The 230,686-nt window shown below is 65.2% G+C and carries 196 protein-coding genes, 4 pseudogenes and 1 riboswitch (2 of these 201 only partly in view); of the genes and pseudogenes, 100 read left to right on the top strand and 100 right to left on the bottom strand.

The features are described from left to right. Together ACCQ15_RS15320 and bioA are read right to left on the bottom strand one after the other, a co-directional pair. Nucleotides 1-450, bottom strand: partial view of a 16S rRNA (uracil(1498)-N(3))-methyltransferase gene (locus ACCQ15_RS15320; RefSeq protein ID WP_008572062.1) — the 5' portion only. It extends 285 nt beyond the left edge of the window; only the first 450 of its 735 coding nucleotides appear in the window; its start codon is at nt 448-450; the stop codon falls past the left edge of the window. After that, a complete protein-coding gene (gene bioA / locus ACCQ15_RS15315) occupies nt 441-1,859 on the bottom strand; it encodes an adenosylmethionine--8-amino-7-oxononanoate transaminase (protein ID WP_122272480.1) in 1,419 nt (472 codons plus the stop codon). Before bioA ends, ACCQ15_RS15320 begins: the two co-directional genes overlap by 10 nt. 41 nt (nt 1,860-1,900) lie before the next feature. On the opposite strand from bioA, the gene nudE reads away from it, so the two are divergent. From nudE to ACCQ15_RS15270, 9 genes and pseudogenes are all read left to right on the top strand, one after another. Then, complete coding sequence (gene nudE / locus ACCQ15_RS15310) at nt 1,901-2,449, top strand: ADP compounds hydrolase NudE (RefSeq protein ID WP_003482427.1); 549 nt, start codon at nt 1,901-1,903, stop codon at nt 2,447-2,449. Further along, on the top strand, nt 2,446-3,246 hold the full coding sequence (gene cysQ / locus ACCQ15_RS15305; protein WP_008572065.1) for a 3'(2'),5'-bisphosphate nucleotidase CysQ: 801 nt from the start codon (nt 2,446-2,448) through the stop codon (nt 3,244-3,246). Before nudE ends, cysQ begins: the two co-directional genes overlap by 4 nt. A 193-nt stretch (nt 3,247-3,439) precedes the next feature. Next, nucleotides 3,440-4,444: a nucleoside triphosphate pyrophosphohydrolase gene (gene mazG / locus ACCQ15_RS15300; RefSeq protein ID WP_071117364.1), complete on the top strand. Its 1,005-nt coding sequence runs from the start codon at nt 3,440-3,442 to the stop codon at nt 4,442-4,444. After that, entirely contained in the window at nt 4,441-4,776 is a 336-nt protein-coding gene (locus tag ACCQ15_RS15295) for a YnfA family protein (protein ID WP_008572067.1), read from the top strand. The genes mazG and ACCQ15_RS15295 overlap by 4 nt, the downstream gene beginning before the upstream one ends. A 123-nt stretch (nt 4,777-4,899) precedes the next feature. Beyond that, nucleotides 4,900-5,217: pseudogene (locus ACCQ15_RS15290) on the top strand (SPFH domain-containing protein); the annotation flags it as partial. 6 nt (nt 5,218-5,223) lie between these two features. Further along, nucleotides 5,224-5,657: pseudogene (locus tag ACCQ15_RS15285) on the top strand (NfeD family protein). 170 nt (nt 5,658-5,827) lie between these two features. Beyond that, nucleotides 5,828-6,937, top strand: coding sequence for a glycine cleavage system aminomethyltransferase GcvT (gcvT, locus tag ACCQ15_RS15280; protein WP_008572070.1), 1,110 nt, complete (start codon nt 5,828-5,830; stop codon nt 6,935-6,937). Nucleotides 6,938-7,084: 147 nt separating this feature from the next. Next, nucleotides 7,085-7,480: a glycine cleavage system protein GcvH gene (gcvH, locus tag ACCQ15_RS15275; protein ID WP_003482419.1), complete on the top strand. Its 396-nt coding sequence runs from the start codon at nt 7,085-7,087 to the stop codon at nt 7,478-7,480. 1,009 nt (nt 7,481-8,489) lie between these two features. After that, complete coding sequence (locus ACCQ15_RS15270; RefSeq protein ID WP_008572071.1) at nt 8,490-8,957, top strand: hypothetical protein; 468 nt, start codon at nt 8,490-8,492, stop codon at nt 8,955-8,957. A 622-nt stretch (nt 8,958-9,579) separates the two neighbouring features. Here ACCQ15_RS15270 and ACCQ15_RS15265 read toward each other — a convergent pair. After that, on the bottom strand, nt 9,580-10,959 hold the full coding sequence (locus ACCQ15_RS15265) for a serine hydrolase domain-containing protein (RefSeq protein ID WP_011348211.1): 1,380 nt from the start codon (nt 10,957-10,959) through the stop codon (nt 9,580-9,582). 333 nt (nt 10,960-11,292) lie between these two features. On the opposite strand from ACCQ15_RS15265, the gene ACCQ15_RS15260 reads away from it, so the two are divergent. Next, on the top strand, nt 11,293-12,654 hold the full coding sequence (locus ACCQ15_RS15260; RefSeq protein ID WP_209261288.1) for an NTP/NDP exchange transporter: 1,362 nt from the start codon (nt 11,293-11,295) through the stop codon (nt 12,652-12,654). Nucleotides 12,655-12,833: 179 nt separating this feature from the next. After that, nucleotides 12,834-13,187, top strand: a complete 354-nt coding sequence (locus ACCQ15_RS15255) for a DUF1304 domain-containing protein (protein ID WP_011348209.1) — start codon at nt 12,834-12,836, stop codon at nt 13,185-13,187. Between the two features lie 302 nt (nt 13,188-13,489). Here the strand turns inward: ACCQ15_RS15255 and ACCQ15_RS15250 are convergent, their stop codons facing one another. Together ACCQ15_RS15250 and ACCQ15_RS15245 are read right to left on the bottom strand one after the other, a co-directional pair. Continuing rightward, nucleotides 13,490-15,964, bottom strand: a complete 2,475-nt coding sequence (locus ACCQ15_RS15250; protein ID WP_372380741.1) for an acyl-CoA dehydrogenase — start codon at nt 15,962-15,964, stop codon at nt 13,490-13,492. After that, nucleotides 15,961-16,884, bottom strand: coding sequence for an alpha/beta fold hydrolase (locus ACCQ15_RS15245; RefSeq protein WP_014090745.1), 924 nt, complete (start codon nt 16,882-16,884; stop codon nt 15,961-15,963). The genes ACCQ15_RS15250 and ACCQ15_RS15245 overlap by 4 nt, the downstream gene beginning before the upstream one ends. 136 nt (nt 16,885-17,020) lie before the next feature. On the opposite strand from ACCQ15_RS15245, the gene ACCQ15_RS15240 reads away from it, so the two are divergent. Next, complete coding sequence (locus tag ACCQ15_RS15240; protein ID WP_003482399.1) at nt 17,021-17,629, top strand: TetR/AcrR family transcriptional regulator; 609 nt, start codon at nt 17,021-17,023, stop codon at nt 17,627-17,629. Nucleotides 17,630-17,743: 114 nt separating this feature from the next. On the opposite strand, the gene ACCQ15_RS15235 is transcribed toward ACCQ15_RS15240, so the two are convergent. The 3 genes from ACCQ15_RS15235 to hslO all read right to left on the bottom strand — a co-directional run bounded on the left by ACCQ15_RS15235 (nt 17,744) and on the right by hslO (nt 22,716). After that, nucleotides 17,744-20,596 (bottom strand): TonB-dependent receptor domain-containing protein, encoded by a 2,853-nt coding sequence (locus tag ACCQ15_RS15235; protein ID WP_122272483.1) that lies wholly within the window; start codon nt 20,594-20,596, stop codon nt 17,744-17,746. Between the two features lie 242 nt (nt 20,597-20,838). After that, entirely contained in the window at nt 20,839-21,672 is an 834-nt protein-coding gene (locus ACCQ15_RS15230) for an XOO1806 family protein (protein WP_029819951.1), read from the bottom strand. A 153-nt stretch (nt 21,673-21,825) separates the two neighbouring features. Next, complete coding sequence (gene hslO / locus ACCQ15_RS15225; protein ID WP_372380739.1) at nt 21,826-22,716, bottom strand: Hsp33 family molecular chaperone HslO; 891 nt, start codon at nt 22,714-22,716, stop codon at nt 21,826-21,828. A 74-nt stretch (nt 22,717-22,790) separates the two neighbouring features. Between hslO and mtgA the strand changes: the two genes are divergently transcribed. From mtgA to ACCQ15_RS15210, 3 genes are read left to right on the top strand one after another with little or no spacing between them, the layout of a single operon-like run. Further along, complete coding sequence (mtgA, locus tag ACCQ15_RS15220) at nt 22,791-23,537, top strand: monofunctional biosynthetic peptidoglycan transglycosylase (RefSeq protein WP_372380738.1); 747 nt, start codon at nt 22,791-22,793, stop codon at nt 23,535-23,537. Continuing rightward, entirely contained in the window at nt 23,534-24,580 is a 1,047-nt protein-coding gene (locus ACCQ15_RS15215; protein ID WP_372380737.1) for a glycosyltransferase family 2 protein, read from the top strand. Before mtgA ends, ACCQ15_RS15215 begins: the two co-directional genes overlap by 4 nt. Further along, nucleotides 24,540-24,968, top strand: a complete 429-nt coding sequence (locus ACCQ15_RS15210; RefSeq protein WP_011348202.1) for a CBS domain-containing protein — start codon at nt 24,540-24,542, stop codon at nt 24,966-24,968. The genes ACCQ15_RS15215 and ACCQ15_RS15210 overlap by 41 nt, the downstream gene beginning before the upstream one ends. Nucleotides 24,969-24,980: 12 nt before the next feature. Here the strand turns inward: ACCQ15_RS15210 and ACCQ15_RS15205 are convergent, their stop codons facing one another. The 4 genes from ACCQ15_RS15205 to ACCQ15_RS15190 all read right to left on the bottom strand — a co-directional run bounded on the left by ACCQ15_RS15205 (nt 24,981) and on the right by ACCQ15_RS15190 (nt 30,362). Beyond that, complete coding sequence (locus ACCQ15_RS15205; RefSeq protein WP_127167356.1) at nt 24,981-26,936, bottom strand: AsmA family protein; 1,956 nt, start codon at nt 26,934-26,936, stop codon at nt 24,981-24,983. Nucleotides 26,937-26,994: 58 nt separating this feature from the next. After that, entirely contained in the window at nt 26,995-27,639 is a 645-nt protein-coding gene (gene trhA, locus ACCQ15_RS15200) for a PAQR family membrane homeostasis protein TrhA (protein WP_008572085.1), read from the bottom strand. A 75-nt stretch (nt 27,640-27,714) separates the two neighbouring features. Then, a complete protein-coding gene (locus tag ACCQ15_RS15195) occupies nt 27,715-29,319 on the bottom strand; it encodes a peptide chain release factor 3 (RefSeq protein WP_008572087.1) in 1,605 nt (534 codons plus the stop codon). A 137-nt stretch (nt 29,320-29,456) separates the two neighbouring features. Next, nucleotides 29,457-30,362 carry a M23 family metallopeptidase gene (locus tag ACCQ15_RS15190; RefSeq protein WP_209261285.1) on the bottom strand — a complete coding sequence of 302 codons (906 nt, stop codon included), beginning with the start codon at nt 30,360-30,362 and terminating at the stop codon, nt 29,457-29,459. A gap of 127 nt (nt 30,363-30,489) precedes the next feature. Further along, a riboswitch (SAM riboswitch) is annotated at nt 30,490-30,610 on the top strand. Between the two features lie 69 nt (nt 30,611-30,679). Here ACCQ15_RS15190 and metX point away from each other — a divergent pair. The 3 genes from metX to ACCQ15_RS15175 are packed head-to-tail and all read left to right on the top strand — an operon-like array spanning nt 30,680 to nt 34,010. After that, nucleotides 30,680-31,711, top strand: coding sequence for a homoserine O-succinyltransferase MetX (gene metX, locus ACCQ15_RS15185; protein ID WP_011348198.1), 1,032 nt, complete (start codon nt 30,680-30,682; stop codon nt 31,709-31,711). Then, nucleotides 31,708-32,925: an O-succinylhomoserine (thiol)-lyase gene (locus tag ACCQ15_RS15180; protein ID WP_372380736.1), complete on the top strand. Its 1,218-nt coding sequence runs from the start codon at nt 31,708-31,710 to the stop codon at nt 32,923-32,925. Before metX ends, ACCQ15_RS15180 begins: the two co-directional genes overlap by 4 nt. Beyond that, nucleotides 32,922-34,010, top strand: a complete 1,089-nt coding sequence (locus ACCQ15_RS15175; protein WP_031423670.1) for a homoserine dehydrogenase family protein — start codon at nt 32,922-32,924, stop codon at nt 34,008-34,010. Before ACCQ15_RS15180 ends, ACCQ15_RS15175 begins: the two co-directional genes overlap by 4 nt. A 321-nt stretch (nt 34,011-34,331) precedes the next feature. Here the strand turns inward: ACCQ15_RS15175 and ACCQ15_RS15170 are convergent, their stop codons facing one another. After that, the gene (locus tag ACCQ15_RS15170) at nt 34,332-35,339 is read right to left on the bottom strand and encodes an alpha/beta fold hydrolase (protein WP_057680685.1); all 1,008 of its coding nucleotides are present in this window, start codon (nt 35,337-35,339) and stop codon (nt 34,332-34,334) included. Nucleotides 35,340-35,674: 335 nt separating this feature from the next. Next, nucleotides 35,675-37,057, bottom strand: coding sequence for an L-serine ammonia-lyase (locus tag ACCQ15_RS15165; RefSeq protein ID WP_071118561.1), 1,383 nt, complete (start codon nt 37,055-37,057; stop codon nt 35,675-35,677). 87 nt (nt 37,058-37,144) lie between these two features. On the opposite strand from ACCQ15_RS15165, the gene ACCQ15_RS15160 reads away from it, so the two are divergent. Continuing rightward, nucleotides 37,145-37,384, top strand: coding sequence for a glutaredoxin family protein (locus ACCQ15_RS15160; protein WP_071118562.1), 240 nt, complete (start codon nt 37,145-37,147; stop codon nt 37,382-37,384). 146 nt (nt 37,385-37,530) lie between these two features. On the opposite strand, the gene ACCQ15_RS15155 is transcribed toward ACCQ15_RS15160, so the two are convergent. From ACCQ15_RS15155 to ACCQ15_RS15145, 3 genes are read right to left on the bottom strand one after another with little or no spacing between them, the layout of a single operon-like run. Next, nucleotides 37,531-38,100 carry a YceI family protein gene (locus ACCQ15_RS15155; RefSeq protein ID WP_008575303.1) on the bottom strand — a complete coding sequence of 190 codons (570 nt, stop codon included), beginning with the start codon at nt 38,098-38,100 and terminating at the stop codon, nt 37,531-37,533. 9 nt (nt 38,101-38,109) lie between these two features. Then, nucleotides 38,110-38,673, bottom strand: a complete 564-nt coding sequence (locus ACCQ15_RS15150) for a cytochrome b (protein ID WP_008575305.1) — start codon at nt 38,671-38,673, stop codon at nt 38,110-38,112. Then, nucleotides 38,670-39,332 carry a YceI family protein gene (locus ACCQ15_RS15145; RefSeq protein ID WP_372363421.1) on the bottom strand — a complete coding sequence of 221 codons (663 nt, stop codon included), beginning with the start codon at nt 39,330-39,332 and terminating at the stop codon, nt 38,670-38,672. Before ACCQ15_RS15145 ends, ACCQ15_RS15150 begins: the two co-directional genes overlap by 4 nt. A 96-nt stretch (nt 39,333-39,428) precedes the next feature. Between ACCQ15_RS15145 and ACCQ15_RS15140 the strand changes: the two genes are divergently transcribed. The 4 genes from ACCQ15_RS15140 to ACCQ15_RS15125 all read left to right on the top strand — a co-directional run bounded on the left by ACCQ15_RS15140 (nt 39,429) and on the right by ACCQ15_RS15125 (nt 54,548). Next, entirely contained in the window at nt 39,429-43,004 is a 3,576-nt protein-coding gene (locus ACCQ15_RS15140; RefSeq protein ID WP_372380735.1) for a hybrid sensor histidine kinase/response regulator, read from the top strand. 303 nt (nt 43,005-43,307) lie between these two features. After that, the gene (locus ACCQ15_RS15135) at nt 43,308-46,835 is read left to right on the top strand and encodes a sensor histidine kinase (RefSeq protein WP_372381568.1); all 3,528 of its coding nucleotides are present in this window, start codon (nt 43,308-43,310) and stop codon (nt 46,833-46,835) included. 204 nt (nt 46,836-47,039) lie between these two features. Further along, nucleotides 47,040-50,609, top strand: a complete 3,570-nt coding sequence (locus ACCQ15_RS15130; RefSeq protein WP_372380734.1) for a ligand-binding sensor domain-containing protein — start codon at nt 47,040-47,042, stop codon at nt 50,607-50,609. Nucleotides 50,610-51,002: 393 nt separating this feature from the next. After that, the gene (locus tag ACCQ15_RS15125) at nt 51,003-54,548 is read left to right on the top strand and encodes a hybrid sensor histidine kinase/response regulator (protein WP_218560265.1); all 3,546 of its coding nucleotides are present in this window, start codon (nt 51,003-51,005) and stop codon (nt 54,546-54,548) included. A 34-nt stretch (nt 54,549-54,582) separates the two neighbouring features. Here ACCQ15_RS15125 and mdtD read toward each other — a convergent pair whose 3' ends face one another. The 5 genes from mdtD to ACCQ15_RS15100 form a co-directional block, all read right to left on the bottom strand. Further along, nucleotides 54,583-56,004, bottom strand: coding sequence for a multidrug transporter subunit MdtD (gene mdtD, locus ACCQ15_RS15120; RefSeq protein ID WP_014090726.1), 1,422 nt, complete (start codon nt 56,002-56,004; stop codon nt 54,583-54,585). Nucleotides 56,005-56,367: 363 nt separating this feature from the next. Then, on the bottom strand, nt 56,368-57,432 hold the full coding sequence (gene hemE, locus ACCQ15_RS15115; protein WP_218196220.1) for a uroporphyrinogen decarboxylase: 1,065 nt from the start codon (nt 57,430-57,432) through the stop codon (nt 56,368-56,370). A gap of 14 nt (nt 57,433-57,446) precedes the next feature. Continuing rightward, complete coding sequence (locus tag ACCQ15_RS15110; RefSeq protein WP_005928169.1) at nt 57,447-57,701, bottom strand: WGR domain-containing protein; 255 nt, start codon at nt 57,699-57,701, stop codon at nt 57,447-57,449. Nucleotides 57,702-57,993: 292 nt separating this feature from the next. Next, on the bottom strand, nt 57,994-59,106 hold the full coding sequence (gene aroB, locus ACCQ15_RS15105) for a 3-dehydroquinate synthase (protein ID WP_014090724.1): 1,113 nt from the start codon (nt 59,104-59,106) through the stop codon (nt 57,994-57,996). Then, complete coding sequence (locus ACCQ15_RS15100) at nt 59,103-59,645, bottom strand: shikimate kinase (protein WP_014090723.1); 543 nt, start codon at nt 59,643-59,645, stop codon at nt 59,103-59,105. Before ACCQ15_RS15100 ends, aroB begins: the two co-directional genes overlap by 4 nt. Nucleotides 59,646-59,812: 167 nt before the next feature. Between ACCQ15_RS15100 and pdxH the strand changes: the two genes are divergently transcribed. From pdxH to ACCQ15_RS15060, 8 genes are all read left to right on the top strand, one after another. Beyond that, nucleotides 59,813-60,412 (top strand): pyridoxamine 5'-phosphate oxidase, encoded by a 600-nt coding sequence (gene pdxH, locus ACCQ15_RS15095; protein WP_008571714.1) that lies wholly within the window; start codon nt 59,813-59,815, stop codon nt 60,410-60,412. A 179-nt stretch (nt 60,413-60,591) separates the two neighbouring features. Continuing rightward, nucleotides 60,592-61,008 (top strand): YjfI family protein, encoded by a 417-nt coding sequence (locus ACCQ15_RS15090; RefSeq protein ID WP_007965635.1) that lies wholly within the window; start codon nt 60,592-60,594, stop codon nt 61,006-61,008. Between the two features lie 12 nt (nt 61,009-61,020). Next, entirely contained in the window at nt 61,021-61,794 is a 774-nt protein-coding gene (locus ACCQ15_RS15085; protein ID WP_122272491.1) for a PspA/IM30 family protein, read from the top strand. Nucleotides 61,795-61,819: 25 nt separating this feature from the next. Next, nucleotides 61,820-62,905 (top strand): potassium channel family protein, encoded by a 1,086-nt coding sequence (locus ACCQ15_RS15080; protein ID WP_372380733.1) that lies wholly within the window; start codon nt 61,820-61,822, stop codon nt 62,903-62,905. Then, nucleotides 62,902-63,579: a YjfK family protein gene (locus ACCQ15_RS15075; RefSeq protein WP_171309888.1), complete on the top strand. Its 678-nt coding sequence runs from the start codon at nt 62,902-62,904 to the stop codon at nt 63,577-63,579. The genes ACCQ15_RS15080 and ACCQ15_RS15075 overlap by 4 nt, the downstream gene beginning before the upstream one ends. A gap of 37 nt (nt 63,580-63,616) precedes the next feature. Further along, nucleotides 63,617-64,021 carry a DUF350 domain-containing protein gene (locus ACCQ15_RS15070; RefSeq protein WP_003489536.1) on the top strand — a complete coding sequence of 135 codons (405 nt, stop codon included), beginning with the start codon at nt 63,617-63,619 and terminating at the stop codon, nt 64,019-64,021. A 12-nt stretch (nt 64,022-64,033) separates the two neighbouring features. Then, nucleotides 64,034-64,606 carry a DUF1190 domain-containing protein gene (locus tag ACCQ15_RS15065; protein WP_008573065.1) on the top strand — a complete coding sequence of 191 codons (573 nt, stop codon included), beginning with the start codon at nt 64,034-64,036 and terminating at the stop codon, nt 64,604-64,606. Between the two features lies 1 nt (nt 64,607). Continuing rightward, the gene (locus ACCQ15_RS15060) at nt 64,608-65,774 is read left to right on the top strand and encodes a glutathionylspermidine synthase family protein (RefSeq protein WP_011348178.1); all 1,167 of its coding nucleotides are present in this window, start codon (nt 64,608-64,610) and stop codon (nt 65,772-65,774) included. 566 nt (nt 65,775-66,340) lie between these two features. On the opposite strand, the gene ACCQ15_RS15055 is transcribed toward ACCQ15_RS15060, so the two are convergent. Beyond that, nucleotides 66,341-67,714, bottom strand: coding sequence for an MFS transporter (locus tag ACCQ15_RS15055; protein ID WP_218504431.1), 1,374 nt, complete (start codon nt 67,712-67,714; stop codon nt 66,341-66,343). 99 nt (nt 67,715-67,813) lie between these two features. On the opposite strand from ACCQ15_RS15055, the gene soxR reads away from it, so the two are divergent. The 6 genes from soxR to ACCQ15_RS15025 all read left to right on the top strand — a co-directional run bounded on the left by soxR (nt 67,814) and on the right by ACCQ15_RS15025 (nt 78,370). Further along, complete coding sequence (gene soxR, locus ACCQ15_RS15050; RefSeq protein WP_057680693.1) at nt 67,814-68,260, top strand: redox-sensitive transcriptional activator SoxR; 447 nt, start codon at nt 67,814-67,816, stop codon at nt 68,258-68,260. Between the two features lie 216 nt (nt 68,261-68,476). After that, nucleotides 68,477-70,486: a M1 family metallopeptidase gene (locus ACCQ15_RS15045; RefSeq protein WP_338340016.1), complete on the top strand. Its 2,010-nt coding sequence runs from the start codon at nt 68,477-68,479 to the stop codon at nt 70,484-70,486. 1,031 nt (nt 70,487-71,517) lie between these two features. Next, nucleotides 71,518-74,676 (top strand): TonB-dependent receptor, encoded by a 3,159-nt coding sequence (locus ACCQ15_RS15040; RefSeq protein ID WP_372168007.1) that lies wholly within the window; start codon nt 71,518-71,520, stop codon nt 74,674-74,676. A 326-nt stretch (nt 74,677-75,002) separates the two neighbouring features. Beyond that, nucleotides 75,003-75,761 (top strand): SapC family protein, encoded by a 759-nt coding sequence (locus tag ACCQ15_RS15035; protein WP_014090714.1) that lies wholly within the window; start codon nt 75,003-75,005, stop codon nt 75,759-75,761. Nucleotides 75,762-75,765: 4 nt separating this feature from the next. After that, on the top strand, nt 75,766-76,812 hold the full coding sequence (locus ACCQ15_RS15030; protein ID WP_372380732.1) for a cupin-like domain-containing protein: 1,047 nt from the start codon (nt 75,766-75,768) through the stop codon (nt 76,810-76,812). A 40-nt stretch (nt 76,813-76,852) separates the two neighbouring features. Beyond that, the gene (locus ACCQ15_RS15025) at nt 76,853-78,370 is read left to right on the top strand and encodes a tryptophan halogenase family protein (protein WP_218490120.1); all 1,518 of its coding nucleotides are present in this window, start codon (nt 76,853-76,855) and stop codon (nt 78,368-78,370) included. 302 nt (nt 78,371-78,672) lie between these two features. Here ACCQ15_RS15025 and ACCQ15_RS15020 read toward each other — a convergent pair whose 3' ends face one another. The 3 genes from ACCQ15_RS15020 to ACCQ15_RS15010 all read right to left on the bottom strand — a co-directional run bounded on the left by ACCQ15_RS15020 (nt 78,673) and on the right by ACCQ15_RS15010 (nt 82,015). Further along, nucleotides 78,673-79,680, bottom strand: a complete 1,008-nt coding sequence (locus ACCQ15_RS15020; RefSeq protein WP_033478686.1) for an MBL fold metallo-hydrolase — start codon at nt 79,678-79,680, stop codon at nt 78,673-78,675. 136 nt (nt 79,681-79,816) lie between these two features. Then, the gene (locus tag ACCQ15_RS15015; protein WP_209261271.1) at nt 79,817-80,215 is read right to left on the bottom strand and encodes a hypothetical protein; all 399 of its coding nucleotides are present in this window, start codon (nt 80,213-80,215) and stop codon (nt 79,817-79,819) included. 402 nt (nt 80,216-80,617) lie between these two features. Next, the gene (locus ACCQ15_RS15010) at nt 80,618-82,015 is read right to left on the bottom strand and encodes a trypsin-like serine peptidase (RefSeq protein WP_008573041.1); all 1,398 of its coding nucleotides are present in this window, start codon (nt 82,013-82,015) and stop codon (nt 80,618-80,620) included. Between the two features lie 485 nt (nt 82,016-82,500). On the opposite strand from ACCQ15_RS15010, the gene xopAP reads away from it, so the two are divergent. Further along, entirely contained in the window at nt 82,501-83,781 is a 1,281-nt protein-coding gene (gene xopAP / locus ACCQ15_RS15005; RefSeq protein ID WP_372380731.1) for a XopAP family type III secretion system effector, read from the top strand. 351 nt (nt 83,782-84,132) lie between these two features. On the opposite strand, the gene ACCQ15_RS15000 is transcribed toward xopAP, so the two are convergent. Continuing rightward, nucleotides 84,133-85,515 carry an APC family permease gene (locus ACCQ15_RS15000; RefSeq protein ID WP_372380730.1) on the bottom strand — a complete coding sequence of 461 codons (1,383 nt, stop codon included), beginning with the start codon at nt 85,513-85,515 and terminating at the stop codon, nt 84,133-84,135. A 192-nt stretch (nt 85,516-85,707) separates the two neighbouring features. On the opposite strand from ACCQ15_RS15000, the gene ACCQ15_RS14995 reads away from it, so the two are divergent. Both ACCQ15_RS14995 and ACCQ15_RS14990 read left to right on the top strand, forming a co-directional pair. Then, a complete protein-coding gene (locus ACCQ15_RS14995; protein ID WP_008573033.1) occupies nt 85,708-86,472 on the top strand; it encodes a LuxR family transcriptional regulator in 765 nt (254 codons plus the stop codon). Nucleotides 86,473-86,854: 382 nt separating this feature from the next. Then, nucleotides 86,855-87,796, top strand: coding sequence for a proline iminopeptidase-family hydrolase (locus ACCQ15_RS14990; protein WP_008573030.1), 942 nt, complete (start codon nt 86,855-86,857; stop codon nt 87,794-87,796). Nucleotides 87,797-88,165: 369 nt separating this feature from the next. On the opposite strand, the pseudogene ACCQ15_RS14985 reads toward ACCQ15_RS14990, so the two are convergent. Beyond that, nucleotides 88,166-88,353, bottom strand: a pseudogene (locus ACCQ15_RS14985) (hypothetical protein); the annotation flags it as partial. Nucleotides 88,354-88,593: 240 nt separating this feature from the next. Between ACCQ15_RS14985 and ACCQ15_RS14980 the strand changes: the two are divergent. The 5 genes from ACCQ15_RS14980 (at nt 88,594) to cydB (ending at nt 95,955) form a co-directional block, all read left to right on the top strand. Continuing rightward, entirely contained in the window at nt 88,594-89,655 is a 1,062-nt protein-coding gene (locus ACCQ15_RS14980) for a pectate lyase family protein (RefSeq protein WP_008573029.1), read from the top strand. A gap of 398 nt (nt 89,656-90,053) precedes the next feature. Next, entirely contained in the window at nt 90,054-91,442 is a 1,389-nt protein-coding gene (locus ACCQ15_RS14975) for an amino acid permease (protein ID WP_136732799.1), read from the top strand. 589 nt (nt 91,443-92,031) lie between these two features. Next, entirely contained in the window at nt 92,032-93,261 is a 1,230-nt protein-coding gene (locus ACCQ15_RS14970) for a dipeptidase (protein ID WP_372380729.1), read from the top strand. A 277-nt stretch (nt 93,262-93,538) separates the two neighbouring features. Continuing rightward, nucleotides 93,539-94,939, top strand: a complete 1,401-nt coding sequence (locus ACCQ15_RS14965) for a cytochrome ubiquinol oxidase subunit I (protein ID WP_011348156.1) — start codon at nt 93,539-93,541, stop codon at nt 94,937-94,939. Then, nucleotides 94,939-95,955 carry a cytochrome d ubiquinol oxidase subunit II gene (gene cydB / locus ACCQ15_RS14960; protein WP_031423616.1) on the top strand — a complete coding sequence of 339 codons (1,017 nt, stop codon included), beginning with the start codon at nt 94,939-94,941 and terminating at the stop codon, nt 95,953-95,955. The genes ACCQ15_RS14965 and cydB overlap by 1 nt, the downstream gene beginning before the upstream one ends. 60 nt (nt 95,956-96,015) lie before the next feature. On the opposite strand, the gene ACCQ15_RS14955 is transcribed toward cydB, so the two are convergent. The 15 genes from ACCQ15_RS14955 to ACCQ15_RS14885 all read right to left on the bottom strand — a co-directional run bounded on the left by ACCQ15_RS14955 (nt 96,016) and on the right by ACCQ15_RS14885 (nt 109,299). Then, entirely contained in the window at nt 96,016-96,753 is a 738-nt protein-coding gene (locus ACCQ15_RS14955; RefSeq protein ID WP_228729624.1) for a carboxylesterase family protein, read from the bottom strand. 201 nt (nt 96,754-96,954) lie between these two features. Next, nucleotides 96,955-98,316 (bottom strand): magnesium transporter, encoded by a 1,362-nt coding sequence (mgtE, locus tag ACCQ15_RS14950; protein WP_003487859.1) that lies wholly within the window; start codon nt 98,314-98,316, stop codon nt 96,955-96,957. Nucleotides 98,317-98,723: 407 nt separating this feature from the next. Continuing rightward, nucleotides 98,724-100,454 carry a phosphoenolpyruvate--protein phosphotransferase gene (gene ptsP, locus ACCQ15_RS14945; protein WP_014090700.1) on the bottom strand — a complete coding sequence of 577 codons (1,731 nt, stop codon included), beginning with the start codon at nt 100,452-100,454 and terminating at the stop codon, nt 98,724-98,726. A 58-nt stretch (nt 100,455-100,512) separates the two neighbouring features. Continuing rightward, complete coding sequence (locus ACCQ15_RS14940; RefSeq protein WP_005913389.1) at nt 100,513-100,782, bottom strand: HPr family phosphocarrier protein; 270 nt, start codon at nt 100,780-100,782, stop codon at nt 100,513-100,515. After that, complete coding sequence (locus tag ACCQ15_RS14935; RefSeq protein ID WP_003487850.1) at nt 100,775-101,167, bottom strand: PTS sugar transporter subunit IIA; 393 nt, start codon at nt 101,165-101,167, stop codon at nt 100,775-100,777. Before ACCQ15_RS14935 ends, ACCQ15_RS14940 begins: the two co-directional genes overlap by 8 nt. Before the next feature lie 523 nt (nt 101,168-101,690). After that, nucleotides 101,691-102,563, bottom strand: a complete 873-nt coding sequence (gene rapZ, locus ACCQ15_RS14930; RefSeq protein WP_008572674.1) for an RNase adapter RapZ — start codon at nt 102,561-102,563, stop codon at nt 101,691-101,693. Further along, nucleotides 102,560-103,510 carry an HPr(Ser) kinase/phosphatase gene (hprK, locus tag ACCQ15_RS14925; RefSeq protein ID WP_003487845.1) on the bottom strand — a complete coding sequence of 317 codons (951 nt, stop codon included), beginning with the start codon at nt 103,508-103,510 and terminating at the stop codon, nt 102,560-102,562. Before hprK ends, rapZ begins: the two co-directional genes overlap by 4 nt. Further along, nucleotides 103,507-103,965: a PTS sugar transporter subunit IIA gene (locus tag ACCQ15_RS14920; protein WP_372380728.1), complete on the bottom strand. Its 459-nt coding sequence runs from the start codon at nt 103,963-103,965 to the stop codon at nt 103,507-103,509. Before ACCQ15_RS14920 ends, hprK begins: the two co-directional genes overlap by 4 nt. 21 nt (nt 103,966-103,986) lie before the next feature. Then, the gene (gene hpf, locus ACCQ15_RS14915) at nt 103,987-104,304 is read right to left on the bottom strand and encodes a ribosome hibernation-promoting factor, HPF/YfiA family (protein WP_005913379.1); all 318 of its coding nucleotides are present in this window, start codon (nt 104,302-104,304) and stop codon (nt 103,987-103,989) included. Nucleotides 104,305-104,391: 87 nt separating this feature from the next. Beyond that, nucleotides 104,392-105,831 carry an RNA polymerase factor sigma-54 gene (locus tag ACCQ15_RS14910; RefSeq protein WP_496561798.1) on the bottom strand — a complete coding sequence of 480 codons (1,440 nt, stop codon included), beginning with the start codon at nt 105,829-105,831 and terminating at the stop codon, nt 104,392-104,394. Nucleotides 105,832-105,871: 40 nt separating this feature from the next. Beyond that, a complete protein-coding gene (gene lptB, locus ACCQ15_RS14905; RefSeq protein WP_008572666.1) occupies nt 105,872-106,591 on the bottom strand; it encodes an LPS export ABC transporter ATP-binding protein in 720 nt (239 codons plus the stop codon). Next, complete coding sequence (gene lptA, locus ACCQ15_RS14900) at nt 106,591-107,151, bottom strand: lipopolysaccharide transport periplasmic protein LptA (protein WP_083348053.1); 561 nt, start codon at nt 107,149-107,151, stop codon at nt 106,591-106,593. Before lptA ends, lptB begins: the two co-directional genes overlap by 1 nt. After that, complete coding sequence (lptC, locus tag ACCQ15_RS14895; RefSeq protein WP_008572662.1) at nt 107,129-107,704, bottom strand: LPS export ABC transporter periplasmic protein LptC; 576 nt, start codon at nt 107,702-107,704, stop codon at nt 107,129-107,131. Before lptC ends, lptA begins: the two co-directional genes overlap by 23 nt. Then, nucleotides 107,701-108,249 carry a KdsC family phosphatase gene (locus ACCQ15_RS14890; protein WP_372380726.1) on the bottom strand — a complete coding sequence of 183 codons (549 nt, stop codon included), beginning with the start codon at nt 108,247-108,249 and terminating at the stop codon, nt 107,701-107,703. Before ACCQ15_RS14890 ends, lptC begins: the two co-directional genes overlap by 4 nt. A gap of 48 nt (nt 108,250-108,297) precedes the next feature. Next, nucleotides 108,298-109,299, bottom strand: coding sequence for a KpsF/GutQ family sugar-phosphate isomerase (locus ACCQ15_RS14885; RefSeq protein ID WP_008572656.1), 1,002 nt, complete (start codon nt 109,297-109,299; stop codon nt 108,298-108,300). A gap of 53 nt (nt 109,300-109,352) precedes the next feature. On the opposite strand from ACCQ15_RS14885, the gene ACCQ15_RS14880 reads away from it, so the two are divergent. From ACCQ15_RS14880 to ACCQ15_RS14870, 3 genes are all read left to right on the top strand, one after another. Then, nucleotides 109,353-109,580, top strand: a complete 228-nt coding sequence (locus ACCQ15_RS14880; protein WP_014090695.1) for a BolA family protein — start codon at nt 109,353-109,355, stop codon at nt 109,578-109,580. 241 nt (nt 109,581-109,821) lie between these two features. Then, nucleotides 109,822-111,096, top strand: a complete 1,275-nt coding sequence (gene murA / locus ACCQ15_RS14875) for a UDP-N-acetylglucosamine 1-carboxyvinyltransferase (RefSeq protein WP_127167403.1) — start codon at nt 109,822-109,824, stop codon at nt 111,094-111,096. Continuing rightward, nucleotides 111,093-111,416 carry a hypothetical protein gene (locus ACCQ15_RS14870; RefSeq protein WP_031423605.1) on the top strand — a complete coding sequence of 108 codons (324 nt, stop codon included), beginning with the start codon at nt 111,093-111,095 and terminating at the stop codon, nt 111,414-111,416. The genes murA and ACCQ15_RS14870 overlap by 4 nt, the downstream gene beginning before the upstream one ends. Before the next feature lie 563 nt (nt 111,417-111,979). Here ACCQ15_RS14870 and ACCQ15_RS14865 read toward each other — a convergent pair. From ACCQ15_RS14865 to purM, 5 genes are all read right to left on the bottom strand, one after another. Continuing rightward, nucleotides 111,980-112,663 carry a DUF3108 domain-containing protein gene (locus ACCQ15_RS14865; RefSeq protein ID WP_008572650.1) on the bottom strand — a complete coding sequence of 228 codons (684 nt, stop codon included), beginning with the start codon at nt 112,661-112,663 and terminating at the stop codon, nt 111,980-111,982. 3 nt (nt 112,664-112,666) lie between these two features. Next, on the bottom strand, nt 112,667-113,494 hold the full coding sequence (locus ACCQ15_RS14860; protein WP_008572646.1) for a DUF3108 domain-containing protein: 828 nt from the start codon (nt 113,492-113,494) through the stop codon (nt 112,667-112,669). 66 nt (nt 113,495-113,560) lie between these two features. Further along, entirely contained in the window at nt 113,561-114,229 is a 669-nt protein-coding gene (purN, locus tag ACCQ15_RS14855; protein WP_011348140.1) for a phosphoribosylglycinamide formyltransferase, read from the bottom strand. A gap of 23 nt (nt 114,230-114,252) precedes the next feature. Then, nucleotides 114,253-114,723, bottom strand: coding sequence for a hypothetical protein (locus ACCQ15_RS14850; protein WP_011348139.1), 471 nt, complete (start codon nt 114,721-114,723; stop codon nt 114,253-114,255). 12 nt (nt 114,724-114,735) lie between these two features. Next, nucleotides 114,736-115,869 carry a phosphoribosylformylglycinamidine cyclo-ligase gene (gene purM / locus ACCQ15_RS14845; protein ID WP_372170673.1) on the bottom strand — a complete coding sequence of 378 codons (1,134 nt, stop codon included), beginning with the start codon at nt 115,867-115,869 and terminating at the stop codon, nt 114,736-114,738. A gap of 22 nt (nt 115,870-115,891) precedes the next feature. Here purM and ACCQ15_RS14840 point away from each other — a divergent pair, with 22 nt between their 5' ends. From ACCQ15_RS14840 to hda, 3 genes are read left to right on the top strand one after another with little or no spacing between them, the layout of a single operon-like run. Next, the gene (locus ACCQ15_RS14840; protein ID WP_011348137.1) at nt 115,892-117,004 is read left to right on the top strand and encodes a DUF2066 domain-containing protein; all 1,113 of its coding nucleotides are present in this window, start codon (nt 115,892-115,894) and stop codon (nt 117,002-117,004) included. Then, nucleotides 117,001-118,167 carry an AI-2E family transporter gene (locus ACCQ15_RS14835; protein ID WP_008572638.1) on the top strand — a complete coding sequence of 389 codons (1,167 nt, stop codon included), beginning with the start codon at nt 117,001-117,003 and terminating at the stop codon, nt 118,165-118,167. Before ACCQ15_RS14840 ends, ACCQ15_RS14835 begins: the two co-directional genes overlap by 4 nt. After that, complete coding sequence (gene hda, locus ACCQ15_RS14830) at nt 118,164-118,871, top strand: DnaA regulatory inactivator Hda (protein ID WP_218554567.1); 708 nt, start codon at nt 118,164-118,166, stop codon at nt 118,869-118,871. Before ACCQ15_RS14835 ends, hda begins: the two co-directional genes overlap by 4 nt. A 91-nt stretch (nt 118,872-118,962) precedes the next feature. Here the strand turns inward: hda and murU are convergent, their stop codons facing one another. The 4 genes from murU to ACCQ15_RS14810 form a co-directional block, all read right to left on the bottom strand. Beyond that, the gene (murU, locus tag ACCQ15_RS14825; RefSeq protein ID WP_011348135.1) at nt 118,963-119,676 is read right to left on the bottom strand and encodes an N-acetylmuramate alpha-1-phosphate uridylyltransferase MurU; all 714 of its coding nucleotides are present in this window, start codon (nt 119,674-119,676) and stop codon (nt 118,963-118,965) included. After that, nucleotides 119,673-120,692, bottom strand: a complete 1,020-nt coding sequence (locus ACCQ15_RS14820; protein WP_011348134.1) for an aminoglycoside phosphotransferase family protein — start codon at nt 120,690-120,692, stop codon at nt 119,673-119,675. The genes murU and ACCQ15_RS14820 overlap by 4 nt, the downstream gene beginning before the upstream one ends. A gap of 57 nt (nt 120,693-120,749) precedes the next feature. Continuing rightward, nucleotides 120,750-121,022 carry a GlsB/YeaQ/YmgE family stress response membrane protein gene (locus tag ACCQ15_RS14815; RefSeq protein WP_005913344.1) on the bottom strand — a complete coding sequence of 91 codons (273 nt, stop codon included), beginning with the start codon at nt 121,020-121,022 and terminating at the stop codon, nt 120,750-120,752. A gap of 507 nt (nt 121,023-121,529) precedes the next feature. Continuing rightward, the gene (locus ACCQ15_RS14810) at nt 121,530-123,023 is read right to left on the bottom strand and encodes a M20 family metallopeptidase (RefSeq protein ID WP_372167990.1); all 1,494 of its coding nucleotides are present in this window, start codon (nt 123,021-123,023) and stop codon (nt 121,530-121,532) included. A 157-nt stretch (nt 123,024-123,180) separates the two neighbouring features. On the opposite strand from ACCQ15_RS14810, the gene ACCQ15_RS14805 reads away from it, so the two are divergent. The 3 genes from ACCQ15_RS14805 to xopAW all read left to right on the top strand — a co-directional run bounded on the left by ACCQ15_RS14805 (nt 123,181) and on the right by xopAW (nt 125,647). Next, the gene (locus ACCQ15_RS14805) at nt 123,181-123,555 is read left to right on the top strand and encodes a ComEA family DNA-binding protein (RefSeq protein ID WP_008572623.1); all 375 of its coding nucleotides are present in this window, start codon (nt 123,181-123,183) and stop codon (nt 123,553-123,555) included. 427 nt (nt 123,556-123,982) lie between these two features. Further along, a complete protein-coding gene (locus tag ACCQ15_RS14800) occupies nt 123,983-124,828 on the top strand; it encodes a HutD/Ves family protein (RefSeq protein WP_005913329.1) in 846 nt (281 codons plus the stop codon). Between the two features lie 153 nt (nt 124,829-124,981). Beyond that, a complete protein-coding gene (gene xopAW / locus ACCQ15_RS14795) occupies nt 124,982-125,647 on the top strand; it encodes a XopAW family type III secretion system calcium-binding effector (protein WP_372380725.1) in 666 nt (221 codons plus the stop codon). A gap of 170 nt (nt 125,648-125,817) precedes the next feature. Here xopAW and ACCQ15_RS14790 read toward each other — a convergent pair whose 3' ends face one another. The 15 genes from ACCQ15_RS14790 to ACCQ15_RS14720 all read right to left on the bottom strand — a co-directional run bounded on the left by ACCQ15_RS14790 (nt 125,818) and on the right by ACCQ15_RS14720 (nt 141,362). After that, nucleotides 125,818-127,644, bottom strand: coding sequence for a flavodoxin domain-containing protein (locus tag ACCQ15_RS14790; protein WP_372380724.1), 1,827 nt, complete (start codon nt 127,642-127,644; stop codon nt 125,818-125,820). Next, nucleotides 127,641-128,615 (bottom strand): FAD:protein FMN transferase, encoded by a 975-nt coding sequence (locus ACCQ15_RS14785; RefSeq protein WP_136732790.1) that lies wholly within the window; start codon nt 128,613-128,615, stop codon nt 127,641-127,643. The genes ACCQ15_RS14790 and ACCQ15_RS14785 overlap by 4 nt, the downstream gene beginning before the upstream one ends. A 67-nt stretch (nt 128,616-128,682) precedes the next feature. Beyond that, the gene (locus tag ACCQ15_RS14780; protein ID WP_109290860.1) at nt 128,683-129,486 is read right to left on the bottom strand and encodes a DUF4198 domain-containing protein; all 804 of its coding nucleotides are present in this window, start codon (nt 129,484-129,486) and stop codon (nt 128,683-128,685) included. Between the two features lie 181 nt (nt 129,487-129,667). Further along, a complete protein-coding gene (locus tag ACCQ15_RS14775; RefSeq protein ID WP_008571849.1) occupies nt 129,668-130,183 on the bottom strand; it encodes a DUF2271 domain-containing protein in 516 nt (171 codons plus the stop codon). Nucleotides 130,184-130,204: 21 nt separating this feature from the next. Continuing rightward, nucleotides 130,205-130,846, bottom strand: a complete 642-nt coding sequence (locus ACCQ15_RS14770) for a PepSY-associated TM helix domain-containing protein (RefSeq protein WP_011348124.1) — start codon at nt 130,844-130,846, stop codon at nt 130,205-130,207. A gap of 7 nt (nt 130,847-130,853) precedes the next feature. Continuing rightward, nucleotides 130,854-131,612 (bottom strand): tetratricopeptide repeat protein, encoded by a 759-nt coding sequence (locus ACCQ15_RS14765; protein WP_277573572.1) that lies wholly within the window; start codon nt 131,610-131,612, stop codon nt 130,854-130,856. Further along, complete coding sequence (locus ACCQ15_RS14760; RefSeq protein WP_057680715.1) at nt 131,605-132,291, bottom strand: Fe2+-dependent dioxygenase; 687 nt, start codon at nt 132,289-132,291, stop codon at nt 131,605-131,607. Before ACCQ15_RS14760 ends, ACCQ15_RS14765 begins: the two co-directional genes overlap by 8 nt. A 48-nt stretch (nt 132,292-132,339) precedes the next feature. Then, nucleotides 132,340-134,658 (bottom strand): TonB-dependent receptor, encoded by a 2,319-nt coding sequence (locus ACCQ15_RS14755; RefSeq protein ID WP_029819899.1) that lies wholly within the window; start codon nt 134,656-134,658, stop codon nt 132,340-132,342. 340 nt (nt 134,659-134,998) lie between these two features. Then, nucleotides 134,999-135,328 carry a non-heme iron oxygenase ferredoxin subunit gene (locus ACCQ15_RS14750; protein WP_003487771.1) on the bottom strand — a complete coding sequence of 110 codons (330 nt, stop codon included), beginning with the start codon at nt 135,326-135,328 and terminating at the stop codon, nt 134,999-135,001. Further along, nucleotides 135,325-135,864: a GNAT family N-acetyltransferase gene (locus ACCQ15_RS14745; protein ID WP_122272520.1), complete on the bottom strand. Its 540-nt coding sequence runs from the start codon at nt 135,862-135,864 to the stop codon at nt 135,325-135,327. Before ACCQ15_RS14745 ends, ACCQ15_RS14750 begins: the two co-directional genes overlap by 4 nt. A 143-nt stretch (nt 135,865-136,007) precedes the next feature. Beyond that, nucleotides 136,008-137,252, bottom strand: a complete 1,245-nt coding sequence (locus tag ACCQ15_RS14740) for a cysteine desulfurase (protein WP_011348119.1) — start codon at nt 137,250-137,252, stop codon at nt 136,008-136,010. Beyond that, a complete protein-coding gene (gene sufD, locus ACCQ15_RS14735) occupies nt 137,249-138,511 on the bottom strand; it encodes a Fe-S cluster assembly protein SufD (RefSeq protein WP_005913315.1) in 1,263 nt (420 codons plus the stop codon). The genes ACCQ15_RS14740 and sufD overlap by 4 nt, the downstream gene beginning before the upstream one ends. Further along, on the bottom strand, nt 138,511-139,275 hold the full coding sequence (sufC, locus tag ACCQ15_RS14730) for a Fe-S cluster assembly ATPase SufC (protein ID WP_008571840.1): 765 nt from the start codon (nt 139,273-139,275) through the stop codon (nt 138,511-138,513). Before sufC ends, sufD begins: the two co-directional genes overlap by 1 nt. A gap of 155 nt (nt 139,276-139,430) precedes the next feature. Further along, a complete protein-coding gene (gene sufB, locus ACCQ15_RS14725; RefSeq protein ID WP_008571839.1) occupies nt 139,431-140,888 on the bottom strand; it encodes a Fe-S cluster assembly protein SufB in 1,458 nt (485 codons plus the stop codon). 15 nt (nt 140,889-140,903) lie between these two features. Beyond that, nucleotides 140,904-141,362 (bottom strand): SUF system Fe-S cluster assembly regulator, encoded by a 459-nt coding sequence (locus tag ACCQ15_RS14720; protein WP_011348117.1) that lies wholly within the window; start codon nt 141,360-141,362, stop codon nt 140,904-140,906. A 172-nt stretch (nt 141,363-141,534) separates the two neighbouring features. On the opposite strand from ACCQ15_RS14720, the gene ACCQ15_RS14715 reads away from it, so the two are divergent. Both ACCQ15_RS14715 and ACCQ15_RS14710 read left to right on the top strand, forming a co-directional pair. Beyond that, on the top strand, nt 141,535-142,002 hold the full coding sequence (locus ACCQ15_RS14715; RefSeq protein ID WP_003487757.1) for an SET domain-containing protein: 468 nt from the start codon (nt 141,535-141,537) through the stop codon (nt 142,000-142,002). 102 nt (nt 142,003-142,104) lie between these two features. Next, entirely contained in the window at nt 142,105-142,647 is a 543-nt protein-coding gene (locus ACCQ15_RS14710) for a type 1 glutamine amidotransferase domain-containing protein (RefSeq protein WP_011348115.1), read from the top strand. Nucleotides 142,648-142,759: 112 nt separating this feature from the next. Here the strand turns inward: ACCQ15_RS14710 and ACCQ15_RS14705 are convergent, their stop codons facing one another. From ACCQ15_RS14705 to ACCQ15_RS14675, 7 genes are all read right to left on the bottom strand, one after another. Then, nucleotides 142,760-143,356 carry a DUF1439 domain-containing protein gene (locus ACCQ15_RS14705; protein WP_372380723.1) on the bottom strand — a complete coding sequence of 199 codons (597 nt, stop codon included), beginning with the start codon at nt 143,354-143,356 and terminating at the stop codon, nt 142,760-142,762. 55 nt (nt 143,357-143,411) lie between these two features. Further along, the gene (locus ACCQ15_RS14700) at nt 143,412-143,954 is read right to left on the bottom strand and encodes a hypothetical protein (RefSeq protein WP_011348113.1); all 543 of its coding nucleotides are present in this window, start codon (nt 143,952-143,954) and stop codon (nt 143,412-143,414) included. Between the two features lie 56 nt (nt 143,955-144,010). Then, on the bottom strand, nt 144,011-144,352 hold the full coding sequence (locus tag ACCQ15_RS14695; protein WP_136732783.1) for a DUF3861 family protein: 342 nt from the start codon (nt 144,350-144,352) through the stop codon (nt 144,011-144,013). Between the two features lie 57 nt (nt 144,353-144,409). Beyond that, complete coding sequence (locus ACCQ15_RS14690) at nt 144,410-145,051, bottom strand: M23 family metallopeptidase (RefSeq protein ID WP_014090668.1); 642 nt, start codon at nt 145,049-145,051, stop codon at nt 144,410-144,412. 106 nt (nt 145,052-145,157) lie between these two features. After that, nucleotides 145,158-145,583: an HU family DNA-binding protein gene (locus ACCQ15_RS14685; protein WP_008571830.1), complete on the bottom strand. Its 426-nt coding sequence runs from the start codon at nt 145,581-145,583 to the stop codon at nt 145,158-145,160. Between the two features lie 559 nt (nt 145,584-146,142). Continuing rightward, nucleotides 146,143-146,997 (bottom strand): pyrroline-5-carboxylate reductase, encoded by an 855-nt coding sequence (gene proC, locus ACCQ15_RS14680; protein WP_033478563.1) that lies wholly within the window; start codon nt 146,995-146,997, stop codon nt 146,143-146,145. Nucleotides 146,998-147,040: 43 nt separating this feature from the next. Then, a complete protein-coding gene (locus ACCQ15_RS14675; RefSeq protein ID WP_372380722.1) occupies nt 147,041-147,733 on the bottom strand; it encodes a YggS family pyridoxal phosphate-dependent enzyme in 693 nt (230 codons plus the stop codon). A gap of 418 nt (nt 147,734-148,151) precedes the next feature. Here ACCQ15_RS14675 and ACCQ15_RS14670 point away from each other — a divergent pair, with 418 nt between their 5' ends. The 3 genes from ACCQ15_RS14670 to ACCQ15_RS14660 all read left to right on the top strand — a co-directional run bounded on the left by ACCQ15_RS14670 (nt 148,152) and on the right by ACCQ15_RS14660 (nt 151,610). Next, on the top strand, nt 148,152-149,189 hold the full coding sequence (locus ACCQ15_RS14670; protein ID WP_003489919.1) for a type IV pilus twitching motility protein PilT: 1,038 nt from the start codon (nt 148,152-148,154) through the stop codon (nt 149,187-149,189). A 112-nt stretch (nt 149,190-149,301) separates the two neighbouring features. Continuing rightward, nucleotides 149,302-150,432, top strand: coding sequence for a PilT/PilU family type 4a pilus ATPase (locus ACCQ15_RS14665; protein ID WP_008571827.1), 1,131 nt, complete (start codon nt 149,302-149,304; stop codon nt 150,430-150,432). 503 nt (nt 150,433-150,935) lie between these two features. Then, entirely contained in the window at nt 150,936-151,610 is a 675-nt protein-coding gene (locus ACCQ15_RS14660; RefSeq protein ID WP_016851096.1) for a YitT family protein, read from the top strand. A gap of 173 nt (nt 151,611-151,783) precedes the next feature. Here the strand turns inward: ACCQ15_RS14660 and ACCQ15_RS14655 are convergent, their stop codons facing one another. Beyond that, nucleotides 151,784-152,710: a DUF72 domain-containing protein gene (locus tag ACCQ15_RS14655; RefSeq protein ID WP_372380721.1), complete on the bottom strand. Its 927-nt coding sequence runs from the start codon at nt 152,708-152,710 to the stop codon at nt 151,784-151,786. A gap of 7 nt (nt 152,711-152,717) precedes the next feature. After that, the gene (locus ACCQ15_RS14650) at nt 152,718-153,290 is read right to left on the bottom strand and encodes a DNA-3-methyladenine glycosylase I (RefSeq protein ID WP_008571824.1); all 573 of its coding nucleotides are present in this window, start codon (nt 153,288-153,290) and stop codon (nt 152,718-152,720) included. A gap of 276 nt (nt 153,291-153,566) precedes the next feature. On the opposite strand from ACCQ15_RS14650, the gene ACCQ15_RS14645 reads away from it, so the two are divergent. The 5 genes from ACCQ15_RS14645 to ACCQ15_RS14625 all read left to right on the top strand — a co-directional run bounded on the left by ACCQ15_RS14645 (nt 153,567) and on the right by ACCQ15_RS14625 (nt 157,068). Continuing rightward, nucleotides 153,567-154,133, top strand: a complete 567-nt coding sequence (locus ACCQ15_RS14645; RefSeq protein ID WP_003489930.1) for a YqgE/AlgH family protein — start codon at nt 153,567-153,569, stop codon at nt 154,131-154,133. Next, entirely contained in the window at nt 154,126-154,593 is a 468-nt protein-coding gene (gene ruvX / locus ACCQ15_RS14640; RefSeq protein WP_008571823.1) for a Holliday junction resolvase RuvX, read from the top strand. Before ACCQ15_RS14645 ends, ruvX begins: the two co-directional genes overlap by 8 nt. A 13-nt stretch (nt 154,594-154,606) precedes the next feature. Continuing rightward, nucleotides 154,607-155,554 (top strand): aspartate carbamoyltransferase catalytic subunit, encoded by a 948-nt coding sequence (locus ACCQ15_RS14635; protein WP_031423560.1) that lies wholly within the window; start codon nt 154,607-154,609, stop codon nt 155,552-155,554. Between the two features lie 327 nt (nt 155,555-155,881). Beyond that, nucleotides 155,882-156,316, top strand: a complete 435-nt coding sequence (locus tag ACCQ15_RS14630; RefSeq protein WP_003489936.1) for an OsmC family protein — start codon at nt 155,882-155,884, stop codon at nt 156,314-156,316. A 152-nt stretch (nt 156,317-156,468) separates the two neighbouring features. After that, complete coding sequence (locus ACCQ15_RS14625) at nt 156,469-157,068, top strand: glycine zipper 2TM domain-containing protein (protein ID WP_014090663.1); 600 nt, start codon at nt 156,469-156,471, stop codon at nt 157,066-157,068. A 263-nt stretch (nt 157,069-157,331) separates the two neighbouring features. Here the strand turns inward: ACCQ15_RS14625 and ACCQ15_RS14620 are convergent, their stop codons facing one another. Next, a complete protein-coding gene (locus ACCQ15_RS14620) occupies nt 157,332-158,213 on the bottom strand; it encodes a PhzF family phenazine biosynthesis protein (protein ID WP_277574632.1) in 882 nt (293 codons plus the stop codon). A gap of 31 nt (nt 158,214-158,244) precedes the next feature. Further along, on the bottom strand, nt 158,245-159,123 hold the full coding sequence (locus ACCQ15_RS14615) for a PhzF family phenazine biosynthesis protein (protein WP_277574631.1): 879 nt from the start codon (nt 159,121-159,123) through the stop codon (nt 158,245-158,247). A 194-nt stretch (nt 159,124-159,317) separates the two neighbouring features. Between ACCQ15_RS14615 and ACCQ15_RS14610 the strand changes: the two genes are divergently transcribed. The 5 genes from ACCQ15_RS14610 (at nt 159,318) to ACCQ15_RS14590 (ending at nt 166,230) form a co-directional block, all read left to right on the top strand. Further along, complete coding sequence (locus tag ACCQ15_RS14610) at nt 159,318-161,927, top strand: bifunctional aspartate kinase/diaminopimelate decarboxylase (RefSeq protein WP_372380720.1); 2,610 nt, start codon at nt 159,318-159,320, stop codon at nt 161,925-161,927. After that, a complete protein-coding gene (locus ACCQ15_RS14605; RefSeq protein ID WP_008572403.1) occupies nt 161,911-162,369 on the top strand; it encodes a hypothetical protein in 459 nt (152 codons plus the stop codon). Before ACCQ15_RS14610 ends, ACCQ15_RS14605 begins: the two co-directional genes overlap by 17 nt. Next, a complete protein-coding gene (gene murL / locus ACCQ15_RS14600; RefSeq protein WP_372164075.1) occupies nt 162,366-163,721 on the top strand; it encodes a UDP-N-acetyl-alpha-D-muramoyl-L-alanyl-L-glutamate epimerase in 1,356 nt (451 codons plus the stop codon). The genes ACCQ15_RS14605 and murL overlap by 4 nt, the downstream gene beginning before the upstream one ends. Continuing rightward, the gene (murD, locus tag ACCQ15_RS14595) at nt 163,702-165,108 is read left to right on the top strand and encodes a UDP-N-acetylmuramoyl-L-alanine--D-glutamate ligase (protein WP_029819882.1); all 1,407 of its coding nucleotides are present in this window, start codon (nt 163,702-163,704) and stop codon (nt 165,106-165,108) included. The genes murL and murD overlap by 20 nt, the downstream gene beginning before the upstream one ends. Before the next feature lie 321 nt (nt 165,109-165,429). Then, nucleotides 165,430-166,230: a dienelactone hydrolase family protein gene (locus tag ACCQ15_RS14590; protein ID WP_008572408.1), complete on the top strand. Its 801-nt coding sequence runs from the start codon at nt 165,430-165,432 to the stop codon at nt 166,228-166,230. Between the two features lie 205 nt (nt 166,231-166,435). Here the strand turns inward: ACCQ15_RS14590 and ACCQ15_RS14585 are convergent, their stop codons facing one another. Beyond that, nucleotides 166,436-167,434 (bottom strand): polyprenyl synthetase family protein, encoded by a 999-nt coding sequence (locus ACCQ15_RS14585; protein WP_008572409.1) that lies wholly within the window; start codon nt 167,432-167,434, stop codon nt 166,436-166,438. Between the two features lie 275 nt (nt 167,435-167,709). Here ACCQ15_RS14585 and ACCQ15_RS14580 point away from each other — a divergent pair, with 275 nt between their 5' ends. Beyond that, nucleotides 167,710-168,243, top strand: coding sequence for a single-stranded DNA-binding protein (locus ACCQ15_RS14580; protein WP_008572410.1), 534 nt, complete (start codon nt 167,710-167,712; stop codon nt 168,241-168,243). Nucleotides 168,244-168,528: 285 nt separating this feature from the next. Here the strand turns inward: ACCQ15_RS14580 and ACCQ15_RS14575 are convergent. Continuing rightward, a pseudogene (locus ACCQ15_RS14575) lies at nt 168,529-170,012 on the bottom strand (sensor domain-containing diguanylate cyclase). Between the two features lie 287 nt (nt 170,013-170,299). On the opposite strand from ACCQ15_RS14575, the gene ACCQ15_RS14570 reads away from it, so the two are divergent. From ACCQ15_RS14570 to ACCQ15_RS14535, 8 genes are all read left to right on the top strand, one after another. After that, a complete protein-coding gene (locus ACCQ15_RS14570; RefSeq protein ID WP_218541115.1) occupies nt 170,300-171,307 on the top strand; it encodes a zinc-dependent alcohol dehydrogenase family protein in 1,008 nt (335 codons plus the stop codon). A gap of 428 nt (nt 171,308-171,735) precedes the next feature. Then, on the top strand, nt 171,736-172,386 hold the full coding sequence (paoA, locus tag ACCQ15_RS14565; protein WP_029819880.1) for an aldehyde dehydrogenase iron-sulfur subunit PaoA: 651 nt from the start codon (nt 171,736-171,738) through the stop codon (nt 172,384-172,386). After that, complete coding sequence (locus ACCQ15_RS14560; protein WP_122272529.1) at nt 172,383-173,333, top strand: FAD binding domain-containing protein; 951 nt, start codon at nt 172,383-172,385, stop codon at nt 173,331-173,333. The genes paoA and ACCQ15_RS14560 overlap by 4 nt, the downstream gene beginning before the upstream one ends. A gap of 1 nt (nt 173,334) precedes the next feature. Next, nucleotides 173,335-175,542, top strand: coding sequence for an aldehyde oxidoreductase molybdenum-binding subunit PaoC (gene paoC / locus ACCQ15_RS14555; protein ID WP_122272530.1), 2,208 nt, complete (start codon nt 173,335-173,337; stop codon nt 175,540-175,542). Continuing rightward, entirely contained in the window at nt 175,539-176,543 is a 1,005-nt protein-coding gene (locus ACCQ15_RS14550; protein WP_041469729.1) for an XdhC family protein, read from the top strand. The genes paoC and ACCQ15_RS14550 overlap by 4 nt, the downstream gene beginning before the upstream one ends. A gap of 405 nt (nt 176,544-176,948) precedes the next feature. Then, a complete protein-coding gene (locus ACCQ15_RS14545; protein ID WP_011348091.1) occupies nt 176,949-177,557 on the top strand; it encodes a nucleotidyltransferase family protein in 609 nt (202 codons plus the stop codon). A 667-nt stretch (nt 177,558-178,224) separates the two neighbouring features. Further along, nucleotides 178,225-178,440, top strand: coding sequence for a hypothetical protein (locus ACCQ15_RS14540; RefSeq protein WP_008572430.1), 216 nt, complete (start codon nt 178,225-178,227; stop codon nt 178,438-178,440). A 167-nt stretch (nt 178,441-178,607) separates the two neighbouring features. Beyond that, the gene (locus ACCQ15_RS14535) at nt 178,608-179,858 is read left to right on the top strand and encodes a DUF819 family protein (RefSeq protein WP_031423546.1); all 1,251 of its coding nucleotides are present in this window, start codon (nt 178,608-178,610) and stop codon (nt 179,856-179,858) included. A gap of 331 nt (nt 179,859-180,189) precedes the next feature. Here the strand turns inward: ACCQ15_RS14535 and ACCQ15_RS14530 are convergent, their stop codons facing one another. Next, on the bottom strand, nt 180,190-181,374 hold the full coding sequence (locus ACCQ15_RS14530) for a Tle-like phospholipase domain-containing protein (protein ID WP_033478649.1): 1,185 nt from the start codon (nt 181,372-181,374) through the stop codon (nt 180,190-180,192). A 36-nt stretch (nt 181,375-181,410) separates the two neighbouring features. Further along, on the bottom strand, nt 181,411-182,220 hold the full coding sequence (locus ACCQ15_RS14525) for an ankyrin repeat domain-containing protein (protein ID WP_372381567.1): 810 nt from the start codon (nt 182,218-182,220) through the stop codon (nt 181,411-181,413). Between the two features lie 223 nt (nt 182,221-182,443). Here ACCQ15_RS14525 and ACCQ15_RS14520 point away from each other — a divergent pair, with 223 nt between their 5' ends. After that, complete coding sequence (locus tag ACCQ15_RS14520) at nt 182,444-183,148, top strand: HAD family hydrolase (RefSeq protein WP_218502138.1); 705 nt, start codon at nt 182,444-182,446, stop codon at nt 183,146-183,148. 610 nt (nt 183,149-183,758) lie between these two features. On the opposite strand, the gene ACCQ15_RS14515 is transcribed toward ACCQ15_RS14520, so the two are convergent. Both ACCQ15_RS14515 and ACCQ15_RS14510 read right to left on the bottom strand, forming a co-directional pair. Next, entirely contained in the window at nt 183,759-183,983 is a 225-nt protein-coding gene (locus ACCQ15_RS14515; protein ID WP_003488133.1) for a YbdD/YjiX family protein, read from the bottom strand. Further along, nucleotides 183,983-186,055, bottom strand: a complete 2,073-nt coding sequence (locus ACCQ15_RS14510; protein ID WP_008572442.1) for a carbon starvation CstA family protein — start codon at nt 186,053-186,055, stop codon at nt 183,983-183,985. Before ACCQ15_RS14510 ends, ACCQ15_RS14515 begins: the two co-directional genes overlap by 1 nt. A gap of 230 nt (nt 186,056-186,285) precedes the next feature. Between ACCQ15_RS14510 and ACCQ15_RS14505 the strand changes: the two genes are divergently transcribed. After that, nucleotides 186,286-187,143, top strand: a complete 858-nt coding sequence (locus ACCQ15_RS14505) for a pirin family protein (RefSeq protein WP_127166699.1) — start codon at nt 186,286-186,288, stop codon at nt 187,141-187,143. A 31-nt stretch (nt 187,144-187,174) separates the two neighbouring features. Then, nucleotides 187,175-187,609 carry an OsmC family protein gene (locus ACCQ15_RS14500; RefSeq protein WP_031423537.1) on the top strand — a complete coding sequence of 145 codons (435 nt, stop codon included), beginning with the start codon at nt 187,175-187,177 and terminating at the stop codon, nt 187,607-187,609. Nucleotides 187,610-188,017: 408 nt separating this feature from the next. Here the strand turns inward: ACCQ15_RS14500 and ACCQ15_RS14495 are convergent, their stop codons facing one another. Next, nucleotides 188,018-188,479 carry a hypothetical protein gene (locus tag ACCQ15_RS14495; protein ID WP_031423535.1) on the bottom strand — a complete coding sequence of 154 codons (462 nt, stop codon included), beginning with the start codon at nt 188,477-188,479 and terminating at the stop codon, nt 188,018-188,020. A 247-nt stretch (nt 188,480-188,726) separates the two neighbouring features. Continuing rightward, nucleotides 188,727-189,617, bottom strand: coding sequence for a pirin family protein (locus ACCQ15_RS14490; protein ID WP_031425317.1), 891 nt, complete (start codon nt 189,615-189,617; stop codon nt 188,727-188,729). Nucleotides 189,618-190,360: 743 nt separating this feature from the next. On the opposite strand from ACCQ15_RS14490, the gene ACCQ15_RS14485 reads away from it, so the two are divergent. Then, on the top strand, nt 190,361-190,738 hold the full coding sequence (locus tag ACCQ15_RS14485) for a hypothetical protein (RefSeq protein WP_127166695.1): 378 nt from the start codon (nt 190,361-190,363) through the stop codon (nt 190,736-190,738). 73 nt (nt 190,739-190,811) lie between these two features. Here ACCQ15_RS14485 and nfi read toward each other — a convergent pair whose 3' ends face one another. Then, nucleotides 190,812-191,525 carry a deoxyribonuclease V gene (nfi, locus tag ACCQ15_RS14480; protein WP_014090641.1) on the bottom strand — a complete coding sequence of 238 codons (714 nt, stop codon included), beginning with the start codon at nt 191,523-191,525 and terminating at the stop codon, nt 190,812-190,814. Between the two features lie 102 nt (nt 191,526-191,627). Between nfi and gpmA the strand changes: the two genes are divergently transcribed. The 5 genes from gpmA to ACCQ15_RS14455 all read left to right on the top strand — a co-directional run bounded on the left by gpmA (nt 191,628) and on the right by ACCQ15_RS14455 (nt 197,020). After that, nucleotides 191,628-192,377, top strand: coding sequence for a 2,3-diphosphoglycerate-dependent phosphoglycerate mutase (gpmA, locus tag ACCQ15_RS14475; protein ID WP_008572455.1), 750 nt, complete (start codon nt 191,628-191,630; stop codon nt 192,375-192,377). A 146-nt stretch (nt 192,378-192,523) separates the two neighbouring features. Next, nucleotides 192,524-192,838, top strand: a complete 315-nt coding sequence (locus ACCQ15_RS14470; RefSeq protein ID WP_029819865.1) for a hypothetical protein — start codon at nt 192,524-192,526, stop codon at nt 192,836-192,838. Between the two features lie 91 nt (nt 192,839-192,929). After that, nucleotides 192,930-193,124: a hypothetical protein gene (locus tag ACCQ15_RS14465; protein ID WP_506187842.1), complete on the top strand. Its 195-nt coding sequence runs from the start codon at nt 192,930-192,932 to the stop codon at nt 193,122-193,124. Next, nucleotides 193,121-195,223 carry a M13 family metallopeptidase gene (locus ACCQ15_RS14460; RefSeq protein WP_014090639.1) on the top strand — a complete coding sequence of 701 codons (2,103 nt, stop codon included), beginning with the start codon at nt 193,121-193,123 and terminating at the stop codon, nt 195,221-195,223. Before ACCQ15_RS14465 ends, ACCQ15_RS14460 begins: the two co-directional genes overlap by 4 nt. 234 nt (nt 195,224-195,457) lie before the next feature. Further along, nucleotides 195,458-197,020 (top strand): phospholipase D family protein, encoded by a 1,563-nt coding sequence (locus ACCQ15_RS14455; RefSeq protein ID WP_372380719.1) that lies wholly within the window; start codon nt 195,458-195,460, stop codon nt 197,018-197,020. Nucleotides 197,021-197,311: 291 nt separating this feature from the next. On the opposite strand, the gene ACCQ15_RS14450 is transcribed toward ACCQ15_RS14455, so the two are convergent. The 10 genes from ACCQ15_RS14450 to ACCQ15_RS14405 all read right to left on the bottom strand — a co-directional run bounded on the left by ACCQ15_RS14450 (nt 197,312) and on the right by ACCQ15_RS14405 (nt 212,081). After that, nucleotides 197,312-198,439 (bottom strand): protein-glutamate methylesterase/protein-glutamine glutaminase, encoded by a 1,128-nt coding sequence (locus ACCQ15_RS14450; RefSeq protein ID WP_218496133.1) that lies wholly within the window; start codon nt 198,437-198,439, stop codon nt 197,312-197,314. Next, nucleotides 198,436-199,242 (bottom strand): CheR family methyltransferase, encoded by an 807-nt coding sequence (locus tag ACCQ15_RS14445; protein WP_039417054.1) that lies wholly within the window; start codon nt 199,240-199,242, stop codon nt 198,436-198,438. The genes ACCQ15_RS14450 and ACCQ15_RS14445 overlap by 4 nt, the downstream gene beginning before the upstream one ends. A gap of 4 nt (nt 199,243-199,246) precedes the next feature. After that, nucleotides 199,247-200,530, bottom strand: a complete 1,284-nt coding sequence (locus ACCQ15_RS14440; RefSeq protein ID WP_029819860.1) for an EAL domain-containing response regulator — start codon at nt 200,528-200,530, stop codon at nt 199,247-199,249. 26 nt (nt 200,531-200,556) lie between these two features. Then, nucleotides 200,557-201,072 (bottom strand): chemotaxis protein CheW, encoded by a 516-nt coding sequence (locus ACCQ15_RS14435; RefSeq protein ID WP_372380718.1) that lies wholly within the window; start codon nt 201,070-201,072, stop codon nt 200,557-200,559. 10 nt (nt 201,073-201,082) lie between these two features. Next, nucleotides 201,083-203,236, bottom strand: coding sequence for a methyl-accepting chemotaxis protein (locus tag ACCQ15_RS14430; RefSeq protein ID WP_372380717.1), 2,154 nt, complete (start codon nt 203,234-203,236; stop codon nt 201,083-201,085). A 65-nt stretch (nt 203,237-203,301) separates the two neighbouring features. Further along, nucleotides 203,302-205,311, bottom strand: a complete 2,010-nt coding sequence (locus tag ACCQ15_RS14425; protein WP_008576106.1) for a chemotaxis protein CheA — start codon at nt 205,309-205,311, stop codon at nt 203,302-203,304. An 18-nt stretch (nt 205,312-205,329) separates the two neighbouring features. Next, complete coding sequence (locus ACCQ15_RS14420; RefSeq protein WP_003488096.1) at nt 205,330-205,659, bottom strand: STAS domain-containing protein; 330 nt, start codon at nt 205,657-205,659, stop codon at nt 205,330-205,332. A gap of 471 nt (nt 205,660-206,130) precedes the next feature. Further along, the gene (gene mfd, locus ACCQ15_RS14415) at nt 206,131-209,595 is read right to left on the bottom strand and encodes a transcription-repair coupling factor (protein WP_218502128.1); all 3,465 of its coding nucleotides are present in this window, start codon (nt 209,593-209,595) and stop codon (nt 206,131-206,133) included. A gap of 644 nt (nt 209,596-210,239) precedes the next feature. After that, nucleotides 210,240-210,782: a GNAT family N-acetyltransferase gene (locus ACCQ15_RS14410; RefSeq protein WP_003488532.1), complete on the bottom strand. Its 543-nt coding sequence runs from the start codon at nt 210,780-210,782 to the stop codon at nt 210,240-210,242. A gap of 390 nt (nt 210,783-211,172) precedes the next feature. Further along, nucleotides 211,173-212,081 carry a 23S rRNA (adenine(2030)-N(6))-methyltransferase RlmJ gene (locus ACCQ15_RS14405; RefSeq protein ID WP_372380716.1) on the bottom strand — a complete coding sequence of 303 codons (909 nt, stop codon included), beginning with the start codon at nt 212,079-212,081 and terminating at the stop codon, nt 211,173-211,175. Between the two features lie 177 nt (nt 212,082-212,258). On the opposite strand from ACCQ15_RS14405, the gene creB reads away from it, so the two are divergent. Together creB and creC are read left to right on the top strand one after the other, a co-directional pair. Further along, the gene (creB, locus tag ACCQ15_RS14400; protein WP_008576101.1) at nt 212,259-212,963 is read left to right on the top strand and encodes a two-component system response regulator CreB; all 705 of its coding nucleotides are present in this window, start codon (nt 212,259-212,261) and stop codon (nt 212,961-212,963) included. Nucleotides 212,964-213,011: 48 nt separating this feature from the next. Next, on the top strand, nt 213,012-214,460 hold the full coding sequence (gene creC, locus ACCQ15_RS14395) for a two-component system sensor histidine kinase CreC (RefSeq protein ID WP_218488722.1): 1,449 nt from the start codon (nt 213,012-213,014) through the stop codon (nt 214,458-214,460). A 124-nt stretch (nt 214,461-214,584) separates the two neighbouring features. Here creC and ACCQ15_RS14390 read toward each other — a convergent pair whose 3' ends face one another. Next, nucleotides 214,585-215,397, bottom strand: a complete 813-nt coding sequence (locus ACCQ15_RS14390) for a C1 family peptidase (RefSeq protein WP_057681445.1) — start codon at nt 215,395-215,397, stop codon at nt 214,585-214,587. Nucleotides 215,398-215,817: 420 nt separating this feature from the next. Here ACCQ15_RS14390 and creD point away from each other — a divergent pair, with 420 nt between their 5' ends. The 7 genes from creD to ACCQ15_RS14355 all read left to right on the top strand — a co-directional run bounded on the left by creD (nt 215,818) and on the right by ACCQ15_RS14355 (nt 222,282). Beyond that, entirely contained in the window at nt 215,818-217,095 is a 1,278-nt protein-coding gene (creD, locus tag ACCQ15_RS14385; RefSeq protein WP_372380715.1) for a cell envelope integrity protein CreD, read from the top strand. A 7-nt stretch (nt 217,096-217,102) separates the two neighbouring features. Further along, nucleotides 217,103-217,525, top strand: coding sequence for a hypothetical protein (locus ACCQ15_RS14380; RefSeq protein WP_008576095.1), 423 nt, complete (start codon nt 217,103-217,105; stop codon nt 217,523-217,525). Between the two features lie 43 nt (nt 217,526-217,568). After that, on the top strand, nt 217,569-218,171 hold the full coding sequence (locus ACCQ15_RS14375) for a GNAT family N-acetyltransferase (protein ID WP_218560219.1): 603 nt from the start codon (nt 217,569-217,571) through the stop codon (nt 218,169-218,171). Between the two features lie 124 nt (nt 218,172-218,295). Beyond that, entirely contained in the window at nt 218,296-219,180 is an 885-nt protein-coding gene (locus ACCQ15_RS14370) for a carbon-nitrogen hydrolase family protein (RefSeq protein WP_372380714.1), read from the top strand. 19 nt (nt 219,181-219,199) lie between these two features. Next, nucleotides 219,200-220,291, top strand: coding sequence for a DUF3616 domain-containing protein (locus ACCQ15_RS14365; protein ID WP_218502124.1), 1,092 nt, complete (start codon nt 219,200-219,202; stop codon nt 220,289-220,291). Nucleotides 220,292-220,358: 67 nt separating this feature from the next. Continuing rightward, nucleotides 220,359-221,762, top strand: a complete 1,404-nt coding sequence (gltX, locus tag ACCQ15_RS14360; RefSeq protein WP_031423501.1) for a glutamate--tRNA ligase — start codon at nt 220,359-220,361, stop codon at nt 221,760-221,762. A gap of 13 nt (nt 221,763-221,775) precedes the next feature. Continuing rightward, nucleotides 221,776-222,282, top strand: a complete 507-nt coding sequence (locus ACCQ15_RS14355; RefSeq protein ID WP_005912830.1) for a transcriptional repressor — start codon at nt 221,776-221,778, stop codon at nt 222,280-222,282. Between the two features lie 313 nt (nt 222,283-222,595). Here ACCQ15_RS14355 and ACCQ15_RS14350 read toward each other — a convergent pair whose 3' ends face one another. Next, nucleotides 222,596-223,237, bottom strand: a complete 642-nt coding sequence (locus ACCQ15_RS14350; RefSeq protein ID WP_008576090.1) for a TetR/AcrR family transcriptional regulator — start codon at nt 223,235-223,237, stop codon at nt 222,596-222,598. Between the two features lie 106 nt (nt 223,238-223,343). Here ACCQ15_RS14350 and ACCQ15_RS14345 point away from each other — a divergent pair, with 106 nt between their 5' ends. The 4 genes from ACCQ15_RS14345 to ACCQ15_RS14330 are packed head-to-tail and all read left to right on the top strand — an operon-like array spanning nt 223,344 to nt 229,901. Beyond that, a complete protein-coding gene (locus ACCQ15_RS14345; RefSeq protein ID WP_338339085.1) occupies nt 223,344-224,558 on the top strand; it encodes an efflux RND transporter periplasmic adaptor subunit in 1,215 nt (404 codons plus the stop codon). Between the two features lie 16 nt (nt 224,559-224,574). Continuing rightward, on the top strand, nt 224,575-227,718 hold the full coding sequence (locus ACCQ15_RS14340; RefSeq protein WP_372380713.1) for an efflux RND transporter permease subunit: 3,144 nt from the start codon (nt 224,575-224,577) through the stop codon (nt 227,716-227,718). 1 nt (nt 227,719) lies between these two features. Continuing rightward, a complete protein-coding gene (locus ACCQ15_RS14335) occupies nt 227,720-229,225 on the top strand; it encodes an efflux transporter outer membrane subunit (RefSeq protein ID WP_127166662.1) in 1,506 nt (501 codons plus the stop codon). Further along, complete coding sequence (locus ACCQ15_RS14330; RefSeq protein WP_136732764.1) at nt 229,218-229,901, top strand: TetR/AcrR family transcriptional regulator; 684 nt, start codon at nt 229,218-229,220, stop codon at nt 229,899-229,901. Before ACCQ15_RS14335 ends, ACCQ15_RS14330 begins: the two co-directional genes overlap by 8 nt. Nucleotides 229,902-230,074: 173 nt before the next feature. Here the strand turns inward: ACCQ15_RS14330 and ACCQ15_RS14325 are convergent, their stop codons facing one another. After that, nucleotides 230,075-230,686, bottom strand: partial view of a LysR family transcriptional regulator gene (locus ACCQ15_RS14325; RefSeq protein ID WP_005919295.1) — the 3' portion only. 288 nt of this gene lie beyond the right edge of the window; only the last 612 of its 900 coding nucleotides appear in the window; the start codon falls outside the window, past its right edge; it ends in the stop codon at nt 230,075-230,077.

The following is a 230,686-nucleotide window of genomic DNA, read 5'->3' as shown; positions in this document are numbered from 1 at the left end:
CACGCTGGGAAGACGTGCGCGCCCGGATTGCTCGCAGGCCGACACCACCACGCTGCGCCAGTGCGCCACGCGTTTTTCGGTGCGCGCCGCATCGAGCTTGACCTCGGTGCGCTCGGCGATCACCGGTACGATCGCCGCAACGCCCAGCTCGGTGGCCTTCTGCAGGATCAGATCCATCTTCTCCCCGCGCGCGATGCCTTGCATCAAGGTGATGCGCAGCGGCGATTCGTTGGAGAGCGGCTCGGCGCGTTCCACCAGCGCACGTGCGTCGCGCTTGCCCGCCACGGTGATGCGTGCGTGGTAGTCGCTGCCGTCGCCGTTGAACAGGATGCAGGCATCGCCCTCGCGCAGCCGCAGTACCCGCAGCAGGTGATTGGCCGACTCTTCCGGCAACGTCACTTCCTGGTCGCAGTGCAGCGGCAGCGCGACATGCGAACGGGTCAGGCGCATGCGACCGCCTCGGTGATGGCATGGCCGGTGGTGTCGGCCAACAACGCAAGCTGCGCCTCGTCCACGCAATACGGCGGCATCCAGTACAGCACGTCGCCGAGCGGGCGCAGCACCACGCCTTTCTCGAGCGCCGCGCGATACGCCTTCAGGCCGACGCGCGCGGCGGACGCAAACGGCGTGCGCTTGTCGCCGCCCTGGGTCAGCTCGAACGCCACGATCATGCCGGCCTGGCGCACGTCCGCCACGGCCGGGTGTGCGCCGATCTGCGCAGCGAGCTCGCGCATGCGCGCGGCGATGGGTCGGTTGCGCGCAATCACGTCGTCGTCTGCGAAGATCTTCAAGGTCGCCAACGCCGCCGCACATGCCAGCGGGTTGCCGGTGTAGCTGTGCGAATGCAGAAACGCACGCTCGCGCGAATCGTCCAGGAACGCGTCGTACAACTGCTGCGTGGCCAGCACCGCCGACAGCGGCAGGAAGCCGCCGGTCAGCCCCTTCGACAGGCACAACAGGTCGGGCATCACGCCGGCCTGTTCGCAGGCGAACAGGGTGCCGGTACGGCCGAAGCCGGTGGCGATCTCGTCGGCGATCAAGAATGCGCCATGGGCATCGCACAATTCGCGTGCGCGGCGCAGATACGCCGGGTGGTACATGCGCATCCCGCCCGCGCATTGCACGCGCGGCTCCAGAATCAGCGCACAGATTTCGCCGGGCGAGCGTTCGAACAGTGCTTGCAACGCATCGGCTGCCTGCAGCGCATAGTCTTCGGCGCTTTGCCCCGGTTCGGCCAGGTAGGCATCGGGCGAGGGCGTGAACATTGCCTCCAGCAACAGCGGCGCATACACGCGCCGGTACAGCGGAATATCGCCCACCGATAGCGCGCCGATGGTTTCGCCGTGGTAGCCATTCTCCAGTGCAATGAACCGCGTCCGCCGGTGGTCGCCGCGATTGTGGAAGTAATGAAAGGCCATCTTCAGCGCCACCTCCACGCCCGCCGATCCGTTGTCGGCGTAGAACACCTTGGACAACGGCGCGCGCCCGGCCTGGCGTGGCGCGATCGCCAGCAACTGCTCGGCCAGTTGCACGGCCGGCGTATGCGTGAAGCCGGCCAGCATCACCTGTTCCAGTTCGCCGGCCTGGCGCGCGATGGCCGCGCCGATGCGCGGTTCGGTATGACCGAACAGGTTGGTCCACCAGCTGCTCACCGCGTCCAGATAGCGGCGGCCGTCATGGCCGACCAGCCATGCGCCTTCGCCACGCGCGATCGGCACCAGCGGCAGCGTGTGCGGGTGCTCACGCATCTGCGTGCAGGGGTGCCACACCACGCCGAGATCGCGTTGTCGCCAATGTTCGGCAGTTTGTGCGGCTGCAGGGTCTGCTAGGATTTCGGGTTCATGGACATGTCGATGCATCCGCCTATTCTATCGGCCCGCTTTGCGGCTGCGTGCGACGCATGAGCTCGCGTCTGCCGATCATCCACAAGATCACCGATCTGGGCGACGGGCCGTTCCGTCGGCAGCAGCTGGATCTGGAATTTTCCAACGGGCAGCGCCGCATCTACGAACGCCAACTCAGCCAGGGCCACGGCGCCGTGGTGGTGGTGCCGATGCTCGATGCGCAAACCGTACTGCTGGTGCGCGAATATGCCGCCGGCGTGCATCGCTATGAGCTCGGTCTGGTCAAGGGCCGCATCGACGCCGGCGAAACACCCGAGCAGGCCGCCGACCGCGAGCTCAAGGAAGAAGCCGGCTATGGCGCACGCCAGGTACAGGTGCTGCGCGCAATGACGCTTGCTCCTACTTATATGAGTCACCAATCCTGGTTGGTGCTGGCACGCGACCTCTACCCCGAGCGCCTGGTGGGCGACGAGCCGGAAGAGATGGACGTGGTGCCGTGGCCGATCGCACGTCTGGACGAATTGATGCTGCGCGAAGATTTCTCCGAAGGCCGCTCGCTGGCCGCCTTGTTCATTGCGCGCGAGTGGCTGGAGCGCAATCCATGATCCGCATCCCGATGGAGCTGCGCGAAACCGTGATCGCCATCGCGCGCGATGCCGGCGCCGCAATCATGGAGGTCTACGCCCAGGACTTTTCGGTGGAGATCAAGGACGACGCCAGCCCGCTGACCCAGGCCGACCTGGCAGCCAACCGCGTCATCGTCGAAGGCCTGCGCCGTGTCACCCCGGACGTGCCGGTGCTGTCGGAAGAGTCTGCGCATGTGGCCTGGGAACAACGCCAGTACTGGACCAGTTACTGGTTGGTCGATCCGCTCGATGGCACCCGCGAATTCGTCAAGCGCAATGGCGAGTTCAGCGTCAACATCGCACTCATCCATATGGGCGCACCGGTGCTCGGGGTGGTGCAGGCGCCGGTCGACGGGCGGGTCTGGTACGCCGCGCGTGGCGAGAATGCCTTCCGCCGCGATGGCGACCGCGACGAGATGCTGCACACGCGCACCCCGGCCGCCACGCCCTTGCGGGTGGCGGCCAGCCGTTCTCATCGCGACGCGCGTACCGCCGCCGCGCTGGAGCGGATGGGCGAGATCGACGTGGTCGCGCAAGGGTCGTCGTTGAAGTTCTGCCGCATCGCCGAAGGCGATCTGGACGTGTATCCCCGCTTCGGTCCCACCTCCGAGTGGGACACCGCCGCCGGCCAGTGCGTGCTGCATGCGGCCGGTGGCGTGTTGCTGGCCGGCGCCAGCGGCAAACCGTTCCGCTACAACCGCCGTGACACCTTGCTCAACGGCGACTTCATCGCACTGGGCGACCCCAATCTGCCCTGGCGCGATTGGCTGGCCTGAGCGGCATGCGTGCCGTCTTGGCGACGGCATGGCTGTGCAAGGCCCTGACGCACTGAAAGGTACACTCCGGTATCCCCGCACGCGCTTGCGTGCCGCGCGCCGTTGCGGTGGTGTGCAACGGCCGCGTACGTCGCTTGCCTCGCGTGGGACATGCGCTGGCGGCGCACTCACTCAGAGGTTCCAGGAATACACGATGTCTCAGACCCCTTCCACCGGCGATATCCAGCAGCTGTTGCACTTGATGGCGCGTCTGCGCGATCGCGAACACGGCTGTCCCTGGGATGTACAGCAGACCTTCGCCAGCATCGCGCCGTACACCATCGAAGAAGCCTACGAGGTGGCCGATGCGATCGATCGCAACGACCTGGCTGGCCTGCGCGACGAGTTGGGCGACCTGTTGCTGCAGGTGGTCTTCCATTCGCAAATGGCGGCCGAGCAGGGAGCGTTCGGCTTCGCCGACGTGGTCGCCACGCTCAGCGACAAGCTCATACGTCGCCACCCGCATGTGTTCGCCGCGCAACCGGCGGCCGATGCGCAGGCGGTGAGCGCCAACTGGGAGCAGATCAAGCGCGAAGAGCGTCGTGCCGCTGGCAACCAGGACGACTCCGCACTTGCCGGCATCGCGCGCGGGCTGCCGGAATGGCAGCGCTCCACCAAACTGCAGTCGCGCGCGGCGCGCGTGGGTTTCGATTGGCCCGGCCCGGTGCCGGTGTTGGAAAAACTGCAGGAAGAAATCGAAGAGTTGCGCGTGGAATTCGCACGCGGCCCGGTGGCCGACAATCAGGCCCGGCTGGAAGACGAATTGGGCGATGTGTTGTTTGTCTGCGCCAATCTGGCGCGCCATGCCAAGGTGGATGTCGGCGCCGCGTTGCGGCACGCCAACCTGAAATTCGAACGTCGCTTTCGTGCGATGGAAGCGCGGGCGCGTACTGCCGGCACGCCGTTGAACGCGTTGTCGCTGGGCGAGCAGGAAGCGTTGTGGCAACAGGTCAAACGCGAGGAGCGCAGCGGCGATGTGCCGGCCATCGACGGTTCCGCGGGCGACGCATCGGCCTTGCACGCCCCGCTGTCCCACGCACCGCCTGTAGACAGCGCTGCCGGCAGTGACCCGTCCGTTGGCGGTGAGGCTTCCCGCAGCGCACCGGGGTATCAAACCGGCCCTGATGGCGCCGCCTCCGATACGCCCCGGCCGGCATGACGATCGCGCCGACCACGCTACTGCTGTTTGCCGCGACAGCGCTCGCCGAGTTGGTCGGTTGCTACCTGCCTTATCTCTGGCTGCGCAAAGGGGGCAGCGTGTGGCTGCTGCTGCCCACTGCGCTGAGCCTTGCCGTCTTCGTCTGGCTGTTGAGCTTGCATCCGGAAGCGAGCGGTCGCGTGTACGCGGCCTATGGCGGGGTCTACATCGCCAGCGCGTTGCTGTGGTTGTGGTGGGTGGACGGCGTGACGCCGACGCGCTGGGATCTGCTCGGCGCCGCCTGTTGCCTGCTCGGCATGGCGGTGATCATGTTCTCGCCACGTAGCGCCTGAGCGCGTTTGCATGTGCGCGCACACGTTGATTGCCTTGCGACAGCGGCCGGATGCAGCGGCTGCGCCCGGGCCTGCCCCGCACGTGGCCGGCGTTGGTTGCCGGGAGCGCTGAGCCATACTCACGAAGCCGCCTTCCGCGACGCAGAAGCGCGCGAACGTCTGGCCGAAGCCGAAGCACGCGCGACGCAGATGGTGTCCGACGCCATCGCCATCGGCATCGCCAACGGCAGCGTGCAGGCGATCAACTATTTCGTCGCACAGAAGTATGTGGAAGCGTCCACGGCGCTGGCCACCGCGCCCAACCGGAAATTTGTGCTGATGCCGATGGAATCCAGCGGCATCATCGGTTCGATCGCCGGCGTTGCCGAGCTGGCCAAGGAGGCGGCCGGCAAGCCCGACGCGCCCGTGCGCGTACCGCCGATGCCGCCGCGCGCGGGAGCCTGTGCCATGCGCTGGGACGTGGAGGTCTGGGCAATGCTGGCGCTGCTGCTGATTGCGGCCGAGACCCTGGTGCCGGGTGCCTTCCTGCTGTGGATGGGGATCGCTGCCGCAGCGGTGTGCGTATTGGTGCTGGTGTTGCCGAACATCGCGTTGCTGTGGCAGATCGTGGCATTCGTGCTGCTCAGCATCGTCTCAGTGCAGGTGTATCGCGCCTGGTTCCGCGGCAATGGCCGCCAGAGTGATCGCCGCTGCACAATCGGCGTGCCGAGCAGTTGATCGGCCGCTGCGTGCTGCTCGATCAGGCCATCCACGATGGTCGCGGCCGCGCCAAGGTCGATGATGCGTTCTGGGTGGTGGCCGGCCCGGATCTGCCGGCCGGCACGCCGGTGCGCATCGTCGGCGCCGATGGTATGGGCTTGCTGGTGCAGCCGGCCGGTTGATGTATGCGGGCAGGGCAGGGCATTGCGGTGCCGACCTCGGCGTTGTTGCAGCGCGGCGTAGCGTCGCGCTGCGTTCGCGCCCGCAGGCGGCGCAACCACACAGCGGTATGCCGTTCCCCCAAGCGTGACAGGACGGCGATAATGGCCGTCTTTCCTTTGGAACGGCGCACATGACCCAGAAGACCATCCTCAACGACACCCATCGTGCGCTTGGCGCCAAGATGGTCGACTTCGGCGGCTGGGACATGCCGATCCACTACGGCTCGCAACTGGACGAGCACCACCAGGTGCGCCGCGACGCCGGCATGTTCGACGTCAGCCACATGACGGTGGTCGACCTGCACGGTGCGCGCGTGCGCGAGTTTCTGCGCTACCTGCTCGCCAACTCGGTGGACAAGCTCAAGGTCTCCGGCAAGGCGCTGTACACCTGCATGCTCAATCCCCAGGGCGGGGTGATCGACGACCTCATCGTCTACTACATGACGGAAGATTTCTTCCGTCTGGTGGTCAACGCCGCCACCCGCGAAAAGGACCTGCAGTGGATCGGCGAGCAGGCCGCACGCTTCGACGTGCGGGTGGAAGAGCGCAGCGACTTCGCCATGATTGCCGTGCAAGGTCCCAGCGCGCGCACCAAGGTCATCGACCTGCTCGACCCGGCCGACACCGCAGCGGCGAGCAAGCTCGGCCGTTTCGCCGCGCTGCAGACGCGTTCGCGCGATGGCATTGATTTGTTCCTTGCGCGCACTGGCTACACCGGCGAAGACGGTTTCGAGATCGTATTGCCGCAAGAGGCTGCCGTCGCATTCTGGAATGCGTTGCTCGCGCAGGGCGTCAAACCCGCAGGCCTGGGTGCACGCGATACCCTGCGTCTGGAAGCGGGCATGAATCTCTATGGGCAGGACATGGACGACGGCGTTACCCCTTACGAGGCCGGGCTGGCCTGGACGATCGCCCTGGACGAAGGACGCGACTTCATCGGTCGCAGCGTGCTCGAATATCAAAAGGCGCAGGGCGCACCGCGTCAGCTGATCGGTGTGGTGATGGACGAGAAGGGCGTGTTGCGGCATGGCCAGACCGTGCTCACCGCCAGTGGCGAAGGCGAGATCCTGTCCGGCACGTTCTCGCCCACGCTGGGCAAGGCGATCGCCTTCGCGCGCGTGCCGGCCGGCAGCATCGAGCAGCTGCGGGTGGACATCCGCGGCAAGCAGGTGCCGCTGCGCGCAGTGAAGTTTCCGTTCGTGCGCGATGGCCAGGCACAGCCCGGCGTTCTCGGCGACTGACTCGTGTAGCGCCGCGTATTGCGCGCGGCGCTGCGCCCGGGTCCGTATCCATATCGCCATCGCCCCACCGCCGTGCGTGCACCTGTCTTGTCGCGCGGTCTAAACTAGCCACCTGTCCCCAACCATCATCTTTCCCGGAGCACACCCATGAGCGAGATCCCTGGCGACCTCAAGTTCCTCAAATCCCACGAGTGGGCCCGCGTCGAAAGCAACGGTCGCGTGACCGTCGGCATTTCCGACCACGCGCAGGGCTTGCTGGGTGACCTGGTTTACGTCGAACTGCCGGGCGTCGGCGACACCGTACAGGTCGGCAACGGCGCTGCGGTAGTGGAATCGGTCAAGGCCGCCTCCGACGTCTACAGCCCGGTCAGCGGCACCGTTGTCGAGGTCAACAGCGCGTTGAGCGACAAGCCGGAAACCATCAACGAAGACGCCTATGGCGAAGGCTGGATCTTCGTCGTCGAGATCGACGACAAGGAACAGCTCAACGACCTGCTGGACCCGGACGACTATGCCGAGCTGCTCGAAGACGACGATCACTGATCAGGTGTCGTTGCAGCCGGTATCCGATGGCCGCTCATGGAGCGGCCATTTTTTTGAGCGCGCCTGCGTCGGTGATGCGTGCCTTGGTGCAGCGATGCGGCGCGAGCCGGCGCGCAATCGCAGAGAGGGAGGCGTCGTTCGGTCGACCGCCGACCGCGACGCCGTCGGTGGCATGTCGATGCGGTGGCTCGGCACGATCCAACGTGCATCCACTGCTGGCCCACCTGCACTGCGCCGGATTTCTGACGTGAGTCGTTCGTGAGGGTTTGGCGTGTGCCCGGTGAAAAAATTCTGCGCCATGGCGCCTGTCTCGATCATCGGTTGGTGCACGCGATGGATGCGGTCGTCGGTGCGCGCGGGTGCGTGCATGACGCTCTAGGCGCTCAATAAGTTTGCGCATTTCTGCTCATGCGACGCCGGAAGTGCAGCCGTTGGATAAAAAATTTTCAGCTGGCGGACAGGCGGCAAGCAATGCCATCGCATCGGCTTGACCGCCGTGCCGTCCAAGCGCCCAGGCAGGCACGCAAACGCGCGACACAAAAAAAAACAGCGGAAAAGAAGCGCTTTTTTGAAAACGCTGTTGGGCGAGCGCGCTTCTCGCTTGGACGAGTATGTGCAGACGCGGGGTGATTGGCTGGCGTGGACATGGCACGCAGCGATGGTGGGCAAAAAAAAAATTGCAAAAGAGTGTTGACAGTAAAAAAAAGCGTGATTAGGTTTCGCCCAGCAGACATTGCTGCGGAAGAGAGTGAGCAGAATCGACATCGCGCCGACAAGCTTGTTCCGGATGTCCACCGAAGCGCTAATCACGGTGGAGTCGGGTCCGCTTCTCTCCAAGAAAGCAGTTGTCGTTCCGACTACGCACCCGTGTCGCCGTTCGATGCGGGTGTTTCTGTATCCGTTCCGTCGCGCATCATCTGCGGACGGTTCCCGACGATGGCATGCCGTCGCGGGGTTTGGTTCAACTGGGCGTTTCACCTCCATAGTTCACTGACGAGGAGCCAATTACATGGCCACTGCAAAAGCTGCGAAAAAGAAACCCACTGCCAAAAAGGCAGTGAAGAAGACTGCCGCCAAGAAGGCAGTCAAGAAGGTCGCCAAAAAGGCAACCGCCAAGAAGGCAGTGAAGAAGACTGCTGCCAAGAAGGCCGTCAAGAAGACTGCAAAGAAGGCAACCGCCAAGAAGGCAGTCAAGAAGACTGCGAAGAAGGCAACCAAGAAGACTGCCGCCAAGAAGGCAGTGAAGAAGACTGCAAAGAAGGCGACCAAGAAGACAGCCGCCAAGAAGACCGCCAAGAAGGCCGTCAAGAAGACCGCCAAAAAGGCAGTCGCGAAGAAGGCGACCAAGAAGTCCGCCACCAAGAAGAGCGCTGCCAAGAAGCCCGCCGTGAAGAAGGTCGCCAAGAAGAAGCCGGCCGTTCGCAAGAAGAAGGCCGCTCCGGTCGCGCTGCCCGCAACCCCGGCACCGCTGATCTGATCTTGTAATACCCGATCGCCGTAAACATCGAGCTCTCTCCCCGACGCCCAGCGGGGAGGGAGCTTTTTTATGTGCCTGGCACTGGCGTGGTCGGTGCCAGGCTGCGCGTTGCCAGTCTGCAAACGGTGTAGCTGTTGCGGCCGAGCAACGTCGCTGATTCAAGTTCGCGGCATCGAGGCGCCAGACGCGCATGCCGGTCGGCAGTGCAGACGTCGCCGCGCGATCATTCTGGCTCTGCCGGCCAACCTGGACAGTTGTCGGTCCTTCGCGCGAGGGCACGACAGCACGCCGCCGCTGCCTGACTTGATGGTGGGCCGGCAATGCAGCAGGTCGCAGAGCAAGATCATGCGGCGGACCAAGCCAGGAGATTCCAGAGCCAACCGTTCGGGCTCGCCACGTCGGCACGCCGAACAGATCGGCTCAGTCTCAGCGTTGGTGGCAATGGGCGTTACGCCAGCCAAAGAATTCGGGCATAGCGTGCAATCACGGCCTTGCTCTTGCGCGCCCGGCAGGCATGCCATCGGCGAGCCGCCCAACGCGCATTGGAAACACAGAAACAGCAAAGGCGGCCGAAGCCGCCTTTGCCTACGCCACCGACACGAGGTCAGTGCACGACGTCCACTCAGCGCGGCGAGGCCACCGACTTGCCGGAAGACGCGCCCTTGCCAGCCGGGTCGGGCTTTTCTGCCAGCATGTTTTCGCTGCCGAAGTCGCCATCCACATCGATGTCCAGCCAGCGCTTGGCCGGCAGGCCAAGCGCGCGGTCCAGGATGGTCGGCAGCATGCCCGAGGGCAGGCCGCTTTCGCCGTTCCACAGGATCGCAACACCCAGGTCGCGCTCCGGCAGCAGTGCGACCAAGCCGCGATAACCCTGCACCGCGCCGGCATGGAACACCACTTGATGGCCGGCGTAGTCGAACACGCGCCAGCCCAGCGCATAGCTGGCCGCATCCACGCGCTCGTGGCGCCAGCCCGAACGCATTTCGCCCGGCGTGGAGATCAGCGGCGCGTGCAGCGTCGCCAGCAGCGGTGCAGGCAGCACGTCGGTGCGATGGCCGGTGTGCGCGAGCAGCCACTGCGCCATGTCACTGGCGCTGGCGTTGACGCCCGCAGCGGGCGCCAGACGGTAGTAGGTGGGCTTGGGCGTCAGCGAGACCCAGCCATTGCGGCTGCGCACATGCGGACGTGCCCAGTGCGGGCTCGCCTGGATACCGGCCAGCCCCATGCTGGCGTCGTTCATGCCCAGCGGCTTGAAGATGCGACGCTCTACCGATTGCTCGTAGAAGCTGCCCGATGCGGCGAACACCACATCGCCAACCAGGCTGAAGGCGACGTTTTGATACGCGTAGCAATCGCCCGGTGCGCAACGCAGCGGCGCAGCCGCCAGCTTATGGCTGAGCGAGTAGTAGTCGACGTTGGATTCGATATCGCGGTCGTAGGCGTTGCGGGTCAGGCCGACGCGATGGCTGAGCACTTCGGCCACGGTGAGTTGACGGGTGGCCGCGTTGTCGCTGAGCTGGAAGCCCGGCACATAGTCGACCACCTTGCTGTCCCAGCGCAGCACGCCATCGTTGACCAGCAGGCCGGCCATGGTGCCGGCGAAGGCTTTGGACAGCGAAGCCAGACGAAACACCGTGTGGCCATCGACCGGCTGCGGATGATTGACATCGGTGACGCCATAGCCGCGCGCGCTGAGCACCTTGCCGCCCTGCACGATGGCCATCGCCATGCCGGGCACCCGGTTGCCGTAGGTCAGCTGGTCCGCCATCGATTCGAATGCCGCCACATCGAAACCGGCAGCAGGTGCCAACACCTGGTTGGCCGGCAGCGAGGTGCGATAGGGCAGCGGTGCGGTGGGCGACTGCGCCACGGTGGCCGCCTGCAATGCAGTAGCGGTGAGCGCGGGTGTCTGCGCGGTGGAAGAGAGGGCCAGGGGCAACAACGCCCCGAACAGCCCGATAGCCAACGGTCGGAACCGTCGGCGCGTGCGCATTTCTGTCATGGTTGTCCCGCCTGTTCCGCTGCCTCCGGCGATTCTAGCGCCGCGCTTTGCAATAGCACAAACTGCCGGAAGATGAATGGGCATCGCATTGATCCTATTGATGATTTTAGATTCAGAATTCGAGTAGTCCGGTGCCGCCGAAGCGTTGCCACGCGCTGGTGCGTTACAAGAAGCAAGCAGCGTGCCGGCGCGGAGGGCACCCGGGCCGCAGGCTCCTGCGACTGGTCGCTGGTGGCGCTGCCTCGCATCGGCTAACTTGCGCGCTTCTTTCACAGGTGCTGCCGTTGCCATGTTTTTTCTGTCGGGCCCGCCTGCGCGAGCGGCCGTTACCCCATGACCAGCCCCTCTGCGCCGCGATCTGCGGCTGGCCGTTTGAGCGCGGCACTGCGTAGCTCGCCACCATTGGCATGGTCGTTTCTTTACTTTTTCTGTCTGCTCAGCGGTTACTACGTGTTGCGCCCGGTGCGCGAAGCGATGGGCGCCTCGGCCGACGTAGAGGCGCTCTTTCCCACCGGCATGATCGCGTTCTTCGCCGCGCACGGTGTGCCCTTGAAGGACTTCACGCTGCAGGTGCTGTTTACCTGCACCTTCCTGATCATGGTGCTGCTGCAACCGGTCTACGGCGCTTTGGTCAGCCGCTATCCGCGGCGGGTGTTCCTGCCGGTGGTGTATGGCTTCTTCATCGCCACCCTGCTGCTGTTCTACGTGCTGTTCGACACCGGCGTGCCGGGCCGTGGCATGGCGTTCTTTTTGTGGGTGACCGTCTTCAACCTGTTTGCGGTGGCGGTGTTCTGGAGTTTCATGGCCGATGTCTTCAGCAATGCCCAAGCGCGCAGCTACTACGGCTATATCGGCGCGGCAGGCACGCTGGGTGCGTTTCTGGGCCCGGTCCTGACGCGCGTACTGGTCGAACGTATCGGCATCGCACATCTGATGTTGGTGTCGGCCGGGTTCCTGGCGGTATGCGTGCTCTGCGTGCTGCGCTTGCGGCTGTGGGCCGTTGCGCGCGAACAGGAGGGCCAGCTGAGCTCCGGCGAAGTGCCCATGGGCGGCGATGTGCTCGGCGGCCTCAAGCTGATCGTGCGTGAACCGCTGTTGCGCTGGCTGGCCTTCATGGTGTTGTTCGGCGTGGGCGTGGGGACCTTGCTCTACAACGAACAGGCGGCGCTGGTGCGGCGGCTTTACACCGATGCAGCGGCGGCCACCGCCTATTACTCCAGCATCGACCTGGCGATCAATGCGCTCGCGCTGGTGCTGCAGCTGCTGGTGACGCGCGCGTTGCTGTCGCGCTTTGGTATCGCGCCGGCGTTGTTGATCCCGGGTGTGGCCATCATGCTGGGCTATGCGGCGTTGGCGGCGTCGCCGTTGCCACTAATGATTGCGATCGTGCAGGTGATTACCCGCTCCAGCGAATTCGCACTGGCCAAGCCCGCGCGCGAAACGCTGTACACACGGGTAAATCGCGAGTGGCGCTACAAGGCCGGCGCCGCGATCGATACGGTGGTTTATCGCGGTGGCGATCTCACCTTCGTTTGGGTGCACAAGCTGGTCTCTGCGTTCGGCTCCAGCGCGGTGTTCGGCGTCGGCCTGGTCGTGGCGACCGGCATGACGGTCGGTGCGTTCGGCCTGTTGCGGCAAGCGCGCAAGCTACCCGCCGAGCGCGACGTGGAGACGGACAAGCGCGTTTCCGACTAAGCACCGCGACAGCACATGCGCAGATGCAGCTTGGCGCTCGGCATCGACCAGGCAGGGGGCCTGCGTCTCACACTGGCAGCGCCAGAAGCGCAGGCGCCAGCCCGGTAGTGCAGGTGTGCCGAACAGAACGACCGCAATCGCGGCTATGCTGGCGGCACCATTTTCCGAGGCGGTCTGCCATGTCCCTGTTCGCCATCATTGCCGGCCTGTGCATCGCACTGCTGCACGTCTACATCCTGGTATTGGAAATGGTGCTGTGGACGCACCCGCTGGGTTTGAAGACCTTCCGCAATAGCCTCGAAAAGGCGCAGGCCACCCGCGTGCTCGCGGCCAACCAGGGGCTTTACAACGGCTTTCTGGCCGCTGGCCTGTTCTGGGGCGCACTGGCCGCCCGCGCCGACGTGCTGAGCTTCTTCCTGGTCTGCGTGGTCGTGGCAGGTTGCTACGGCGCCTATAGCGTCAACCGCCGTATCTTCTTCGTGCAGGCGCTGCCGGCGTTGATCGCCTTGGCGCTGGTGTGGCTGCCGTTCTGATCCGGTTGCGGCAGTTGTCCGCTGCACGCAGGAGTGGGGCACTGCTGCGATGAGCTCCTGCTCATAGCCTTAGCGCCTGACTGCCTCAAGCGCGTGACGTGCGCAACTTGCGCGCGTGTTCGGCCCCTGGCACCCGTTCATTCGATGGCCGCCAACTGCGTGGCGTCGCTCACACATGCGTGCTGTCGAAAACTGCAGCTGATCAGGTCTGCAGGCAGCATGCCGGAGACAACACCCATCTCCACAAACAACAACGGCGGGCCGAAGCCCGCCGTCGTCCATTCTCGCCCAAGCTTGACGCCTTACGCGGCTTCGCGCGGCTGTTGCGCCTGCGGCTTGTCGTAGAAGCTGGCCGCACGCAACTCATGCGGATCGAAGTCGTCCACCGTGATGGTGTCCATCATGATCTCGCGCAGCTCTTCCAGCAGCTTGCGCTCTTCCAAGCTGATCACGCCTTCGGCCACGGCTTCGTCCAGCTGCGCCGGGAAATCCAGCGCTTCGATGCCCTTGGTCTTGAGCGCCTTCAGGAACTTGCGCTCCACCGGCTCGGCCATCACCGCCTTGGTCAGGTAGCTGGCGATACGACCGCCCGGATTGTTGGCGCACGGCGTCAGGAACACGCCCTTGGCCAGACGGTCACGCGCCTCGTTGGGCGTCATCAACAGCGAAGCAACGCGATGGCCGAGGCGATCGCCAGGCGCTTCGGCGCGACGGCCGAGCGGGAAGATCAACACCCACATCAACCAGCCCACCGGGCGGATCGGGAAGTTGCGTAGCGCCGCCGACAGCGCGGTTTCGATCTTGTGCACGCTGTCGTGGAAAGCCCAGGCCAGCAGCGGCTGGTCGCTCGCCGGCGCGCCTTCGTCGTGATAACGCTTGAGGATCGCGCTGGTCATGTAGATATGGCTCAGCACATCGCCCAGGCGACCGGACAGCGACTCCTTGAACTTCAATTTGCCGCCCAGCATCAGCATCGACACGTCGGCCATCAAGGCCAGATTGGCCGAATAGCGATCCAGCTTGCGGAAGAACCGACGGGTATATGCATCGCCCGGCGCCGCACCGATGCGCGCACCGGTCAGACCGAACCAGAACGAGCGCACGGCGTTGGAAATACCGAAGCGGATATGACCGAACAGGCTCTGGTCGAACTGCTCCAGGCCACGACGGGTATCGGGATCCTGTGCGGCCTGCATCTCCTTCAACACCCACGGATGGCACAGGATGGCGCCCTGGCCGAAGATCAGCAGGCTGCGGGTCATGATGTTGGCGCCTTCCACGGTCACGCCGATCGGCGCGGCCTGCCAGGCGCGGCCTGCAAAGTTGCGCGGCCCCAGGATGATGCCCTTGCCGCCGATCACGTCCATCATGTCGCTGACCACTTCGCGGCCCATGGTGGTGCAGTGGTACTTGGCGATCGCCGACGGCACCGACGGCACGTCGCCGCGATCCACCGCCGCGGCCGTGGCCTGCGACAGCGCACTGATCGCATAGGCCTTGCCGCCGATCCGGGCCAGCGCTTCTTCCACGCCCTCGAAACGACCCACCGACAATCCGAACTGCTTGCGGATACGCGCATACGCACCGGTGACCACCGCCGCGGCCTTGCTACCGCCACTGGCGGTGGAGGGCAGGGTGATCGAGCGACCGACAGCCAGACACTCGTTGAGCATGTTCCAGCCCTTGCCCACCATCTCCACGCCACCGATCAGCTGGCTCAGCGGGATGAACACTTCTTCGCCATGGATCGGGCCGTTCTGGAACGGCGAATTCAACGGGAAGTGGCGACGGCCGATTTCCACGCCCGGGGTTTCGCGCGGCAGCAGTGCCAGGGTGATGCCGATGTCCTTCTTGTCGCCGATCAGGCCATCCGGATCGTAGGCGCGGAACGCCAGGCCGATCAGCGAGGCGACCGGTGCCAGGGTGATATAGCGCTTGTCGAAGGTCAGCTTGACGCCCAGCACATTGGCGCCATTCCACTCGCCCTTGCAGACGATGCCGTAGTCCGGAATCGAGGTGGCATCGGAGCCGGCGAACGGACCGGTCAGGCCGAAGCACGGCACTTCCGCACCGACCGCCAACCGCGGCAGGTAATAGTCCTTCTGTTCCGAGGTGCCGTAGTGCAGCAGCAGCTCACCGGGGCCGAGCGAGTTGGGCACGCCCACGGTGGAGCTGACCACGCTGGAGATCGAGGACAGCTTCTGGATCACCTTGTGGTGCGCCAGCGCGCTGAAACCCAGGCCGCCGTACTGCTTGGGAATGATCATGCCGAAGAACTTGTTCTTCTTGATGAAATCCCACAGCTCCGGCGGCAGGTCGGCGTGGACGTGGGTGATTTCCCAGTCGTTGATCATCTTGCACAACTCTTCCACCGGGCCATCCAGGAAGGCCTGCTCTTCGGCGGTGAGTTGCGGCTTGGGATAGTTCAGCAGCTTCTGCCAATCCGGGTCACCGGTGAACAGCTCGCCTTCGAAACCGACCGAGCCGGTCTCCAGTGCAATGCGCTCGGTCTGCGACAGCGGCGGCAGCACCTTGCGGAAGAAGCCCATCAGCGGCGTGGTCAGCAGCGGCTTGCGCAGGAACGGCAGCAGCACCGGTGCGGACACCAGCACCACCAGCGCGGCGGCCACGAGGGTGGCGGTGAGATTGGCACCCAGCAGCCAGCACGCCACCAGCACACAGGCGCTGATCGCAACCCACGTGGCAAGGCGCATCCGGTGATAGGCAGCGATACCCGCCGCCAGGATGACGAGGAGGAACGGTGCAATGATGCTCATGGTCTTGCTCCAGTGACATGCTCGGTAGTGTTGGACGCTGCGATGGTGCAAGCCGCCGGCAGTGCGTCCAGATAATGCAACACGGTGGCGGTAAACGTGGTGTTGTCGTCGCCTGCCAGCATGTGCGTGGCATCGGGCAGATGCACGTGCTGCGCATGCGGCGCGATGGAGAGGAATTCGGCGATGTTGGCTGGCGTCACAAGATCGCTGCGTCCGCCGCTGATGAGCAGCATCGGGCAACGCACCTGTGCTGCCGCCTCCAGCAATGCATGCTGCTGGAGCTGGGCGTCCTGGCCGGCCAGCTCGTCGACCAGGCGCGGATCCCAGTGCCAATGCCAACGCCCGTCGGCACGCTGCCGCAGCAATGCCTGCAGTTGGCCAGGCGTTTTGCGCGGCCGATGCGGCAGGTAGACGGCAATCGCATCGGCGGCCGCATCCAGCGATGCAAAGCCGTCCGGGTGCGCGGTCATGAAGCGCAGGATGCGCTCCACACCCGTAGTGTCCCAGCGTGGCGTGATGTCGACCAGCACGATGGCACGAAACAGGCCGGGCCAGCGCGCTTCGGCCAGTAGCCCGAACAAGCCCCCCATCGACGCAGCAACCAGCACCGGTGGCTCGGGCTGCTCGCCGGCCATCACGATCAGATCGTCGGTGAACTGCGTTGCCGAGTAGGGGTGATCCGCCGCATTGGCGCTGGAATCGCCATGCCCGCGCGCGTCGTACGACAGGGTGCGGTAGCCCCTGTCAGCCAGCGTCGCGGCAGTGGCGTCCCAGGCATGTCGGGTCTGTCCAAAGCCATGCGCGAACAGTACCGACGGCGCATGTTCGGCACCCCGCATCGACACCGCGAGCACTGCGTCGCCAGCGTTGACGCTGGACAGGGACGCAGTGGAGGCGAGGCTAGCGGGTGAGATGACCATACTTAATGGTATGGATGCACGATGGCGACTGTCAATACTCAATCGTATGGACGGTTAAGCCACTGAATCATGGCGCTGATATGTCAATTTCGTGATGCATACTGCAACTGACACAAGCGTATGGTTAAATCGCGGCATGAACGACACCATCGACTCCAGCCTCACCACGCCCCGCGCCAGCTCCGGTCGCGGCAATCGCCTCAGCGCGGACGATTGGGCACAGGCCGCGCTCGACCTGATCGCCGAACAAGGGGTGGGCGCGGTTGCAGTCGAGCCGCTGGCGCGCCGGCTCGGCGTCACCAAAGGCAGCTTTTACTGGCACTTCCCCTCGCGCGACGCTCTGCTGCAGGCGGCCCTTGAGCGCTGGGAAATCTTCGAGCAAAAAGAAGTGTTCGGCAGCCTGGAAGACGTGCCCGACCCCAGCGCTCGCCTGCGCGCGTTGTTTCAGCTGGTTGCCCACGAAGTCAAACCGCACGTCATCTATAGCGAACTGCTCAAGGCACTCGACCACCCGGCCGTGCGCCCTGTCATCGACCGCGTTTCGCAACGTCGCCTCGATTACCTGATCGCCTCGTTCCGCCAAGCCGGCCTGACCCGCACCGACGCCCAGCACCGCGCTCGCCTGGCCTACGCCGCCTATGTCGGCTTCCTGCAACTCTCGCTGCAATTGCAACAGCCCAAGCCGGCCCGGGAAGATTTCGAAGCCTACGTCGAGCATGTGATCCAGACGTTGATTCCGGGGTGAGCTATTGGGCGTGCGTAGCAGCGCCAGCGAGATGTCTGACAGTGAGGACTAACGAAAAGGCCGCGATTCTTTCGAATCGCGGCCTTTTGATACTGACTTTTTCTAAACCAATTATCAGAACTTCTGGGTGTAGCGCATGTAATAGAAGCGACCCGGGATTTCGTACTGCGGATCGAAGCTATTTGCAAACGCCGTAGCAGATTGCGGCGGATCCCGATCAAACGCGTTGTTGACGCCGACCGTTACACGCGCATTCCATGGCGCCTTCCAGTACGCACTGATATCGGTATAGGTCACGCTCGGGATGTGGTTGCGAGGTGCTGCACCTGCACTGGTGACACGATTCGGATCCGAGCAGAGCAGGCCGATGTTGACCGGGTTGCTGACGTTGGCGCCGATGCAGTTTTCGACCTGCGAGCTGTAGTAACGCATCGCCACAGAGCTGCCGATGTCGCCCAATTCCCAGTTGGCCATCAGGTTAGAGCGGATGCGCCAGTTATTGTCCTGAGCCGAGCCGCCTCGATACAGGCCAACGCGGGTTTCCGGATCCTGGAGCGGCTTCTCAACCACGAACTTGCTGAGGTAGGTCGAATCCCACACGAAACTGAAATTGCCCCAGGCCGTATCGGGCAGGCGGTAACCAATCGTCAGGTCGTAGCCTTCTGCTTCGATCCTGGCAATGTTGTTCGGGACCGCCAGCAGGTTCGAAATTTCACCGGTGGCTTCACGCTGGATGAGAGAGCAGGCGTTCGCCACGCCAGCCAAGTAGCAGCTGTTGAGCGTTTCCTGCACGGTTTGAGTGTCGATCGCATCTTCGATCTGAATGTTCCACCAATCGAGCGAAACATCCAGGCCGGTCACCCAGCCCGGGCTGAAAACGAAGCCCAACGTCTTGGAGGTGGACGTTTCAGGCTTCAAACGCTGGTTGCCACCCGTCGCGGTACGGACCTGCGGGTTCGCCTGCGCGTAGGCCGGCACCGAGCCGCAAGACCCAGGACGCGAGGTATTCACTGCGCCAGTATCGTACGAGCCTGCGCAAGGATCGCGGACGTCCTCGAACGTATCGCTGACGCCCTGGAACAATTCGCTGATCGAAGGTGCACGGAAGCCCTGCGACCAGTTACCGCGGATCATCAAGTCAGTGATCGGCTTCCAGCGGAAACCGAACTTGCTGTTGGTGGTGTCGCCGAAGTTGCTGTAGTCCGAATAACGGGTAGCCAGGCTGAAATCCAGCAGCTGAGCGCCCGGCAGATCGGCGAGAAGCGGCACGGCCAATTCAAGATAGGCTTCGTCGAGCTTGTAACCACCACTGGTGGCGGTGCGCGCGTTGCCGGTGGTATCGCCGGAATTGATCAGCGCATCCGGATCGTCGAAACCGGATTCTTCGCGGTGCTCGACACCCAGCGAGAAAGCGAACGCGCCTCCCTGCATATCGAAGAGTTCGCCGCCGACGTTGCCGTAGTAGGTCTTCTGCTCGTAGCCATAAAGGTCATGGGCATTGAAGCCGGCATACCGCAGCATTTCCGGAGTGAGCGACCCGGGCCCGTGGAGCATGTCCATCGGGACGCAGCCATCGATGGTGTTTGCTGCAGTGCCGCAGCGCGCTGCACCGGAGGCGTCGATGAACGACGGACCGAGGGCGTTACGCAGCGCAGAAATATTGAACAGGCCGGTGGTGCGCTCGGTCTGGTCGTTCTTGCCGTAGAACATGCCTGCTTCCCAACTGAAGAAGCGCTGGCCAACTTCAAAGTCGCCTTCGAATGCACCGTTGAAGCCGAACGTTTTTACGTTCTGGGTGAAGATACGGCCGCCGGTTTCCTCGGCGCGATACTGGATGTAGTCGATATCGCGGCCGGTGTTGTTGTAGATGTTTGCAGCCGAAATGACGATGTCAGCACCGTTGGTGCCGGGTGCCGAACGACCGAGAACGATCGGCATCGGTGCAAGCACCTGCGTCGATTCGCGTTCGTTATAAGTAACAGTCGTCTTGAAACGGACATTGTCGGTGATCGACAGGCCAGCGTCAGCGAAGACCGACTTGCGCTCCTGCGGCGTCACCAAGTAGTTCGCGGGTGCGAAGTTGTAGCTGTCGGCCGCGGTGTAGTTGCGCGAGGTGGTGCCACCATCGGTGGTGATCGAGAAGCCGGGCGTGCCATTGAAGCGGGTTGCGCCGAACGTCGGTGCGCCGGTAGTGGGGTCCGGACCAGTCGATCCGAAAATGCCAAAACGTCCACCCGGAATGGTCGTGCTGTTGCCGGTACGGGGCACAGCGCCAAACACCGGGACGGAGGAGATCTCGCGATTGCCTGCCCAAACCGGCTCTTCCTTGACGTAACCCACGCCCAGGGTGGCGTGCCAACGGTCGCCAGTCGAGCCGATCGTGAAGTCGTAGGATTCGCGGCTGCCATCACCCTTGTCGTACTGACCAAAATAGGCGTTGGCTTCCGCGCCATCGAAATTCTGGCGCAGGATGATGTTGACGACGCCGGCGATGGCGTCCGAACCATAGATGGTGGAGGCGCCGTCCTTCAGGACTTCGATGCGCTCGACGGCAGCAGTCGGAATCGTGTTGAGGTCGACCGCGCCGCCCAGGCCCGTGCCACCAACCCAGCGGCGACCATTGACCAGCACCAGGGTGCGGTTGGAGCCGAGGTTGCGCAGGTTGACGCGGGTTTCGCCGTTGCCACCATTGTTGACGTTAGTGTTGAGCGCGGAACCATTGGTTGCGATGTTCTGGATCACATCGCCGATCGAGGTCAAGCCCTGCGACTCGATCTGCTGACGGCTCATGCTGAAGACCGGCTGCGATGTTTCGACGTCGGCGCGCTTAATGCGCGAACCCGTCACTTCGATCTTGTCGAGGTTGGTGGTGCCGGCTTCCTGGGCGATGGCGGTGCCGGTACCGCCCACACCCACGACGAGCGCGAGGACAACTGCATCGCGCAGCTTGTTGGACTTGCAATTCATTAGCTCTCTCTCCAAGTGATCTTGGGTACTGCCAAGGGTTGTTTGCCTGCCGGGGGCTCCGAAAAAAGCGGATCCAAAACGTCAGGGTGAACCGATGGTATATGCGTTGCGAGAGAAATTAAAGTCCCGTTAACGAAAAAGAAGAAGGTTGTGAAAGTGGCAGCCGGGCGCGTGATCCGCAACGAAAAACGCCACCGGCTGCGGGCCGATGGCGTTATGAGAATTGCTATGGAATCAGTGGGTTACAGGTCCTGCTCGTATCTGACGTACGGAACCGTACCGTCGCTGTTGCTCTCGTTACTCGGTGCGAACGGGTTCTTGCCGCGGGAAATGACGTTCTCGGCGCCAACGGTGAGTTGGCCGCTCCAGGGGGTGCGCCACGTCAGGCCCAGGCCCAGGCCTTCCCACTTTTCGGGCTGGCCCGGGACATCGACGACGCGACCAATGACATTTGCGCTAAAGGCACCGTAGCCGCCGCCAACGCTCAAGGTCTTGCTGTCCCACTGGTCGGCAATGGCCGGGGACACGTCGGCCAGCGGGACCAGGCGTGCGCGAGCATACGTGCCGCCGATCGAAACAAAGCCTTCGCGGCCGATGTTCTTCTGCCCGAAGACGGTTAGGTCGTTTTGCTCGACCCGCGTCAGCGGGGCCTTGCCTGCACCGATCAGCCAGGCGGGCAGGGTGTCGCGGCCAGTGCCGGCAGTGACGCCCACCCGGCCAGTGCCGCGATTGAAGCCCAGCGTGCCGGACACGCGGCGCGAGGCAGCCGCGCTGTCTTCTTCGTCATCGCCGATGCCTGCAAGCAGGCAGTGGCTGGCAAGACCGCTGATGTTGGTGCCGCGGCTGCTGTTGCAGAGCAGGCCAAGCGAGTCGCCGGAGCTCAGGCCAAACGCCGCATCGAGCGAGTTGCGGCCGAAATGCCAGCGTGCACCGGCTTTCTGCTCACCGGTCGGCTCCAGGTACAGAAAGGCTTCCACCTTGCCGCTGCCCTTGTTCCACACCGGCAGGATCGTGCTTTCGCGCAACTGTTGCGCCGACTGCGCATGCACGCCTGTGGCCGCCGCGAGGGCAACCATCAAAGCTAGCGGGAGGCGCAGGAGGTATCGCATACCAGAGGTCAGACCCAGGGGCAGTTGTTAAGTTCCCGAGAGCGGGCAAGTAGGATGCTAGGGTGTTTATGATTATTTAACAAGTGGTCGCGTGCCCCCAGAACGCAACCGTCATCCTATCTATTGCAACCTTTCCGGCGCTTCCTGCGAGGGCTGCGCCGCGTTGAAAAGTACGTCCAGCGCGGTCAACGGAAAGTGATACTCACGACCGCAGAATTCGCAGCGCACCTCGACTTCGCCAGTAGCCTCGGCGGCCGCGCGCGCCTCCTCTTCGCCCAGCGATTGCAGCATCGAGGCAACCCGCTCGCGCGAACAGGAGCAGCCGAAGCTGAGTGGCTTGCTGCCGAGCAACTGCGGCGCTTCTTCGTGGAACAGGCGATGCAGCAGGTCCTGGCCGGCGACCGAGAGCAGCTCCGGTGCGCCCAGGGTGTCGAACAGGGCCCCGATCCGGGTCCAGCCATCGTTATCGCCTTCATCGCCGGGGAGCTTCTGCAGCAGCAGGCCGGCGGCCTGATCCGGGCCAGCGGCCAGCAGCAAGCGCGTCGGCAACTGTTCGGACTGCTGGAAATAGGTTTCGAAGGCTTCGGCCAGATCTGGTGCCTGCATGCCGACCAGACTCTGGTAGCGCTGCGGCTCGCGCGGGTCCAGGCCGGGGTTCTCGATGGTGATCGCCAGCAGCGCGGCCTCGCCCAGCTCGCGCAGGTCGGTCGGTGCATCCGCACCCTCGGCCAGCTGCACGATGCCGCGCAAGGTGCCGGCGGCGGTGCATTCGGCAAACAGGGTGCGCAAGGTGTCGTTGCCGCGCAGTTGCACTGACAGGCGCCCGTCGGCCTTGGTGTGGCCGGTGAACAGTGCAGCGGCCACCGCAGCTTCGCCGAGCAGCTGGCGCGCGGCGGGCGGGTAGGCGGCGGCACCCTGGATGTCGTGCCAGGCCTTGGTCAGGCGCACATGGACGCCGCGCACGCCGGCGGCGGGCAGCAGGAAACGGGAAAGCTGATCGTGATCGGTCATGGAAACATCGGGCGTAAGGGACGCGGGTTGCCGGATAATGCGGCAGGCATCGGGATTGAAGGTCGTAACGAACAATGGGGATGGATGCATGGGATGGCAAGCAGGCGGCGCCACCGCGGCGCGCGCGGCGCTGGTTGCGCTGGCTGATGACGGCACCGCTGCTGTTCGCAGCGGCGAGCGTGCTGCAGGTGCTGATCTTGCGGGTGGTCGATCCGCCGATCAGCAGCATGATGGTGGGGCGTTACCTGGAAGCCTGGGGCGAGGGCGACTGGCGTTTTTCGCTGCATCAGCAGTGGCGTGATTACGACAAGATCGCCGCAAGCCTGCCGATTTTGGTGGTGGCTGCGGAGGATCAGCAGTTTCCGATGCACCACGGTTTTGATTTGCAGGCGATCGAGAAGGCGCGCGATCACAATGCCCGCGGTGGACGCGTGCGCGGCGCCAGCACCATCAGTCAGCAGGTCGCCAAGAATGTGTTCCTGTGGCAGGGCCGCAGCTGGGTGCGCAAGGGTCTGGAAGCCTGGTACACGGTGTTGATCGAGCTGTTCTGGCCGAAGCAACGCATCCTGGAGATGTATCTCAACGTGGCCGAGTTCGGCGACGGGGTGTATGGCGCGCAGGCGGCTGCACAGCAGTTCTGGAGCAAGGATGCGGCAGGCTTGTCGCCAAGCGAATCGGCACGCCTGGCAGCGGTGTTGCCATCGCCACGGCGCTATGACGCGCGTCGTCCGGGTGCATTCGTGCAGCGGCGTGCGACGTGGATCCAGCGGCAGGCGCGCCAGTTGGGCGGCCCTGCCTATCTGCAGGGGCCATCACGGTGAGCACGATCGAGACTGCGCAACTGCCGCCGGCACCCGAACGCCTGACGGTGCTCATCGCGGCCTTCAATGAAGAAACCAGCATTCCGCTGCTGCATCCGCGCCTGTGCGCGGTGTTGGCGCAGCTGCCCGGACTTCAGACGCACGTGCTGTATGTCGACGACGGCAGCACCGATGGCACCTGGGAGGTGTTGCATGCGCTGACCGAAGCGGATGCGCAGGTGAGTGCGGTGCGGTTGTCGCGCAATTTCGGCAAGGAAGTGGCAATTTCTGCCGGACTGGACCACGTGCTCCCGGGTGCGGTGGTGTTGCTCGATGCCGATGGCCAGGATCCGCCGGAGCTGATCCCGGAATTCGTTGCGCTATGGCGTGGCGGCTACGACAACATCTTCGGTACGCGGGTCATTCGCGAGGGCGAGAATTGGCTCAAGCGTAGCGCTGCGCACGCGTTTTATCGGGTGATCCGGCGCTTGTCGCGTACCCCGATTCCTGCCGATACCGGCGATTTCCGCTTGCTGTCGCCGCGTGTCGTGCAAGCCTTGCAGCAGCTGCGCGAGCGCCACCGTTTCATGAAGGGGCTCTTCGGCTGGGTCGGGTTTCGCCAGGTAGCGCTGCCGTATCGGCGTGAGCCGCGTCTGTCTGGGCACAGCAAGTTCACGGTATGGCGGCTGTGGAATTTCGCGCTCGATGGCATTACCAGTTTTTCCACGGTGCCGCTGCGCGCGGCAACATATCTGGGCCTGCTGACCGCGGTGCTGGCGTTCCTGTTCGGCGTGTGGGTCGTCATCAAGGCTGCGCTGATGGGCGACCCAGTGGCCGGGTGGCCGACGCTGATGTCGGTGATCCTGTTTCTGGGGGGCGTTCAGCTGATTGCCCTGGGCCTGATTGGCGAATACCTGGGCCGCCTGTACGACGAGGCCAAGCAGCGCCCGCTGTATCTGGTCGATACCCACCGCGGCGCGGTGGGAGTAGTCTGCGATCACCAGACCAAGCGCGGAGCGGGCCATGCAGACCGTACGACAGCTGTTGGGGACCAAGCAGGTTGAGGTATTTGCGGTTGCCGCCGATGCCGCGGTGATCGAGGCGATTCGCCTGATGGCCGAGAAGGCCATCGGCGCGGTCCTGGTGATGGAAGGGACGCGCTTGGTCGGTATCGTTTCCGAGCGCGATTACGCACGCAAGGTGGTACTGCGCGATCGCGCGTCTTCCACGACCAGCGTCGCCGAGATCATGAGCGCCGAGGTGGTGACAGTGTCGCCGTCGGACACGGTGGAGCGCTGCATGCAACTCATGACCGACGGACGCTTTCGCCATCTGCCGGTGGTCGAAAACGGCCGCGTGCAAGGCGTGATTTCGATCGGCGACCTGGTCAAGGCGGTGATCGAAGCGCAGCGGCAGGATATCGACCAGCTGCAGCGTTACATCGCCAGCTGACGCGGCGTTGCCTTACTGCGCGTACTTGCCGCCGCAATCGCTGTCCTTGCCAGGGCCTGGTTCGAAGGTCGCAAGCAGGGCCGCCGGCGGTGCGATGCTGCCGAGCGCGACCGCGATCGCGCCGCGCACGCCTAGCGCCTTGAAGTCGGGGCGGAAGCTTGGGTCCTTGAAGGTGCCGCCGATCCGCAGCGGCGAGCGCAGGCTGAGGATGCTGCGATCTTTCGGGCGCGGACGCAGCAGCAGATCGAGCGTTTCGTTCTTGAGGCTGATGTTGCCTTCGCCGACGATGATGGTGTCGGTGCTATCGAAGGCCAGTGCCCGCGACTGCATCAGCCCGTCCTGCACGCCGAAGTCGCCGAAGATGCAGCGCACGGGGATCTGCCGGTCCTTGGTGAGCAGGTATTTCAGCGATTCTGCGATGTCCAGGCCAGCCAGCTCCATGATCAGGTTGCCGACATGGCCGCGGCCCATGCCGACGCCGATGCTGCCATCGGCGCTGCCGAGCATCGCGGCGATGGAGTTGCCGCGGCCACGCAGATCCAGCTCGCCGCCGATCGCACCCGAGGCCTGCTTGGCGAGCGCGGCATCGGGAAACAGCTGATCCAGACGAATGCCGCGAATGCTGGCCTTCAGTTGGGTGGTGATGACTGCATTGCGCGCATCCATGCCGATGGTGGAGCGGATGTCGCCGCCGGCAACGCCGAAGTTCAATGGGTCCAACCGCAGCAAGCCGTCTTTCAAAGTCAGCGCGGCATCCATGTCGTCCAGTGGCCAGGACGGCGCGTTGATGCGCTGCGCACGCCAACGGACCTGGGCATCCATCGCACGTAACTTGGACAAGTCGTAAGGCGTTGCCGGTAGAACGCGAGGGCTGGCGGCAAGCTGCGCGGCCTGCCTTTTCTGCTCGGCGTTTGCCGATTCGTTGGTTCCGGTCTTTGGGGGCGCGCCGACGAACCCGGCCAGATCGTCGAAATCCAGCCGCTTGGACGCCAGGTCTGCGCGCAAGAACGGGCGCTTGTTGCGCAGGTCGATCTCTGCAGTGCCGGAAAGATCGCTGTCACCGGCAGTGCCGGTGAACTTTTCATAGCGCCAGACATCGCCGTCGCGGCGCAGGCGGCCGTCCAGCTTGTAAGGCGGCGTGGAGGGCATCGCGACGCCGATCAGCGGGTACAGGTCTTCCATATCCTGCCCGCTGAGCGCCATCTGCAGGTCGAACACCCGGAACTGAAACGGATTGGTCAAGGTGCCGCGCACGTGCGTCCGCGTGGCGCCGGCGCTGCCGCGCAGATCGATGCGGAAGGGGTGTTCGGTCTGGCTCAATTCCAGTGGCGAGGCGGTATTGCCCTTGAGCGAGAACGGGTAGCCTTTCCAGCGACCCTTGCCATCGATGCCGATCGGCGCAGCGCGCTGGTCGCTGCTGGGCGGCGCCAGGCTGTTGATCGCCACATCCACGTCCGAGCGGCTGGCATCGTCGATATATTGCAGCCGCCCGTTGTTCACCAACAGGCGGCCCAGGCGCGGCATGCTGCCGTCGCCATCGCTCTGGTCGAAGACCCAGTTACCCGGATGGCTGTCGTTGCCGGCTTCCAGCAACAGGGTGGGGTGCTCCAGCCGGATCTCCGGCAGCCGCAGACTGCCGCGCAGCAATGGCCAGAATTCGACATCGATCTCGGCCGCGTTCATTTCTGCCATCGCGCCGCGCTTGGACCAAGGCGCATTGCCCAAGCTCAATCGCTCGCCGCGCACCGTGGTGATACGGCCCAGATCGACATCCAGATGGCCCAGATGAAATTCGCGCCCGGTCTTCGCGCTGACCGCGCGTTCGACCGGCCCGCGTAACCAGTTCCAGTCGAACAGCAGGACGAAGATCGTTATGAGGACAGCAACGATGCCGAGCCCGATCCACCAGCGGCGACGGCGCGAGACGCGGGCGGGCGATCGAGCGGGAGAGGAGGGCACGTTGTTCACGTGCACAATGGTTGGCGATGGCTCGTGCACGGCGCGCGAACGCGCTGTCGGTCACAGATCACATCACCTGCGCGGTCACCGCAACGAAGTGGCAAGCGCTACCGGCGAGCACGAACAGATGCCAGATGGCATGGAAGTAACGCTGGGTGTCGCGCTGATAGAAATACGTGCCCAAGGTGTAGAAGAGCCCGCCAGCCAGCAGCCAGCACAGCGACCAGGTGTCGACAGAGCGCAGCAGCGGCTCGATGGCCACGATGATCAGCCAGCCCATCGCCAGATACAGCACCGTCGAGAGCAATCGAAAGCGACCGGTAAAAAACAGTTTGAAGATCACCCCGGCGGCGGCGATCGTCCAGATGGCGGCGAATAATCCCCAGCCCCAGGGGCCGCGCAGATTGATCAACGTAAACGGTGTGTAGGTGCCGGCGATCAGCAGATAGATCGCGCAATGATCGAGCACCTGCAGGCGCGCCTTGGCGCCCGGATGCGGAATGGCATGGAACAGCGTGGAGGCGACGTAGAGCAATACCAGCGTGGCACTGAACACGATGGCAGTGGCCAGTTGCCAGCCATCGCCATAGATGGCGGCCAGCGTGATCAGCACCGAACCACCAGCCAGTGCGGCAACCGCACCCAGGCCGTGCGTGACGGCACTGGCGATTTCGTCGCGCAGGTCGGTCGAGGGGGAGGCGTCTGCGTTCATGCCAAAAAGGTACCGCAATTGCGAGCAATTCGCATCGCCAGCGGTACCGCACGCTTGCCGCAGGTCATGTGCAGGTCAATCGATCGCCTTGACATGCGCATGTTCGCGGGTGGCCGAAAAGCGCACATCCGGCGCGCGTTCCTGTGCCAGCTGCAGATTCACGCGAGTCGGTGCCAGGTACACCAGCTGGCCGGCCGCGTCGATGCCCAGGTTGCCGGCATTTTTTTCGCGAAATTCTTCCAGCTTCTTGGGATTGTCGCAGTGCACCCAGCGTGCAGTGGTGACGCTCACCGGCTCGAAGATCGCATCCACGCCGTATTCGTCCTTGAGCCGGTACGCGACCACGTCGAACTGCAATACACCGACCGCCCCCAGGATCAGGTCGTTGCTCATCAACGGGCGGAAGAATTGCGTGGCGCCCTCTTCGGACAGCTGCGCCAGGCCCTTCTGCAATTGCTTGAGCTTGAGCGGATCGCGCAGGCGCGCGCGGCGGAACAGTTCCGGCGCGAAGTTGGGAATGCCGGTGAACGACAGCGATTCGCCTTCGGTAAAGGTATCGCCGATGGAAATGGTGCCGTGGTTATGGATGCCGATGACATCGCCCGGCCACGCTTCTGCGGCGATCTCGCGATCGGACGCCATGAAGGTCAGTGCATTGGCCAATTTGACGTCCTTGCCGCTGCGCACATGCAGCGTCTTCATGCCGGCAGTGAACTTGCCAGAGCACACGCGCATGAAGGCCACGCGGTCGCGATGCTGCGGATCCATGTTGGCCTGAATCTTGAACACGAAGCCGCTCAATTTGGCTTCGGTCGGCTCCACGCGGCGGCCGGTGGTCTCGCGCGCCTGCGGCGGCGGTGCGTGTTCGACGAAGAAATCCAGCAACGGTTGCACACCGAAATTGTTGACGCCCGAACCGAAGAACACCGGGGTCTGCTGGCCGGCGCGGTACGCGTCAAGATCGAACGGATTGCTGGCACCTTGCACCAGTTCCAGCTCCTCGCGCAGCTCGGCCAGCATCTGCTCGCCGATCTTTTCGACCAGGCCGGGCGCCTCCAGCGAGGGGAAGATGGTGGAATCCTGACGGGTGAAATTGCGCCCCTGTTCGTACAGATGCACTTCGCCGGAGATCAGGTGCACCACGCCCTTGAGGCGCTGGCCCATGCCGATCGGCCAGGTGACCGGCGCGCACTGGATGCCGAGCACGGTTTCCACTTCATCCAGCAGATCGATCGGGTTCTTGCCCTCGCGATCGAGCTTGTTGATGAAGGTCATGATGGGCGTGTCGCGCAGCCGGCAGACTTCCATCAGTTTGATGGTGCGTTCTTCCACGCCCTTGGCCACGTCGATGACCATCAGCGCCGAGTCCACCGCGGTGAGCACGCGGTAGGTATCCTCGCCGAAGTCGGCGTGGCCGGGCGTGTCGAGCAGGTTGACGATCTTGCCCTCGTACGGGAACTGCATCACCGAGGAGGTCACCGAGATGCCGCGCTCTTTTTCCAGCGCCATCCAGTCCGAGGTGGCATGGCGTGCGGCCTTGCGGCCCTTCACCGAGCCGGCCATCTGGATCGCGCCGCCGAACAGCAACAGCTTTTCGGTCAGCGTGGTCTTGCCGGCATCTGGATGGGAAATGATGGCGAAGGTGCGCCGGCGCGCGGCTTCGTTGGAGACTTCGGACATGGGCGGGGGCGCGCCCGGTCGGACGCCTGCGGAAACTGAGGAAGCCGACGATTATAGCGGCTTCGCTGCGGCACGCTTTTGCGGCAGGGGTTGGGCTCGGCGATTTGGGCGGCGGACGTCGGTCCAGCCTGCGGCGGTCAGGGCGCCGGCGAGGGAAACCGCAGCTCGCCCTGCGGGCCGAGCATGCGGAACGGCAACGAGAGCAACTGCATGTCGGCATTGCGCTGGATTGCAAAATGCAGATGCGGCGCGGTGCTGAAGCCGGTATTGCCTGAGGCGCCAAGCCGTTCGCCGGTGCGCACCGCCTGGCCAGGTCGCACCGCCACGCCGTCGGGCGCCAAGTGGGCGTACAGGGCCATGCTGCCGTCGGCATGCAGGACGCGCACCAGGTTGCCGCCGCCAGCGGCGGGGTCGCTTGGGGTGCTGTCGAGGACATCGCGCTGCACTTCCATGACCACGCCCTCGCGCGCTGCCAGCACCGGCGTGCCCTGCGGCATTGCGAAGTCCACCGCATACCAGTTGGGCGGATCGGCGTGGCTGAACTGCCCTCCAAAGCCCTGCGCCACCTGTACCGGCACGTTGTGGAATGGCAATTGATAGCGCACCGGCTGCGGGGCGGCCCTCGGATCGCCCGGCACCACCTCGAGCGTGAGGCCGAAACCGCCCAGGGTGCGCTGATTGCTGGCTGGATACAGCCGGGTCACGAGGCGGCGCTCGTGTGCGGCCAACTCGAGCGTCAGCGGTAATTGCGGCACGGCGCGGTAATCCTCGCTGGGCGGTGCGCTCAGGCGTAGTTGCGCAGGCCCGGCCAGTGGATTGGTGACCCAGGCCAGATACACCGGTGCCTGCCATTCCAGTTGCAGCGAGGCGCCAGTGCCTGTGGCTGCCGTCGCGGGTGGTGTGTCAGGTGCCTGGGGCGAGTGGTTTGCAGCGCCGGGCCAATGCCAAGGCTGTTGTGCGGGTGCCGCAGGTGCCCAGGCCGGCAGCAGGACGCATGCCGCGATCAGGGCGGGCAGGGCAGTACGAGACACGTGGTAGGGCACGCCATCGACTCGAGCAAGGGGGCGCAAGTATGCGGCCCAACATCGACCGGAGTGGTATCGGATGAAAATATATCTTTCCATCCGCATGAAGAGATTGACATCGCAAAATTCCGGTGGCATCTTAGCCTCACCATCGAGACCGGCGGAGGGACAGGCCCTTTGATGCCGGGGCAGCCAGCGGAGCGCGCAAGCGTCCGCGTTTGGTGCCAAATCCTGCGGGGACCTCCGCGTCCGCCGAAAGATGGTTCGAATCGTGCCTTGCGCACGTCGAACGCGAGCTCCGCGAAGCTCGATGGCCGATCCACCTGGATACCGCCATGAGCCTCGTGAACACAGCATCGCCGTCTACCAACGATTTCGTTGACACCCCCGCCAGCAGCGACGACGGCATCACTGCCGTGCGCGGCGAACGCGTCATCGCCCTGCCGATGCGCCATGCCGGCATGCGCGAGCTGCGGCTGCGCTATGAACTGATCGGCGCGGCCAATGCGCCGGTGGTGTTCGTGGCCGGCGGCATTTCCGCGCACCGCCATCTGGCCGCCAGCGACCTGTTCCCCGAAAAGGGCTGGGTGGATGGGCTGGTCGGCGATGGCCGCGCACTGGATCCTGCCGCGCGTCGCCTGCTGGCATTCGACTTTCTCGGTGCCGATGGCAACCTGGACGCGCCGATCGATACCGCCGATCAGGCCGATGCGATTGCCGCCTTGCTGGACGCGCTGGGCATCGGACGCTTGCATGGCTTTGTCGGCTATTCCTACGGTGCGCTGGTGGGATTGCAATTTGCAATTCGCCATGCGGCCCGTGTCGGCACCCTGGTCGCGGTGAGCGGCGCGCACCGCGCGCATCCGTATGCGGCGGCCTGGCGTGCCCTGCAGCGCCGCGCGGTGGCGCTGGGCCAGCTGCAGTGCGCGGAGCAGCATGGCCTGGCGCTGGCGCGTCAGTTCGCCATGCTCAGCTACCGCACGCCGGAAGAATTCAGCGAGCGCTTCGATGCGCCGCCGGAGGTCATCAACGGCCGCGTGCGTGTGGCCGCCGAGGACTATCTGGACGCCGCCGGTGCGCAGTACGTAGCGCGCACGCCGGTGAACGCGTATCTGCGCCTGTCCGAATCGATCGACCTGCATCGCATCGACCCCGCGCAAGTGCGCGTGCCCACCGTGGTGGTGGCGGTGGAGGGCGACCGCCTGGTACCGCTGGCCGACATGGTCAGCCTGGTCGAAGGCCTCGGCCCGCGCGGCAGCCTGCGCGTGTTGCGCTCGCCGTATGGGCACGACGCCTTCCTGAAAGAAATCGATCGCATCGACGCAATCCTCACTACCGCCCTTCGCAGCACCGGAGAAACCGCATGAGCTTTCGTGACCCCACCGACGCCCCCTGTACTGCTGCCACCGCCGCCGTGCGTGCCGGTATCGATCGCGACACCGCCTACGGGGCAGTGACCCCGCCGATCGTGCTGTCGTCGAATTTCTCGTTCGATGGTTTTGGCAACAAGCGCCAGTACGACTACACCCGCAGCGGCAATCCGACCCGCGACCTGTTAGGCGAAGCGCTGGCCGAACTGGAAGGCGGCGCGGGCGGCGTGATCACCTCCACCGGCATGGGCGCGATCAATCTGGTGCTCAACGCGGTGCTGCAACCCGGCGATACGCTGGTGGTGCCGCATGATGCGTACGGCGGCAGCTGGCGCCTGTTCAATGCGTTGGCCAAGAAAGGCCACTTCGCGCTGATCACCGCGGATCTGACCGATCCGCGTTCGCTGGCCGACGCATTGGCGCAGTCGCCCAAGCTGGTGCTGATCGAAACCCCGTCCAACCCGCTGCTGCGCATCACCGATCTGCGCTTTGTCATCGAAGCTGCAAGGAAGGTCGGCGCATTGACGGTGGTGGACAACACCTTCCTGTCGCCTGCGCTGCAGAAGCCGCTGGATTTCGGTGCCGATCTGGTCCTGCACTCCACCACCAAATACATCAACGGCCATAGCGATGTGGTGGGCGGTGCGGTGGTGGCACGCGATGCCCAACTGCATCAGCAACTGGTGTGGTGGGCCAATGCGTTGGGCCTGACCGGCTCGCCGTTCGATGCCTTCCTTACCTTGCGCGGTCTGCGCACGCTGGATGCCCGGCTGCGCGTGCATCAGGAAAACGCCGATGCGATCGCTGCGTTGCTGGACGGCCATGCGGCGGTGAATCGGGTGTATTTTCCGGGGCTGGCCTCGCATCCGGGCCATGCACTGGCCGCGCGTCAGCAGAAGGGCTTCGGGGCGATGATGAGTTTCGAGCTGGAAGGCGGCGAAGCGGCCGTGCGTGCGTTCGTCGATGGCTTGCGTTACTTCACCCTGGCCGAATCGTTGGGCGGCGTGGAAAGCCTGATCGCGCATCCTGCCTCGATGACGCACGCGGCAATGACCGCCGAAGCGCGTGCGGCAGCCGGTATTTTCGATGGCTTGCTGCGCTTGTCGATCGGGATCGAATCGGCCGACGATCTGCTGATCGATCTGCGCGCCGGCCTGGCCCGTGCCGAAGCGACCCTAACCACCGCCAGCCGCAAACAGGTCGACGCGTGAGCAATGTCCTGCCCGTTTCGCGCCGCGCTCCGGTCGCAGCAGTGACGCCCACACCGCGCCTGGCCTTGCTGGGGACCGGCACCGTGGGGCGCGCGTTCGTGACGCGCTACACCGCGCTGCAGCAGCGCCAACTGCGCTTGCCGCGCTTCGATTGGCTGGCCAATTCGCGTATTGCGCAGGATTGTGGCGTCAGCGCCGAGCAGGCCCTGCAGCACGCCAATGCGGCGCCGCGCGGGCAAACGCTCTTGCAGCCCTGGGCAGAAACCACCGCACTGCGTGCCGGCGATGTACTGGTGGATGCGACTGCCAGCGATGTCGTGGCCGATTGGCATGTCGAGTGGTTGCAGCGCGGTGTGCATGTGGTCACCGCCAACAAACTGGGCCAGGGCACCGCGTTGTCGCGTGCGCAGGCGCTGCATGCGGCCCGCCATGCCAGCGGCGCGTATTACGGCGACAGCGCCACTGTGGGCGCCGGGCTACCGGTGTTGAGCAGCGTGCGCGCCTTGGTTGCCGGCGGGGATCGCATTCATTCGATCGAAGGCGTGTTGTCCGGATCGTTGGCGTGGCTGTTTCATCGCTACGACGGCAGTGGCGCGTTTTCCGCCTGCGTGCGCGAAGCGATGGCGGCTGGTTATACCGAGCCGGATCCACGCATCGATCTCTCTGGCGAGGATGTGCGGCGCAAGCTGCTGATCCTGGCGCGTGCCGCGGGGTGGCAACTGGAAGCCGAGCAGGTGCATGTGGAATCGCTGGTGCCTGCCGTCATTGCCAAGGCGCCGCTTGCTGAACTGGATGCGCAGTTGGGCGCGCTGGATGCGGTGGTGGGCGCGCGTTGGCAACAGGCGCGTGCGGCAGGGCGTTGCCTGCGCTTTGTCGGCCGTGTGGACGCGCATGGTGCAAGCGTGGGATTGCGTGAGCTGGCGCTGGACCACCCCCTGGCCGGCGGTGCCGGGACCGACAACCGCGTGGCGATCAGCAGTGACCGCTATCGCGCGCAGCCGCTGCTGATCCAGGGCCCGGGCGCGGGCGCCGAGGTGACTGCAGCGGCGTTGCTGGATGACGTGCTGCGGATCGTGGCCGGCTGATGGCGCGACCGAGCTGACGCCGGTGCGTTGCCGTGCGCCTTGCGGCGCTGCGGCGCGCGCGATATCAACGCGGCGCGTGCCGACACCTTGGAGCCTCGAATGTGCGGGTTGCAGGCGACCGCTCGTTCGATCTGGGCGTGGTCGCAAGATGATCGGATGCCGGAGATGGGTGCGTGATGGATGAAAGTTGGCGCGTGCGTGTTTACAACTAACTGCCGTGCCGGCGCGATCTGCCCATCGGTGCTGGCTGCAGCCGGTTTCGACCGGCGGCGGTGAAGATGCGAGGGCGACCGACCGTTGCCCTCGCATAGACCCACAGCATTACGGCGCGATCGCCTTCAACAGCGCAGCATTGAAGCGGGCCGGGTCCTGCACCTGTGGCGAATGGCCCAGATCGGCGAACTCGATCAGTTTCGCATTCGGAATCGCGGCTGCCGCGCGCTTGCCCAGCTTGGTGTAATCGCCCACGCGTGCCTTGACCTCGGGCGGTGCGGTGTCCTTGCCGATGGCGGTGCGATCCTTGAGGCCGATGAACAGCGTGGTCGGCACCGCAAGTTTGGGCAGCTCGTAGACGACCGGCTGGTTGAACACCATGTCGTAGGTCAGCGCCTGATTCCACGCCACGGCCTGCTTGCCCTTGCCCAGCGACATACCGGCCTGCATGCGCGCCCAGCGTTCGAATGCCGGCTTCCATTGACCGGCGTAGTACACGTCCATCTGGTACTTCTTGATCCGTTCGAAGCTGGTCTTCAGCTCGTTGTCGTACCACGCATCCACGCTGCGCCAGGGGACGCCTTCGGCCTTCCAGTCTTCCAGCCCGATGGGGTCCACCAGCGCCAGATGCTCGGTGGCTTGCGGGTACATCAGCGCATAGCGAATGGCCAGCATGCCGCCCATCGAATGGCCGACCACCACCGCACGTTCGATGCCGAGCGTCTTCAATAACGCATGCGTATTGTCTGCCAGTTGCGCGAACGAAAACTGATAGGCGGCCGGCTTGCTGGACTTGCAGAAACCGATCTGGTCTGGCGCGATGACGCGGTAGCCGGCCTTGCTTAGCGCGGCGATGCTGTCTTCCCAGGTGGCGGCGCAGAAGTTCTTGCCATGCAACAGCACCGCAGTATGGCCATTGGGCGTGCCGGTTGGCGCAACATCCAGATAGGCCATTTCCAGCGGCTGCTGTTGCGAGGTGAATGCATAAGTCTTGACTGGATGTGGGTAGTCGAAGCCTTCCAGCCGCGGGCCATAACTGGCTTCCTGCGCCAGGAGCGGACTACTGGCCAGGGCGAGCATGAGGGTGCAAACACGCTTTCGCATCGTGATCTCCATCCAAATCCAGGCCCTGACGGTACAGCGGCGAATGTGGTGGGAACGTACAGCTGGGTGACGGTTGGCGGGCGCTGCAGGCGCGTTGCTGACGATGACTGGCGACCCGGCTCCGATGCGTGCGCCGATCTCTATTGCCCTCATCCACGCTTCGCGCACCTTCTCCCGCGTGCGGGAGCAGGGCAGCGCGTTTCCCGCGGCTGGTGCGTCCCCTCTCTGCATTTCACGCATCTTCTTCCTGCGTGCACGAGAACGGCAGTGCAAGGGCATGCATCCGTGGAGCGGATTCTTTCGTCGCTGCGCGCGCTGGGTTGAGCAGCACTCCGCCTACGATTGGCTCAGCATTCGATGACGTTCACCGCCAGCCCGCCGCGGCTGGTTTCCTTGTACTTATCCTGCATGTCGCGGCCGGTGTCGCGCATGGTCTTGATGACCTTGTCCAGCGAGACCTTGTGCTTGCCGTCGCCACGCATGGCCATGCGGCTGGCGTTGATGGCCTTCACCGCGCCCATGGCGTTGCGTTCGATGCACGGAATCTGTACCAGCCCGCCGATCGGGTCGCAGGTCAGGCCCAGGTTGTGTTCCATGCCGATTTCCGCGGCGTTTTCGATCTGCCCGGGGTTGCCGCCGAGTGCGGCAACCAGGCCGCCGGCGGCCATCGAGCAGGCCACGCCCACTTCGCCCTGGCAGCCGACTTCGGCACCGGAAATCGAGGCGTTTTCCTTGTAGAGAATGCCGATGGCCGCTGCGGTGAGCAGGAAATCGAAGATGCGTTGTTCGGATGCGCCTGCGCAGAAGCGGTCGAAATAATGCAGCACCGCCGGAATGATGCCGGCCGCGCCGTTGGTCGGCGCGGTGACCACGCGGCCGCCGGCGGCGTTTTCTTCGTTGACGGCCAGTGCGTACAGGTTGACCCAATCCAGCGTGGTCAACGGGTCGCGCATGGCCGCCTCCGGCTTGGAGGACAGTTCGCGGTACAGCGCTGGTGCGCGGCGGGAGACATTCAGGCCGCCCGGTAGCGTGCCTTCTTCGCGGATGCCGCGCTTCACGCAGGACTGCATCGCATTCCACAGTTCGCGCAGGCCCGCACGGATCTCCTCTTCGCTGCGCCAGCTCTTTTCGTTCTCGAACATCAGCGCGGCAATGCTCAGGCCGCTGCGCGCGCACTGCGCCAGCAGTTCGTCGCCGCTGAGGAACGGGTAGGGCAGCGGCGTTTCGTCGGCCACGATGCGGTCGTCTGCGGCGTCGTCCTGATTGACCACGAAGCCGCCGCCGACCGAATAGTAATCGCGTGTGGCGATGACGGCTTCATCGGCATCGTAGGCGGTAAAGCGCATGCCGTTGGTGTGGTACGGCAGCTTCTGCCGCTTGTTCATCGGCAGGTCGCGCTTTTCGTCGAAGACGATGGCGTGCTGGCCCATCAAGGTGATGCGCTTGCTGGTACGAATGCGCTCCAGCGTGGCGGGGATGATGTCCGGGTCGATCAGGTTGGGGCGGTGGCCCTCCAGCCCGAGCAGCACCGCCTTGTCGGTGCCATGGCCGCGGCCGGTCAGGGCGAGCGAGCCGAAGACTTCGGCGCGGATGCGCACCACGTCTTGCAGGCGCCCGGCATTGAGCAGCCAGCGATGCACGAAGCGCTCGGCGGCGCGCATCGGCCCCACGGTGTGGGAGGAACTTGGGCCGATACCGATCTTGAACAGGTCGAACGTGCTGACAGCCATGCGTGCCGGAGAGGTGAGCGTAAAGGCGGCTATTCTAGTCGTTCGGCGCTTGCGGCACGGCTGCAGCGCAGCATGAGAGCCCGGCCGATGCCCCTGACCCTGTACCAGCGCGACGATTGCCACCTGTGCGACCAGGCCGTGGAAGTGCTGGCGCAGGCGCGTGCAGGCGATTTCGACAGCGTGTTCATCGACGACGACGCGGCGCTTGAGGTCGTTTACGGCGCGCGCGTGCCGGTGCTGCGCGATGCGCGTGGACGCGAGCTGGATTGGCCGTTCGATCGCGTGCGCTTGCGTACATGGCTGGACGACGACGTCGCCGAGCGGTAGGAGCGGCAAGACAACGCGCCGGCTCCGCAATCTATAGCAGCCGGTGAGCACCGGCTCGCTGTTCCACGCCATGTGGGCACAAAAAAGCGGCGGACCCGACGAGTAGTCCGCCGCTCAGTGGCTGCGTCCGGTTGCAGCCTGTGGCGTTACTTCGCCTTCAACACGACCTTGGTGCTGATCGCGGTTTCGTTGGGAATGGTCTTGGTGTCGGCCCAGTCGCCGCCGCCCACGCCAAAGTCCAGCCGCTTGACGACGGCCTTGCCGGACAGCACCGGCTGCGCGCCGGGCGTCCAGGTAAAGGTCAGCATCACCGGCTTGCTGACACCGCGCAGTTCCAAGGTGCCGTCGGCAGCGTACTGGTTGCCGCCCAGGGCGCGGAACTTGTCGGCGCGGTAGCGCGCAGTGGCGAACTTGGCGACATTGAAGAAATCCGGACCCTGCAGGGTGGAATCGCGATCGTTGTTGCCGCTGACCGCGCTGGCCAGCGGGATACGCACATCGAGCTTGGCCCCGGCAAGATTAGCCGGATCGAAACTCAGCGTGGTGTCGAAGCCGGGGAACTTGCCGGTGAACACTTCACCGTCGTACTTGCTGGCAAATACCAGGCTGGAGCCGGGCGCCTGCACGTAATCGGCGGCCAGCACCGGCGCGGCGGCGAACGTGGCCACCAGCGAGGCCGCGACCAGCATCGGAGAGACAAACAACTTGGACGACATGGGAAATCCTTATGGTTTGGGAGCCAGCCAGCCACGCGGCAACATCCGCGCCAGGGTGGCGTCGCGCTGGAACAGGTGGTGGTAAAACGCAGCGCCGGCATGCGCCAATACCACGGCAATCAGCAACCAGAAACCCCATTCGTGGACGAAGTGCGCAATGGCGCGCAATTGTTCGTCCGGGGGGCTGAGCTTGGGCACATTGAACAGGCCGAACCAGCGAAACGGCCGCAGGCCGCTGGTGGAGTCGTACAACCAGCCCGACAGCGGCATGGCGAAGATCATGGCGTACAGCAGCCAGTGGGTGAACCCGGCGATGCGCTCCTGCCAGCGCGGCGTACCGGCCACCGGCGGCGGTGCGCCGGCGTAGATGCGCCACCCAAGCCGCACGATCACCAAGGCCAGGACAGTCAGCCCCACCGATTTGTGCGCCGTGTACACCCAGAAGTATTTCGGGGTCTTGGGCAGCTCGCCCATGGTCAGGCCGACGATGCCCAGCACCAGGATCAGCAGTGCGATCAACCAGTGCAGGGTCTGGCTCACACCGCCCCAGCGCTCGAGGTTCTTCATGCTCATGTGCCCGATTCCTGGGTGGCGGCGGCGTCCGCAGGCGTGGGTGCGGCTTGCGGCTCGTGGGTCTCCTCGTCGGCGCGCCCTTCGCGCACGGCTTCGGCTTCGATGCGCAACTCCACGCTGTCGCCGATCATCGATTTCCAGGCATCAATCCCGAACTCGGAACGGCTCAGCGTGGCGGTGGCGGAGAAACCGGCCGTACGGCGGAACGGCGGGAGCGGATGGCGCTTGAGCGCGTTGAGGGTGACGTCCAGGGTGACCGGGCGGGTGACCCCGTGCAGGGTCAGGTTACCGCTGACCTTGGCGTGGTTTTCGCCGCTGGCCTCGACGTGCGTGGAGACGAAATGCGCGTCGGGAAAGCGCTCGGCGTCGAGTAGGTTGCGTGCCAGGGTGGCCTGGTTCCACTTGGCATCGCCCAGGTCTGCGCGGTGCAGCGGCACGGTGACATCCAGCCGGGCGGCGGCCCAGTCGTCCGGGTCGAAGACCAAGGTGCCGCTACTTCCGGAAACGGTACCCAATGCCTTGGAAAAGCCGGCATGTTCCACCGCGAACAACACCCGGGTATGCACCGGATCCAGCGCATACCGCACAGGCGCAGCGGTGGCGGCGAGGCTGGTTGCAACCAGGGCAGAGGACACCAATAGGCGGGCGAGGATTGTCATGGGCGGATTCTAGACATATCCCGGCAACGCGCGCTCGGCTTGCGCTCGCAACGATCCGTTGCGAGCATGCCGGCTGGACGAGGAAAGGATTCCCCCATGCGTGTACTCATCGTGGTGCTGGCCGTGCTGTTGGCGATCTGGCCGTGCGCGGCAAAGATTCCGGAAGTGCCAGGCTTTCGGATCGTGGGACCCAGCGAAGGATTGCCTTCGACGATGGTGGTTGCCATCAGCCAGGATCGCGCCGGCTATCTATGGCTTGGAACGCTCGACGGTCTGGTGCGGTACGACGGCGCGGGCTTCAGGACCTGGCGGCACGATCCGGCCGACCCCGGGTCGTTGCCCTGCAACGCGGTGCAGGCATTGCATATCGATGCGCTGGACCGGGTCTGGGTGGGCTGCGGCAAGACGCTGAGCGTGCTGGATGCCGGCCGCAGGCGCTTTGTTCACTATCGCGCTGCAGACTATCCATTGCTGAAGGACGGCGAGATCTTCAGCATCGCCGCATTCGATGGCGGCATCTGGGCCGGCACCACCACCGGTGCGCTGGTGCGAATCGGTGCCGACGGAGGAATGTCGTCGGTGAACCTGGGCGGGATCGAAGGCGCGCTGGATCACGCCATGGTCATGAACCTGGCGGTGGACAACCAGCACCGCCTGTGGATCGGTACCAGCAATGGCCTGGCCTATTACGACGGCACGCAACTGCACCGCCAATACGTCGCGGACGAGCCAAACCGGGAAGCGGCCATCTTCGGTTTGCAGTGGGCCGGGGACCGTTTGTGGCTGGGAAGCGAATCGGGATTGCATGTGCTGCGCGCCGACGGTCGCTGGCAACCGCTTGCCTGGTCAACGATGTTCGGCAACGGTAATGAGTTCTGGGGCGCAGTCGCGACGCCGGATGGCGAATTCTGGCTGGGCAGCGGACGTGGTCTTTGGCGCACGCGCGGAGAGCGTCCACCGGTGCCCGCCCTGAGCGGGGAGGGGCCGCTGTCGCGTCGTAACGTGATCGGCTTGATGGGGGCGGCCGATGGCGGCCTGTGGGTGCCCATGCATGGCACCGGGCTTGGGTATCTGCCAGCCGACTGGAAACGCAGTGCCGTGCTCAAGCCCGCGGTGCCGATGGGCGATGCGATCTATTGCAACCTGGCGCCTGCCAAGCGCTCAGGGGGCTTATGGCAGGTCGATGCGCAGGGGCGTCTGTTGCGCGTGGATCCGAGCACCGGCGATTCGTTCCAGACAGGCCTGCAGTCGCCGCAGCTCAAAGGGATGGAGTTGGTGTCGGCATTGGAAGATCGCCTGCAACGGGTGTGGCTGGGGAATTTGACCTTTGGCCTTTCGCGGATGGACCTGCGTACCGGTGACTTCGTGCACTGGCCGTCCGATGGGCCCGAGCCGTCATCGGCGTTGTCGGCGCCGGAATGGATCATGGAGCATGGCGACACCGTCTGGATGGCCTTCATCGACATGGTGCAGCAGCGCGACCTGCGCACCGGCAAGGTCTTGCAGCGGATGACCCAACAAGACCTGCATGGCCTACGCGCGATCGACATCCAACAACTGGACCAGGGCCCCGACGGACGCGTCTGGGTGGCCGGCGAGGGCGGCATGTTCGCATGGGACGACGCGACAGGCCGCTTCGTGCCGGTGGCAGGGCTTGAGGGGACGCCGATCCAGGCATTCGCCAGCCAGTCTGCGGACACACTTTGGGTATATCGCGCCTCCGGTGCAGAGCAGTGGCAAAAGCGCGCCGCCGGCTGGAAGCGCGTGCGTCAGGTAGGCGAAGCGGATGGACTGAGCGGGTTCGATGCCTCTGCCATGCAGATCGACCCGCGTGGCCGTGTCTGGATTTCCAGTCTGCGCGGGCTTTGGCGGATCGATCCCTCGGTGCATCCGGCGCGGGTCCGCAATATCGGCACGCGCGATGGCCTCACCAGTCAGGAGTTCATCCAGCATTGCCTGTTGACCTCGGGCGACACCTTGATCGGGGCAACCAGCGATGGCTCTACCGTGCTGCTGGATACGGCAATGCCGGATGTTGCCCCGTTCGTACCGGCACTGCAGCTGGAACACGTCAGCGTGCTGCGCAATGGCGCACGCATCGCCTTGCCGATGGACCGCCCGTTCCAGCTGGGCCCGGAGGACCGCCAGCTGCAGATCGTCAGCCGCCTGCTGTCTTACAGCGACCCGCTGTCCAATCGGTATCGCAGCTTCCTGAAAGGCTTCGATACGGACTGGCAGACCATAGGCAACACCGGCATCCGCGAATTCGCCAGCCTGCCTGCCGGCAACTACGCGCTTGCGCTGCAGGGCATCGACCCGCTGGGCAATCGCTCGCAGGTACGTTCGCTGCAGTTTTCGGTCAGGCCGCCCTGGTGGCGTAGCGAGATCGGGATTGCGGCGATTGGGTTTTCCGGATTGCTGTTGAGCGCCTTGCTGGCCGCCGCATATCGGCGACGTATTCGCATGCGCGCGCAATGGCAGCTGGCGCAACACAAGCGCGAGTTGGCCGAGCAGGCATCGCTGGCCAAAACGCGCTTTCTGGCAACGTTGGGTCACGAGGTGCGCACGCCGATGACCGGTGTGCTGGGCATGAGCGAGTTGCTGCTGCAGACCCCATTGGATGGCCGTCAGCAAGGCTATGCAAGCGCGATCCAGCTGGCCGGCAAGCACCTGCTGCGTCTGGTCAACGATGCACTGGATCTGGCCCGGATCGAAGCGGGCAAATTGCCGCTGGATTACCGCGATTTCGATCTGCGCCAGTTGGTCGGCCAGGTGGTGGAACTGGTGCGCCCGAGTGCCGAGCAGAAGCAGCTGGCCTTCCAGTGCGAGCTCGACGAGGCATTGCCACCGGCATTGCATGGCGATGCCAGTCGCGTGCAGCAGATCCTGCTGAATCTGCTGTTCAATGCGGTCAAGTTCACCGAGCGCGGTAGCGTGCACCTGCGCCTTACCACGTTGCCGCAGTACACCCGGCAGGGTCTGCGCGTGGAAGTGCGCGACACCGGGCCGGGCATGAGCGCCGAGCAGCGCGGACGGCTGTTCCAGCGGTTTGAACAGGCCGAAGGCGCGCTCACGCTGGCACGGCACGGCGGCAGTGGGCTGGGGCTGGCGATCTGCCGCGAACTTGCCGCGGCGATGGGCGGCGCGGTGACGGTCACCAGTGAATTGGGGCAGGGCGCGTGTTTTGTGGTCGAGCTGCCGTTGCACTGGGTGTCTACCTTGCCTGCGGTCACGCTGCCTGCAGTGCGCGCTCCGTCGCTGCGTGAGCAAGCGCCGTTGCAGCTGCTGCTGGTCGAGGACGATGCGACCGTGGCGCAGGTGATCGTGGGCCTGCTGCAGACGCGTGGGCATCACGTCACGCATGTGCTGCATGGTCTTGCCGCGCTGGCAGAGGTGAGCACGCGCAGTTTCGATGCGGGATTGTGCGATCTGGATCTTCCCGGCCTCGATGGTGCGGCGCTGGTGGCGCAGTTGCGCGCGCGCGGTGTGCGCTTCCCGATCGTGGCCGTGACCGCACGTGCCGACACGGATGCCGAACCGCAGGCGATGGCCGCCGGCTGCAATGGCTTTCTGCGCAAACCGGTCACGGGCGATTTGCTGGCGCAGGCCTTGGCGCGGGTGCTTGCCGATGTCGATGATGGCCAGCGCGAACGCGAGGCCGGCGACGCGTAGGTCCACGTGCAAGCCAGGCGAGGACGCGACAGCAGCCTCGCGCTGGCGCTGTCTTAGTTCCGCACGGCAGACAGTAAACCAGCAGTGCGTTCGCCACGACCAGTGCCATGCGCAGCAGATACCTGCTGCACTGGCCGGCCAAGCATTTGGTCGCATGCCGGGTCAGTCGCAGCGGGCAGCAGAACGGCAACTCGGCCAGGGAGCCAGCCAGTTCCTGGGACCAAGAACTGCGGCGTAGCGGGTAAAGTGCAGTCCCAACAAGGAGCGCCGGGCGCACACGCGGCGATGGGGACACGGATGACGATGAAGAACGTGCTGTTGTCGGTGCTGGCCGTGCTCTTGCTGTTGAGCGGGCTGGATGCGGCGGCGGTGAATCAGATCGAGACCCCGCGCATGCGCCGCTTCGGTGGTGCCGAAGGCCTGCCTTCGCGCATGGTGCTGGCCTTGGCGCAGGATAGGCAAGGCTATGTCTGGGCGGCGACCAGCGATGGCCTGGCGCGCTATGACGGCATCGGTTTGCAGGTATGGCAGCACGATCCGCATGTCGCCAGTTCGATTCCGGGCAACGAAGTGGAAACGCTGTTCGTCGATGATCGCGACCGGATATGGGTTGGCATCAACGGCTTGCCACCGAGCATGCTGGATGCGGCGCGCTCGGCGTTTACGACATTTCCCGACGTTGGCAGCGCATGCGATGGGCAGGTCTGGGCACTGGCCCAGGCACAAGATGCGATCTGGGTAGGAACCAGCAGTGCCGGGCTGTGCCGGCGCGAAGAAAATGGTCGGGTGACGGCGTTCCGTGCCACACCGGATGCGGCGGACGGACTGCCCAGCAACACCATCATGAGCCTGCTGACCGATGCGCGCGGCCGGCTATGGATCGGCACCGACAGCGGGTTGGTGATGCGCGACGGCGAGCGCTTCGTGCGCATCGCGCCAGACCGACTGAGCACGACGGTTTTCAAGCTCAGCAAGGATGCCGACGGTACGGTGTGGGTCGGGACCAGCAATGGCTTGTACAGGGTGACGCCTGCTGGTGCGCTGGAACGCGCGCCCTGGAGCGGGGCCGATGCCCTGCGTGCCGCGACCGTGGTACACGATGTGCACGGTGGCTACTGGATTGGTGCAGCCGACGGATTTTTCCGGGTGGCGCCGGGAGAAACCGCGCTGCGCCTGATGGAAGGCGATCGCGGCAGCGGCTTCCTCACCGCACATAGCGGCGTGCTCGATGTGATGCAGGACCGGCAGGGCGGGCTATGGCTCGGACTGATTTCGCAGGGCGTGGCGTATTTGCCGCCGGACTGGCGGCGGTTCTCCACCATTTTCCAGACCCAGGGCAAGCCGCTGGAGAGCCTGTATCTGGTCAACGCTGTGGCCGATGGCGACAGCTTTCTGGTGACGACCGGCGAAGGCGTCTACCGGCTCGGCAATGACGGTGAGCTGGTGCCGGTCCTGCACAGCGACGCATTGGGCGGCGGCACCGTGCAGTCGGTGCTGCCGGCCGGCGGCGGCAGTTTGTGGATCGCGCTGCGCGATGGCGTGACGCGCTATACCCCGGAGACCGGCCAGCAGCAGAAGCTCGCAATGCAGATCGGTGTTTCCGCAACGCATCGGGTGGAACTGATGACACCCGGCATCGATGGCGAATTCTGGGTTTCGATCGTGGAAGGTGGCGTACAGCGACGTGCCGCGGATGGACGGCTGCTGGCCACGTTCCGCTTCGGCACCGATCTCAGTGAAGTCGGCGGCATGGTGCAGCAACTGACGGTGCGGCCGGATGGCACCGCCTGGGTCGCAGCCGGGGATGGTGTGTGGGTCTGGCAGGGCGAACGCTTTCGCGCAGTGATCGAGGACGCCAATCATGAAGTCTATGCGCTGGCCTTCGTGTCGCCGCGCGAGTTCTGGGTTGGGCGTTCCGGTGCGCTGGAACGCTACAGCTGGGACGGGCGGCAGGCGCGCCTGCTGGAGCGGGTCGGGCACGAACACGGCCTGCCTCCTACCGAGATACGCGGCCTGGCGCTGGGCGGCGACGACACGGTCTGGGCCACCACCTCGCGGGGCCTGTTCGCTTACAAGCGCGGCCAGCCGCAGGTCCGCCGGTTCGGTCCACGCGACGGCCTGCCAGATAGCGAGTTTTCGATGCGTCCGCCGGCGATTGGTCCCAACGGCCAGGTGCTGGCGCTGACGACCAGCGGCATCGTGTTGTTCGATCCGTCGCGGCCATTTGCGCCTGCGCCGCTGGCCCGTCTGGTGATCGAATCGGTGCAGGTGCGGCGCAACGATGCCGAGCGCCCGCAGACGGTTGCCCACAACGCGCCGGTGATCCTGCAGGCGCGCGATCGCGATCTGCGCATCAGCGCACGGCTGTTGTCGTTTGTCGATCCGGCCTCCGCGCATTACCGCTACCGTGTCAATGGCTACGACGAACGCTGGGTGGAGCAGGGTGCCAGCGGCGAGCGCGTGATCTCGCGATTGCCGCCTGGCGACTACCGCATCGAAGTCCAGGCGCGTGCCGGCGATGGCGATTGGGTCGCTGCGCCGGTGTTGCAACTGGAGGTGCGGCCGCCGTGGTGGTTGAGCACGGCCGCGCAATTGGCGGCGGCAGCGCTCTGCATGCTGCTGCTGTACTTAAGTGTTTGGGCCTGGCGAAAGCGCGTGCGGCGGCAGCAGGAGTGGGTGCTGACACAGCAGCGGCAACAGCTGGCCGAGCAGGCATCGATCGCCAAATCGCATTTCCTGGCGACGCTTGGCCACGAAGTGCGTACACCCATGACTGGCGTGCTGGGCATGAGCGAGTTGCTGCTGGCCACGCCGCTGAATGCCAAGCAGCGCGGGTATGTCGATGCGATCCGCAAGGCCGGCACGCATCTGCTGCGCTTGGTCAACGATGCACTGGATCTGGCACGCATCGAGGCCGGCAAACTGGAGCTGGTACAGCAGCCCTTCGATCCCGCGCAGCTCACCCAGGAACTGGCTGATTTCATGCATCCCATCGCTGACGCGCGCGGCCTGCGCTTGGAGTACCGCAATCAGCTTCCCCCGCATGTGGTGGTCGTGGGCGATGCAACGCGGGTGCGTCAGATCCTGATCAACCTGCTGGGCAATGCGATCAAGTTTGCCGAACGCGGCGAGGTGTCGCTCACCGTCAGCCAGCACGGCGATGCCCTGCGCTTCAAGGTGCGCGATACGGGTCCTGGCATCGGGTCGGAACAGCAGAAGCGACTGTTCCAGCGCTTCGAACAAGGCGAGGGCGCGCGCACCAGTTCGCGCTACGGCGGCAGCGGGCTTGGGCTGGCGATCTGCCAGGAACTCACCGTGGCGATGAAGGGCCGAATCCGCGTGCGCAGCCGGCTTGGCGTCGGCACCCAGTTCACCGTGGATCTGCCCTTGCCGATCGACCGCTCCGGCACACGTATCGCCACCGGCCAGGTGCAGGCGCCTGCAGGCGAGCCGCTGCGCATCCTGCTGGTGGAAGACGACCCGACCGTGGCGGAGGTGATCAGCGGCTTGTTGACCAATCGAGGTCACCGCGTGGTGCATGCCGCGCATGGGCTGGCTGCATTGTCGGAAACGGTGGATGGCAGGTTCGACATCGCGCTGCTGGATCTGGATCTCCCCGGGCTGGACGGCTTTGCCCTGGCATCGCAGCTGCGCCAACTTGGCCATCGCTTCCCGCTGCTGGCAGTCACGGCACGCGCTGACAGCGCCGCGCAGACCCAGGCCAAGGCCGCAGGTTTCGACGGATTCCTGCGCAAACCGGTCACTGCCGATCTGCTGATGGAAGCGATTACGGCTGCGCGCGCAGCCGCCGGCATGCAGGCGACGACCTAGCGTGGGTGCACGGCCCCGATGCGTTGACGATGCCGGTGCTCATCGGGCATCGCATCGCGTAAAGACGGCCGTACGATGCCTGCCTGCTGTAAACGATCACCGTTGCGCGCTTCTGTGTGTTGCCAGCATCAGGCAAGGTCCGCACTATGCGTGCAAAGGACACGCGAGCGCATGCTGCTACCACCACAACACCCCAGTCGTCGCATGCCGCTGAAAGCCTTGATGACGCGGGCTTTATTACTGCTTTGCCTGGCCGTCACGTCAGGCTGGCCGAGTCTTACGCTGGCCGGCGTGCCGGTACTGCCGCAGCCGCGGCAGCTGACCGTGGCCGACGGGCTGCCATCCAACGTGGTGTACGGCTTCGATGAGGATGCCAATGGATATTTGTGGCTGGCCAGCAGCGATGGGTTAGCGCGTTACGACGGGCGAAACTTCCGTATCTGGCGCATCGAAGACGGTTTGCGCGACAACCAGATCTGGGCGGTTCACGTCGACAAGCGCAACCGGGTCTGGATCGGGACCGGCATGGCAGGCCTTGCGATGCTGGACCCCGCACGCCATCAATTCACTTTCTATGATGGTGCGCGCTATCCGGAACTTCGCGGCGCTGCGATCTGGAACATCAAGTCTACCGACGACGGCAGCATATGGTTCGGCACTGAAATGAGTGGGCTATACCGGCTGCGGCCGGATGGTTCGCTGGAGCATTTCGCACATCGTGCCGACGATCCGCGCAGCTTGCCCGACAACGCGATCTATCGGCTCGATGTCGATACCCGCGGCACACTTTGGATCGGTACCGCCGATGGTGCTGCGCATTGGACGGGTAATGACTTCGAGCGGCAGGCATTTCCGGATGGCACCGCACAGATCATCACCCGGCTAACTGCCGATGCCGATGGCAGCATCTGGATCGGGACCAGCGACGACAAGCTGTTTCGGCGCGATCCAAGTGGTCATCTCAGTCCGCACCGTTGGCAGGCACCTGCAGAATATCCGGTATTGGGCGTGTTGTTGCGCGACCAGGACGGCAGCTATTGGCTGGACACCCTGGCCGGCCTAGGCCATACGACTGGTGCGGAGGTGCGCAATGTCCCCCTGTACAGTCTGTCTGCGCACGGGCGTATCCGTCCCAACTGGGAATCGGCATATCAGGATCGCGAGGGCGGTGTATGGTTTGCCAGCCCCAACGGTGGGCTCTGGCATCTCCCCTCGAACTGGCATCGTTTCGCGGTAGTTTTCAACTACATGGACGACGGTGGCCAAGGTGGCAACCTGGCGATCCAGGGCACTGCAAAATCGCGCGATGGTCGGATGTGGTTGGTGGGCACCTCGGGCGTGCTCGAACGCGTAGATCCTGCCACCGGCAAAATCGAGCGTGTATTGCCCACCCTGGGGTCTGCCAGCTGGTCCAATAGCGTGCTGGAGGATCGCAAGGGTAACGTCTGGGTCGGGCAGTTTGCCGAGCTGGTGCGCTTTGATCCCGCCACTGGCCAGGTGCAGCACTGGAAGGCTGCAGCAAGCGGCTCGGGCGCGGCTGCACAGGACGCGACACTGGACGCTTCCTTGGAAGCGCTGCAGCAGACCGCCGATGGTCACATCTGGGTCCATGCCACGCTTGGGCTACAAGAGCGGGACGAACAAGGTCGCTTGCTGCGCACCATGTTGCGCGGGACCCACGGCCTTGCAGCAGATCTGGTGGTTTACGACCTGCAGGCTGGGCCGGACGGAGCGCTCTGGCTGGCCAGTAATCGTGGTCTGCAGCGCTGGAACGCGTCGGTTGCGCGCTTCGAGCGCATTGCCGGCGCACCCGACGAACCTATCTTCACTTTTCGCTTCAGCGACAACCAGATCGCCTGGTTTGCCGGGCTAGGGAAGCTCCGCCGCTATTTGTGGAAGAACGGCACCCTGCAACATCTAGATACAGTGGGCCCCGAGCAGAACTTCCCTGCGCTTGCGCCACAGGGACTGGTGATCGACCACGACGGTGTTGCCTGGATGTCCAGTATGCGTGGCCTGATTCGCGTTGACCCGGCCACGCGGGGCGTGCGCGTGTTCGGGGTTCATGACGGCCTGCCCAATCCGCAATTCGTTGCGCGTTCTTTGGTGCAATCGTCCAAGGGCATGATCGTCGGCGCGACGCCGGATGGGCTGGTGATCTTCGATCCTGCCGAACTCAAGCCGAATGATCATCGGGTGCCGTTGGTGATCGAACGTGTGGGTCTACGTCGCGGCGAGAGCGGGCTGGATCTGAGTCATGTCACGCCTTTGGTCATGCAGGACGGCGACCGCGACTTGCATATCGTCGCCCGCCTGCTCAGCTTCGCCGACTCCGAATCCAATAGCTACCGCTTCCGCCTGAGCGGCTACGACCCGGACTGGATCGATGTCGGGCCCAGTGGCGAGCGCCTGTTTTCGCGTCTGCCTTCAGGCCGTTACACGCTGGAAGTGCAGGGGCGCACTGCAGACGGGATCTGGTCGGCGAGCCAGACCTTGCGTTTTCAGGTGTTGCCGCCATGGTGGCTGTCGCCGTGGGGCTTGAGCCTGCTGGCCCTGCTGACCGTGTGCGTGATTGCTGCAGCGATCTTGTTGTACCGCCGTCGGTTGCGTCGCTTGAATGCCTGGCAGCTTGCGGTGCACAAACAGGAAGTGGCCGAGCAGGCGTCCCTGGCCAAGACGCGTTTTTTGGCGACCCTGGGCCACGAAGTGCGTACGCCGATGACGGGCGTCTTGGGCATGAGTGAGCTGCTGCTCAAGACTTCGCTGGATCTCAAACAGCGCAGTTACACCGAGTCGATCCGCCGCGCAGGCGCGCATTTGTTGCGGCTGGTCAACGATGCGCTGGATCTTGCGCGCATCGAATCCGGGCGGCTGGAGCTGGATGTGGAGCCGTTTTCGGTGCGTCAGCTGGTGGCCGAAGTGGAGGCGTTGATGGCGCCGCTGGCGCAGGAGCGTGGCCTGCGCTTCAGCCTGGAGATCGGGCTGCTCGGCGATATCACTGCCAGTGGCGATTGCACCCGCATCCGGCAGATCCTGCTCAACCTGCTCAATAACGCGATCAAATTCACCGAGCGCGGCGTGGTCGGTTTGAAGTTGACCACGCTCGGTTCCTATCAAGGCCTGCGCTTTGAAGTGGCCGACACGGGGCCGGGCATCAACGCCGAACAGAAGGCGCGGCTGTTCCAGCGCTTCGAGCAGGGCGATGGTGCCAGAACCACCTCGCGCTACGGCGGCAGTGGTCTGGGCTTGGCGATCTGCCAGGAGCTGGCAATCGCCATGGGCGGGCAGATCGAGGTGATCAGCCGACTCGGTGCGGGGACGCGCTTCGTGGTGGATCTGCCGCTGCGCTGGGTGGCTTCCAACGCCGCGCTCGGTGGCGAGACCGCGCATGCCGAGACGGCTATCGAGCCGCAGCGCATCCTGCTGGTGGAAGACGACCCGACCATCGCCGAGGTCATCGTCGGCCTGCTGCAAGCGCAAGGGCATTCGGTCGTGCATGCCCCGCATGGCCTGGCGGCGCTGACCGAAGCGGCCGACAACACGTTCGATCTGGCGTTGCTGGATCTGGACCTGCCCGGGCTGGATGGTTTTGCGCTGGCGCGGCAGTTGCGCGTCTTCGGCTACGACATGCCGTTGATCGCCGTGACTGCACGCGCCGACGAGGTCGCCGAACCAAGTGCGCAGGAAGCCGGCTTCGACAGCTTCCTACGCAAGCCGCTCACTGGCGACATGCTGGCCTCCACCATTGCCGAAGCGTTACGCAGCAAGCGCTGACAAGCGCTGCCGATGCTCTGTCACCGGAGCAGGCATCCAAGTATCACGCGGCGTGTTCGTCCGCTCCTGGGCCGCTCGAACAGCGATGCGGGTCGCGATGGTCTCGCCAGGCGGAAGGGCGCTGCAGGTGCCCTGCCACCCGGGGCGCGGCGAGCGGTTGCGTTGCAAGCAAGTGTCGGCAGAAAGAATTGTCGGGCCCGCTTTTCGCAAGCCCTGCAACGTGCAACGGACTGACCAATGACGCTGCCGCGCGTGCGCCTTGCAGCCTGAGCGCGTGCGCACAACGCGCAGAGCGCGCTTGCCCGCACCGCGCGTGGCCCGCACTATGCGCCGACTTGTCGTGAAGTTGATCCGGTGCGCTTTCTATCCTGCTTGCCCCATCGGCTGCTCGCTGTGCTCTGGGTATGCCTGTGTCTGGCAGTGCTTCCGGTGCAGGCGCGGACGCCTGCAACACCGGTGCCCATCCAGCTGACGATCGCCGACGGGCTGCCGTCGGACACGATCAATCAGTTGGCCGAGGACAGACAGGGATATCTGTGGCTTGCCAGCGATGACGGCCTGGCCAGATTCGATGGCCGCAACTACCGGATCTGGCGGATGGAAGATGGCCTGACCAGCAACGTGGTCTGGACCATCTGTGTCGACGCCAACGATCGGGTGTGGATGGGCTTCGAGGACGGCGGCGTCGGCTATCTGGAAGCGAACACGCGCACGTTCAAACGACTGGAAGATCCGCAATTCCCCGAACTGCGCGACGCCACCCTGTGGTCGTTGGCACAAACGCCGGACGGGGATATCTGGATCGGCACCGCCAAGCAGGGCCTCTATCGTTATCGCCCCGACGGTCGCATGCAGCACTTTTCTGCCAAGGCGGGCGATGCCGCTAGCTTGCCGTCCGACAATATCGTTGGTTTGGAAGTCGCGCCCGACGGCGGCCTGTGGATCGGCACCTGGGGCGGGCTTGTGCACTGGGATGGTCGGCGCCTGGAGCGCGTGCCGCTTCCGGGCCCGTCCCAGTCGGTCAACCGAATGTACAAGGAGCCCGACGGTAAGGTGCTCTGGGTTGCCGATTTCGACGGCAACCCCGTCCAGTTCAACACGGTCGGGCGGCCCATGGCCCGCCGCTGGCAAAGCGGTGAGGACACCGCGCAGGTCAGGGGCGTTCTGCTGCGTGACCGGCTCGGGCGCTACTGGCTGGATACCGCCACCGGCCTGGGCATGAGTTCCAGCGACGGTGGCGTCGAACGCGTGCCGGTCTACAGTTTTTCAGCGCACGGTCTGGTCAACCGGAACTGGATCACCGCCTACCAGGACCGCGAAGGAGGTCTGTGGTTCGCCAGCCTGGAGGGCGGGTTGTGGCACCTGCCTCCGCGCTGGGACACCTTCGCGTTGTTTTCGCATCGCGCAGATGATCCGCACTCGCTCGCCAATCCCTCGGTTGTTGCCACAGCGCCTTCGGTCACCGGCGGCATCTGGCTGGTCGGCACGCGTGGAACGCTTGAGCATTTCGATCCCGTCACCGGCCGCGTGGAGCCACGCCTGGCCCCGGTCGATCCGGAACGCATTCCCGATACGGTCATCGAAAGCAGGCAGGGAATGGTCTGGATCGGCGTGCAGGAACGGCTGGTTCGGTACAACCCGAAGACGGGCGAGGCCAGGCGTTGGCCACTGCTCGGGCACCAGGATTCCGCAGCCGATCTCGAAGATGTCGGCAGGCCTGGCAGGATGGCCGAAGATGCACAGGGGCGCATCTGGGTGGCGCTGCTGACGCACGGGGTGCAGCTGTGGAGCAGCGAGGGCCAGCTGCTCAGGACGCTCGACTACGGAAGCCACGGGCTGAAGGCGCTGACGGTCCTGGATATGCGGATCGGGCCGGATGGGCAGATCTGGCTGAGCAACAATGCCGGGCTGTGGCGATGGGATCCGCTTGCCGACCAGTTCGTTCCGGTACGCGGCGCGCCGTTCCTGCCAACCTATGTGTTTCGCCAGGGAGATGGTGGCATCGTCTGGATCGGATTGGCCGGACAATTGCGGCGCTATCTCTGGGACGGCAAGCAGCTCACGCATCTGGATACGGTGGGAAAGGACCAGGAATTTCCGATGGTCTCGCCGACCGGCCTGGTGATCGATGCCGGTGGCGTGGCCTGGGTCTCCAGTCATCGTGGGCTGATCCGGGTCGACCCCGGCAGCAAGCTGGTGCGTGTGTACGACGTGCACGACGGACTTCCCAGTTCGCCCATGCAGGTGGCCACGCTGGTGCAGGCAAGCACGGGGCAGATCCTGGGCGGCACATCCGATGGCATCGTGGTGTTCGATCCGGCCACGATGCGTCCGAATCTGCGCCGACCGCAGCTGTTGATCGAACGTGTCAGCCTGCGACGCGGCGAGCGCGAACTGGATGTCACCGGCAAGGCGCCGCTGCAGGTGCAGGACGGCGATCGCGACCTGCATATCGTGGCGCGGATGCCCACGTTCACCAATCCCGAATCCACCAGTTACCGCTTCCGCCTCAGTGGCTACGATCCGGACTGGGTCGACGTGGGCTCCACCGGCGAACGCCTGTTTTCGCGCCTGCCTTCCGGGCATTACACGCTGGAAGTGCAGGGGCGCACGGCAGATGGCATCTGGTCGGCCAGCCAGATCGTCCGTTTCCAGGTATTGCCGCCGTGGTGGCTATCGCCGTGGGGTCTGGGCCTGTTGGCGGTGCTGAGCGTGTGCGTGATCGCCGCGGCCATCTTGTTGTATCGCCGTCGGCTGCGGCGCCTGAATGCCTGGCAGCTGGCCGTGCACAAACAGGAGCTGGCCGAACAGGCGTCCTTGGCCAAGACCCGGTTTCTGGCGACGCTGGGCCATGAAGTGCGCACGCCGATGACGGGTGTGTTGGGCATGAGCGAATTGCTGCTCAAGACCACGCAGGACGCCACGCAGCGCAGCTACACCGAGTCGATCCGTCGTGCGGGTGCGCATCTGTTGCGGCTGGTCAACGATGCGCTGGATCTGGCGCGCATCGAATCGGGCCGGCTTGAACTGGATTTCCAGCCATTTTCGGTGCGTCAGCTCGTGGCCGAAGTCGAAGCGCTGATGGCGCCATTGGCGCAAGAGCGCGGGTTGCGTTTCAGCCTGGAGATCGGGCTGCTGGGCGACATCACCGCCAGCGGTGATTCCACCCGTATCCGGCAGATCCTGCTCAACCTGCTCAATAACGCGATCAAATTCACCGAGCGCGGCGTGGTCGCGCTGAAGCTGACCACGCTCGGTTCCTATCAAGGCCTGCGCTTCGAAGTGGCCGACACGGGCCCGGGCATCAATGCCGAACAGAAGGCGCGCTTGTTCCAGCGCTTCGAGCAGGGCGACGGTGCCAAGACCACCTCACGTTATGGCGGCAGTGGCCTGGGCCTGGCCATCTGTCAGGAGCTGGCGATGGCGATGGGTGGGCATATCGAGGTGATCAGCCGGCTCGGCGCCGGGACGCGCTTTGTGGTGGATCTGCCGCTGCGCTGGGTGGCGTCGGATGCAACGCTGGACGGCGAGGTGGCACATGCCGCCAGCCCCGTCGAGCCGCAGCGCATCCTGCTGGTGGAAGACGACCCGACCATCGCCGAGGTCATCATCGGCCTGCTGCGCGCGCAGGGGCACTCGGTGGTGCATGCGCCGCACGGGCTGGCGGCGTTGACCGAAGCGGCCGACAACACGTTCGATCTGGCATTGCTGGATCTGGACCTGCCCGGGCTGGATGGTTTTGCGTTGGCGCGGCAGTTGCGCGTCTTCGGCTACGAGATGCCGTTGATCGCGGTGACCGCACGCTCCGATGAAGCCGCCGAACCGAACGCGCAGGAAGCGGGCTTCGACCGTTTCCTGCGCAAGCCGCTCACCGGCGAGATGTTGGCCAATACCATCGCCGAGGCGTTGCGGCATGCCCGCGCGCGCGATGGGGCGTAGCCGCGGCGGAAGTGACAGTGCCCCAGCGCAGCACCTACTCGGCAACCGCTTCCACTTCCTTGGGGTGGGGGCGCGTCTCGGCCAGCTGCCAGAAGATCAACGTCGACGACAAGGTGATGCCGCCCACACACAGGAAGGTGGCATGCAAGGCGGCGGTAGCGCCATGCGTATCGCCCAGATGGGTATTGAATGCCGCCAACAGGCTGCCCGCTGCCGCAGCGCCGAAACCGGTGGCCAACATCATCACCATCGACAGCAGACTGTTGCCGGGGCTGGCCTGGTCGCGGTCCAGATCGCGCAGGGTCACGGTGTTCATGACCGTAAACTGCAGTGAATTCACCGCGCCAAAGCAGGCCAGTTGCACCAGGCGCAGCCACAGCGGCTGGCCGATATCGATGAGCGCAAAGCTGGCCATGGCCACGCCGACCAACACGGTGTTGAGCATCAGCACGCGCCGGTAGCCGAAGCGCCCCACCAGCTTGACCGCCGCGCGTTTGGCGGCCATACCGGCCAGTGCCACCGGCACCATCATCAGCCCGGCATTCATCGGGCTCATGCCCAGGCCCACCTGCAACAGCAACGGGATCAAGAATGGCATCGAGCCGCTGCCCACGCGCGCGAACAAGTTGCCCAAAATGCCGATGCGGTAGCTCGCCACCTTGAACAGCGCCAGCGGAAACAGCGCGTTGGCGGTGTTGCCCGCATGCAGCCAGTAGCCGGCCAGTGCAGCCAGTCCGCCGATGGCCAGCAACATCACGAACGCATGACGCAGGCCGAGTTCCGAGATGCCATCCAGCGCCAGCGACAAGGCCACCATGCCGAACGCCAGCATCAGGTAGCCGACCAGATCGAAGCGCCTGCGTGCATCGCCATAGTGGTCGGGCATGATCTTCAGCGCGGCAATAAACCCGAGCACCCCGATCGGCAGGTTGATCAGGAACACCCAGTGCCACGAGGCGACTTCGACCAGCCAGCCGCCCAGGGTGGGGCCGATCAGCGGGCCGATCAGGGCGGGAATGGCGATAAAGCTCATCGCGCGCAGGAAGTCTGCGCGTGCCACCGTCTTGAGCACCGCCAGCCGCCCGACCGGCAGCAGCATCGCGCCGCCGATGCCTTGCACCACGCGTGCGGCCACCAACTGCGGCAGGTGCTGGGCTGCCGCGCACAGCAGCGAGCCCAAGGTGAACACGATGATCGCGGCGAGGAAGGTGCGCCGCGTACCGAAGCGGTCCGCGATCCAGCCCGAGGCAGGGATGAACATCGCCACTGCCAGCGCATAACTGAAGACCACCGACTGCATCTGCAGCGGGCTTTCGCGCAGGCTGCGCGCCATCGACGGCAACGCCGTGTTGACGATGGTCGCATCCAGCATCTGCATGAAGATGGCCAGCGACACCAGCCACAGCAGCGGCTTGATGGTGGCGTAGGCGCGCAAGGTGGGGACGGGCTGAGACATGGGGGCTTGGCCGGGGGAACGCTGCATTATCGTCTCCCTGCTGTGCACGGCACGGAACGCTGTGTGCGACGCCCGGGAATGCCTGCGTTGGCAGCCTGCGCCGCGTGCACGCGTAAGGCCCCCCGCTGCACGTTCAGGCAGATCGCGTCATCGCATTGGCGGTTTGGGTGCAGGAGTGAATCGCGCGACGCGTTTCATGACACAACGCGTCCGGCACCGATATATCTGGCGGCGGAGTGAACGCGCAGAGCCAGTGGGTCGGTTCAGTTGCGAAATAGCTGGCTCGGCAGTGCCTACATGCACGCGGGAACTGGCACTGGCACGGGCCGGGTCCGTGCGACCCGGTCCGCTCGCCGCGGCGGCTTAGCGCTTGCTCAGGCTCTGCACCGCGTCCACCAGCACACCCACGTGCTCGGGATTCATATCCGGCGACATGCCATGGCCGAGGTTGAAGACGTGCCCTTCGCGTGAGCCGCCATTGCCTTGGGCGTAGCTGTCCAGGGTCTTGGCGACTTCGCTACGGATCGCGTCGGGCGAGCCGTACAGCGTGGCCGGGTCGAGATTGCCCTGCAGGGCAACGCGGCCGCCCGCCCGTTGAGCGGCGTCAGCCAGCGAGATGGTCCAGTCCACGCCCACGGCTTCGGCGCCGCTGGCGGCCAGATCCGCCACGTAGGCGCCGTTGCCCTTGCCGAACAGCACCAGCGGGGTGCGCTCGGCCCCGGTGCCGCGCTCCAGTTCACGCGCGATGCGGGTCAGGTAGGGCAGCGAGAATTCGCGGTACATCGCCGGCGAGAGCACGCCGCCCCAGGTGTCGAATACCTGCAGCGCCTGCGCGCCTGCCGCGCGCTGGGCGGCCAGGTAGGCGATCACCGCGTCGGTGACGGTGCCGAGCAGGTGATGCAGCAGCTCCGGCGCGTTGAAGGCCATGGCCTTGATGCGTGCGTATTCCTTGCTGCCGCCGCCTTCGATCATGTAGCAGGCCAGCGTCCACGGGCTGCCGGAGAAACCGATCAAGGGCACCGAATCATCCAGTTCGCGGCGGATCACCCGCACCGCATCCATCACGTAGCGCAGCTCGGTTTCCATGTCCGGCACGCCCAGGCGGTGGATTGCGGCGGCATCGCGCACCGGGTGGCGGAACTTGGGGCCTTCGCCTTCGACAAAGTACAGCTCCAGGCCCATCGCATCGGGGATGGTGAGGATGTCGGAGAACAGGATTGCCGCATCCAGCGGGAAACGCTGCAGCGGCTGCAGGGTCACTTCGCAGGCGATGTCCGGATTCTTGGCCATGCCCAGGAAACTGCCGGCACGCGCGCGGGTGGCGCGGTACTCCGGCAAATAGCGGCCGGCCTGGCGCATCAACCACACAGGGGTGCGGTCCACGGGCTGACGGTTGAGCGCGCGCAGCAGGCGATCGTTCTTGAGCATGGGAAAGTATGTCCTCAGCGCGGCGCGTCGTCGGCGCCGCCGGTGATGAGTTGGAAACCGCGTTTGAGTTGGGTGTCGCGCGCCTTGTCGAAGGCGCGGTCCGCTTCATCCTGTTGCAGGTACTGGTCGCGTCGCAGTTGCGTGCGTCCGCCGATCTCGCCGGTTTCGCGCAGCAGTTCCCAGCCACCGAACAGATCCGGTTGCAGGGTCAGCTGGACGTAGCGGAGCGGCGCGTTACCGCCGGGATCGTGTTGTAGAAGGATGCGCATGCGGCCGATTGTAGCCGGGCGCTGCTGAAGGCTGAGAGCAGTGGCGCGTCCGGGTGTTCTGGTTGCGCCGGGAGCGTCGTTGGGCGTCCACGCTTGCCGGTGCGCTCCTGCGCGAGGTTCCGACCGCCGTGCAGACGGCGGCAGGCAGTGCGTAGGAGCGCACCTGGGCGCGATAGGGATTGTCGGGAAGGCCCCATCGCGCCGGGGACGCTCCTACAAAGAGTGAGCGTCGTGGCGATCGACGGCAGCTGGGTGCGGGCGTCCAGCGTTCCGTGCCTTCGGCCGGCTGGCCTTATCCCGCCAGGATCTCCAGCACCGCTGCCTCTTCCACATCCGGCACGATCTCGGCCTTGCCGATGCCGCGCCACAATACCAGGCGCAGGCGGCCGGCGATGTTTTTCTTGTCCAGGCGCATGCGTGCGAGCAAGGCCTGAGGGGTCAGGCCGGGCGGGATCTCGGTGGGCAGATCGAAGTCGTGCAGCAGCGTGCGCAAGGCCTCGGTGTCCTGGGCATCGCTCATGCCCAGCGCGGCCGACAGGCGCGCCGCCAGCACCATGCCCACTGCGACGGCCTCGCCATGGTTGAGGTTGTCGTTGCCGGGCGCGCCGTAGCCTTGCTCGGTTTCGATGGCGTGACCAAAGGTGTGGCCCAGGTTGAGCAGGGCGCGCTCGCCTTTTTCCAGCGGGTCGCGCGCCACGATCTCGGCCTTGTGTTCGCAGCTGCGGGCGATGGCCTGCGCCAGCGCCGCTGCATCGCCATCGAGCAGGGCGCGGCGCTCGGCGTGCAGCCACTGGAAGAACAGCGGGTCGCGGATGGCGCCGTACTTGATCACCTCGGCCAGGCCGGCGCGCAGTTCGCGCGGCGGTAGCGTGCGCAAGGTGTCGGTGTCGGCGATCACCGCACGCGGCGGATGGAAGGCGCCGACCAGGTTCTTGCCCTGCGGGATGTCCACTGCGGTCTTGCCGCCGACCGATGAATCCACCATCGCCAGCAGGCTGGTGGGCAGCTGCACGCAGTCCACGCCGCGCATCCAGCACGCTGCCGCAAAGCCGGCCAGGTCGCCGACCACGCCGCCGCCCAGTGCGAACACGCAGGCGTCGCGGGTGGCGCCGAGTTCGGCCAGCGCGGTGATTGCAGAGCCAAAGGTCTCCAAGGTTTTGGAGGCTTCGCCGGCGGCAATGACCAACTCGCCGACCTGCAGGTCCGGCCGCGCGTTCAACAAGGCGGTGCGTACGCCGGCCGCGTAATGCGGAGCCACCTGCGAGTCGCTGAGCAGCAGCGCGTGGCGGCCACGCACGTGGCCGGCCAGGCGCGCGCCGTCGGCCAGCAGGCCCGGGGCGATGGTGATGGTGTAAGGCTGCACACCGTCGACATCGACGCTGCGCGAGGAACGGGGAAGTGTCATGCGGGGTTACTCGACATGCGCCATTGCGCAGCCAGGCGCAGCACCAGCTGCGCGGTGGCCTCGGCGGGGGAAAGATGATCGGTTTCCAGGCTGAGATCGGCGACCTGGCGGTAGAGCGGCGTGCGGTGCGCGGCCATCGCATGCAGCACCTGCTCGCGGTCGGCACGTTGCAGCAGCGGGCGATTGCGATCGCGCGCCAGCCGCGTCAGTTGCGCCGGCACGCTGACATGCAGGTACACCACGAAGCCACGCGCGCAGATGCGCTCGCGGTTGCGCGGATCCAGCACGGCGCCGCCGCCGGTGGAAATCAGTTTGTTGTCCTGTTCCAGCAGCGCCTGCAGGGTCTGGGCCTCGTACTGCCGAAACCTGGCTTCGCCATGCTGCTCGAAGATGGCCGGGATGCTGCTGCCCACCTGGTCGACGATGGCCTGGTCCACATCGACGAATTCCAGCCCGAAGCGCTCGGCCAGGCGACGGCCGATGCAGCTTTTTCCGGCGCCCATCGGGCCGACCATCACGAGATTGGGTGCGGGGTTCATGCGCAGGGATCGTAGCATTCACGCCATCGGGCCGGGCCGATGGCACGGCGCAATTGCCGTCTCCAACCACGCCAACCCGCGTCGTTTCGGCGATTGGATCGCGGTGCATAGGCGAAGCGCGGGCGATGCGCCCACAATAGGCGTCCATCTGGCTGCCACGCACCGTCATGACCGATCTGTACGCAGAAGCTCTTGCCACCTTCGCCGCGCTGTATGCCGAGGCGCAGAACAGCGCCGAACCCGAAGCCAGCGCGATGACCGTGGCCACCGCCAACGTGGATGGCCGGCCGAGCGCGCGCACCGTGTTGCTCAAGGCCTTCGACGCGCGCGGGTTCGTGTTCTACACCCATCTGGACAGCGCAAAGGGCCGCGACCTGCAGACCCACCCGCAGGCGGCGCTGCTGTTCCTATGGCGCAGCCTGCGCGAAGCCGGCATCCAGGTGCGCATCGAAGGCGGCGTGCAGCTGGTGAGCGCGGACGAATCCGATGCGTACTTCGCCTCGCGCCCGCGCATGAGCCAGATCGGCGCGTGGGCCTCGCGGCAGTCGCAGACGCTGGGTTCGCGCGAAGAGTTCGATGCGGCCATTGCCAAGGTCGAAGCGACGTTCGAAGGGCGCGAGGTGCCGCGCCCGGATGGTTGGGGCGGGTTCCGGGTGGTGCCGCAGGCGTTCGAGTTTTGGTACGGCGCCAAGTTCCGCCTGCACGAGCGCTGGCGCTACGAGGCCGACGCGGCCAGCCATTGGAGCAAGCGGATGCTGTATCCGTGAGGCAGCCGCCCGGCAGGGGGCGACAAGCCAGCTGAACGGGCGGTTTGCTCGCCTGCCGCGCGCCTGACCAGCTGACTTCCGGCCCTTTCTGCCGGTCACGGGCAGTCTGTAGTATGTCCGGTCGCTGCAGGACATTCGCTGCATCACCACCACGGCATGACCAAAGGACAGGACATCGTATGACGCAGTACACCACCGTCGAATTGCACGGCCTGCTGGCCGAGCGCTACCGTGGCCAGCCAATCCAGGTCGAACTGATCGACGGCCTGGAGCCGGCCATCAATCTCACCCTGGCCGACCACGGCGACATGCAGATCCAGGTTGCCGCTTCCGGCTCGCAGGTTTTTGTGTCCACGCTGCTGGCCCATGCCGAGCACGTCAACGACCGCGCCGCCTTCAACGACGCCTGCCTGCGCCTGAATCCGCTCAACCCCTTGTCCAACCTGGGCCTGGTCCAGGTCGACGGCAAGGACCGTTACGTGGTGTTTGGCGAACTGTCGGCCTCCTCAACGCTCGACCAGATCGACGAAGAAATCCAGACCCTGGCGGCCAATACGTTGGATGCCGCCGAATCTCTCAAGCCGTTCTTTTCCTAAAGGCGTGTTGTCATGAGTATCTTTTCCAAGCTGATCACGCTGCTGCGTGGTACCGCACACGAAACCGGCCAGAAGGCCGTCGACGCCAATGCGCTGCGCATCCTGGATCAGGAAATGCGCGATGCCGGCGCCCAGCTCACGCGCTCGCGCGAAGAGCTCACCAAGCTGATGGCGCAGAGCAAGCTGGCCCAGCAGAAGATCGACGCACGCGCCGGCAAGATGGCCGAATACACGCGCTACATCGAAGGCGCGCTGGCCAAGAACGATGAAGCGCTGGCACACGATGTGGCGGTCAAGCTGGCCGCCCTGGAAAGCGAGGATGCCGGCGACAAGGCCTCCAAGGCCGCGCTGGACCAGTCGGTGGTGACGCTCAAGGCCACCATCCAGAAGACCGAGAACCAGCTGCGCGGCATGCGCCAGCAGATCGATACGGTCAAGGCCACCGACGCGGTGCAGAAGGCGCAGGCCGCCATTGCCGCGCGCCACTCCGGCGCCAGCAGCAAGATGGGCTCGGCGCTGGAATCGCTGGAGCGCATCAAGGCGCGCCAGGCCGAAACCTCGGCGCGCATCGAATCGGCCGAAGAACTCGAAGCGTCCACCGGCGATGGGGATCTCAATCGGCGCCTGGCTGCGGCCGGCCTGATGGAAGGCGAATCCAACGCCGCTGCGGTGCTGGCACGCTTCAAGAAGCCGGCCGCGCAGCTGGGTCACGAGAACGCCGGCGGCAGCGCGCCGCTGATTGGCCAGGTGCGCGACGTGCAGCAGGTTCCGCGCAGCGACAGCTGATCCATCGCACGGCACAGGATGCGCCATGATCATCGTTGGACGGCTGTTGCGGGTCTTGCGGCGCCACGTGCGCCGCGTCAGCTGGGGCATGGTGGCGCTGGCACTGCTGGCGCACATGGGGCTGAGCTGGTTGCTGCTGCTGTGGGCCGGCGAGCACAAGCTCGTCGGCCTGGACGCATTTCCGTACTACTACATGACCACTGCCACCACCATCGGCTACGGAGACCTGTCGCCGGGTTCGGTGGCCGGGCGCTATATCGCCGCGTTCGTGTTGATGCCGGGCGCGGTGGCGTTGTTCGCCACGGTGCTGGCCAAGACCAGCGGCGTGCTCATCACTTTCTGGAGGCGCCACCACATGGGCAAGATGGCCTATGCAGACCTGCGCGGACACACCATTCTGATCGGCTGGCAGGGCGCGGCCTCCACGCGTCTGCTGGAATTGCTGCTGTCCGACACCGCCACCGATGACGAAGGCGTGGTGCTGATCGCCGAGGGCGTGGCGGAAAACCCGATGCCCGACCACATGCGCTTCATCGCCGCCGAGTCGTACACGCACACCGAGGTGTACCTGCGTGCCGGCATTGCCGGCGCGGCGCGGGTGATCGTCAACCCGCCCTCCGACGACCAGACCCTGGCGGCGGTGTTCGCGTTGATGGCGCATGCGCCGGCCGCGCATGTCGTGGCGCACTTCGATTCGGCCAGCGCGGCGCGATTGGTCAACTGCCATTACCCGGCCATCGAGTGCACGCGGCCGATGACCGCCGAGATCCTGGCACGTGCGGCGCAGGATCCGGGCAGTGCGGCGCTCACCGCCGAGCTGCTGTCGGTGGACGATGGTCCCACCCAGTTCAGTCTTGTTGTGCCTGCGAATGTGCAACCGCTGGATTACAGCCGGCTTGCGGCCGATTTCGTTCAGCGTGGCGCGTTGCTGCTGGGCCTGCGCGCGCCCGACGGCGCGTTGCGCTTGAACCCGCCAGCACGCACCGCCGTCGCCGCCGCCGGTGCCATGCTGTATTACCTGGCCGAGCAGCGGGTGCCGGCGCACGCCATCGCCTGGCAGGCCATGCGCAGCGAGGCAGCTTCCCTTCCCCCATCGCCACAAGGTGTCTGACGATGAGTTTTTTCAGCAAGTTGTTCGGTCAACCGCAACCGCCGCCGCTGCCCACTTCCGGAAGTGGCGCGATCGGTCACGCGCTGCCCCTGGGGCTGCGTGTCGGTGGTCAGGTGGAGATCGACACCACCCTGTACCGCATGGCGCCGGAGGCCATGACCGCCGAGTTGCCGGGCGGGCACCAGGGCATTCCCTGCTACGGTCACGTCAATCTGGGCGATGGCTATGCGCTGCATCGCTTCTACCTGGACGACGATGCATTCCTGCAGGTCACCACCGTGGGGGGCGATCTGGAAGCGATGAAGGCCTTCGTGTATTGCGAAACGGTGAACCCGCCCAGCAAGCAGGCGTTTCAGGAGTTCGTGATGCAGCACCCGCACCTGGGCGCGGCGCAGATCGAGTACGCCGGCAGACAGTGGCAGCGCGCAACGCAATCCACCGATGACGCGTCACGGATTCCGCCGATCGCCTACGACGAAGTGCTGTACCGCTACCAGCCGCCGCGCCGCGATGGCGATCTGACCCATTACGCCATGCTCTACAGCCGCGATGTGCCGGAGCTGCAGCGCGAAGAATTCCTGCTGGTGACCGGCGAAGATTCCGGCCCCAACGAATTCTGCGTCACCTATGCGGTCGGTATCGATGTCACCGTTGCCGATCTGGATATCACCTGAGCGCGCCCGCGCGTCTTCCACCCACCTTGGTCCTGTCATGAATCCGATCAATCTGCAGAGTTTTCTCGCGTTTCTTTCCTATTTCGGTACCGGCCTGGGTGTGCTGATCGTCTCGGTGGTGCTGGTGACCCTGGTCACCCCGCATAAGGATTTCACCTTGCTGCGGCAGGGCAATGTGGCAGCGGCCACCGCGCTGGCCGGCAACCTGATCGGCGTGGCGCTGCCGCTGCATTCGGCCATCACCCACTCGGTGAGCCTGATCGACGCCCTGATCTGGGGCCTGGTGGCCTGCGGCATCCAGGTGGTGGCCTACCTGCTGGCCAATCTGGTGGCTGGGCGCATCTCGCGGCAGATCACCGACAACATCACCGCCGCCGGTATCTTTTCGGCCGGCGTGTCGATCGCGGTGGGGCTGATCAATGCCGCCGCGATCACGCCGTAACGGAGCGCGGGCATGAAGCGATCACGCAATCTCAAACTCACCCTGATGGCTGCGCTGCCGGCCGCCTTCGTCACCGGCTGCGGCTCGGAGCCGGAGACCGGTGTGGTGCTGCAATCGGCGTCGGACTGTTACCAGATCAAGCAGGAACAGTCCGATATCCAGCAATGCCTCAAGGCCTACGACGAGGCGGTGGCCAAGCATCAGCAGGCCGCGCCGCGCTTCACCACGCGCTACGAGTGCGATGAACAGTTCGGCAGCTGCACGGCGATCACCAATCCGCAGGGGCAGCAGAGCTGGATCCCGCCGATGGGCGGTTTTTTGCTGGGTTATGCGCTGGGCAACATGAGCGGCGGCGGTTACCGCTATGGCGGCTCGATTCCGCTGTACCGCGATTACCGTAGCGGCGGTTACTACAAGCCCAACGGCGATCTGGCCAGCAACCGCATTGGCACGGTGCGTGGGCGCAGCGGCGCCATCGACATGCCCACGCGCGCCATCACCGTGTCGCGTTCGGGCTTCGGTTCCAGCGCGGCGGCGCGCAGTTCGTTCGGCAGCGGCGGGCGCAGCTCGGGCTTCGGCGGCTGACATGCAACGCATCCTGATCCCCGAACGCGCGGACTGGCGCACGCAGGCCGAATCGCTGGGCTTTCACTTCCACACCATCGACGGCGAACCGTATTGGGACGAAAGCGCCTACTACGCGTTTTCGCTGCGTCAGATCGAAGATGACATCGAAGCGCCCACGCAAGAGTTGCACGACATGGCGATGCAGCTGGTGGACGAGGTGGTGGGCTCGGAAGCGCTGATGACCCAGCTGGCCATCCCGCCGTTCTACTGGGACTGGATCGCCAACTCCTGGAAAGGGCGCGACCCGCATCTGTATGGCCGCATGGACCTGGCGTATTCGGGCGATGGCCCGGCCAAGCTGTACGAACTCAATTACGACACGCCAACATCGCTTTACGAATCGGCCTACTTCCAGTGGCTGTGGCTGGAACAGCAGATCGCCAGCGGTGCGCTGCCCAAGGGAACCGATCAGTACAACCTGATCCAGGACCTGCTGTGCGAAACCCTAGGCGCGCTGGCCGTGGATGGCGCGATCGGCGCGCAGATGCATTTTGCGGCGGTGCGCGATTCGCTGGAGGATCGCGCCACCGTGCGTTACCTGCGCGACTGTGCGCACCAGGTGGGCATCAGCACCGAGGAAGTGGCCATCGAAGACATCGGCCTGAGTGCCGAGGGCTGGTTCACCGACGAACAGGACCGGGTGATCCACACGCTGTTCAAGCTGTATCCGCTGGAATTCATGATGGAAGAACGCTTCGGGCCGGCATTGATCGCCGACCGGGTGCGCCTGATCGAGCCGGCATGGAAATCGGTGTTGAGCAACAAGGGCATCCTGCCGCTGCTGTGGGACCGCCATCAGGGTCATCCGAATCTGCTGCCTGCCCGCTTTGCGCAGGCCGGTGAGGCACCAACCGCAGGCTGGGTGCGCAAGCCGCTGCTGTCGCGCGAGGGCGCCAACATCGCGCTGGTGACGGCGCAAGGCGAGGCCGCGCACACCGATGGCCCGTACGTGGACGGCCCGGCGATTCTGCAGGCGCATCACCCGCTGCCGGTGTTCGACGGGCGCCATGCGTTGGTGGGCAGCTGGGTTGTGGCGGATCGTCCTGCCGGATTGGGCATGCGCGACGACGCTGGCCCGATCACCCGCGACACCTCGCGCTTCGTGCCGCACGTCATCACCGATTGATGTGTATCGGCGGGTGCATCGCCAGTGCGAAGTGGCGGTGTCGCTAATTGGAGCAGGCCGTCCTTTGCGGCACACCTGCAGACGGGTGTGGGGAGGCATGCCCAGGGGGGGGCGGCGGCGACAACGCCACCGCGTTGGCTCCGCCGGTCGCGCATGACAGATGCGCCAGCGCCGCGCAAGGCCTCAGGCGCATGCAAGGCGACGCATCTTTTCCACATCCCCTGTGGATGGAAGTTGCACAAGGCTGTGGACAAGTACGTGCAGGCCCCGGCCTGCAACGCTGTCAAGATGGGTGGCGAAAAAATGACCAGTGGTTCGAGGGGGACTTTTTTCGTGTGTGGGTCCATGCGATCCCGGCAGGATCGGCAAAGTGGTCGGCGCTGGTAACGCTGTGGTCTCGGGCCGGCATCGAGCGACCCTCTCCATGTGGTGAACCTGGAGATCACGTCGGTCGTTGCGACCCGCCAAGCCTTGGGGCTCATTCGCGTGCTGCCATCGACCGGCCACGTTGCCTCGGCAATGTGGTATGGCGTCACGTCGATGCCGCGTAGTCGCCGCGGACGCCATTACACCCGCCGCGCCACAAAAAAGCTCGCCACCGCCAGCAACCACGCCAATGCGAACACGCTCAGGTAGGCGGCGCGCGTGGCCGATGTCAGCAGCGCGGCGAACACTGCGCCCGCCAGCGCCAGCATGGCCGCCACCGCGATGGCTTCGCTCAGTTGCAAGGCAGAGCTGTTGGCGCCTTGCTGGGCCGGTGGCGACAGCGACAGCATCACCACCGACAGGCTGGGATACAGCAGGCCCATGCCCAGGCCGGTCAGCGCCCAGCCGGCAATTGCCAACGGCACAGGAATCGGCGGCCACACCGCACCCGCGCTGATCGCAATGCCCAGCGTCATCAACAGCGCGCCGCTCTTGAGCAGGCGAGGGCGCGACCAACCGGCGCGGCTGTGGCCCTGGTACCACGAACCACCAAACCAGCCCAACGCACCCACGCTCAGTGCCACGCCGGCCAGCAGCGGCGAAAGTCCGCGTTCGCGCGACAGCAGCAGCGGCAAAAAGGCTTCAAAGCCGAAGAAGGCGGCCGCCGCAATGCCACGCAGCGCGATCACGCTCGGCAAGCCGCGCGCAAGCCGCAACGTGCCAGCCGGCAGCAGGCGCCAGGCGCAATACGCGGTGAGCAACACGGCCGGCAGCATTGCGCCCGGCGCCAGCATGCCGTGCAGTTGTCCGCCCAGATACACGCCAAGCACGCCCATTGCCGCTCCGATAGCCCACCCCATCGAGGCGGTTGGCGCCTCGGACCCGTCGCGTGTCCAGGCCTGTCCGCGCAGCGCCGGCCACAGCAGTAATCCAGCCGGAATCGCCAACAGCGGCACCGACAAAAATACCCAGCGCCAGCCCAGGTGCTGCACGATCAATCCGCTGATGCCCGGCCCGATCAACGAGGGCACCACCCACCCGGCCGAAAACGCGGCAAACACGCGTGGGCGCAAGACCTCCGGGTACAGCCGCCCGACGACGACGTACAGCGCCACCGAATACGCGCCGGCACCCAGCCCCTGCAGCAATCGCCCGGCGATCAGCAGCGGCATGCTCGGTGCCAGGCCGGCGACCAGCAGGCCGACCACAAAGCACAACAGGCCGGCAGCCAATGCACCGCCAGGACCGGCACGGTCGCTCCAGCGTCCGGCCGCCGTCATCCCGATCACGCTGGTGGCCAGCGCGCCGCCGAACGCCAACGCATACAGCGGCAGCCCGTTCAACTCGCGCGCCACCGTTGGCATGGCGGCGGCAACCGCCAGCGACTCGAACGCGTTGAGCGACACTAGCGCCACCATGCCCAGCGTCGCCGCGCGGTAAGGCGCGGCCAGGATGGAGGTGGGCTGCGTTTGGATGGACTGCACTGCGGCAGTGATCGGTCTTTCGGTAGGCATCGAACATCCAGGAAGGAAACGTGTATCGAGCCTTCACCGGTACTTGCACCGGTGAAGGCCGCGCAGCATCCTGCCTCAACCTAAGTTGAGGTCAAGGCAATGCAACGTGAGTTGTCCGTGGGCGAGGTCGCCAAGCGCAGCGGTGTTGCGGTGTCGGCGCTGCACTTCTACGAGCGCAAAGGCTTGATCAGCAGCCTGCGCACCGCCGGCAACCAGCGTCGTTATGCGCGCGATGTGCTGCGGCGGATTGCGGTGATCCGCGTGGCCCAGCGGCTCGGTGTGCCGTTGCAGCAGGTGCACGATGCCTTCTCGGTACTGCCGGACCAACGCACGCCCACGCGTGCGGAGTGGGCGCGCATGTCGGCGCGTTGGCGGAGCCAGCTGGACGCGCGCATCAATGAACTGCAGGCCTTGCGCGACCAGCTCACCGACTGCATCGGCTGCGGCTGCCTGTCGCTGCGCCGCTGCCGCCTGAGCAATCCGGACGATGCCATGGGCCACCGTGGTGAGGGGGCGTTGCGATTGGGTGGCCTGATGGCGGAGTAAGTCAGCCTGGCCAGCCGGCGCGGCGCACCGGGCCGAGCGGGGAGGGCCGGCGTCGCGCGTGCGCTCTGCGCGTGCGGCGCGTGCCTGGGCCTCCACCAGAGCAGCCATCGGCGGCTACCTCCCAAACCTCAGGCAGCCGCAACCGGGACCAATGGCATTCCCGCGCGCGGCAAACTGCGCCGTAGGATGGGAATTCCCTCCGCCGCAGGATTTCGCATGACCCCCACCGTGCGCCGATCACTCACCGTTGCATTGTCGCTGGCCTGCGTCGCTGCGCCGGCGCTTGCCGCTGCCGCGCCAGCCCGCGCCGCTCTCGCTGCCACGCCTGCGCCGGCAAGCGTGTTCGATCCGCTGGCCCTGTTCGCGCCCCTGCAATTGCCCGACGCTCCGAATAGCTACCGCAGCGGCAGCGGCGTACCTGGCCCGGCGTTCTGGCAGAACCGCGCCGATTACGACCTCAACGCGAGCATCGACCCGGCAACGCATTCCCTCAGCGGCGAGGCCGCCATCACCTACACCAACCACAGCCCCGACACGCTGGACGTGCTGTGGCTGCAACTGGACCAGAACATCTACCGCGCCGATGCGCGCGCTGCCGCCAGCCGGCCGCTCAAGCGCAAGGAGTTCACCGATGGCATGCAGATCGCCAGCGTCGAGATCGATCAAGGCGGGCGCCGCCAGCCGGCGCGCTTCATCGTCGACGACACCCGCATGCGGGTGGATCTGCCGCAACCGCTGGCCGGGCAGGGCAAGGCGCTCACCGTGCACATCCGTTACCGCTACACGATTCCCGGCACCTGGGGCGGGCGCACGGCGGTCAGTGCCAGCAAGCAAGGCGAGATCTACGAGATTGCGCAGTGGTATCCGCGCATGGCGGTGTACGACGATCTGCGTGGCTGGGACACGCAACCGTATCTGGGATCGGAGTTCTACCTGGAGTACGGCAATTTCGACTATGCCGTGACCGTGCCGGTGGGCTTTCTGGTCGCCGGCTCCGGCGCGCTGACCAATCCGCAGGACGTACTCAGCCGCACCGAACAGCAACGCCTGGAACACGCCCGCAGCAGCGACCGCACCGTGCTGATCCGCACGCCTGCCGAGGTAACCGCAGGTACGGCCAAACCGGCGGGCAAGGGCACGCAAACCTGGCGCTTCCACATGGATCACACCCGCGACGTCGCATTTGCCGCATCGCCGGCGTTCGTCTGGGATGCGGCGCGCATCAATTTGCCGGGCGGCAAGCACGCGCTTGCGATGTCGGTGTACCCGGTGGAAGGCGTGGGCGCAGACAAGTGGAACCGCTCTACCGAATACGTCAAAGGCGCCATCGAGCATTTTTCGCAGTGGTATCCGTATCCGTGGCCGGCAGCGATCAACCTGGGCGGCTATGGGGCCGGCATGGAATATCCGGGCATCGTCTTCGATGGTTTCGAAGACGGCGGCAAGGACCTGTTCTGGATCACCGCACACGAAATCGGCCACACCTGGTTCCCGATGATCGTCGGCTCCAACGAGCGCCGGCATGCGTTCATGGATGAAGGTTTCAATACCTTCATCGACGTGTATGCATCGGATGCGTTCAATAAGGGCGAATACGCGCCCAAGCGCGATTCGGAATATGCGCCCAAAGGTGGCAACCCGGTCGACGAAATCCTGCCGTTACTGGCCGACACCCACGCGCCGACGTTGATGGACAACGCAGATTCCACCAGCGAGACCTATCGCCATCCGCTGACCTACTTCAAGGGTGCTCTCGGCCTGGTGCTGTTGCGCGAGCAGATCCTGGGACCGGCGCGTTTCGATCCTGCATTTCGCAAATACATCGCCACCTGGGCTTACAAGCATCCCACGCCCTCGGACTTCTTCCGGCTGATGGAAAGCGAAAGCGGTGAGGACCTGTCCTGGTGGTGGCGCGGCTGGTATCTCAACAATTGGCAGCTGGACATGGGCATCGCCGACGCGCATTACGTCGACCACGACCCGGCCAAGGGAGTGCAAGTCACATTGCGCAGCCGGCAGAAGTTGGTGATGCCGGCGACCCTGCGTGCGGACCTGGCCGATGGCAGCCACCTGGACCGACGCATTCCGGTGGAAACATGGCTGCAGACCACTACCCCCACAGTCACCGTGCCGACCACCCAGAGAGTGCTGCACGTCACCTTGGACCCGGACCATGTGCTGCCAGATGCCGACCGCAGCGACGCGCGCGCGGACGTGAGCGGCTGAGCATTGCGCGAGGCGTGGGTGCCGACGTGGCCGCAGCGCGGTCGCGTCGGTGGCTGCGTGCGGCAACCGCCGACGAAAACGGAAACAAGCGCCTGCGTTGATCACCGGGCGAGCGCAGCAGTTGCCCGGCATCGATCGGCAGCAGACGACGTGGCTCCTGTGCGATGAGGATGGGTTCGCCCGACGACAAATTAGTGCGCTCGTTGTCTGCCCGGACGCGGCGCAATCGATTGCGAAGCGTGCACCGTCTCCTTCGCGCGCAATGCGTGTCGCTGCACTGACACACAGGCGACGTGCAATCGGCAGGCGCATGCAGTGCGTTGCCGCGTCCTGTGCAGCGCCGACTTCGACATGCGCAATCCAGACGCGCGGCACTGCTCGTAAACCCAGATTTGCGCAATCGCCGTATTCGACTCCATTGCGACACGTTCATTGTGCAAATTTCACCGTTCGACCCGACGGTTTTTGCGTAATGCCGTGATAACGCTTACAGCCCCGCCAGTATTGAAAACCGCATGCGGGCTCAAGCGACTGCGGTATCGGCTGTAACAGTGCACAGCCATCACTATGCTGCAACGCACGGTGACAAGCCCTTTATGCCCTGACTAGGCTGCGCGGCATGTTAGCGCTATCACTGGCTGACACGTCGTGCAAAGAACCTGCAACAAACACAACAATGGCGTGGCAACGCCTTTGCTGCGGCGGGTAGACGTGCACGCACATCGCAGGTCGACGGTCGAAGGGGCGATCGGCAGCCTGCGTGCTAGGGGACAGATCGAGGGCAACTGAGACAACGTCAAGCGGTTGTTGCGTGGTGCGTGTGGCGCGGTGCAAGGATGGAGATGCCATCAGGACATGTCCGATCCAGGCGCCGGCTGCGCCCGCACGACAAATGCATGGCGTTGGATTGGTGGCTCCAGCAGTTGCAGCAGCGTTGGCCACGGCCTGTCGGGCAGTGGCCGCGATTCCGCCGTATCGCATGCCGCGATACCGGCCGTTGGCGGTTGGACTCCACTCCCGAGGACACATCGATGCGTCGTACGTTGAACAGCTTCAAGTCGAAGGCCATGTTCACCTTCGTTGGTGGCCTGTTGGTCATCAATCCCGCTTTTGCGCAGGATGTCGCTCCGCCGCCTGCACCGGCGCCGCAATCCAGCAGTGATTCCGCCACCACCCTGGATGCCGTCAACGTGACCGGTATCCGCAACAGTCTCAACCAATCGATGGGCATCAAGCGCGATGCCGCCGGCGTGGTGGATGCGATCAGCGCCGAAGACATCGGCAAGTTTCCGGACACCAACCTGGCCGAATCGCTCCAGCGCATCACCGGCATTTCCATCGAGCGCCGTGATGGCGAGGGCGCGCAGGTCACCGCACGCGGCTTCGGCCCGCAGTTCAACACCGTCACCTTCAACGGCCGCCTGATCCCCGGTGCCGATGCGTTCGGTGCGCCCGGCCAGACGCCGATCGGCGGCGTGGATGTCGGCACGCGCGCGTTCAACTTCGCCCAGCTCGCCTCCGAAGCCATTACCGGCATCGAGGTGTTCAAGACCAGCCGCGCAACGGCGCCCAGCGGCGGTATCGGTGCGACGATCAATATCCAGACCGACAAGCCGTTCAATCACGATGGCGTGGTGGCCAACGCCGGTGCCAAGATGGTGTCCGACCGCTCCGAGCCCTTCGGCGATTCGCTCACCCCGGAAGTGTCGGGCATCTTCAGCTATACCAACCCGGACAAGACCTTCGGTATCGGCCTGAGCGCCAGCTACCAGAAGCGCCATGGCGGTTCGGTCCAAGCCACCGAAAACACCTGGAACATCCAGCGTTGGACCGGTACCGACCCGGCACTGCGCCCGGACGCGGTGGTGACCAATGCCCCGGCGATCGGCCAGTTGTATGGCATGCCCAACGATCTGCGCTACGCATTCGCCGATTTCCAGCGCGAACGCATGAACGGCCAGGCGGTGATGCAGTTCGCACCGACCGACAGCCTGACCCTGACCCTGGATTACACCTACTCGGCCAACGAAATTCGCGAAGAGCGCGGCGAGCAGGGCATCTGGCTGCAGCGCGCCAACAGCTTTACCGATCTGACCTTCGATACCGGCCAGGCCGTGGCCACGCCGGTCTATCTGCGCGATGTGCCCAATGGCGCGAAGGACTTCGGCATGGAACAACAGCGCAACGAGCAGAAGTACACGCTCGGCTCGCTGGGCTTCAATGCCGACTGGCAAGTGAGCGACCGCTTCCAGTTGAGCTTCGATGCGCATAACTCCAAGACGCAAAGCTTGCCCAACGACCCGACCACCGGCGGCAGCGCGACCTACTTCAGTTTCGCCGGCACCAACAACTGCACCAATGGGCCGTACTGCGGCGGCCAATGGGGGCAGGAATTGTGGTTCAACAATTCCTTGCCGATCGGCGCACGCACCTGGTATCCCACTGCGGCCGATTCGCTGGCAAACACCAATGGCGTGGTCAATCCCGCATTCACGCCCGCCGAGCTCGGCTCGCAGGTGCTGCGCATTTTCTATCAGAAGCAGGTGACCGAAACCAAGGAAGGACGCCTGGACGGCAAGTTCGACTTCGACGACGGGCGCTTCCAGTTTGGCGTGAGTTCGACCAACACCACCATGCAACGCCGGGTCAGCGAGACCAACTCGCCGCTGGGCGATTGGGGCGTGGCCAATGCAGGCAACGAGCCGGGCATGGTCGCATTGCTGCAACCGGTGAGCATCACCGGCATGTTCAAGGACTTCAATCCCAGCGGCGCGGCGTCCAGTGCATGGCGTGGCGATGCCGATCAGCTGGCGCTGTGGGGCGGAAGCCAGTACGGCGCAACCACGCGCTACAACCCGCAATACACCGCAGACAACCGGGTGGAAGAAAAGACCCGTGCGGCCTACGTGCAGTTGGAAATTGCCGGTGCCATCGCCGGGATGACCACCAATACGCGGCTGGGTCTGCGCTACGAGCGCACCGACGTGGAGTCCACCTCGCAGGTGGCCACGCCCACCGCGCTGCTGTGGCTGTCCAACAACGACTTCCAGTTGATCCGGTCTACCGACCAGCAGCCTTTCAGCGAGAAGACCAGCTACAACTACGTCCTCCCCAACATGGACTTCAGCATCGATTTCACCGATTCGCTGAAAGGCCGTGCCTCGTTCGGCCAGACCATCGCGCGCGCACCGTACAACAATCTCATCGCCGGACCCACGCCCAACACGCCCAACGGCTCGATCCTGATCAACCCGTCCAACCGCGCCGGCGGCGACTCGCAGACGCCCACGCTCGATCCGTTGGAATCGGACAACCTCGATCTGGCATTGGAGTGGTATTTCGCCGACGCCAGCTATGTGTCGGCGACGTTCTGGAACAAGCGCGTGAGCAATTTCATCGGTAATACCGTCACGCGTGAATCGCTGTACGGACTGACCGACCCCACTTCGGGGCCGGATGCCCAGGCCGCGCTGGCGTTCCTGCAAAGCGGTGCCTGCGCCGCACAGGTGGGCGCGGCCGGCAACGATGTCGCGGGCGCGTGTTCGGCCAACGACACCTCGCTGTTTGCGGCCATGGCACTGCTGCGCAATGCTGCTGCCACCGGCGGGCTGAGCGCCTACAACGGCAGTTCGGCGCAAAGCCTTGCGTTGGAGAATGCCTACGATATCGCCGGCAATGCCTCCGACCCGCTGTATCAGTTCGATGTGTCGCGGCCGATCAACCAGAACAAGGCCAACATCCACGGCTGGGAACTCGGCGGCCAGTACTTCTTCGGCAGCACCGGTTTCGGCATCTACGCCAACTACACCATCGTGGAAGGGGATGTGGCGTTCGATAACACCGTGATCGATCGCGATCAGTTTGCCTTGCTCGGTCTGAGCGACACCGCCAACGTCATGCTGATGTACGAAAAGTATGGCTGGAGCGCACGCCTGGCCTGGAACTGGCGTGACGAATACCTGATCGCTGCCAACCAGGACAATGCCAACCGCAACCCGTACTACGTCGAGCCGTATCAGCAGTTCGACCTCAGCGTCAGCTACGCCTTCAACAAGCAGCTGTCGGTGGGCTTCGAGGCGATCAACCTGACCGGTGAAGACGTCCGTTGGCACGGCCGCTCGGAGAAGCAGATCATCCGCCTGATCGACCAGCAACCGCGTTACACGCTGGGCGTGCGGTACGCGTTCTGATCCATCACGCGTTGTTAGCTGTCAATCCTGCGGCCGCCATCGTGTGATGGCGGCCGCAACCGGTTATTGCGCCGTTGCGCGCGTGCGGTCTGCAGCCGCGTATTGCCGCGGTGCTCGCTCGGTCGGTGTGTGGGCGAACGGCCGTGCAATGCGCACGCATGCGCCACGCGCCGGTCTTCGGCGCCATGCAGCGCGTTGCTGCCCTGCGGCTTGCCGGCGCACGCATTTTTGGCAATGCTCAGCATCGATAAGCACGCGGGGAATGCGTGCGCCCGAATTCCCTCATGACTGCAGCGCTCCGCGATGGACGGCTGCTGGAGTTTCAGATGACGCGATACGCAGTGCTCAACAACGTGGCGCATCACGACCTGCGCGTGATCCTGCGCTTTGGTGCGCAATTCGGCGACGCGGTCGGCGTGGTGCCGGCCTTCGTCACCGAATATGCCGAGCTGCAGCGCGAGTACCCGCTGTTCTTCCGCAAGGATCCGGCCGGGGGTGGTTACCAGCCGGTGGCGCTGCTGGGCTTCGCACAGGATGAAAACCTGTTCCTGCAGGACGGGCGCTGGAATGCCAGCTATCTGCCGGGCATCGTTGCCAAGGGGCCGTTCCTGATCGGCTTCCAGGAGCAACACGTCGATGGGGCGCTGGTGCAGGAGCCGGTGATCCATGTCGACCTGGAGCATCCGCGTATCAGCCGCAGCGAGGGCGAGGCGGTGTTCCTGCCGCAAGGCGGCCACAGCCCGTATCTGGAACACATCATCGGCGTGTTGCGCGGCATCCGCGATGGCGTGGACGCGGGACAGGCGATGGCGGCCGCCTTCGACGCGCTCGGCCTGATCCAGCCGGTGCGGCTGGACGTTGCGCTGGATGCCAGCCATGCCACGCAGTTGCAGGGCTTGTTCGCGATCGACCGCGAGCGGCTGGCCGCCCTGGATGCGCAAGCGCTGCAGCAGTTGCATCAGGCCGGCTATCTGGAAGGTGCCTTCCTGATGCTGGCATCGCTGCACAACGTGCGCCGGCTGATGGCCGAGAAGCAGCGCCGCCTGCAGCAGTCGCACAGCGCCCCCGTTGCCGCGTACGCCTGAGCCTATGGCCGCACGTGCCGCCGATCTGTCCGTCGCTGCAGGCGCCGCCATCACCGAGCGCAGCGACTGCGATCCTGAGGTATTGCCGCTGCCCGCACTTTGCCAGGCCGCCGAGCCGGTGGTGCTGCGTGGCGTTGCGCGGCACTGGTCGCTGGTGCAGGCCGTGCTGCGCGGCGCCGATGAGGCCATGGCGCTCTTGCGCGCACACGATACCGGTCGCCCCCTGCAGTATTCCTATGGCGGCCCGGAGATCGGCAGCCGCCCGTTCTATCGCGACGATTGCAGCGCGCTCAACTTCCAGGTGCAGCGCGGCAGCGTAAGCACCTTGCTGGATGCCATTGCGGCACATCGTGACGACCCGCAGCCGCCCACCTATTACCTGGCTTCGTTGCCGGTGGACGCCAATCTGCCAGGGTTGCGCGCCCACAACGATCTGGATGTGGCTGCCAGCGGCGGCCCCGTGCAGCCCAGCATCTGGATCGGTAACCGGGTGATCGCCTCATGCCACTACGATGCGCTGGACAACCTGGCGTGCTGCGCGGTCGGGCAACGGCGCTTTACGCTGTTTCCGCCGGAGCAGGTCGCCAATCTGTATCCGGGTCCGCTCGATCCCACGCCGGGCGGGCAGGTGGTGAGCATGGTCGATTTCGCCGATCCGGACCTGCAACGCTTTCCGCGTTTTGCCGATGCCTTGCCGCATGCGCGCAGCGTGGTGCTGGAGCCGGGCGATGCATTGTTCATTCCCAGCATGTGGTGGCACCACGTCCAATCGCTGCAGCCGTTCAACGTGCTGATCAATTACTGGTGGAGCAGTGCGCCAGCGCACTTGCCTGCCGCGATGCCGGCGCTGTATCACGCGCTGTGGGCGATTCGCGACCGTCCGGCAGCGGAAAAACAGGCATGGCGCGCGTTGTTCGATCACTACGTGTTCGGCCCTGCCGAGCAGGCCGGCGAGCATCTGCCCGAACCGGCGCGCCATGCGCTCGGCCCCATCGACCCCATGCTGTCGCGGCAGCTGCGCGCCATGCTGATCGGCAAGTTGAACCGCTGATGTGCAGCACCGCCCTCAACCCATGCCACAGGAGTGCGCAGTGACTCAGGCTCAGATTCGCAAGGTGGTGATCGCCGGTGGTGGAACGGCCGGCTGGATCGCTGCCTGTGCGCTTTCGCATCAATTCCGCAATTTGCTTGACATCACCCTGGTCGAGTCCGAGCAGATCGGCACCGTCGGCGTGGGCGAATCCACGGTGCCGCCCATCCGCACCTTCCACCGATTCCTGCAGATCGACGAGCAGGAATTCCTGCGTGCGGTGGCAGGTACCTTCAAGCTGTCGATCTCGTTCGAGCATTGGCGCCGCCAGGGCGAGCGCTACATCCATCCATTCGGCATCACCGGGCAGAGCACCCTGGTGTGCGCGTTTCATCACCTGTGGCTGGAAAGCCAGCGCCGCGGCATGCCGGGCAGCTTCGGCGATTACTGCCTGGAAACGGTGGCCTCGCGCGTGGACCGCTTTGCGCTGCATGGCGAGCCGGCGGTCAATTACGCCTATCACCTGGATGCGGCGCTGTATGCCAAGTTCCTGCGCGCGCGCAGCGAGGCATGCGGCGTCAAGCGTGTCGAAGGCAGGATTCAGCAGGTGACCGTGCAGCCGCACAGCGGCGATGTCGCCAGCCTGGTGCTGGAAGACGGGCACGTGATCGAAGGCGATTTGTTCATCGATTGCAGCGGCTTCCGCGGTCTGCTGATCGAGCAGACCCTGCACACCGGCTACGAAGACTGGAGCCATTGGTTGCCGTGCGACCGTGCGGTAGCGGTGCAGACCGAAGCCCTCGGCCCACCGGTGCCCTACACCCGCGCCATCGCGCACGAAGCCGGCTGGCGCTGGCATATTCCGTTGCAGCATCGCGTCGGCAACGGCCTGGTGTTTTCGAGCAAGCACCTGTCCGATGACGAAGCGCACGCCAAGCTGCTGCGCGATGTGGCTGCGCCTGCCGTCAAGGAGCCGTGGATGGTGCCGTTTCGCACCGGCCGCCGGCTCAAGGCCTGGAACAAGAATGTGGTCTCGCTCGGTCTGGCCAGCGGCTTTATCGAGCCGCTGGAATCCACCAGCATCCATCTCACCATCTCTGCAGTGGTGCGGCTGCTGGCGCTGTTTCCGGCCGAAGGCATTGCGCCCTCGCAGGTGCAACTGTTCAACGACGTCAGCCGCGCTGAAATGGAGCACGTGCGCGACTTCGTCACCTTGCACTACCACGCCACCCAGCGCGACGAACCGCTATGGCAGCAGTGCCGGCAGATGGAACTGCCCGAGTCGCTCGCGCTGCGCCTGCGTGCCTGGCGCGAACGCGCGCACGCCTGGCAGGGTGCCGATGAACTGTTTCGTGTCGATTCCTGGACGCACGTGCTGATGGGGCAGGGCATTGCGCCCGAGCAGCATCACCCGCTGACGCGCGCATTTTCCGACCACGACCTGCGCCGCCTGCTCGACGGTATCGCCCAGCCGATCCAGCACGCCGTGCAGCAGATGCCCTCGCAGCAGGACTTCATCGAGCGCTACTGCAAGGCAGGCGAACAGGTGTGGGGGATGCGTAGCCCGGTGCCTGCCTAGAGCGGGTCATGCACCTTGAGATGAGGTGCATTGCCCGCTAGCGGAGGCGTGCGGCGTCGCGGTGCTTGGCGGCTTGGCTGTGGCGTCAAGGCAAGCCGCGCGGCGCGCACTCCGTGCTGCTGGCGGCCAATCCTCCGGGAAGCGCCCTGTGGCGCACCGAGACCGCGTTGCACGCCTTGCCCAGGCGGCCAGCCTGGACAAGGCGCACGCCTTACTCGACGCGCTACACGACGCCTCGCACTCCCTCAACGTACATAACACGCTCTGGGGCCGGCATTGGATCGCGGCGGGCGGGCGCAGTGCTACAGCCGCATCAGATCCTTGCCCACCACGATCGGCCCGGTGTAATGCTTGCGCGCGCCTTCGCTCCACATCGCATCGGTGATGGACGCATCGCCGCCGGGGACGAAGTGATTGAGCACGAGCATCTTCGCGTTGGCCGCAGCCGCAATCATGCCGACCTCTTCGCTGGTGGAGTGGCTCTTGAGCAGATGGTCGAGCAATGTGGGTGCGTTGTCGTTGGCCTTCAGCATCGTCTGCAACGCCGGCAGATACATCACCTCGTGCACCAGGACGTCGGTGTTCTTGGCGAACTCGGCCAGCGCGGGCAGGTAGCGCGTATCGCCGGAAAACACCACGCTGCGGTCGGGCGCCTCGAACCGATAGGCGAAGGCCGGCTTGAGCGTGTAATGGTCCACCAAGGTGGCGGTGACGGTGACCTGATCGTTCTTCAGAACGGTGCCGGGCTGGTCGAACTCATGCACATGGATGAGTGCTTCGAACGGCGGGCGGCCTTCCTCACGGATGCGTGCCTGGATGTCGATGGCATTCATGGCGACAAACGCGTCCACCATCCTGGCGATGCCGGGTGGGCCATACAGATGCACCGGCGTCTGCAGGCCGCTGGCCCAGGCCAGCCACACCACGTTGAGCAGATCGGCGTTGTGGTCGGAATGGTGGTGGGTCAGAAAGATATCGCGCAGCATGGGCAGTCGCATGCCGGCCTTGACCAGTTGCTGCGCCACGCCGTTGCCGCAATCGATGAGATACGGTTGCCCGTCGATGACCAGGGCATTGGCGGCCGCGGCCCGCAATGGCGAAGGTGTCGGGCCACCCTTGGTGCCCAGCAGCACCAGCACGCTGCCCTTGGCCGGAAAGGGTGCAGGCGGCGCGGAGTCGGGCTTGGCGGATGTTCGTCGTGCCGGCGGACGCACAGCAGCACCGAGCTGCCCCACCGCAGTCAGCGAACTCGCAGCTAATGCAGTGCGTAGCAGCGTGCGGCGGGAGCGGAAGGGATGGGATGCGGTCATTGCGGCTCGTGCCGATGTGCGTGGGTTGGGTGTCGATGCAAGTCTGCGTGCTGTACACACCATACGGCAGGCGTCGCTGGCAGCAATCCGCAACAGCGGTTGGGGCGCTATTTTTTCGCTGCGCCTGCTGCCACGCTCAAAATTCGTGTGCAATGAATTCATCCAAGGCCGGCGAACGATAGAACGCCATGCATTGGGCGAAGATGCGATTGAACGGGCCGCGGCGCGCTTCGTCCTTCATCGGGATTTCGCGCTTGTCAAAACCCGCCGTGTTGGCGTCGACAAAGCGATGCAGGCGGTCGGTCGCGCCGACCTTGGCGTTGTCCATCGCATAGGTGGTCAGCAGATACGAGCGGTCGCGTAGCTGATCGGGTGCGTACTTGCCGCTACGCGTGTAGTTGTTATCCAGGCACCGCTGCAGCGCATAGGCCTTGATGTCCTCGCGATCAGCCGGCTTGCCGGCCGCCAGGGCGGGGGCTTGCAGCGCCAAGGCAACAAGGGTGATGACCAGCAGTGGGGCACGTGCGCGAACCATGGGCGACCGTTGTGAAGGAACAGGCCCCATCAGTCTGCATCATTGCGCCGCTCGCCGCCGCTAGTGCGCCGTTGGTGCAGTCGACGTCAATCAGGCATTTCCCGATTGGCCGAAGTGGATCTGGTACACCCATCGCGCCGGCAACCGCACACCGATCAATGTGTTGAGCGAGGCTGCAAAAAACAGCCCTGGAGCGATGTCTCGCGCGAGCACGTCACGCCGTTGCCTTGAGTGCGTGGCAAGAAGATGGTGGTGGCATTGGACAGCCTGCGGACACTTCAGTGCACGGATCAACGCATGCACGGTCGCTGAGCCGAAGACGCATCGCCCGGCAAACGGATTGCCCGGCGATGCGCGATCAAGCGTGGCAGGCACAAGGTCGCCTGCCACGCGGCTTACCGCTTACTGGCCGAAGTAGGTGGAAATGGTGGAATACACGTCCGAGAAACGCGAGTAGTAATCCGGATCGGTCTGCGCGCTACAGAACGAATAGCCGCCATACAAGCCGCCACGCAGCTGGTAGGCGCCACCGCTGGCAACGGTGAACAGGCCCGAGCCGGACGAGCCGCCTTCGGTCACACCGTCGCTCCACACCACGCGATAGAGCGGGCTCTTGCCATCGATGGAGCTGCTCAGTGCATTCACCGTGCCCAGCGAATACTTCTTGACGTCGCCCGATGGGTGATGGATGCCGACAATCGAGGTGCCGGTGGAACCGATCGCCGCGCTATTCCACGCTGCATAGAACGCGCCGCTTGGCGGTGCGGTCTTCAGCTCCAGCAATGCGGTGTCGCGCGTGGTGTTGGCATGCCGCAGGAACGCGCCGCCCGTCAATGTGGTTGCCTGCGAGCTGACCGTACTGCCATTGCAGCTGGCCGCATCGTAGAACCAGTAGGTCTGCAGCGTGTTGGCCACCGTCTGCGTGCTGATGCAATGCGCCGCGGTCCAGAACAGGTTGCGCTTGGGCGAATTGGTATTGTTGAGCAGCGTGCCGGTGCACAGGAACGAGCCCTGGCTGGTGGTGAACACCATGCGTGCCACCGCCTTTGCGGCGCTGGTGAAGCCGGTCGTGGGGTTGGCACGGCAGACGATGTCGTTCTGACAGGAATCGCTTTCGCCGATGGCAATGGTCATCATGTCGCGCGGGCTGGCAGTGGGGCTGATATCCAGATGCGACAACTGCGGAATGCTGAGGCTGAAGTTTTCCGGATACAACCCGGCCGGCAGCGACAGCTCGACCAGCAGATCCTCGCCACTCACCGTCGGCGACCAACCGATATCGTTGCCGCTGGCAGCAAAGCTGGCGCCGGATTGCTCGAACACGCGACCATCGTTGCCGGCAAAGCGCAGCGTCACCTTGGATGGGTCGCCAGGCGTTGCACCGGCGCCACGCAGTACCAGCGATGCACGCAGCGACGCCGCCTGTGCGGAGCTGACTTTGAGACTGGCCACGCGCGAGCCATCGGGAGCCATCTGCCAATCCAGCTTGGACAGGTTCACCGTCGGCTGTGTCACCGCACGCGAAAAACCGATCTGCAACGGCTGCCCATGCTTGACCTGTGCAATACGACGTTCGCGCACACGACCCATTTCGGCGCTGGTAGGTGCGGTGAGCTGCACCACGCGCGTGGGCAGAACGCCGCCGCGTAAACTTGCCGACTGCAACGTGGCCGCACCAAGCTTGGCCGCCTGCGGCGCGGTGGTGACCGGCGCTGCATCCATCTCGGTCGGCGGGGCGGCCGCTGCGGTGCCGGAAACAGCGGAAAACAACGCCAGATACATCGCGTTCTTGCGATTCATGGGTAGTCCTTCTCGTCAGGGGTCGTCAGGCTGCAGCGGGGGCTGCAACAAGCGGGCGCCATCGTTGGCGCCGAACGAGCCTAGCGAAACTTTAAAGCTGAATATGTGCTGAAAATCTCGTTCGGGAATGAAAGGTCGTGATCGATATAGTGCCCGCACGCGTCTGTCATCCACTGGGCCGTCATGCCGTCGGCCCCGGGCGGTGCATAGGCTCCCAGGGCGGCCATGTTGGTTCTAGTCAGCAGGTGCAAGTCCAGCATCCAGCTGCGCAGTGGCAGCTTGGTGTGTTCAATCCACGTCATAGTCGTGGTGGCGATCAGCGCTCCTAGGGCCTCGGGCGACCTCAACCCGGCCTTGAGGGATGCACAGCGATGGTGGAGCCAGTGAATCCTTCGTTCGTTTTCACGGCGGTGGACGACATCTCTGGCTGCGTGCCAGGTGGGGATATAAACAGAATCTCTGCGCACTCACCTGAAACATGTCGCATGCGACCCACCTCAACTTCTTTTCCAAGGCTGCCGCACGCGCAATCGCGCGACGGCGATAGCGACGTGCCTGCCTTCGCGACCGCTTTCCCCTGGCACGCGCGTGACAGCGCCAGTGCGTTTCCAGGTCTCAGTGCTGCGCCGGTCAAACGCGGACGTAACGCGACACGATCGATCACGGCAGGTGCCTGGCGGTCATCTGGCATGCGTCTGCCGCAGGTAGATACCCAGGCATGCGATCTCGTCAGCGCGATTGCCCAAGTGGATCGTGCATCGGCGCAGCCGCACGGACAGGATCCGCAATGGGAAATACGCTGCCGCACTGTGCTCGAAAGCATGCGCGCATGCGCAGGCGAATCCTACAAGGGCGATCCGGCGACGGTGGCTGACATCGGTGGGTTGCATCTGAATGTGCCGATGTCCACGCGGCGGTTGAAACTCTGGGAGCGAGAGACCGACGATGTGATTGTGGCGGTGCTGGGTTTTTCCGGCACATGCCTGAATGCGACCGACGATCTGTTATGCGATATGAAAAGCCAGATCGCACAGGTACACGTCAACATATTTGACGAGCGCCTTCCGACCTTGGGCAAGGTTGGAGCAGGCTGGCAGGAATGGTGGCAGTCCGAAGCTCAGTTGCCGCGCGCCGACGGAACCGTCATGAAGGACGTGTTGAAACGCTACACGAATCGCGCGCGGGAGAGCGGCAAGGCGTTGTCGATGTCGTTGACGGGACACAGTCTGGGCGCAGCAGCGGCCACGCTCGCCGGCTTCGACATCACGCACTTTCTGCGCGCGGCCGGAGCCCCGGGCAAGATCAGCATTTATTCATTCAATCCACCGCGCCTCGGGCCGGCGGGCGCCGACACACACTATATGCAGAGCTTAAGATCGAACGACAGCGAACTGCGATTCACGCTGCGCCAGTTTACGCGCGCCCTGGATCCGATCCAGTCGGTGCCCTTTTTCATGCATCACCCGCACTGGGATCACCCCGGGGCTGCTGACGAGCGCGCCGGCAGCACCAGCGGTGATCGCTTCGCTCAGTTCATCACCGTGACGGACGGCCCGGCCAGCACTGTCAACCTGGCGGACAATCACGAATTGACGTTGTGGCGCTCTTATTTCCTGTGCAAGATCGAGCCGGGCGATCTGCAGCGCATCTTTTCTCCCATGGAAGTGTCGCAGGGAACATCCGAAGACCGGCGTCTTTCCCGCAGGCAATTGTTCACCTCGTGGCTGCCGTACCGCCAGCCGCCGGCCACTCGCCGGCCGGATTAGATAGCCGGCAATAAATTGCAAATGAGTTTTCCAGGCCAAGAGAGAGTTTCTAAATTTTTGATTGATCCTGACTCCTGGCCACGAAGATCGCTCGCTGCACGTCAAACCGGCTCCAGGCACTGCTTGGACTGCAACATGCCCGTGGCAAGTCGTGGCAGCGCATCGTGAAGCGGATCGACGGTGAGCGATCGTCCATCTCCGCAAGTCAAGCCCTGCGTATTTGCGCTGATGGCGTGATGCACCACCTTGATGACGTGTTTGAGGTTGCCCAGTACGAGATTGATCCATCGCACACCGCAGTACGGGTGGGCCAGGAGCACGCCGGCACAACAGACGGTGCTGCTGTTGAGGCTATTCCAGCGCGTCGCTAGCGCGCAATTCGGTGGAGCGTCCGCTGAGTTTCAGAAACGCCAGTACCGTCAGCCCCACCGCCATCCACGCAGCGCCGCCCAGTTGTGCATGCAGGTCGGCATTGAGCAGGACGTAGGCCAGGATGACGATCCCGATCAGGGGCACCACGCCATGCAGCACACGCCGGCCGTAGGTGCGGAAGTGCCACAGCACTGCGATATGCAACAACACGAAGGCGGTCAGTGCGCCGACGTTGCACAGCGACGACAGCAGCGCGATCTGCCCGACGAAGACTTCGCCCAGTACCAGGCTCAGGCCCGCCACCAGCAGGATCGCACGCTGCGGTACGCCGGTGCGCGGGTGGATGTAGCGCAGAAAGCCCGGCAGTTGCCGGTCGCGCGCCATGGCGAACAACAGTCGCGACGTGGCCGCCTGTGCAACCAATGAATTGGCGATTGCCGCGCTGATCGCCACCGTGAGCGCAATGACAATTTGCAGCCATGGCCCGGCGATCAACCGCCCGATCTCGAAGAACGCATCGTTGGATGCCTGCGCGCTTGGGTAGCGCTGCAGGGTAGGCTGCAGCAATGCCGCCAGCCAGGTTTGCAGGATGAACAAGCCTGCCACGATCAGCAAGGCCAGCAAGGTTGCGCGCCCCACCACGCGGTTGCCGCCGCGCGCTTCCTCGGACATGGTGGAGATTGCATCGAAGCCGAGGAACGACACCACCGCCACCGACAACGCGCTGAAGATCAGCTGCGGAGAAAACGCCTGCGGGTTATACAGGGGGCGCCAGCTCCAGTGCGCACCATTGACGCCGCGCTGGATCGCCAGCGTCGCCAGCACCACGAACACCGCCAGGACCAGCAACTGCGCAAGCAGGAAAAAGCGATTGGCGCGTGCGGTGGTTTCGATGCCACGCAGGTTCACCACCGTGTTGAGCACCACGAAGAACCCAATCCACGCCGGCTGCGGTATTGCCGGCAATACGGTCTGCATCGCATTTGCGCCGACCACGTACAACAGCGTCGGCACCAGCAGGTAGTCGAGCAAAATCGCCCAGCCAGCCAGAAATCCCATGCCGCTGCTCAGCCCGCGCCCGACATAGGCATATACCGAACCGGCCACCGGAAATGCCTGCGACATCTGCTGGTAGCTCAGTGCGGTGAACAGCATTGCCACGAAGCCGACCAGGTAGGTCAGCGGCACCATTCCGGCACTGATGTCGAAGACGCCGCCGAAGATCGAGAACGGCGCCGTGGGCACCATGCACACCAGCCCGTAGATCAACAGATCCTTCAGCGTGAGCTGCCGCTTGAGCTCCTGTGCGTAGCCGAAGCGTTGCAGCGTGGCCGCATCGTCGCGGCGGGGCGTGTCGGTCATGCAGGTGTCCGTTGCAAGGAATGCCGGCACGCAGCGCAAGCGCCCGGACGACCTGAACGCCCGTCGCGTGCTGCCGCCATGTGACCGGCATTGTGACGATAATGTGGCCGACAAGCCCATCCATTGGTAAAAGTGCTAGGTTTTCCATGCTGGATGTCATCTGCTGGCAACCACCGGTACCGAAGGAGCACCATGTTCGACATTCTGGCCAGCCTGGGCTGCGATCTGCAGGCGTTGCAGACGCTCGATAGCTGCCTGGACCGGGTATTTCGCGATGTCTGCGCGCTCGGTTTCCAGTCGCTGGTGTACGACTATGCGCCGGTGCCCCTGAGTCTGGAGGGAGCGCTGATCACGCCAACGGTCTTCATGCAGCGCAATGCGCCGGGCGATATGCAGCATGTGTGGTGCGAGCACGGCTACTACCAACATGACCCTGTTCAGCAGCGTGCAACGCGGCGTACCACGCCATTCGTATGGTCGTACCGCACCGACGGCCACTGCGCGGGCGTGGAATATGTGGGGGGCCAGCACCGGCAAGTGACGCGCTATCTCTGCGATAGCGGCATGGGCACCGGTGTCACCGTGCCGCTGCATTTGCCTGGTGGCGCATTTGCCACCTTCAGCGGCGCGATCGATGCCGCCGCTGCACAAGCGCCGCGGTTGGCCGAAGCGCAGGTGCTGCCGTTCCTGTTGCTGGCGCACGCCTTCCAGGCGCGCGCGCAGGAGTTGCTGGAACCGCAGGAACGCCGCTGCCACCACATCGCGCTGACCCGTCGCGAGCGCGAATGCCTGCAGTATTCGGCAAAAGGCCTGACGTCCAAACGGATTGCCGCGGCACTCAACCGTTCAACCGCCACGGTGAACCTGCATCTGAATTCAGCCGCGCGCAAGCTGGGCGCCCGCAACCGCGTGGAAGCGGTGGTGCGTGGTATGCACTATCGGTTGCTGGAGCCATAATTTTTTTTTCGAGCGTGCCTGCGCGCTGCGGTACGCGCGGCTTCGCGGGTTTCGGAGCGGCAGAGCGCACATGCCATGTCGTTTCCTTGGCGCGACCCACCTGTGTTCTGAACGCTGATCTGTTGTCGGTCCGAATGGAGTCCAGTGGCGCTGACAGATGCGATAGATGTGCTGATTCGAACTAGCTATTTCGATCCAGGAGCGATGTAGAGTCGCGCGATACCCAGCGCATTCGGCGATGCGAGGCGTTCGATCGAACCGGCTATCGGCCAGCGCCAACCGCGCATCCGGGCGCGCCCAAACCTGTGAAATTTGCCAGTTAACGCCGCTCGGCGTGCTCGCTAGGCTCGGGGCTCATCATTGCCGTAGGCAGGCGCAGGTCATGCAGTGCACCGAGGGTTACGTCGAATTCCGCGGCTACCGTACCTGGTACCGCATTACCGGCGACCTGTGCGCAGATGCCTGCCCGCTGTTGGTGCTGCACGGCGGCCCCGGATGCACGCACGACTACGTGGACAGCTTCAAGGACCTGGCGGCCAACGGCCGCGCGGTGATCCACTACGACCAGCTGGGCAACGGAAACTCCACCCATCTGCGCAATGCCGAGCCAGGCTTCTGGACAGTGGGGCTGTTTCTGGACGAGCTGCAGACGCTGATCGCGCATCTGGGGCTGTCGCAGTACGCATTGCTGGGCCAGTCCTGGGGCGGAATGCTCGCCGCCGAGCACGCCGTGCGCCGGCCGGCCGGCCTGCGAGCGCTGGTCATCGCCAATTCGCCCGCCTCGATGGGGTTGTGGCGCGCGGCTGCGCTGCGTCTGCGCGCGCGCCTGCCTGACGATATCCAGGCCGCATTGGACGAGCACGAAGCCGCCGGTACGCTGGACCATCCGGCCTACCGCGCAGCCAGTCAGGTGTTCTATGCGCAGCACGTATGTCGCGTGCTGCCGTGGCCTGCCGAGGTCGCGCGGACGTTTGCCGCCATCGACGCCGACCCCACCGTGTATCACGCCATGAACGGCCCGACCGAATTCCACGTGGTGGGCAGCTTGCGCAACTGGAGCATCATCGAGCGCCTGCACCGCATCACCGCACCCACGCTGGTGCTCTCTGGCAAGTACGACGAAGCCACGCCGGAAACCGTCGAGCCCTATGCGCGGTTGATCCCGGATGCGCGCTGGCACGTGTTCGCCAACTCCAGCCACATGCCGCACGTGGAAGAACGCGCGGCGTGCATGCGCCTGGTCGGCAATTTCCTGGACGATCAGACACCGTGGCCCGGTGGACAAATGCTGCGCTCCTCAGCACTGGCCAATCGCGCTGTCTGAGCGTGCAGTGTGGTGTGGCGATAGCCAGCGGGCCGATCAACTGCACTGCGTTTGGCTGCCTGCCTGCCGCGATGATGTCGCTGTGGGTGGACACCATCAATCCGTGCCTGCGATAGCGGCCCTGCAGCGCTTGCGTGCTTGCATCGCTGCACGCGTGGCGCTGCGCGCGTTGTTCCGGGCAGCTGTGTCGATGGAGGTTCGCGCTTTGACGCAAGCCCGTTTCGGGCCGCCGGCGCACGATGATGCGCGAGCGTCGCAGTGCACACGCCGCAGCGTGGGAGATAACCCAGGCTATCGGCAGGCAGGCACGTCAGCGCTCTGATGCGCCGCGACGGCGCTGGCGCGCGACAGCTTGCGTTTGCATCTTCGTGCCGATGTAGATGCAGTGCTGCAATGCATGACTGCATTGCAGTTGGCCAGCTGCCATCGCCAGGCATGCACTGAGTGCGCCCATGCCTGTCGCTGCGTCGGCACGTGGATCGTCACGGTTGCAGGCGCAATCGCTCTGCACGCCCGAACGCCTGCGCATCGCCGGCGTCTGCAGCACATGCACACATGCGTCGATCAACACAGGGCTATCGCATGGCATTGGCGTGTCCTGTCCCGGCTGTCCTTGGCTGTCCCTTTTGCATGTCCCGGAAAGAGAACACCGCGGTGTGTCTAAGTTTCAAAGATGAATAATTGTTTTATGTTTTAAATCGCGCGAAGAATGCAGCCCCCCACGCATCGCCTTGCCGTTGTCGTCGCCACTGCGCAGGCGGCCGGCATTGCTTGTCGACTTCATTGGGAGAGGCTCCATGATCATCAAGACGCTACACGGCGCACTCGCGCTTGCACTGTCCGCTTGCGCCGCGGGCGCGATTGCCGGCCCGGTCGGTTACGGTGCGGCCACTACCGGCGGCGGCAACAAGACACCAGTCAACGTGGCGACGTTCGAAGCAGTGCAGGCCGCCATCGACAACTATTCCGGTAGCGGCGGACTGGTGCTCAACTACACCGGCCAGTTCGACTTCGGCACCATCAAGGACGTGTGCGCGCAATGGAAGCTGCCGGCCAAGACCGTGCAGATCAAGAACAAGAGCGATGTCACCATCAAGGGCGCCAATGGTTCGTCGGCGAACTTCGGCGTGCGTGTGGTAGGCAATGCGCACAACGTGATCATCCAGAACATGACCATCGGTTTGCTGCAAGGCGGCGAAGATGCCGATTCGATTTCGCTGGAAGGCAACTCCAGCGGCGAGCCGTCCAAGATCTGGATCGACCACAACACCATCTTCGCCTCGCTCACCAAGTGCTCCGGTGCAGGCGATGCCTCCTTCGATGGCGGCATCGACATGAAGAAGGGCGTGCACCACGTCACCGTGTCATACAACTATGTCTACAACTATCAAAAGGTCGCGCTCAATGGCTACAGCGACAGCGACACCAAGAACTCGGCTGCGCGCACCACGTATCACCACAACCGCTTCGAGAACGTGGAATCGCGCTTGCCATTGCAGCGCCGCGGCTTGAGCCACATCTACAACAACTACTTCAACAATGTGTTTACCTCGGGCATCAACGTGCGCATGGGTGGGGTGGCCAAGATCGAGTCCAACTACTTCGAGAACATCAAGAACCCGGTGACTTCGCGCGACAGCAGCGAGATCGGCTACTGGGACCTGATCAACAACTACGTTGGCAGCGGCATCACCTGGAGCACGCCGGACGGCAGCAAGCCCTACGCCAATGCCACCAACTGGGTGAGCTCCAAGGTGTTCCCGGAGTCGCTGGGCTACATCTACACCGTGACGCCGGCAGCACAGGTCAAGGCCAAGGTGATCGCCACCGCGGGTGCGGGCAAGAACCTGGCGGAGTGACCGGTAGCGCCCGGAGTCGCCAATGAGCTGTAGAAAGCGCTGGTCAGGAGGGCCTGGGCGGCGCACAGCAAGCGCAGCGTTTCCGGGGGACAAGCCGATGACGAGTAGCGGCCGTCCATCCGGAAGCTGCGCACATGATGGCTCTTGGCTCTTGGCGGCATCGAGGCACGTCCCCGGCTTGTTCGGGGATGTGCTTTGCCCGACAGGTGACAGGCGCGCGCTGCATCGGCCGTCAGGTGACGGCGCGCACCGGCAGGTTGCCGGGCGTGGCTGCTGCACACCCGCGCGCAAGGCGCGATCGCGAGACATCGCCACTCCTTCCCCGGGCTGGCGTCAAGAGGCGCGGCAGGCGCTGCGACGCGGTATCGTGTCGCGATTCCATCCATGCAAGCCTGTCCATGCCGCTTCCGACCGATTCCGTTGCTGAGACCGCTGCGCCCGCCGCGCCTGCCTTGCGCCATGCGCTGAAGCCGCGGCAATTGATGATGATGGGCCTGGGCACGGCGATCGGCGCCGGGCTGTTTCTAGGTTCTGGTGTGGGCATCCACGCGGCCGGTCCGGCGGTACTGATCTCGTATCTGATTGCCGGGGCGTTGGTCATCATCGTGATGAACGCGCTGGGCGAAATGGCCGCCGCCAAGCCGGCCAGCGGGGCATTCTCGGTGTACGCCGCCGATGCGATGGGCCCGACGGCCGGCGCCACCGTGGGCTGGCTGTGGTGGTTTCAGGTGGTGGTGGTGATTGCGGCCGAAGCGGTAGGTGCCGCCGGGCTTCTGGCCACGGTCTGGCCGGCGTTGCCGGTGCCGTTGCTGGCGTTGCTGTTCATGGCCACGTTCACTGCGATCAATCTGCTCGGCGTGCGCAACTTTGGCGAGTTCGAATTCTGGTTCGCCATTCTGAAAGTGCTGGCGATCGTGGTGTTCCTGCTGATCGGCGTGGCGTTGCTGGCGGGCTGGTTGCCCGGAGTGGCATCGCCTGGGCTGTCCAACTTCACCCAGAACGGCGGCTTTGCGCCCAAGGGCCTGGCCGGTATCGGCTCGGCGTTGCTGGTGGTGGTGTTTGCCTTCGGCGGCACCGAAATCGTGGCGGTGGCCGCCGCGGAAACCGCCGACCCGGGACGTAGCCTGGCGCGCACCATTCGCACTGTCGCCTGGCGCATCCTGGTGTTCTATATCGGGTCGATCAGCGTGATCGTGGCGGTGGTGCCGTGGACCAGCGCCGCGCTCAGCTCGCCGTTCGCGGCCGTGCTGGACGTGGCACGCATTCCCGGTGCCGCCACGGCGATCACCCTGGTGGCGGTGGTCGCGCTGCTGTCGGCGCTCAACGCCAATCTGTACGGCGCCTCGCGGATGATCTTCTCGCTGGCCCAGCGCGGCGAAGCGCCGCGGCTGCTGGCCAGGACCAGCGGCGAGCAAGTGCCGCTGTTGGCGGTGATCGCCAGCGTGTTGTTCGGCTTCGCCGCCGCAGCGCTGGAGTTGCTGTATCCGAACAAGGTGTTGCCAATGCTGCTCAACATCGTCGGCGCCACCTGTCTGCTGGTGTGGACGATCTCGCTGGTATCGCAACTGATCTTGCGCGCCCGCGCGGACCGTGCCGGCCTTGCATTGCCGTTCCGCATGCGCGGCTATCCGTTTCTGACCGTGCTGGCGCTGGTCATCCTGGGCGTGATCTTCGTGTTGTTGGCCTCTTCGGCCGATACGCGCGCGCAATTCCTCTCGATGGTCGCGCTGACCGCAGTCATCGCAGCGGTCAGCGAAGTTGCGCGGCGCCTGCGTGCGCGGATGTGAGGAATTGGAAGCGTGGCAGTGTGTTGGTGCGTTGTGTGCGCTGGCGGGCGTGTCAGCTGTAACCGGCGGCCAGCGCTCATGACGCGAGTGCAACCGGCAATTGCCCCCGTCGTTGCTGGCGACGTTGATGTGTTCAGGCGTCGGCCTGGCCACGGACCACGGCATCAGGGCAGTGCGTCCGCAATCTCGCACGCACACTAACCCAACTGTCCAGGAGCCGCCGCGGCTGCGCAGCAGTTCTGTTTGCTGCTCTTAGCCGATATCGGCGGGCTCCCCATCCCGGCATGCGGCATCGTCGCCAAAAGCCTCCAGGACCCGTCGATTCCTGGTGAGACGACGGCCGGTCCAATAACGAAAAAACCCCCGCACCGACGCGGTGCGCTGCGAAACGAGAAACGCGTCAGCAGTCCTGCGCTTTCCTCTCGGGCCGGGCACTCGCCCCGGGGATCTGACGGTCCAGTTCGGTTATTCTCCTTTGGACGCACATGCTCCACCCATCAGGGCGCTCGAAGAATAGCGACCGGATCTTCAACGCGGAACACGCGCTTTTATTGGCGACGTCGTCAGACGTCATTGCCGGGGTTCGCCCATGCATGCAGTTTCCTCCGACAATCTGGCCGACTTGGTTCCGCCGCTCACGCTGGAAGCAGTGCATGCGTTAGCGTGTCCGGTCGATACGCATCTGGATTCGCTGTATCTGTCGCGGCTAGGCGGCTTCGATTTCTGGAAGGGCGATTGGAAAGCACATCGGCGTTCTCCGATCCTCTGGTTGATGTCCAAGACCTCGCCGCGAGGTCGCAACCAACCGCTGATGTACCACGTGAGCGGCCCGGACTTTCTCGCGGGCGGCTATGGCGGTGCCTGTTTCAGCGCCCATGCACTCTGGGAAAACCTCATCGGCGTGCCTTTTCTCGACCCCTGGAAACACTGGGTGGAGCATCGGCGCTATGTCCAGGAGATGGTGGCGGCCAGCGGCGGGCGAATGCGGCTGGCACGCAGCGCCGCCGAGCTCCGCGCGATTCGCGCAGCGGGTCTGTGCAGCGCCATCCTGTCGTTGGAGGGGGCGCACATGCTTGGGCCACGCGGGCGCCGCACCCAGGCGCTGCGGCTGGCGCGTCTGGACAGTGCTGCCAAGGACGGCGCCGCCTATCTGACGCTCAATCATTTCAGCCATACCGACATCTCCCAGGCTGGCTATGCATCGCTCAATCCGTGGGGCGAGAAGAAGGGCGCGGGGCTGACGGCGTTTGGCCGGCAGGTGGTGGAGCGCTGCATCGATGCCGGGCTTCTGGTGGATCTTTCGCATACCTCGAGCCAGGGGATCCTTGACGCTTGCGGCATCTGCATCCGTCGCGACGTGCCGGCCTTCGTCTCGCATGGCGCATCGCGCAGCGTCACGCGTGGTGTGGAAACGCGGCCCTCACGTCACCTGGACCGGGCGCTCGACGATGCGGCGATCCGTGCCATCGTGCAGACCGGTGGCTGCATCAGCGTCATCCTGGCGCCGTACTTCTTGCAACACGCCTATCTGGCCGATGGCACGCCGGACATGGATGCCGATCTTGCCATTGTCGTTGGGTATTACGAAGCGTTTGCCCGGCAGATTGCCGCCATGGGGATCGTCGAAGATCCATGGAAACACCTGAGTTTCGGCAGCGATTTCGATGGCGGCATTTCCAGCCTGCCGACCGGGATGCGCAGCGGGGCGGATCTGCCCAAGCTCACGCAGGCGATGCTGGATGCCGGCTGGCCCACGCAACGCATCGTGGATGTGTATAGCGGTAATTTTCTGCGGATCTGGGAGCGGGTGCGGCCATAGCGTTGCCGCGGCCTGGCTCTGGGACGCTCGGCATGGCCGGTCTTGCACCGCCTGTCGACGCGCACTGCCCAGCAGAGGCGGGCGGTGTGGCGTACCGCAGTACAAGGGCGGCAATTTGTCGCAGATGCGACGCCGTGTCGCATCGGGAACGGGCGCGACCGTCCCTATCATGATCGCGTAGCGCAGCAGCGCGCGCGCGATCGCCCGATGCAATGCATTCCGGCGATCGCGCTGCGACCTGCACGCCGACGATCACTTTTTTCCTGGAGGGTTCTCCATGGACGCACTGCTGTTATCGCGGATCCAGTTCGGATTCGTCATTGCGTTCCACGTGTTGTTTCCGGCATTCACCATCGGGCTTTCCAGCCTGCTGGCGTTTCTGGAATGGCGCTGGTTGCGCACGCGTCTGCCGGTCTGGCGCGAGCTGTATTTTTTCTGGCAGAAGATCTTTGCCGTGTCCTTCGGCATGGGCGTGGTCAGCGGCATCGTGATGGCCTTCCAGTTCGGGGCCAACTGGCCGGAATTGAGCCGCGTGGCCGGTGGCGTGATCGGGCCACTGCTGAGCTATGAAGTGCTCACCGCGTTCTTTCTGGAAGCCAGTTTCCTGGGCGTGATGATGTTCGGCTGGGGTCGAATTTCCGAGCGCCTGCATTTCCTGGCCACCTGCATGGTGGCGCTGGGCACGCTGTTTTCCACGTTCTGGATTCTTTCGTCCAATAGCTGGTTGCAGACCCCGGCCGGCTACGAGGTCATCGGCGGCATCGTGCATCCGGTGGACTGGTTGCAGATCATCTTCAATCCCTCGTTCCCGTACCGGCTTGCGCACATGGCGCTTGGCTCGTTCATCACCACCTGCTTCGTGGTGGGTGCAGTGGGCGCGTGGTATCTGCATCGTGGCGTACATCGCCAGGCAGGGCTGCGCATGCTGAAGCTGGCCGTGGTGTTTGCCGCGATCGCCGTACCGCTGCAGATCGTCGTCGGCGACATGCATGGCTTGAACACGCTCAAGCATCAGCCGATGAAGATCGCCGCGATGGAAGCGCACTGGCATGCCGAACAGCCGGGCGAGGGATTCCCGCTGGTGGTGTTTGCGTTACCCAACGCACAGGCTGAGCGTAACGACTATGAGGTGGCGATTCCGCGCCTGGGCAGCCTGATTCTGACCCACCGCCCGGATGGCAGCATCGCGCCACTGACGTCGGTGCCGGCAAGCGAGCGCCCGCCGGTGACGCCGGTGTTCTTCGCCTTCCGCATCATGGTGGGGATCGGCTCATTGATGCTGCTGGTGGCCTGGGTGTCTGCGTTCGCGTTATGGCGCGGCAAGCTGGTGCAATGGCGCTGGTTGCTGGCGGTCTGGCGCTGGATGTTGCCGAGCGGCTTCATCGCGCTGATTTCCGGCTGGTTCGTCACCGAAATCGGCCGGCAGCCCTATGTGGTCTACGGCTTGTTGCGCACCGCCGATGCGGTGGGCCCGCAGTCTGCGCTGATGACCGCCATCTCGCTGGCGGTGTATGTGGCCGGCTACGCGTTCGTGTTCGGCTGGGGCATCTGGTACCTGGTCAAGATCGGCAAGCAAGGCCCCACCCCACATGCCGACGCGCCGCATCTGGACCATGGCGAACACACGCCCGCACGCCCGCTGTCGGCAGCGGATGCACCGATCGACGGAGCTGCATGATGGAGATGAACAGCGTATTGCCGGTGGCGTGGTTTGCGGTGATCGGCTTCGGGGTGCTGATGTACGTGGTGCTGGACGGCTTCGTGCTCGGCATCGGCATCCTGGCGCCGTTCCGCAAGGACGAAGCGCAGCTGGATCTGATGATGAACACCGCCGCGCCGATCTGGGACGGCAACGAAACCTGGCTGGTGCTCGGCGGGGCAGGGCTGCTGGCCGCATTTCCCAAGGCGTATGCGGTGATCTTGTCGGCGCTGTATCTGCCGGTGCTGTTGATGGTGATGGCCTTGGTGTTCCGCGGCGTTGCATTCGAATTCCGTTTCAAGGCGCATCGCTCGCGGCGCTTGTGGAGTAATGCGTTTGCTGCCGGTTCGATCCTGGCCACCTTCGCGCAGGGCGTGATCCTTGGCGCGCTGGTGCAGGGCCTGCCGATCGAGAACGACCGCTATGTCGGCGGCATCTGGGGCTGGTTCAGCCCGTTCGCGATGCTGACGGGCGCCGCCTTGGTGTTCGGCTATGCGCTGCTCGGCAGTACCTGGCTGATTCTCAAGACAGAAGGCCACGTGCAGCAGTTGGCGCGGCAGTTGAGCCGACCGTTGACCATCAGCGTGTTGATCTTCATCGGCCTGGTCAGCGCCTGGTTGCCGTCGCTGCAGTCGCATGTGATGGAGCGCTGGTTCAGTGGCACGCACTATCTGTGGCTGATGCCGGTGCCGCTGCTGGTCGCCATCGTGGGAGGGGCGCTATGGCGTGCGAGCGAGGCCGCGCGCTCGGATGCGCTGCCATTCCTGCTGGCGATGGGCCTGTTCGTGCTGGGCTTCTTGGGTCTGGTGCTGGGCATGTGGCCGTATCTGGTGCCGCCGGTCTACACCATCTGGCAGGCTGCCGCGCCGCCGTCTTCGCAACTGTTCGCGATGGTGGGACTGGTCATGCTGCTGCCGCTGATCCTGGGCTATACGGTATGGTCGTACCGCGTATTCCGCGGCAAGATCACCGCTGACACCGGGTATCACCACTGAGGCGCACCGGCCATGTCATGCCGCCATGCCGGCGCAGGGCCGGCGTGGCGCTGCACAACATCAGCGCAGGCGCTGCTTGAACATCCATTCCCACATCGCCGGGTCCGCATAGGTTGCGTCCCAGGCGTTGTGGTTGCCTTGCGGATATTCGCTGTAGCGCACATTGGCCCCGACGCCCTTGGCGGCGCGGTACAGCGCGCGGTCGTCGTGCGGCGGCACCGAATCGTCCTTGGCGCCATGGAACATCCAGATCGGCACGTGCTTGAGTTGCGTCACTGCCGCGGTGTACGGGTCCGCTTCCTTCGCCACCAGGCTCACGTACAAGGTGCGGCGCTCATCGCGCGGTGCCTTGAGTGCACCGCAGATCGGCACGATCGCCGCAAACCGTTGCGGCTGCATCAGCCCGATTTCCCAGGCGCCATAGCCGCCCATCGAAATGCCGGTGAGGTAGGTGCGCTGCGGGTCGGCAGCGAACTCGGCGCTGGCCGCATCCAGCGCCGCGATTGCCATGCGCGCATTGACGCCCATCCACTCTTCGTCATTGGGCACTTGCGGCAATACGACAAGCGCGGGGAAATCGGCAGTGTGTTCGCTCAAGTAAGGGCCCAGGCCGACTTCGGCCTGATCGCGCCCGTTATCGCCGCGCTCGCCCGAGCCATGCAGGAACAGCACGATGGGCCGCGGCTGCGGCACCTTGGACGCGGGCACGAACACTTGATAGCGGTACAGGCGCCCTTCCAGTTTCAGCGTACGGGTGACGAAGTGGCCGCGGCGTTCGTCGTGGCGGCGCTCAGCCATGCTGGAACAGCCGGCCAGCAGTAGCGCAAAGGCAATGACAACAAGACAACGACGAATCACGCAGCTCTCCCGACCGATCACATGGGTGCAGTATTACCGCATGCCGGTGCGCTGGCGTGTCGAGGCGAGGCGATTCCTGTCGAATATTCATCTGCTTGTCGTCATCGCGTGCATGACACGCTCCAGGCCAGACACCGCAGGTCAGGGCAGCAGGATCAACGTGGCCAGGCCCAGGAAGCTCAAAAAGCCCATCACGTCGGTCAAGGTGGTCAGGATCACGCCACCGGCCAACGCCGGATCGAAGCCCAACCGTTTCAGCGTCACCGGCACCAGCACTCCGCCGAAGGCGGCAGTGAGCATGTTCACCGTCAATGCAGTGCCGATCACCAGCGATAGCATCGGTTGCCGGAACCAGGCCAGCACGATCAAGCCAAGCCCGATGCCCAGGCACAGCCCGTTGATCAGCGCGACGGTGAGCTCTTTCTTGAGCAAGGTCATCACGTTGGACGAGCCGATCTGGCCCAGCGCCAGGCCGCGCACCATCAGGGCCAGCACCTGGGTGCCGGCATTGCCGCCCATGCCGGCAACGATCGGCATCAGCGCCGCAAGCGCCACCAGTTTCTCGATGGTGCCCTCGAACCTGCTGACCACGCTGGACGCCAGAAACGCGGTGCACAGATTGATGCTCAGCCAGATCAGGCGGCGCCGGAATGCGCGCCGTGCCGGGCTGAACATGTCTTCGTCTTCGTCCAGACCGGCCGCGCTCATGGCCTGGTGCTCGGCCTGCTCGCGGATGATGTCGACCACGTCGTCGATGGTGATGCGGCCCAGCAGGATGTTGTTGTCGTCCACCACCGGCGCGGAGATCCAGTCGTGGTCGGAGAAGCGCCGCGCCACTTCGTCCGAACCGTCGCCGACATCGATGGCCGGTTGCTCGTCGTCGATCAGCCGGTTGACCGGCGTGCTGTCTTCGTGGGTGACCAGCGCCGCCAGCGGCACGCGGCCCAGGTATTGGTGGCGCCGGCTCACCACGTACAGATGATCGGTGTGGTCGGGCAGTTCGCCGCGCAGGCGCAGATAGCGCAGCACCACGTCCACATTGACGTCGGCGCGCACGGTGACCACGTCCGGGTTCATCAGACGCCCGGCGGTGTCTTCCGGATACGACAGCACCTGCTCGAGCCGCTCGCGGTTTTCGCGGTCCATCGACTTGAGCACTTCATCGATGACGGTGTCGGGCAGGTCTTCGACCAGGTTGGCCAGATCGTCGATGTCCAGGTCTTCGACCGCCGCCACGATCTCGTCCGGGTCCATGTCGGCCAGCAGGCTTTCGCGCACTTCGTCGCCGACATGCAGCAGCACCTCGCCATCGTCTTCCGGATCCACCAGCCCCCACACCACTTCGCGCTTGCCCGGTGGCAGCGATTCGAGCAGGTTGCCGATTTCCGCCGGCGCCAGCGTATTGACCAACCGGCGTACCGGCCCCAGGCGTCCGCTATCCAGCGCGTCGGACAGCAGGCGTAGCTGGCGCGCGGTTTTGTCGTGGCGAACGGCTTCGGCCATGCGCGGCTTCCCGGAAGAGTGGACGCGCCATCAGTAAAGGACGCGGTGCTGGGTCAGCAAGGCATTATCGCTTGCGCATGGTGACGAAACATACAGGGCCGCTGCGGCGCGCTTGCGCAGGGCGTGCGCGGTGGACGCAGCCAAGCCGCGCGAGCTGCTCAAGGTGCATGGAGCGGGATGCGATTGACGATGCAGGCGGCATCTTCGGCGCTTTTCGACAAGGAGGCGATCAACGCGGTGCGAGCGGGCGTGACTGGTGCGCGCAGCAATCGCACTGCCCAAGCGGTACATGCCGATTCGCGCCACCGTCTGGGCCTGCCTCAGGACTGCGAGCGTGTCGAACGCCGTGCTGAAGGAAACCCAGGTCTTCAAGCATCGGCCGCGCGGCCGGGCGCTGCGTGCCGCAATTACCGCAGCAGCCCCTGCGCATGGCCAGCCAGCCATTTTTCGATGCCCTTGCGATCGCGGGCGCGCAGCAATTTTTCGCCATGCACGCGCAACTCGCCCAGATGGGTGTCGCGCACCGCGCGGCGCACTTCCAGCAACGTGGCCGGATGCAGGCTGAACTCGGTGAGCCCCAATGCCAGCAGCATCGGTACGAAACGCGGATCGCCGGCGATTTCACCGCACACCGCGACCGGCTTGCCGTAGGTGCGCCCGGTGGCGATGACCTGCGCGATCAGCCGAAGGACGGCCGGATGCAGGGGCGAGTACAGCTCGCCCAATGCCTCGTTGTTGCGATCCACCGCCAGCAGGTATTGCACCAGGTCGTTGGTGCCGATGGACAGGAAATCGATATCGTCGATGAAGCAGTCCAGCGCCAATGCCGCAGCCGGCACTTCGATCATCGCACCCAGCGGGATGTGCTCGGCGATCTCGTGGCCTTCGGCGCGCAGCTGTGCGGTGAGCTTCTTCAACTGCTTGCGCAGCTGCAGGATTTCTTCGCGGCCGCTGACCATCGGCACCAGGATGCGCACCGGCCCGTAGCCGGACGCACGCAGGATCGCGCGCAATTGCGCCTGCGCCACCGCCGGCCGCGCCAGCGACAGGCGCACGCCCCGCAGACCCAGCGCCGGGTTGTCCTCATCGCTGAGTGTCAGGCCGGTGCGGTCGGCCTTGTCGGCGCCAAGATCCAGGGTGCGGATGGTGACCGGTCGGCCGCTCATGCCCAGCACGGTGTCGCGGTAGGTGTGGAACTGTTCGTCTTCGTCCGGCAGTTCGTTGCGCTGCAGGAACAGGAATTCGGTGCGGTACAAGCCCAGGCCGCTGGCCCCGAGCGCATGCGCGTTGGCCACGTCTTCCAGCGATTCGGCGTTGGCCAGCAGAGTGATATCGACGTTGTCGCGCGTACGCGTGGGCTTGGAGCGTAGCCGGCCCAGCTCGCGCTGTTCCTTGGCAAGCGCACGCAGGCGCTCGCGATAGTCGCGCAGATGTTCGGGCTTGGGGTCGACGATGACCTGGCCCGAGCCGGCATCGACAATCAGCACATCGCCATCTTCGATGCGCTGCAGCGCGTCGCTGACGCCCACCACCAACGGCAGGTGCAGGCTGCGCGCCAGGATCGCGCTGTGCGACAGCGTGCTGCCGGCGGTGGTGACGATGCCGACCACGCCTTGCGCCTGCAGCTGCGCCAGCTCGGAAGGTGCCACGTTGTCGCACACCAGGATTTCGCCGGCCACACCCTTGAGGTCGGGAGCGCGCTTGTGCAAGAACGCATGGATGCGGCCGATCACGTGATCCAGATCGTCCATGCGGCTCTTGAGATACGCATCCTCCATCCCGTCGAACACCGCCGCCAGGCGGTCGCGCTGTACGCGCAAGGCATAGTCGGCGCTGTAACGGTGGGTGCGGATCAGTTCATCCAGGCCTTGCAGCAGCTCGGGGTCATCGAGCAGCAATGCATGCAGCTCGAGAAATTCGCCGACTTCGCGCGCCAGTGCGCCGTGCAGGCGGTCGCGCAGCTGCTGCATCTCGACCCGTGCCGACGCGATGGCGGCATGCAGGCGCTGCAGCTGCGTTTCCACCTGATTGGCGGGCACGCGTTGTTCGGCCACTTCCAGGGTATGGCTCTGGCGCACGCGTGCGCGGCCAAGCGCGTTGCCGCGTGCAGCGCCATGTCCGCGCAGGCGCAGGCTCATGCGCGGCCCTGGCGCAGCGGCGCCGTGTCGGTCGCAACGGCACCGACGCCGCACATGCTCAACTGTCCTCGTCGAAACGACGCTCGAACAGGTCCACCAGCGCCTGCAAGGCCTCGGCTTCGTCTTCGCCATCCAGCCGCACCACCACGCTGGTGCCCTGGCCTGCGGCCAGCAGCATCACGCCCATGATGCTCTTGGCATTCACCTCGCGCCCCTTGGCCGCCAGGGTGGCGTTGCTGCGATACGACGACAGCGTCTGCACCAGCTTGGCGGTGGCCCGCGCATGCAGTCCGAGTCGGTTGGAAACTATGAGTTCGCGTTCAAGCATCGTCGATGATCGCTCCGTTGCGGGTACCGGCCGCCGCAGTGGCGGGCAGTTCCTGCAATCCTTGTTCGGGGTAGTTCATCACGCGCAGCAGCATCGGCAGGCTCAGTGCGGACACCCGGCGAACCGGGGTGCCCAGCTTGGCCAGACGGTTGGCCAGATTGCTGGGGCTGGCGCCGTACAGGTCGGTCATGACCAGCACGCCGTCGCCGCTGTCGACCCGGCGCATCGCCGACGACGCCTGGGGCAGCAATGCGTCCAGGTCTGCATCGAACGGCACGTCGAATGCTTCGGTCTTCAACGGCAATTGCCGCAACAGCCCCGTCGCCACGTTCAACAACGCTGCGCCGATGCCGGGATGAGTAATGAGGAGAATGCCACAGGCCATGCCGAAACGTTAACAGGTCGGCATGACTGCGCGATAGCGTCTGCCTGCACAGATGTGTTGCGAACTGAATAGCCGTTTAGGACCGCTGCGGCGTGTCGCGTGCACTGCATGCAGCAAGCGCGCCGCTGCCCGCATGGCAATGATCGCGACGCCCGCAGTCTGCCAATGCGAACCGCATCACAAGCGAACGCTGCAGCGCGCGCTTGCCAGGCAGTCCCCGATCAGAACGCGCAGACGAATGCACCGATCAAAAGTTTTTCCCGCAGACCCAATGCCTGCGCCAGGCCGAACAATCTGCGCCCGCAGCAAAACTAAGCAAGCAGCAGTGACAAAGGCGGCCTGCAGCTCAAAATGAGCCACCAAGATCAAACCCTCGACAGCAAGCGCGGGGCAGGGACTCGATGCCGAGGCCAACCCGCAAGGCCAAGCTTCAAAGCACAGCTGTCATCGACCGTTCGCACATTCCAAGCCGCATGACACCGCTTTGACGATTCCCCAATCCCGATTCCCCAATCCCAGCCCTTCAGTCCTGCTCGCGATGAAACGTCGCCACTTCCGGCCAGCCTTGTTCGCGCGCATGGCGGGCCATGCGCTCGGCCATGTAGACCGAGCGGTGTTTGCCGCCCGTGCAACCGAAGGCGATGGTCACGTAGCTGCGGGTGTCGTTGCGCAGTCGCGGCAGCCAGGTATCGAGCAGGTCCACGATCTGCGCGCTGTAGCGCTGCACGTCCGCCTCGTTGTCCAGGTAGTCGCGCACGCCGGCATCGCGGCCGGTGAGTGGGCGCAGCTCCGGATCCCAGTGCGGATTGGGCAGCACGCGCGCGTCGAACACGAAGTCGGCTTCGGCCGGCACGCCGCGCTTGTAGGCAAACGATTCGAACAGCAGCGACAGCCGGTCATGGGAACCAAGCGCGAACTCGGTGACCACGCGGCGGCGCAATTGATGCACGTTGAGCGTACTGGTGTCGATGACGGCATCGGCCTGCGTACGCAACGGTTCGGTCAACTGGCGCTCGCGGGTGATCGCTTCCGGCAATGCCAGGCCGAGATGGCTGAGCGGGTGGCGGCGGCGGGTATCGGCATACCGCTTGATCAACGCCTCGTCGCTGGCCTCGAAAAACAGCAGCCGCGCCTCGATGCCGTACTCCTGCGCGGCCTGGCGCCACTGCGCCAGCTGGGTCAGGTCGCTGCGGCTGCGCACATCGATGCCCACCGCCAGGCGCTGGTCGCCGATCGGGTTGCCACGCAGGCGGCTTTTGACGAAGTCCGGCAGCAGCTCGACCGGCAGATTGTCCGAGCAGTAGTAATCCAGGTCTTCGAAGGTCTTCAGCGCGACCGATTTGCCCGAGCCGGACAGCCCGCTCACGATCATCAGCGTGGAGGGCGCAACACTCATGGCGTACGTCGCTCCAGCAGGTTGCTGTGGCGGGCGATGAACATCGCTGCCGGGTCGATGCCTTTGGTGCGCAGGATGTGCAGCCGGGTCGCTGCTTCGGTCAGCACGGCCAGATTGCGGCCGGGCATCACCGGCAGGGTGATCAGCGGCACGTCCAGGTCCAGCACATGGCGGCTGCCCGAATCGCCGGTCAGACGCTCGTAGCCGGACGGCGTGGGCTCGGTCATCGGCCGGGTCAGGTGCACGATCAGGCGCAGGTACTTGTTTTTCTTCACCGCGGTGTCGCCGAACATGTCGCGCACGTTCAAGACGCCCAGGCCGCGTACTTCCAGCAAATCCTGGAGCAGTTCGGGGCAGGTGCCGTCGAGCACATCGGGCGCGATCTGGGTGAACTCGGGCGCATCGTCGGCCACCAATCGGTGGCCGCGGCTGAGCAGTTCCAGCGCCAGTTCGCTCTTGCCCGAGCCGGCTTCGCCGGTGATCAGCACGCCGATCGAGTAGATCTCCATGAACACGCCATGCAACGTGACCCGCGGCGCCAGCGTGCGTGCCAGATGGTAGGAGAGATGGTTGAGCAGCTCGTGGCCGCGCTTGGACGAGATCCACAGCGGCGTATTGGATTCGTCCGCCGCCGCACGCAGATCTTCCGGGCATGACTGGTTCTTGCTGATCGCCAGCGCCAGCGGTTGCACCTGGATGATCTTTTCGATGGTTTCCCAGCGCTGCCGCGCATCCAGCGAGTCCAGCCAGGCCAGTTCCTCGGTGCCCAGGATCTGCACCTTGTTGGGATAGATCACATTGAGGTACCCAGCCAGCGACGGGCGCCGCGCGTTGTTGCTGCCGGCCTGGATCTCGCGGTGCTCGCCCTTGGGGCCGGCGACCCAGCGCAGGGCCAGCTTGTCGCGCTGCTGGTCGAACAGTTCGCGTGCGGTGATGCTGGTATTCATGCCGCGCTCGCCTGCGCGGGCGGCACGTCGGCGAGCAGCGCCATCAGGGCATCGGCGTTGGGTGCGGCGCGCAAGTTCCGACGGAAGTCGGCATCGGAAAACCGTTCGGCCAGCTCGGACAGCAGCATCAGGTGCTGGTGGGTGTAGTGCGCCGGCACGGCCATGGCGAAGACCAGGTCCACCGGCTCGTCCCCACCGAAGGACACCGGCGTGTCCAGCCGCAGCAAGGCCCCGCGTGGCCCGGTGAGGTTGGGGCAGCGCCCATGCGGAATGGCGATGCCATGGCCGATGGCGGTACTGCCCAGGGCCTCGCGCTCGCACAGGTTGGCGTAGAGCTCGTCGGCGCCGGCCTGACGACAGGAGAGCAGGTCGGCGGCGGCATGCAGGACGGTGTCGCGATCGGCGGCCGGCGACACCACGGTGCGCACGGCCGCCATCAGATCGGTTAAGGGCATGAGGGCATCAAGCGGGAAGCGTCATGCGGGATTGTCGCGCACCTCGCGGGCGTGGTGGTTACATTTCTTCTCTTTGTGCTTGAGGACCAGGCGGTCGAGCTTGTCGACCAGCAGGTCGATGGCCGCATACATGGTGGAGCCGCTGGCATCTGCGTGCAGGGTGCGACCGGGCAGGTTGACGGTGGCGACCACGTGGTGGTCCGGCTTGCGGACGGCCAGCTGCGTTCGGACTTCGCAGTGCTGGTCGAAATGGCGCTGCAGTCGCTGCAGCTTGCTTGCCACGTACTCCCTCAGGGCGGGGGTCACTTCAAGCTGGTGGCCATACGTCTCGATACGCATCGGATACCTCCATTGGTCGGTGGGCCAATGAACCGTTCCGGTGATCCGACAAGCCCGGCGCATGCCGGCGTTGCGGTGGTTGCAACGTCAGGCGATGCGCACGCGTTCGTGGGAGGCGGAAATGTTCATGGCCTCACGATACTTCGCAACGGTGCGCCGCGCCACTGGTACGCCGGATGTTTTCAGCAGATCGGCCAGCTTGGCGTCGGAGAGCGGTTTGCGCGGGTTTTCCGCATCGATCAGGCGCCGGATCATGGCCTGGATGGCGGTGCTGGAGGCCTCGCCGCCGCTGTCGGTGTCGATGCCGGAGGCGAAGAACGCGCGCAGCGCGATGGTGCCGCGCGGGGTGCGCACGTACTTGCGGGCGATCGCACGGGAAATGGTGGATTCGTGCAGGCCGAGCTCGCCTGCGATCTCGCGCAGCGTCAACGGGCGCAAGGCCTGCGGACCGAACTCCAGGAACCCGGCCTGGTGTTCCAGCAGGCAGCGCACCACCCGCAACAGGGTCTCGCCGCGCGCCTCCAGGCTCTTGAGCAGCCAGCGCGCCTCCTGCAACTGGCCGCGCAGATAGCCGGCATCGGATTCGCCGCAGCTGCGGATCAGGTTTTCGTAGCCGCGGTGGATGGTGACCTTGGGCTGCGCGCGGCCGGCCAGTGCGGCCCGCCAGACCCCGCGCTGGCGCCAGATCACGCAGTCCGGCACGACATAGGTGTCCTGCGACAGGTCGCCGATCTGTTTGCCCGGGCGCGGGTCCAGCGAACGCACCAGCTGCACCGCCTGTTCCACGTCGGCAGTGGAACGCTTGAGCTCGTGCGCCAGCCCGGCCACACCGCTGCGCGGCAGCCGTTCCAGCGGGCCGGCAACGATCTGCAGCGCCAGCTCGCGGCCGGGGGTGTCCGCATCGAGCACCCCCAGCTGCAGCGCCAGGCATTCGCCCAGCGCGCGCGCGCCCACGCCCACCGGGTCGAAGCGCTGGATCTGATGCAGGACGGTGAGCACGTCGGCCTCGTCGACCGCGGCGCCCAGCGCCAGGGTCTCGAGAATGGCCGACAGCGGTTCGCGCAGGTAGCCGTCTTCGTCGAGCGCGTCGATCAGCATCGCGCCGATCTGGCGGTCGCGCGGCGACAGCGGCGACAGATGCAGCTGCCACAAGAGGTGGTCGGCCAGTGTTTCGGATTCGGCCACGCGCTCTGCCGCGTCGCCGGACTCGTCGTCGTCAAAGCTGCCGCCGCTGCCCGAGCCGGTCCACTGCAGTTCGTCCTGCGACCAATCCTCGTCGCGCTCGGCAGGCGCGACTTCTTCGCGCTGGGGCTGTTCGGTGGACGCGGACGGCGAGGATTCCACCGCGATGTCGTTGGCCGCATGCGCAGCTTCGTCGGCCCATTCCAGCAGCGGATTGGTTTCCACTGCCTCGGCGATTTCCACTTCCAGCTCGGTGGTGGACATCTGCAATAGCTTGATCGCCTGACGCAATTGCGGCGTCATGACCAACTGCTGTCCTAGCGATGTCTGGAGCCGGGCTTTCATGCGGGCACTGACTGGAAAAAGCGTTGGCGCGGCGACGCGCTCAAAGGCGGAAAGTTTCCCCCAGATACACGCGACGGACGTCGGGATTGGCTAGCAACGTGTCTGGTGCCCCCTGCGCCAGCACGCCTCCCTCGGCGAGGATATACGCGCGGTCGCAGATTCCCAAGGTTTCGCGCACGTTGTGGTCGGTGATCAGGACACCGATGCCGCGCTCCTTGAGGTGGATGATGATGCGCTGGATCTCGCCGACCGAAATCGGGTCCACGCCGGCGAAGGGTTCGTCCAGCAGCATCATGCGCGGCTTGGCCGCCAGCGCGCGTGCGATCTCGCAACGGCGCCGCTCGCCGCCGGAGAGGCTGGCGCCGAGCTGATCGGCCACATGGGTGATCTGCAGTTCTTCCAGCAGCGAGACCAGTTCCTTCTCACGGCCGGCGTTGTCCAGTTCCTCGCGCAGCTCCAGCACCAGGCGGATGTTGTCGGCCACGGTGAGCTTGCGGAAGATCGAGGGCTCCTGCGGCAGGTAGCCGACGCCCAGCTTGGCGCGTGCGTACATCGGCTCGGCAGTGAGGTCGCGGCCATCCAATTCGATACGGCCGGCATCGGCTTCGACCAGGCCCACGATCATGTAGAAGCAGGTGGTCTTGCCGGCGCCGTTGGGGCCGAGCAGGCCCACCACCTCGCCGGCCTCCAGCGTGAGGCCGAACTCCTTGACCACTTCGCGTTGCTTGTACTTCTTGCGCAGACCGGTGGCGACCAGCATTACTTCTTCCCCTGCGGCTTGGCAGCGGGCTTGGCGGCCGGTGTCGGAGCGGGCGTTGCCGCGGCAGGCGCCGGGGTCTTCGGCTGGATGATGGTGCGCACGCGGCTGCCATCGCCGCCGCTCTGCATGTTGCCGGTCTTGGTGTTGTAGACCATGCGCTGGCCGGCGTTGGTGCCCTTGGGCGAATCCACCTTGTAATTGCCGGTCAGGATGATGATCTCATCGGCGACCTTGTATTCGATGTTGTCGGCCTGGCCGTGCATCATGGCGCCGTCGTCCATCTCCTGCTTGAGCGTGGCCTGCTTGCCGTTGAGCACCACGCGATCGGTCTGGCCGTTCTTCTGGAAGATATCGGCGGTGTCGGCGTGGATTTCCAGCGTACCCTGCGTGATCACCACATTGCCGCTGAAACGGCACTTGCCGCTGTCGTCGAGCATGTTGCAATCGTTGGCATTGGAGTCGATCGCCATCGGCTGGTTGCGATCGCTGGTCTTGGCCATTGCCAACGCAGGCAGCAGCAGTGCGGCAAACGCCAGTTTAGCGGGCAGCATTCGGTTCATAGCGGGTCTTGACCTGAGAGAGGAGCTTGTACTGGCGTGATTTGAGGTCGGCTTCGAAGCCGACGCCGCTCTGCATGATACCCGGGCGGGTCATGGTCACTGGCGCGTCGGTCTTGGCGATATTCTGTTGCGGGAACACGTCCAGGCTTTGGGTGCGGAACGTGGTGGGCGGCGTGGCGCCGCCAGTCGGGCTGTCGCCCTCGACATCGCCGCGCAGGCGCAGCTGGGTGCCGTCCGGATTGACCCAGCCGGTCTTGGCGCGCAGGGTCCACGGCAGATTGGCGTTGTCGGGCATCAGGAACACCGGCGTGGTGATGTCAGCGGTCTGGTCGGCCCGGTTGCGATGCATCTCCGGCGCGCGCAGCGTCATCGACTCCTTGCCGCTCTGCTTGTCCAGGGCAATCAGCTCGAAGTCGCGCAGGATGTAGTCGGCGCCGGACTCCTGCACGGCCGCGGCGGCTGGGCGCGCGCGCTGTTTCCAGGCCGACCAGCCGGAAATCACGGCTGCGACGAACAGCACCACGCCCAGGGTGGTGCGCCAGTTCCAATTCATGCCGAAAACTCTTCGATGATGCGTTCGACCTGGCCTTGTGCGGCCAGCACCACATCGCAGACTTCGCGCGCGGCGCCTTCGCCGCCACGGGCGCGGGTCTGCCACTGCACGCGCTCGGCAATCCATGGATGCGCGTTGGCCGGCGCCACCGGCAGGCCGACCGCGAGCAGGGCGGGCAGGTCGGGCAGGTCATCGCCCATGAACAGCACCTGGTCCAGCGACAGGCCGTGCTCCTGGCACAGCGCCAGCACTGCCAGGCGCTTGTTCTTCACCCCAATCTGCACATGCAGGCCCAGATCCTGGCCGCGCTTTTCCGCCGACAGGCTGGCGCGCGCGGTGATCAGCGCGACCTGGATGCCGGCGTGGTCGAGCTGCTTCAGACCCTGGCCGTCGAGCACGTTGAAGGCTTTGCTCTCGTTGCCGGCATGGTCGTAGTACAGGCGACCGTCGGTCAGGGTGCCGTCGACGTCGAAACAGGCCAGGCGGACGCGCGCGGCGCGCTCGATCAGCTCGGCGGGAAGGTGCTGCAAAGGGGAATAGGGCATCGGCACGAATCGGTGAGAACGGGGTCCGGCGGTTGAAAACTGAACCTGTTAAACCACCTTGGCGCGCAACAGGTCGTGAATGTTCAATGCGCCCACCGCGCGGTGCTGCGCATCGACCACGATCAGGCCGTTGATCTTGTAGTCCTCCATCAGCCGCGCGGCCTCGGCGGCCAGCTGGTCGGCGCCGATGGTGCGCGGGTTGCGCGTCATCACCTGCGCGATGCCGGCGCTGCGCACGTCGATGTCGCTGTCCAGCGCGCGGCGCAGGTCGCCGTCGGTGAACAGGCCGATCAGACGGTCGTCGGCGTCCACCACGGCAGTCATGCCCAGCCGCTTGCGGCTCATTTCCATCAACGCCTCGCTCAGGCTGGCGTCTTCGCGCACACGCGGCAGGTCCTCGCCGGCGTGCATCACATCGGTGATGTGCAGCAGCAGGCGCCGTCCCAGGCTGCCGGCAGGATGCGAGCGCGCGAAGTCGTCGGCGGTGAAGCCGCGCGCATCCAGCAGCGCGACTGCCAGCGCATCGCCCATCGCCAACGAGGCGGTGGTGCTGGAGGTGGGGGCCAGATGCAGCGGGCAGGCTTCGGCCGACACGCTGACGTCCAGATGCACGTCGGCGGCCTGGGCCAGGGTGGAACCGGTGCGGCCGGTCATGGCGATGATCGGGTTGCCCTGGCGCTTGAGCACCGGCAGCAGCATGCGCACTTCGTCTGATTCGCCGGAGTACGACAGCGCCAGCACGATGTCGGCCTCGGTGATCATGCCCAGGTCGCCGTGTCCGGCTTCGCCCGGGTGCACGAAGAATGCCGGCGTGCCGGTCGAGGCGAGGGTGGCGGCGATCTTGCGCGCCACATGGCCGGACTTGCCCATGCCGGTGGCGACCACCCGTCCGCGCGAGGCCAGCACCAGCCGGCAGGCCGCGGCGAACTCGCTGCCGATGCGTGCGCCCACGCTGGCCAGCGCCTCGCGCTCGATCTGCAGCACGCGCTGGCCGCTGGCGACCAGGCTGGCGTCGCTGACGGTGGCGGAGGGCAGGGGCGAGACAGCCATGCAGGACTCGGGTGAAGAGTAGAATGTGCGCTCATTTTATGAGGAAACGCCCTTTGGACGCCGAAACCATCCGTAAACTCATCGAATCCGGCTTGCCCGAAGCCCGCGTCGACGTGCACGGCGACGACGGCGTGCACTTCGAGGCCACCGTGGTCAGCCCTGCATTCGTCGGCAAGCCACCACTGGCGCGGCACCGCATGGTCTATGCGACCCTGGGCGAGCTGATGGGCGGGGCGATCCACGCGCTGCAGCTGAAGACGCTGACGCCCGAAGAAGGCTGAACGCAGCCGCCGAGCGGGCTGGGCCGGAGCGGTGCGCAGCACGGGGGCGGGAAGCAGGATGCACCTGCATCGCCTCGGCCGGCGTCGTCCACGCCCACGCAATGATTGCGTCCAGCGCGTCCCGGGCCATATCCGGCGCGGCTCGATCCCCCGGTTCCACCGCGCGCCGCGTGCGCCACGATCGATACGCGCCTTATTTCATTCCCGACATCCCTTCTACTTTCGGATTTCTCAGATTCCCATGGCAAAAATCGTAGTGACCGGCGGCCAAGCGCTGCATGGCGAAGTCAATATTTCCGGCGCCAAGAACGCAGTGCTGCCGATCCTGTGCGCGACCCTGCTGGCCGACGCGCCGGTGGAAATCAGCAACGTGCCGCACCTGCACGACGTGATCACCACGGTGAAGCTGCTCAGCGAGCTTGGCGCGGAGGTCACCATCGACGAAGGCACGCTGGCCAAGGGCCGTTCGATCCTGGTCGACCCGCGCTCGGTCACCCATCAGGTTGCGCCGTACGAGCTGGTCAAGACCATGCGTGCCTCGATCCTGGTGTTGGGCCCGCTGCTGGCGCGCTACGGCACTGCCGAAGTGTCGCTGCCCGGCGGTTGCGCGATCGGTTCGCGCCCGGTGGACCAGCACATCAAGGGCCTGCAGGCACTGGGTGCCGACATCAGCGTGGAAAATGGCTACATCAAGGCCACCAGCCACGGGCGCCTGAAGGGCGCGCGCTATGTGTTCGATATGGTCAGCGTCACCGGCACCGAGAACGTGCTGATGGCCGCGGTGCTCGCCGAAGGCACCACGGTGCTGGAAAACGCGGCGATGGAGCCGGAAGTCACCGACCTGGCCGACTGTCTGATCGCACTCGGTGCGCAGATTGAAGGCGCCGGCACGCCGCGCATCGTGGTGCAGGGCGTCGAGCGGCTGGGCGGCGGGCACCATGCGGTGCTGCCGGACCGCATCGAAACCGGCACCTTCCTGGTCGCCGCGGCGATGACCGGCGGCAGCGTCACCGTGCGCCGCGCGCGCCCGGAAACGCTGGATGCAGTGCTGGACAAGCTGACCGAGGCCGGCGCCACCATCACCACCACCGCCGACAGCATCACGCTGGACATGCAGGGCAAGCGTCCGCGCGCAGTCAGCCTGACCACTGCGCCGTACCCGGCGTTTCCCACCGACATGCAGGCGCAATTCATGGCGCTCAACTGCGTGGCCGATGGGGTGGGCGTGATCAACGAAACCATCTTCGAAAACCGCTTCATGCACGTCAACGAGCTGCTGCGCCTGGGCGCGGATATCCAGGTCGAAGGCCACACTGCCATCGTGCGCGGTTCCGAACGCCTGAGCGGCGCGCCAGTGATGGCGACCGACCTGCGCGCATCGGCGTCGCTGATCCTGGCAGGCCTGGTCGCCGATGGCGACACCACCATCGATCGCATCTACCACCTGGACCGTGGCTACGAAAACATCGAGGAGAAGCTGGGGGCGCTGGGCGCGACCATCCAGCGCACCGCATGATCCTGCGCGGCCGTTTCACCACCCGGCGCAAGATCCTGCTCGGCGTGATCGTGCTGATCCTGGCGTGGCTGGCCTATGCCTGGAGCGTGGGCATGGCCATCACCCAGGGCGTGGAGTTCAAGGACATGGACTGGAACAACGACGGCACTGCCAGCCGCGAAGAGATCGCGCAGTCGTTCTACGCGGTGGCGGTAAAGAAGACTGTCGAAGGCAAGCGCCATTGCGACCTGTTCTATTGGCGCAGCACCGGCGAGCAGATCCGCGTGGACTGCCGCACGGTGTTCAGCACCGGCGATGGCAAGGCCGCGGGTAAGCCCTGAGAGGTCGCAGCTCGGCCTGGCTCCGACCGGTGCATGAAGAGCGGCTGAGCTGCGGCTTGGCTGCAGGGTCCTCGCCCGCCCACCATCGCGGGACACGCCGCAAGTACGTCCGTGTAGGCTCTTATGCGGCATCCATGCCGCATAAGGTCCCGCGACGGTAGGCGGGCAAGGACCAGTCACGATGGTCGGGGTGCGCAGTCTCAACCAAACAACACTCAGCGCGCTGGCGTGGCGTCTTGGTTCTTCAATCGAGGCGCACGCAAGAGGTTTGAGGCGGTGTCCTCACCGTGCCTTCAACCGGCCGTTGCTGCTCTCGCTTTCAACAGAGCAGCCCGCGAACTGCCTGGTGCGGTGTCCTCGCCGCTTGCGGGACCGTGTGGCGGCATGGATGCCGCCACCGAGCCTCCACGGACGGATTCACGGCGTGTCCCGCGAGCGGTGAGGGCACCGCGCACTCGGTTCACCACGCTTCAGAATGGCTATTGGCGGGTTGCTCGCTCAATAGTGGCTCCCAGCAGCGCACCGCAGCGCATTCCTGGGCACGCTCGATCAGGCACAAACGCTCAGCGCAGCGACTTGATGGTCAGGTCCAGCGCATCCTGGCCCTTTTCCTTCTGCAGCAGGCGCGCCGGGACCGGCAGATCCTTGACCACCCACGCGATCAATTCCTTGTCGCCGTCCACGCGCGAGACCTTGGTGGCCTGCTCCTGCTTGCCGTTGACGGTGATGGTTTCCTTGCCGACCACCTTATAGCTCATCGGCTTGATGCGGCCTTCGTCCACCATGCGGTAGTTCAGTGGTTTGCCGGCGGCCAGATCGCGGGTGATGGCCAGGTTGATCAGCAGCGCGTCCATGTCGCCGGGCTGCAGTTTCACCGGCCCGCGGCGGTCCGGCTTGATGTCGCCGCCCCAGGTCGCCTGACTGGTCTTCCAGTCGTAGTTGGCGGTGACATTACGGCGCTTGACCATCATCGATGAGGTGTCGTTGCTGCTGACCGGGCGCAGTTGGCCATTTGCTTCTTCGAACACCGTGCTCTGGGTCAGGTTGGCCAGCTGGTTCTGGATGGTCAGCGTATAGCGCCACTGGTTGGCGCCGGCAGCGGCCAAGGTCATGGTGCCATTGGCTTGCATGCCCATATAGTTGGCCGAGTAGTCGGCCTGGAATGGCTGCATGGCCAAGGCAGGCAGACTGGCCAAGGCCAATGCGGCGGCGGCAACGATGGCGCTGGGACGGGGGAGGGTTTTCATCGATCAGGCTCCTTGGTATTCGACCAGGCGTAGATCGACCTGATCCTCACCTTTGTCACGTTGGAGGATGCGCACCGGGGTGGGGACCCCGTTGGCGATCCAGAGGATGGTTTCGTTGTCGCCACCGTTGACGCGGTACACGCGCAACGCGTCGTAGCTCAGATCGCCCACCTGCACCACCTCGGTGGCGTCGGCTGCGCGGTAGTCGTATTTGCGCACCTTGCCTACGTCGACATAGCGATAGCTGAGGTTGCGCCCGGGTTGCGCGTCGCGCATCAGCGACAGGTTCAGCGACAACGCGCTTTGGTCGCCGTGCTGCAAGGGGATCGGCTGCTGGCGATCTTCCTTCAGATCACCGTTCCACTGCGCTGTGCCGGCCTGCCAGTTGTAGACGCCGGTGACCTTCTTGCCGAAGAACACTGCCTTGCGCACCGTGCTCTGGCTTAGCGGCACATATGTGTCGCCGTCCACGCGGAACACCGTGCTCTGCTCCAGGTTCAGGCCCAGGATGCTGGCGAAGCCCTTGCGGCCACGCACTGACATGTCGATGCGCCACTGGCTACCCTCGCCGTGGCTGACCTGCATGGTGGCATCGCCTGCTTCCTTGCCACGGTAGAACGCCTGGTAGGTCGCCACGAACGGTTCCAGTGGCGGCGGTGTCCAGGTGCTGGCGGGCAGGGCTGCGGGCGGTGTCGGCGCGGCGCCTGGAGTTGTGACCGGAACGGGCGCCGCTGGCACAGGCGCGGCGGGCGCCTGCTGCGCACGGCCGGGGCCGGCCTCGGTCAGCAAGGCGACAGTTAACAGCGCGGCGGCGATCGGGATGACGTTCATGCGCTGGTGGCGGGCACGGAGGCCGCAAGGATGTCCGAGACGGGATGAGGGGGATGTCTTCCGCATTCAGGCGAGTGCGGTGTTTGCGGACTCTAGTCGCAGTGGCGTAAACAGGCACTGACCGTCGATAAGTACGGTGTCGCCGTGCACCGCGACGCGGCCACTGGCAAGCAGCTCCAGCGTGGCCAGGAGCAGCGGGTGCTCGCGCGCCAGCACCCGCGTGGCCAGTTGTTCGGCACTGTCTCCGGGCAGGACCGGCACGCGTGCCTGCGCGATCACCGCGCCGGCATCTAGCTCCGGCACCACCAGATGCACGCTGGCGCCATGCTCTGCATCGCCGGCTTCCAGCGCGCGCGCGTGCGTGTGCAGGCCGCGGTATTTGGGTAGCAGCGAGGGGTGGATGTTGAGCATGCGCCCGGCGAAACGGCGCACCAACGGCTCACCCAGGATGCGCATATAGCCGGCGCAGATCACCCAGTCCGGCTGCGTGGCGGCGATGGCATCGCCCAGCGCGGCATCGAAGGCGGCGCGGTCGGCGAAATCGCGCGGGCTGGCGCACCAGCGACGCGCCGGCTCGACTTTCTGCAAGGCCGGCGCCTGCGGGCGATCGGAAAATACGCCGACCACCTCGGCATGCAGGCGTCCGCTGGCGATCGCATCGACAATGGCCTGCAGATTGCTGCCGCGGCCGGAGGCCAGCACGGCCAGGCGCAATGGGGCCTCAGGTGCGGGCATTGGAGAGTAGGCTCACAAACGTCTCAAACCGCAGCGTTGCCGGCACCGAACAGAGCCTTCACCTGCGGACGCAGCAGCACCACCAGCGTAAACACACCGACGACGGTGCCGAACGGCATGAACGAGCAGGAGATGCCGGCCACGATCAGGCACAACAGATGCCGCCTGCGCTGGGCGATGCAACGGCCGGCATAGGCGATGAACCCTGCCAGCGTCAGGCCGCAGCAGATGAACGCTGCCGCGAACACCACGAAAAACCAGCCGAACCAGCGCGGGTCCATTGGCGGCGCGTCCGGGCTGGTGCTCTCCATGGGCAGATGGCCAGTCACGATGGCAAGGCCCATGAACAGATGGATCAATGGAAACAACGAAAACAACCCGGTGATGCCGGCCAGCACGTAGTGGAAGATCGACAGCAGCTTGAGCTGCTGCAGATCTTCGGCGCTGGCAGCGGCAGTGGCAGTGGAAGGGCTGGCGATCGGGGACGCGTCCATGCAGGTCTTCTCTCAGCCAATCCGCACGCGCTCGTCGCCATGCGCCGGCACCACCTGGCCGATGCGCCAGTGCGCCAGCGACTGCGCATCCAGTGCCTGCTCCAGCGTGGCGGCCTGCTCGGGCGAGGCGATCAGCACGAAGCCGATGCCGCAGTTGAAGGTGCGCCACATTTCGGCATCGGCCACCGCACCTTCGCGCTGCAGCCAGGCAAAGACCGGCGGCAGCGTCCAGGCGGTGGCGTCGATGTCCAGACCCAGGCCTTGGGGTATCACGCGGATGATGTTTTCGGTCAGGCCACCACCGGTGATATGCGCCATCGCGTGGATCGCTTCACCGTGCGACTTCAGCAGGGCCAGCACCGGCTTGACGTAGAGCGCGGTCGGCGCCATCAGCGCATCGATCAGCTTGGTGCCATCGTCCAGCACATGTTCGGCCGGCGCGCCGGCACGCTCGTAGATCTTGCGGATCAGCGAATAGCCGTTGGAATGCGGGCCGGAGGAGGCGATGCCGATCAGCACGTCGCCGTCGCGCACCTGCGCGCCATCCAGCAGCTGCGATTTTTCCACCGCGCCCACGGTGAAACCGGCCAGGTCGTATTCGCCCGGCGGGTACATGTCGGGCATTTCGGCAGTTTCGCCGCCGATCAGTGCGCAACCGGAGAGCTCGCAGCCACGCGCGATGCCGCCCACCACCGCCGCGGCGGTGTCCACATCCAGCTTGCCGGTGGCGAAGTAATCCAGGAAGAACAGCGGCTCGGCGCCCTGCACCAGCACGTCGTTGACGCACATGCCGACCAGGTCGATGCCGATGGTGTCGTGCCGTCCCAATTGCTGAGCCAGCTTGAGCTTGGTGCCCACGCCGTCGGTGCCAGAGACCAGCACCGGCTCCTTGTACTTGCCGGACAGGTCGAACAGCGCGCCGAAGCCACCCAGGCCGCCCATGACCTCGGGCCGGAAGCTGCGCTTGACCAGCGGCTTGATGCGTTCGACCAATGCATTGCCGGCGTCGATGTCGACCCCTGCGTCGCGGTAGGTCATGGGCGAGGGGCTGGAAGGCGTCTGGCTGGTCACGGGCGGGGGTGGCTCGGCGGTAAAGGCGGCGATTTTAGCAGCCACGTTGGCGCTAGCGCCCCATTCGGGCAACAATTCACCCGGATACGCTTATGTCATGGAACCGTCGATGCGCCGCAGTCTCGCTTTCTTTCTCGCCCTCGTGGTCGCCATGCCCGTTGCTCCGGCCTTTGCGCAAGCAGATCTGCGCACCGAAGGCGACGTTGCCAAGGCGCAAAGTGCCTACGACGCCGAAGTGCCGGTCAATAGCCAGAGCGAATCCGATCGCCCCGGCGCACTGGCACGTGCGCTCGGCGCCGTGCTGGGCAAGGTCTCCGGCGACCGCGCCGTGATGAGCCGCCCCGGCGTTCCGCAGGCGCTGCGCAACGCGCCGAACTACGTCGAACACTACGACTACCGCCAGGATCAGGGCACCTCGCGCACCGGCGCGCCGACCTTCCGTACGACCCTGGTGGCACGTTTCCGGCAATCGGATGTGGATGGCCTGATCGCCGCGCTGGGCCTGCCGGTGTGGCCCTTGCCGCGGCCCAAGCCGGTGCTGTGGTTGGCCATCGACGATGGCAGCGGCCCACGCCTGGTTGGCGTGGCCCAGGCCAATGCCGCGCGCAGCGTGCTGGACCGTGCGATCGAACGCGGCTACCGCCTCGGGCTGCCGAGCGGCGCCGCCGCCGAGCAGGCGCTGGCTGGCGCGATCTGGCGCAAGGACACCGCCGCGGTGTCGCGCGCCTCGGCCAAGTACAGCCCACCGATGCAGTTGATCGGCAAGCTCTACCGCAACGCCGCCGGCTGGACTGCCGATTGGGTCTTTGTAGACAACGGCAATGTGCTGTCCAGCTGGACCAGCAGCGACGGCGATGCACGCCGCGCCATGGCGGCCGGCGCCGACGGCGCCGCCGATGCGCTGGTCAAGCGCTACGCCAAGCGGGTGGATTCGGGCGTTCCCGGTGTCTACCGCGTGGTGATCACCGGCATCGGTAGCGCCGACGACTACCTGCGCGTGTCGGCCGCGCTGCAGGGCGTCTCGGTGGTACGCAGCATCCGCCCGGTCAGCGCCAATGGCGACCGGATGGAACTGGACCTGGAATTGCTCACGGGTATTTCCGGCCTCAACCGTATGCTCGGCGACAACAGCCCGCTGGTCTCGGTCTCGGTACCGACCGAAGGCCCGATCATTCTCGAAAACGAGCACGCCGAGTACCGCCTGAAATGACTTTGACTCCCGAAGCCGAAATTGCCCTGTTCCTGCGTCGCCTCAAGTGGGCGGCGGTGATTGTCGGTGTGTTGTGGGTGGTCTCGCTGCTGGCGCCGATCCTGACCCCGTTCGTGCTGGCGCTGTTGCTGGCCTGGCTGGGCGACCCGCTGGTGGATCGCATCGAACGTGCCGGACGCTCGCGGAATGTCGCGGTGATGCTGGTCTTCGTGCTGGCGACGCTGCTGTTCGTGCTGGCGCTGATGATTCTGGTGCCGATGATCGAGCGCCAGATCATGACCTTGATCGATGCGCTGCCGCAGATGCGCAACTGGGCGATCGGCACGGCCATCCCGTGGCTGGAAGCCAAGACCGGCATGCAGCTGATGGCCTGGCTGGATCCGGAGCGCTTGATCGACTGGATCCGCAGCCATTGGGAACAGGCCGGTGGCGCCGCCAAGACGCTCTTCGGCTACGTGTCGCGCTCGGGCTTTGCGATGGTGACCTGGGTGATCAACCTGGCGCTGCTGCCGATCCTGGCGTTCTACTTCCTGCGCGACTGGGATCGCCTGGTCGAACGCGTGGCTGCCGTCATCCCGCGCGCCTACATTGGTACCGTGAGTCGCCTGGCACAGGAATCCAACGACGTGCTCGGTGGCTTCATCCGTGGCCAGTTCCTGGTGATGCTGGCGCTGGGTGCGATCTACGCCACCGGTATGTCCATCATCGGGCTCAACCTGGGCCTGTTGATCGGCATCATCGCGGGCTTGATCAGCTTCATTCCGTACCTGGGCGCGACCACAGGCATCGTGCTGGCGCTACTGGCAGCCATCGTGCAGGCGCAAGGGCTGGATCTGAAATTGCTGGTCGGCGTGGGTGTCGTGTTCACGGTGGGCCAGCTGCTGGAAAGCTACGTGCTCACGCCGCGTATCGTCGGCGACAAGATCGGCCTGCACCCGGTGGCGGTGATCTTCGCGGTGATGGCCGGCGGCCAGTTGTTCGGCTTTCTCGGGATGTTGCTGGCATTGCCGGTCGCGGCAGTGGCCAACGTGCTGTTGCGCTATGCGCATGAGCAGTACACGCGCAGCGATCTGTATGCGGGCGAGCGCGCCGGCATCGTGCTGCAGTCCACGCCCGAGCGCAGCGTGATCATCGACCCCAGCAAGGACCCGGACCGGTCGTGAGTGTTCCGCAGTTGCCGCTGGCGTTGCGCGCGCCACCCGATCAGCGTTTCGACAGTTACATCGCCGCGCCCGACGGCCTGCTTGCGCAGTTGCAGGCGCTGGCTGCGGGGCATGTGAGCGATTGGTTGTATCTCTCCGGCCCCGCCGGCACCGGCAAGACGCATCTGGCGCTGTCGCTGTGCGCCGCCGCCGAGCAGGCCGGGCGCACTCCCGCGTATCTGCCGCTGCAGGCGGCCGCCGGCCGCTTGCGCGATGCGCTCGAAGCGCTGGAAGGCCGCGGCCTGGTCGCTCTGGATGGCGTGGAAAGCATCGCCGGCCGACGCGACGACGAAGTGGCGTTGTTCGATTTCCACAATCGCGCGCGCGCGGCCGGCATCACGCTGTTGTACACCGCGCGACAGATGCCCGATGGGCTGGCGTTGGTGTTGCCGGACCTGCGTTCGCGGCTGTCGCAATGCATTCGGATCGGGTTGCCCGTGCTCGACGATGCGGCACGCGCGGCAGTACTGCGCGACCGCGCGCAGCGTCGCGGCCTGGCGCTGGACGAAGCGGCGATCGACTGGCTGCTGACCCACAGCGAGCGCGAACTGGCGGGGCTGGTGGCCTTGCTGGATCGTCTGGATCGCGAATCGTTGGCCGCAAAACGCCGCATCACCGTGCCATTTCTGCGGCGTGTGGTAGCGGGGATGCCGGGACCCGAATAACGCAGAAGCGAAGCGGGTCGCGGTGCAGTTGTGCCGTGTGTTGGATACGCTGCGGTGGATCGGCGGCAGGTAATGCCCACGCCCTGGCGCGTCAGCTTTTCTCGGGTCCCGCCAGTTCCCCCTGCAGCGCGGCCAGCCGCTGCGGCGTGCCGACATCGGTCCAGCGTCCGGGGTGGTGGATGCCATCGATCAGGCCCTCCGCCATCTTTGCGCGCAGGATCGGCGCCAGCGCAAAGCGCGGCGCAGTACCAGTCTGTTCCGGCAACTGGCCAATGACCGATTGCCAATCGCGCAGCAGCGCTGGTCGATACATGCCAATGCCGGAATAGGTGAGCGTCGCGGGCAGATCTGCGCGCACCTTGCCATCCGCATCCAGCGCGAAGTCGGCGCGCGCTGCGTAGCTGGGGCGGTCGACCAGTACCAGCTGTGCAAGTCCTGCGGGTACCTGCGGCAGACGGGAAAAATCGAAGTCCGTCCAGATGTCGCCGTTGATCAGCAAAAAGGGCGCATCGCCTAATAGCGGCAGCGCATGCAACATGCCGCCGCCGGTTTCCAGCGGCGTGGTCCCTTCGTAGGAATAGGTCAGCCGTAGACCGTAGGCGCTGCCGTCTCCCAACAGCTGCGGAAACTGCTCGGCCAGCCACGAGGTATTGATCACCGCCTCGTCCACGCCCAGCGCCGCCAACTTGCGCAGATGCCACACGATCAACGGCGCACCACCGACGGACAGCAGTGGCTTGGGCGTGTGCTCTGTCAGCGGGCGCATGCGCTCGCCGAATCCTGCCGCAAAGATCAGCGCCTTCATGCCGTGGCCTGCTGGGCACGCGCAGCCAGCGCGGGCTTGATCACCTCGTCAAGCAGGCCGATTAACGGCGCAAGCTCGGCGTAGCGCGGCAGCACTTCGTCCAGATACGCCATGAAACGCGGCACATTGTCCAGATACCAATGCTTGCCATCGCGATGACTCAGGCGCGAGAAAATCCCCAGGTTTTTCAGGTGGCGCTGCACGCCCATCCAGTCCGCATCGCGCAGGAACTGCGCCAACGGCGGTACCGGTAATCCAGCCGTTGCGGCACGTGCGTGATAGTGCTGCAGCCAGCTGTCTACGCGAGCGATCGGCCAGCTCACCGAAGTGTCCTTGAACAGGCTGATCGGGTCGTAGGCAATCGGGCCGATCACGCAATCCTGGAAGTCCAGCACCGCCGGGCCATCGGGCACCGGCATCAGATTGCGCGGCATGAAATCGCGGTGGGTGAACACGCGCGGCTGGGCCAGCGCGTTGTCCATCAGACGGCGCTGCACCAATTGCAACTGCTCGGCATGGGCGCAGTCCAGCTGCACGCCCAGGTGGCGGCCTAAAAACCACTCTTCGAACAAGCCGGCATCGCGTTGGAGCAGCGCCTCGCCAAACACGCCACTATCGGCAGGTGGGGGAATTCTTTGCAGCAGCAGCAGCTGGGCAATCGCGCCATCCAGCAAGTCGTCGGCGTTGGCGTCGGTGAGCACCTGTGCCAGCGTCGGAACGCCCAGATCCTCTAGCAGTAAAAAGCCCGTTTCCAGATCCTGCGCAAGCACCTGAGGCACGCGTACCCCATGGGCGCCCAGAAGTGCATGCATGCGCAGCCAGGGCGCCACGTTTTCCAGCTGTGGCGGCGCATCCATCAAGATGCGATCCACGCCACGCCCGCGCGTGCGCCAGTAGCTGCGAAACCCCGCATCGACCGATGCGCGCTGCAGCGAGGCGTGTGGATCGTCGAGCGCTTGTTGTGCCCAATGCAGGCGAAGCGCATCGCGCGCAGGATCCGGATGAAGTGACGTCATGAAGAGAGAAGGCGTAGTGGAGTGATGGATAGACGCAGCAGAAACGCGTTGAAACGCTCAGCGCTTGCTGCCACTGAACAACCGCAACAACGCCAGGATGGCAATCGCGCCGAGCAGCGCGCCAAGGAAACCGGCCGGCTCGCCCGCGCGGTACCACCCCATGTAGCGGCCAAACCAGCTGGCGACCACGGCACCGGCAATGCCCAGCACGATCGTCAGCAGGCAGCCCAGACGTTGGGTACCCGGCGTAATGAAACGCGCCAGCAGCCCAACCACAAAACCGACCAGCAGAATGTAGAGCCAGCTGTCGCTACCAAACAGATGATTCATCGCAGCACCGAAGGTGGACGGGATCGGCAGACTAGCATTTCGGATGTCGCTGCCTCACGCAGCGAGCATTGGAGCGCGCGGGCCGATGCACTGCCTTCAGCATGACATGGTCATCGGCTCCTGCTACCAAGCGCTCATGGTTTCGGGCAGTGACTCCCGGGAAGTTGTCTTCCCGCGCAAAGAAGTCGTCTTTCGATAAACAAACCCCTGCGGAATCCTTGCCGACTTGGGTGTGCAAAGAACGCCAGTTCTGCGCTGGGCAATGCGCGCCAGGCACGTTCCGAAGAAGAGCAACCGATCTCCCCTCTGCCAGCGGCAGAGGGGATCGGGTAAGGATGCGGTCCAGGCAGTACGTGGAGCCCGGCGGCCAGGTTGCGCCAGCAAGCCTGAGCGCCAAAGCGGGTCAGCCCGACGACCACGGCGCACCCGCTCATCCCCACTTAAAGCGCAGCCCCACCTTTCATGAAATCGATGCGCGCCAACCGCACGCATCGATGAAGCCACAACTCAACAGCAACCATGCCCACCATGACGGGTGCCGCTATCGGCCACCACCGGCGAGCCGCTGGTTTCGCCGCGCAGGCAGGCGGCGTGATGGTCGGCAATCACCTGCGAGACGCAGGCAGTCACGCGCTTGCCCATCGGGATGTGCAGGAACTCGTTGGGGCCATGCGCATTGGAATGCGGGCCAAGCACGCCGGTGATCATGAACTGCGCGCCGGGAAACTTCTCGCCAAGCATGCCCATGAACGGGATCGAGCCGCCTTCGCCCATGTACATCGCCGGCTTGTCGAAAAAAGCCTGGCTGGCGTCGTCGATCGCCTTCTCCAGCCATGGTGCCATCGCCGGTGCATTCCAGCCGGACGAGGCCTTTTCCAGCTCGAGCGTCACCTGCGCGCCATTGGGCGGGTCGCGCAGTAGTGCGGCCTTGAGCAACTCGCCGCAGGCCTTGCCGTCAGCCGTTGGCGGCAGTCGCAGCGACAGTTTCACCGCGGTCTGCGGACGCAGCACGTTGCCGGCCGACGCCAGCGGCGGCATGCCATCCACACCGGTAATCGACAGCGCCGGGCGCCAGGTGCGGTTCAACACCAATTCGGTGAGGTCCTCGTGCATCGGCACCAGGCCATTGACCATCGGGAACTTGTCGAAAATCGCGGTATCCAATGTGGCAGCGGCGGCCTTCGCTTGGGTCAGCCGCTCGGCGGGCACCTCCACATGCAGGCCATCGAGCAGGATGCGGCCGGTGGTTTCGTCTTCGATGCGGGACAGAAGCTGGCGCAGCAGGCGGAAGCTGGACGGCACTACGCCCGACGCATCGCCCGAGTGCACGCCTTCTTCCAGCACCTTGACCATCAGGTTGCCGCCGGTCAGCCCGCGCAACGAAGTCGTGCACCACAGCTGTTCGTAATTGCCGCAGCCCGAGTCCAGGCACACCACCAGCGACGGCTTGCCGATGCGCTCGGCCAGATGGTCCACATAGGCCGGCAGATCGTAGCTGCCCGATTCCTCGCAGGCCTCGATCAACACCACGCAGCGCGCATGCGGCAGGCCCTGGTTGCGCAGTGCCAGAATCGCGGCGAGAGACCCGAAGATGGCATAGCCGTCGTCGGCGCCACCACGCCCGTACAGCTTGTCGTCGCGCAACACCGGCTCCCAGGGGCCCAGGTCCGGGTCCCAGCCGGTCATCTCCGGCTGCTTATCCAGATGACCGTACAGCAGCACGGTGTCCTCGCCCGATTCGGGGCCGGTGGCCGGAATCTCGATGAAGATCAATGGTGTGCGGCCTTCCAGGCGCACCACCTCGACCTGCATGCCGTCGATGGCCTGCGCACGCGCCCAGGTCTCCATCAACACGACCGCCTGCTCCATGTAGCCGTGGGCCACCCAATCGGCATCGAACATCGGCGACTTGTTGGGAATACGGATGTAATCGACCAGTTGCGGGACGATCTCGCGGTCCCAGGTGTCGCTGAGGAATTGGTCGATCTTGGCGCTGTCCATGGAGGCTCCGAATGCGTGACGTAGCCGCACATTCTACGCCCGCCTCGGGGGGTAGGTATTTCCCTACAAGGCGGCGCGCAGTTCACCGGCTGTGTGAAAAGTTCGTTGGCGATAGGATTGCTGCATGTGGCGCGGGATACTGGCTCCGCCGGCAGGAATGCTGGCTAGGACCATCACCCAAGCCACAAGGAGCGTTGCAATGAAGTCATTTACCGTAGTCCTGAAGTCCCTGCTACTGGCGTTGTTGTTGTCCTCGAATGCGTATGCGCTCGACAAGGTCGATATCAACACCGCGTCTGCTGAGGAATTGGACAAGGTGCTGATGAATGTCGGGCGATCAAAAGCCGAGGCAATCGTCGAGCACCGTCAGGCAAACGGTCCCTTCAAAAGTGCCGAGGAACTGGCACTGGTCAAGGGCATCGGACTCAAGACGGTCGAACGGAATCGCGACCTGATCGAAGTTGGAGCCACGATGGCTCCAGCCAAGAAGGCTGCCAAGGGGGCGGCGGTGAAACCGGTGGGACGGCGTTAAGGGGAAGGGATCCGAGATACGGTTCGACGCGAGGATGCGTGGCCGCAACCTAACTGGACAGGATGTCTGGGGGATGGCTGGAAGCCGACAAGGACGTGGAATCGCCCGGTGTTGCACTTGGATGTGCAGCCGGGCGTTTTTCGTTTTGGCCTGTGAAGATCTTGGGATCGCGCATCGCCAAGGTGTTTTGAAGTGGACAGCAAAACTTGGTGGGCAGTCTTCAGGCAGAGTGGACTGCTTCAAAGCCTCCAAGTGTTCGAGTGACTCATGCGTACCAAGTATTGGTAGAGCCCGCCTTGCGATGGGTCGTGGCGTCAGCCCGCCGCTTGATGTTCAGGTCACTGGCTATGCGTCTTGCCGATAAAGACAGACGAAGCGGCAAGATACAGCCTGATCTCGGGGCGTGAGCTTGAGGCACAATGCGCCGATGCAGCTGACAGACCTGAGCAGCCGGGTGATTCCGGCCCACGAGTACCGCCGTGAGCGGTGGCGCAATCAGTTGGGTTGGACGCGGGAGATCCTGCGTGTGGGCGATACAGCGCAATGGGCATTGCGGCTGTCGATTGCCGAAATCGAGCAGGATGCCGCGTTCTCGGCATTCCCGGGCATCGATCGTGAGTTGGTGCTGCTTCGGGGTCATGGCATGCGTTTGACGTTCGGCGGTGGCGATACTGATGTCCAAGCCGCAACCAAAGCCAAACCCAAAGCCGAAACCCATATCCATACCGGTGCTAGTGACATTGCCAGCGCTCGTGTGACCGTCAGCGCCGAGAATGCCGGAGCCGAAACCGAAACCGCTGCGGGTGCCTGGAAGGGTGTTGGTTCAGACGCGAGTGGCGCAGAGAGTGTTGGCGAGCATGCTGCTGTCGATGGATCTTTGAGCGCTGGTGAGCGCCTTGCTGCAAACGCTTCGGGCAGCAGGCGATGGGTGGACTTAGTACCGCCCTATCAACGCGTGCGATTTGCCGGCGAAGAGGCGGTTGAGGCAGTGCTGCTGGACGGACCTACCCAGGATTTCAACCTGATGTGGCGGCGCGATGTGCTGCAGACCGAGCTGCTGCATCGTCCTCTGGTCGGCACCATGTTGTTCTTTGCCGACCCAGGTAGCGCCTGGGCGATTCATCTGCTTGCCGGCCAGGCCAGTTTCGGGCGCGACAGCGGTTTGCCGCCGTTGGCGGCTGGCGATACCGCGTGGTTGAGTGCAGCGACGCGCACCCGTTACGTACTCGACGGTGGCGGCGAATTGCTGGCGATTCGGGTGAGTCCGGTCTAGGGCCTTCTTCACGTATCTGCGAGCAGGGCGCGCTCTTGGCACGCGCCCGGATGCATTCGTGTCAACGCAGACAAGCGACGGCATCGCTGTGCCACCTGGCTAGGGAACAGTGCAGGCGCCGCGAGTGGTTCCGGCAATTCCAGGGGGAAACCAATGAGTACCATCAGCTCGGTCGGAGCCGGCTACGCCGCCTACACGTCCTATGCAAGCCGCAGTGCGACCACCGGCAACGCCGCATCCGCCGCACAGGCGGAAAAAACCAATCCGCTGACGCAGTTGTTCAAATCCATCGATAGTGACAGCGATGGCAGCCTGACCGTGTCCGAGCTGTCGACCGCGCTGTCGTCCAATAGCAATGACGACAGCAAGATCGACATCGACGGGCTGCTGAGCATGCTCGATCAGGATGGTGGCGGCACCGTCAGCGAGAGCGAACTGGCGCAGGCCTTGCCGCCGCCTCCGCCACCGCCGGGTGAGCAAGGACAGGATGTGCAGTCGTTGTTTGCCGGCCTGGACAGCGATGGCGACGACAGTGTCAGCAGCGGTGAATTGAGCACGCTGGTCAATGGCGACAGTGCGTCGAGCACGCAGCTGCTGGACCTGCTCGACAGCGACAAGAGCGGGGCGCTGAGTCTGCAGGAACTGCAGGAAGCGATGCAGCCACGCGATCCGCCGCCGCGACCGCCGTCATCGGCCGATGCATCCAGCAGCGACGGCACACAGCAGGCCTATGCAGCGTTGATGCAGATGGCCGTGGGGCAGTACCGCAGCATTGGCGGCAGCGCGACAACGAGCAATCTGGTCGATCTGGCAGCGTAATGCGGTGATCGAGAGAGAATGGGGAAGCCGGAGCGCGGTCCTGGATCAGCCGGTGCGTCTAGCGCGCAGCCACCGCAAGCAGGGATGTTGCGGATTTCAGCAGCAGACGCGCTGCGGGTATCTGCGTAATCGCTTTGTTGAGCGCTTTTGGCGGTGCCGCGTGCGGTGGTTCAGTACACGTCGCGGCGATAGCGCCCGCTGCCCAGCAGTTCCTGGCTGACATCGGCTCCGAGGATGCAATCCAACGTGCGGTCGAGTTCGGGTGCCATGCCGCGCAGGCTGCCGCAGACGTAGATACAGGCATCTTGATCGATCCAATGACGCAGGCGGTCGGCGGCTGCGGCAAGTGCGTGTTGGACGTAATGCGGTGGCTGCGGTTGATCGCGCGAGTAGACAAGCTCCAGGCGTTCGATCCAGCCGTCCTGGTGCCACTGCTGCAACTCGTCGGCATACAGCGCGTCGTGCGCGGCATTGCGTTCGCCGAACAGCAGCCAGTTGCGCCGCGCGCCGGCTGCGATGCGGGCACGTAGATGCGCGCGCAGACCGGCGATGCCGGTGCCGTTGCCGATCAGCAGCATCGGCTGGTCGGGTGCGGGCGGGTGGAAGCCGGGGTTGCTGCGCAAGCGCAGCGCGATGGGCGCGCCTATCTGTGCATGGACGCAGAGCCAGCCGCTACCCAGCCCCAGGCTGCCGTCGGCGTGCCGATGCTCGCGCACCAGCAGTTCGGCATGGCCTTCCTCGGGGATGGAGGCAAGCGAATAGTCGCGATGGGGCAGGGTGACCAAACTGCGCACAAACGCATCTGCGTCCAGTGGTGAAGTTGTGCCTGTGGCTGTTCCCGTAGCTGTATCAGTGCCTTTACCTGTATCCGTAGTTGGGTCGATTCTGACTTCGGCATCGGCATCGGCATCGGCATCGGCATCGGCATCGGCATCGGCGCCAGCCATAGCACTAGCACTAGCACTAGCACTAGCACTAGCACTAGCACTAGCACTAGCTCTGAGGCTGGCACCGGCATCCACATCGGTACCGAGAGCGGCATCGGTATCGACGGGAAGTTGCGCGCCGCCGAGCCAGTCGCGCAGGGGGCGGCCGTCGATCTGCTGCGCGCCATCGTAGTGGTTACGCCGCAGCCAGGACTCGACCGCATCCGGGGTGTGACGCGGTGCGATCTCCGCGATATCGCCTGCGCTCCACTGCGGCAACGCGCCATCGCATGGCGTCAGGCGCAGTCGGTAAATCGGCGCACCCGCACTGCCGGGATTGACGTGGACACGTTCGCGTAGCTGCCAGGTGGTGTAGGTGGGCAGGCTCCAGTCGGGTTGCGTCGCCATTGCGGGCGCCAGTTCCGCCAGACGGCGTTGCCAGTGCTGCAGGGCGTTCGGGTCAGCGTTATCGACCTCGATGCGTTCGAACAGGCGAGTGGCGCCGCGCGCCTGCAGGCGATCGTCGAGGCGTCGGCCGAACGCGCAGTAGTGCGCGTAACCACGGTCGCCAAGCGCCAGCACTGCGTACTGCACCGCCGTCAGATCCTGCGCGAGGTCGGCACGCCAGGCGCGCTCGGCGGCCTGCGCATGGTCGGGCGCATCGCCTTCGCCGGTGGTGCTGACGATGCACAGCAGCCGCGGCACGCGTGCGAGTTGATCGCTATCGACGGCTTCGATCGGCAGCGCATGCGCGCCGACGCCAGCCGATTGCAGCGCGGCAACGCTGCGTTGCGCCAGCTCACGCGCAAATCCGGTCTGGCTTGCCCAGACGATCAACACGCCGCTGGCGTCTGCGCGTTGTGCGCCGACGCGCTTGCGGGCACGCAGCAGCACGACCGCACACAGGCCCAGATACAGCGCCAGGCCGAGTGTGGCCAGTTGCCAACGATGCGGCGTGGGTGGGCTCCACCATGCGCCCGCATGCAGGCCGGCCAGCCAGCCGACGATGACCGCAAGCGCCAGCAGAACCAGCCCGTTGCCCAGCCACACGCGTGAGGTGGCGCTGCTCATGACGCGGACAGGTGGCGTTCGAATGCCGGGCTCATGGATTCGAGCAGGATGCCGTCCTTGCGTGCCAGGAATCGCACGGCCAGTTCCGCCTTGCGTGCATGGGCAAGACCGGCATCGACGCCAAGCACGGTCATCGCAGTGGCCCAGGCATCGGCCTGCATCGCATCGGGCGCGAGTACGGTAACCGCCGCAGGGGCATGCGGAACGGGCGCGCCGGTGCGTGGGTCGAAGGTGTGCGTATAGCGTGTGCCTTCGGCATCGAAGCGGTGCCAGCGATCGCCGGAGGTGGCGACCGCCAGGCCGTCCAGCGCCAGCACGCGTGGTGGTAGTGCGCTGCGGGCGTCTTCGTCGGGGGCGGATTCGACCAGCACGCGCCACACGCTGATATCAGGCTTGCGTCCGTAGCCGAACAATTCGCCGCCGACCTCGATCAATGCACTGTCGATACCCGACTGCAGCAATGCGCGATGCACACAGTCCACACCGAAGCCCTTGGCGATGCCGGACAGATCCAGTGCCACTGCGCCTGGCTGCAGCACACGCTTGCCATCCAGCTGCAGGCGTTGCCAGCCGCAACGCAGGCTCGCCAATGCGATCGCCTGCGCTTCCGGCACACGCCGGCGCGCGCCGGCGGCGCCGAAGCCCCATAGCTCGACCATCGGACCGACGGTGGGGTCGAAGGCACCCTCGCTGGCCTGTGCGATCTCCAATGCTGCGCTCAGCACTGCGTGGAATTCGTCGGGCAGGTGATGCCAGCTGCCCGCCGGTGCGCGGTTGTAACGGCTGATATCCGAATCGACCTCCCAGGTACTCATCTGCGCGACCACGCGATCCAGCGCGGCCTGGATGCACGCATGCAAGGGGTGCAGATCGCGTCCGCGCGGCGCCACCAGCTTCACGCTCCAGGTGGTGCCCATGCTGCGGCCGCCGAGCGTGGCAATGGCGTGGTCGGCGGAAGACGATGCGGGCATGGACGGGTCTTATGAAGATGAGGCGGCAGGATGCACGCTGCGTGCGCTCCTGCCGCGTGCCGGCAGATTACTGCGGCAGCACTTCCAGTGTGGCGACATAGCCCAGGCGACGTTGCTTGGCCTGCGGCAGCGAGGTCGTTGTGTCTTCGCTGGTGGTTTCCAGCCAATACATGCCGGCTTCCGGCCAGGTCACGCTGAAGCCGCCCTTGGCATCGGTCTTGAGCTTGATCTCGTTTTGCGCATTCCGGTAACGGGTGCCGCCGCGCACGATGTCGATCTCCAGCCCGGCGGCCGGTTTGCCGTCCAGCTGCAGGGTGAACTGCGCGGGTTCGCCGGCAACCAGATCGTTGGGATGGGTCACCGGAATCAACTCGATGCCCTTGCCGGCGGGCTTGAAGACCGTGGTGGTCGGCGCACCGCGGGTGACGAAGGCTTCCACCCGATTGAAGGACTGCGAGACCTGTAAATCCTGCGCGTTCTTTGGCACCTCGGTGGCGAAGCGGGTTTCGTCGCCACGCCAGCGCTTGGGCTTGCCGTCTTCCTTCCAGCTGGCGAACAGGCCTGCATTGACCATGGCCAGCTTGTAGGTGCCGGGCTGGGTGAGCTGCAGGTCGAACACGCTGCGGTACTTGCCGGTCGCCGGGTTCTCCGGCGTGAGCGCACTGCCATCGGGGGCGGTGATGCTCAGGTTATCCAGTCGCAGCGGCACGTGGTTGAAGTAGAACAGATCGTTGGACACTGCAGCATCCACGGTGATCCACGGCGCATCGCCAGCGATGACGGTCTGCGACGGCAGCAACCAGGCCTTATGAGCAAGTGCGCTGAGTGGCAGGCTGGCAAGCAGGCTAATCAGGACGAGCGAGCGTTTCATGACGACTCCTTGAAAGACGATGACAACGATGGGACGCATGTGGGATCAGGGCGAGACTGCAACGCTGTCTACATGCGTGGAAAGCGCCGGGTGTGAAGCAACACGCATTGCCGCCATGCGGCAGGTGTGACCTGCGGAAACATCGACGTGCTGGAGAGCACCGTCAACGCCAGCGCAGCGTTCAGGGCTTTGCAACCAGGCTGATCGCACCGAGCTCGCTGCTGCCGCTGGCTTTGGCTGTCTGCGCGGAGGTCGCCGGCCAGGTGAAAGGCACCTTGACCAGCTCGCGGCCGCCAACTTCGCGTGCGGCTTCCACCACCAGCGTGTATTGCCCAGCCGGCAGCGACTTCAATGCGCCCTTGGTGTCGGAAAATGATAGCGCATGCGCGCCGGCCGGCCGGGTGGGGCCGGTGACGCCGTCGACCGGCACGCTCAGGGTGCGTCCGCTCTTGCGCCACCACTGGCGCAGATCCGGCAGCCATTTGGTGCCGTGGCCTTCGGCGGTGTCCCTGGATTGATACCAGACCGCCAGATTGGCGGCGACCTTCTGGTCTGCGCCTTCCAGCCAGATCGCGACATACGGGCGGTGGTATTCGGCGACGTTGAGCTTAGGGATTTCGACGTTGATGTCGAGCGTGGCCGCATATGCCGGCATGGCGAGCAGGCCGCTTAAGGCGATGGTCAATGTGGCGCGCATGATCGTCTCCGGTAGAAGGATTCAGTGGACCAACAGCAGTGCAAGCAACAGCGGAATCAGCAGGCCCAGGCCGACCAGCGGCCAGGTCATGTGCCGCTGCCGTGCATGCAAGTGAAGAAGAAACAGGCCGGTGATGCAGAACACCAGGCAGGCGATCGCAAAGACATCGATAAACCAGCCCCAGGCCGGCCCGGCGTTGCGGCCTTTATGCAGATCGTTGAGATAGGCCACCCAGCCACGCGATGTGCGCTCGTATTCGATTGCACCCGTCGTACGGTCCAGGCTCAGCCACGCATCGCCGCCTGGGCGGGGCAGTGCGACATACACCTCGTCGGCCGACCATTCTCCGTTGCGTGCGCCGATGCTGATGTCGAGCTGGCGCGCCAACCATTGCGCCACACGGGGCGGCAGCGGTGCATTGCCGTCCTGCCGCTTGCCCAGCGTGTGCAGCAGGGCAGGCGGCAGCGTCAGCGTGCGTTGCTCGGTCGATGGGCTGGCTTCGATGCGCGCGGCGTGATTCAAGGTCAGCCCGGTGACCGTAAACAGCAGCATGCCGATCAGGCACAACGCCGAGCTGATCCAGTGCCACTGATGCAGCATGCGCAGCCAGAAACCGCGACGTTGCTGCGCGCTGGCGAGGTGAGCGTGGTCTGAGGTGGACATGCTGCGCTCAGGCCATAACGTCAGAAACGCGAGGCTGCAACTGCCGCTGCCGTGCAGCCACCTCGTGCAGCAGGGCGCGCAGGCGCGGATGGCGCGCGCGGGCCAGCAGCGGGGCGAGCTGTTGCAGAAAACCGGCGTGGCCACCTGCGATGGCGCGGCGCATCCACTGTTCTGCGTCATCCAGCTCGCCGCTGTCGGCGAGCTGGGTGGCGTAGCCGGCCTGACCGCGGAAATCGCCCGCTTCGGCAGAGCGCCGGTACCACACGCATGCGGCCAGGGGATCTGCAGCGCAGGCCAGGCCCTGGTCGAGATAGCGCGCCAGGAAGTTCATCGACTTGGCATGACCGGCTTCGGCCGCGCGGCGGTACAGCGCCAATGCCTGCGTGTGGTCCTGCGCCACGCCGCGCCCGGAGGCGTACATGTGTGCCAGGTTGTACATGCCCCAGACCAGGCCATGTTCGGCGGCGTGGCGATACCACAGCACGGCCAGCACATCGTTGCTGGCCGTGCCGAACCCGAGCTCATGGCAGCGGCCCAGCTGGTTCATCGCCTCCGCACACCCTGCGTTGGCGGCCACTTCGTACCACAGCATCGCTGCAGCCGGATCTGCGGCAATGCCGCGTCCTTCGGCGTACATCTGCGCGAGCAGCACTTGTGCACTTACGTCATGGTTCGCAGCGGCTTTGTGCAAGAGCGCACGTGCCTGTTCCGGCTGCGTGCGCAGCAACGCGCTCAGCTGCGTGATGTCCAGCGCCGGCTCAGACATCGGCCCATTGCCGCAACAGGTTGTGATACACGCCAGTGAGCTGGATCAATGAGGGATGCCCGGGCGTGTCCTGGGTGAGGCGGCGGATCGAGACATCCAGTTCGAACAACAGGCGGCGCTGCGCAGCGTCACGCAGCATGCTTTGAGTCCAGAAAAAGCACGCCACGCGCGCGCCACGCGTGACTGGCATGACCCTGTGCAGACTCGTGCCCGGATAGATCACAAGATGCCCGGCCGGCAGCTTGACCGACTGCGTGCCGTAGGTGTCTTCGATGACCAACTCGCCGCCGTCGTAGCTGTCCGGGTCGCTGAGAAACAGCGTGGCGGAGACATCGGTGCGTACTGCTTCGGCGCCGCCACGACTGCGGTCGTAGCGCACTGCGTTATCGACGTGATAGCCGAACGACTGCCCGCCGCTGTAGCGATTGAACAGCGGCGGATAGATCCTGCGCGGCAGCACTGCGGAAAAGAACGTGCTGCTGCGCGCCAGTGCCTCCAGCACCAGCGCGCCGGCCTCGCGTGCAACGGCGCTGTCTTCGGGCAACTGTGCGTTGTCCTTGGCCTGTGCCGACTGGTGGCCTGCAGTGATGCGGCCGTCTGCCCAGTCGGCCACGTCCAGCTGTGCGCGCAGCTGGCTGAGCTGCGCGGGGCTGAGCACATCGGGAATGGGCAGCAACATGCGGTGGTCTCCACGTCGCCAGCGCAGCGCGCACGGCGTGCCTGAGGGTTAGAAGCTGAAGGTGGCGTTCAACACTGCCGAGCGGCCGTCCCCCGGCAATGCCCAACCGCTGCCCGCCGTGACGGTTCCTGCGGCATTGACAGTGAGGTTGTTGCGGATGCTGGTGTAGTAGACCTTGTCGAACAGGTTGTTGACGTTCAACTGCAGGCTGAGCCACGTGTTGACGCGCAGGCCGACCATGGCGCGATGCACCCAATAGGCGTCGGTCTTGCGGTAGACCGCGGTCGAGGTGTTGTTCGGGTAGAAGCTGCCCTGATAGTTGACGCCGTAACCGAAGGTCCACTGGTTGAGCTGGTAGGTGGTCCAGAGGTTGCCGGCGTTGCGCGGGGTCTGCACCAGCTCGCGCCCGGCGATGGGGTCGCCTGTCAGGCTGGCGGTGCGGTTGGACACGCTCTGCAGCACTTCGCTGTCCAGGAAGGTGTAGTTGGCGAAGATGGACCAGCGCTCGGTCAGGTAGCCGGCCGCGCCCAGCGCAATGCCGTCCACGCGCGCCTTGCCGTCCAGCACCTGCTCGGGGACCAACGGGTCGCCGCTGTTGACCTTGTAGTTCTGGCGTTCGTTGCGGAACACCGCAGCGGTCAGCGCCAGGCGCTCGTCCAGCGCATCCCACTTGCCGCCCAGTTCGATATTGACCGCGGTTTCCGGTTCGACATTGCAGTTGGCACCCACGGTGGAGGTGGCAATCGGCGTGCACGAGCCGTTGACCGAGGCCTTGGAAGGCGTCTTCGCATTTGCATAGGACAGGTACAGGCTGGCGTTGTCGACCGGTTTGAATACCAGGCCGGCGCGATACGAAAACAGATCGTCCTTGCTGCCGGCGGGGAAGCCCGCAGTCACGCCGGTGATGCCGCCGGTGGCGTTGACGGTATAGGTGGTGGTGTCGCCTTCGTTATGCTCGTAGCGGCCGCCCAGGTTGAGCATCCATTGCTCGTTGAATTGCAGCGTGTCGAACAGGTACACCGCCTGGTTGGTCAGGCTGCCCTTGCTGCGGCCGGTGCGGAAATAGTTCTGCGGGCCGGTCCAGATGTTGTACGGGTTGTCGAACGACTGCAGCGGGTAGGTGATGCCGGTGGTGGAGCCGTCGGCATTGCGGAACAGCGAACCACTATCCAGCTCGAAGTCTTCCTTGCTGAAGGCGACGCCGGCGACGACGCGATGTTCGATTGCACCGGTGTGCAGCGTGGCGGTCAGGTCGGTCTGGCTGTGCGCGATGAAGTTTTCGGTATCGCGCACCAGTCCGCGCGGCCCGCTGTTGGGGTTCCAGGTGGACGGCGGCTGGCCCACGCACGCGCGGCCGGTGTAGGCGTTGGTGTTGTTGGGCAGGCACCAGGTGCCCTCCGGAGCAGTGGCGGTGGTGCGCTGATCCACGCGCTGCAAGCGCGCCAGACTGCGCAGTTTGACGTTGTCGTCGAAGTCCATTTCCAGCACGCCGGTGAGCATGTCCACGTCGATCTCCTGACGCGCCACATTGCGATAACCGTAGTAGGTTTCGCGGTCCACGCCCGGCAGCGGGCCATCGTTGAAGGGGCTGAGCGCGAAGGGCACGCCGTACTGCGGCAGGTTGTTGTCGTGCTGGTGCAGATAGCTCAACGTGAAACGCGTGTCCGAGCCCAGGCCGAACGCCACCGACGGCGCAAACCCCCAGCGGTGACGGAATTCTTCATCGCGGCCCGGCACGTCCTGGGTGTGGCCCATCGCATTCAAGCGCACGGCAGTGCCGTTTTCGAAATCGTAATTGCTGTCGGCAGTGAGGCGGCCGTAACGGTCGCTGCCGCCGCCGATCATGACGTTGGTGAAGTTGCCCTGGCCGGCAGTCTTGGTGACCAGATTGATGTTGCCACCGACCGAGCCGGCGCCGGACATGGCCGAGTTGGCACCGTTGATGAGCTCGACGGATTCGAGGTTGAAGGTGTCGCTGCGGCTGTACTGCGCGCTGTCGCGCACGCCGTCGGTGGTGATGTCGCTGCTGGCGGTGAAGCCGCGCAGGTTGATGCTGTCGCCATAGCCGCCGCCGCCTTCGCCCGCACCGAAGGTGATGCCGGGCAGGGTGCTGAGCACATCGCGCAGCGACAGCAGATTCTGCTGGTCCATGGTCTGCTTGGTGACCACGGTAATGGTCTGCGGCGTGTCGCGCAGCGCTTCTGTGTACTTGGGCGAAGAGGGCTTCTGCGCACGTTCCTGCTGCACCCGGATCGCATCCAGATCCACCGCCCCTGGAGGCGCCGACACATCGTCGGGCTGGGCGAAAGCGGGGGCGGACAGCGTCAGCAACACGGCCGAAGCGAGCGGGGAAATGCTAGGCGTCATGGAAGGTCTCAAAGAGGAGGCGAGGCTCCCACCTGGCGATGGCTCGGCGGATGCGGGATGGAATGCGTGGACACTGCGCCGGCTAATCCGATGCGCTGCGCCGACAGTCGCCGAAGCCAGGCAAGCTGAAGCGCTGCGCGAGGGCGCACAGGCGCAGCGAACGAGCGGGGCGGGTGTCGAGCAGGACTGGTTGCATGAGGTCGCAGACAGGCCAGTTGTTAAGAAGGCCTTAAGGATGCGATCTTAAATGCAAATCATTCTTCTTTGCAATATTCACCGACCAATGGCAAACGCTGCAACGCGTGGCGCCCTCGAGCGCTGGCCGCCGCAATGCACTGCGTCAGCGATCGTCGCGGGTCCAGATGCCGTCGTGTTCGCGCTTGACCGGGAACTTGGGCACGGCCGTGTAGGCAGGCGCGCACAAGGGGCGGCCGTCGCGGATATCGAAGCGCGCGCTATGCAACTGGCATTCGATGGTGCCGGCAACCGGATCGAAGCTGCCAGGCGACAATTCGTAGTCTTCGTGGCTGCAGCGGTCTTCCAGCGCATACAAGGCGCCATCGAGGTTGAACACCACGATCGGCGTGTCGGTGACCTCGTCCCAGACGGTCTGCATTTCACCGGGCAGCAGCGCATCGCTGGCACACACGAAGGTCCAGGTGTCGCTCACGGGGTCGGCCCGCCCAACTGCTTTTCCAGCACTTCAAAACGCAGATCCTGGCGCAGCGGAATGCCGAAGCGCTCGTCGCCGTACGGGAAGGGTTTGACGCTGCCGGTGCGGCGATACCCGCGGCGTTCGTAGAACGCGATGAGTTCATCGCGCACATCGATGACGGTCATGCGCATGACCGGCAGCTGCCACTGGCTATGTGCCAGGCGCTCGGCTTCGGCCAACAGCGTCTTGCCGAGCCCGCTGCCCTGCAACGAAGGATCCACCGCGAACATCCCGAAGTACCCGGCGCCATGGTCATCGGCGATATGCGCACAGGCCACCAGCCGCTCATCCTGTTCGACCACCAGCACCAGGCTGCGTTCGCGCAGGAGATCGTCGCGCAGCACGGCCGGATCGATACGCGCACCCTCGAGAATATCGGCCTCGGTGGTCCAGCCCACGCGGCTGCTATCGCCGCGATAGGCCGAGGTCACCAGCAGGACAAGGGCGTCGATGTCAGCGACGGTGGCGGTGCGGAAAGTGGTGGTCTGCATGGAGGCAGTTTAATCGGGAATCGGGAATCGGGAATGGGGAAAAGCACGTGCTGCTCGATGAGCCATGTTCCATGCATCGAGCGTTACCGGCGTTACCAGCGTTCGGGAGAACCGCTCTTCCGATTCTCCATTCCCGATTCCCATCAGCCCAACAGTCGACGCACCTTCATCAACGCGGCGACAAAGCGCTCGATTTCGTCGTGCGTGTTGTAGAACGCCAGCGACGCGCGGCAGGTGGCGGCGACACCGTAGTACTGCAGCAGCGGATGCGCGCAGTGTTGGCCCGAGCGCACCGCGACGCCTTCCAGGTCGAGCAGGGTGGCCAGGTCGTGCGAGTGCGCGCCTTCGATCAGGAACGACACCACCGCGGCCTTGTCGGGCGTGGTGCCGAAGATGCGCAGGCCATCGATGCGTTGCAGCTCTTCAGTGAAATGGGCGAGCAGTTCGGCTTCGCGTGCTTCCACGTGCGCCAGCCCGAGCGACTCCAGGTAATCCACCGCTGCACCCAGGCCGACGAAACCGGCGATGTTGGGCGTGCCGGCTTCGAACTTGTGCGGCGCATCGTTGAAGACCGTGTTTTCGAAGCTGACTTCCTTGATCATCTCGCCGCCGCCCAGAAATGGCGGCATCGCCTGCAGATGCTCGCGACGAGCCCACAGTGCGCCGGTGCCGGTAGGGCCGCACATCTTGTGCCCGGTGATGGCGTAGAAATCGCAGCCGATGCTGGCCACGTCGATGCGTCGATGCGGTGCCGCCTGCGAGCCGTCCACCATGGTGACGATGCCGCGCTTGCGCGCTTCGCGGCAGATCTCGCGTACCGGGTTGACCGTGCCGAGCACGTTGGACACGTGGGTGATTGCCAGCAGCTTGACGTCCGGGGTCATCGCCTTGCGCAAGGCATCCAGATCCAGCGCGCCATCGGGCGTGATTTCGGCCACGCGAATGGTGGCGCCGGTGCGCTGGGCCACCAACTGCCACGGCACGATGTTGGCATGGTGTTCCATGCGCGAAATCAGGATCACATCGCCGGCGCCCAGCCGCGGCAATGCCCACGAATACGCCACCAGATTGATTGCAAAGGTGGTGCCGCTGCACAGCACCAGCTCATCGGCGCGGACGTTGAGAAAGCGCGCCAGCTTGCTGCGCGCGCCCTCGAACGCGTCCGTCGCCTCGCTGCCGAGCGCATGCACGGCACGGCTCACGTTGGCATTCTGGCGCCGGTAGAACTCGTCGGTGGCGGCAATCACCTGCAGCGGCTTCTGGCCGGTGTTGGCGTTGTCGAAATAGATCAGCGGCTTGCCATGCACCTGCCGCATCAGCAGCGGGAAATCCAGGCGCACACGGTCCCAATCGGGCGCTGCGCTGGGCGGAATGGCCGGCATGTTCATGCCACGCCTGCCGAATTCAATGCACGGTCCAATTGCAGTGCCAGCACGGCACTCAGGGCGGCTGGCAGCACGCGCAAGGGCTCATGACAGAACGCGGCGCTCAGCAGGCGCTGCGCTTCTTCCTGCGGCAAGCCGCGCGAGCGCAAGTAGAACAAGGCGTTGTCGTCGAGCTGGCCCACCGTGGCACCATGCGCGGCCTGTACCTCGTCGGCATCGATCACCAGCACCGGCTGGGTGTCGATTTCGGCGTTGGACGACAGCAGCAGATTCTTGTTGGACAACCGTGCATCGGTGCCGTCGGCACCTGCGCGGATGCGGATGCCCCCATGGAATACCACGCGGCTGCGGTCCGCGCCCACACCGCGCCACACCAGCTCGCAGGCGGTGTCGCGCGCGATGTGCTCAATGCCCAGGCGCGTGTCCACATGCCGGCGGCCGTTGCCGAGCAGCACGCCATTGGCGGTGAGCTGGGCGTTGTTGCCTTCCAGCCGCACGTTGAGCTCGTGCCGCGACAGCCCGGCACCCAACTCCAGGTCCACACGCTGGTAGCGGGCGTCGCGTGCCAGCACCGCCTCGGTGCGCAGCAGCGACGTCGCATGTGCGCTGCCGGCTTGCACGCGCGCGTGCGACAGTGCTGCACCCTGGGCCAGATGCACATGCATCACGCTGTTGGCCAGATGCGCGGCATCGCCCACGTGCAGATGATGCTCGACCACCTGCAATGCGGCGCCGGCACGCAATTCGATCAGATGGCGGTGATGCCAAGACAGATCCTGCTCGCCGGCCACGCCGACGAACACCAGATGCAGCGGCAGCTCGATCTGCGCGCCGGCTTGCACGCGCACCAGCACGCCTTCGTCGGCAAGCGCAGCATTCAGACGCGCAAAGACTTCATCGCTGCCGTCGAAGCGGCGGCCCAGCAACTGCTGCGCCTCGTCGCTTGCAGCCAACGATGCAGACAGGGTGTCCAACTGCACGCCTTCCGGCAACGTGGACAGATCGCTGAGCGCCTCGGATGGGCGGCCATTGACGAAGACCAGGCGTGGCGACGGAATGTCGTCCAGCGCGGCGGCATCCACCAGCGTGGGCACCAGCGGGGCAGGCTGAAAGCTGCGCCGTTCCAGCTGCCGCAACGAGGTGTATTTCCAGGCCTCGGCACGCGGGCCGGGCAGGCCGGTCTGCAGGGCGGCATCGAGCTCGGCGCGGCGTGCGTCACTGCCGCAGAAACCGCGCGCCAGGGAATCGAGCAGGGCGCTCATCAGGCGGCAACCTCAGGCACGACGCGGTCCTTCAGGAAGTGGTAGCCGTGCTTTTCCAGCTCCAGCGCCAGTTCCGGGCCACCGCTCTGCACGATGCGGCCCTCGGCCAGCACATGCACCACGTCCGGCTTGATGTAGTCGAGCAGGCGCTGATAGTGGGTGATGACCAGGAACGAACGCTCGGGCGAACGCAGCGCGTTGACGCCGTCGGCCACGCTCTTGAGCGCATCGATATCCAGGCCCGAATCGGTCTCGTCCAGGATGGCGAGCTTGGGCTCGAGCACTGCCAGCTGGAAGATCTCGTTGCGCTTCTTTTCGCCGCCGGAGAACCCTTCATTGACACCGCGATGCAGCAGCTCGTCCTTCAGATGCAGCACGGCCAGCTTCTGCCGCACCAGCTTGAGGAACTGCATCGAATCCAGCTCGTCTTCGCCGCGCGCCTTGCGCTGCGCATTGAGCGCGGCGCGCAGGAAATAGGTGTTGTTGACGCCGGGAATTTCCACCGGGTACTGGAAGGCCAGGAACAGGCCGGCGGCGGCGCGCTCTTCCGGCGGAAGGTCGAGAAGATCCTTGCCGTCGAACTGCACGCTGCCTGCGCCGACCTCATAGCCATCGCGACCGGCCAGCACATTGCCCAGCGTGGATTTACCCGCGCCATTGGGACCCATGATGGCGTGCACCTGGCCGGGCTGGATGTCCAGCGACAGGCCTTTGAGGATGTCTTTGCCGGCGATGCTGGCGTGGAGGTTTTGAATGTTGAGCATAGTCTTATCCAGTGATTGAGCCCCTCTCCCGCCGGGAGAGGGGTTGGGGTGAGGGTTGGTGCGAAGCATCGTGCTGTTTGAGTGCACTTGGCTTCGCTCGTACCCTCATCCGGCGCTGCGCGCCATCTTCTCCCGAGGGGAGAAGGAAAGATGTGTCAGCCGACGCTGCCTTCCAACGAGACTTCCAGCAGTTTCTTGGCTTCCACTGCGAACTCCATCGGCAGCTCGCGGAACACCTGCTTGCAGAAGCCGTCGACGATCAACGACACCGCATCTTCCTGGCTGATGCCACGCGCGCGGCAATAGAAGAGTTGGTCGTCGCTGATCTTGGAGGTGGTGGCCTCGTGTTCGACGGTGGCACCCGGGTTCTTCACCTCGATATAGGGAAAGGTGTGGGCGCCGCACTGCTTGCCGATCAACAGCGAATCGCACTGCGTGTAGTTGCGTGCGCCATCGGCATTGCGGTCCACCTTGACCTGGCCGCGATAGGTATTTTGGCCGCGTCCGGCACTGATGCCCTTGCTGACGATCTTGCTTTTGGTGCGCTTGCCGATGTGGATCATCTTGGTGCCGGTGTCGGCCTGCTGACGGTGGTGGGTCAGCGCGACCGAATGGAATTCGCCCACCGAATCGTCGCCGATCAGCACGCACGACGGATACTTCCAGGTGATCGCCGAGCCCGTTTCGACCTGGGTCCAGGTCACCTTGCTGCGCGCGCCACGGCATTCGGCGCGCTTGGTGACGAAGTTGTAGATGCCGCCCCGGCCCTCCTCGTCGCCCGGGTACCAGTTCTGCACGGTGGAATACTTGATTTCTGCATCTTCCAGCGTCACCAGCTCGACGACCGCCGCATGCAGCTGGTTCTCGTCGCGCATGGGCGCCGTGCAGCCTTCCAGATACGAGACGTAGGCCTTGTCTTCGCACACGATCAAGGTGCGCTCGAACTGGCCGGTATGGCCGGCATTGATGCGGAAGTAGGTGCTCAATTCCATCGGGCAACGCACACCCGCAGGGATGAACACGAAACTGCCGTCGGAGAACACGGCCGAGTTGAGCGCGGCGAAGTAGTTATCGCCCACCGGCACCACGCTGCCCAGATACTGCCTGACGATCTCCGGGTGTTCCTTGATGGCCTCCGACATCGAACAGAAGATCACGCCTTTTTCGGCCAGCTCCTTGCGGAAGGTGGTACCGACCGAGACCGAATCGAACACCGCATCGACTGCGACGCCGGCCAGCTTGGCGCGCTCGTGCAGCGGCACGCCAAGCTTGTCGTAGGTGTCCAGCAATTCCTTGGGCACCTCGTCCAGCGAGGCGTACTTCGGGCCCTTGGGTGCGGAGTAATAGCTCAGCGCCTGGAAATCGATCGGCGAGATCTGCAGTTTCGCCCACTCCGGCATCGGCATCTTCAGCCAATGGCGATAGGCCTCAAGACGCCAGTCGGTCATCCATTGCGGCTCGTCTTTCTTGGCCGACAACGCACGGATGACGTCTTCGTCCAGGCCGGGCGGGAGTGAGTCCGATTCGATTTCGGTGATGAAGCCGGCGTCGTAACGTCGACCCAGCCGTTCGAGGATCTGCGCATTCTGCGGAGGAGCAAGTTCGGTGGCCATTGGGCTGCCTACAGGTCAGGTGGTCGCGACGCGTGCGGCGATCGAACGCCGACGGCTGTCGCCAGGGAGAGAGAGGGGCTGCAACATCTGCGCGAGCGTGACGCGACGCAAGGCATCGCCGACAACGTCGTTGATCAGGCGCCAGTTCGACCGCACGCCGCAGCGCTGCGCGATACCGCACTGGCTGTGGTCCTGGCTGCATTCGGTGATCGCCAACGGACCTTCCATCGCTTCGACGATCTCCACCAGGGTGATGTCGCTGGCGGCGCGCGCAAGCCGGTAGCCGCCGTGCACGCCGCGCAAGCCTTCGACCAGGCCTGCCTGCGACAACGGCTTGAGAATCTTGCTGACAGTCGGTGCTTCCAGACCGGCCTGTTCGGCCAATTCGCTTGCGCTGAGCACCTGATCGCAGCGTGCCGCCAGGACGGTCAGCACCACGGTGGCGTAATCGGTGAGTTTGGTGACGCGCAACATGGGGAAGGCAGAATCCGAAAGCGGACCGAAATTGTACTCTTTCCGGCAGGGCAGGGCCAACGGCGCGGTTCAGCCGCCGGCAAGCGTGGCCCGTTGCGGCGCACGCTGCGCTTGTGCTTGGCGCAGTGGCGCGCTGCAGTCACAATGAGCGGCCCCATCACTGGACCCTTACATGTCGCGCAAAGTTGCCGCCCGCAAGTCTCGTATCCACGGCAATGGCATGTTCGCCCTCGCCCCGCTCCGCAAGGGCGAGCGCATCATTCAATACAAGGGGCGGCTGCGCACGCATGCCGAAGTGGATGCCGACGACACCGGCGACGTGGAAAGCGGGCATACCTTTTTGTTCACGCTCAGCGACGACTACGTGCTGGATGCCAACTACGAAGGCAATGTCGCGCGCTGGATCAACCACAGCTGCGATCCCAATTGCGAGGCGGTGATCGAAGAAGCCGAGGGCGACGACCGCCGCAAGGACAAGATCTTCATCGAGGCCAAGCGCGACATCAAACCCGGCGAAGAGCTCACCTATAACTACGGCATCACCCTTGCCGAGCGTCATACGCCACGCCTGAAGAAAATTTGGGAATGCCGGTGCGGCTCGAAGAATTGCACCGGAACGATGCTGCAACCCAAGCGCTGAGCACGCAGCCATGTGGCGCGTACTGACGCCGCGCACACATCGGTTCACGGATGCGCAACGGCGTGATTCCTAGGGTCTGGGCTTCTTTTCAAGGAGCCTCCCATGTCTCATTCGCTCTCTGGCAAAACCGTCGCCGTGCTGGCCACCGATGGCTTCGAGCAATCCGAACTGACCGAACCCAAGCGCCTGCTGGAAAGCTGGGGTGCCAAGGTCGAGGTGATCGCGCCCGGCGACGGCACGCAAATTCGCGGCTGGAATCACACAGAGTGGGGCGATTCGGTAACGGTCGATCGGCGGCTAGATCATGCAGCGGCGGAATCCTACGACGCACTGGTGTTGCCTGGCGGTGTGCTCAATCCCGACACACTGCGCACCGATGAGCAGGCAATCACGTTCATTCGCGCGTTTTCGAACGCACAAAAACCGGTGGCGGCGATCTGTCACGGGCCGTGGTTGCTGCTCGAAAGCGACTTGGTCCGCGACCGCAAGGTCACTTCATGGCCATCGGTCAAGACGGACCTGATCAATGCCGGTGCGCGCTGGCAGGATGCCGAAGTGGTGGTCGACGGCCAACTGATTACCAGCCGCAAGCCGGACGACATTCCTGCATTCGCCGCAGCCGTGGCCAAGGCCTTGGCTGCATAGGTTCTTCACTGGCCAGTGTCAGCTCGAAACACCAAGGCCCGGCGCAGATGCGTCGGGCCTTGATGTGTAGCCTTGCGTGGATTGTCGCCATCCACGCCAATACCACGCGGACCTACTTCCCGGACAGCGCTGCCGCGGGCACCAGTTGCTCGATGTTCTGGTTGAAGTTGACCGCAACCCGCCCGTTCTGGATGCCGACCGATTCCACCTGCACCGCACCCATCACGGATGCAATGGCCGGGTCGATCCGATAGATCAGCTCCTTGCGCGCATAGTCGGCCAGCCAGGTATTGAGCAGCTGCCGCGTGCTGTGGTCGAGCTTTGCGCCTGCATGGGCGGGGCGGAAGTCGTCGATGCTGGGTTGATCCAGATAAAAGCCCTGTTTGGCCACGTCGTAGCGCAGTGCGCTGGTCAAGGTCACATTGCCGACCGGTGCAGGAGCGCCGCCTGCGGTCGCCACGGCAAGATCGAAGGCCATCTTGAGCCGATCGCCTGGCGGCAACGATAGCGCCGGGTTGCTGACCGTCATCGCGATCAGCCCGCCCAGCGTGTCATGTGTCTGCGGGAAGCGACCACCCAGATAGTGCTGCAGGTCGCTGGCCTGCACGCTGATCTGTTTTCCCTGGATCTGCGGCGCAGCCCAGGCGCTGGTGATGGGCATTGCCAAGGCGAGGGCGAGCATGGAACCGGCAAGCGAACGCAGTTTCATCGGGTGACTCCGGCAACAGGTGACATCACCTTAGTCGGCGCCGGTGAACCACGGGTTAGCGCAACACCGGTTGCAGCGTGGCCGAATAGATTTCCCAGCCATCGCTGCCGGCCCGGGGTTGCAGCCGGTATGCCCCGACCAGGCGTTGTGTGCCGGTGGTGGTGCGTACCGTCAACTGCACCGGTACTTCGATACGCTGTGGCGGCTGCGCCTGATCCAGTGCAAAGGGCGGATCGTTGTTGATGCGCATCGACTGGATATTGGGGATGGCACGCAAGGCCGCATCGTCCGGTACCGGGGGAGGGCGACCGCCGGTCCATAAGGCATCGGCCTGCGCGCGCGCAGCTCCCGGCAACGCGCCGAGGTAGCGTTGAACGGTGGCGCTTGCTTGGGCGTAGTTGGCCAACGCAATGGCATCGGTGGGATCAGCCGCAGGGGCAGGTGATGCGGTCGCGGTGCCGGTAGCGGCGTTATCGAGCGGACGCGATGCGCTCGCAGCGTGCGTCGCCGAGGCGACGTTTGCCTGCGGATCGCCAGTGCGATGACAGCTGCAACCGGAAAGTGCGGCTGCGACAACGAGCATTCCCATCCAGCGCATGGCGCGTCCCCATCCCCGAGGTGCGCAGTGTAGCGGGTACGTGCGGCGATGCGTCTTCAGGCGCCGGTGGCGGGGTGCACGCGCTGCAGGCGTTCCAGCAGCAGCTGCAGTTTGGGACGCAATGCGTCCAGCGCATCGCTGGGCTGGGCGCGTGGGCGGGCCGCCAGGTCTTCCAGCAACTGCGAGCCTACGGTCAGTGCCGCGCATTCGTCGCTGCTCAGGTCGCGGCGCAGGTGTAGTTCTTCGAGCAGCCGCATCCAATCGGCGCGCGAGCGTTGTTCGAATTCGATGGTGCAGCGGTCCTCACAAGGGCGGCCGTCGTTTTCGATCGGCGTGACCGTGATGCGATAGCGTTTGCGGGACATATGGGTCGCGTCGTTCTGGGCTGTGCTCACCATAGGCGTAGGACGCAACCGTCTCGATAGGGTGGCCCATGACGCAGTGTTCCAACGTGCTCAGTTTGCTGGCCGAGCGGCAGGTTTGCGTAGGAGTGGCAGCGGATCGTACGCACCGTTGCGTCCATAGACACCATAGTGCAGGTGTGGCGGCGTGCCGCGCGCATTGCCGGTGCTGCCGACCTTGCCGAGCAGGGTGCCGGGCTCGACCACATCGCCTACTGCGAGGCCGGCAGCCCAATCGTCAAGATGCGCGTAGTAATGCCGTTCCATCGCTGGACCCAGCAGCCAGACCTGTTTTCCGCCCAGGCCCTGGTCGCGGATGGCGCTGACCACGCCGCGCGTTGCCGCCACCACCGGTGTACCGCGTGGCGCGAAGATATCCACGCCCGCATGCGTACGGTCGCGGCCACGCGGTGCACCAAAGGTGTCGGCAATCTGTCGCGCACGCACGCCTTCCACCGGCACATGCAACTGCGCAGGCGGCGGCATTTGCGACAGCTCCCAGCTGGTACGGAGCTGATGGGCGATCGGCAGCTGCCAGGCCCAGCGCGCGGCCACCGCCAGCACGCACAACAGCGCAATGGAGACAACAATGCTGCGCAGGCGACGTGCCGGGCTACGGGTGGCAACTCGGCGTGGCGACGACGGCGGGGTGTTCGACGGACCGGTCACAGGCACCTGCAGATGGCGAACCAGCATGCAGGGTAGGGCAGTGCCGATGAGCGGTATGTGCTGCACTCTGCGGAGCGAGCCCAAAAAAAAGACGGCCCGCAGGCCGTCTTCGTGATACAGGATGCGTGCTCGATTAGAGCGCCGCGTCCTTCAACTTCTTCAGTGGACGTGACTTGAGCTTGGTGGTCGCAGGCTTGGCGGCGAACATCTGCTCTTCCTTGGTGAACGGGTTGATGCCCTTGCGCTTCGGCTTGGCCGGCACGTGCACGGTGGTCAGCTTGAGCATGCCCGGGATGGTGAAGCTGCCGACGCCCTTCTTGCTCAGCGAGGCGTGTGCGGTGGCTTCCAGCGAAGCCAGCACGGCGCGGACGTCCTTCGGGGCCAACTGGGTGCTTTCGGCAATGTGCGCGACCAGGCCGGTCTTGCTCAGTGCTTCCTTGATCGGCTTGGGCGCAGCGGACTTGGCAGCAGCGGCCTTGGCCGGCTTTGCGGTCTTGGTCGCGGCGACCTTTTTCACTGCCTTCTTGGGGGCAGCCTTCTTAGCGGCGGTTTTTGCCATGAGTGATGTGTTCCGTATTCGTTGGTGGTGTTGGGTCTGCCGACCCAGTCGGCAACGCGAAATGTAGGGCAACTGCTGCGCGCCGCCAATAGGCAAACGATGAAACAGCACGAAAAAAGCATCTTTCGACGGGGATTCGTTCACCAGCGGCAGAAAAAGCGCACAAAACGCATCGGCTTGCCCGTGCCATGCGCGCGTTCGCTGCATGTCTGACGCACAGCAGCAGATCGTTTGCGCGAGCAAACGCCGCAACACGCATCCGTGGGGACGATGGAACGAGCCGATAAGGCCAGCCTTTTGGGGGATGCATGTAACGGGGCCACGCGCCGACAAGATGGCTGCCATCGATTGCAAACGTGGACGCACGTTCCATGTGCGGCAAATGGAGCGGTTATTGGGCGCTATGCAGCCTTCGGCCTTGTATTGCCCTGCATCCACCTTCCGGTGATCAGGCGCTGGCGCGGCGGTTTGCGCAGATGTTCGAATCGTTTTCGGCGTGCCATGCGCGCCACGCGAAGGCACCGCGCGATACGCGACATGCAGACCCGCCGCGTTTCAATCAGTCATTGGCCGCGGACAGGCTGCGGCCGCGTTCGGTCGCTGCGGCAATGGCCTGGGCGGTGAGGGCTTCAAAGCCGCCGGCCTGGAACGTCTCGATGGCGGCGTGGGTCGTGCCGTTGGGCGAGGTCACGCGGCGACGCAGGACCTCCGGTGGTTCGCCCGATTCGGTGAGCATGCGTGCGGCACCGAGCAGCGTTTGCAGCACCAAGGTGCGCGCGGTTGCGGCGGGCAGGCCCTGCGCTTGCGCGGCAGCTTCCATCGCTTCTGCCAAGAGAAAAACATAGGCCGGTCCGCTGCCGGAGACCGCGGTCACCGCATCCATCTGCACTTCGTCGTCGATCCAGACGGTAACGCCGGCGCTGTCCAGCAGTTGGGTCGCCTGTTGGCGTTGCGCCGCCGACACGCGCGCGTTGGCGTACAGCCCGGTGACACCGGCGCCGAGCAGGGCGGGTGTGTTGGGCATGGCACGAACCACCGCGATATCGCCGCCCGACCAGCGCTGCAGCTGCGTGGCGGTGATGCCGGCAGCGATGGAAACCAGCAGCGGTTGTTGTGCCTGCGCCAGATCGGCCAGTTGCGCGCACACCATTGGCAAGACCTGCGGCTTGACCGCCAAGACCCAGGTCGTGGCCGCATCGACAGCGGCGCGCGCATCCTCGACCACCTGCACGCCGAAGTCGCGCGCCAAGGCGTCGCGCAGCTCGGCCACCGGCTCGGCCACGCGGATGCTGGCAGCCGGCGTGCCCTGCCGGATCAGCCCGGCAATCAGGCTGCGCGCCATGTTGCCGCCGCCGACGAAAGCGATGGACGTGGCAGCGGAAGACGAGGGCGATGACGAGGCAGGTGTGTTCATTGCGGCACCTTCATAAGACGAATCGATGTGGGAGGCGAGGCGATCAGGCAGAGGCGGCCGGCGCCTGATCGCGCGCACCGAACAACGCCGTGCCCACCCGCACCATGGTGGCGCCGGCCGCGATCGCTTCGGCGAAATCCGAGCTCATGCCCATCGACAAGGTGTCCACCTGCCGATGGCGGGCTTGCAGCTGCTCGAACAGCGCCTGCATGCGCATGAACGCGGCCTGGCGTCGTGCCTGATCCGGAAACGGGGCAGGGATGGCCATCAGTCCGCGTAGCTGCAAACGCGGTTGCAGGGCGATCGCTTCGGCCAGGCTGTCGATCGCTTCGGGTGCGCATCCATGCTTGCTGTCCTCGTCGTCGATGTTGACCTGGATCAACACATTCAACGGCGCGCGGTCGGCAGGGCGATGGCGTGCCAGCAGCGGAATCAATTTGGCGCGGTCCACCGTCTGCACCCAATCGAAGCACTGGCTCGCCAGTTCGGCCTTGTTGGATTGCAGGTGGCCGATCAGATGCCATTCCAAACCCAACGCATGCAACTGGGCAATCTTGGCATCGGCTTCCTGCACGTAATTTTCGCCGAAGGCGCGCTGGCCCTGCGCGGCCAGGGCGGCGACGGCGTCGGCCGGCTTGGTCTTGGAGACCGCCAGCAGCCGCACGTCGGCACGCGCGTGTGCGGCCGCCGCGGCGTGGATGGCATCGAGAATCTGCTGCAGCGACGAAGCCGGCACGTGGCATTCCGAAGAAAGGCGGGAGCGCTATAGTGCCGGCCGCAGACGCTTCCATCCAGTTGGGGGCTGCCAGGCGCCTGGATCGGCGCGCCGGCGCTGCATGTATTTAGAGGAGTGTCTGGAAGCAAGGTGGGAGACCGTCCCCAGGTCCGCCCAAGGCCGGGCGCGATACGCACTGACGGCAGCGCGGCCGGCTACGCTCGGGCCAGCGCTGCGCTCGCCAGCGAGTCCTTGAAGCCACCGAGCAGCAGCCATTCGGCCTTGGACGGTTCCGCACCCGGGCGCAAGGCAACGGTTTCAGCCAGGCGCGTTGCGGCCGACCTGAACCGGCGACAGGGCTGCTTCCCGCCGGCAGCCAGAACGCTATACTGCCGGCCGGGGAGTACCTTCCAATCGCAGCCTAGGGGAAAAGCAGCGCATGGATATCGCTGAACTATTGGCGTTTTCTGTCAAGAACAAGGCATCGGACCTGCACCTGTCTGCAGGGCTGCCGCCGATGATCCGTGTCGATGGCGATGTCCGTCGCATCAATATTCCGGCGTTGGACCACAAGCAGGTGCACGCGCTGGTGTACGACATCATGTCGGACAAGCAGCGGCGCGATTACGAGGAATTTCTCGAGGTCGACTTTTCGTTCGAAATTCCGTCGCTGGCGCGTTTCCGCGTCAATGCGTTCAACCAGAACCGCGGCGCCGGTGCGGTGTTCCGTACCATTCCGTCCGAAGTGCTGACGCTGGAAGACCTGGGCTGCCCGCCGATCTTCCGCCAGCTGATCGACCAGCCGCAGGGCCTGATCCTGGTCACCGGCCCGACCGGCTCGGGCAAGTCGACCACGCTGGCAGGCATGATCGACTACATCAACAAGAATGAGTACGGGCACATCCTCACCGTCGAGGACCCGATCGAATTCGTGCACACCTCGCAGAAGTGCCTGATTAACCAGCGCGAAGTGCACCGCGATACCCACGGTTTCAACGAGGCGCTGCGCTCGGCACTGCGCGAAGACCCGGACATCATCCTGGTCGGCGAATTGCGCGACCTGGAAACCATTCGCCTGGCGCTCACCGCCGCGGAAACCGGCCACCTGGTGTTCGGCACCTTGCACACCAGCTCGGCGGCCAAGACCATCGACCGCATCATCGACGTGTTCCCGGCCGGCGAAAAGCCGATGGTGCGCTCGATGCTGTCCGAATCGCTGCGCGCAGTGATTTCGCAGGCACTGCTGAAGAAGGTCGGCGGCGGCCGCACGGCGGCGTGGGAAATCATGGTCGGCACCCCGGCCATCCGCAACCTGATCCGCGAGGACAAGGTGGCGCAGATGTATTCCTCGATCCAGACCGGCCAGCAATACGGCATGCAGACGCTGGATCAGCATCTGCAGGACCTGGTCAAGCGCAGCCTGATCACGCGCAACCAGGCACGCGAGTACGCCAAGGACAAGCGGATATTCGAGTAGCCGGGATTCGGGATTCGGGATTGGGGATTCGCAACTGCGATTTCCCGTGCCGGACCCGCTCTTGCCAATCCCGAATCTCCACTCCCGAATCCCTGCTCCAGAGGAGCACGCCATGAGCACCATCGACTTCACCTCCTTCCTCAAGCTGATGGCGCATCAGAAGGCCTCGGACCTGTTCATCACCTCGGGCATGCCGCCGGCGATCAAGGTGCACGGCAAGATCAGCCCGATTACCCAGACCCCGCTGACTGCGCAGCAGAGCCGCGACCTGGTGTTGAACGTGATGACGCCGTCGCAGCGCGAGGAATTCGAAAAGACCCACGAGTGCAATTTCGCCATCGGCGTATCCGGGGTCGGGCGTTTCCGTGTGAGCTGCTTCTATCAGCGTAATCAGGTGGGCATGGTGCTGCGCCGGATCGAAACGCGCATCCCCACCGTGGACGAGCTGAGCTTGCCGCCGGTGATCAAGACGCTGTCGATGACCAAGCGCGGCATCATCATCTTTGTCGGCGCCACCGGAACCGGTAAATCGACTTCGCTGGCGGCGATGATCGGCTACCGCAACCAGAATTCCACCGGGCACATCATCACCATCGAAGACCCGATCGAATTCGTGCACAAGCACGAGGGCTGCATCATCACCCAGCGCGAGGTCGGCATCGACACCGACAGCTGGGAAAATGCGCTGAAGAACACCCTGCGCCAGGCGCCGGACGTGATCATGATCGGCGAGGTGCGCACCCGCGAAGGCATGGACCATGCGATCGCCTTCGCCGAAACCGGCCACCTGGTGCTGTGCACGCTGCACGCCAACAACGCCAACCAGGCGATGGACCGCATCATCAACTTCTTCCCAGAGGATCGGCGCAACCAGCTATTGATGGACCTGTCGCTCAACCTCAAGGGCGTGGTCGCGCAGCAGCTGATTCCGACCCCGGACGGCCGCGGCCGACGCGTGGCGATGGAAATCATGCTGGGCACGCCGCTGGTGCAGGACTACATCCGCGATGGCGAGATCCACAAGCTCAAGGAGATCATGAAGGAGTCCACCAACCTGGGCATGCGCACCTTCGACCAGAGCCTGTTCGAGCTCTACCAGGCCGGCGAAATCAGTTACGAAGATGCGCTGCGCTACGCCGACTCGCAGAACGAAGTACGCCTGCGCATCAAGCTCTCGCAGGGTGGCGATGCCAAGACCTTGTCGCAGGGCCTGGACGGTGTGGAAATTTCCGAAGTGCGCTGAGTGCAGCACGCTTCGGTGCCCGCGTGCACGGGTGCCAGTGTCGACGGATAACAAACGCGGATACCTGCCCGGGCGTGCACGGAACTGACCTGCTGGCGCCGCGGCGACGCCAGCCCGTCTGCGTGCCGCTGCCATTTCGTGCCGGGCGTGGCGACCAGCGTTGCGCCAGGATCGTACCGACGACGCGGCCCGGGCCGCCGCGTGGAGGAATCGCCTGAGCGCGCCAAAGAAGAAGACGGCCCGGCTCGAATCGTCCGCGCATCTGCCGACGATCGAGAAGCCCGGCCATACCGTTGCCGCGCCGTCCCGGCATGCCCGGGTGCTGCGGAGGAGGCGGCGGTCGACGGCCGGCCGAGGCGCCCCTGTCACGCAGCGAGCTGGCGAGGCGTCGTCCCGGTTTCAGATGTAACCGGGTAGGTCGATAGTGTCTAATATCGCACCCCACTGCAGTGCCCAAGCCCGTGAGCCTTCCCGATTCCGATCTGCGACCGGAGCAAGAACCCTTGCCCGACGATGGTGCCGTGGTCACCGCCGGCCCGCTCACTCCTCCGCCGGATTCGGCCGGGACTGCCGCCGACGACCACGCCTTCCATCATTCGGTGGCTGAGGATGCGCAAGGCATGGTGCTGGCGACCCTGGTTGCATCCCTCGGTCTGGCCATCTTTGCCAAGGGCGGACTGATGATCGGCGGCATGGCCGGCGTGGCCTTCCTGTTGCACTACGCGCTGCACTGGAATTTCGGCCTGGTGTTCGTGCTGGTCAATCTGCCGTTCTATTGGCTGAGCGTGCGCCGGATGGGGTGGGAATTCACCCTGAAGACCTTCGCGGCAGTCGGCGCGTGCGGCGTTCTGACCAACCTGCTGCCGCGCTGGGCCGACTACGCGCACATGAGCACGGCATTTTCGGCAATCGTCGGCGGCGCGCTGTCTGGCCTGGGGATTTTGTTCTTCATTCGCCACCGCGGCAGCCTGGGCGGCATCGGCATCCTGGCGGTGTACCTGCAGCGCGAGCGTGGCTGGAGCGCGGGCAAGGTGCAAATGAGCTTCGACGCGATGCTCATGCTGGTCGCCTTCTTCGTGCTGACCCCGGACAAGGTGCTGTATTCGGCCATCGGCGCCTTGATGCTGAGTCTGGTGCTGATGTTCAATCACCGCCCGCACCGCTATATGGGCGTGTGATACGTGCCGAAGATCGCTCGCATGCGTCCGGGAGCGGCTAGCACGATGTCGCGGGCAGACGGTCAGCGGGCGCGGCTGGCGCGGCCAGAACCGCAGCGTGCCAGCGATGCATGCCGCTTTCCGTGTAACGGCCAGGCCCGCCTGGCGACAAGCGCCGTCGTTTGTCAGCAGTTCTAGGTGGTTTCGCGTGCCGGGCAATCGGTAGGCAACTGCAGCCGTTGCATCAACCCGCGCGCATCGAACGGTGCATGCACCTTCATGTCGTTGTCGAAATAACAGTACACATCGCGCATTGCGCGCTTGCGGGCGCGTGCGCCGACCCGGGCTGCATCGTCCGGTTCGGCTCCGCTGGCCCACGCGGCGATGCGTGCTGCCCAGCGATCCAGTGCGGTATCGCTGTAGCCGCTGGCGTACAACTGCGCATCGCCATGCAGACGCACATAGACAAAATCGGCGCTGACGTCCTCCAGGTACGGGAATTTGCCTGCGGTGTCGGCGACCACCACCGCGACATTGTGACGCCGCAGCAGGCGCATGCAGGCTGGATCGCAGAAGCTGTCGTGACGCACTTCCAATGCGTGACGGATCGGCCGATTGCGATCGATTGCCAGGGCGCTGCGGCCCTGCATCAGCGCGGTGTCGCGCTTGCGCGCCCGCGCCAACGCGGCCTCGCTGCCGCGCGGCAGGCTGCCTAGAAATGCGTCCAGCAGCTCGGCATCGAACCGGAGTGTCGGCGGTAGCTGCCACAGGACCGGGCCCAGTTTGGCGCCCAGCCGCAAGATTCCCGAAGCGAAGAAGTTGGCCAGCGCCTGCTCGCAATCGCGCAGGCGCTTCATGTGGGTGATGAAGCGCGGGCCCTTGACCGAAAAGACGAAGTCCTCGGGCGTTTCGTCATGCCAGCGCTGGAAGCTGTCCGGACGCTGCAGCGAATAAAAGGAGCCATTGATTTCCACGCTGGGAAAGCATCCCGCGGCGTATTCGAGCTCACGCCGCTGGGCCAGGCCAGCCGGATAGAACGTGCCGCGCCAGCGTGCGTAACGCCAACCGGAAATGCCGATGCGAATAGCCATGACCCCGAGCATTTCGCGTGCGCCGTGCAAGAGGTGTCTAGCCGCGCTGGACCGTGCGCGTTTTCGCCGGCGTCTGCGCCTGCAGCCAGGGCGGCGCCAGTGCCCGGATCTGCGCAAACACCGGGCACCGGGCATGGTGTGCGCCGGGCAGGTAGCCCAGGCTCATCAGGAACTCGCCGGTGATTTCGCCGCCGGTGAAGCGGAAGGTCTTCTTGAACAGCTTGACCCAGGCCGGTTTGTCGAGCGGGTGGTGGGCGTCCAGCCACTGCGCGAAGCTGCCGTGCGTGGCGCGTAGCGCCTGGATGACCTGTGCATTGTGGATGGCCGCCAGCACCTTGAGGCGATTGCGGATGATGCCGGCATCGCCCATCAACCTGCTGATGTCCTGGTCGCCATATGCCGCAACAGCGTCCACGTCGAAGCCGTCGTAAGCCCGCTGGAAATTGACGCGCTTGCGCAGGATGGTTTGCCAGCTCAGTCCGGCCTGGTTGATCTCCAGCACCAGCCGTTCGAACAACTCGCGTTCGTCGCGCTGCGGAAAGCCATACTCGTGATCGTGGTAGTGGCCATGGACCGGATGGCCTGGGGCGATGCTGCAGTAACCGCTCATGTGGATGCCTGTGGTTGTGGGGCGAGGCTTGCCAGTCGCGCGCCGGTCGCTGCCGTGGCGGGCGAGCGGCAGTAGCGCAGAGGCCGGGAGGCCGTTTGCGCCGCTGCAGCGCTGCAACTCGCACGCATCGCGGTCAAGCTGAACGTGTCGGTCAGGCGCCGCATGCGGTCTGCCGCGAAGGCTGCCGCATCGGCGGCATCGCACGTTTCCGGCGCCGGCAAGGCCCAGTATGGCAGCGGCTCTGCGCGCGGCGAAGCGAACGGCTAGAATGCGGCCATGTCTGTTTTGCCCACGCCTCTGGCCAACCAACTGCTGATTGCGCTTCCGGCGCTGTCCGACCCCACCTTCTCGCGCAGCGTCGCGCTGATCTGTCAGCACGACGAGAACGGCGCCATGGGCGTGCTGGTCAACCGGCCTTCCGAATACACCCTGGGCGAAGTGTTGTCGCAGATGGGCATCGACACCGACGATGAGCCGCTGCGCGAGCAGGTCGTGCTCAGCGGCGGGCCGGTGCACCCTGAGCGCGGTTTTGTGATCCATGACGATGCGCGCGAATGGGATTCCAGCCTGGAAGTGGGGCAGGGCGTGTTCCTGACCACCTCGCGCGACATCCTCGAGGCGATGGCGGCCGGCAACGGCCCGCGCAATGCGCTGGTCGCGCTGGGCTGCGCGGGTTGGGGTGCCGGCCAGCTGGAATTCGAGCTGGGCGAAAACAGCTGGCTCACCGCGCCCTCGGATGCCAACGTGCTATTTGCGACCGCGCTGGAAGATCGCTGGCAGACCGCTGCCGGGCGTATCGGCGTAGACCTGTTCCGGCTCACGGATTATTCCGGGCATGCCTGAGGCGGGCGCGATTCGCCCCGATGGCACGGTGCTGGGCTTCGACGTGGGGTCGCGCCGGATCGGCGTGGCGGTCGGAACCGCGCTCGGTGCCGGCGCGCGCGCGGTGGCTGTCATCAATGTGCATGCCAACGGCCCGGACTGGGTTGCGTTGGACCGCGTGTACAAGCAGTGGCGGCCGGACGGCCTGGTGGTCGGCGACCCGCTCACGCTGGACGACAAAGACCAACCCGCCCGCAAACGCGCACACGCGTTCGGCCGCCAGCTGCGCGAGCGCTATGCGCTGCCGGTTGTCCTGATCGACGAGCGCTCCAGTTCGGTCGAGGCTGCGCAGCGTTTCGCGCGCGAGCGCGCCGATGGGCGCAAGCGACGCCGCGACGCCGAAGCGCTCGATGCGATGGCCGCCGCAGTGATCGTCGAACGCTGGTTGGCCGCGCCCGACCAAGCCACCTCTCTTCCTTGACTCCCGACCTGCGATGACCACCATGCAACTCGATTCGGACGGACGCTTGCGCCACCTGCTCACCCTGGAAGGACTGCCGCGCACCACGCTGCTGCAATTGCTCGACCGCGCCGGCCAGATCCGCGATGCGGCGGTGGGGCGCGTGGGCAAGCGCAGCGTGCTGGCGGGCACGGCGGTGTGCACGCTGTTCTTCGAACCCTCCACGCGCACGCGCAGCTCCTTCCATCTGGCGGCGCAGCGGCTGGGCGCGGACGTGCTCAATTTCGATGCATCCACCTCATCCACCCGCAAGGGCGAAACCGCGCGCGACACCTTGAAGAATCTCGAAGCGATGGGCGTGCGCGGCTTCGTGGTGCGTCACCCCGACGACGGCGCGGTGGAAGCGCTGGCGGCAGCCGCGGGCGAGGGCACCGCGTTGATCAATGCCGGCGACGGGCGTAGTGCGCATCCCACCCAGGGCCTGCTCGACATGCTCACCCTGCGCCAGGCCAAGGGCACCGATTTTTCCAAGCTCAAGGTCGTCATCGTCGGCGACGTCAAGCACTCGCGTGTGGCGCGCTCGGACCTGCATGCCCTGCGCACGCTGGGCGCTGGCGAAATTCGCGTCTGCGGCCCGGCCAGCCTGCTGCCGGACGACGGCATACTGGAGGGCTGCGTGGTCGGCCAGGATTTCGATGCCATGCTCGAAGGCGCCGACGCGTTGATGATGCTGCGCCTGCAGCGCGAGCGCATGGAAGAAGGCCTGGTGCCCTCGTTGGAGCAGTACCACACCGAATATGGTCTGACCCGCGAGCGTCTGGCGCGTGCTGGCCGCGACGCCGCGGTGCTGCACCCGGGCCCGATCAACCGCGGCGTGGAAATCACCGATGAAGTGGCCGACGGCGCGCAATCCTGCGTGCTGCGGCAGGTTGCCAATGGCGTTGCCGTACGCATGGCCGTGCTGGAAACCCTGCTCGGCTAAGCGCGGCTGCGCCGCCGGATCGTGAGTCGCTCCAGGAGCGGCGCCCCCACCGCGCAACCAATGCGCGGTGGCCTTTGATCCATGAGGCGTCGATTGCGAAGAGGCAGCCGCTTCTCGCCGAACGTGGACCGTGGTCGGTCGCGCGGTGGCGTTCGATGCGCAACATCATGCGTGCAGACAAACAGTCGCTTGCTGCCTGAGGTGCCTGGCGGTCTGCTCTTGCGAATCCCGAATCCCGAATCCCGAATCCCGAATCCCGAATCCCCGCACCACCAGCTAACACCCTCTCACCTATCGTGAGCGCTCCTTTCAGCGCAGGAGATCGCAATGGGTATTTCACGTCACGCCACCGCCCACTGGGAAGGCGACCTCAAGACCGGCAAGGGCCAGCTCAGCACGCCGCAGAGCGGCTTGATGGACAACACCCGTTATGCCTTCAGCAGCCGCTTCGGCGACGAGAAGGGCACCAATCCGGAAGAACTCATCGCCGCCGCGCATGCCGGCTGTTTCACCATGGCATTGTCTGCGCAGTTGACCGAAGCCGGTTTTCCGCCGGCCTCGCTGGACACGCGCGCCGATGTGGATCTGTCGATGGAAGGCGGCCCGCAGTTGTCGCAGATTCGCCTCAAGCTCAAGGCCGTGGTGCCCGGCATCGACGAGGCCAAGTTCCGCGAGCTGGCCGACACCGCCAAGAAGAATTGCCCGGTCTCCAAGGCACTGAGCGCGGTGCCGATCAGTCTGGAAACCGAGTTTTCCAGCTAGCGCCAATACCGCTGCGACGCGTCGGCGCAAACGCCCGGCGCGCGCAGCTGGCGGCAACCTGAATACGGCTTTTTGCGGACGGTTTGGTTCAGTGCGGTTTCACTGGCGCAGGACGAGCATCGGCAGCGTGTCCTCCCTATGAAGCTGCCGCAATGAAAACTCTCGTGCTTGGTGCTCTGGTGATGGGTCTGGCCGTGGCGGGCAATGCCACGGCGCAGCGCTATGACAGCGGCTACCGCGATTACGGCCGCAGCGGCTACGAGGATGGCCGTTACGAATATGCGCGCGTCGTGCGCGTGGATCCGATCATCGTTGCCGACTCGTACAACGAACGCACCAGCGAACGTTGCTACGATCGTCCCGCCGACGGTTATTACACGAGCAACGACGGGTATTACCGCGACGGCGGCTATGCCCAAGCCGGTGTGTCCAATCGTGGCGTGGCCAGTGTGATCGGTGGTATTGCGGGTGCCGTGCTCGGCAGCCAGGTCGGCGGCGGCAATGGTCGTCTGGTCGGTACCGCCGTGGGCACCATGGCGGGCGTCGCGGCGGGCCGTTCGATCTATGAGGCCAATCACCGCACCTACCAGGGCAACGTGAGGGTCTGCGAGCCGGTGTCCTACCGCCGTGAACGCGACCGCGTGGATGGCTACGACGTCACCTACGAATACGCCGGCCGCATGTACCACACGCGTAGCGATTACAACCCGGGCGACCGAATCCGTGTGCGCGTCGACGTGCGCCCCGACTGATCAGTGCCGGATGCATGCGGTGCCGCTGGTGGCTCCGGCATCGGGCTAAACAGAACGCTGCGGGCAACCGCAGCGTTCTTGCGTTTGGCGGAGCGATTGCCGGCAGCAGTGGCACGCCAACCAGGCGTGGGCGCTGATCGATGCGAGGCGCCTTGCTGTTTCACACAAGCGCCGATGCGCGGTGCACCGGCGGTGATCAGAAATTGGCAGCACCTGCAGGCCACCCGCTGCGTTGAATCCAGCGCAGCAGCGCTGCTGCCGCCCTAAGCCCAGTCCAGCGTGCCGCGAATCACCGTCTGCACCTGGCCACCCGACCACACGTCGCCGTCGGCATCGATATGCAGTTCCAACAGGGCATCGAAGCCGATTTCGCGGCCCTGGCTGACGGTGTAGCGACGGTCGGTACCGGGCAATGCGTCACGGCTGTCCAGCCATGCGGCCAGCACCGCATTGGCCGCGCCGGACGCCGCGTCTTCGAAGCGCCGGCCATTGCCGACGAAGGCTCGTACTGCCAGATCGTAGGTGCCCGGTGCGCCGGCGCGTGCATACGCAAACACGCCCATGCTGCCGGTGGATTCTGCCAACCCGGCAATCGCGTCCCAGTCCGGCTGCAGGCTGCGCAGCGCGGCTTCGCTTGCCAGTTCCACCACCCACCAGGTGCGGCCGCCGTCCATCAGCGCAGGCGGCAGCGTCCCCAGCGGCCAGCCCTGCAAGGCATCGCGCAGGCGCGGATCGTTGGCATCCACCTGCTCGGCCACGCGTGCGCGTGGCGTGCGGATCGCGATGCTGCGGTGGCCGCCGCGCTGCTCCACACGCAGCGGCAACCGGCCGGCGATGCCGTCCTGCACCAGGACGCCATCCTGTGGTGCGGCCAGGCCGGCCTCGAGCACGGCATGCGCAGTGCCCACACTGGGATGGCCGGCAAACGGCACCTCTTTTTGCGGCGAAAACATGCGCAGCCGGTAGCTGCTGTGCGTGCTTTCGGCGGGAAAGACGAAGGTGGTCTCCGGCAGTTTGGTCCAGCGTGCGATGGCCTGCATCGCGGCATCGTCCAGACCCTGCGCATCCAGCACTACCGCCAGCGGATTGCCGCTGCCGGGGCGGGCGGAGAACACATCCAGTTGCAGGAAACGGCGAGTGGTCATGGGCGTCGATCCGCAGTGAGGGCGCGGCAGCTTACCAATCGATGCGGCCGTCGATCACCTGCAGCGTCGCTCCGCCAATCCAGACTTCGCCTTCCGCGTCCACTTCCACCTGGACGCGGCCGTCGCGGCCAACCTCGCGGCCCTGACTGGCGACGTAGCGCGACTGCGCTCCGGGCAGGCGGCCCTCGCCATGCAGGCGGGCGGCAATACAGGCATTGGCGCTGCCGGTGACCGGGTCTTCCGCAATGCCATCGCCCGGGCAGAACGCGCGGACGACCAAGTCGGCATCGCCATCGTGCACGGGTGCGTAGATGGCCAGGCCAACGGCGGCGCTGGCCTGGGTCAGGCGCGCAATGGCGGCAAGCTCCGGGACTGCCTGCCGTACCGCCTGCGCGTCGGCCAATTCCAGCAACCACCAGTTCGGGCCGTTGTTCCAGAGTGCGGCCGGCTGCGCGCTGACGCGCAGGCCAGTGCAGGCGGTACGCAGCGCCTCGGCGTACGTGTCGCCTGTGTCGATGGCGCGCGCGCGCGGGGCGCGCAGCCGCACCAGCAAGGCGCCGTGCCGGTCGAACACGTCCACCGGCAGCACGCCAGCCGCGCATTGCTGGCGCAGCCGGCCGTCGGGCTTGTACGCGGTCACGCCGTGGGTCACCGCCGCCCACGCGGCACCGACGCTGGGGTGGCCGGCAAACGGTAGCTCGGCACGTGGGGTGAAGATGCGGATGTGGTAATCGGCATCGGGCACGCTGACCGGCAGGAAGAAGACCGTCTCGGACAGATTCAGCCACGCGGCGATCTGCTGCATCTGCGCAGACGACAACGTCTCTGCATTGAAGACCACGCCCAGCGGGTTGCCGCTGCCGGCCCGGGCGGCGAAAACATCCAGTTGCAGATAGCGGTGCTTGCTCATGGTGGGGACATCTCGATCGAAGGAGGGGCACGGCGATGGTTGCAGTGCAAACCGATACGGCAGTGGACGTGGCGACCGGAACGCTGTGATCGCACGCGGGGTCATGTCAGCGGCATTGGCAGTAGAATCGGAGGTTCCGCTCGGCATCCCGGGCATCTTCCCCCCCCCCCCCCCCATCCTAAACGCCTATCTCAATGTCAGCTCCCCACTCTACCGATCGTTGGATCGTCCTCAAGTTCGGCGGCACTTCGGTGTCGCGTCGTCATCGCTGGGACACGATTGGAAAACTGGCGGGCAAACGGGCGAACCAGACCGGCGGTCGCGTGCTGGTGGTGGTGTCTGCATTGTCGGGCGTGACCAACGAGCTCACCGCCATTGCCGACGGCGCCGCCGATAGCGCACAACGCGTGGCGGCACTGGACCAACGCCATCGTGAGTTTCTGGCCGAGCTCGAACTGGACGCCGATGCGGTGCTGGGCGAGCGACTGGCCGCACTGCATGCGTTGCTGGGCGACGCGCGCGCTGCAATGCGCACGCTGGACTGGCAGGCCGAGGTGCTGGGGCAGGGCGAGTTGCTGTCGTCCACCATCGGTGCGGCGTACCTGCATGCCAGCGGCCTGGACATGGGCTGGCTGGATGCGCGCCAATGGCTGTCGGCGCTGCCCCCGCAGCCGAATCAGAGCGAGTGGTCCAAGCGGCTGTCGGTGTCGTGCCAGTGGCAGTCCGATGCCGATTGGCGCACGCGTTTCGCCGCGCAACCGACACGCTTGCTGATCACGCAAGGCTTCATTTCGCGTCATGCCGATGGCGGCACCGCGATTCTGGGCCGTGGCGGTTCGGATACCTCGGCGGCGTACTTCGGTGCGCTGCTCGGCGCCAGCCGCGTGGAAATCTGGACCGATGTGCCCGGCATGTTCAGCGCCAACCCGAAGGAAGTGCCGGACGCGCGGCTGCTGACCCGGCTGGACTATTACGAAGCGCAGGAAATCGCCACCACCGGCGCCAAGGTGCTGCATCCGCGTTCGATCAAGCCGTGTCGCGACTCCGGCGTGCCGATGGCGATCCTGGACACCGAGCGCCCCGATCTGCCGGGCACCAGCATCGACGGCAATGCCGAACCGGTGTTGGGCGTCAAGGCGATCAGCCGCCGCAACGGCATCGTGCTGGTGTCGATGGAAGGCATCGGCATGTGGCAGCAGGTCGGCTTCCTGGCCGACGTGTTCACGCTGTTCAAGAAGCATGGCCTGTCGGTGGACTTGATCGGTTCGGCCGAGACCAACGTCACCGTGTCGCTGGATCCTTCGGAAAACCTGGTCAACACCGACGTGCTGGCGGCGTTGTCGGCCGATCTGTCGCAGATCTGCAAGGTCAAGATCATCGTTCCTTGCGCGGCCATCACCCTGGTCGGGCGCGGCATGCGTTCGCTGCTGCACAAGCTCTCCGACGTGTGGGCCACGTTCGGGCAGGAGCGCGTGCACATGATTTCGCAGTCGTCCAACGACTTGAACCTGACCTTCGTCATCGACGAAGCCGATGCCGACGGTTTGCTGCCGATCCTGCATGCCGAACTGATCGACAGCGGTGCAATGCCGGTCAGCGAGGGAGAGGTGTTCGGCCCGCGCTGGCGGCAGATCATCGGCTCGGTACGTCCGCGTCCCACGCCGTGGTGGCATGCCGAGCGCGCGCATCTGCTGTCGCTGTCCAAGGCCGGGACGCCGCGTTACGCGTACCACCTGCCCACGGTGCGTGCGCGTGCGCATGCGCTGGCGCAGATTGCCGCGGTGGATCAGCGCTATTACGCGATCAAGGCCAACGCGCATCCGGCCATCTTGATGGCGCTGGAACAGGCCGGCTTCGGGCTGGAGTGCGTTTCGCACGGCGAATTGCGCCGCGTCTTCCAGGCGCTGCCGGAGTTGTCGCCGCGGCGCGTGCTGTTCACGCCGAGCTTTGCGCCCAAGGCCGAATACGAGGCGGCCTTCGCGCTGGGCGTGACGGTGACCGTGGACAACGTCGAAGCGCTGCGCAACTGGCCCGAGGTGTTCCGTGGCCGCACGATCTGGCTGCGCATCGACCTGGGGCACGGCGACGGCCATCACGAGAAGGTCAACACCGGCGGCAAGGCGTCCAAGTTCGGCCTGTCGTCCACGCGCGTGGATGAATTCGTCGACGTGGCGCGCACGCTCGAGGTCACCATCACCGGCGTGCATGCGCATCTGGGCAGTGGCGTGGAGACCGGCGAGCACTGGCGGATGATGTACGACGAGTTGGCCGGCTTCGCGCGTCGCATCGGCACGGTAGAGACCATCGACATCGGCGGCGGCCTGCCGATTCCGTACAGCGCCGAAGACGAGCCGTTCGATCTGGAGGTGTGGGCCAAGGGCCTGGCCGAGGTCAAGGCGGTGCATCCTGGCTACCGCCTGGCGATCGAGCCGGGCCGCTATCTGGTGGCCGAAGCCGGCGTCTTGCTGGCCAGCGTCACCCAGGTGATCGAGAAGGACGGTGTGCACCGCGTGGGCCTGGATGCGGGCATGAACACCTTGATTCGCCCGGCGTTGTACGACGCCTGGCACGACATCGAAAACCTCAGCCAACTCGACGCGCCGGCCGGCGGCATGTTCGATATCGTCGGGCCGATCTGCGAATCGTCGGACGTGTTCGGCAAGCGTCGCCGGCTGCCAGCGGCCACTGCACCGGGCGATGTGGTGCTGGTCGCCGATGCCGGTGCCTACGGCTACACGATGGCCAGCACCTACAATCAGCGCGAATTGCCGCGCGAAGAGGTGATCGATGCGTCCACTGGCTGAGTTCGTCGTACTCAGCACGTTGGCCGGTGGCGTGGCGATGGTGTTTTCCACCGCCATCGATATCGCCGGGCAACCGACCCCGTGGACCGACAGCTTGAAGTGGGCAATCCCCGCATTGGTCGCTGCCGGCCTCGGCGCGTGGAGCGCAGCGTTCTGGCAACGTCGGCGTGCCCGGCAGGCACGCGCGCAGCGCGCCGGCGGCATGGCATTGCGCACCGTGGTGTTGAGTGCGCTTGGCTATCTGCCGGCGTTGCTGCTGTATCTGCTGGTCGCGTTGGCCATCACCGGCGACGCAACGGTGATTCGCTCGGATGTGATGCTGCTGTTGTTCGTGATCGGTTGCCTGCCGTTGCTTTGGGCGGCGGTGCCGTTTTCCATGATTGAATATGTCCTGTGCCGACGTTATCTGCGTCGTGTACGTGTTTCTGCAGGTAGTCCATGAGCGCTTTCGACAAACATCAGATGTCCACCTTCCGTTTCGTGCGTTGCGCACTCGACGCGCAGACCGGCGTGGCGACGCTGGTGTATGCCTTCGATCAAGGCCCGGAGCTGGTCGAGACCGTTGCGGTGCCGGGCGCTCCGTTCGTGCTAGAGGGCGCGCGGGCAACTGCCGTGCAACAGGCGCTGCGGCTGCTGCATCTCATTGCAGGGGTCAGTTATTTCAAGGCCGCGGTGCCGCCGAACATCGCCATCGACAGCTACGGCATCGATGCCGAGACGGCCGCGCTGGTGGAAAGCGTGTATCTGCACGGCCTGGGCGAATTTGCCTACCGCAATGGCTTGGATCTGCACGGCAAGATCCACTTTCCGGTGGCGGCGCAGGCCTCTGCCGCCGCGCCGGCAGTGGGGTTGCGCGAGCATGCGCTGGTGGCGATCGGCGGCGGTAAGGATTCGCTGGTCAGCATCGAGGCGCTGCGCCAGGCCGGCCTGGCGCAGACCGTGAGCTGGATCGGCGGTTCGCAACTCATCCGTGCCTGCGCAGAGCGCACCGGGTTGCCGGTACTCAACATCGGCCGCGTGCTGGCACCGGAATTGTTCGAACTCAACCGCCAGGGCGCGTGGAACGGGCATATCCCGGTGACCGCGGTGAACTCGGCCATTCTGGTGCTGGCGGCGCTGCTCACTGGTGTTGACCAGGTGGTGTTCTCCAACGAACGCTCGGCCAGTTACGGCAGCCAGATTCCCGGCACCGGCGAGGTCAATCACCAGTGGTCCAAGGGCTGGGCCTTCGAACAGGCGTTCGGCGAGTACGTGCAGCGGCACGTGGCAGCCGATCTGCGCTACTACTCGTTGCTGCGGCCGCTTTCGGAGTTGGCGGTGGCGCGGCAGTTCGCCAAGACCGATCACTACGACGCGCATTTTTCCAGCTGCAACCGCAACTTCCACATCATGGGCGAGCGCCCCGTGCATCGCTGGTGCGGCGTGTGCCCGAAGTGCCATTTCGTGTTCCTGGCGCTGGCGCCGTTCATGCCCAAGACACGGCTGGTCAACATCTTCGGGCGCAATCTGCTCGACGATGCGACCCAGGCCGGCGGCTACGACGCGTTGCTGGAATTCCAGGACCACAAGCCGTTCGAATGCGTGGGCGAAGGCCGTGAATCGCGCGCGGCGATGGCGGTGCTGGCCAGCCGCGCGGAGTGGAAGGAGGACGCGTTGGTGAAGCGCTTCATCCGCGACATCCAGCCGCAGCTCGACCCAAATGATCTGCAGGTCGAGCCACTCATGGCCATCGATGGCGAGCACCGGATTCCGCCGGCGCTGTGGGAGCGCGTGCGTGCGAATTTCGCAGCTTGAAGGCAAGACCGTTGCGTTGTGGGGCTGGGGGCGTGAAGGACGCGCGGCGTACCGTGCGCTGCGGGCGCGCCTGCCGACGCAAGCGCTGACGGTGTTCTGCAACGCCGAAGAGGCGCGCGAGATTGATGCGCTGGAAGATGCGGCCTTGCAGGTGGAAACCGCTGCCAGCGCGCAGGCGCTGGGGCGATTCGAGATCGTCGTGAAGTCGCCCGGCATCAGCCCGTATCGCGCCGAGGCATTGGTCGCCGCCGCGCAGGGCACGTGCTTCATCGGCGGCACCGCGCTGTGGTTTGCCGAACACGCGCAGGCGGACGGCAGCGTGCCCGGTGTCATCTGCGTCACCGGCACCAAGGGCAAGAGCACCACCACGGCGCTGCTGGCGCACCTGCTGCGCGCGGCCGGGCATCGCACCGCGTTGGTCGGCAATATCGGCCAGCCCTTGCTGGAAGTGCTGGCACCGCAGCCGCCGCCGGCGTATTGGGCGATCGAGTTGTCCAGCTACCAGACCGGTGATGTCGGGCGCAGCGGCGCGCGCCCGGAACTGGCACTGGTGTTGAATCTGTTTCCCGAGCATCTGGACTGGCACGGCGATGAGGCGCGCTATGTGCGCGACAAGCTGTCGCTGGTGACCGAAGGCCGGCCGCGGATCGCCTTGCTCAACGCTGCCGACCCGCTGCTTGCCGGCCTGCAGTTGCCGGATAGCCAGGTGCGTTGGTTCAATCATTCCGCCGGTTGGCATCTGCGTGGCGACGTGGTCTATCGCGGCGAACAGGCCATTTTCGATACCGCCGATGTGCCGCTGCCGGGCGAGCACAACCGCCGCAACCTGTGCGCGGTGCTGGCGGCGGTAGAGGCCTTGGGCCTGGATGCGGCGGCACTCGCGCCGGCGGCAGCGAGCTTTCGTCCATTGCCCAACCGCCTGCAGTTGCTCGGCAGCGTGGACGGCATCAGCTACGTCAACGATTCCATCAGCACCACGCCGCATGCATCGCTGGCTGCCCTGGCGTGCTTTGCGCAGCGACGCGTGGCACTACTGGTCGGTGGCCATGATCGCGGGCTGGATTGGCACGATTTCGCCCAGCAGATGGCGCGGCAGGCGCCGCTGGAAATCGTGACCATGGGCGCCAACGGCCCACGCATCCATGCATTGCTGGCGCCGCTGGCCGAGGCGGGGCACTTCGGCCTGCATGCGGCCAACGATCTCGAACACGCCATGGGACTGGCGCGCGCTGCGCTGGGCCAGCAGGGCGGTGTGGTGCTGCTCTCGCCCGGGGCGCCCAGCTTCGGCGCCTACAGCGACTATGTTGCGCGCGGCCGCCACTTCGCGCAGCTGGCAGGGTTCGACCCGGCGGCAATCAGCGCGATTGACGGACTGGGTGTGCGCTGAAGGCGGCTAACGCACCGGCTGCACTCATCGGCTGGTGGGCATGGCCGATGCTCGGCACTGGTAGGTGCCGCTCGCACACCGCTGTGCCTGCGCGCTGTTCTCCGCCACCCGATGGATGTTCGTTGCCTGTTGGTCGCCGCGCCAACGCCAGCGCCGCCGCGGTGGCGCGATCGCCTCGAAAGCACGCATGCGCAGCGCATGCGAACGCGCAGGTGCGATCGGACTGACTGCCTGCCGCCACCGTGGCCGGCAGCGGCGACGATGACCTCTCCTGCACGGCAGCAGCGCCTACACTCGCCGCACCATCCTGGGAGCAAGCACATGTACAAGCAACGGACATGGCGTGGCATTGGGTTGATCGGTGTTCTGGCTTCGCTGGCCTTCCCCGCAGCAGCGGCGATGCAGGCCAAGCCGCTGGAATGGAAGATCGGCAAGGACACCTATAGCGGCGTGCTGGTGTACGACGATGCCGGCGATGCCAAGCGCCCGGGGCTGGTCATGGTGCCCAACTGGCGCGGTGTCAACGACTCGGCGGTGACCAAGGCCAAGCAGCTGGCCGGCGACGATTACGTGGTGCTGGTGGCCGACGTGTATGGCAAGGGCAAGCGCCCGGCCAACGACAGCGAGGCTGGGCAGTTCGCCGGCGCCCTGAAGAAGGATCCGCCGGAGTTGCGCGCACGCGCGCTGAAAGCGGTAGAGGTGCTCAAGGCGCAGGCCGGCAAGGCGCCGCTGGACGCAGCGCGCATCGGTGCGGTGGGCTTCTGCTTCGGCGGCACCACGGTGCTGGAGCTGGTGCGCTCAGGCGCGCAGCTGGCCGGCGTGGTGAGCCTGCATGGTGGCATCGCGACTCCCAGCCCGGCCGCCGCCGGCTCGGCCAAGACGCCGCTGCTGGTGCTCAACGGTGCCGACGACAAGAGCGTGAGCAAGGCGGATATCGCCGCGTTCGAAACCGAAATGAATGCAGCCGGCGCGGATTGGCAATTCGTCAATTTCAGCGGCGCGGTGCATTGCTTTGCCGAGGCCGACGCCAACAGCCCGCCGGGCTGCCTGTACAACCCGCGTGCGGCCAAGCGGGCGTATCGCATGCTCGGCGATTTCTTCGACGAGCGCTTTGGGCAGTAACCGGGATTGGTGATTTGGGATTGGGGATTCGCAAGAGCGAAGTCCCGTCCTTCAGCGAATCAAACCCCCGGGTTTTTGCTCGGGCGTTGCGCTGATCAATCATTCGGCTAACCGATGTCGGGACGCGCAAAACCGCGATCACGCCGCCTTTGCGAATCCCTGATCTCCAATCTCAAATCCCGGCCGGCGCGCGCTGCGCGCCGGATCAGTGCGTGCGCTCGACCGCGTAGCGCGCCAGGCCGCGCAACGCCGCCACGGCAGGGCTGTGCGGCAGGGTTTCCAGCGCCTGTTCGGCGGCAGCGGCGTATTCGGCCGCGCGTTGACGGCTGTAGTCCAACCCGCCGGTGGCATGGATGGCGGCCAGCACTTCCGGCATCGCCGCCGCATCGCCTTGCTCGACGATCTGTCGCAGGCGCTCACGGGTGGTGGCATCCGAGTGCGCCATTGCGTGGATCAGCGGCAGGGTGGCCTTGCCTTCGGCCAGGTCGTCGCCCAGGTTCTTGCCCAGGTCCGCGGCCTCGGCGGCGTAGTCGAGCACGTCGTCGGCGATCTGGAAGGCAAAGCCCAGCTGCATGCCGTAGTCGTACAACTGCTGCTGCACCTGCGCGCTGGCGCCGGAGGCAAGCGCACCCAGACGCGTGCCGGCGGCGAACAGCACCGCGGTCTTGCGCTCGATCACGCGCAGGTAGGCCGCTTCGTCGGTGTCGGGGTTGTGCACGTGCAGCAGCTGCAGCACTTCGCCCTCGGCGATGCGGTTGGTGGTGTCGGCCAGGATCTGCATGACTTCCATGCGGTCCAGTTCGACCATCAGCTGGAAGCTGCGCGAATACAGGAAGTCGCCCACCAGCACGCTGGGAGCGTTGCCCCATAGCGCGTTGGCAGTGCTGCGTCCGCGGCGCAGGTCCGATTCGTCCACCACGTCGTCGTGCAGCAGGGTCGAGGTGTGGATGAATTCGATGATTGCCGCCAGTTGGTGGTGCTCCGGGCCGGAGCCGCCAGCGGCGTGGCCGGCCAGCATCACCAGCATCGGGCGCAGGCGTTTGCCGCCGGCAGAGATGATGTGATCGGCAATCTGGTTGATCAGCACGACGTCCGAGGCCAGACGGCGGCGGATCAGTGCGTCGACCGCGGTCATGTCGGGCGCGGCGAGGGACTGGATCTGGGGCAGGCCCAGCACGGTGGGGAGGTCTTCGGCGATGGTCATGCGCAGGCATTCGTGATGTGGGCCGATTATAGGTGCCCCGGCCGGATCCGTCCCGCCGGGCACATCCGGCGTCTTCACATTTGCCGCCCTGCGCAGCTGGGCCGTGACCCGCAAAGGTCTGTACGGGCTGGATTTCCGACCCTTGGCAAGGCACTTGCCCGGCAGCGCCGCGCGGCAACCCGCCAGGACCGCCGAGCGGCAGGTGCGGTAACATTGCCGCACAGACATTCATCGTTGCGCGCTCCCGGCGCCAGCGCATCATCTCGGAAGCACCTATGGCCCGCGGCATCAACAAAGTCATCCTCGTCGGCAACCTCGGCAACGATCCCGACACCAAGTACACCCAGGCCGGCATGGCAATCACGCGCGTGAGCCTGGCCACCACCAGCATGCGCAAGGACCGCGACGGCAATAACCAGGAACGCACCGAGTGGCACCGCGTGGTGTTTTTCGGAAAGCTGGGCGAAATCGCCGGCGAGTACCTGCGCAAGGGTTCGCAGGTCTACGTCGAAGGCGAACTGCGCTACGACAAGTACACCGGCCAGGACGGCGTGGAAAAGTACAGCACCGACATCGTCGCCAACGAGATGCAGATGCTCGGCGGCCGTGGTGAAGGCGGCGGTGGCGGGATGGGCGGCGATCGCCCGCAGCGCTCGGCGCCGCGTCAGCAGGGCGGCGGTGGTGGGCAGGGTGGTGGATACGGCGGCGGTGGCGGTGGTCAGGACTATGCGCCGCGCCGTCAGCAGCCGGCCCAGCAGCAGTCGGCACCGCCGATGGACGATTTCGCAGACGACGATATCCCGTTCTGAGGGCAGCTCGTCGTTGCCTCATCCAGGAAGGCCCGCATTGCGCGGGCCTTCCGCGTTATGGGAAGTCCGCGCAGGCATTGGCCGGTTTCGGCAGAACGGCGGCAAGAGCCACGCGGGTGTCACGCGTGCTCGGAGGCGCGGGTCGTACGTGCAGCGCCCCTCCATCGCAGGCTTGTGCGTAACGCATGGAGTGGGTGCGCCGTCCATGCGTTGCTCCAGGCTCGCGACATCCACCTTACGACAGCAGCGTGACCTCTACTGCAGGTTGTCGGCACCCCGGCAGCCCTAGGCCGATGTGCGATTGCGTCCCTTCTGCTTGGCGCGATACAGCGCCGAATCGGCATCGTGCACGATGGCGTTGGGCTCAGCGGCGCTTCGCCCGGCTCGAAGGTGGCTGCGCCGATGCTGACGGTGACATGCGCGCTGGTGGGGCTGGACAGGTGCATCAGGCCGAGCTCGGCGACCGCATTGCGCACAGCGTCGGCCAGGCGCAGCGCGCCGGCGGCATCGGTATGCGGCAGGATCATGCCGAACTCTTCGCCGCCGTAGCGCGCGGCGAGGTCTTCGCTGCGGCGCGAGCAGCCGGTAATGGCGCCTGCGATCAAACGCAGGCAGGCATCGCCGTTCACGTGGCCATAGGTGTCGTTGTAGAGCTTGAAGTGGTCGACGTCGATCATCAGCACCGACAATGGCGCCTCCAGGCGAACCGCGTCCTGCAACGCACGCGATAACCGGTGGTCGAAGGCGCGCCGGTTGGCGATGCCGGTCAATGCGTCTACCCAGGCTTCGGTGCTCAGCTTGGCTTCGTTGCGATGCATGCGGCGCAGTTGCAAATCCAGCCAGATCCCCACGCCCAGCAGCAGGGTGCAGCCCAGCGCGGCCACCACGATGCGCTGGCGCGCGGCTTCCCGCCAGTTCGCCAACGCATCGTCGACCGAAACGCCGGTCAGCACGGTCAGCGGATAGGGGCGCGCCGGTGCAAAGCTGGAGATGCGCTCCACGCCGTCGATCGGCGAGCGATAGGTGGCGGTGCCGTGCTTGCGTGCGCGCATGGTCACGTAGATCGACGTCCCCGCGATCGAGGTGCCGATCACGCCCTGTTTGTCTGGCCGTCGCACCATCACGATGCCATCGTCGTTGGTCATGCCGATGGTGCCGTGCGGGCCAACTTCGAAGGTGCTGTAGTAGTTCTGGAAATACTTCAGCTGCAGGGTGACCAGCACCACGCCGGCGAACTCGCCGCCGGGCGCGTTGAGACGGCGGCTCAAGGTCAGCACCCAGGAGCCGTCCGAGCGGCTTTGCACGGGCGGGCCGACCAGCGACAAGGCGTCGCGATGGTCGCGGTGGTATTTGAAATAGGCGCGGTCGGCGTTGTTGTGGGTCCTGGGGGTGCTGTCCAGCGACGAGCTCACCCAACTGCCGTCCGCGGCATAGATGAAGATGCCATGCAGGCGATCGGAGCGGCGCGCTTCGCGCACCAGAAACTCATGCATCGCAGAACGCGCCGCGCTGGAGCCCTGGTCGTGTTCGACCCGCGACACCAGCCCGGACAGCACTGCGTCGGCAATGGACAGGGTGTCGCTGGCATGCTGCGCCAGCGAGTTGGCCAGATTCAACGACTGCGCCTGTGCGCTACGCAGCGCGGTCGCGCGTTCTTCGTGGATGGACCAATACTCCGAGCCGAGCAACAACATCCAGGACACAGTCAGTACGAAATGCAGCGCGATGCGCTGAGCACGTTGCCGCCGCCGCTTGCTTGTTGACGTCACTGTGGCTACCTGTCTGGATACCAGGGCGATGCAACCGCCGTGCGAGCCTACGCGTCGTGGCGCGCGTGCCTAGGTGCGGCAACACGTGCAATGACAGATCTGTGATTGCTGCCTCACGTTGTATGCAACAGCCCGCTTGCCCGCATCGTTATGCGCGTTGGCCGCTGCAGCAGCGCTCGCTGCAGCGCTTCACCACGCACCGCGACAGATGTCAGAGCCAGCTCGACTGCGTTTGCGTAACGGGCAGCATGCTATCCCGGGTACTGAATCACGCTCAGGAGTTCCCCATGCACGCCATTCGTCTTCGCCATCCCGCCGCCATCGCATCGCTGCAGTCGGTTGCACTGCCCGATCCGGGGCAGCCTGCACGCGGTCAGATCCGCGTCCGCCTGCATGCCAGTTCGCTCAATTTTCATGATCTGGGCGTTGTGCTCGGGCAGATGCCGACCGCAGACGGGCGTATTCCGATGTCCGATGGCGCCGGCGTGGTGGAAGCAGTGGGGCCGGAGGTCGACGAGTTCGCAGTGGGCGATCATGTGGTGTCCACCTTCTTCCCGCAGTGGCTGGACGGCGAGCCCTTGCATGCCGGTTTTGCCACCACCCCAGGCGATGGCGTCGATGGCTATGCGCGCTCGGCGGTCGTCGCCGACGCGCAGGCATTCACCCATGCACCCCGCGGTTACAGCCACGCCGAGGCTGCGACGCTGACCACTGCCGGCGTTACCGCGTGGCGCGCGCTTGTGGTCAATGGCGGGCTCAAGGCCGGCGACAGCGTATTGGTTCTGGGCACCGGCGGCGTGTCGATTTTCGCGCTGCAATTTGCCAAGGCGATGGGTGCGCGCGTGATCGCCACTTCCTCATCCGACGAGAAACTGGAGAAGGTGCGAGCGCTCGGCGCCGACCACCTCATCAACTATCGGCAGCATCCCGAATGGGCGGCGCAGGTCCTGGACATCACCGAAGGGCGTGGGGTGGACCATGTGGTCGAGGTCGGTGGCCCGGGCACGCTGACGCAATCGATCCGTGCAGCGCGCGTAGGTGGGCATATCGCCTTGATCGGTGTGTTGACCGGTGCCGCTGGGCCGGTTCCGACTGCCGAAATGATGGGGCGCCAGCAACGCCTGCAGGGGTTGGTCGTTGGCAGCCGCAGGCATCAACAGGACCTGGTGCGCGCACTCGACAGCTTGCCGCTGCGGCCGGTGATCGATCGCAGCTTTGCGCTGGATGAGATCGGTGAAGCGTTCGCGCTGCAGAAGGCCGGTGGGCACCTCGGCAAGATCGCGCTGGAGTTCTGATCCAGCCCGCGGTACTGAGCGCGGGCGATGCGTCCGCAGCGCCGGCGCGTGAATTCCGTAGTTCGACGTGTGCAAGGGCCGCCGCCTGCATGATGCTGCTGGCGAGCGCAACCAATACTTCTCGAGTTTCGTTCGTTCGCAGCCCACGGCGGCCAACCAACGTGCTGCACGTGCACATTCCAAGAACTGTTCGGCCGGCCCGTCCGTCTCCAACGTCATCGGCGCATGGGCCTGGTTACTCGCAGTGATGAGCGTCTTTCATAGGCGCATGCAGCACCCAGCGCTAATGCGGGCAAAGGCGGCTACTAGAATCGGGCAATACACCGCTTCACGCCCGCAGGCGCCACCGCGCACTCACGCGCTTGTGACCGGCAGCGCTGCACATTGATTGAGAACTGTAAAAGCCAGCATTGTTGGAGATGCCAGCCATGAGAGACATCAAGATGACCCGTCGCGAGGTATTGATCGCAGGAACGGCATCGGCAGCCAGCGTTGCCGCAACCCAGTCGATGGCCGCCACCGCCGCCACTGCGATCTCGCAGCGGCCGGCAACCGAGCCTGCCAATGCATCCAGCCAGGTCGCTTTCGAGGTGAACGGCAAGCCGGTCGCTCTGACGCTGGATAACCGCACCACCTTGCTGGATGCGCTGCGCGAACATCTGCATCTCACCGGCACCAAGAAGGGCTGCGATCACGGCCAGTGCGGCGCCTGTACGGTCATCGTCGACGGGCAACGCATGAACGCGTGCCTGTCGCTGGCAGTGATGCACGAGGGCGCCAAGGTCACCACCATCGAAGGGTTGGGCACGCCGGACAAGTTGCATCCCATGCAGGCGGCGTTCGTCAAGCACGATGGCTACCAATGCGGGTATTGCACGCCCGGGCAGATCTGTTCGGCAGTGGCGGTGCTGGACGAGGTGAAGCGCGGGATCCCCAGCCATGTCACCGAAGACCTCACCGGAAAGACCAAGCTCACCACACCCGAATTGCAGGAGCGCATGAGTGGCAATATTTGCCGCTGCGGTGCGTATTCCAACATCGTTGAAGCCATCAACGACGTTGCCGGAGGCCGCGCATGAAGGCCTTTAGCTACGAGCGGGCCACCTCGCCAGCCGATGCGGCAGCCAAGGCCGCGCGCCAGCCCGGTGCCAAGTTCATCGCAGGCGGGACCAACCTGCTCGATCTGATGAAGCTGCAGATCGAAACGCCGTCGCACCTGATCGATGTCAACGGCCTGCGCCTGGATACCATCGAGGCCACGCCTGAGGGCGGCCTGCGCATCGGCGCACTGGTGCGCAACACCGATCTGGCGGCCGACCAGCGCGTGCGCCGCGATTATGCTGTGTTGTCGCGCGCATTGCTGGCCGGTGCCTCGGGACAACTGCGCAATCGCGCCACCACGGCAGGCAACCTGCTGCAACGGACGCGGTGTCCCTATTTCTACGACACCAATCAGCCGTGCAACAAGCGACTGCCTGGCAGTGGCTGTGCGGCCATCGGTGGCTATAACCGTCAACTGGCAGTTATCGGTGCCAGCGAGGCGTGCATTGCCACCCATCCCAGCGATATGGCCATTGCCATGCGCCTGCTCGATGCCGTGGTGGAAACGGTGCGCCCGGATGGGCAGACGCGCACCGTGGCCCTGTCCGAGTTCTATCGTGCACCGGGAACGACGCCGCACCTGGAAACCGTGCTGGAGCGCGGCGAATTGATCACCGCCGTCACCTTGCCCAAGCCGCTCGGTGGCACGCACGTGTACCGCAAGGTGCGCGACCGTGCCTCGTATGCGTTCGCCCTGGTGTCGGTGGCCGCCGTCGTTCAGCGCGACGGCAGTACGCGCGTCGCAGTCGGCGGCGTCGCGCACAAGCCATGGCGCAGCGAAGCTGCCGAAGCCAGAGCGAAAGAGGGTGCCCGCGCCATTGCGTCCGTGTTGCTCGACGGCGCACAGCCCACCGAACACAACGCATTCAAGGTGCCGCTGGTCGAGCGCACCTTGACCGCGATCCTGGCCGACACGAGGGCCTGATATGAAATTCGACACTCCCGCCGGCACCAATCCCATCGATCAGCTCACTGTCGTCGGCAAGCCCGTCGACCGTATCGACGGGCCACTCAAGACCACCGGGCAGGCACCGTATGCCTACGAACATCACGACTTGCCGGGCCAGCCCGCTTACGGGCATGTGGTGGGCGCAGGCATCGCCAAGGGCACCATTCGCAGCATCGATCTGAGCGCGGCGCGCAAGGCGCCGGGCGTGCTGGGCATCGTGACCGCGCAGAACGCAGGCAAGTTGCAAAAGGGCAAGTTCAACACCGCCAAGCTGTTGGGCGGCCCCGAGATCGCGCATTACCACCAGGCCATTGCCGTGGTGGTGGCGGAAACCTTCGAGCAGGCGCGTGCGGCCGGCCAGTTGATCAAGGTCGATTACGGCCGGCACGTTGGCGCCTACGATCTGGAAAAGGCCCGTGCCGGCGCCAAGGTGACCAAGAAGGGCGACGCGCCCAACAGCAATGTCGGCAACTTCGACGCTGCCTTCGCTACAGCGCCGGTGCAACTGGATGCCCAATACACCACACCGGATCATTCGCACGCGATGATGGAGCCGCACGCATCGATTGCCATGTGGGATGGCGACAAGCTCAGCGTGTGGACATCCAATCAGATGATCAATTGGGGTGCCGGCGATCTGGCCAGGACGCTGGGCCTCCCGCGCGAAAACGTACGGATCATGTCGCCGTACGTCGGCGGCGGTTTCGGCGGCAAGCTGTTCCTGCGTGCCGATGTAGTCTTGGCATCGCTGGCCGCGCGTCAGGTCGGACGTCCGGTCAAGGTGATGTTGCCGCGGCCGCTGATCGCCAATAACACCACCCACCGCCCGGCCACGGTGCAACGCATCCGGCTTGGGGCCGGGCGTGACGGCAAGCTCACGGCGATTGCGCATGAAAGCTGGTCGGGTGACTTGCCCGACGGCAGCCCGGAAAACGCCGCTGCACAGACGCAATTGCTCTACGCTGGTGCTAACCGCCTGATTACGACCCGTCTGGCCGTGCTCGATCTGCCCGAAGGCAATGCCATGCGCGCGCCGGGCGAGGCGCCGGGATTGATGGCGTTGGAAATCGCCATGGACGAGATGGCCGAAAAGCTCGACATGGATCCGGTCAAGTTCCGCATCGTCAACGACACCCAGGTGGACCCGGAAAATCCGCAACGCCCGTTCTCGCAGCGTCAGCTGGTCAAATGCCTGGAAGATGGCGCAAAGCGATTCGAGTGGTCCAAGCGCAAGGCCAGGCCGGGCAGCACGCGCGACGGTCGTTGGCTGGTCGGCATGGGCGTGGCGGCGGCATTTCGCAACGCGCCGGTCACGACTTCCGGCGCGCGCATGCGGCTGGAGCAGGGCGGGCGCGTGGTGGTGGAAACCGACATGACTGATATCGGGACCGGCTCCTATACCATCATTGCGCAGACCGCTGCGGAAATGCTCGGGGTCCCGCTGAACTGGGTGGATGTGCGCCTGGGCGATTCGAGCTTTCCGGCCTCTGCAGGCTCCGGTGGGCAGTGGGGCGCGAACAGTTCCACCGCAGGCGTCTATGCGGCCGCAGTCAAGTTGCGTGAAGCGGTGGCCAGGCAATTGGGCCTGGATCCGGCCGCTGCCGAATTTGCCGATGGCTATGTGCGCGCCGGTGGCAAGCGCATTGCGCTCGGCGATGCCGCGGCCAGTGGCGTGCTGGTGGTAGAAGACAAGATCGAGTTCGGCGACCTCAGCAAGACGCATCAACTCTCCACGTTCGGCGCGCATTTCGTCGAGGTGGGCGTGGATGTGGCCACCGCCGAAGTGCGCATCCGGCGCATGCTTGCCGTATGCGCCGCAGGACGCATCCTCAATCCCAAATCCGCACGCAGCCAGGTCATCGGCGGCATGACCATGGGTGCCGGCGCGGCACTGATGGAAGAGCTGGCAGTGGACAAACGCCTGGGCTTTTTCGTCAACCACGACCTGGCCGGCTATGAAGTGCCGGTGCATGCGGACATCCCGCATCAGGACGTGGTGTTCCTGGAAGAAAGCGACCCGCTATCGTCGCCGATGAAGGCCAAGGGCGTGGGTGAGTTGGGCATCTGCGGCGTGGCAGCAGCCATCGCAAATGCGGTGTACAACGCAACCGGCGTGCGTGTGCGCGACTATCCGGTGACCCTGGACAAATTGCTGCCGCACCTGCCCGAGATGCTGCGCGCGTGAGCGCGGTGGTTGCCCCGGTCGCGCATGCGCCGCCGGCGTGGCCGGCATGGCCGGGCTACGCGTTGCTCGACGATTTGTTGCCAACGTTGAGCGCATGGCAGCGTGCAGGGCAGCGCGTGGCGATGGCAACCTTGATCGATGTGCAAGGCTCCTCCCCACGGCCGTTGGGAAGCGAGATGGCCATCAGCGCCGATGGGAGCGTGGCAGGCTATGTCTCAGGCGGCTGCGTCGAGGCGGCGGTGGCACATGAAGCCATGGCAGCGCTGCGCGATGGTCAGCCGCGCTGGCTGGATTATGGCGAAGGCAGCCAGGTGCTGGACATCCAGCTCAGCTGCGGCGGGCGCATCGGCGTGCTGGTGTGGCCGGTGCCGGATCTGGGCGAGCACCTCGCACGTTGGCGTAACGCGCGCCAGCATCGGCGTGCATTTCATGTGGCCTTGGATCGTGCGTCCGGCACGGTGCGTTACCTGGCAAATGCACAGGACGCGCGCGCGGGCGAATTCGTGCGCAGCCATCGTCCGCCGTTGCGGCTGGTGCTGGTCGGCGCCGACCCATCGCTGCTGGCGCTGGTGTCGTTGGCCAGCCAGATGGGCATCGACGTGCGCGTGTTGCGGCCGCATGGTCCGGGCGAACCGCCGCCGGGCTTGGCGCCCGAGCACTACGACCGACGTGCGTTGGGCGATGCGCTGCATGACCTGCACCTGGATGCCGACACCGCGCTGTATAGCCTGGCCCACGATGCCGAGATCGACATGCAGGTTGCGCAGCGCGGCTTGGCGTCCCCTGTCGCCTGCATCGGCATCCTTGGCAGCCGGCAGAAGCGCGAAGGTCGCTTGCAGGCCTTGCGGGCGCTTGGGTATGGCGATGCCGCGCTCGCACGCCTGCGTATGCCGGCGGGCTGGCGCATGGGGCGCTCGTCACCGCACACCATCGCGCTCGGCATCATCGCCGAAGCCACGCAAGCGGTGGTAGATCTACAGGCCGTGACCGCAAGCCGATAAGTCGCTGGCTGCTCCTGCCGCGTGCGTGAGTCATCAAGGCGCATCGCAGCCGGTCGGGTCGAACACAGCTGCTTTCGAGCACTATCGTGGCAGGCCTCCGACAGCACGCTGTCATCTGCATCGCCATGGGCAGGCCTTGGCCAATGCATCCACAGCGCACGCCAAGGGTAGTCACCTTGCACGCACAGCCGGCGCTCTAGGCTGCAGCTGTCTTCCATTCAAGCAGCACGTCGCCATGACCCCTGTTCCGGATCGCCACGTCGACGTATCGCGTGATGCTGTTCGCGTTAGCTTCTTCGCCACCCACCATTCCGCACGTGGTGACGACGTCGGAAAGCGCCACGCTCCCGCCGTCTGGCAACCAGCGCCGCACGCTGCTGCCGCCACGCCGGCAGCGTGCGGCGCATGAGTGGCGATCATGCCGCACTGGTGCTGGGCGCCGGGGCAGGGCGCCGGCTTGGCCGCTCGAAGCAATTGCTGATGCGCGATGGCGAGCCGTTGCTGCATCGCGCCGCTCGCATTGCGTTACTGACTGCGCCACGCCGCTGCGTGGTCGTGCTGGGTGCCGATGCTGATGCGTTGAGCGAGGTGTTGCAGGATCTGGATGTCGAAATACTGCGGCACCCCGATTGGTCCGAGGGCATGGGCTCCAGCCTGGCCGCGTTGCGCCGGCATGTGCAGGGCGACCCGGCATTGCGACGCAGCCTGATCCTGGGGTGCGATCAGCCTGCGCTGGATGCCCCGCATCTGCGCTCCCTGCTGGAAGAAGCCGATCGCGCCGTCTCCGGGTGTGCAACCAGTGGCTACAGCGGCGTGCGCGGCATTCCCGCGGTGGTCACGCATGCGGCCTGGGCGGATGTGCCATTGCAGGCCGATAGCGGCTTGCGGGGCCTGTTCGCCAGCCTGGACATGCAGAGCCTGGGGTGCGTAAGCGCCCCGGCGTTGGCATTGGATATCGACACGCCGGCGGATCTGGCCGCCGCGCAGCAGCGCGGCTGGGTCGATGCGGACTGAGACGCCGTGACGGGTACGCACGCAAATCTCTGGCAGCCTGGGTCCTGACACGATCGGCGCCGGCCGCACCGTCAGCGGCAGGCACCGTCACTGCACGCACGCTGACGTGACCGGTGCCGATCACCGACACCGGTCCAGGCGCGTTACCTCTTTTTTGCAGCCCGCCAACCGACATGCCTGGCCGACGCGCTCAACCGTGCAACAGCCTTACGACCACAGCACGACCGCTTCCCTGATCACCAACACATAGCCAATGACCATGGCGGTCTTGACCGAAAACTGGAATTTCCTAAGCAGATGCATGCAACCCCTCCCCAGAGGCAGTCTTCAAGAGCGACTGATCACCCACTGCGCACCGTCCACGCCCGTCTGACGGTTGCTGATGACGCGGCGTTCACCAGTCCTGACCGAATGTAGCGCTGGACGTGATGTGTGTCACGTAAGAATTTTCCTACCGACCTGCCAGTGTCAGCCCGACGGCATTGGCATGCATAAAAGAACATCCTGGCTATGCCGGACGCGGGGCCATTGGCTACTCTCCCGCGGCCCCTTGAGTAAGGGCACGCCGGCATACCGGACGGGAGAAGGCGTTCCCATTCCTCGCGCATCGCGGCCCCACGCCCCATGCGCCTTTGCTCGACCGCTAGACGCACTGGCCGGAGGCCTGATGGACGAGTCTCGTTATGTCGTACGCATCCACCCCGCACAGGGCGGCTGGTGGGTAACCCGCCCGCACTGGTCGCCGCTGCGGTATTTGCGCGAGCAGGGCGCCCTGGACTTTGCCGAATGGATGGCAAAGCTGCACTGCCTGACCACCGGCCAGCCCAGCGGCGTGGTGGTCAACACCGGAGGCGGCGATCGGGTGGTGCGGCGTTACGGCTGAGGCCGTAGGCAACGCTGTCGCTTGCTGCAGTAAACCATTGCCCACGGTGGCGGCTGTCCGCAGCTGTGCGGGGTTTGCGCAGACGTCCGGGTCGGCTAGATTCGAGGTATCGGCCACCTGGGTCCGGTCCGCGCTCTGGCGGCTACTTCTCTGGATGTCCGCCTGTCGTGAATGCTGCCGGTGCTGCGCTGATTCGAAACGATATCGTTGTGTTCGGCCTGATCGCCGCCACCCTGGGCGCAGTGTTCTGGACGTCTGCGCGGGAGCAGGGGTTCTGGCGGCGTTTCTACGCGGTGGTGCCGGCCTTGTTGCTGTGTTATCTGCTGCCCGGCATCTACAACACGGTCGGTTTGATCGATGGTGCCAACACCCGGTTGTACAACCCGATCGCCCGTGACGTGCTGCTGCCTGCGGCATTGATCCTGCTGACCTTGAGCATCGATCTGCGCGCGATCCTGCGGCTCGGCCCCAAGCTGGTGGCGATGTATCTGGGCGCATCGCTGAGCATCATGCTGGGTGCGGTGGTGGCGTTCTGGGTGATGCGCTGGCTGCATCCGGCCACCGTGGCCGGCGATACCTGGGCCGGCATGGCAGCGCTGGCGGGCAGCTGGATCGGCGGTGGCGCCAACATGCTGGCGATGCGCGAGGTGTTCGATGTGGACGCAACCACGTTCGGGCAGTTCGCGGTGGTCGATGTCGGCGTGGGCTATGTGTGGATGGCGGCGCTGATCTTCCTGGCCGGCCGCGCGCGCAAGATCGATGCACGCAGCGGTGCCGACACCCGGGCGCTGGATGCCTTGCAGGAGCGCATGGCGCGCTTCCAGGCCGAGCATGCGCGCATTCCCAGCTTGGCCGACTTGATGGTGATCGTGGCGGTGGCATTCGGCGGTGTCGGCCTTGCGCATGCCCTGGCCGATCCCCTTGCCGCGTGGTGCAAGGCGCAGTTGGATTGGGCCAGCCAGTTCAGCCTGGACACGCCGTTCGTGTGGGTGGTGGTGCTGGCGACCAGCCTGGGCCTGCTGCTGAGCTTTACCCGTGCGCGCACGCTGGAGGGCGCGGGCGCGTCCAGGATCGGCACCTTGCTGCTGTATTTCCTGATCGCCTGCATCGGCATGCAGATGGATCTGCTGGCGCTGCTGGACCGGCCATGGTTGTTCCTGCTCGGCCTGATCTGGATTGCCGTGCACATTGCCGTGTTATGGGGGCTTGGCCGGTTGTTGCGGGTGCCGTTCTTTTATTTTGCGATCGGCTCGCAATCCAATATCGGCGGCCCGGCCTCCGCGCCGGTGGTTGCCGCGGCATTTCACCCGGCTCTGGCGCCGGTCGGTGTGCTGCTGGGCACGATGGGCTACGCCACCGGCACCTATCTAGCCTATCTGGTCGGCATTACCTTGCGGGCGATGGCAGGCGCTGGATAACTCGCGCCGCAATCTGCAACGCCACGATGAAGCGACCGAGCGAGGTATCACACCGCTGTGCAATCGCCAGTGCGGCTGGGCTGGGCGATGCTCGGCGTTGCGCCATGTGCCGCGCCTGGCATGCCGCTTCTGCGCACCGTGCGCGATTGGCTGACGACTCCGATGACACGGTGTCGGCCATGTCGCGCCGCGGTTCGAATACGCGCGCTAGTCTCAAAGACACGCTGCACTGCGCGAAGCCGACAGCGATCGCGCGCAAGACCTTGACGCGCTGCTGCCAGCCGCGTGCAGGCGAAGAGTGGCCCGCGACATTGCGCGGGCCACTGGCGCCTTACTGCTGAATCACCCGGCGCTGCTCTTCCTGCTGCTGCGGCGGCTGCTGGGTGTGTTGCTGATTGTGCTGGTGCAGCTGGCTGACATTGGTCTGCGCCGGCTCGTTGGCTGCCGATGCCGTCTGCACATGGCTGCGCAGATGGGCCGGGTCGTCCATGCGCCCCTGCACCGCGATCAGGCTGTCGCCGTCACGGTTGGGCACCAGGTGATCGATACGTTGCAAGCCATCGTTGCCTGCACGCGCGGCCACGCTGGCAGCGGTATTGAGAAACGCGGTGTCGTCGCGCAGCCCCAGGCGGTCGCGTTGCCCATCCAACTGCACCACCGCGTCGTTGAATAGCTGGCTGCCGGGCTGCAATGCGGTGCCGCGCGCCTGGTCCTGCAACTGCATGTCCTGCGCCTTCATCACCGAATCGATGCCGTGCAGATCCAGCCGATGCTTGAGCATCATGCCCGGCACCAGACGCTGGCCGAAGGACAACGGGTCCGGTTCGGGCAGTTCGATCTGATGACCGGCCGCATTGGGCATGGCCCATTTGAGCGGGATGCTGTCTTCCTGCAGATGGGTCAGGATTTCGTTCTTGACGTGGTAGCCGCGGATCAATTCGCTGTTGGCGTAATCCTTGGCCGCCGATGCATCCAGACCTTGGCGCTCCAGCGTGCGGTCGTTGACGCCGGCGGCGTTATAGGTCACCGCCGGAATGTCGTTGACCATTGCCGATGCCGCGGCCAGACCGCCGCCCAGCGAATGCCCGCTGATCACCACCTGGTCGCCGAACGCCTGTTTGGCCTGGCTACCGAGCTGGATCGCCGAAGCGTATTGCGCATCGTCCAAGCCCAGGCCCTGGCCGATGTTGTGCTTCCAGTCCTTGCCTTCGTCGGTGCCGCAGAAGCCCAGCACCACCTGCCCCTGATCATTGCGATAGAACGCGGCATCGAAGCCGCTCTTGGCGTCGTGCAGCAGGGCAGGGTCGATGCCTGCCTGCTGCAGCGCGCGGTCGTCCATGCGCGACCAGCCATTGGGCAGGGCGGCAAAGGTTTCGGCACCGCCTTCGCGTCGCTGCGCGGCGGTGGCGTAAAGGTCCTGCAGCATCGCTGGAAGCTGGCGGTCTTCCGGATGCGGTTGTTGCCCGCGCATCGATTCTGCGAACGGGGTGGAAGAAGAGGATTCTGACGGGCTCATGCGCGGCTCCTTGCGTTCGTCATGCGAAAAGCGCGCTTAGCGGCTGCTTTCCACGGGAATGTTGTGGGCGTTCAACCACGCGCGTACGTCCGACCTGACCTGCTGGCCGCTGGCGTTGAGCAGGCGGTCCGGCGTGGTGAAGAAATACGCCTGGAAGGTCTTCTGCTGGGCATTACGCACGGTGGGATCGACACCGGCCTTGAGCAGGGTGAGCACTGCAGGGCTGGCTGCGCCACTTTGCGCCGCAAGGTGCAGCAGGCTGTTGCCGGTGTGGTCGACGCGCTGTACATCTGCACCGGCCTTGATCAGCAAATCGATCTGCGCATCGCGCTTGCTCTGCACCGCGCGAAACAGCGGCGTCCAGCCCGCCCGCGCGCTGACGACATCGATCGGCGCCTTGTGCTGCAACAGGATCTGCAGATACTGCGGGTCTTGCGCCATGGCGGCTATGTGCACGACCGTTTCCTGGTCCATGCCGGGGAGCGATGGGTCTGCGCCTGCATCGAGCAATGCGGCCAGCGCGCGCGGTTGTTCGTTCCAGATTGCCCATTCGAGCAAGGTGACGTTTTGATCGCCATGCGCGGCGAGATCGACAGTGGGGGCGAGTGCCTTGATCCGGGCCACATCACCGTGCGCAATGGCCTGGGCGATGTCGGTCAGGGCGGGGTCGCGGAAGGCGACGGTGTGGTCCTGCAGCGTGGCTGACATGGTGGTTTGCTCCTTGGCACCGGGCGAGGCGGTGCATGAGACCGCGAAAAACGAGGTCGCAAGAACGAGCAGGGCGGGGAATCGCGGTTGCATCGAAATCTCCTTCTCCTGATCGCATTCCTGATGACGCTGCAGCAAGTCCCGCCGCAGCGGGGCAGATCCTAGCAGCTGGAAAAATCGCTTGCGGTAAGATTTCGTGACATGGCTTTTTGTGACATGACGGTACGGCGTGTGACATGACGGTGCTGTGGGCCGCATGCTCGGGGCCGCCTGTCCTGATGGTGCGCATGCTGCAAGCGGCGAAGTGTCCATCGCCACAGCCTGCTGCCCCACAGCCGACGGTCACACCCGGGCCGGCATAATGGCGCTTTGTGGGCAGATGGGTGCGATGGAGTACGAGCTACTGATCAGTGACTGTGATGGCGTTCTTGTCGACAGCGAGATACTGGCCGACCGGGTAATGCGTGAGGCGCTGGCGTCTTTCGTGCCAAGCGAGCCGCTGGAACAGCTGCTGGAAACCACCTTCGGGCAGACCACGCGCGAGGTGCTGCGGCGGGTGGAAGAGCGCTTTGCATTGCAGTTGCCAGAGACCCTGCTCGCGCAGATCCAGGCGCGCAGCGAGGCCTTGATCCAGGCGCAGGTGCAGCCGATCGCAGGCGTACGCGAGGCGTTGGAGCAGATTCCATTGCCGTTGGCGGTGGCCTCCAATAGCCGGCGCCACAATGTGATTGCCTCGGTGGAACGGGCCGGGCTCACCGCACGCGCGGCGGGACGTATTTTCAGTGCCGACATGGTGGAGCGGCCCAAGCCGGCACCGGACGTGTATCTGCTGGCGGCACGCACCGCCGGAGTCGCGCCGCAGCGTTGTGTGGTCATCGAAGACAGCCCCACCGGTGCAACCGCGGCCGTGACGGCCGGCATGCAGGTGCTGGGGTTTACCGGTGCAAGCCACATTCCACCGGGGCATGGCGACACCCTGCGCCGCATTGGTGTGCTTGAAGTGTTCGACGACATGCGTGATTTGCCTGCGCTGTTCGCGCGGTTGGCGCAAAAGCGGGCTGGGTAAGGCGGCAGCTTGGTGAGGGGGGGCGGTGTCATGGGTACGCAGTGGCCCCGTCCCGCCAGCGGCGAGGACACCGCGCCGCAAGGTGTTCGGTTGTCTTGTCGAAACATGCGTAACGACCAACGTGAGAGGGCCCGCAGCCAATGCGCGGGTAGTGTCCTGCAATTGATGGATTGGACGTTGCGATCCGTCCGAGTGATCGCGATTCGCGTCATCGCCCAATCTTGACGCATTCAAAAGCTGGGTCGTCGAGTGCGCGGTTTCCTCGCCGCTTGCGGGATACGCCGTGAACCCGTCCATGGGAGTCGTTGGCGGCATCCATGCCGCCAACGGTCCCGCAAGTGGCGAGGACACCGCACTAGACAGTTGACTGACGCCTGGTGAAAGCAGCTCGCTGCCGCGAACAGGTTCCTGCACGCGTCGATTGGGTTTTTGCTGCGGATCGATTGGCCATCACATCGACAGGCGCTGCGACGAGCGAATGCGCCATTACGTGATTCGTTTTATCGAGTTGCGGTCGAGCCAACGCAACAGGGCGCGATTCGCATCGCGCCCTGTTGCGGTTCTACCTCTTGATCGGCCGACGACCGGCCAGGCAATCAACCGTCACCGATCAACAACAGCGAAACCCACTCTTGCCGCCATAGCGCGCATCCTGGCGCTCGCGGAAGAAGGCGGGGTAGTCCATCACCGGTTTATCGGGATGCTTTTCCAGCATGTGGCGCACGTAGTTGTCGTAGTCGGGGATGCCGCAGCACAGCCGTGCGGTCTGGATCAGGCGCCGCCAGATGCGGCGATGCGCCTGATAGTGACTGGCCAGGACGAGTTGCGTGCCCATTACAGGTCTGCCATCTGATGCGGCTGCAACGCCACGTACGGGGTTTCGCGGTCGGTGCGCTGCGGGTTGCGGCGTGCTGCCACGATCGTCTTGATCGAATAGATCAGGATCGAGCCGACCACGAACAGGAACAGCACGGTCAGCCCGGTGTTGACATAGGCATTGGTGACGATCTGCTGCATCTGCGGCACCGTCTTGGCCGGCGCGGTGATGGTGTTGCTGGCGATGGCCGCCTGGAACTTGTGCGCCTGCGCCAGGAAGCCCTGCGCCGGGTTGCTGTCGAAGATCTTGATCAACCCGGCGTACGTGGTGCACAACAACAGCCACAGCGCCGGCACGATGGTGACCCAGGCGTAGCGGTCGCGCTTCATCTTGAACAACACCACCGTACCCAGCATCAACGCGATCCCGGCCAGCATCTGGTTGGAGATGCCGAACAACGGCCACAAGGTCTGGATGCCGCCGAACGGATCGATCACGCCGGTGTAGAGCAGGTAGCCCCACAGCGCCACGCAACCGGCGGTGGCGATGATGTTGGCGGTCCACGACTCGGTTTTCTTCAACGCCGGGATGAAGTTGCCCAGCAGGTCCTGCAGCATGAAGCGGCCGGCGCGCGTGCCGGCGTCTACCGCGGTCAGGATGAACAGGGCTTCGAACAGGATGGCGAAGTGATACCAGAACGCCATGGTGTCTTCGCCCGGCAGCAACTGGTGCAGGATCTGCGCGATGCCCACCGCCAGCGTAGGGGCACCGCCGGCGCGCGCCAGGATGCTGTGCTCGCCGATATCGCGTGCCGTGGCCTCGAGTACCTGCGGTGTGATCGAGAAGCCCCACTCGCTGATCTTGGCAGCCACTGCGACAGTGTCGGTGCCCACCAGCGAGGCTGGGCTGTTCATGGCGAAGTAGATGCCCGGCTCGATGATCGACGCGGCCACCAGCGCCATGATCGCCACGAACGATTCCATCAGCATGCCGCCGTAGCCGATGTAGCGCATGTGGCCTTCGTTGGCGAGCAGCTTGGGCGTCGTGCCGGACGCGATCAACGCATGGAAGCCGGAGACCGCGCCGCAGGCAATGGTGATGAACAGGAACGGGAAGATGCCGCCCTTCCAGACCGGGCCATCGCCGGTGGAGGCAAATTGCGTGAGCGCCGGCATCTTCAGGTCCGGCATGACAACCAGGATGCCGATCGCCAGGGCCAGGATGGTGCCGATCTTGAGGAAGGTGGACAGGTAGTCGCGCGGTGCCAGCAGCAGCCACACCGGCAGCACCGAGGCGACGAAGCCGTAGCCGATCAGCATCCAGGTGATCTGCTTGGCGGTGAAGGTGAAGGCCGGGCCCCAGGTCGGGTCCGCGGCCACCTTGCCGCCCAGCCAGATCGCCCCCAGCAGCAGGATCAACCCCACCACCGAGATCTCGCCGATCTTGCCGACGCGGATGTAGCGCATGTACACGCCCATCATGATCGCGATGGGCATTGTGGCGATGACGGTGAACATGCCCCATGGGCTTTCCGCTAGCGCCTTGACCACCACCATCGCCAGCACCGCCAGGATGATGATCATGATCAGGAAGGCGCCGAACAGGGCGATGGTGCCGGGCACCTGGCCCATTTCCTCGCGCACCAGATCGCCCAGCGAGCGGCCGTTGCGACGGCTGGACAGGAACAGCACCACGAAGTCCTGCACCGCACCGGCGAACACCACGCCCACCACCAGCCACAGCAGGCCGGGCAGGTAGCCCATCTGTGCGGCGAGCACCGGGCCGACCAGCGGCCCGGCGCCGGCGATGGCGGCGAAGTGATGGCCGAACAGCACGTGCTTGTTGGTGGGCACGTAATCCAGGCCGTCGTTGTTGGCGACCGCCGGGGTGGCGCGGGTGATGTCCAGCTGCATCACCTTGTCGGCGATGAACAGGCTGTAGAACCGGTAGGCGATCAGATAGATCGACACCGCGGCCACCACGATCCATAACGCGTTGATGTGCTCGCCACGCCGCAGCGCAACGGTACCCAGGCAGAACGCGGCCAGCAGCGCCAACGCGCCCCAGGCCAGCTTGGAGAACCCTTTCATGCATGCCCCTCAGGAACGATTCGTTCAAGGGTCCCCCCACGCCCGGCTGCGGTCAATGCCAGGCGGGCGCAACGGGTTAAAACTTTGGTCGTAGGGTGCTGCGGTCATAGATCGGTTAGAGCGCTGGCACGCTGGCGGCGTTTGGAACGATCGGTTGCAATGGTCGCGGTTGGGCGGCGGCCCGCGCGCACCCATCATTGGCGCTTCGCCACAGGGCACAGGGACAAGCGATGAGCACCACGACCACCACAGCAGCGCACGTACTGCGCACCATTCGCGGCATGCCGACCTCCGACGGGGCCGGGGTCAAACTGACCCGCGTCATCGGCACCCAGCAGCTGCCGGAGCTGGACCCGTTCCTGATGCTGGACGAATTCGGCACCGACAAGGCCGAAGACTATCTGGCCGGTTTCCCCAGCCACCCGCATCGCGGTTTCGAGACCGTGACCTACATGCTCGACGGGCGCATGCGCCACAAGGACAACCACGGCAACGAAGGCCTGCTGACGCCGGGCAGCGTGCAGTGGATGACCGCCGGGCGCGGGCTGATCCATTCGGAAATGCCGGAGCAGGAATCCGGGCGCATGCGCGGCTTTCAGTTGTGGGTGAACCTGCCGGCGCGCGAGAAGATGACCGATCCCAAGTACCAGGAGTACGCACCCGACCACATTCCGGTGGCGCATCCGGCGCCCGGCGTGACGGTCAAGGTGATTGCCGGTGCGGTCGGCGAGGTGGTCGGGCCGATCGTGCAACCTGCAACGAGCCCGGTGTACCTGGATATCGCGTTGGAGCCGAACGTGGAATGGGAGTATCAGCTGCCCAGCGGACATAACGCGTTCGCGTATGCCTTCGAGGGCGCGCTGACGGTGGGCGAGAGCGACACCGCGCGCGTGTTGCCGGCGCAGCAGCTGGCCGTGCTGGGTGGCGGACAGCGCCTGCGCCTGCAAGCCGGTGCCGACGGTGCGCAGCTGATCCTGGTCGCGGGCCGCCCGCTCAACGAGCCGGTGATGCGGCATGGCCCGTTCGTGATGAACACCAAGCAGGAGCTGATGCAGGCGTTCGTCGATTTCCAGGAAGGCCGGTTTTGAACCGGCCCGCGTACGACAACAGGAGCGGGCAATGAGTGACCGGCCCGTCAGCGTGCGCACCGGCACGGTGCCGTACACGGTCAGCATCCACGACGGGCTGCACACCTGGAGCGGCGATACGCAGCCGGCCAATGGTGGCAGCGACGCCGGGCCGGATCCCGAATCGCAGGTGTTGGGCGCACTGGGTGCGTGCACCGCCATCACGGTGTCGATGGTGGCCGCGCGCAAGCAGTGGCCGCTGACGGCGGTGCACGTGCATCTGCGTTACACGCAGCGCGGCGCTGCCGGCACGGCGATCGCCCGCGCGGTGGTGCTTGACGGTGCACTCGACGACGAGCAACGCGCACGGTTGATGGAGGTGGCCGACAAATGCCCGATCCATCGCCTGCTGACCGGCGAGGTGCGCATCGAGACTCAGTTGCAGGCGGCTGGCGGCGGTGGAGACACGGCGATTCGAAGCGACTGACAGACGCTTGCCGGCAGTCTTTGGGTTCGGTGAATGCGGAATCGGAATTGGAACGAGCGATCGGTCCACGCCGATTCCGGGCGTATGCCGACATGACGTGCGCCACTGCTCCAACGTTTGCAACCGTGAGCGTTCTCCAGCCCATCGCCGCCGCACGTGGTGGCCGCCGGAATCAAAATCGTTGAGCGGCTGGACGCATCGGTGCGCTTGGTGCATGCGCAAGCCGCTCGGGCGTCGCCTCATGCGCGTCGGCGCGACACGCGAGGGCACGAGCATCAGTGCGCAATGGTGATCTGCGGCGACACGCTCGCGGCAGATATCGTCAGATACTGTCTGCAGCGTGCCGGCAAACCCGCGCGCTGCAAGACAGGTGCAGCAGCAGTGCGCGGGGCTGTGACGCGCGCTGCGTCAGCGCTGCAGCGCCAGGCTGGCCGGCTGCAGATCCATGTTCTGCACCATCGACTGCATCGAGGCGAGTTCTTCGGTGCTGCCGCCGTCGATCCACAGCTGGGCGTAGCGCTTCTTGCCCAGTTCGACCACGGTGACACGGCGCGATTCCGTGCCCGGCATGTCGCGGCCGCCCAGATCGAGCTTGTACCAGTAGAAGTCTTCCTGCTGGATCTGGCCCTTTTCGGCGCGCCGCTCGCGTGCCAGTGTCATCGCCGGGTCGCGGGTAGTGAGCATCACGCCGACCACCTGCCGGCCATCGGCAGTCATGGCCTTGCAGACCAGGTAATCGGCACCGGCGAGCTCGTTCCACTGCAGGCCGGAGGCCGGTGGCAACGGCGGGCAGACCGGCGAGGTCTGGGCATGGGCGGTGGCAGCGGCCAGCAGCAAGCTCAGGCCAACAAGGCAGGATGCAGACTTCATACACGATTCCCCGGCATTGGATGACGATGCGGGCGCGCCGATTTCGTGCCGTTGCAGTGCCTCGAACTCCCCGTCCAAGGACTGCCGTCTACGCAACGCGCTCCGTCTACAGGGCCATCACTACCACAGTTTTGCGAGTCAGCTCAAGTGGTGTCGCACCTGTGCCTGGCATCGCATGTGCAGCGTGGCACTTCCGGTAAGAGACCTGGTGATCGCGCGTGTTGGTCCACCCGCGCAGCGCACGGTTTCAAGGGTAATTAACCGGTTTCGGGGCCGGTGACTCGGGCAGCGGAATGAACTCCTCGTCGTCGCCGGGAATGCTGCCGAAGCGGCCTGCCTGCCAGTCGTCCTTGGCCTGCTCGATGCGTTCCTTGGAACTGGACACGAAGTTCCACCATAGATGACGCGGCCCATCCAGCGGCTCGCCGCCAAGCAGCATCGCCTTGAGCGGGGTCTTGGCGCGCAGGCGGCCGCGGGCGCCGGGCGAGGGCACGATCAGGTGGCGAGCTGGCACGTCGGCACCGTCCAGCTGCGCTTGGCCTTCCAGGATGTACAGGGCGCGCTCGGCGTGCCCGGTGTCCAGATCCAGTTCGGCGTCGGGCGCCAGATCCAGCGCCACATTCAGCGTGCCGCTGAACACCTGTACCGGCGATTCCTCGCCATATGCGCGGCCGGCGATCACGCGCAGCCACACGCCGTCGCGGCGCTGCTGCGGCAGGCTTGCCGCCGCGTGGTGATGGAACGCGGGCGCGGTTTCTTCGGCCGAGCGCGGCAAGGCGATCCAGGTCTGCATACCGTGCAAGGCGTGTTCGCGTGCGCGCTCCGGGCCAGGCGTGCGTTCGGAATGGGCGATGCCGCGGCCGGCGGTCATCCAGTTGACGTCGCCGGGGCGGATCACCTGATCCGAGCCCAGCGTGTCGCGGTGGCCGATTTCGCCGGCCCACAGGAACGTGACCGTGGCCAGGCCGATGTGCGGATGCGGGCGTACATCGATGCCGTGATCGGGCTCCAGCACGGCTGGGCCCATGTGGTCGACGAACACGAACGGGCCGACGCTGCGCGCCTGCAGGGTGGGCACGGCGCGACGCACTTCCAGGCCGCCGATGTCATGGACGCGTGGAGCGATCAGGGTGGTCATGCGCGGTCTCGCGGAGTTGATGACGTGGGCACGAGCTTCGCATGCGCGGTGGCCGGGGCGGGTGCGTGGCGTAAAACGCAGTGTCCGGGTCATGGCGCTTCCTGCGCGTCGGGGGAGCGCGCCATCGGCGCGGCAGCGAGTGCCGCACCGCGAACGCCGTGCGGGCGCGGCACGAGGTAGCAGCTGCCCATCGCGAGACAGCGCCGTTCTTTTGCAGGCAGATGCGGTGCCAACGAGGACATTGTTGGCAGCGAAGACGACGCATCCAGCGCTGCGGTCCGGGATCATGCAGGCCGCACTACTGAAGCTCGGCGCGGGCGCCATTGCCGTGCGCATGTTTCCCATCGGCAAGGCCCGGGGCGCTTGTGGCCGCCATGGCCGGCCTGATCTTGCAACGCAAGCGGCTGTCTCCAGGCCTCGCCACCGCTGTTGCCGCCAGGTATCGGTGGACGAGGTTCTGGCAGCGGCGAAGTTGCAACACGAACGAAGTTGCATGGCGGGAAACGTACCGCCGCATCCTAAATGCAGCGTGCCAGGTCACGTGCGTCATCGCGCCATGAATAATGGCGGCGCTGCACGATCCACGAGCGCTTTGGCCTTCATTGCATGCGTCTCAGGTGACGGATCGGCAACGGTCGCTTGCTGCGCATCGTCTGCGGTGCACACCTGGCGGCAAGTCGCTCGCGCTTTAGCGTTTTACTCGATGCGTTTCAGATTCTCACTCCCAATCCGAGGAATACGTTATGTCCTTATCGATCTCAGGAAGGAAGACAACATCGCTGCTCTTCTTGGTGATGGCAGCGTTGGCGCCCTGCCTTGGTAGTGCGCAGAGCGCCCGGGCCCTCCCCAGTCGCATCATCAGTGCGTCCGCCAATGTCCGCTCGCTGGCATTCCTGATAAATGGAAGCGCGGTCGGCTGCTATGCGGTCTACTCCGGCAGGAGTGTTGCAGGGCCGACGCTCAGCACAGCGACCACCTATCAGGTCGCTGCGTCCTCGTCCTCGTGCAGCGATCAGCCCTATGCAGTGGGCTCTTTGGTGAATTACCGGCCTCCGTCAGACAAGCAAATGATTTTCTTCCGGATCGACGGCTCCGGTCGCATCGTCATCACTTACAACTGATGGGTTGCCCCAGCGCCGTGCCTATGCGGCCGGCGCTGGGGCTGTGGCACGTGGCCGCTGACGCGACGCCTGCTCACAGCAGCTGACCGGAGCAGGCTACCGGTACCGTCACCTCGCCGCGGCGCGAGGCCAGCCGGTCGGCCAGGCGCGTAGGCTCGGGCAGGCGATAGGCGCGCAATGTGCGCAGGGTCCAGTCGAGCGCGCCTTGCATCGACACGCGATGGCCGGGCGAGACAATCAAGGGGTTGCAACGCGGTTTGCTGCGCAGTGCCCAGCCGATCTGCGCACCGCCCAGCAGGATCGGCGTGTGGTCGCCGCGTTCGGGCCCAGGCTCGGCGAAGCTGCCGGCCAGGCGCTGCTTGGCGATGCCGATGCACGGCAGGCCGGTGACCACGCCGAAGTGCGCTGCGATGCCCAGCCTGCGCGGATGCGCGATGCCCTGGCCATCGATGAACACCAGATCCGGCGTACGCGACAGCAGCGCCAGGGCCTGCAGCAATGCGGGCAATTCGCGAAAACTGAGCAGGCCGGGGACATAGGGCATCGAGGTCGGCACGCGCGCGACGTGCGTTTCCAGCGGGAGCAGCGTCTGCGCATCCAGCAACACGGCAGCCGCGCGGGTGATCTGGCCATCGTCTTCGAAACCGACATCGAACCCTGCAAGCAACTGCGGCGTTGCGCTCACCGCGTCATCGAGCACCACGCGCCGTGCCAGTTGCTGCTGCAACTGTCGCGCCTGAATCACGCTGCCGTCCCAACCGGCGAAGACGGGATCGTTGGTCTGCATTGCGAAAGCATCGCGCGCTGCCTGTGGCGATCTCGTGCACGCCTGCGATGCACGCGCTGCCGCTACAATCGCAGGCTGATCGGCCCCAATCGGAGAACCGTAGTGACCCGCAAACTCGTACTGCTGCGCCATGGCCAGAGCCAATGGAATCTGGACAACCGTTTCACCGGCTGGGTGGATGTGGAACTCACCGACCAGGGCCGCCAGGAAGCTGTGGCGGCCGGCAAGCTGATGAAGGACGAAGGGCTGCAGTTCGATGTCGCCCACACCTCGGTGCTCAAGCGCGCCATCCACACGCTGCAGGGCGCATTGAAGGAACTGGACCAGGACTGGTTGCCGGTGTCCAAGAGCTGGCGCCTCAACGAGCGCCACTACGGTGGCCTGCAAGGCCTGGACAAGGCCGAAACCGCGGCCAAGCACGGCGAGGAGCAGGTCAAGATCTGGCGCCGTTCCTACGACATCCCGCCGCCGGCGATGGACGTCAACGACCCGGGCCACCCGTGCCATGACCGGCGCTACGCCACCCTGGACCGCAATGCGCTGCCGGGGACCGAGTCGTTGGCAACCACGCTGGTACGCGTGTTGCCGTATTGGCACGACGCGATTGCGCCGCAGTTGAAGGCCGGGCAGACCGTGCTGGTGACCGCGCACGGTAATTCGCTGCGCGCGCTGTACAAGTACCTCAACGATGTCTCCAACGAGCAGATCCTCGAGCTCAACATCCCCACCGGCATCCCGTTGCTGTTCGAGCTGGACGACAACCTGCAGGTGCGCAGCTTCCGTTACCTGGGCGACCCGGAAGCGGCCAAGCGCGCGGCCGAAGCGGTGGCCAACCAGGGCAAGGCGAAGTAATCGCCGCCGGCGGTTGCAGCGCTGCGTGCGGTGCGCGCAGCGCGCGTTCTTGTGCGCATGAGGCTGCAAGCGGCTACGTGCGGTGATGAATGGAAGCGGTGCGAGAGGGTAATACGCGCTCGGCACCGAGGCGCAGGCGAGACACGATGTCCGGCAAACGGAGAACCCGGCAGATGACTGCCGTTTACTGTCGCGCGTATCTGGTGACGCTCGGCATGCTGGTGGCCGGCGGGGCCGCGTTTGTCGCCTTGGCTGCTGGCGACATCTCAGGCGCGGGGCTGGCGCTGGCACTGCTGATCTGCGCGATGGGGGCGCTGTTGCTGGGGTTTGGCGTGGCTGGGCCGGCGCCACAGATGGAAGCGTGGGCCGATGCGGCGTCGGGGCACGAGGTCGCCCTGGCGCTGATGGTGCTGGCGTATCCGGTGTATCTGGTGATGGCGCCGTTTTACGCGCGGCGTTGAGCGCATGCGATGGCGCGCGTTGCGCCGGCATGCAGGTGGAGTGGAAGCAGTGCGTGGCGGTGCCGATGACGGACGCGCACGTGCTGTACAGATGCAATGGACTTTCATGGCGCACGGCATCGACTTCATGTTGCGGTGCCGCTGCACGGATATGGTCTGGCCGGTTGCAGAGCGACTGACGAAGAGGCGGGCGCCTGCGCTGCGCGGTTCTTCGCCGGCGCTTGCCGACCGGATGTCGACTTTTTTCGATCGCACCTGCGCGGTCATGCCCTGGAGAATTCAATGAAGTTGCGCAAGTTAGCTCCGCTGTCGCTTGCGGTCGCCATCGTGGTCGCGCTGTCTGCGTGCGGCGCCTCCGATGACACCGCCAAGGTGGCGCCTGCCGCGCCGCAGGCGGTATCGACCAAGGTGGATGTGTCCAAGCTCGATGCGCCGATCGTGGCATTCAGCAGCAGCGACCTGGACCCGAGCATCGCTGCGTGTCAGGACCTCAACGGGTTCGTCAACGCCAAGTGGCTCAAGGCCAATCCGGTGCCGTCCGATCGCACCAGCTGGGGCAGCTTTGAGGTGCTGGCCGAGCGCTCGCTGACCATCCAGCACGCGTTGGTGGAGCAACTGGCGCGCGGCAATCTGTCGGCCGGTTCGGTGGATGCCAAGATCGCCGACCTGTGGCGGACCGGCTCGGATGAAGCGGCGATCGACAAAGCGGGCATTACGCCGCTGCAGCCGCAGTTGAAGGACATCGACGCATTGACCGATGCGCCGTCCATCGCCGCCTGGTTGCGCAACAGTTATGCGCAAGGCCAGGGCTTGGTGTTTTCGTTCGGTGCCAATGCCGACTACAAGAATTCCGAGCAGATGATCGCCTACGCAGGGCAGGGTGGTCTGGGCTTGCCCGAAAAGGGCTATTACACCGATCCGGCGCAAGCAAAGATCCGCGAGCAGTACCTGGCCTACATCGCGCGGATGCTGGAGCTGTCGGGTATCCCGGCAGCGCAGGCGGCCACGCAGGCCAAGGCGGTGATGGCGTTCGAGACGCGCCTGGCCAATGCGTCGTTGTCGCGTATCGAACTGCGCGACCCGGCCAAGCGCTACAACCCGGTCGATGTGGCCGGCGCCAACGCCATCACGCCGCACTTCGACTGGAAGGCGTTTTTCGCAGCGCTCAAGGTGCCGGCCGGCACCTTCTCGCTGAGCCAGCCGGGCTATTTCGCCGAGCTCGATGCGATGCTGGCCGATACGCCGATCGCTACCTGGAAGGCGTATCTGCGCTTCCATACGGTGGACGAAGCGGCGCCGTATCTGGCCAAGCCGTTCGAGCAGGCCAATTTCGATTTCTACGCAAAGACCCTGCGCGGCCAGCAGGACATGCTGCCGCGCTGGAAGCGCACCTTGAATGCGGTCAACGAGGCGATGGGCGAGGCCCTGGGCCAGCTGTATGTGCAATCTGCATTCCCGGCCGAATCAAAGGAGCAGATGCAGCAACTGGTGCAAAACCTGTCGGCGGCGCTCAAGGCGCGGCTGGAAAAGCTCGACTGGATGAGCGCGGACACCAAACAGCGCGCACTGGAGAAATGGGCCAGCTTCACTCCCAAGATCGGTTACCCGGACCAGTGGCGCGATTGGTCGGGCCTTCAGACGCGTGGCGACGGCTTTCTTGCCAACATGCAGGCCGCGCAGGCATTCAACTACCGCGACATGCTGGACAAGATCGGCAAGCCGGTCGACAAGCGCGAGTGGCACATGACCCCGCAGACGGTCAATGCGTACTACAACGCCACACGCAACGAGATCGTGTTTCCGGCCGCCATCCTGCAGCCGCCGTTCTTCGACCCCAAGGCCGATCCTGCCTTGAACTACGGTGGCATCGGTGCGGTGATCGGGCACGAAATGATGCACGGCTACGACGATTCCGGCAGCCAGTTCGATGCCAAGGGCAACTTCGATAGCTGGTGGACCGATGCAGACCGCAAGCTGTTCACCGAGCGCACCGACAGGCTGGTGGCACAGTTCGATGGCTATGAAGCGATCAAGGGCGTGCACGTCAAAGGCAAGCTGACGCTGGGCGAGAACATCGGCGATCTGGGCGGCCTGACCGTGGCGTACGATGCCTTGCAAATGGCGTTGCAGGAGCAGCCGGCCGCCAACACGCAGATCGATGGTTATTCGCAGGACCAGCGGTTCTTCATGAATTGGGCCACGGTCTGGCGCCGCAACTTCACCGATGGCGAATTGCGCGTGCGCCTGAACACCGATCCGCACGCACCGGCGAATTTCCGCGCCAACGGTGCGCCGTCGAACATGCCGGCGTTTGCGCAGGCGTTCCAGTGCAAGCCCGGCGATGCGATGGTACGTGGCGACAAGGAGCGGGTGACCATCTGGTAAGCGCCGCGGGCGCGCGCCGGTGCTTCGGCAGCTGGCGCGCCACACCGCTGATGACGCCGTAAACCACCACGTTCGCCCTGTGCAGCACGCGGTGCTGCGAGTACTCGCTCCACGACACTTCCACGACACCCGTCTGTTTTTCGCGGAATTGTCGAGGTTGCTTGTGGCGGCGTCTGCACACCGGCCTGCCCGCGTGGGCTCTACACTGCCGCGCTGCGCATCGCGGAATCGGCAGTGACAAAGCGGAAATTTTTCAAATGGTTCGGCATTGCGCTGCTGGTACTGGTGCTGGCCAGCGCGTTATCGCTGTACGGCTACGGGCGCTTTGCCGACCGCCAACGCGGGCCGGTCAGTCACGTGCTGCCTGCCACGGCGGTGGCGACGCCCATCGACAAGGTGGTGGCGCCACTGCAACAGGCGCACGTCGATCAGACCGGCATGGTGATCCTGCCGGATAACGTCGATGCGTTTGCGGTACGTGCGCTCACCGCGCGTGCGGCCGGGCGCAGCCTGGATCTGCAGTACTACATCTGGCATGCCGATTTCACCGGCAACCTGCTGCATAACGAATTGCTGCGCGCGGCCGATCGCGGCGTACGCGTGCGGTTGTTGCTGGACGACATGAATATCCATGGCAGCGATTCGGTGCTGGCTGCCCTGGATAGCCATCCGCTGATCGAGATTCGCCTGTTCAACCCCACGCGCGCGCGAGAAGGCACCTTGATGCGTGGGGTGGAGATGGTGCTGCGCATGTTCAGCATCAATCGCCGCATGCACAACAAGGCCTGGATTGCCGATGGCCGCATCGCGGTGGTGGGTGGGCGCAACGTGGGCGACGAATATTTCGATGCGGCGCGCGACACCAACTTCATGGATATGGATGCGGCGCTGATGGGGCCGGCGGTGGGCCAGGCCGAGCAGGTGTTCGACGCGTACTGGAACAGCCCCAATGCCTTGCCGCTGTCTGCGCTGGTCACCGCAAAGCCGCAGGCACTGGAGGCCTTGCGTGGCAGCCTGGACGCGGGCATGGCATCGGTGCGCGCGCATCCGTATGTGGAGCGGCTCAAGCGCTCGCCAAGCGTGCGTGAACTGATGCAGGGCGACCGACCGGTGCACTGGGTGTCGCAGGCGCGCATCGTCTCCGACCCGCCGGAAAAAGCCGAAGGTGCGCCGCCGCAAGCCGACTGGATGACGCCGGTGCTGATCGGCGAAATGGCGCACGCACAGCGCGAGCTCAAAGTGATCTCGCCGTATTTCGTGCCGGGCGACGAGGGCATGCGCTGGATCGGCAACCTACGCCAGCGCGATGTGCGCGTGAGCATTCTGACCAACTCGCTGGCGGCCAACGACGTGGTGGCCGTGCACAGCGGCTATGCCGGCTATCGCGTGCCGCTCCTGCAGCAGGGCGTGCGCCTGCATGAGCTCAAGCCGATGGGCAAGCCGGACGGCAGCCTGTTCGGTTCCAGCGGCGCCAGCCTGCATACCAAGGCGTTTGTCGTGGACGACAGCAGCGGTTTCATCGGCTCGTTCAACCTGGACCCGCGTTCGATGAACCTCAATACCGAAATGGGCCTGCTGTTCAACGACCTCCTGGTCACCGCGGAGCTGGAGCGGCTGTACAACCACAAGATCAGTGCGCCGGTGAGTTACCGCGTGACCCTGGAGCAGGGCGAGCTGCGTTGGCACGACGATGCCGCGCAGCCGCCCGAGGTGTGGTCGCGCGAGCCGGCGGCGAGCGTGTGGCGACGTGGCGCAGCAGCGGTAATGGGCTGGTTGCCGCTGGAGTCGCAGCTGTAGCTGGCTGGTTAGCGTGTTGCCCTCATCCGCCCTTCGGGCACCTTCTCCCGCTGGCGGGAGAAGGGAATGTGGCGGTCTTTCATGGACAGGAGAATGCGCGCGTCGATGCGGCGCAGACGCAGTGGCTGCGTTGGAGCAGACGCAATGGCTGCATTGGAGCATGGGCAATGGCTGTGTCCAGCAGGTGCACAGGCTCTGTCCAGCAGGTGCAGTGGGTCTGTCGCGCGGAAGACGCGGTAGACGCGGTGGCTCTGTCAGAGCGTTGAGCGCGTGACGTGGACGTCCGTCGCGTCACTGCAGCTGCGTCACGATCTCGCGCGCCATCGCGCCCAGCGGCAGGATACGGTCTGCGCCGCCGCGCTTGATCGCTTCCTTGGGCATGCCGAACACGATGCTGGTGTGTTCGTCCTGTGCCACCGTGCGTGCGCCGGCCTGGCGCATTTCCAGCAGGCCGGCGGCGCCATCGTCGCCCATGCCGGTCATGATGATGCCCAGCGCATTGCTGCCGGCCGCGCGCGCGGCCGAGCGGAACAGCACATCGACCGACGGGCGATGCCGGTTGACCGGTGGGCCTTCCAGCACTTCGACGAAATACTGCGCGCCACTGCGACGCAGCAGCAGATGTTTGCCGCCCGGTGCGATCAATGCACGGCCCGGCATCACCCGGTCATTGTTGGCGGCTTCCTTGACGGCGATCTGGCACAGGCCGTTCAGGCGCGCGGCGAAGGCAGCGGTGAATTTCTCCGGCATGTGCTGCACGATCACGATGCCGGGGCAGACGCGCGGCAGCGCGGTGAGCACTTCTTCCAGGGCCTGGGTGCCGCCGGTGGAGGTGCCGATGGCGACGATGCGTTCGGTGGTCTGCGCCAGCGCACGTCCGCTTTGTGCCGGCAGGATGATATCGGCGGTGTGCTTGACCTCCGCTTCCAGCGGCGCGGCAGTCACGCGCGCCGCCAGCCGCTTGACGTTGGCGCGCGCTGCGCTGCGCACCGTCGCTACCAGTTCGTCGGCAGAGTCGGTGAGAAATTGTTTCAGACCCAGGCGGGGTTTGGTCACCACCGCCACCGCGCCGGCGGCCAGTGCATCCATGGTGACGCGCGCGCCTTTTTCGGTAAGCGTGGAGCAGATCACCACCGGCGTGGGCCGCTCGCTCATGATCTTGCGCAGAAAGGTGATGCCGTCCATGCGCGGCATTTCCACGTCCAGCACGATCACATCCGGCCAGTGCTGGCGCATTTTTTCGATCGCCAGCAGCGGGTCGGCGGCAGTGGCGATGACCTCGATGCCCGGCGCGTCGTTGAGCACGCCCACCAGCACCTGGCGTACCACTGCCGAATCGTCGACCACCATGGCCTTGATGGTCGTAGGGTTGGCGGCGGGGCGATGGAGCGCTGTGGACACGGTGAATCCTTGGGTCATGCCTTGCGGAAGATCGAGGGTGCCACCTGGACCAGATCGATGTCGAGTTCGCTCAGGCTTTCCGAATGGCCGATGCAGAAGTGCCCGCCCGGCTTGAGGTTGGACAGCACGCGCAGGATCACTTCGCGCTTGGTCTGGCCGTTGAAATAAATCATCACATTGCGCAGGAAGATCGCATCGAAGCTGCCCAGTGCCGGCAACGCGGCATTGAGGTTGGCGTGCACGAACTGCACGCGCTCGCGCAGCCGCCGCTCCACCAGCAAGGTGCCGTCGTACTCGCCCTGGCCACGCAGGCAATAGCGTTTGAGATAGGCCTGCGGGATGCCGTCGATACGTTGCAGCGCGTAATGGCCGGTGCGCGCCTTGGCCAGCACGCGCGTGCTGATGTCGGTGCCCACCACCTCGAACGGGCGGCCCTGCAAGGTGTCGTCCAGCACCATGGCCATGCTGTAGGCCTCTTCGCCGCTGGAACTGGCCGCGCTCCAGCAGCGGAACGGCAGCCCGCCACGGTGTTCGCCGGCCAGCCTGCGCAGCAGCTCGAAATGCTTGGGCTCGCGGAAGAAATAGGTTTCGTTGGTGGTGAGCAGGTCGATCGCAGTCTGGATTTCCCTGCGGTCCTGGCGGCTTTCCAGCAGCTGCAGGTACTGCGTATAGGTGCTGAACTGATGTTCGCGCAGGCGCTTGCCCAGGCGGCCGCACAGCATCGCCTTCTTGCCGGAGGAAATGGTGATGCCGGCCGCTTCGAAGATGAAGCGCTGGAAACGGCCGAACTCCTGTTCGGTGATGGCGGTCGCGGTGCTCATCGGCTCAGGCCACGTCCGCATCGCTGTGGAACGTGCTGTCGCTCAGGCGTGCGATGCGCATGGCGTGTTCGCGCCACCACTCCGACAGCATCGGCCCGGGCATCGGCGAGGCCATCAGATAGCCTTGTGCCAGGTCACAGCCAAGTTCGCGCAGCAGCCGCCAGTCGTCGGGCGTTTCCACGCCTTCGGCCACGGCGGTGAGTTCGAGCCGATGCGCCAGCTCCAGCGTCGATTCGAGCACGGTGCGCTGGCTGCGGCTGCGATGCGCTGCATGCACGAAGCTGCGGTCCAGCTTGAGTTCGGTGAAGGGAATGCTGGCCAGCCGCTGCAGCGAGGAGAAGCCGGTGCCGTAGTCGTCGATGGACAGGCCGAACCCGTGCAGGCGCAAACGCGCCAGCATGCTCAGCGCATTGGCCGGCTCCACGATGGCGCTTTCGGTGAGTTCCAGCACCAGGTCGGCCGGGCTCAGGCCATTCTCGCCCAGCTTGGCGCACAGCTCTTCGAGAAAATGGTCTTCGCCCAAGAGCCGGGGCGAGAGGTTCAAGGCCAGGCTCAGGTCCAAGCCTTCGGCGCGCCAGTCCACCAATTGCGCGATGGCCTTGTCGATGACCTGCTGCGTCAACGCGTGGATCAAGCCTTCGCGTTCGGCCAGCGGAATGAAACGGTCCGGGCCGATCATGTCGCCTTGCGGGCGGCGCCAACGTGCGAGCGCTTCCACGCCACGCAGGCGGCCGTCCTTCAGGTCGAGCTTGGGTTGGTAGGCCACACGGATCTCGCCGCGGCGCATGGCACGGTCCAGCCGCGAGGCGGCGGCACCACCGCTGGACATCAGCGGCGAGATCGCCACCGGCGCGAATGCCGGTGCATCGGCGGCCGGCTCCGGTTCGCAATCCAGCACGGTGGCCAGATCTTGCAGGTTCATCGGCTTTTCGATGCCGCCGAGCACGCGCACGCCGGCACTGCGGCTGAGTTGCATCACTGCATCGATCAAGGCACCGCCGCGTTGCGAGACCACCACCACCGGCACGCTGTATTTGCCGCGCGCCAGGGCGTCGAGCAACTGCACGCCGTCCATGCCCGGCATTTCCAGATCCACCAGCAACAACGATGGCGCCTGGGCGCGCGTCAGCCATTCCAGTGCCGCGTTTCCGTCGACGGCACCGTCGACCACGCTTGCGCCGAGCTGGCGACACAGCGCCATGGCGTGTTCGCGCTGGACCACGCTGTCGTCCACGACCAGGACCGGGCCGGCCAGCGTGCAGTTGCAGGAGAGAAGGGCGGGGCGCATGGGAGTCCTTGAGTGCATGCGTGAGGTCAGGCCGCCAGCTCGGCGGCCGGCAGCTGGGCGAGCGTGTCGTTGCCCAGCACGGCATCGGCATCGAGCAGGATCACGAAGCGCTCGCCGATCTTGCCCATGGCGTGGATGAAGTCGCGCGCGATGCCGGCGCCAAAGCTGGGCGTGTCGACGATGTCGGAAGGCGCGATTTCCAGCACTTCGCTGACCGCATCCACCAGGAGCCCGAGCACCCGATGCAGCTGGCCATGCGCGATCTCCACGATCACGATGCAGCTGCGCTTGGTGATCGCGCTGGCGTTGCGGCCGAAGCGTTGCTGCAGATCCACCACCGGTACCACCGCTCCACGCAGATTGATCACCCCGCGCAGTGCCGGCGGCATCATCGGCACGTCGGTGGGGATGCGGTATTCGATGATTTCCTTGATGCCCAGGATGCCCAGGCCGAACATTTCCCCACCCAGCAAAAACGTGAGGTATTGCTGCGGTGCCGTCGAGGACGGCACTTGGCGGTCGGTTGCAGGAAGCGCTTGCATCGTCGGCTCCTCAGAAGCTGGCGAATTGCGATTCGTCGATCGCATCGGCGGTGGCGGCGACCGCACTGAGCTGGCGCACGTTGGTGCGTCGTGGCTGCGCGCTGCTCACCGTGGCAGGCGCATGCGCGGCGATCCTGCGCGGACCCTGCCTGTTGCTGCCCGACGCGGCGCGGCCGCCATTGCCCAGCCGGAAGAAGCCCATCAGCTGCTGCAGCTGTTCGGCCTGCGCGCTCATCTCTTCCGAGGTGGCGGCCAGTTCTTCGGCATTGGCGGCGGCCGATTGGGTGGTCTGGTTCAATTGCCCCACGGCGGTGTTGATCTGGCTGACACCGGCGGTCTGTTCTTCGGAAGCGGCGGCGATTTCCTGCACCAGGTCGGAGGTGCGGCGGATCGAAGGCACCATCTCGCCGAGCACGCGGCCGGCGCTTTCGGCCAGTTCCACGCTGGAGCCGGCCACTTCGCCGATTTCCTGCGCAGCGATCTGGCTGCGCTCGGCCAGTTTGCGCACTTCGGCGGCGACCACCGCAAAGCCCTTGCCGTGTTCGCCGGCGCGCGCGGCTTCGATGGCGGCATTGAGCGCCAGCAGGTTGGTCTGATACGCGATGTCGTCGATGATGCCGATCTTCTTGGCGATGTCCTTCATCGCCACCACGGTGGCGCGCACGGTGTCGCCACCGTCGGCCGCTTCGCTGGCCGCCTTGGCCGCCATGCTGTCGGTGACGCGCGCGTTTTCGGTGTTCTGCGCGATGGAGGCGGTCATCTGCTCCAGCGAGGCGCTGGTTTCTTCCACGCCGGCCGCCTGTTCGCTGGCGGCCTGGGCCAGCGCCTGCGCGGTGGCGCTGACCTCTTCCGACGCACTGGCCAGGTTTTCGGCGTTACGGTTGACCTCATCGACGATCTCGGTGAGGCGGCTCATGGTGGTGTTGACGTAGCGCTGCATGTCGGCGAAGGCGCCTTCGTAGCGGCCTTCCACGGTGTGGGTGAGGTCGCCTTCGGCCATCGCGCCCATGACCTGGATCACTTCGGAAATGCTGCGAAGGTTGCCGCGCGCGCGCTCCACGGTGTCGTTGATGAAGGCCTTCTTGCCCGGCAGCTGCGCCAGCGGTGCATCGAAATTACCGCGGCCGAATTCGGCCACCACGCCCATCGCCAGCTTCTTGACCGCGATATGCGCGCCCACCATCTGGTTGATGCCCAGCGCCATGCTACGGAAGTCGCCATCGAAGCGGCTGCTGTCGATGACCACGTCGATATCGCCGGCTTCATGTTCGGCCGACATGTGGTTGATCTCGGCGATCAGGCCGGTGAGGTTGCCGCGTACCTGTTCGATGGTGTCGTTGATGAAGCGCTTCTTGCCCGGCAGCAACGGCAGCTGTGCGGTGAAGTTGCCGCGGCCGAATTCGCTGACGCAGGCAATGGCTTGCTTCTTGACCGCGATATGGCTGGCCACCATTGCGTTGATGCCTTCGGCCATGCGACGGAAATCGCCGGTGAAGCGCTGGGTGTCGATGACCACATCGATATCGCCAGCATCGTGCTCGGCCGACATGCGATTGACCTCGGCGACCATGCCGGTGAGGTTGCCGCGGATCTGGTCGACGATCTCGTTGATGAAGGCCTTCTTGGCCGGCAACCGTTCCAGTTCGGCGGAGAAGTTCCCGCGACCGAACTCGGCCACACAGGCCATCGCCTGCTTCTTGACGGCGATATGGCTGGCCACCATGCGGTTGATGCCGTCGCCCATTGCGCGGAAATCGCCTTCGAAGCGCGCCACGTCGATGCGCGCGTCGATCTCGCCGGCATCGTGTTCGCGCGAAACGCGATTGATTTCCTCGTTGACATGGCGGATGCCGCTCTGCACCTTGCGCAGCCCGCGCAGGACATCGCTGGCCTGGTCCTCGCGCACCTGCGGCAGCGCCACATCGAAGTTGCCGCGCGAGAACGCGTCCAGCGTGGTGGTGGCCATCTCCAGCGACGCGCTGGCGATACGGATTGCCCAGACCAGCAAGGCGCCGCTGATCAATGCTGCAACCAGGCTGGTGCCCAGCAAGGCTGCGTGCGAGAGCGCCAGCGCCACGCCGGCGACGACCACGACAACGGGCAGGGCGATTGCAAGCGCGGCGGTGAACCACAACTGCGTAGCGATCGGTAGACGGTGTGACATGACGGTAGCTTCCTGGGGTCAGGTAACGACAAACGACGGTTCGGACGGAGCGATGGCGCGGGCGTTCAGGCCGCCAACGCGTCCTGGTTGGGATGCAACTGCTGAATCAGGCTGGGCACATCCAGAATCAGTGCGACATCGCCGCTTCCCAGAATGCTCGAGCCGCTGATGCCTTTGACCTGCGCGAACACCTTGGACAGCGGCTTGATCACCGTCTGCCATTCGCCGAGCAGGGTGTCCACCACCAGGCCGAAGCGCTGTGCGCCCTGCCGGATCACCACGATGCTTTCGCGCGAGGGCGTCTTGCCGCCCAGCGCGAACAGTTCGCGCAGGCGCACGTAGGGCAACACGCTGCCGCGCAGGTCGATGTAGTCGCTGGCGTAGTCGGGGGTGAACTCCACGCACTCTTCGACCACGTCCAGCGGCACCACGAAGACCGATTTGCCCACGCCGACCTGGAAACCGTTGATGATGGCCAGCGTCAGCGGCAGGCGCACCGAGATGGTGGTGCCCACGCCGGCGGCGCTGTCGATCTCGACCGTGCCGCGCAGTGCGGTGATGTTGCGCTTGACCACGTCCATGCCCACGCCGCGCCCGGACAGATTGGTGACCTTTTCCGCCGTGGAGAAACCCGGTTCGAAGATCATCGCGAAGACGTCGCGGTCGCTGAGTTGGCGGCCTGGTTCGATCAGGCCACGTTCGAGCGCCTTGGCCAGGATGCGGTCGCGGTTCAAGCCGCCACCGTCGTCGGTGATCTGGATGACGATGCTGCCGGAGTCGTGATATGCGTTGAGCCCGACGGTGCCGCGCGCAGGCTTGCCGCGCGCCACGCGCACGTCTGCCGGCTCGATCCCGTGGTCCATCGCGTTGCGCACCAGATGGGTGAGCGGGTCGCCGATCTTTTCCACCACCGACTTGTCCAGTTCGGTGTCTTCGCCTGCCACCACCAGCGCGATGTCCTTGCCCAGTTCGCGCGCCACGTCGTGCACCACGCGCTGGAAGCGGCTGAAGGTGCCGCCGATCTTGACCATGCGCAGCTGCAACGCGCTTTCGCGCACGTCTTCGACCAGGCCAGCCAGGATCGAGGCCGATTCAAGCAACTGCGCATCGCCGGTGCGTTGCGCATTGGCACTCGTGCTGGACACGGCGATGATGAGTTCGCCGACCAGATCGATCATGCGATCGAGCTTGTCGGCATCCACGCGGATGGAACGCGCGTCGGCGCTGCGCGCGGCAGCGTCCGGCGCGGCACGGCCTGGGGCCGAAGCGGCGCTGGGTACTGCAGCAAGCGGCTTGTTCGGCGTGGGGCTGGCTGCCGCTTCGGCGCTGAGCAATTCAGCGGCGTCGGATGGCGCCGGAACCGACACGATCTCCAGATCGCAATCTTCGCGGACGAATTCGAACACCTCTTCGATGGCCGCGCGGTCGGCATCGCTGCGCAGCAGGATCTGGAAGCCCAGGTAGTTGGCTTCCGGATCGAGGTCGTCGAATGCCGGCAGCTGGCTGATATCGGTGGTGATCGATTCGACCGAGCCCAGGCTGCGCAGGTTGCGAATCAGCTTGAGCGGCGAATTGCCGAAGCGCAGTGCGTCGGCGAACAGTTTCAGGGTGATCCGCCAGTAACCACTCTGCTTTTCCGGTGCGCCTTGCGCAACCGCGGCTGCAGTGACGCCGCAGGCGCTGCGTTGCAGATACGTCTGCAATTGCGCCAGCAGCGGTTCGGCTTCGGCGGCCAGTGCGACCGGGTCGGCGTGGCTCGGGTCTGCGGCGGTTTCCACCAAGGCATGGATATGGTCGCAGCACACCAGCAACAGCCCGATCAGTTCCGAGCTCAAGCTCAGCGCTTCGTCGCGTACCAGATCCAGCACGCTCTCCACCACATGGGTGAAGCCGACCAGCTGCGGCAGGTCGAACAGGCCGCCGGAGCCCTTGATGGTGTGCGCGGCGCGGAAGATGGCATTGACCGCATCCGGCGACGGTTCGCCGCGCTCGGCTTCGAGCAGATGACGTTCCATGTCTTCGAGCAGGTCCCGGCTCTCGGCCAGGAAGGTCTGCATCAGCTGGTTCATGTCCATGCGCGCGTCACCAGTCCGTTAGTGAATTCGTTCGCCCAGGCCTGCAACCGCATGCGGGTACAGGGCCTCGAGCAGGCCGAGCAGCTCGATGACATCGACCACCGCACGGCTGGAATCGGTCAGCGAAAACGGCCGGCCATCGGCCTGGATCGCCTGCTTGGTGGCCAGCAACAATTGCAGGCCGGTGGTATCGATCTCGCTGACGGCGGCCAGGTCCAGATGCAATCCACCCGGATGCAGCAAGGCCGGCTGCAGCAACGGCTTGAGCTCGGCCGCGCGACGAATGGTCATCTCGCCCTCCAGGGCAAGGGTCAGCGGCGCGGGTAGATCGGACAGTGGCGTGTTCATTGGTGCCTCAAGCGGTGCGATGGCGCACGGGTGCGTACCATGGCCTGGGAAGGTCGCAACGGCCTGGACGGGTGTGAGCAGCGCTGCACACGGGCCATGCCGGTCTATGCAGGTATCGGCGCCTTTTGGAAATATTTAGGCAAAATTCAGCGCAATGACGGATTTGCGAAGCCCGTCACCGCCTGTGGATTAATTGCTCAGCTTTGTCGGAAGCAGGCTCAGGGGGACTGTTCGAGCCTGTCCCGTCGGACAGTTCGCCCCGTTCCGGCACGGCGTTGCAGGTGACGCCCCGGCTTGCGCGCGCGTGAAGCACCGGCGGGCGCTTTTATCCAAACCGGATGCGCGGCGCGCGTGCTGCGGTAGTCATGACGGGCAAATGCGACCAGGCGGTGGATTGCCCGCCTGCCTGGTCGCGTTTTATACGTGGTGATCGTGCTCGGTGCGGTCGCCGCTTGCCGGCGCCGCAGCGCTTCAGCCCGGTGACAATGCCGCCAACAGGCCGCGTGCCGCATTGAAACGGTCGGCGCCTTCGGGCATCGGCAGTTTGATGCGCAACTTGTCCGGGCCATCCATCGTGTAGATCTTCGGCTGTTTCTGGATCATCTGGATGATGGTCATCGGGTCGATCGCCGGCTTGGCCTCGAACACCAGCCGCCCGCCGTTTTCGCCCAGGTCCAGCTTGCGCACGCCCAGCGCATTGGCCTGCAGCTTGAGCTCGGCGATGGCGAACAGATGCTTGACCGGGTCCGGCAGCAAGCCGAAGCGGTCGATCATCTCCACCTGCAGTTCGCGCAGCGCATCGGGGTCGCGTGCGCTGGAAATGCGCTTGTACAAGGTCAGGCGCGTGTGCACGTCGGGCAGATAATCCTCGGGAATCAGCGAGGCCACGTGCAGTTCGACGTCGGCACCGCGCACTTCTTCGCCGGCATCCAGGTCGGGCAGCTTGCCCTGGCGGATGCTGCGCACTGCGCGCTCGAGCAGTTCGGTGTAGAGGCTGAAACCGACTTCGGCCATCTGGCCGCTCTGGTCTTCGCCCAGCAATTCGCCGGCGCCGCGGATTTCCAGGTCGTGCGTGGCCAGGGTGAAGCCGGCGCCGAGCTCGTCCATCGAGGCAATCGCTTCCAGGCGCTTTTCTGCATCTGAGGTCATCGAGCGGCGATCCGGCACCACCAGGTACGCGTAGGCGCGGTGATGCGAGCGACCCACGCGGCCGCGCAACTGGTGCAACTGCGCCAGGCCAAAGCGGTCGGCGCGGTTGATGATGATGGTGTTGGCATTGGGAATGTCGATGCCCGATTCGATGATCGTGGTCGACAGCAACACGTTGAAGCGCTGCTTCTGGAAATCCAGCATCACCCGTTCCAGCTCGCGCTCGGGCATCTGCCCATGCGCGATACCGATGCGCGCTTCCGGCACCAGTTCCGACAGATCGCGCTGCATGCGCACGATGCTTTCCACATCGTTATGCAGGAAATACAGCTGACCACCGCGACTGAGTTCGCGCTGGAAGGCTTCGCGCAGCAGCGTGTTGTCCCAGGCAGTAATGAAGGTCTGCACCGCCAGGCGGTTCGGCGGCGGGGTGGCGATGATCGACAGATCGCGCAGGCCGGCCATGGCCATGTTGAGCGTGCGCGGGATGGGCGTGGCGGTGAGCGTGAGCAGATGCACATTGGCACGCATCGCCTTGAGCGCTTCTTTTTGCCGCACGCCGAAGCGTTGTTCTTCGTCGACGACCACCAGGCCGAGATCCTTGAACTTCACATCCGGCTGCAACAAGCGGTGCGTGCCGATGATCACGTCGATCTCGCCGCTGGCGACCTTTTCCAGTTCGGCCTTGATTTCCTTGGTGCTCTTGAAGCGCGACAGCACTTCCACCTTCATCGGGTAATCGGCGAAGCGGTCGCGGAAATTGCGGTAGTGCTGTTCGGCCAGCAATGTGGTGGGCACCAGCACGGCGACCTGTTTGCCGGCGCTGGCGGCGGCAAACGCCGCACGCACCGCAACCTCGGTCTTGCCGAAGCCCACGTCGCCGCACACCACGCGGTCCATCGGTTGGCTGCTGCCCAGATCGCGCAGCGTCGCATCGATGGCGGCCAACTGGTCGCCGGTTTCCTCGAACGGAAATCCGGCCGCGAACGGCTCATACATTGCGCGGTCCACCTGCAACGCCAGGCCGGCGCGTGCACGGCGACGTGCCTGGATCTCCAGCAGTTCGGCGGCCACGTCGCGCACCTTCTCGGCAGCCTTGCGCTTGGCACGGGTCCACTGCTCGCCGCCCAACGAATGCAGCGGCGCGGTCTCGGCCGAGGCGCCGGAATAACGGCTGATCAGGTGCAACTGCGCCACCGGCACATAGAGCCGGTCGCCCTTGGCGTATTCGATCTCCAGGAACTCGCCGGGCATGCCGCCGGCATCGAGCACGATCAGCCCGCGGTAACGGCCCACGCCGTGATCCTCGTGCACAATCGGCGCGCCTTCGGACAGTTCGCCCAGGTCGCGGATGATCGCTTCCGGCTCGCGTCCGACCCGACGCGTGCGGCGCGGCTGATTGGCCCGCTCCGGGAACAGCTGGCGCTCGGTCAGCAGCGCAATCTGCGGTTGATCCAGCGCAAAGCCGTCCTCCAGCGGCGCCACGGTGATGGCAAAACGCAGCGTGCCCGCCAGGAACGCCGGCACATCGGCGACCAGCTCCGGTTTCAACTGCGCGGCGGCCAGCACTTCCATCAAGGCTTCGCGGCGGCCGGCCGAATCGGCAGCGATCAGCACGCGGCCCGGATAATGGCTCAGGAACGTCGCCAGCGCCTGGCCGGCCGGCGCGTCCTTTGCGGCCACCGGCAGCGGCGGCAACGGTTGGTCGCCGAGCGGGGCGGCCTCATCGATGCGCGCATGATCGCTGGCCCATACTTCGATACGCGCCAGCTTGTTGAGCCGCTCGCGCAGTGCATCCGGCGATTGGTATAGCTCGTCCGGCGGCAGCAGCGGGCGCTCCACATCGTGGCGGCGCTGTTCGTAGCGGTTCTGCGCCTGGGCCCAGAAGGCGTCGGCGGCGTTGGACACGCCGGTGGCGATCACCGGCAGCACGCGCTTGTCCAGGTAATCGAACAGTGTTGCGGTCTTGGCGAAGAACATCGGCAGGTAATACTCGATGCCCGATGGCGCCAGCCCGGATTTCAGGTCCTGGTACAGCGCGCTGCGCCGGGTATCCACGTCGAAGCGTTCGCGCAGGCAGGCCAGCACGCGCTCCACGCTGGCATCGTCCATCGGCACTTCGCGGCCCGGCAGCATCTTGACCGCGTCCACCTTGTCCAGCGAGCGCTGCGATTCCGGGTCGAACACGCGGATCGAATCGATGTCCTCATCCAGCAGCTCGACGCGCAATGGCGTGTCCGCGCCCATCGGAAACACGTCCAGCAGGCCCCCGCGCACCGCGAAATCGCCCGGGTCCATCACCTGCGGCACATTGCGGTAGCCGGCGCTTTCCAGGCGGCGCTTTTCCGCATCCAGATCCAGCCGCTGGCCAACGGTGAGATCGAAGCTGCCGCCGACGATGTAGCTCAGCGGCGCCAGCTGCTGCAGCAAGGTCTGCACCGGCACGATCACCACGCCGCGGGTCAGGCCGGGCAGGCGGTGCAGGGCGGCCAGCCGCTGGCTGATGATTTCCGGATGCGGGCTGAACTGGTCGTAGGGCAGGGTTTCCCAATCGGGAAACGGCACCACCGGCAGCGCCGCCTGTTCGCCGAGCAAGGCGTGCAGATCGGCTTCGATCTGGTGCGCGCTCTGGTTATCGCGTGCGATGACCAGCAACGGACCGGCATGCGCTTCGGCTGCCCGCGCAATCGACCAGGCCAGCGCAGTCGGAGAGGACGGAGCGCGCCAGTAGGCGCGGAGCTGGCCGGACTTGGGCAGCGGCGGGGAGGGGAAGGTAGTCGACGGCATCAGCCGGCGATTTTATCAGAGCCCCCGCTGCGGCCGGTCCATCTGGTGTGAAAGCTGGTGGTGGGCCACCCGCCCGGATGTGCACTGCGGGTCATGGGGTTGGGTACGCGGGTGCAAGTCATGCGCACGCTCGCGAGGCAAAGACCCCACTCGGTCGAGTGCGCGCGACCCTTACCGCTTGCGGGACACGCCATGAATCTGTATCTGCAGGCTCGGTGGCGGCATCCATGCCGCCACACGGTCCCGCAAGCGGCGAGGACACCACAGCAGACGGTTTTACGTGGCGCCTGGGTATGAGCCAGACACAGCGCTCCCGTCCGCACGGCAACACTCTCGACGGTTGTGGCAGCTTTCAATGGCGAAACGTCGGGCTGTCTACCTTCGGGAAGCGGCGTGCGCGGATGAAGCGTGGCACCCATGCCACCCCAGGATCCTGCAAGCGGCGAGGGGAAGGATCCGTAAGTGGCCTTAGGTGTCAGCCAGTGTGCCGATCCTTTCGGGGTCTTGCAGCTTACCGTCGAGAACATCAGGCCGCCGCGCAACAGTGGCTCTCCGTGATGAAGCAAGACCCAAGCCCCGATCACGCAAAGCAGCCGCGATCTGCTTTTACGAATCCCAAATCCCGTATCCCGTATCCCGGCCCCTCAAGCATCCAGCTCCAACACCATCCGTACCAGTTCCGGCGACTCCGGATGCGCCTGCGGCTTGAAGCCCAGCGATTCTGCCAACTGCAGCATCGGCACATTGCTTTGCAGCACATCGCCGAATAGGCAGTCCAGGTACTTGCGCCGTGCCCACTTGACCAGCTTGCGCATCAGCTGCCGTCCCAGCCCCTGGCCGGCGACGAAGCTGCTGACCAGGATGGTGTATTCGGCCTGGCGGGTGCCCGGTACCAGTGCGGCGCGCGCGACCGCGCCGACCAGCGCTTCGCCGGGCGGCAGTTGCTCGGCAGCCACCAGCACGATCTCGCTCTTGGGGTTGGGATGGGTCAGGCGCTGCACCATCTCCGGGGTGATTTCGGTGGAGGAGCGCACAAAGCGCGCGCGAATTTCCTCCGGTCCCAACAGGCTGAAGGCTCCCTGCAGCGGCGGACCATCCTCGGGACGGATCGGGCGAAGCAGAAGGGTGCGGCCATTGGGCAGGCTGAAGTTTTCATGCCAGGGAGGCATGCGATTGCGAATGGCCATGACCGGTGTTCCTTAAAGATCGGAAGATTCTGGCACCAGCCCGGCGCGCAACCGTGAATGAATCCGGTGTGCCGCCGGGGGCCGACAGGAGGTGGCAGTGCTTCTCACACAACTGTAACGAGCGGAGCCGTGAGCCGGTCGTGAGCGTGATGGGGCGCGCACTGTGGCAGCCGAGTGGACGCCGCGGGGCCGCCGGAAGGCATTGGTCGCCTGGCCCGGCCTTGCTGGGACATGGGCATCCGGCGCAGCGCCCGTTTGTTTACGCTGCGCTGGAGGTGCTCGCGGCACCTGCCGCGTTGCCGATGCGGTGCGCGTGGCGCGGGCCATTGCAGCGGTGCAACGACGCCGCCGGGCTACCCACCGTGATGGTAGGCAAACGCGCCTGCCGGCTCAGCCGTCCTGGCGCAGCCACTCCAGCCGGGTCGAGGCGCCGGGCTCGCCCAGATGCTGCTTGAGCACTGGCAACGCCGGCGCCAGCATCTGGTCGAACTGCCAGGGCGCGTTGACGATCAGCAGCCCGCTGCCGGTCAGGCGCAGCGGCGAGTCGTCCGGGCGCACCTGCAGCTCGGCGACCAGCACCGACTTGGCCGGCAACGCGGCGGCCTTGCGCATGAACGGCTGCAGGCTGCGGCGCAGCTTGATCGGGTACCACACCATGCAGATCGCCTGCGGCCAGCGCGCCAACGCTTCGCGCACGCTATGGATGATCTGCGGGTATTCGGCGTCCTGCGATTCGTAGGGCGGGTCGATCAACACCAGCCCACGGCCGATCTTGGTTTCGCCAGCCCGTGGCGGCAGGAAGGCGCGGATGGCCGCGTAGCCGTCGCCGGCGTGCACGCGTACCCGGCTGTCCCTGGCGAACAGGGCCTTGAGCGCCTCGGCTTCGTCGGGCTGCAGTTCGCAACATGCCATGCGGTCGTGCTCGCGCAGTGCTTGCGCAGCCAGCAGCGGCGAGCCGGGGTAGTGGTTGAGCTGGATGCCGGCGGTCGGGCGGGTGGGCTTCTGGCCGGGCGTGGCGGGGCGGGCGACGGCTTGGTTGTCGGCCTGTACCGCGCGCAGATAGCGCTCGACCACCTCGGGCAAGCTGGCCTCTGCCATCAGCCGCATCACGCCGGCATTGGCCTCGTTGGTCTTGCGGCTCTCTTCGCCCCCGAGTTGGTAGCGGCCGCGCCCGGCATGCGTGTCGAGCACGAAGAACGGGGTGTCCTTGCGCTTGAGGGTGTCGATCAGGGCAAGCAGGGCGATGTGCTTGAGCACGTCGGCATGGTTGCCGGCATGGAAGGCGTGGCGATAGTTCATCGCGGCAGTGTAGAGGCTGCGGCGCGATTTGTTGCCGCCCATTGCGGGCGACGCAGCGCAAGCGCACGGTGGCGACATCCAGAGGCCGCGCGATGCCGCGAGCAATGCGGCGTGTGCGCCCGTCGTGCCACGCCATGGGGGATCACCTCGACCTGTAGGCCGTGCCCGCATGCCGGTATGCTGCGCGGCATGTCCGAGTCTGCCGCCCGCGTGCTCGTCGTCGAAGACGAAGCCGCCATTGCCGATACCGTGCTCTACGCACTACGCAGCGAGGGCTATGCACCTGAGCATTGCCTGCTGGGCCGCGATGCGCTGACGCGTCTGCGCGCCGATCCGGCCGATGTGGTGGTCCTCGATGTGGGCCTGCCGGACATCAACGGGTTCGAGGTGTGCCGCACGTTGCGCAGTTTCAGCCAGGTGCCGGTGATCTTCCTGACCGCGCGCAACGACGAGATCGACCGCGTGCTCGGCCTGGAGCTGGGCGCCGACGATTACATGGCCAAGCCGTTCTCGCCGCGCGAGCTGGTGGCGCGCGTGCGTGCGCGCCTGCGCCGACGCCATGCCGGCGCGCCGGCCGAATCGGGCTGGCAGCCGCACGGCGCGTTTGCGATCGACCGCGAGGGCAGCCGCATCCGCTATGGCGAGACCCTGCTGCCGCTGACACGCTACGAATACGCGCTGCTGGCAGCGTTGCTGCAGCGCCCCGGTGCGATCCTGAGCCGTGCGCAGCTGATGGACCGCGGTTGGGACGCCAGCGCCGACAGTGCCGACCGCACCGTCGACACCCATATCAAGACGCTGCGCGGCAAGCTGCGCTTGGCCGGCGTGCCGGCCGACCCGATCCGCACCCACCGGGGCCTTGGCTACGCGCTGGAGGTATAGGCATGCGCCGGCACGCATTTGGTGAACTGAGCGAGGCCGCGGGCTGACATGCGGCTTGGTCTCAAGCTGTTCCTGGGCTTCTTCCTGATCGTGGGCCTGGCCGCGTTCTTCGTGATGCGCGTGTTCGTCAACGAGGTCAAGCCAGGGGTGCGCCAGGCGATGGAATCCACGCTGGTGGATGCGGCCAATGTGCTGGCGGAAATGGCCAGTGGCGAGTTGGCTGCCGGCACGCTTGCCGATGGCCGCTTCGCGCGCAACGTGGCCAGGGCCCAGCAGCGCGACCCCAAGGCGTGGGTATGGCGCTTTCGCAAGAACACGGTGGATTACCGCGTGACCGTCACCGATGCGCGCGGCGTGGTGGTGTTCGATTCGCTGGGCCGCGACGTGGGCCGCGACAACTCGCGCTGGAACGATGTCTATCGCACGCTGCGCGGCGAATATGGCGCGCGTTCCAGCCCGGACATCGATGGCGACCCTGCCGCCACGGTGATGCATGTGGCCGCGCCGATCTACGCACCGGACGACCCCGGCAAACTGATCGGCGTGCTGACCCTGGCGCAGCCCAATCGCAGCATCGACCCGTTTATCGAAGCCAGCCAGCGCAACATCCTGCAGCGCGGCGCCTGGTTGATCGGCATTTCCGCGTTGATCGGCATCTTGATGACCTGGTGGTTGATGCGTGGCATCGGCCGGCTCAATCGCTATGCGCAGGCAGTGAGCGCCGGCATCCCGGTACCGCCGCCCGAACCGCGTGGCGATGAAATCGGCGATCTGGGCCAGGCGCTGGAGAGCATGCGTCGCAAGCTGGAAGGCAAGGCCTACGTGGAGCAGTACGTGCAGTCGCTGACGCACGAGATGAAAAGCCCGCTGGCGGCCATTCGCGGTGCCTCGGAGTTGTTGGCCGAGCCAATGCCGGAGGCCGACCGCCAGCACTTCGTTGCCACCATCCGCGCGCAGGAACACCGGCTCACCGAAACCATCGACAAGCTGCTGGCACTGGCCGAGGTGGAGCAGCACGGCTGGCTGCAGAAGCGCGAGCCCATCGGTATTGATGGGCTGCTGCAGGCTGCGGCGGACGCGGTGGCGCTGCGTGCAGCGGCGGCGGGCATCACCGTGGAGGTGGACGCAGGGGCTGGCGCGCCAGGCGATCACCACGTACTGGGCGATGGGTTTCTGCTCAGGCAGGCACTGATCAATCTGCTCGAAAACGCCATCGCGTTTTCGACGCAAGACAGCCATGTGCGCCTGCAGGCGCGGCTGCGCGACGGACACTGGGAGTTGCTGGTTGAAGACCGCGGCAGTGGTGTGCCGGATTACGCGCTCGAGCGCGTCTTCGAGCGGTTCTATTCGCTGGCACGCCCGCAGACCGGCCAGCGCAGCTCCGGTCTCGGCTTGCCGTTCGTGCGCGAGGTTGCGCGCCTGCATGGCGGGGACGTGATGCTGGGCAACCGCGATGGTGGCGGTGCGCGTGCGGTGTTGCGCCTGCCGATCGGCTGAGTCGCTGCAGGCCGTTGTCGCGGTTGGCTGGCGCCGGTGGCAGCCGCGCGTTCAAGGCGGCGGCATGCGCCAGGGCACATGCCGCGCCTGCATCACTCAGCGTACGGCGCGTGGCCGCGTCGTGCTAGTACACCACCTCGGCGCCGATCACATCCTTGGCGACCACCGACCAGGACAGTTTGCCGAAGCCTTTGTTACCCCATGCGGTGCCCCAGCTGTTTTCCACGATCAGTCCTTCGCTGTCGTAGCCCAGCGCGATGACCGCATGCCCGCCCAGGATCGGCGTCGTGGTGTCGTAATCGACCTGATTTTGGGCTGTCAGGTCTTCAAAGCCCTGGCGCACATAGAAGCCGATCGCCACCGGCGTGGAAGAGGCAAGGGCGAGCTTGATCTGTTGGATCAGGGCGCTTCCCCCATTCCCCCTGCCCGAATACAGCACGGTGTAATGGCGATACGGCGTCGGGTTCCTGGCAGCGTTGGCCCTGTCGGCGGCAGTGGGTTGGTGTTTCCAATCGTAGTTGCCCCACGAATAGTGCTGCTCGGTGTCGATGCCCTGCGCAAGCGCGACCTGCAGCGGCGCTTCCAGGGTAGAGCCTTCATCCACGCCGCCGTTGACCTGGCTGTACAGGTACATCGGGGCAAAGCGCGTCTGGGCCTGTCTGTTGGCGTTGGCATACCAACCGGTCAGGGTGTGAGCGGTCGCCCATGACACGCAGGCATCGACCTGGCCCTGGTCGCCCGGCGTGATCGCCCACGCAGTCAGGTCGACTCTGGCAGGCAGCGGTGTGCTCACGCTCGCGGTACCGAACAGCGGGGTGACCGGCTGCATCAACGACGAAGGCTTCAGGCCCATGCCGTGCACTGCCGCCTGCGCGGTGGCGGCGGTCAGGCTCAGGGCGGCGAGCAGGCAAAGGGCGAGCGAACGGTGCGAGTTCATGGAAGGCAGCTCCAGGTTAAGAAAGGAATGCAGTCGTGCGCAGTTGCCAAATCACTGCCGAGTGGGCGTGCGGCCATGGCAGCGCTGATGCAATGCCTGCGGCTCGAGACCTCATCGAAGCGCAGCGAGCTGGAAGCTGCGATCAGATGAAAGGAGGGATTCGGGGCTGCGCACCTGCCCGTGCATCGTTACGCGTGAAGTCGCTGCGTGCGGCGGCCAGGCGAAGTGCTGCCGATCAAACGGAAGCTCGTTTTGGGCAGGGGTGGCACTTTGGAGCGTTGAAAGCCGCATTTCGTCAATGCGTCACAGTGCCGGTCGCCGGATGTCCGGGTTGCCCACTTCACATTCGCTTCAAATTCGCCTCAAACCGCCGACACCGGCGCAGCGCACCCTGGCCACCTCCCAAGATGAGGATGGCCGATGAAATCCCTGAAACTGTTGTTGCGGTTCGCCACCATCGGCGGGCTGATCCTGCTGTTGTTGATTCCGCTGCTCCTGATCCGTGGCGCGGTGCAGGACCGGGCGCGCTACCGCGACGAGGCGGTGGAGCGGGTAGCGCAGAGCAAGGCCGGCGAGCAGCAGTTCATCGCGCCGGTGCGGGTGCTGCCGTATACCGAAGACGTGCAGGTCACCGAGCCGGACGAGCAGGGCAACCAGCGCAAGGTCTGGCGCAAGCGCGAAGGTACGCTGCTGCAAACGCCGAGTCGCCTGAAACTCAGCGGCGAAATGGTGCCCTCGGTGCGCGAGGTGGGCTTGTACCGCGTGCAGGTGTATTCCTGGAAGGCCACCTTGCATGCCGAGTACGACCCCTTCGACTACGCGGCTGCGCCGACCCGTGTGTATGGCCAGCCGTATCTGGCAATCGGTATTTCCGACGTGCGCGGCTTGGTCGGCACGCCGCGCTTGCAGGTCGATGGCCGCGCGCTGGCGCTGGAGAGCGGCGCAGGCGCACTGGCCGACCCGCTCGCCGGCCGGCTGCAGGACGGCAACGTGGTGGACATGCAGTTCGTGCTGGACGGCACGCGCCGGCTGGCCATCGCGCCGATCGCCGACAACAACGACATCGCCCTGCGCTCGGACTGGCAGCACCCGTCCTTCGGCGGCCGCTTCCTGCCGAATGTGCCGAGCATCGGGCCGAAGGGCTTCGATGCGAGCTGGTCGCTGTCGTCGCTGGCCACCGGTGCGCAGACCCAGTTGCAGTCCAGCCATGCGGCGCTGGATACGCTGGAAGTGCGCCTGGTCGACCCGGTGGACGTGTATACCCAGGCCGACCGCGCCAGCAAGTACGGCATCTTGTTCGTGGTGCTGACCTTCGTGGCCTTCGTGCTGTTCGAGCTGATCAAGCGCCTGCCCATCCATCCGTTGCAGTACCTGCTGGTGGGCCTGGCGCTGGCGATCTTCTTCCTGCTGCTGCTCAGCCTTTCCGAACACATCGCGTTCTGGCAGGCCTATTTGGTGTCGGCGGCGGCGTGTATCGGCCTGCAGTTCTTCTATCTGTCCGGCGTGTTGCGCAGTTGGGTCCGTGCGGCTGGCTTCTCGGTGATGCTCACCGCCTTGTACGCGGTGCTTTACAGCCTGTTGATCTCCGAGGACAACGCGCTGCTGATGGGGTCGTTGCTGCTGTTCGGCATTCTGGCCAGCATCATGTGGGTCACCCGCAAGCTCGATTGGTACGAGCTTGGCAATAGCCTGCGCTGAGGCCTGCATGCTGACGCAGGCACACTTGCACCGGCGCGCGCAGCGTTTGCTGCCCGCCGGTATCGACACGGTGGCGCTGCTTCCCGCAGCGCTGCCGCACGCTTGGGAGAGCTCGGCGCTGTCGGCCTTGCCGCTGAACCGCGACAGGCGCCGCGGAGTGGTGGGCCTGCAGCTGCACGCACGCACCGCGCAGCAACTGCGCAGCGGCGGGCATGCGTTCTTGCAGGCGGCAGCGCAGCAGCACACCCGCACCGGCCACGCCCGGGCACCCAGCTATGGGCCGTGGCAACGGCTGAGCAATGGCAGCTACTGGGCACACAGCACCGATGCGCTGCTCGGGGTACTGCTAGCCACCGACGAAGCGGCGGTGTGGTTGCTGTGGCAACAACCGCAGACCTGCATTTCGAACCATGGTCATTGGCTGCGTTGAAGCATCGCATTGCAGCCACGCCTTGCTGGCTTACCATGGCGGCATGGCTGGCTCCTCGTTAATGGTGGAAACGGTGCGCGGCACGCAGGTGCTGCCGCATCTGGATGCGGTGGCGCAGCTGCGCATCAGCGTGTTCGGCGCATGGCCGTATCTGTACCAAGGCGATGCCGCGTACGAGCGCGACTATCTGGCGGCCTATGCGGCATCGCCGGACAGCGTCTTCGTGCTGGCGCGCGATGGCGATGCGGTGATCGGTGCATCGACCGGTTTGCCGCTGCTCGATGACAGCGACGCGTTCCACGCACCGTTCCGTGCGGCAGGCATCGATCCGGCCGGCGTGTTCTATTTCGGCGAATCGGTGCTGCTGCCGGCGTATCGCGGGCAGGGTATCGGTCATGCATTTTTCGACCATCGCGAAGCGCATGCACGCGCATTGGGCCGCTTTGCATCGACCGCGTTCTGTTCGGTGGAACGCGCGCCCGACGACCCGCGCCAACCAGCCGATTACCGTCCCAACGATGCGTTCTGGCGCAAACGTGGCTACGCCCCGCAGCCGGGCATGCGCGTGCACCTGCAGTGGGCGGAGTTGCAACATGGCGAGATCGACCACAGCTTGGTTGTGTGGACACGTGCGTTGTCGCAGTGAGTGCGGCCAGCGCCCTACAGCCACCGACAAACATCACGAGCGGTCTGCAAGATCGCTGCACAATGCGTTGGCGAGCTGGTCTGATTGCTTCGCCGCTTCGATCCAACACCCCAAAGGCCACCAGATGAAAATTGCCGTTGCCAAATACCCCATCGGCAAGCCAGTCGACTTCGCCGCGTTTGCGGCGCGCCAGTCGGCCCTGATCGCCGAAGCCGCCGCTGCCGGTGCGCGGGTGGTGGTGCTGCCCGAATATCTGTCGCTGGAACTGGGCGCAACGTTCGACACGCAGATTTCTGCCGGCCTGCCCGAATCGCTGGCGGCCATCCAGGCGCTGCGCGCGCCGTGGCTGGAACTGTTTGCCGACCTGGCGCGGGAACATCGGCTGCACCTGATTGCCGGCAGTTTTCTGCTGGATCTGGGGCACGGCCGCTACCGCAATCGCAGCGACTGGTTCACCCCGGAGGACCTGCACGGCTGGCAGGACAAGTTGCAGCTCACCGGTTTCGAAAAGGCCACCGGGCTGATCGAGCCGGGCGAGGAACTGAAGGTGTTCGAACTGGACGGCATTCGCGCCGCGATCGCGATCTGCTACGACAGCGAGTTCCCGCTGCCGGTGCGTGCGCAATACGAGGCCGGTGCACGGTTGTTGATCGTGCCCAGCTGCACCGACACCGCCGCCGGCGCCATGCGCGTGCGCATCGGCTGCCTGGCGCGCGCGCTGGAAAACCGCGTGTTCGTCGCGCAATCGGTGACTGCAGGCCAAGCGCCGTGGAGCCCGGCGTTGGACATCAATACCGGCGAGGCGGCGGTGTTTGCGCCGATGGATGTCGGCTTCCCCGCCGACGGCGTGCTGGCGCAGACCCAGGGCGAGACGGTGTGGGCACTGGCCGAGTTGGACTTTGCGGCGTTCGAGGCCAGCCGCGCGCAGGCGCAGGTGGCCAACGACCGCGATTGGCCGGGGCAGTTGGCGGCCGATGTGGTGCGTGCCAAGCTGGCCGCGTTCGGTTGATCCCTCATCCTAGGTGCCCATGGCCAAGAAAACCCTGATTCCGCATAGCGTCAGGCTCGAATTCGCGCCCGGTGCGCTGGTGCACAGCAATCTGTCCGGCGCCGCCTTCACCGACGATTGGCTGTGGGTGGCCGGCGACGAAGCCTGCGCGGTGGATCGGCTGCGCAAGCTCGATCCGGTACGGCGCGAGACGCTGCGCTTCGGCGAAGGGCAGAGCTTTCCTTTGGCTGACCTGCTGGATCTGCCGGGCGAAGACGGCGAGGAAGCCGACCTGGAAGGCATGGGCCTGTCGGACGGATTCTTGTGGGTCGTCGGTTCGCACGGCAGCAAGCGCAAGAACGCCAAGCGCGGACGCGACGACGCCGAAAACGCGAAACGCCTGACCAAGTTGAAGCTCGATGGCAACCGCCGTTTGCTTGCCTGCCTGCCGATCGAGCAGGCGCAAGACGGCAGCCCGCAGCTGGTACGCGAAGCCGCCGACGGCCGCCGCGCACTTCGCCTCAAGGGCGATGCCAAGCACAACCAACTCACCGACCTGCTGGCCGACGACCCGCATTTCGGCCCGTTCCTGAAGATTCCCGGCAAGGACAACGGCTTCGATATCGAAGGCATCGTGGTCGATGGCCAGCGCTTGCTGCTGGGCCTGCGCGGGCCGGTGCTGCGCGGCTGGTCGGCGATGCTGGAGATCCAGGTGGAAGCGCATGGCGACCATCTGCGCCTGGCACCGCTGGACGAAGACGGCACCCTGCTGCGCAAGCACTTCCTGCAACTGGGTGGGCTGGGCATTCGCGACCTGCATTATTCCGGCGACGATCTGTACCTGCTCGCCGGGCCGACAATGGTGCTGAATGGCGAGATTCGCCTGTTCAAATGGCCGGATGCGCGCACCGTGCTGGCCGCTAACCGCGCACCGGTGCGCTTTCAGCACGACCTGCTGGAATCGGCAGTGCTGCCGCATGGCAAGGACTGCGACCGCGCCGAGGCCATCTGCAACCTGCCCAGGCACCTGGCCGGCAAGATTCCCACCTGGCTGGTGCTGTACGACGCCCCGGGCACGGCACGCAGCGGCGGCGATTGCGTGGTGTACGGCGACCTGCTGCGCAACCGCTGAGCCACGGGCCGGGCAGGGCCACGCCGCGCAAGGTAAAATCGGCCGACTCCCGTCCGCCGAGCGCTCCATGACCTGCCGCACCCGTTTCGCCCCCAGCCCCACCGGTTACCTGCACATCGGCGGCGCCCGCACCGCCCTGTATTGCTGGCTGGAGGCGCGCCACCGCGGCGGGCAGTTCGTGCTGCGCATCGAAGACACCGACCGCGAGCGCAGCACCCAGGCGGCCATCGACGCCATCCTGGAAGCGATGGACTGGCTGGGCCTGGGCTACGACGAAGGCCCGATCTACCAGACCCAGCGCATCGCGCGCTACCAGGAGGTTGCCGAGCAGCTGCTCGCGCAGGGCAAGGCGTATTACGCCTACGAAACCCGCGAAGAGCTCGACGCCATGCGCGAGGCCGCCATGGCCAAGCAGGAAAAGCCGCGTTACAACGGCGCTGCCCGCGAGCAGAACCTGCCGTATCGCGACGACCCCAACCGGGTCATCCGCTTCAAGAATCCCGTCGGCGGCACGGTGGTGTTCGAGGACCTGATCAAGGGGCGCATCGAGATCGCCAACAGCGAGCTCGACGACATGGTGATCTTCCGCCCGGACGGCTTCCCCACCTACAACTTCGCGGTGGTGGTGGACGACTGGGACATGGGCATCACCGAGGTGATCCGCGGCGACGACCATATCAACAACACCCCGCGCCAGATCAATATCTACGAAGCACTGGGTGCACCTGTGCCCAGGTTCGCGCACATGCCGATGATCCTGGACGAGCAGGGCGCCAAGCTGTCCAAGCGCACCGGCGCGGCCGACGTCATGCAGTACAAGGACGCCGGCTATCTGCCGCATGCGCTGATCAATTACCTGGCGCGCCTGGGCTGGTCGCATGGCGACCAGGAGCTGTTCACCCGGCAAGAATTGCTGGACCTGTTCGACGTCAAGGACGTCAATTCCAAGGCCGCGCGCCTGGACATGGCCAAGCTCGGCTGGGTCAATCAGCATTATCTGAAGACCGACGACCCGGCCAGCATCGCCCCGCAGTTGGAATACCAGCTTGCCAAGCTCGGTGTGGACATCGCCGCCGGCCCGGCCGCCGCCGATGTGGTGGTGGCCTTGCGCGAGCGCGTGCAGACCTTGAAGGAAATGGCCGAAAAAGCCGTGGTCTGGTACCAGCCGCTGGAAACCTATGACGAAGCGGCGGTGATGAAACACCTCAAGCTTGGCGCCGAGGTGCCGCTGGGCAAGGCGCGCGAGCTGCTGGCTGCCGTGGATGCGTGGAGCGTCGAAAACGTCTCGGCTGCGCTGCACGACGCTGCTGCCGCGCTGGAACTGGGCATGGGCAAGATCGCCCAGCCGCTGCGCGTGGCCATCACCGGCACCCAGGTCAGCCCGGATATTTCGCAAACGGTGTACCTGGCCGGACGCGAGGGTGCCTTGAAACGCATCGATGCGGCACTCATCAAGATTGGAGCGGCCTGACGCCGGAGCCTGTATGACCAAGCACACCCACGCACCAGATCTCGCCTGCACTGCACCGCATCACCACGTCGACGATGCCAACGGTTTCGTGCGCGCGGTGGAGCGTGCCTGCAGCGAACGCGGCCTGCGGCTGACGCCGATCCGCGCGAACGTGCTGCGGCTGATCGCCGACGCCGGCAAGCCGGTCAAGGCCTATGAACTGCTGGACTGGGTGCGCGAAGGCAAGGGCGTCGGCGCCGACGCCCCGCCCACGGTGTACCGCGCGCTGGATTTCCTGATGGCCAACGGCTTCGTGCACAAGCTCGAATCGGTCAATGCGTTCGTCGCCTGCCACCACCCCAACAGCGCCCAGCATTCGGTGCCGTTCCTGATCTGCGACCGCTGCCACAGCGCGGTGGAGCTGGAAGATCGCGACGTGGTGTCGCAACTGGAAGCCCGCGCCAAGGCGCTGGGTTTCCAGCCGCAGGCACAGACGCTGGAAGTGCATGGCCTGTGCGCGAAATGCGCAGTGGCGGAGTAACCAGCCGCTAGGTCGTGCCTCGACGCGGCCTGTTCCAAGGTGCTGGTTGCGCAATGCCCGGGCGGCAACATGCGTGCGATGGCAACGTGTTCAAGCGCAAGCGCAACACCGTTCAATCGCTGCAGCAGCATTCCTGTGCCGGCCGTACAGCGCAGCCTCGCTGCCCGGTTGCGTCATGCGGTGATGATGCTGCTGCGCTCAAGCCAGCGGCGCGGCAAGGCAGTTAGACGCCTGAGTGGACTGCAGGCCTGGCGTCCGTACGCGCGCACTGCGCCTCGTCGCGCAGTGCAATGAAGTGAAGTCGCAAAGGGCGTCACGCCGCCTTGCCTGCCTTGCCGCCATACGCGGCCAGAAACGTCTGCACCGCACGTCGCGTCGCGTCGCGCAGGAACTCGGGCGTGGGGTCTTTGAGTGCGCCAAACAGGCAGGGCATCAAGGTTTCCGATTCCAGCAAGGCCGCGTACTGGTGGGCGGCCAGCAGGGTGTCTTGGCAATGGAGCAGGCCGCAATCCACCTGTGCCTGCAGGTATTCGGCGAAGCGCTGTATGCCTTCTTCCTGGCCGGCGCTGAAATACAGTGCGCCGACCGCCGATCTGCCGGATACCCCGATGATGGTCTGCCAGCTGGTGATGTTGGGCGGGGCGCACAGGAAGGTCAGCACATCCTCGCCGAAGCGCTGCAGAGCCTCATCGACCGGGCCGCTGCTTTGCGAAAGCGCATGCAGCAACGGGTCGAAATAGCGGTCGGACATGTCCTTGGCAACGGCCACGAACAGCTCTTCCTTTGACGGAAAGTAGCCGTACAGCGTGCGCTTGGAGCCGCCTACGCGGGCGGCGATTTGCGACATCGACGCGCCCTCGAAGCCCAGCTCGAGGAAGACCTCGCTGGCTGCCTGGACGATGGCCTCGCGCTTTTCTTCGGTTCTGACCCGCATCAAGTTCTCCCAATAATTCATAAGTATACCGACTGGGCAGAAATGCTTGACGGCCACGGATGTGCTTATTAGGATACCGAACCGTACCGTTTAGATTTAATCATCACACCTCCTGCGGAGACTGCCCGTGCGTGCTCATGCCTCGTTTCGCCTGTCGTTGCTTGCTGTTGCCGTTGCCGCCACCGCCCTGCTCAGTGCCTGCGGCAGCCCACCGGGAGGCCCGCCGCCGCAGGAAGGCACTCCGGAAATGGGCGTGCTGACCGTCAAGCAGCAACCGGTGACGCTCACCACCGAATTGCCGGGGCGCACCGTTCCGTACCTGATCTCCGAAATTCGCCCGCAGGTGGGCGGCATCATCCAGTCGCGCCAGTTCACCGAAGGCGGCGACGTCAAGGCTGGCCAGACCCTGTACCAGATCGATCCGGCCCAGTACCGCGCCAGCTATGCCAGCGCGCAGGCGTCCCTGGCCAAGGCCGAGGCGACCCTGCGCACCGCGCAGCTCAAGGCCGAGCGCTACAAGGAACTGGCGCAGATCAAGGCGATCAGCCAGCAGGAAGGCGACGACACCGATGCCGCGCTAGGCCAGGCCAAGGCCGACGTGGCAGCCGGCAAGGCGAGCGTGGAAACCGCGCGCATCAACCTGGCGTTTGCGCGGCTCGACGCACCCATCTCCGGACGCATCGGCCGCTCCAGCGTGACCCCGGGTGCCCTGGTGACCGCCAACCAGGCCACGGCGCTGACCACCATCCAGCAGCTGGACCCGATCTACATTGACGTCACCCAGCCCAGCAGTGCGGTGTTGCGCCTGCGGCAGGCGATGGCACGCGGCGATCTGGAACAGGCCGGCGACGGTGCGGCCAAGGTGTCGCTGTTGCTGGAAGACGGCAGCACGTACCCGTTGCAGGGGCACCTGGCGTTCTCCGACGTGACCGTCGACCAGAACACCGGCTCGATCACCCTGCGCGCGGTCTTCCCCAACCCGAACGCCGAGCTGTTGCCAGGCATGTACGTGCGCGCGGTGCTGCAGGAAGGCGTCAAGGAGCAGGGCATGCTAGTGCCGCAACAGGCGGTCTCGCGCAACGGCGCGGGCAAACCCACGGCCTTTGTCGTCGGCGCCGACCAAAAGCTGCAGTTGCGCGTGCTGGAGACCGATCGCGCGGTGGGCGACCAGTGGCTGGTGCGCAGCGGCCTGAAGCCCGGCGAGCAGGTGGTCGTCGAAGGCGCATCGCGCGCACGCGATGGCATCTTGGTCAAGACCGTGCCGTGGCAGCCCAAGGCCACACCCGCCGCCGGCAATGCTGCCGGTCCTGCCGCCCCGACCGCACCGCGTGCGGCCAACTAAGGCGGGATCACACGTCATGGCACGTTTCTTCATCGATCGTCCGATCTTCGCCTGGGTGTTGGCCATCATCGTGATGCTGGCCGGCATCCTGTCCATCGCCACCTTGCCGATTGCGCAATACCCCAGCATCGCACCGCCGGCAGTCGCTATCACCGCCAACTACCCGGGCGCCTCGGCGCAGACGCTGGAAGACACCGTCACCCAGGTCATCGAGCAGAAGATGAAGGGGCTGGACCACCTCAGCTACATGGCGTCTACCAGCGAATCCAGCGGGGCGGTGACCATCACCCTGACCTTCGAAAACGGCACCGATCCGGACACCGCGCAGGTGCAGGTGCAGAACAAGTTGTCGCTGGCCACGCCGTTGTTGCCGCAGGACGTGCAGCAGCAGGGCGTGACGGTGACCAAGTCGGCCACCAACTTCCTCAACGTGTTGGCCTTTACGTCCGAAGACGGCAGCATGAGCGATTCGGACCTGTCCGATTACGTGGCTGCCAACGTGCAGGAAACCATCAGCCGCGTCGAAGGCGTGGGCGACACCACCTTGTTCGGTTCGCAGTACGCGATGCGGGTGTGGATGGACCCCAACAAGCTGAGCAATTTCAGCCTCACGCCCGTGGATGTGCGCAACGCGATCCAGGCGCAGAACGCGCAGATTTCCGCCGGCCAGTTGGGCGCGTTGCCGGCGGTGGCCAACCAGCAGCTCAACGCCACCATCACTGCACAGACCCGGCTGAAGACCGCCGAGCAATTCGAAAACATCCTGCTGCGCACGCAGTCCGATGGCTCGCAGGTGCGCTTGGGCGATGTGGCGCGCATCGAGCTGGGCAGCGAAAGCTACAACACGGTGGGCCGCTACAACGGCAAGCCGGCCGCCGGTCTGGCGATCAAGCTGGCGACCGGCGCCAATGCGCTGGACACGGTGCGCGCAATCGACAAGAGCCTGGAAGAGCAGGAAAAGTTCTTCCCGCCGGGCATGAAGGTGCAAAAGCCGTACGACACCACGCCGTTCGTGCGCATCTCCATCGAACAGGTGGTGCACACGCTGGTGGAAGCGGTGGTGCTGGTGTTCCTGGTGATGTACCTGTTCCTGCAGAACTTCCGCGCCACCCTGATCCCGACCATTGCGGTGCCGGTGGTGCTGCTGGGCACCTTCGGTGTGCTTGCGGCGTTCGGTTTCACCATCAATACCCTGACCATGTTCGCGATGGTGCTGGCGATCGGTTTGCTGGTGGACGATGCCATCGTGGTGGTGGAAAACGTCGAACGCGTGATGAGCGAGGAGCAGTTGTCGCCCAAGGACGCCACGCGGAAATCGATGGACCAGATTTCCGGCGCGTTGATCGGCGTGGCGCTGGTGCTGGCGGCGGTGTTCGTCCCAATGGCGTTTTTCAGCGGATCCACCGGCGTGATCTACCGGCAGTTCTCGATCACGATCGTCTCGGCGATGACCTTGTCGGTGCTGGTGGCGATGATCCTGACCCCGGCCTTGTGCGCCACCTTGCTCAAGCCGGTGCACAAGGGCCACGGCCTGGCGACTACCGGGTTCTTCGGTTGGTTCAACCGCCTGTTCGATCGCGGCAACACCGGCTACCAGGGCGTGGTGAGGCACATGCTTGGCAAGGGCTGGCGCTACATGCTCGCCTACGCGGCGTTGCTGGCCTTGGTGGTGTTCGGGTTCATGAAATTGCCGGTGGGATTCCTGCCGGACGAAGACCAGGGCACCTTGTTCGTGCTGGTGCAGTTGCCGCCCGGTGCCACCAACGCGCGCACCAGCGAGGTGCTCAAGCAGGTGGAGCATCATTTCCTGGTCGACCAGAAGGATTCGGTTGCCGGTGTCTTCGCCGTGACCGGTTTCAGTTTTGCCGGTAGCGGCCAGAACGTGGGCTTTGCCTTCGTCAAGTTGCGGCCGTGGGACGAGCGCACCGGCAAGGGCCAGAGCGTCACCGACGTGGCGGCCAGGGCCGGGGCATTTTTTGCCGGTATCCGCGATGCCAAGGTGTTTGCGTTCGCGCCGCCTGCGGTGTCGGAGTTGGGCAATGCCACCGGCTTCGATCTGATGCTGCAGGACCGCGCCAACCTGGGTCACGCAGCGCTGATGCAGGCGCGCAATCAATTGCTGGCCGAACTGTCGCAAGACAAGCGCCTGGTGGCGGTGCGCCCGAATGGCCAGGAAGACACGCCGGAGTTCAAGCTGGAAATCGACCCGCACAAAGCGCAGGCGATGGGCGTGTCGATCTCCGACATCAACGATACCTTTTCCAGCGCATGGGGCAGCACCTACGTCAACGACTTCATCGACAAGGGCCGGGTCAAGAAGGTGATGCTGCAGGCCGATGCGCCCTACCGCATGAACCCGCAGGACATCGACCATTGGTTCGTGCGCAACAGCGCCGGCACCATGGTGCCGTTCAACGCCTTCGCCACGGCAAGCTGGCAATCCGGCTCGCCGCGCCTGGAGCGCTACAACAGCGTGCCGTCGATGGAGATCCTGGGCATGGCGTTGCCGGGTGCGGCCTCCAGCGGCGAGGCGATGCAGATCGTCGAAGCCGCAGCCGCCAAGCTGCCTCCGGGCATCGGTTTCGAGTGGACCGGGTTGTCGCGGCAGGAAAAAGCCTCGTCCGGTCAGACCGGGCTGTTGTACAGCGTCTCGATCCTGATCGTGTTCCTGTGCCTGGCCGCGTTGTACGAAAGCTGGGCGATTCCGTTCTCGGTGATTCTGGTGGTGCCGCTGGGCGTGTTCGGCACGCTGCTGGCAGCGATGCTGACCTGGAAAATGAACGATGTGTACTTCCAGGTGGGCTTGCTCACCACCATTGGCCTAGCATCGAAGAACGCGATCTTGATCGTGGAGTTCGCAAGGGAATTGCACGAGGGCGGCAAGAGCCTGGTGGCTGCGGCATTGGAAGCGGCGCGCATGCGCTTGCGGCCGATCCTCATGACCTCGCTGGCCTTCATCCTCGGCGTGGTGCCGCTGGTGTTGACCAGTGGCGCCGGCGCCGGCGCGCAGCACGCGCTGGGCACGGCCGTGATCGGCGGCATGCTCTCCGGCACGGTGCTGGCGATCTTCTTCGTGCCGCTGTTCTTCGTGCTGGTGTGCGGCCTGTTCCAGCGCCGTCCACAGCCTGCCTCGCCCGCACCGCAACCGACAGGACACTGACATGACCACGATTCGCACGACACTCTGCGCGCTTGGCGTGGCCAGCGTGCTGTCCGGTTGCACGCTGATGCCGCGCTACACACGGCCCGACGCACCGGTGCCAGCGCAATTTGCCGGCACCGACGTGTCGGCAGCCCCTCCGGCTGCCACTGCCGATACCGCCGGCACCGCCGACGCCGCGTACATTGCCGATATCGGCTGGCGCCAGGTCTTCACCGACCCGGCGCTGCAGCAGGTGATTGCGCTAGCCTTGGACAATAACCGCGACCTGCGCGTGGCCGCGCTCAATATCGAGGTGGCACGCGCGCAATATCGGGTGGACCGCGCCGCGCTGCTGCCCGCCATCGAGGGCACCGGCACCGCCAACAATGCGCGCACGCCCTCGGAGCTTGCCATTCCCGGCCAGCCGCAGGTGTTCCGCACCTACAGCGCCAACATCGGCGTCAGTGCCTATGAGCTGGACCTGTTCGGCCGCGTGCGCAGCCTGAAGGAACAGGCGTTGCAGCAATTCCTGTCAACCGCCGAGGCACGCCGCAGTACGCATATCAGCCTGGTGGCAGAAGTGGCCACCGCCTATCTGACCTTGGCGGCCGACCAGCAGTTGCTGCAGCTGGCGCAATCCACCCTGGCCAGCCAGAGCGACAGTTATCGCCTGCAGCAGCGCAGCTTCGAACTGGGTGCGGCCTCGCAACTGACCTTGCGTCAGGCGCAGACCACGGTGGAAACCGCACGCGTGGATGTGGAGCGCTACACCGCGCAGGTGGCGCAGGATCGCAATGCCCTGGTGCTGCTGGTCGGCACGCAAGTGCCGGTGGAATTGCTGCCGCATGCACTGCCCGACAACGCGAGCGTGGAAGGCAATGTGTTGGCCAGCGTGCCGGCCGGCTTGCCGTCGCAGTTGCTGCAACGTCGCCCCGACATTCTGGAAGCCGAGCGCAACTTGCGTGCGGCCAACGCCAATATCGGTGCGGCGCGGGCAGCGTTCTTCCCCAGCATCAGCCTGACCGCATCGACCGGTTCGTCCAGCAGTAGCCTGTCCAGGCTATTCGATGCCGGGACGCGTGCCTGGAGCTTCGTGCCCACGCTGACCTTGCCGATCTTCAATGCCGGGCGCAATCGCGCCAATCTGGACATGGCCAAGGCCAACCGCGATATCGAAGTGGCGCGCTACGAAAAGTCGATCCAAAGCGCGTTCCGCGAGGTCTCCGACGCGTTGGCGCAGCGCGACACGCTGGGCAGGCAACTGCAGGCGCAGCAAGCGCTGGTGGATGCCACTGCCGATAGCTACCGATTGTCGCAGGCGCGTTTCGAACGCGGCATCGACAGCTATCTGCAGGCGCTGGATGCGCAGCGTTCGCTGTACAGCGCGCAGCAGACCTTGATCAACACCCAGCTGTCGCGCTTCACCAACCTGGTGACGTTCTACAAGGCCATGGGCGGGGGCTGGCTGCAAAGCGCAGCGCCCACTGCCGCCGCGGCCCCGGCAACGGAGCCGCCGCGTGGATGACGACGCACCGTCGGTTGCGCCCAGGCGTGCGCCGCACGACAAGCGTGGCGCCATCCTGGCGGCGGCACGCGTGCTGTTTCAGCAGCACGGCTTCGACAGGACCAGCATGGACACCATCGCCGAGCGCGCGATGGTGTCCAAGGCCACGGTATATGCGCATTTCGCGTCCAAGGAGGTGCTGTTCCGCACCACCCTGGAAGCGCTGGCGCAGGCCTCGCCCAATCGCTGGACGGCCTTGCTGGAGCTGCAGGGGCCGCTGGAGCAACGCCTGACTGCGGTAGCCGATGCAGTGCTGCGCGTGTCTGCCAGCAGCATGCGGGATGATGCCGCGTATGGCCTGGTACGCCCGCCACTGCTGCCTGGCCAGGTGCGCGAGGAAATGTGGACGCTGTGCTTCGAGCGCTACGACACCATGATGCGCACGCTGTTGGCGCGCGAGGTGCAACGCGGCGCATTGGTGATCGACAACGTGCCCGATGCATCGGTGCATTTCTTCGGATTGATGACCGGGCGGCCGGCTACCGCTGCCGCGCGCGGCGATACGCCAGAGGCGCAATCGGTGCAGCTGGATGCGTATGTCAGCGGCGCGGTGGCATTGTTCCTGCGGGCGTATCGTGCGAACCCGACGGCTCCGACAACGCAAGGCAGGAGCGAAGTACCGAGTGGTTTTTACTGAGGGCTTGACCTTGAGCAACGAGGATCTTGCGCGTCTCCCGCAGGCGCTGGATGCGGTGGCAATTGTCGGTGCGCGTTACAGCCCGGAGCGGCAGAAACTCATCGGCAAATAACGTCAGCGGTCATGCCTGCCGCACGCGTCATAGCGCCCGGGCAGGCTCTGTACGAGCGTGGTCAACGCACCAGATCGTGCCGCAATGCATCGATCACGACCTTTAGTGCGCTGGAGGATTGGCGGCGGCTGGGGTAGTAGGCGTAATAGCCTGCAAACGGCTCGCACCAGTCTTCCAGCACGCGGCGCAGCCGGCCGGCGGCCACGTGCTCCAGCACCATGGTCTCCGGCAGAAAGGCCAGGCCGCCGCCTGCCAGTGCAGCGCGCAGGATGGCGCTGCTGCCGTTGAAGGTCCATTGCCCATCCACACGCACCTTCACTTCGCGCCCGTCCTTGTCGAAATCCCACGGCAGCAAACCGCCGTGGGTGGGCAGGCGTAGACCGATGCAATTGTGCTGCGCCAGATCGGCCGGTACTGCCGGGATGGTGTGGTGCACGAAATACCCCGGCACTGCCACCACCGCCATGCGCTGCATCGGGCTGATCGGTACCGCGATCATGTCCTTGGCGACCTGATCGCCGAGCCGGATGCCGATGTCGTAGCGTTCGGCAACGATGTCGGCCAGGCCGTAGTCGACGGTCAGTTCGACCTTGAGGTCCGGGTAGTCTGGCAGCACCTTCGACAATGCCGGCCAGATGTAGGCATCGGCGGCATGGCCGGCGGTGGTGATGCG

It is taken from the genome of Xanthomonas sp. NCPPB 1754, assembly GCF_041475725.2.
Lineage (GTDB): Bacteria > Pseudomonadota > Gammaproteobacteria > Xanthomonadales > Xanthomonadaceae > Xanthomonas > Xanthomonas euvesicatoria.
This window is presented reverse-complemented; position numbering and strand designations above follow the sequence as displayed.

Coding starts and splice junctions, on each gene's coding strand:
- bioA (WP_122272480.1), bottom strand. CDS start 1,859: ATGCATCGACATGTCCATGAACCCGAAATCCTAGCAGACCCTGCAGCC.
- nudE (WP_003482427.1), top strand. CDS start 1,901: ATGAGCTCGCGTCTGCCGATCATCCACAAGATCACCGATCTGGGCGAC.
- cysQ (WP_008572065.1), top strand. CDS start 2,446: ATGATCCGCATCCCGATGGAGCTGCGCGAAACCGTGATCGCCATCGCG.
- mazG (WP_071117364.1), top strand. CDS start 3,440: ATGTCTCAGACCCCTTCCACCGGCGATATCCAGCAGCTGTTGCACTTG.
- ACCQ15_RS15295 (WP_008572067.1), top strand. CDS start 4,441: ATGACGATCGCGCCGACCACGCTACTGCTGTTTGCCGCGACAGCGCTC.
- gcvT (WP_008572070.1), top strand. CDS start 5,828: ATGACCCAGAAGACCATCCTCAACGACACCCATCGTGCGCTTGGCGCC.
- gcvH (WP_003482419.1), top strand. CDS start 7,085: ATGAGCGAGATCCCTGGCGACCTCAAGTTCCTCAAATCCCACGAGTGG.
- ACCQ15_RS15270 (WP_008572071.1), top strand. CDS start 8,490: ATGGCCACTGCAAAAGCTGCGAAAAAGAAACCCACTGCCAAAAAGGCA.
- ACCQ15_RS15265 (WP_011348211.1), bottom strand. CDS start 10,959: ATGACAGAAATGCGCACGCGCCGACGGTTCCGACCGTTGGCTATCGGG.
- ACCQ15_RS15260 (WP_209261288.1), top strand. CDS start 11,293: ATGACCAGCCCCTCTGCGCCGCGATCTGCGGCTGGCCGTTTGAGCGCG.
- ACCQ15_RS15255 (WP_011348209.1), top strand. CDS start 12,834: ATGTCCCTGTTCGCCATCATTGCCGGCCTGTGCATCGCACTGCTGCAC.
- ACCQ15_RS15250 (WP_372380741.1), bottom strand. CDS start 15,964: ATGAGCATCATTGCACCGTTCCTCCTCGTCATCCTGGCGGCGGGTATC.
- ACCQ15_RS15245 (WP_014090745.1), bottom strand. CDS start 16,884: ATGGTCATCTCACCCGCTAGCCTCGCCTCCACTGCGTCCCTGTCCAGC.
- ACCQ15_RS15240 (WP_003482399.1), top strand. CDS start 17,021: ATGAACGACACCATCGACTCCAGCCTCACCACGCCCCGCGCCAGCTCC.
- ACCQ15_RS15235 (WP_122272483.1), bottom strand. CDS start 20,596: ATGAATTGCAAGTCCAACAAGCTGCGCGATGCAGTTGTCCTCGCGCTC.
- ACCQ15_RS15230 (WP_029819951.1), bottom strand. CDS start 21,672: ATGGTTGCCCTCGCGGCGGCCACAGGCGTGCATGCGCAGTCGGCGCAA.
- hslO (WP_372380739.1), bottom strand. CDS start 22,716: ATGACCGATCACGATCAGCTTTCCCGTTTCCTGCTGCCCGCCGCCGGC.
- mtgA (WP_372380738.1), top strand. CDS start 22,791: ATGGGGATGGATGCATGGGATGGCAAGCAGGCGGCGCCACCGCGGCGC.
- ACCQ15_RS15210 (WP_011348202.1), top strand. CDS start 24,540: ATGCAGACCGTACGACAGCTGTTGGGGACCAAGCAGGTTGAGGTATTT.
- trhA (WP_008572085.1), bottom strand. CDS start 27,639: ATGAACGCAGACGCCTCCCCCTCGACCGACCTGCGCGACGAAATCGCC.
- ACCQ15_RS15195 (WP_008572087.1), bottom strand. CDS start 29,319: ATGTCCGAAGTCTCCAACGAAGCCGCGCGCCGGCGCACCTTCGCCATC.
- metX (WP_011348198.1), top strand. CDS start 30,680: ATGAGCCTCGTGAACACAGCATCGCCGTCTACCAACGATTTCGTTGAC.
- ACCQ15_RS15180 (WP_372380736.1), top strand. CDS start 31,708: ATGAGCTTTCGTGACCCCACCGACGCCCCCTGTACTGCTGCCACCGCC.
- ACCQ15_RS15170 (WP_057680685.1), bottom strand. CDS start 35,339: ATGGAGATCACGATGCGAAAGCGTGTTTGCACCCTCATGCTCGCCCTG.
- ACCQ15_RS15165 (WP_071118561.1), bottom strand. CDS start 37,057: ATGGCTGTCAGCACGTTCGACCTGTTCAAGATCGGTATCGGCCCAAGT.
- ACCQ15_RS15160 (WP_071118562.1), top strand. CDS start 37,145: ATGCCCCTGACCCTGTACCAGCGCGACGATTGCCACCTGTGCGACCAG.
- ACCQ15_RS15155 (WP_008575303.1), bottom strand. CDS start 38,100: ATGTCGTCCAAGTTGTTTGTCTCTCCGATGCTGGTCGCGGCCTCGCTG.
- ACCQ15_RS15150 (WP_008575305.1), bottom strand. CDS start 38,673: ATGAGCATGAAGAACCTCGAGCGCTGGGGCGGTGTGAGCCAGACCCTG.
- ACCQ15_RS15145 (WP_372363421.1), bottom strand. CDS start 39,332: ATGACAATCCTCGCCCGCCTATTGGTGTCCTCTGCCCTGGTTGCAACC.
- ACCQ15_RS15140 (WP_372380735.1), top strand. CDS start 39,429: ATGCGTGTACTCATCGTGGTGCTGGCCGTGCTGTTGGCGATCTGGCCG.
- ACCQ15_RS15135 (WP_372381568.1), top strand. CDS start 43,308: ATGAAGAACGTGCTGTTGTCGGTGCTGGCCGTGCTCTTGCTGTTGAGC.
- ACCQ15_RS15130 (WP_372380734.1), top strand. CDS start 47,040: ATGCCGCTGAAAGCCTTGATGACGCGGGCTTTATTACTGCTTTGCCTG.
- mdtD (WP_014090726.1), bottom strand. CDS start 56,004: ATGTCTCAGCCCGTCCCCACCTTGCGCGCCTACGCCACCATCAAGCCG.
- hemE (WP_218196220.1), bottom strand. CDS start 57,432: ATGCTCAAGAACGATCGCCTGCTGCGCGCGCTCAACCGTCAGCCCGTG.
- ACCQ15_RS15110 (WP_005928169.1), bottom strand. CDS start 57,701: ATGCGCATCCTTCTACAACACGATCCCGGCGGTAACGCGCCGCTCCGC.
- aroB (WP_014090724.1), bottom strand. CDS start 59,106: ATGACACTTCCCCGTTCCTCGCGCAGCGTCGATGTCGACGGTGTGCAG.
- ACCQ15_RS15100 (WP_014090723.1), bottom strand. CDS start 59,645: ATGAACCCCGCACCCAATCTCGTGATGGTCGGCCCGATGGGCGCCGGA.
- pdxH (WP_008571714.1), top strand. CDS start 59,813: ATGACCGATCTGTACGCAGAAGCTCTTGCCACCTTCGCCGCGCTGTAT.
- ACCQ15_RS15090 (WP_007965635.1), top strand. CDS start 60,592: ATGACGCAGTACACCACCGTCGAATTGCACGGCCTGCTGGCCGAGCGC.
- ACCQ15_RS15085 (WP_122272491.1), top strand. CDS start 61,021: ATGAGTATCTTTTCCAAGCTGATCACGCTGCTGCGTGGTACCGCACAC.
- ACCQ15_RS15080 (WP_372380733.1), top strand. CDS start 61,820: ATGATCATCGTTGGACGGCTGTTGCGGGTCTTGCGGCGCCACGTGCGC.
- ACCQ15_RS15070 (WP_003489536.1), top strand. CDS start 63,617: ATGAATCCGATCAATCTGCAGAGTTTTCTCGCGTTTCTTTCCTATTTC.
- ACCQ15_RS15065 (WP_008573065.1), top strand. CDS start 64,034: ATGAAGCGATCACGCAATCTCAAACTCACCCTGATGGCTGCGCTGCCG.
- ACCQ15_RS15060 (WP_011348178.1), top strand. CDS start 64,608: ATGCAACGCATCCTGATCCCCGAACGCGCGGACTGGCGCACGCAGGCC.
- ACCQ15_RS15055 (WP_218504431.1), bottom strand. CDS start 67,714: ATGCCTACCGAAAGACCGATCACTGCCGCAGTGCAGTCCATCCAAACG.
- soxR (WP_057680693.1), top strand. CDS start 67,814: ATGCAACGTGAGTTGTCCGTGGGCGAGGTCGCCAAGCGCAGCGGTGTT.
- ACCQ15_RS15045 (WP_338340016.1), top strand. CDS start 68,477: ATGACCCCCACCGTGCGCCGATCACTCACCGTTGCATTGTCGCTGGCC.
- ACCQ15_RS15040 (WP_372168007.1), top strand. CDS start 71,518: ATGCGTCGTACGTTGAACAGCTTCAAGTCGAAGGCCATGTTCACCTTC.
- ACCQ15_RS15035 (WP_014090714.1), top strand. CDS start 75,003: ATGACGCGATACGCAGTGCTCAACAACGTGGCGCATCACGACCTGCGC.
- ACCQ15_RS15030 (WP_372380732.1), top strand. CDS start 75,766: ATGGCCGCACGTGCCGCCGATCTGTCCGTCGCTGCAGGCGCCGCCATC.
- ACCQ15_RS15020 (WP_033478686.1), bottom strand. CDS start 79,680: ATGACCGCATCCCATCCCTTCCGCTCCCGCCGCACGCTGCTACGCACT.
- ACCQ15_RS15015 (WP_209261271.1), bottom strand. CDS start 80,215: ATGGTTCGCGCACGTGCCCCACTGCTGGTCATCACCCTTGTTGCCTTG.
- ACCQ15_RS15010 (WP_008573041.1), bottom strand. CDS start 82,015: ATGAATCGCAAGAACGCGATGTATCTGGCGTTGTTTTCCGCTGTTTCC.
- xopAP (WP_372380731.1), top strand. CDS start 82,501: ATGCGACCCACCTCAACTTCTTTTCCAAGGCTGCCGCACGCGCAATCG.
- ACCQ15_RS15000 (WP_372380730.1), bottom strand. CDS start 85,515: ATGACCGACACGCCCCGCCGCGACGATGCGGCCACGCTGCAACGCTTC.
- ACCQ15_RS14995 (WP_008573033.1), top strand. CDS start 85,708: ATGTTCGACATTCTGGCCAGCCTGGGCTGCGATCTGCAGGCGTTGCAG.
- ACCQ15_RS14990 (WP_008573030.1), top strand. CDS start 86,855: ATGCAGTGCACCGAGGGTTACGTCGAATTCCGCGGCTACCGTACCTGG.
- ACCQ15_RS14980 (WP_008573029.1), top strand. CDS start 88,594: ATGATCATCAAGACGCTACACGGCGCACTCGCGCTTGCACTGTCCGCT.
- ACCQ15_RS14975 (WP_136732799.1), top strand. CDS start 90,054: ATGCCGCTTCCGACCGATTCCGTTGCTGAGACCGCTGCGCCCGCCGCG.
- ACCQ15_RS14970 (WP_372380729.1), top strand. CDS start 92,032: ATGCATGCAGTTTCCTCCGACAATCTGGCCGACTTGGTTCCGCCGCTC.
- ACCQ15_RS14965 (WP_011348156.1), top strand. CDS start 93,539: ATGGACGCACTGCTGTTATCGCGGATCCAGTTCGGATTCGTCATTGCG.
- cydB (WP_031423616.1), top strand. CDS start 94,939: ATGGAGATGAACAGCGTATTGCCGGTGGCGTGGTTTGCGGTGATCGGC.
- ACCQ15_RS14955 (WP_228729624.1), bottom strand. CDS start 96,753: ATGGCTGAGCGCCGCCACGACGAACGCCGCGGCCACTTCGTCACCCGT.
- mgtE (WP_003487859.1), bottom strand. CDS start 98,316: ATGGCCGAAGCCGTTCGCCACGACAAAACCGCGCGCCAGCTACGCCTG.
- ptsP (WP_014090700.1), bottom strand. CDS start 100,454: ATGAGCCTGCGCCTGCGCGGACATGGCGCTGCACGCGGCAACGCGCTT.
- ACCQ15_RS14940 (WP_005913389.1), bottom strand. CDS start 100,782: ATGCTTGAACGCGAACTCATAGTTTCCAACCGACTCGGACTGCATGCG.
- ACCQ15_RS14935 (WP_003487850.1), bottom strand. CDS start 101,167: ATGGCCTGTGGCATTCTCCTCATTACTCATCCCGGCATCGGCGCAGCG.
- rapZ (WP_008572674.1), bottom strand. CDS start 102,563: ATGAGTGTTGCGCCCTCCACGCTGATGATCGTGAGCGGGCTGTCCGGC.
- hprK (WP_003487845.1), bottom strand. CDS start 103,510: ATGAATACCAGCATCACCGCACGCGAACTGTTCGACCAGCAGCGCGAC.
- ACCQ15_RS14920 (WP_372380728.1), bottom strand. CDS start 103,965: ATGCCCTTAACCGATCTGATGGCGGCCGTGCGCACCGTGGTGTCGCCG.
- hpf (WP_005913379.1), bottom strand. CDS start 104,304: ATGCGTATCGAGACGTATGGCCACCAGCTTGAAGTGACCCCCGCCCTG.
- ACCQ15_RS14910 (WP_496561798.1), bottom strand. CDS start 105,831: ATGAAAGCCCGGCTCCAGACATCGCTAGGACAGCAGTTGGTCATGACG.
- lptB (WP_008572666.1), bottom strand. CDS start 106,591: ATGCTGGTCGCCACCGGTCTGCGCAAGAAGTACAAGCAACGCGAAGTG.
- lptA (WP_083348053.1), bottom strand. CDS start 107,151: ATGAACCGAATGCTGCCCGCTAAACTGGCGTTTGCCGCACTGCTGCTG.
- lptC (WP_008572662.1), bottom strand. CDS start 107,704: ATGAATTGGAACTGGCGCACCACCCTGGGCGTGGTGCTGTTCGTCGCA.
- ACCQ15_RS14890 (WP_372380726.1), bottom strand. CDS start 108,249: ATGCCCTATTCCCCTTTGCAGCACCTTCCCGCCGAGCTGATCGAGCGC.
- ACCQ15_RS14885 (WP_008572656.1), bottom strand. CDS start 109,299: ATGGCTGTCTCGCCCCTGCCCTCCGCCACCGTCAGCGACGCCAGCCTG.
- murA (WP_127167403.1), top strand. CDS start 109,822: ATGGCAAAAATCGTAGTGACCGGCGGCCAAGCGCTGCATGGCGAAGTC.
- ACCQ15_RS14870 (WP_031423605.1), top strand. CDS start 111,093: ATGATCCTGCGCGGCCGTTTCACCACCCGGCGCAAGATCCTGCTCGGC.
- ACCQ15_RS14865 (WP_008572650.1), bottom strand. CDS start 112,663: ATGAAAACCCTCCCCCGTCCCAGCGCCATCGTTGCCGCCGCCGCATTG.
- ACCQ15_RS14860 (WP_008572646.1), bottom strand. CDS start 113,494: ATGAACGTCATCCCGATCGCCGCCGCGCTGTTAACTGTCGCCTTGCTG.
- purN (WP_011348140.1), bottom strand. CDS start 114,229: ATGCCCGCACCTGAGGCCCCATTGCGCCTGGCCGTGCTGGCCTCCGGC.
- ACCQ15_RS14850 (WP_011348139.1), bottom strand. CDS start 114,723: ATGGACGCGTCCCCGATCGCCAGCCCTTCCACTGCCACTGCCGCTGCC.
- ACCQ15_RS14840 (WP_011348137.1), top strand. CDS start 115,892: ATGGAACCGTCGATGCGCCGCAGTCTCGCTTTCTTTCTCGCCCTCGTG.
- ACCQ15_RS14835 (WP_008572638.1), top strand. CDS start 117,001: ATGACTTTGACTCCCGAAGCCGAAATTGCCCTGTTCCTGCGTCGCCTC.
- murU (WP_011348135.1), bottom strand. CDS start 119,676: ATGAAGGCGCTGATCTTTGCGGCAGGATTCGGCGAGCGCATGCGCCCG.
- ACCQ15_RS14820 (WP_011348134.1), bottom strand. CDS start 120,692: ATGACGTCACTTCATCCGGATCCTGCGCGCGATGCGCTTCGCCTGCAT.
- ACCQ15_RS14815 (WP_005913344.1), bottom strand. CDS start 121,022: ATGAATCATCTGTTTGGTAGCGACAGCTGGCTCTACATTCTGCTGGTC.
- ACCQ15_RS14810 (WP_372167990.1), bottom strand. CDS start 123,023: ATGGACAGCGCCAAGATCGACCAATTCCTCAGCGACACCTGGGACCGC.
- ACCQ15_RS14805 (WP_008572623.1), top strand. CDS start 123,181: ATGCTGGCTAGGACCATCACCCAAGCCACAAGGAGCGTTGCAATGAAG.
- ACCQ15_RS14800 (WP_005913329.1), top strand. CDS start 123,983: ATGCAGCTGACAGACCTGAGCAGCCGGGTGATTCCGGCCCACGAGTAC.
- xopAW (WP_372380725.1), top strand. CDS start 124,982: ATGAGTACCATCAGCTCGGTCGGAGCCGGCTACGCCGCCTACACGTCC.
- ACCQ15_RS14790 (WP_372380724.1), bottom strand. CDS start 127,644: ATGAGCAGCGCCACCTCACGCGTGTGGCTGGGCAACGGGCTGGTTCTG.
- ACCQ15_RS14785 (WP_136732790.1), bottom strand. CDS start 128,615: ATGCCCGCATCGTCTTCCGCCGACCACGCCATTGCCACGCTCGGCGGC.
- ACCQ15_RS14780 (WP_109290860.1), bottom strand. CDS start 129,486: ATGAAACGCTCGCTCGTCCTGATTAGCCTGCTTGCCAGCCTGCCACTC.
- ACCQ15_RS14775 (WP_008571849.1), bottom strand. CDS start 130,183: ATGCGCGCCACATTGACCATCGCCTTAAGCGGCCTGCTCGCCATGCCG.
- ACCQ15_RS14770 (WP_011348124.1), bottom strand. CDS start 130,846: ATGTCCACCTCAGACCACGCTCACCTCGCCAGCGCGCAGCAACGTCGC.
- ACCQ15_RS14765 (WP_277573572.1), bottom strand. CDS start 131,612: ATGTCTGAGCCGGCGCTGGACATCACGCAGCTGAGCGCGTTGCTGCGC.
- ACCQ15_RS14760 (WP_057680715.1), bottom strand. CDS start 132,291: ATGTTGCTGCCCATTCCCGATGTGCTCAGCCCCGCGCAGCTCAGCCAG.
- ACCQ15_RS14755 (WP_029819899.1), bottom strand. CDS start 134,658: ATGACGCCTAGCATTTCCCCGCTCGCTTCGGCCGTGTTGCTGACGCTG.
- ACCQ15_RS14745 (WP_122272520.1), bottom strand. CDS start 135,864: ATGCAGACCACCACTTTCCGCACCGCCACCGTCGCTGACATCGACGCC.
- ACCQ15_RS14740 (WP_011348119.1), bottom strand. CDS start 137,252: ATGAACATGCCGGCCATTCCGCCCAGCGCAGCGCCCGATTGGGACCGT.
- sufD (WP_005913315.1), bottom strand. CDS start 138,511: ATGAGCGCCCTGCTCGATTCCCTGGCGCGCGGTTTCTGCGGCAGTGAC.
- sufC (WP_008571840.1), bottom strand. CDS start 139,275: ATGCTCAACATTCAAAACCTCCACGCCAGCATCGCCGGCAAAGACATC.
- sufB (WP_008571839.1), bottom strand. CDS start 140,888: ATGGCCACCGAACTTGCTCCTCCGCAGAATGCGCAGATCCTCGAACGG.
- ACCQ15_RS14720 (WP_011348117.1), bottom strand. CDS start 141,362: ATGTTGCGCGTCACCAAACTCACCGATTACGCCACCGTGGTGCTGACC.
- ACCQ15_RS14715 (WP_003487757.1), top strand. CDS start 141,535: ATGTCGCGCAAAGTTGCCGCCCGCAAGTCTCGTATCCACGGCAATGGC.
- ACCQ15_RS14710 (WP_011348115.1), top strand. CDS start 142,105: ATGTCTCATTCGCTCTCTGGCAAAACCGTCGCCGTGCTGGCCACCGAT.
- ACCQ15_RS14705 (WP_372380723.1), bottom strand. CDS start 143,356: ATGAAACTGCGTTCGCTTGCCGGTTCCATGCTCGCCCTCGCCTTGGCA.
- ACCQ15_RS14700 (WP_011348113.1), bottom strand. CDS start 143,954: ATGCGCTGGATGGGAATGCTCGTTGTCGCAGCCGCACTTTCCGGTTGC.
- ACCQ15_RS14695 (WP_136732783.1), bottom strand. CDS start 144,352: ATGGTGAGCACAGCCCAGAACGACGCGACCCATATGTCCCGCAAACGC.
- ACCQ15_RS14690 (WP_014090668.1), bottom strand. CDS start 145,051: ATGCTGGTTCGCCATCTGCAGGTGCCTGTGACCGGTCCGTCGAACACC.
- ACCQ15_RS14685 (WP_008571830.1), bottom strand. CDS start 145,583: ATGGCAAAAACCGCCGCTAAGAAGGCTGCCCCCAAGAAGGCAGTGAAA.
- proC (WP_033478563.1), bottom strand. CDS start 146,997: ATGAACACACCTGCCTCGTCATCGCCCTCGTCTTCCGCTGCCACGTCC.
- ACCQ15_RS14670 (WP_003489919.1), top strand. CDS start 148,152: ATGGATATCGCTGAACTATTGGCGTTTTCTGTCAAGAACAAGGCATCG.
- ACCQ15_RS14665 (WP_008571827.1), top strand. CDS start 149,302: ATGAGCACCATCGACTTCACCTCCTTCCTCAAGCTGATGGCGCATCAG.
- ACCQ15_RS14650 (WP_008571824.1), bottom strand. CDS start 153,290: ATGAGCGGTTACTGCAGCATCGCCCCAGGCCATCCGGTCCATGGCCAC.
- ACCQ15_RS14645 (WP_003489930.1), top strand. CDS start 153,567: ATGTCTGTTTTGCCCACGCCTCTGGCCAACCAACTGCTGATTGCGCTT.
- ruvX (WP_008571823.1), top strand. CDS start 154,126: ATGCCTGAGGCGGGCGCGATTCGCCCCGATGGCACGGTGCTGGGCTTC.
- ACCQ15_RS14635 (WP_031423560.1), top strand. CDS start 154,607: ATGACCACCATGCAACTCGATTCGGACGGACGCTTGCGCCACCTGCTC.
- ACCQ15_RS14630 (WP_003489936.1), top strand. CDS start 155,882: ATGGGTATTTCACGTCACGCCACCGCCCACTGGGAAGGCGACCTCAAG.
- ACCQ15_RS14625 (WP_014090663.1), top strand. CDS start 156,469: ATGAAAACTCTCGTGCTTGGTGCTCTGGTGATGGGTCTGGCCGTGGCG.
- ACCQ15_RS14620 (WP_277574632.1), bottom strand. CDS start 158,213: ATGACCACTCGCCGTTTCCTGCAACTGGATGTGTTCTCCGCCCGCCCC.
- ACCQ15_RS14615 (WP_277574631.1), bottom strand. CDS start 159,123: ATGAGCAAGCACCGCTATCTGCAACTGGATGTTTTCGCCGCCCGGGCC.
- ACCQ15_RS14610 (WP_372380720.1), top strand. CDS start 159,318: ATGTCAGCTCCCCACTCTACCGATCGTTGGATCGTCCTCAAGTTCGGC.
- ACCQ15_RS14605 (WP_008572403.1), top strand. CDS start 161,911: ATGCGTCCACTGGCTGAGTTCGTCGTACTCAGCACGTTGGCCGGTGGC.
- murL (WP_372164075.1), top strand. CDS start 162,366: ATGAGCGCTTTCGACAAACATCAGATGTCCACCTTCCGTTTCGTGCGT.
- ACCQ15_RS14590 (WP_008572408.1), top strand. CDS start 165,430: ATGTACAAGCAACGGACATGGCGTGGCATTGGGTTGATCGGTGTTCTG.
- ACCQ15_RS14585 (WP_008572409.1), bottom strand. CDS start 167,434: ATGACCATCGCCGAAGACCTCCCCACCGTGCTGGGCCTGCCCCAGATC.
- ACCQ15_RS14580 (WP_008572410.1), top strand. CDS start 167,710: ATGGCCCGCGGCATCAACAAAGTCATCCTCGTCGGCAACCTCGGCAAC.
- ACCQ15_RS14570 (WP_218541115.1), top strand. CDS start 170,300: ATGCACGCCATTCGTCTTCGCCATCCCGCCGCCATCGCATCGCTGCAG.
- paoA (WP_029819880.1), top strand. CDS start 171,736: ATGAGAGACATCAAGATGACCCGTCGCGAGGTATTGATCGCAGGAACG.
- ACCQ15_RS14560 (WP_122272529.1), top strand. CDS start 172,383: ATGAAGGCCTTTAGCTACGAGCGGGCCACCTCGCCAGCCGATGCGGCA.
- paoC (WP_122272530.1), top strand. CDS start 173,335: ATGAAATTCGACACTCCCGCCGGCACCAATCCCATCGATCAGCTCACT.
- ACCQ15_RS14545 (WP_011348091.1), top strand. CDS start 176,949: ATGAGTGGCGATCATGCCGCACTGGTGCTGGGCGCCGGGGCAGGGCGC.
- ACCQ15_RS14540 (WP_008572430.1), top strand. CDS start 178,225: ATGGACGAGTCTCGTTATGTCGTACGCATCCACCCCGCACAGGGCGGC.
- ACCQ15_RS14530 (WP_033478649.1), bottom strand. CDS start 181,374: ATGAGCCCGTCAGAATCCTCTTCTTCCACCCCGTTCGCAGAATCGATG.
- ACCQ15_RS14520 (WP_218502138.1), top strand. CDS start 182,444: ATGGCGCTTTGTGGGCAGATGGGTGCGATGGAGTACGAGCTACTGATC.
- ACCQ15_RS14515 (WP_003488133.1), bottom strand. CDS start 183,983: ATGGGCACGCAACTCGTCCTGGCCAGTCACTATCAGGCGCATCGCCGC.
- ACCQ15_RS14510 (WP_008572442.1), bottom strand. CDS start 186,055: ATGAAAGGGTTCTCCAAGCTGGCCTGGGGCGCGTTGGCGCTGCTGGCC.
- ACCQ15_RS14505 (WP_127166699.1), top strand. CDS start 186,286: ATGAGCACCACGACCACCACAGCAGCGCACGTACTGCGCACCATTCGC.
- ACCQ15_RS14500 (WP_031423537.1), top strand. CDS start 187,175: ATGAGTGACCGGCCCGTCAGCGTGCGCACCGGCACGGTGCCGTACACG.
- ACCQ15_RS14495 (WP_031423535.1), bottom strand. CDS start 188,479: ATGAAGTCTGCATCCTGCCTTGTTGGCCTGAGCTTGCTGCTGGCCGCT.
- ACCQ15_RS14490 (WP_031425317.1), bottom strand. CDS start 189,617: ATGACCACCCTGATCGCTCCACGCGTCCATGACATCGGCGGCCTGGAA.
- ACCQ15_RS14485 (WP_127166695.1), top strand. CDS start 190,361: ATGTCCTTATCGATCTCAGGAAGGAAGACAACATCGCTGCTCTTCTTG.
- nfi (WP_014090641.1), bottom strand. CDS start 191,525: ATGCAGACCAACGATCCCGTCTTCGCCGGTTGGGACGGCAGCGTGATT.
- ACCQ15_RS14470 (WP_029819865.1), top strand. CDS start 192,524: ATGTCCGGCAAACGGAGAACCCGGCAGATGACTGCCGTTTACTGTCGC.
- ACCQ15_RS14465 (WP_506187842.1), top strand. CDS start 192,930: ATGCAATGGACTTTCATGGCGCACGGCATCGACTTCATGTTGCGGTGC.
- ACCQ15_RS14460 (WP_014090639.1), top strand. CDS start 193,121: ATGAAGTTGCGCAAGTTAGCTCCGCTGTCGCTTGCGGTCGCCATCGTG.
- ACCQ15_RS14450 (WP_218496133.1), bottom strand. CDS start 198,439: ATGACCCAAGGATTCACCGTGTCCACAGCGCTCCATCGCCCCGCCGCC.
- ACCQ15_RS14445 (WP_039417054.1), bottom strand. CDS start 199,242: ATGAGCACCGCGACCGCCATCACCGAACAGGAGTTCGGCCGTTTCCAG.
- ACCQ15_RS14440 (WP_029819860.1), bottom strand. CDS start 200,530: ATGCGCCCCGCCCTTCTCTCCTGCAACTGCACGCTGGCCGGCCCGGTC.
- ACCQ15_RS14435 (WP_372380718.1), bottom strand. CDS start 201,072: ATGCAAGCGCTTCCTGCAACCGACCGCCAAGTGCCGTCCTCGACGGCA.
- ACCQ15_RS14430 (WP_372380717.1), bottom strand. CDS start 203,236: ATGTCACACCGTCTACCGATCGCTACGCAGTTGTGGTTCACCGCCGCG.
- ACCQ15_RS14425 (WP_008576106.1), bottom strand. CDS start 205,311: ATGGACATGAACCAGCTGATGCAGACCTTCCTGGCCGAGAGCCGGGAC.
- ACCQ15_RS14420 (WP_003488096.1), bottom strand. CDS start 205,659: ATGAACACGCCACTGTCCGATCTACCCGCGCCGCTGACCCTTGCCCTG.
- mfd (WP_218502128.1), bottom strand. CDS start 209,595: ATGCCGTCGACTACCTTCCCCTCCCCGCCGCTGCCCAAGTCCGGCCAG.
- ACCQ15_RS14410 (WP_003488532.1), bottom strand. CDS start 210,782: ATGGCCATTCGCAATCGCATGCCTCCCTGGCATGAAAACTTCAGCCTG.
- ACCQ15_RS14405 (WP_372380716.1), bottom strand. CDS start 212,081: ATGAACTATCGCCACGCCTTCCATGCCGGCAACCATGCCGACGTGCTC.
- creB (WP_008576101.1), top strand. CDS start 212,259: ATGCTGCGCGGCATGTCCGAGTCTGCCGCCCGCGTGCTCGTCGTCGAA.
- creC (WP_218488722.1), top strand. CDS start 213,012: ATGCGGCTTGGTCTCAAGCTGTTCCTGGGCTTCTTCCTGATCGTGGGC.
- ACCQ15_RS14390 (WP_057681445.1), bottom strand. CDS start 215,397: ATGAACTCGCACCGTTCGCTCGCCCTTTGCCTGCTCGCCGCCCTGAGC.
- creD (WP_372380715.1), top strand. CDS start 215,818: ATGAAATCCCTGAAACTGTTGTTGCGGTTCGCCACCATCGGCGGGCTG.
- ACCQ15_RS14380 (WP_008576095.1), top strand. CDS start 217,103: ATGCTGACGCAGGCACACTTGCACCGGCGCGCGCAGCGTTTGCTGCCC.
- ACCQ15_RS14375 (WP_218560219.1), top strand. CDS start 217,569: ATGGCTGGCTCCTCGTTAATGGTGGAAACGGTGCGCGGCACGCAGGTG.
- ACCQ15_RS14370 (WP_372380714.1), top strand. CDS start 218,296: ATGAAAATTGCCGTTGCCAAATACCCCATCGGCAAGCCAGTCGACTTC.
- ACCQ15_RS14365 (WP_218502124.1), top strand. CDS start 219,200: ATGGCCAAGAAAACCCTGATTCCGCATAGCGTCAGGCTCGAATTCGCG.
- gltX (WP_031423501.1), top strand. CDS start 220,359: ATGACCTGCCGCACCCGTTTCGCCCCCAGCCCCACCGGTTACCTGCAC.
- ACCQ15_RS14355 (WP_005912830.1), top strand. CDS start 221,776: ATGACCAAGCACACCCACGCACCAGATCTCGCCTGCACTGCACCGCAT.
- ACCQ15_RS14350 (WP_008576090.1), bottom strand. CDS start 223,237: ATGAATTATTGGGAGAACTTGATGCGGGTCAGAACCGAAGAAAAGCGC.
- ACCQ15_RS14340 (WP_372380713.1), top strand. CDS start 224,575: ATGGCACGTTTCTTCATCGATCGTCCGATCTTCGCCTGGGTGTTGGCC.
- ACCQ15_RS14335 (WP_127166662.1), top strand. CDS start 227,720: ATGACCACGATTCGCACGACACTCTGCGCGCTTGGCGTGGCCAGCGTG.